Here is a 230,686-nt window from a genome sequence, read left to right as displayed (position 1 = left end):
GCAGGACGCTGGACGGTCGGCCTCCTCCTCGCCCACATCGTGCTGATCACCCTCGGCTACGCGGCACAGGCGCACACCGACCCGGTCACCGAGTTCACCACGGTGGTGTTCGACCTGCCGGAGATGCTGAAAGGCACGGCGGGTGCCGCGGTGCTGCTCGCCGTCGGCTACACCTCGGTGCGTGCGGTACGCCGCCGGATGCGCTACGAGACCTGGTACTACCTGCACCTGTTGACCTACGGTGCCGTTTTCCTCGCCTTCTCCCACCAGCTCGCGCTCGGTGCCGACTTCGTGGGGAGCGCGCCGGCCCGCGCTGCCTGGTATGCGCTGTATGTGTCGGTCGCCTGCCTGGTCGTCTGGTTCCGGGTGCTGAGGCCGGTGCGGCTCAACGCACGTCACCGGCTGCGCGTGGAAGCCGTCGTACGAGAGGCACCCGACGTCTACTCGGTGTGGTTGCGCGGTCGCCGTCTGGATCGGCTCGACGTCAGGCCGGGTCAGTTCCTGCGCTGGCGGTTCCTGTCGCCCGGCATGTGGCACGCCTCGCACCCGTACTCGCTCTCCGCCCTTCCCCGGGACGGATGGCTGAGGATCACCGTCAAGGCACTCGGAGATCACAGCGCGGCCGTCGCCACACTGCGCCGCGGCACCCGGGTGTGGGCGGAAGGCCCGTACGGCGCGCTGACCGCCGAGCGCCGCAGACAGGACAAGGTCCTGCTCATCGCCGGCGGCACGGGCATCACCCCGCTGCGTACGCTCTTCGAGACGCTGCCCGCGGCCCCCGGCGGACTCACCCTGCTCTACCGCGGCCGGACGGCCGAGGAGCTGGCACTGCGCCACGAGCTGGAGCAGATCGCCACCGCACGCGGGGCCCGCCTGGTCTACGCCCTCAACGCCCCGGACGGGCGCCGCGCCCCGATCACCGCGGAGAGGCTACGGGCCCTGCTGCCCGACATCGCCCGGCACGACGTGTACCTGTGCGGCCCGCACGGTCTGTCCCTCGCCGCGTACGACGCCCTGCGCGCGGCCGGCGTACCGGCCTCACGTATCCACTACGAGTCCTTCGAACTGTGAGTCCTGTCATGCGCGTCCACTCCGTTCGACGCACGGCTCTGACCTGCGTCGCCACCGTCACCGTGACGGTTCTCGCCCTTTCTCTCAAGCCTCATCACGTGAATCATGTCGCCGCCCCGTCCGCCGTCACGCCCTCCACCGCGCCCTCGGCGGGCGGCTCCGGATCCGGTTCCTCCTCCACCAGGCGCACGGTCAGCGGCTCGACGGTCCAGACGCGCTACGGCCCCGTCCAGGTGCAACTCACGCTCGACGGCTCGAAGATCACCGCGGCGCGAGCGCTTCGGGCACCCGATGGCGATCCGCGCAGTCAGCAGATCAACTCCACTGCGATACCCACCCTCGTGCAGGAAACCGTGGACGCGCAGAGCGTCCACATCGACACCGTGTCCGGGGCGACCTACACCAGCGAGGGCTACATCTCCTCGCTGCAGAACGCATTGGACCAAGCAGCACATGGCTGAAGACACCGGGGCGCCCCTGCAACACGTCGTGCACACCATGGGGACAGTGTTCTCCTGCACCGTACGCGACACCCCAACGCCAGCTCTTCGCCAGGCTCTTGACGATGCCGAGGCGCTGCTGCGCCACATCGACGTGGTCTTCTCACCGTTTCGTACCGACAGCGCCGTCAGCCGCGTCACGCGGGGCGAGCCGGTTCCCGAGGGTTGGGAGCCGGAACTGCGCGAGGTCCTCGGCCTGTGCGCCGAGGCACACCGGCGCACCGACGGCTGGTTCGCGGCCTGGCGCGGCGGCGGCTTCGACCCGACCGGCCTGGTCAAAGGCTGGGCGGTGGAACGGGCGGCCAAGCTGTTGTGTGACGCCGGGGCCCAACACCTCTGCCTCAACGGCGGCGGTGACATCCAACTGCACGGCGGTCCCTGGCGCGTGGGCATCAGCCACCCGCTGCAACCGGGCAAGCTCGCCGCACTCATCGAGCACACCACGGGCCCGCTCGCCATCGCCACTTCGGGCCCCGCCGAACGCGGCTGCCACATCGTCGACCCACATACCGGTGCGCCACCCGCTGATGGTCTGGCCTCCCTGACCGTGACGGGCACGTCCCTCACGGAGGTGGACACGGTGGCGACGGCCGCGTACTCCATGGGTGGCGAGGCGAGGGCATGGCTGTCCGGACTGCCTCATCTCTCCGCATTCGCGATGGCGTCGGACGGGGCGACCTGGTCCACGAATTGGGGAACCGACTGCCCGCGAACATGACCGCCGTCGTCCCCGAAGGACGGGACGCACGGAGGTCCGGAGCCCAGATACCCTCTGACGATGTCGAATCGGGCGGTAGCAGGTGGAGCAGGTCTCGCGCGGGTGCTGGCGCACTGCGGCGGGAGTCCCTCGGCGGCCGTGAACTACTTGGCGGGTGCCATCGCCTCCGCGCCCGAGAACCCCGAGCCCTATACGGTTCTCGCCGAGTTGTGGAGGGACAAGCCGTCGGAGCTGGCCGAGGCCGTTCAGGATGCCGACTCCTTGAGGACGGTGCTGGCACAGTCGTACGTGAGCTTCCTCCAGGGCGACATGGACACCGCGGCGCTGGCGATCGGATCGGTCACGGGTGCGCGACCCGACATCGCATGGACCAAAGCCCCCTGGTTCGGCGATGAACGATTTCTCGGCGTGGTGAGTGCCGACGCACTGGCCGAGGCCGCAATGCGGACCATGGACTACGGCCATGATCTGGACACCGACAGCACGCGGGAACGGTTCCGGCCCTGGTTCGAAGCCATCGGCATCGTCTCCGCCCGCCGGCCGTCGCCGGATGCGTCGGCCAAGATGGCGATCCTGCTACGGGCATGCGGTCTCACCGATGAGTCGCTCGCTCTCTGCGACCAGGCGGACTCCGTCGAGCGGGTCATGCTGACCGAAGTCGTGCGAGCGGGAACGTGGCGCAAGCTGGGTGATTCCGAACAGGCCGTGGCGGCGTTCGAGCGCGCTCTCGCCCTGGACCCGGCCGACTGGTCGCTCTATCTCGACTTGGCCGACGTGCATGCCGAAGAGGGCGACTTCGCCTCCGCGGTCCGACTGATCGATCAGGGGATGAAGTACGAGCCGGAAGAGCTCTCACTTCGCGCGGCCGGGGCCGCCTACCGCGCACGGCTCACCGGCTCGCCTGCCGACCTGAACGAACTCATAGAGCTGACACCGACTCTGCCGAACGACTCGTACCGGCGCCTGCTGATCGATTTCGCGTGTGACGGCCCTGACCTGCCTGCCGAGCTCGTAGCCGAGGCCCGCCGCATCCAGGACAGTTGAGGCTCCGCGCCTCGACCGACCGCCCCGCACACCAGCGCCGTCGTATGCGAGGCCACCAGAGATGTCCGAGGGAGGCGGCTACCCAGACCTCCGGCTAGGAGAACGCTCAGTCGATACAGAACTCGTTGCCCTCGATGTCCTGCATCGGGATGCACGAGTCAGTGCCGTCATACAGCGTTTGCACGTGTACCGCACCGAGCGGGACCAGCCGCGCGCATTCGGCCTCCAGTGCGGCGAGGCGCTCCTTGCCCACGAGACCGGTGCCGACCCGCACATCAAGATGCAGCCGGTTCTTGGCGGCCTTCCCTTCAGGCACGCGCTGGAAGTACAGTCGCGGGCCCGCTCCTGAGGGATCCACGCAGGCGAACCATGAATCCCGCTGCTCAGGCGGCAGCGAGCGCTTGAAATCGTCCCAAGTGGCAAACCCCTCCGGTGGCGGCGGTACGACGTACCCCAACACCTCGCACCAGAAGCGAGCGAGGCGCTCAGGTTCTGCGCAGTCAAAGGTGACTTGGAACTTCTTGATCGCTGACATCGGCGCACCATAGCAGTGCGACTCTGCCGCTTCTTTCCCCATGGAGGACCCGCTCGGGCCTTTGCTCCCGACGCCGAGAAGGTCGCCGTCCCTCGGCGCGAGGCGGGCCGTGCCGATCCGGCCCCACCCTGCCGGCCAGTCGCCTGGAGGGATGCCTCCAGGCCCTTTTCGAGCGCATGCGTGCCGGGGAGACCGGTGAGGAGTCGGCAGGCCGACTGCGGTCACGCTCACTGGTATGCCCTTTGGCACACTGTCCCCATTCATGATCAGTCAGGTTGTGGGGGCGTGGCAGTGAGAGAGGGAAAACAACGGGCGACGCGGTGGCGTCGTCGCGCGGCGCTCGCTTCTTTGGTCGCTGCGCTCATCGTCGCTGTCGCGTGGAGTCTCATCGACCGGTATGAGGCGCAGCCCCGGTTCGTCGTCCTCTCCTCCCGGTCCTCACTCCTCGGGACCTGGGATGTGGAGGGCGGCACTACCGGGCAGGTCGAGTTTGCCGCCGACGGACGCTTCTCAGCAGTTGGACTGCCGGTCGAGGGGTCGCCGGACAAGGGGTTCAGCGGTGCTGGACGTTGGTCGCTCGATGCCCGTGGCGGGTCAGTGAGTCTCACGCCGGAACATCCTCCGTCGGGCATGAGCCAGGACGCCGGCTTGGCGGTCGTCCGCGCCGACGGCCGAGTGCAGCTATGTGTCACATCCGGTTCGCCGGGCGTCCTGTGCGACTTTCTGCTCGGGCACAGGACAACACCGCAGTAGACGCAGTTGCCAACGGGACTACGCAGCAGCTGCCTTCGCGGACCGAAGTCCGGAGTGCTCCGCATACCGGTATCGCCGTGCTCGTCGGCGTCGGCGACGGCGACGCAGTGTGTGATGCGGCGGCGGCCTTCGGCGTCAGGTCGCCGCCCAGCCCCGGAGTTGACGGGCGATGCGAGCGACACCGAGTGCTCCCGAGGCCGCGTCCCGTACGAGGGCGACGGCCGCCTTGGGCGGATAGTCGAGGCGCTGTTCGTTGAGCAGGAGGTACGCCTCGGTGGCGTGCCAGGTGAAGGCCTCGTTGGAGTGCTCCAGACAGGGCAGTTTCGCCAGGGTCTGCAGGAGGGCGGCCGCCTTCAGGTGGAGGGAGCCGTAGATGTCGCGTTCCATCGCGCGTGCGTTGACACGGGCGACGGCGGCATAGAGCGGACCCAGGTCGTCGGCCTGGGGATCACCTTCGAGCAACTCGGCGGCGTGGAGGAGGAAGGAGACGTCGAGCGGGTGCGGTTCGGGCAGGGTCACGCGGCGTGCCCTCGCCCCTGCTCATGTCCTTCGAGTTCCTGCCGCGCCTCGCGTTCGGCGGCTCGCTGCTTCGGATCGGGGTCCAGGCCCCCGGGTTCCGCGGCGAAAGCGGCGCCGCTGCGGGCCATCGACTCCCTGAATCCTTCCAGGAAGCGCTGCTCCACCGCGGTCGCCCGTGCGTAGGCGGCGGACAGGATGTACTCCTGCATGCTGACCCCCTCCTGCCGCGCGGCGGCCGCGATCGCGGCCCGCTGCTCGGGGTCGGGGAAGCGCAGGTTCATCGCCTTCGGCTCACCAGACATGGCCCTCATGGTACCAGCGGTACCACCTCACCTCCAGCAGCCGTCGCGCTGTCGCCGCACGGGCCCGGAATTCACCGTATCGACGGTTCGTGAGCCCCCTGCGGATACGGCCTCCGAATTTCACCCGGACTGCGACATGGGCCAAAGGAAAGAAATCCGGTCTCACCGGGCGGCACACCGATCGGACCATTAAGAACATCAGCGAACAGCATGCGGACCGGAGTAATTCTGCAGCTGTCCGGACGCCGAGACAACGGCGGGAGCCCATGACATTCGCGCGACTGCACAAGTGGGAAGACCGAGCCCGGGACCATCGCCACCGAGCTCCTGAGATCGACCCAAAGGCCGCCAACTCACCCGTATATCCTTGCTTTTGACGCGATGAGCCGCGCCTGAACGCCAGGCCCGACAGTGCCTCGGCCTGCCCGCTCGTCGGCCCGGAACGACAAAACTCCCGTCGTGCCCCCTTTTTCCGGCAAGGAAGTTTCAAGACCTGCCCCCGTATCCACAAGTTCATTGACAGCCACCTGTCGACGACAACTAATAGAGCGCTGCGCATCGATGTTTGCGCTCTCCCTGCCACCGGCCCTTTCTTCAAGGCCATGTCACGACGGGTGATACGTGAAAATATCCAAGAGCGTGAGAAGCGGGCCGCCCGCTCCTCACGTCCTGCGCCGCGCTACCGCGGCCCTGGGCATCGCCACTGTGGTCCTGCTCGGTGTCCAGCCCACCGCGCAGGCAGCAGGCGCGGACCCGAGCCCGGCCACAGCCCCGACAAGGCTGCGCACGACCGACTCCGCCGACGCGCCCGACACCGACCTCGTACCCGTCTGCGGCACGCCGGCCAAGGGTCACGCGGCCTGCTACGCCATGCGGTCGGCCGACCCGGCTCCGGCCGCACGCCCGAGCGCGGCGCTGCCACCCGCGGGGCTCGGACCGCAGGACATCCAGAGCGCCTACAACCTGCCCTCCGACGGTGGGGCCGGCCAGACGATCGCCATCGTCGACGCCTACGACAACCCCAACGCGGAGGCGGATCTCGCCGTCTACCGCGCCCAGTACGGGCTGCCGCCCTGCACCACCGCCAACGGCTGCTTCACCAAGGTCGACCAGCGCGGCGGCACCGACTACCCCGGGCCGAACGAGCTCTGGGCCGGTGAGATCGCCCTCGACCTCCAGATGGTGTCGGCCGCGGCCCCACAGGCGCACATCCTCCTCGTGGAGACCGACAACGACGGGCTCGACCGTCTCGCCGCCGGCGTCGACAGAGCCGTCGCCATGGGCGCCAAGTTCGTCTCCAACTCCTACGGAAGGCAGGGCGACTTCGACAGCGACCAGCCGACCTACGGCGCCTCGTACGACCACCCCGGTGTCGCGGTGGTCGCCGCGAGTGGCGACTACGGCTACGGGGTCTCCTTTCCCGCGAACCTGTCCACGGTGACCGCGGTCGGCGGCACGAACCTGGTCGCCGACCCCGCCAGCCCCCGCGGCTGGTCCGAGACCGTCTGGAAGCGTGACATCTACGGGCCGGGCTCGGGATGCGCCACCCACCAGGCCAAGCCTGCTTTCCAGACGGACACCGGGTGCGCCGGACGCAGCGTCGCCGACGTCTCGGCCGTCGCTGACAACGTTGCCGTCTACTCCACCTTCGGCTCGACCGGAACGGGCTGGCAGCGCTACGGCGGCACGAGTGTCGCCACCCCCGTGATCGCAGCCGTCTACGCCCTGGCGGGCTCCCCACGGCCCGGCACCTATCCCAACTCCTACCCCTACGCGGCCGGCGGCACGGGTCTGAACGACATCACCAGCGGGTCGAACGGCACCTGCGACACCGCGTACCTGTGCACGGCCGTCTCCGGCTACGACGGTCCCACCGGCCTCGGCACGCCCGGCGGCCTGGCCGCCTTCCGCAGCGGCCCGAGCGGCACCCTCTCCGGCGTCGTGAAGGACGCGTCGACCGGCAAGCCGGTCGCCGGGGCCACCGTCGGGGCAGGTGCCGACGTCGCCACGACCCTTCAGGACGGCACCTACACCCTGAACCTGCCCGCCGGTCGGGTCGACGGCCTGACCGTGACGCGGTTCGGCTACAGGACCACGGCCCCGTTGAGCGTCGACATCGCCGACGGTGAGACCGTGACGCACGACTTCACGCTCCGGCCGACGCCGCGCATCCACGTACGCGGGACGGTGAAGGACGGCTCGGGTCACGGCTGGCCGCTCTACGCCCGGCTCTCCGTCCAAGGCTCGCCCGAGGCCCCGGCCTGGACCGACCCGGTGACGGGTGAGTACGACGTCGCGCTGCCCACGGGGGCCGACTACAAGCTGGACGTCACCGCCGCTCTGCCCGGCTACGAACCCCTCACGCGCTCGGTCACGGTGAAGAGCACAGCTGTGACGGCCGACATGGCCTTGACCGCCGACCCGGACGCGGCCACCGCCGGCGGCTACACGCCACGCCGCACCGATCACGACGAGGCGTTCGACTCCCCGGACCACGCACCTGCCGGATGGTCCGTGTCCAACGCCGACGGCACCGGCAACGGCTGGCAGTTCGACGATCCGATCCAGCGCGGAAACACCACCGGCGGCAGCGGTTCCTTCGCCGTGGTGGAGAGCGACCAGGGACCGTTCGGACCGCACCAGAACAGCGAACTGATCAGCCCCGCCTACGACCTGTCGGCCGCTCAGTCCGCAGAACTCAGCTTCAAGACCGCCTACTTGGCCAACCTCACTCAGCAGCACATGACGGTGGACGCCAGCACGGACGGCGGCACGAGCTGGGAGAACGTGTGGGCCGGCCCGAAGGTGAGCGGCAACGTCGGGCATCTGACGGTCCGTGTACCGCTGCGGCAGTTGGCTGGAAAGCCGTCCGTGCGGCTGCGCTTTCACTTCGTTGCCGACTGGGGGTACTACTGGGCGATCGACGACGTGACCGTCCAGGCCCGCTCCCTGCAAGCCGTCCCGGGCGGCCTGGCCGTCGGTACGGTCCGGACCGCGGGCACCGGATCCGGGCTGGTCGGCGCCACCGTCGTCGACACCTCCGCCCCGGACAGCCAGGCGATCACCGCCGCCACACCGGAGGACCCGGCCATCGGTGACGGTCTCTACATCCTGTTCCTGGCCCACCCTGGCCGGCACACGCTGCGTGCCGCCGCGCCCGATCACGCGACACTCACTCGCACGACGGTAGTGCGCGCCGACCAGGTCACCTGGAAGGACTTCAGACTGGTGCACCGCGGCTAGCAGCGCGCCAGAGGACGAGCGGTGCGGCGCCCATCGGCGCCGCACCGCTCCGGACCGGGCGCACGACGATCTACCATCGAGGCCGGTCGAGCAAGATCCGACTCGGGTGCGGCCCGAGTCCCGGCGCGTGGGAGTGTCACACCGGATGGACCTCACGTCGGACAGCGACTGGGCGGGAATCGGGCTGAGCACGTTCGAAGGGCGGGTGCTGGAGCAGCTGGTGGGCCTGCCGCCGACCGACGCGACCGCGGTGGCCGAGGCCGCCGGCGTGTCCCCGTCCGAGGCCGAACAGGCACTGCAGCGCTTGGAGAAGGCTTCGCTGGCGATACGCACCGGCGATCGGCCGGCACGCTGGGCCGCGAGCCCGCCCCGCTCGTCGGTCGGAGCGCTGCTCGCTCGCCGGCGGACCGAACTGGCCCGTGCCGAAGACTTGGCGGAACGCCTGTACGCGGCGTACGAAGCGGCCTCGGGTCCGCGGTCCGCGCATCTGGTGGAGGTGCTGGAGGACGGGCAGGAGGTGTCGGCGCGATACGCCCGACTCCTGCGGGACAGCCGGGACGAGGTCCTGCACCTCGCGAAACCGCCCTACGTCACAGCCCCCGAAGGGTCCGGGCAAGAGATCGCCGTGGGAACCGGCGTGCGACTGCGCTCGGTGTACGAGACGGACGGATTCGCCGATGCGCTGTCGCTGGAGACGGCGATCCGGGGAACGGCCGGAGGCGGGGAACTGCGCCTGGCGTCGCACCTGCCGACAAAGCTGGTGGTCTTCGACCGGACCACGGCGCTGCTGCCGACGCGCTTCGACCAGCCGGCGGCGGGTTCGCTGATGGTCCACTCCCCCGCCCTGGTGACGGCATTGGCCACGCTGTTCGAGATCGTGTGGGAACACGCGACGCCCGCTTCGCTCGACACCCGGATCGACCGGCCGGTACCGGACAGCCACTCTCTGGGAGCACAGATCGACGAGCGAACCCATGAGATCCTCCAGCTGATGGCGACCGGCATGAAGGACCACTCCATCGCACGGGCTCTGGGGATAAGCCGCCGCACCGTACAGAAGCACGTCAGCGACGCAGGCAGTGCCCTCGGGGCGCAGACACGCTTCCAGATCGGGCTGCTCGCGGCGGAGCGCGGGTGGCTGGAACGGCGCTCCTGAGGTGCCGACGTCCCCCGCTGGGCACCGCCGCCCTGGGTTCCGTCGGGCGGATCAGGTGGCCGCGACGCGCGCCCCGTGCGCGGATTCAGGTCTTCCACGCATCGGAGGAGACCTGGAGAGGAGTGCGAAACCGCCCCGCGGCTCAGCGACAGGTCGAGAGCCCGGCACCCGCCGGGCTGGTGGCTTCACTCGCCTGGCCGCGCCGGCGTGGAGGCGGGCACGGGCGTGGGGCATCTTGGTTGGGTGGCGGTCCGGGCGCCTACCCGAGCACTGGGCCCCGGGCCGCCCGAACGCGCGCACTTCTACCGCCTTGAGTGAGCGGAAGGGGCACGCTGCCGGATGTCCATCGACAGTCCATGGCCTTCCAGGTTCGTCCTCGACGAACAGCGATGGCGCCGCACCACCGAAGGCCCGCCTCGCAGACATGCCTGGGGCGATCGGCCGAGGTACGGTCGTTGTACGGCGTAGGCGCGGACCTCTCAGCCGACGAACGGGCCGGTGCCGCGGACGCGCCCGGGAGCACCCATGGCTCAGCAAGCGAACATCGCCGCACAGACCGCCTTCGCACAAGCCGTCATCACCGGCGACCTGGACACCCTCGACTCGGTCGTCGCGCCCGATTCGGTCGACCACGATCCCGCCCCGGGACAGGTTCAAGGACCCGACGGGTACAAAGCCATGTTTGGCGAACTGCGGACAGCCTTCCCCGACTTGCACGTCGAGGTCGAGCATCTGCTGGCCACCGAGGACGAGTTGGCGTTCGCCTACACGATCACCGGGACGCACCTGGGACCGCTCAGGGGGCACCCGGCGACCGGCAAGGAGGTGAGCAACCGGGGCATGCAGATCAGCCGCTTCGACTGCGACGGCAAGCTCGTCGAGCGCTGGGGCAGCAGCGACGAACTCGGCATGCTGCGCCAACTCGGCCTGGCTGAGATGTGACCTGCCCGCTGCTCCGCTCACCACTGTCGGCCGTCCATGAGGCCGGTCGTGATCTACGGGAGCGCTGACTCCGCGGCAACGCGACAGGGCGTATCGGGGAAGCCACGGAGGCCGCCGAACCGCCGACCAGGACGCCCCGCCCATGACGGCCCCGCCCATGACGCAGCGTCAAGACGGCGCACCTGCCGGATTTGTCGAGCAGGTTGTGGAGATCTGCGGCGGCCTGCGCCGCCGTGAACGGTTCCGGCTGAGAGCAGTGGGACCCTGGCCTCCGGCGAGCGAGCGTCGGTACTGCGCTGCGCGCCGTGCGCCCGGTGGAGCATGCGACCGACGGAACCTCCCTTCGGTACGATCCGGACCACAGTGGAATCACGGGGGACGAACATGCGACGTGTGGTGATGACGGCCACGGTCCTGGCCTGCGTGCTCGGGCTCGCGGCCTGCGGCGGCAGCGACGGCGACAAGGGCTCCGGCGGACCGGGCAGCGGCGCCGGCGGGAGCTCGGCCGCGCAAGGCGGCGGTGCCGACAAGGGCAAGACGGGGACACCGCTCGCCGACGTCGATCCGTGCACCCTGCTGAAGCCCGCCGATGTACCGCAGCTCAGTCAGGACGACTACACCCAGCCCACGATGCTGGCCGTCCCGGGCAAACCGACGTGCAGTGGTTACGACTTCGCGGTCGAGATCAACGACGGCGGCGCGGATGTCCACGACATGGAGTTCCACGGCTCACGGGCCGAAGCTCTGCCCGACATCGCAGGACACAAGGCGGTGATGACGGAGACCAAGACCGGCGCGGCAAGGGACTGTGCGGTGTCGCTCGACGTCACCACGGAGGAGTACGTACGCGTCACCGTCACAGCAGGCGACAGCCCCGCTCAGACATGCGACATCGCCAAGAAGGCCGCAGAGGTCGTCGCGGGCAGGCTGTCCTCCTGACACGGCGCGTGACCGTCCCGGCTGTCGGCGCAGAATTGAGCGCCGCGCCCGCGGGCCGCGGAATGCCACCGATCGCGGCGTTCAGCGGCGTGTCAGGCCTGACCGACGAGAGGGGTCGGGCGGCATGTCCGACCTCGGGGCATGCGCCGGCATCCCTGATCGGGCGCCGTCAGAACTTGCCCGTGTGACGGGCCGTGCGGTGGCGTCCGAGCCGGTCGGAGAGTTCCGCGACGAAGGTGTCCGACAGCGGAGGCCAGCCCCAGAACTCGAAGGTCAGCGCGCCCAGGGCGTACGCGTCGGGCCAGCGCCACTCCGTCACCGGGGAGGCGGCGCCGCAGGACCGACAGACGGCGCTCCCCCGGCCCGTGGCTTCCCAGGTCTCGACGGCCGCCCGGAACGGGCCCCACAGGGCCGGGTCCGCCTCGAAGGAGGCGGGGTAGTCGATGAAAGTGGTGCGCGCGCCGCAACGCGGGCAGTCGACGTACTCTGCGTCGTCCTCCCCCTGGCCCGCCACATGATGGTGACGCCCCGTCACCACCGCCAGCGGGCCCGGCTCCCAGCCCGCGTCGGCCACCGCACGCGGCCAGTGAGGTCCGGGCACATGGCCCTCATTCACGTAGAGGCTGTAGACGCCGGTGGCGTCCGTCTGCCGGGTCACGATCTGCTCGGCGACCAGCCAGTCCACCAAGCGGGCCCCCAGCTCCGGCGCCTCCTCCTGGGCGACGTCCAGGTCGACGACCCGCTCGAAGTAGTCCCCCACGTCTCTTGCTCCTCTCCCCCGTCCGCCCACCGGTCCGGGCAGCCCCATGTCCCATGTCGCATCTCGCATGCCCACTGTGCCACCCCGGCAGGGTCGGCTCGGCGAGCCGGACGCCCGAAGCTGCACGCGGGGCCGGACCCCTCATGCGGTGCCCCGCCAAGGCCGTGACGTACGCGGCTCGTGCGGCAGCTGCCATCATCGTGGGATGGCAGGCAGGCAGCTACCGGCAGGCTGGACGCTGGAAGAGATCCGGGAGGTCTCCGGCGACCGGGAGGCCACACCTCTCGACACCGATCGCGTCGTGCTGGGCTGGCCGTCCCAGGACGAGCGGCTCCACCCCGAGATCGTCCTGGGATTCCACGGACTGTGCCTGGTGAAGGCCGTCAACGACGACGACTGGTATATGGGCAGCCTCAACGACGACGGCAGCGTCATCTGTTGGAGCGCCTACGGCGACCTGTACGAGGCACTCCGCGGCCTGTAGGACCCGCCCACTGCCGCTCAGGTCGTCACGACCGCGGTCGCGGCGATCCTGTCGCTCATGGTCACCCACATGGCCTTCCGCCTCGTGCCACCCGACGAACGGGGGGAAGTCCAGGTCGCGAAGCCAGGGGCGACCGGTTCCGTGGCCGAAGCCTTCCCGGTTGGCGGTCGGCCGGGGTGATCGGGTATCTGTACCGGACGACGGAACAGGCGGTGGGGGGAGTTGACCGTGGTGGTGCGATGGTGGCGGCCTGCGGTGCCTCATCAGCCGGGGGCCTTTCATGTCTGACTCTCGGCGATCCCAGCGTCGGCGCGTGGTCTCCGAGCTGCGGGCGCAGGGCCGGTACGGGCCCGAACTGCGCGACGTGCTGCCGGTGTTCGCAGGCCTTGGCCTGTCCGTGCTCGCGGCCGTCCTGGGGTTCGTCTGGCTCTACCGCACGCAGGGCATCGCCTCTTTCGCGCTCGCTCTGGTCCTGGCCGCGGTCGGCGGGAGTGCAGGGTTGCGTCTGCGCCAGGGAGTCGTCCGCCGGCGCGGTGGCCGCTACACCGCCGCGGAGCTGGCCGACCTCGACGACCAGGGCCTGGTGGTGGCGGCTGCACGTATGTTGCGGCGTGACGGCTATCAGGTGGTCGACCTGACCGCGCGGAAGGGGCGGCCGCGCCTGTACGCACACGATGGGCAAGGCCGCGAACTCGACGTCGCGTTCCGCCCCGTATCGACGCCGGGTGGGGACGAGACCATCAGCGGACCCGCTCCTCTACGAGAGACGGGCCGCCCCGGTACCGGCCACCCGATCAGCATCGTCGTCCACCGCGGCGAGTTCAGCCGCTCGGACGTGCTCTGGGCGTCCCGTCAGGACGGCCTCCACCTCCTCGACGGCCACCAGCTCCATCGCTGGGCCACCGGGCAGTCGCTGGAAGAGCTGGGGCTCCCACCGCAGGCGCGGCAGGGGCCGCGCCGTTGACGCGAGCCGGCGGGTGACCGTCGTCGATACGGGCCGCCGGCCACTCTCGCCGGTCCACACGCGACCCGGACGCGCCTCAGGCCTGATGTGATCGCTTTCGTACCAGCCGAGTTCTGGTGATGACCGCGGACGCAGGTGCGGACGTATTCCCGTACCCGGGCACGCGTGTGGCCCGGCCGCGATGGCCGGGCCACGGACGAAGACGCGGTCGTGAAGGGCGGTCGCCTACGCGGCGAAAGGCACTGCAGGGCTTCAGCCGAGCGATCGTCCCTGCAGGCAATAGGTGAGGCCCGGGGACACTGTCCCCTTCACGACCACACCCCCCACAACAGCACGAACACGGCGGGCATTCCCGCCCCACGGCCGGATGTCCCTGAGGGACGGAATCGCAGGTGTGGGCCGCCCGGCCGAATTACGGCACGGTTGTACGGAACCGGAGCAGCAGGTCCGTCCGACCGCGCGAGTCCCGTTGTCGGCGGGTGAGCCACACCGACAGGATCCCGGCTCCCGTCACGAGTGCACCCATCAGCCTGTAGGGCGGGCGCTGCAGACTTCGAGCGCTGGGGCCGGGGACCGGCCGCCCCGGGGTCCGCCGGCGCCCCCGACTCACCGGCATCGCCACCACGGGCGCCGTCCGCGACCGTCTCACCCGCCGCGGCCCTCACCCGATGCGTCACGCCCGCCGCTGGCTGGCCGCGTCCGCCGCCGTACTCGTGCTGGCCGCCTCGGGCATCGCGGTGCGCGGCGTCCACCTCGGTGTGGAGTTCACCGGTGGCCGCCTCATCGAGTACGCCACCTCCGGCCCCGTCGACCCGGACAGGGCCCGAACCGTGCTCGCGGAGGCCGGATTTCCCCGCGCCGTCGTGCAGTCCTCCGGCGGCACCGGTCTGACCGTGCGCACCGATCCGCTGACCGACGCCGAGGAAGCCGAGGTGACGGGCACCGTGCGCGGCCTCGCCGACGGGGCGGACAAGGTTCGTGACGAGTTCATCGGGCCCAGCCTCGGCCAGGAGCTGCGGCGCGCTGATCGCGCTCGCCGTGGCCCTCGGAGCGCAGCTCGTCTACCTCGCGGCGCGCTTCCGCTGGCTGTTCGGCACCGCCGCGGTCGCAGCCCTCGCGCACGACGTGGTGATCCTCGTCGGCGTCTTCGCCTGGCTCGGCAAGCCCGTCGACGGCGTGTTCGTGGCTGCCCTGCTCACGGTCATCGGCTACTCGGTCAACGACTCCGTGGTCCTCTTCGACCGCGTCAGGGAGCTGGTCCGCAGATCCCCCGAGGCGCCACTGCCCGGCATCGTCGACCGGGCGATCCTGCAGACCCTGCCCCGCACCGTGAACACCGGCATGGGTGCCGCCTTCATCCTCACCGCCCCGACCCTGCTCGGCGGGTCCTCACTCACCGATTTCGCCCTGGCGCTCCTCGTCGGCGTCGCGATCGGCACGTACTCCTCCGTCTTGACCGCCGCTCCCCTGGCCGTGCAACTCCACCGGCGCGGCGACCGGGCCCGCACACCCCGCCGGCCCTGACCCGACCGGCAGATCCGTCCGTCGGCTCGGCTCCGGCCCGGTGTACGCGGAAGGGCCACCGGGCATGCCTGGCCGACCACTGCCAGGGCCGGTTCGCCGGGGCCCGCGCCACGACCGGGGACTCGGACGTCGGCGCCCCGACGCGGCCGCCTTCCCTCCCGGCCGTGTTCATCCGTTCCCACAGACCTCTATCAGCCACTATGAGGGGAAAGATCCGTCTCACTTGGAGGTCCCGCATGCGACGTGACGGTTTTCCCGCCCCGGACACGGGGCTCCTGGTGACTCATTTTCTGACGGTGGCCGACGTGGCGCGGTCCCGTGCCTTCTACACCGACGTTCTCGGCGGCGAGGTGGTGCTCGAGGAGAACCCCTGCACCATCAAGCTCGCCAACGGATGGATCATCATGAACCCCGGCGGCGGACCCACCCCGGACAAGCCGGACGTCACCCTGCGCCCGCCCACCGACCCGAGCACGGTCAGCTGCTTCCTCAACCTCCGCGTCGCCGACATCGAGGCATGTCACCGGGAGTGGAGCGCCAAGGGGGCCGAGTTCCTCACGCCGCCCATCGACCGCAAGGCCGAGCTGCGGTGCTACTTGCGCGACCCGGACGGCTATCTCATCGAAGTCGGGCAGGCCACCGGCATGCTGCGCGGCGTCTACGCCGACCCGCCCGCCGGCACGAGCTAGATCTTGGTCGGCTCCGGGCGAGCAGGCGGATGCGCTCGCGCACTGATCAGCACTCAACGCCCGGGCAGACAGCGACCGGTGGCCGGTACGCGCGCCGGCACCAGCACTTGTGCACCGCTCTCGCCAACAGGGCGGCCCTCTCGCAGAGTTCATGCGCTCAGGGCACCAACAGCGGCACGTCCGAGCGCGCGAACGACGGTAAGCGGTTGTCGAATTGAGCGCCGCCGAAGGCCCGCCGCAGCTCGCCGATGACGACCGGACCAGGGCCGCGCCCGGGGCCGGACGCCCTGCCGGAGCGCACGGTGGCGTGAAGGCGCCGTAGGCCTTGGCCGATCAGTGGATGCAGCACCAAATCTTGAGCACAATTTCCACACATCCCTCTCTTCATACTGGCCCCGATGGTCTAGATTGACCGTGCTTCAGCTGTTCGGACACGAGGCGACCAGTAAGGATCCATAGGTCCTGCGCCATGGGAAGCGGGCAGTCGCGTCCCGGCGCCAGACGTGGGGGTGATCAGTTCTCGGAGCCCGGGAGGGGGCCTTGGGTGCGGGGAGCACCCGAGGATGCGATGGGTTCCAGCGCCTCAAGAGTCCGACAGGGCATTCAAGTCTGCTGCCGCCAGGGCGGGTTGACCCAGCAGCGCTGAAACAGCCGGGATGTCGTGCGCGAGGGGCGAGGCCTCCCTGGGGGAGGAACAGCGCGGCGCGGGAGGCGGGGGCCTCCCGGGGGAGAGGAACAGTGTTAGGCGAACACGTCGAACCACTGGGGACCTGGGGGGTTCTGTGCGGCAAGGGGGACTAGTAAGCCCGTTTCCGTCGGCGCGCGAGCGTCTGGGGGACGGCGCAATCAGACAGCCCGCGATCGAATGGGAGCAGCGGTACAGGCGTGCCGTGATGACCAGCGATACCGCGGCCACCGCCTTCGTGGTGGCCGCGATCGGCAAGTTCTTCGGCGCCCGGGACGCGGCCAACTGGCATGAGAAGTGGGGCATTCTCGCGTTCTGCACCGAGCTGCTGGTGCTGGGGTCGCTCGCGGTGAGCCGGTCGTGGGCTCCGGCCGTACTCGGTCAGGGCGCCGAGGAGTTCCGCCGGCTCGGACGCTCACTGTTCACGGCGACCGTCGTCCTGGCGCTCGGCGGGATCGCTCTCACTTCGCGCAACATCAAGCTCTGGATCTTCGTCGCGATCCCCGCGATCGCACTCGTCACGATGACCGCGCGGTATCTGCTGCGCCTCTGGCTGCACAAACAGCGGAAGGAAGGGCGGTGTCTGCGCCCGGTGCTCGCCGCCGGGAGCCCGGCCACCGTGCACGACCTGATCAACCGGACCCGCAAGTTCCCGCACCTCGGCTGGCGGGTGGACGCCGTGTGCACGACGGACGGACTCGGGACCGACGGTGACCAGATCGACGGAGTACCGGTCGTCGGCCGCCTGTCGGACGTCGCGGGCCACGTCCACCGCGACGGCTACCGCGTCGTCGCGGTCACACCGGACCCGCACTGGTCGCCCGACCGGCTGCAACGGCTGGCCTGGAACCTCGAAGGCAGCGACGCCGAGATGGTGGTGGCCCCCGTGCTGATGGAGGTGGCCGGTCCCCGGCTGCACATCGACGCGGTGCTCGGAATCCCGCTGCTGCGGGTCAGCATGCCGACCTTCACCGGGGGACGCCGGGCGGTCAAGGGGGTCGTCGACCGGATGGGCGCCGCGATCCTGTTGCTGCTGTTCGCGCCGCTGATGGTGTTCGTCGGGCTGCTCGTGCTGGCGGACAGCCGGGGCGGGGCGTTCTACCGCCAAAGACGGGTCGGCAAGGACGGCCGCGAGTTCACCATTCTCAAGTTCCGCACCATGGTCGCCGGGGCCGACCGGGCCCGTGCCGAGCTCGCCGACCGCAACGAAGGCGCGGGCCTGCTGTTCAAGCTCCGCCGGGACCCCCGGGTGACCCGGGTGGGAGCGGTGCTGCGCCGGTACTCGATCGACGAGCTCCCGCAGCTCTTCAACGTGCTCACCGGATCGATGTCGCTCGTCGGTCCACGGCCTCCGTTACCGGAGGAGTCCGCCGCGTACGGCCCGGACATCCGGCGTCGCCTGCTGGTCAAGCCCGGCCTCACCGGCCTGTGGCAGATCAGCGGACGCAGCGACCTGTCGTGGGAGGAGGCGGTCCGGCTGGACCTGCGGTATGTGGAGGACTGGTCGCTCGCCCTGGACACAGTGATCTTGTGGAAGACGCTGCGTGCGGTGGTCTACGGGCAGGGGGCGTACTGATGCGTGGGGGTCAGCAGGGGCTTCGTACTGCCGGCGCACGGACCGCAGGCCGGGTGGGCCTGTGTGGGGGGAGGAACGGGTCGTGAGAGTCAGCGTTTTCGGGCTCGGCTACGTGGGCTGTGTGTCGGCCGCGTGCCTGGCCAGCATGGGCCACGAGGTCATCGGGGTGGACGTGAACCAGGTGAAGGTCGACCTGGTCAACGACGGCAAGGCCCCGGTGGTCGAGGAGCGTATCGGCGAGCTCATCGCCGAGGTCGTACGGACCGGAGCGTTACGCGCCACCTCCGACGTCCGCGAGGCCGTCATGAACAGCGAGGTGTCGCTGGTCTGCGTGGGCACGCCCTCGGAGCCCAACGGCAGCCTGTGCACCACGTACTTGGAGCGAGTCACCGAGCAGATCGGCGCCGCGCTGGCCGAGCGGGGCGGTCGGCACACCGTCGTGTTCCGCAGCACCATGCTGCCGGGCACCTGCCTGAACCTGCTGGTACCGATCCTGGAGAAGTACGTCGGCGGCACCGCCGGCGTGGACATCGGGGTCGCGGTCAACCCGGAGTTCCTGCGCGAGGGCACGAGCGTGCGGGACTTCTTCGACCCGCCCAAGACCGTCGTCGGCGAGCTCGACGGGGCAAGCGGCGATGCGGTGCTGGCGCTGTACGAGGGCTTGCCCGGCGAGGTGTTCCGGGTGCCGATCCCGACGGCCGAGGCGATCAAATACGCGGACAACGCGTTCCACGGCCTCAAGATCGGCTTCGCGAACGAGCTGGGCGCGGTGTGCCAGGCGCTCGGGGTGGACTCGCATCAGGTGATGGACGTGTTCCTGGCCGACCGCAAGCTGAACATCAGCCCCGCCTACCTGCGGCCCGGTTTCGCCTTCGGTGGCTCCTGCCTGCCCAAGGACCTGCGCAGCCTGGTCCACGCGGCACAGCGGGCCGATGTCTCGGTGCCCATCCTCTCCCACGTGCTGCCCTCCAACTCCGACCATCTGCAGCGCGCTGTGGAGCTGGTCGAGCGGACGGGCAAGCGCCGGGTGGGCCTGTTCGGACTGTCCTTCAAGCCCGGCACCGACGACCTCCGCGAGAGCCCGCTCGTCGAGCTGGCGGAGAGGCTCTTCGGCAAGGGGTACGACCTCAAGATCTACGACGCCAATGTGAGCCTCTCCCGGCTGCTCGGCGCGAACCGCGAGTACATCGAGAGCCGGCTGCCGCACCTCGCGCAGCTGCTCGCGGACTCCGTCGGCGAGGTGCTCGAGCACGCCGAGGTGTGCCTTGTCGGGACCCGGGATCCGGCCGTGCTCTCTGCGCTGCCCCATGGCGACAGCCCGGTGATCGTCGATCTCATCCACCTTCCCGACGCCAAGGCGCGCCGGGCCGAACCGGGGTACATGGGCCTTGCTTGGTGACACGACCAGTAGCGACCGGCAGGACCGGCGCGCGCTGATCCTGGTGGAGAACCTGTCGGTGCCGTTCGACCGGCGGGTGTGGCAGGAATGCACGACGCTGCGCGACGCCGGCTGGAAAGTGCACGTCATCTGTCCTCAGGGGAGCAAGCGGGACACCGAGCCGGAGGTCGAGATCGACGGGGTGCGCATCCACCGCTACCCGTTGCGCGCGGCCACCGGAGGGCCGGCCGGCTATCTCCAGGAGTACGGCACGGCGTTGTGGCACACGCTCCGGCTGGCCCGCAAGGTCGGCCCGGTCGACGTGGTCCACGCCTGCAATCCGCCCGACCTGCTGTTCCTGCCGGCGCTGTGGCTGAAGCGGCGCGGCGCGCGGTTCGTCTTCGACCAGCACGACCTCGTACCCGAGTTGTACCTCTCCCGGTTCGACCGCGGTAAGGATCTGCTCTATCGCGCCGTGTGCGCACTGGAACGGCGGACCTACCGGGCCGCGGACGTCGTGCTCGCCACGAACGAGAGTTACCGCGACGTCGCACTGCGCCGCGGCGGCAAGCGGCCGGCGGACGTCTTCGTGGTGCGCAGCGCGCCCGACATCGACCGGTTCCACCCGGTGCCGCCCGAGCCGGAGTTGAAGCGCGGCAAGCCTCATCTGCTGTGCTACCTCGGGGTCATGGGCCCGCAGGACGGCGTCGACTACGCCTTGCGGGCTCTCGCGAAGCTGCGTGACGAGGTCGGGAGGACCGACTGGCACGCGGTGTTCGTCGGCTCCGGCGACGCCTTCGACGCGATGGTAGAACTGTCCCGGAAGCTCGGGCTCTCGGAGCAGGTGCAGTTCACCGGGCGCATCCCGGACGCCGACCTGGTGCGCTACCTGTCGACCGCGGACGTGTGCCTCTCCCCCGACCCGCACAATCCGCTCAACGACGTGTCGACCATGAACAAGGTCCTGGAATACATGGTGATGGGCCGGCCCATCGTCTCGTTCGACCTCCGGGAGGCCCGCGTCTCCGCCGGTGACGCCGCCGTCTACGCGCCCGCCAACGACGAGGCCGAGTTCGCCCGGCTCATCGCGCTGCTGCTGGACGATCCGGAGAAGCGGGCCCTGATGGGCAAGGTCGGCCAGGAACGGATCAGCGGGCCGCTCTCCTGGCGGAACTCCCAGCGCTCGCTGCTCGCCGCCTACGCCGCCGCCTGCCGTGACGATGCTCCGGTGTCGCCGGCGGGCGCCGACCGCGCAGGGTGGAGGCCGCACCGTTGAACGACGACACGATACGCCTGGTCACGATCGGGCGGATTATCCGTCGACGCTGGCGGCTTCTCACCATCCTCGCCGTGGTGGGTGCGCTCGTCGGATACGGCACCTCCTTGCTGTTTCCTCCGCGATACACGACGTCGGCATCGGTACTGCTGCCGGGGGCGTGGGAGGAGCGCGAGCTGCTCACGCAGACGGAGATCGCGACCAGTTCGGTCGTGCTCGACCACGCGGCTGCCACACTCCACTGGTCCGGGGTCAGCGGCAGCGATCTGCGAGATCGGGTGAGCGCCAAAGCCGCCGACGGGAACATCATCAAGATCTCGGGCACGGCCGAGACCCCGGAGCGCGCACAGCAACTCTCCGACCAGGTGGCCCAGCAGTTCGTCACATTCGCCGCGCGGCTCGTGGACGACAACACCGACCCCGAAGAGGCGGCGCAGCTCGAGGAACTCCAGCAGATGGTGGTGCAGACCAGCCGCCGCATCACCGATCTGGCCGATTCGGCCGATCCGGGGCAGACCGTGGAGAGCGTGCAGACCCGCACCGAGCTCGAGAAGCTGCGCACCTCGCTGCAGGAGGCCATCACCAAGCTGGACCAGGCCGACCCGGCTTCCCACAAGGCCAACATGGTCGTCATGGGGCCCGCGGGCCGGCCGGCCGGCGAGGCGCCGCCGACGAGGACGCAGCTCGTCGTCGGCGGGGCGCTGTTGTTCTTCCTGTTCGCGGTCATCGGCCATCTCACCGCCGCACGGATGAGTCGCCGACTGCGCACCCAACCGGAGATCGCCGCTGCGCTGGGATCGGCGCTGCTGGGTACCGTCGACGTACCCGGCGAACGGACCGCGCACCGGCCGGAGGACCGCGGCCCGCGGGCCCGGATGCGCCGGCTGCTGGGCGTCGACGTCCGGTGGGACATACCGGCCCCGCAGACGTCCGGCGACGAGGCCAGCAGGCAGATCCGTTACCGACGGGTCTGCGCCCGCCTCCGGGACGAGCTGCCGGCCCCGCATCGGCTGCTGGTGGTCGTCCCGGACGGCGACGAGATCGCCCGCCGGGCCGCCGGGCAGCTCGTCGCCGTGGCCGAGAGCGATCCCTCCCCGGGCTCTTCGAGCGAGGGATACCCCACGCTGCGGGTGGTGGAGGTTTCGGTGTCCCAGCCGATGGTGCCGGACCGCGGCGACGAGACCGGTGCCCTGGTCGTGCTCAGCGCGGGCAGCTGGACGGCAGGGGAGCTCGCCGGCATCGCCGAGGCGTGTGCGGACGCCGAGCACGAGGTCGTCGGCATCGTCCTCGCCGGCCTGGTCCAGGCCCGCCCGACGCGGTCCGCCGGACGTCCTCGGGATGCCGCCACGCCGGTGCTCGCGGTGGGGTACGACGCGAAGGGAAGTTCAGGGTGACGACGAGTACGACTTCGGAGTCGTCGGCCGCCGCTCCACTGCTCGATCTGCAGGCGCTGGTGGTGTCGGTGCGCAGGCGCCGTCGCTTCTGGTGCTCCGTGGGGCTGCTGGGGCTGCTGGTGGGCGGGGCGTTGGCGGTCCTGATGCCGCCGTCGCCGACCGCGGTGACCAAGGTGCTGGTCGCGCATCAGGAGGACCAGCCGAACGACCCCGGAACGCTGATCCGCACCGACGTGGCGCTGCTGCAGACCACGCGGATCGCCGACAAGGCCCTGCGGTCCCTGGACTCCCCGGAAAAGCCAGAGGACTTCATGCGGGACTACGGGGCCGTCGGCTTGACCAACAACCTGATGCAGATCACTGTGACGGCCGACAGCGACGCGGAAGCGGTGGCGCGCGCCAAGGCGCTGGCCGACGCGTTCGTCGCGGACCATGTCAGGCGGATACAGGCAGCCGCGGACGCCGAGTCCAAGGCCCTGCTCGATCAGCGTGACCGGATGCGGAACGAACTCGCCAAGGTCAACAAGGCGATCGGAGACGCATCGCCGGAGAGCGGACCGAAGGCGTCGGCGAACCTGGAGTCGCTCTTCGCCCGCCGGGCCGAACTCACCTCGCGGATCACCGATTTCGGGCAGCGCGCCGCTGAGGCGCGCATCGGCACGCCCCAGCTCGTCGCGGGCACGCAGGTCGTGGACGCGCCGCGCGCGTTGCGGTACTCCCTGCCCCGGACCGCTGCCACCAACGCCGCGATCGGGCTCGTCCTCGGGCTCGTCCTCGGCCTCGCGGTGGCAGCGGTGGGCACGGTGGTGGCGGACCGCCCCGTGCTGCGCCGGGACATCGCGGCGAACCTCGGCGCCTCGGTCATCTCGGAACTGCCCCGCCGGTCGGGCAGGTTGTGGCGGCGCCGGCGGATCCGGTCGGCACGCGAACGGCTCACCACGTCCCTGGCCCGCACCGTCCGCAGCTCCGCGGATCCGGTGTCGCTGCTGGAACTGGGCTGTGCGCGCAGCACCAGCGTGATCGCCCTGGACCTCGCCCGGGCACTTGCGGCGGACGGGCCGGTGGTCGTCGTCGACGGTCTCCCCGGCCCGCAGCTCGCGAGACGCCGCCCGAGACCGGGAGACCCGACCGTGGTCAGCGGCGAGCGTGCCGCGGCCCTGTCGCAGCAGGAACTCCGGCTCGGCGTCGGCTCGGTGGCGCCCGGCACGGCGTGGACCGACCTCCAGTACCTCGGCACTCAGACCGTGCTCGTCGTGCGCGCCGGACACGGCAGCGCCGCATGGCTGCACACCGTGGCACGGCAGCTCGCGGACCAATCCATTCCGGTGATCGGTGTGGTGCTGATCGACCCCGATCCGCGTGACCGGACCGACGGCACGCTGTGGGACGGGCTGCACACGGCGCTGCGCGGCCAGAACGAGCGGCTGGCCCGCCAGAACGGGACGGGGCGGCGGGCCGAGCGGTTGCCGATGTGGGCGACTCGGGGCCCGGACAGCGACCAGGAGGCGCGCTAGCACATGTGTGGCATCGCAGGCACATACCGATGGCCGGACGGGAAGGTCGTGGCCGATCGGCTGACCGACACCCTCGCCCACCGCGGTCCGGACGGAGCGGGCCGCTACAGCCACTCCGCCGGTGACGGCGAAGTGCACCTCGGGCACCGTCGGCTGGCCATCATCGACCTGTCCGGGACCGGCGCCCAGCCGATGGTCTCGGACGGCCTCGTCCTGACGTACAACGGCGAGCTGTACAACGCGCCCGAGCTGCGTGCCGAGTTGTCGGCCTCTGGGGTGCGCTTCCGCGGTACCTCCGACACCGAGGTGCTCCTCGAGGCCTGGCGGCGGTGGGGCACCGAGTGTCTGCCCCGGCTGCGCGGTATGTTCGCGTTCGGGATCTTCGACGAGCGCACCGGTGAACTGGTGCTCGCCCGCGACCAGCTCGGCATCAAGCCGCTGTTCCTGCTCCGGCGCGGCGAGGGCCTGGTGTTCGCCTCCGAGCTCAAGGCGCTCGCCGCCGCGACCGGCGGCAAGCTGGAGGTGGACCCCGCGGCGCTGGTCGCCTCGCTGCTCTACTACTGGGTGCCGGACTCCCGCTGCGCGTACCGCGAGGCGGAGAAGCTGCCGCCGGGGAGCTGGGTGCGGTTCCGGCCCGACGGCCGGGTGGAGCGCGGCCGGTACTGGAACCTGAAGGACGTCGCCGCCGAGGGCCGGGACCGGGCCCGGGCCGGTGAACTGCCGGACCTGGCAGCGATCGTCGAGGAGTCGACCCGGCGCCACCTGCTCTCCGACGTACCCGTGGCGACCTTCCTCTCCGGCGGTCTCGACTCCAGCTGGCTGACCGCCCTCGCGGCCCGCCACCGACCCGGGATCTCCGCGTACACGATCGGATTCCGCGCCGAGGACGCCAGGTTCGAGGCGATGCCGGACGACCTGCGCTACGCCCGGCAGGTGGCCGAGCGGTTCGGCGTCGACCTGCACGAGATCGAGATCGCCCCGAACGTGCTCGACCTGCTGCCGCAGATGACGTACCACCTGGACGAGCCGATCGGCGACCCCGCCGCGATCAACACGTTCCTGATCTGCTCGGCCGCCCGGGAGGCCGGGGTCAAGGTGATGCTCTCGGGAATGGGCGCCGACGAGCTGTTCGCCGGTTACCGCAAGCACCTGGCCAACCTGATCGCGCTGCGCTACCAGCGCGTCCCGCGGCCGCTGCGACGCGGCCTGTCCAGGGCCGTGGACCGGCTGCCGGTCGCCACGGCCCGCCGCGGGTACCGGTCGGTGCGCTTCGCGAAGCGGTTCCTGTCCTTCGCCGATCTGCCGGAGGAGACGGCGTTCCGGCGCAGCTACACCATGTACGACCAGGACGAACTGCTCGCCCTGGTCGACCCGGACCTGGCCGGGACGGTGGACGACGTGCTCACCGAGCACGCGGACGTCTACCAGGACAACGACCTCGACGACTTCGTCAACCGCATGTGCCTGGGCGACGCCCGGATGTTCCTGCCGGGCCTCAACCTCACGTACACGGACCGCTCCAGCATGGCCGCGTCGACGGAGGTGCGGGTGCCGTACGTGGACGTCGAGGTGGTCAGGGCGGCGTTCGCCGTGCCCGGTGATCGCAAGATCGTCGGCCGGCAGGGCAAGGCCGTCCTCAAGAAGGCGGCCACCTCGATCCTGCCCCAGGAGATCGTGTACCGGCCCAAGGGCCTGTTCAGCGCACCGCTGCGCGCCTGGATGAGCCGGGACCTGGCACCGCTGGTGCGCGAGGTGGTCAACGACGGTGTGCTCGTCAACTCGGGGCTCCTGCGCCGCGACGCGCTGGCACGCATGGTCGCCGAGGACGCCGCCGGGCAGCGGGACTTCTCCAAGCATCTGTGGCACGTGCTGACGCTCGAGTACTGGTATCGCGACGCGACCTCTGGCTCCGGCCAGAGCCAAGCGGCTTGACGGCGTGGAAAAAAGAGGAGCTCGGGTGAAACAGGTTGTTCAGAACTACAAGAGCGGCGAGCTGGCGGTGCTCGACGTGCCGGTGCCGGGATGCAAGCCGGGCGGCGTGCTGGTCCGCACGGTCTTCTCGCTGATCTCCACCGGGACCGAGCTCATGAAGGTGTCCGAGGCCGGCATGTCGATGCTGGGCAAGGCCCGCTCCCGGCCGGACCAGGTGGCCAAGGTCATGCAGAGCGTGGCCACCAACGGGGTGCCCGCCACCTACCGCAAGGTGATGGGCAAGCTGGACTCGTACACGCCGCTGGGGTACTCGCTGTGCGGTGTGGTCGAGCAGGTCGGTACCGGGATCGACGACGTGAAGGTCGGCGACCTCGTGGCCTGTGCCGGCAACGAGCACGCGCTGCACGCCGAGCTGAACTGGGTGCCGAAGAACCTCTACGCCCCGGTGCCGGACGGCCTCGCGCCGCGCCACGCCGCCTTCGGCACCGTCGGGTCGATCGCGTTGCAGGGCGTCCGCCAGGGCGAGTCACGACTCGGCGAGGTGGCGCTCGTCATCGGGCTCGGGCTGATCGGGCAGCTGGTCGTGCAGCTCCTCGCCGCCTCGGGAGTCCGCGTCGTCGGGGTCGACCCCGACCCGGCACGCTGCGAGCTCGCCGAGAGCCTGGGCGCGGCGGCCTGCGGCGATCCCGCGTCCGCGGCCGTCGAAGCCGCCGTCGCCGAACTCACCGACGGTCACGGCGTGGACCAGGTGTACCTGGCCGCAGGCGGCGGCAGCAACCAGCCCGTCGAGCTGGCCGCCCGGCTCTGCCGGGACCGTGGCCGGGTCGTCGACATCGGCAAGTGCCGCCTGGACCTGCCGTGGAACGCGTACTACGAGAAAGAGCTCGACGTCCGCTTCTCCCGCAGTTACGGCCCCGGACGCTACGACCCGGAGTACGAGCTGGAGGGACGGGACTACCCGATCGGCTACGTGCGCTGGACCGAGCGCCGCAACCTGGCGTGCTTCCTCGACCTCGTCGCCCGCGGCCGCGTCGACGTGGAGCCCCTGGTCTCCCACATCGCCGACTTCGACGACGCGGTCGAGACGTACCAGCGCCTGAAGGACGGCGACCTGAAGGCCGTGGCCGTGCTGTTCCGGTACCCGGAACACGCTGCCGAGGCGGAGGCCCCCGCGGTGGCCGTGCCGGCGGTGAAGCGAGGCAGCCTCGAAGCGCCCGCCCCGACACGGGCCGCCAGGACGCCGGTGCGGCTCGCGTTCGTCGGCGCGGGCAACTACGCGACGTCGATGCTGCTGCCGCACCTGGCACAGCGCGACGGCGTCGAGCTGTCGACCGTCGTCACCACGACGGCGCTGTCCGCGGCCAACGCGCAGCGCAAGTTCGGCTTCGCCGAGGCGACCACCGATCTCGACGCCGTGCTCGGCGACAAGTCCGTCGACGCGGTGTTCGTGGTCACCCGCCACAGCTCGCACGCCGAACTGACCCGGAAGGCGCTGCTGGCCGGCAAGACGGTGTTCGTGGAGAAGCCGTTGGCGCTCACCGAGGACGAACTGGCCGGCGTGCTCGCCGCGGTGGAGGAGTCCGGCAACGACCGGCTTCAGGTGGGCTTCAACCGCCGGTTCGCGCCACTGCTTCAGGAGGCCAAGAAGCGTTTCGGCGCCCGGACCGGGCCGGCGAGCCTGCGCTACCTCGTCAACGCGGGGCAGCTGACCCACGGCAGCTGGTACCTCCAGCAGGGCACCGAGGGCTCGCGGTTCGCCGGCGAGGGCGGCCATTTCATCGACACGGCGAGCTGGCTGCTCGACGCCGATCCGGTCTCGGTGTACGCGGTCGCCCCGTCCGGCAACGAGGACCTTCAGGTCGTCCTGCGCTACCCGGACGGGTCCACCGCCAGCATCAGCTACGTCACCACCGGCGCGCCCGGCTTCCCCAAGGAGACGCTGGACCTGGTCGCGGACGGCAAGGTGCTGCGGCTCGACGACTTCGTCCGGGCCTCGGTGTACGCCCGCAAGCGATGGGTCAGTTCGCGGCTGCCCAAGGCCCGGGACAAGGGCCAGTCCGCCGAACTGGCCGCGTTCGTCAAGGCCGTACGGACCGGCGGTCCGATGCCGGTGCCGCTGGAGTCGCTGGTCGCCACCACGTCGGCCACCCTCGCCGTACAGGCCGGCCTGGCCGGCGGCGCGCCCGTGACGCTGGCGAGTGCCCGATGACCATGAGCGCGGGCTGGTACCTGCGGCGGCTCTCGCGGATGGGACCGCGGGAGGTCGGCGGCCGGGTGGGCGACGTGGTGCGCAGGCGCCGGTGGCGGTCGGCGCTGCCGGACCGCCCGAGCGTGACCGGCGCCCGCTTCACCGCGGTCCTCCCCGCGGGGGCGGTCGCCGCGGTGCCGCCGGACGCCGCGAAACGCCTCGTCGCCGAGGCGGACCGGCTGATGGACGGGCACGGCGAGTTCTTCGGGGTGGACCGCGAGGACCTGGCCGACCCGGACTGGTCGTACGACCCGAAGACCGGGCGCCGGGCTCCGCAGGTCTACGCCTTCGACGTGCCGTACCGCGACGAGAACGCGGTCGGGGACATCAAGCAGATCTGGGAGCCGTCCCGGCACCAGTACCTCACCGTGCTCGCCGCCGCCTACGCGGTCACCGGGGACGAGCGGTACGCCGAGCGGGTGGCCGAGCACCTGCGGTCGTGGTGGGCGGCCAACCCGCCGCTGCGCGGAGTGCACTGGGTCAGTGGCATCGAGCTGGGCATCCGGCTGCTTTCCTGGGTGTGGATCCGCCGACTGCTGGACGGCTGGCCGGGCGCGGCCGACCTGTTCGAGGCCAACCCGGTGGCGCTGGACCAGATCTGGCACCACCAGCGCTGGCTGGCCGCCTTCCCCAGCCGGGGGTCCTCGGCGAACAACCACGTCATCGCCGAGGCCGCCGGGCAGTTCGCCGCGGCCTGCGCGTTCGGGTGGTTCTCCTCCTCGGCGCGCTGGCGCGCCGACGCGCTGCGGTCGCTGGACCGGCATCTGCGCGGCAACACCTTCGGTTCCGGCCTGAACCGTGAGCTGGCCACCGAGTACCACGGTCTGGTGCTGGAGCTCGGCTTGGCCGCCCTGGCCGAGGCGGACGCCGCGGACGTGCAGGTCCCCTCGACGGTCCGGCTGGTGCTGTTGCGGATGACGGACGCGCTCGCGGCCGTCGTGGACAACCGGCTGCGGCCGCCGCGTCAGGGCGACGCGGACGACGGGCACGGTCTGATCGTGGACGGCGGGGGCACCGACCGCTGGGCCTCGCTGCTGGCCACGGGAGACGCCGTGTTCGGCCGGCTCGACTGGTGGCCGACGGTGACCGGCACCGATGTGCGCACTCCGCTGCTGGCCGCGCTCGTCCGACCGTACTCGAAAGACGAAAGAACCGCGCCGGCCGTGTCCCGCCCGGACAGCCGGCCGGCCCGTTTCGCCGACGCCGGCATGACCGTCCTGCGTGGTCCGGAGGAGATCTGGGTCCGCTGCGACGGTGGTCCGCACGGGTTCCTGTCCATCGCCGCGCACGCCCACGCGGACGCGCTGTCCGTGGAGGTCCGGCACGACGGGGTCGACGTCCTCGCCGACCCGGGGACGTTCTGCTACCACGGGCAGCCCGAGTGGCGGCAGTACTTCCGCTCCACACTCGGCCACAACACCCTGGAGCTGGACGGCACCGACCAGTCCGTCTCCGGCGGCCCCTTCCTGTGGACCCGGCATGCCCGCAGCCGCGTCCTGACCGCGGAGACATCCGGCGAAGGCGTGGCCCGCTGGTCCGCCGAGCACGACGGCTATCGGCCTTCCGTGCACCGCCGGCGCGTGGAGCTGACGGCCGCGAGCCGGGAACTGAGGGTGGTCGACGAGGTCCGCGGCCGACACAGCCCGCGCCGGGCCGTGCGGCTGGCGTTCCACCTCGGCCCGGCGATCACCGCGGAGCTGACGGGCAACCGGGCAGTGCTCACTTGGAATCGGGACGGCGAGGACCGCTCCGCGGTGCTCGACCTGCCCGAGCGGCTGAGCTGGCGGGCGCATCGCGGCGAGACCGACCCGCCGCTGGGCTGGTACTCCGCCGGTTTCGGGCGCAAGGAACCCACCACGACCCTGGTCGGCACCGGCACCGGCACCGGCACCAGCACCGGCTCCGCCGACGGCGCGGAGGGCTTCACCACCGTGCTCAGGTTCCGCGGCTAGGGGGGCGCGTGGGCATCAAGAGGCGGCACTGGGCGTTGGCGGCGGCACCGCTGACGCTGGCCCTGCTGGCGGCGACCGGCTGTGAAGGCACCTCGAGCGCCCGGTCGAAGCCGGCCGCTGCGCCACCCACGCCCGTGGCCCGGGTGTGCGCCAAGCCCGCGGCCGGGCCGACGAAGGCACCGGCGGGCGCGGTGACCGTCGACCCCGAGGTGGTCGGTGACCTGGCGGCGAAGACCAAGAGCAGCCCCCCGAACACCACGTTCTGGCTTCGCCCGGGCAAGCACAGGCTCGACCCGGACCGCTACGCCCAGGTCATCCCCAAGAAGGGGAACCGCTACCTCGGTGCGCCGGGCGCGGTGCTCGACGGCCGGAGGAAGAACCAGTACGCGTTCGGCGGTACCGCCCGCGACGTCACCATCGGCTACCTGACCGTGCAGCGTTTCGTGGCGCCGCCCGACGAGGGCGTGGTCAACCACGACTCGGCCGACGGGTGGGTGATCGAGCACGCGACGATCCAGCGCAACTCCGGCGCCGGACTGATGGCCGGTGACCGCCAGCAGGTCCGCGCCAGCTGCCTGCGCGAGAACGGCCAGTACGGCATGAACGCGTACAAGGCCACCGGCCGTATCAGCGACCTGGTGGTCGAGGACAACGAGATCGTGGGCAACAACACCGACGACTGGGAGCGGCGGCGGAAGGGCTGCGGCTGCACCGGAGGCATCAAGTTCTGGGCCGTCAACAGCGCCGACGTACGCGGCAACTGGGTGCACGACAACCGCGGACCCGGGTTGTGGGCGGACACCAACAACAACGACTTCCGCATCGAGAAGAACGTGCTCGAGGCCAACGACGGTGCCGCGCTGATCTACGAGACCAGCTACAACGCGGTCATCCGGAACAACACGATCCGGCGGAACAACTGGGTCGAGGGCCGCAGGGAAGCCGACCGCGGCGACAGCTTCCCGTACGCGACCGTCTACCTGTCCGAGTCCGGCGGCGAACCACGGATCCGAGCCCGCACCCACAAGATCGAGATCTACCGGAACGTGCTGGAGAACAACTGGTCCGGGATCACCCTGTGGGAGAACGCCGACCGGTTCTGCAACAGTCCGGCCAACACCTCGTCCGGTGACTGCACCTTGCTGGTGCGGGACACCGACCGCTGCGCGAAGCCGGCCATCGCCACCGCACCGCTATACGCCGACTGCCGGTGGAAGACCCAGCGGGTGGACATCCACGACAACCGCTTCGCGCTGGACAAGTCCGTCCTCCAGTGCACGGTGAAGTGCGACCGAATGGCGGTGCTGGCCAACTATGGCACCTATCCGGACTGGTCGCCGTACCAGGGCAAGCGGGTGGCTGACGCGATCACCACCGAGCAGCACAACCGCTGGCACGACAACGTCTACGTCGGCCCCTGGAAATTCGTCGCCCACGACCCGAGCCGGGTGCTCGACTTCGGGCAGTGGCAGGGCACGCCCTACCGGCAGGACACGGGCAGCACCCTCGACCCACAGGCCGGTGGTTGAGATGGCCGGGGGTCTGCGGCGCGAGGCGCTGCCGGACGGTGCGGGTGCGGCGGGCACGCAACCCGGCGCCGAACCGCGCCCTGCCGGCACACCGAAGACCGTCGGAATCGTCTGGGGGCTGCTGATCCTCAACACGCTCGGCTCCGCCGGGGCGAAGACCATCGTCCCGCTCCCCCGCTCCCTCATCCAGATGGTCACCATGGGCGCGCTGGTCGCCGCGTTCGCGCTGGCACTCGCAGTCAATCTCCGGCTGAGCATCCGGCCCAGCGCCTTCGTATTCCTGCTCACCCTGCTCCTGGTACCGAGCGTGATCTCCAGCGCGAACCTGGAGTCCGGGTTCGGCGCGCTGTTCCGCTGCGCCCGGCTGGCTCTCTTCGTCGGCACGCTGTGGCTGCTCAGCCGCTGGTGGGACGGCGGCCTGACGTTCGTCCGGCACCACATCCGGATGTACTTGGCAGTACTCGCGTCGGTGGCGGCCGGCCTGGTCGCCTCACCGGGCGCGGCCCTGCCCGACCTCTACGGCGGGCGGCTGGTCGGCGCGTTGTGGCCGCTCACCCCGCCACAGATCGGACAGTACGCCGCGGTGATCATCGGGCTGACCGTGCTGCTCCTTCTTGGCCGCCGGACCGACAGGACCAGCGCGGCGGTGGTCATCGTGCCGTCACTCGTCCTGCTCGCGCTGACCCATACCCGGACGGCCACGCTCGGCCTGCTCATCGGGCTGGCGTTGGCGATCGGCTCGCTCGTCCTGACCAGCGCCGCCGCGCGCCGGTTCTTCGCCTGGGCGGTGCTGTGCGTCACGGTGACCGCGGTGGGGTTCGCCTCCGCGCTGCAGACGTGGTTCCTGCGCGGACAGAGCCAGGAGAACTTCGCCAGCCTCACCGGCCGGGCCAAGGTGTGGCACGCCCTGCTGGCAGCGCCCCGGACGACCACGGAATACCTGTTCGGCGCCGGCCTGGGCGACAAGTCGTTCGGCGGGCTGCCGATCGACAACAGCTGGCTCGCCGTCTACAACGAGCAGGGCATGACCGGCGTCGTTCTGGTGGCGGCGATCGTCATCGTGCTGGGCGGCGTCGCGTTGCTGCGGCCGCCGTCGCTGTCGAGGGCCTGCGCGATCTTCCTGATCAGCTACTGCGCGATCGCGTCGTACACCGAAGCCGGGCTGGGCGACGCCTCGCCGTATCTGCTGCATCTGGCGGTGGCCGCCTCGCTGCTGGCGGCTCCTGCCGCGGCCACTCCCCTGTCGACGCCCGATGTCCCTCGCCGACGCATCCCGCGATGGACCCGACGATCGGAGGTGACCTGAGCATGCACGTCCTCGTGGTGCACAACCGCTACGCCTCGGCGCAGCCGAGCGGGGAGAACAAGGTCGTCGACCAGGAGGTGGCGCTGCTGCGCGGGGCCGGCCACCAGGTCGACGTGTTCGAACGGCGCAGTGACGACATCGGCGCCCGGTCCCTGCTGGGCAAGGCGGCGTTACCGCTGCTGGTCCCGTGGAACCCGGCGGTCCGCACGGAGCTCGCAGCCCGGCTTCGCACCGAGCGGCCCGACGTGGTGCACATCCACAACGTCTTCCCGCTCCTGTCGCCCGCGGTGGTGGCCGCCTGCGCCGACGCCGGTGTGCCCGCCGTGGCCACGCTGCACAACTACACCCAGATCTGCCCGCCCGGCACGCTGCAGCGGGACGGCCGGCCGTGCACCGAGTGCGTCGGGTCCACGCCGCTGCCCGCCGTCCGGCACGGCTGCTACCGGGGCTCCCGCCTCGCGACGGTGCCGCTCGCGGTCAGCATGTCGGTCAACCGGCGGCGCTGGTGGTCCGGCGTGGAACGGTTCTTCTGCATCTCCGCGGCGCAGCGCGACGTCCTGGTGCGGGCCGGCATGCCGGCCGAGCGGCTGGCGGTGAAGCACAACTTCGTGCCCGAACCGGCCACCCGCCGAGATGGCGATGGGAAGCATCTGCTCTATCTCGGACGGCTCGCGGAGGCCAAGGGCGTGCGGCTGCTCATGGCCGCGTGGGACGAGATCGCCGCCGACGGCGGTGTGGGCGTGCCGCTCGTGATCGCCGGCACGGGGCCACTGGAGGGTGAGGTGACCACGTGGGCGGCGGGCCGGGACGACGTGCGCTATGTCGGCCTGTACGACACGGCGGAGTGCGGAAAGGCCATCGCGCGGTCGGTCGCCGTGGTGGCTCCCTCGACGTGGCTGGAGGCGTTCGGCCTGGTGGTCGTGGAGGCCATGGCGGCGGGGGTCCCGGTCGTCGCCGCCGGTCACGGTGCCTTCGTCGAACTCGTCGAGGACGGGGTGACCGGGCTGCTGCACCGGCCGGGCGAGCCCGACTCGCTCGTGTCCTGCATACGCCGGATCGCGGGCGAGCCGGCCCCCAACCGGGACATGGGCCAGGCGGCCCGGCGCCGTTACGAGCAGGCTTTCAGCCCGGCCGTCGGCCTCGATCGCCTGATGGATGAGTACCGCACCGCGATCGCGGGTCGGTCAGCACTGGCTCGTGGCGGGGACACCCGCGCGAGCAGGGGGGATGGGGACAGTAGATGACACGATGCCGACTCTGCGGCTCAAAAGCGATGGCGAGCGTCGTCGACCTCGGGGCGACGCCGCCGTGCGAGAGCTTTCTCGCCGCGGACCAACTGGACAAGCCGGAACCGGCGTACCCGCTGCACCTGCGGGTCTGCACGGACTGCTGGCTGGCGCAGATCCCTCCGCTGATCACGCCGGAGGAGACCTTCAGCGAGTACGCGTACTTCTCCTCCTACTCGACCTCCTGGGTGGAGCACGCGCGCACGTTCGTCACCGACGCCGTACAGCGGTTGGGTCTCGGCACCGACGCCTTCGTGGTCGAGGTCGCGAGCAACGACGGGTACCTGCTGAAGCACGTCGTGGACCGCGGGATCCGCTGCCTGGGCATCGAGCCCTCGGTGAACGTCGGCGCCACGGCGCGGGACGCGGGTGTGCCAACGCTCACGGAGTTCCTCTCCCCGGACACCGGCTCGGCCGTCCGCGCCGAACACGGCCCGGCGGACCTGGTCGTGGCCAACAACGTGTACGCGCACATCCCCGACGTGGTCGGGTTCACCCAGGGGCTGCGTGCCCTGGTCGCCGACGACGGCTGGGTCTCCATCGAGGTGCAGCACCTGCTGACCCTGATCGAGGAGAACCAGTACGACACGATCTATCACGAACACTTCCAGTACTACACGGTCGCGTCCGCGATCCGGGCGCTGGCGAGCGGCGGACTCTCCCTCGTGGACGTGGAGTTGCTGCCCACGCACGGCGGCTCCATCCGGCTGTGGGCCCGGCCGGCCGAGGCGGCCGGCGAGCCGAGCGGCCGGGTGGCCGAGGTCCTTGACCGGGAGAAGGCGGCCGGGCTGCAGGAGCTGTCCGGGTACACCGAGTTCTCCGCCCGCGTGGCGAAGGTGCGCCGGGATCTGCTGCGGTTCCTCATCGACGCGGCCGAGCGTGGCGAGACGGTCGTCGGCTACGGCGCCCCGGGCAAGGGCAACACCCTGCTCAACCACTGCGGCATCCGGCCCGACCTGCTCTCCTACACGGTCGACCGCAACCCCTACAAGCACGGCAGATTCACCCCGGGCACCCGCATCCCGATCCTGTCGCCCGACCGGATAGCCGCCGACAAGCCGGACTACGTCCTCGTCCTGCCCTGGAACCTGCGGGCCGAGCTGGTCGAGCAGCTGTCCTTCGTGCACGACTGGGGCGGCCGGCTCGTCTTCCCCATTCCGGAACTGAGCATTGTCGAGGTCAAGGCATGAAGGTCGTACTGTTCTGCGGCGGCTACGGCATGCGTATGCGCAACGGAGCCTCCGACGACGTGCCCAAGCCGATGGCGATGGTCGGCCCGCGGCCGCTGATCTGGCACGTCATGCGCTACTACGCGCACTTCGGGCACACGGAGTTCATCCTGTGCCTCGGATACGGGGCCCACCACATCAAGGACTTCTTCCTCAACTACGAGGAGACCACGTCCAACGACTTCGTGCTGCGCGGCGGGCGGACCGAGCTGCTGTCCACGGACATCGCCGACTGGACGATCACGTTCGCGCAGACCGGCATCGAGTCGCCCATCGGGGAGCGGCTGCGCCGGGTACGGCACCACCTGGACGGCGACGAGATGTTCCTCGCCAACTACGCCGACGTGCTCACCGATGCCCCGCTTCCGGAGATGATCGACCGCTTCGCCCAGCGCGACGCCGGTGCGTCGATGATGGTGGTGCCGCCGCAGTCCTCGTTCCACTGCGTGGACCTGGGTGAGGACGGCCTGGTGGGGGGCATCACCGCGGTGAGCGACATGCCCCTGTGGGAGAACGGCGGCTACTTCGTGCTCCGCCAGGAGGTCTTCGACCACATCCCCGAGAACGGGGACCTGGTCGCCGACGGCTGTGCCCAACTGGCCAAGCGCGGAAGGCTGGTGGCGCACCAGCACCGCGGCTTCTGGAAACCGACCGACACCGTCAAGGAGCGGGCCGCGCTCGACGACGCCTACACCCGGGGCGAGCGCCCATGGGCCGTGTGGGAGCGGGACGGCGCCGCTGTGTGGACCGCGTGATCCGGCTCGGGGCCGAGCGCCTGGACCGGATCGTCGCGGTGGGCGCGCACTGCGACGACATCGCCATCGGCGCCGGCGGCACGCTCCTGACGCTGTGCCTCGCGCGCCCGGGCATCCGCGTCGACGTGCTGGTGCTCTCCGGCGGTGGCAGCGAGCGGGAGCAGGAGGAGCAGGCCGCGCTCGCCGCCTTCTGCCCCGGTGCCGACCTGCGGCTGACCGTGCGCAAGCTTCCCGACGGCCGGCTGCCCGCGCACTGGGACGAGGCCAAGGCCGCGGTCGAGGAGCTGCGCGCGGGGACGGAGCCGGATCTCGTGCTGGCTCCGCGCACCGACGACGCGCACCAGGACCACCGCGGTCTGGCCAAACTGATGACCACCGCGTTCCGCGACCACCTGGTGCTCGGCTACGAGATCGTCAAGTGGGACGGCGATCTCGGCCGTCCGACGGTCTACCAGCAGTTGTCGCCGGAGATCGCCGAACAGAAGGTGCGGCTGCTCCAGGAGCACTACCCCTCGCAGCAACACCGGCCCTGGTACGACCGCGAGGCCTTCCTCGGCCTGGCCCGGATCCGCGGCATCGAAAGCAACGCGCGCTACGCCGAGGCGTTCGCCGTCACCAAACTCACTCTCAACCTGGGGGAATGAACCTTGCGCGTACTGCTCACCGGACACCAGGGCTACCTGGGCACCGTGATGGCCCCCGTCCTCGCGGCCGCCGGCCACGAGGTCGTCGGCCTGGACGCCGGACTGTTCGCCGACTGCGTGCTCGGCCCGACGCCCGCGGACCCGCCGGGGCACCGGGTGGACCTGCGCGACGTCACCGCCGAACACGTGGCCGGCGTGGACGCCGTGATCCACCTGGCCGCGCTGTCCAACGACCCGCTGGGATCGCTGGCACCGGAGCTCACCTACGACATCAACCACCACGCGTCCGTACGCCTTGCCCGACTGGCCCGTGACGCCGGAGTGCGGCGCTTCCTGTACGCGTCGACCTGCTCGGTCTACGGGGCCGCCGGCGACCCCGACTTGTCGAACTTGGTGGCCGAGGACGCCCCGCTGCGCCCGGTGACGCCGTACGCGGAGTCCAAGGTGCGGGTGGAGGACGACCTGCACGCGCTGGCCGACGGCGACTTCAGCCCGGTGTACATGCGCAACGCCACCGCCTTCGGCTACTCCCCCCGGCTGCGCGCCGACATCGTGCTGAACAACCTGGTGGGCCATGCGCTCCTGTCCGGCGAGGTGCTTGTCCTCTCGGACGGCACGCCCTGGCGCCCGCTGGTGCACGCCGCCGACATCGCCCGGGCCTTCACGGCCGCGCTGACCGCGCCGCGGGAAGCGGTGCACGACCGGGCGTTCAACATCGGCAGCGAGATCAACAACGTCACGGTCGCCGAGATCGCCGAACAGGTCGCCGAGGCGGTGTCCGGTGCGAAGGTGGTGATCACCGGGGAGAACGGTGCCGATCCGCGGTCGTACCGGGTGGACTTCTCCCGGTTCCGCACAGCCGTTCCCGGCTTCGACTGCGAGTGGACGGTGAAGCAGGGCGCGCTCGAACTCGCCGACGCCTACCGGAAACACGGCCTGACCCGGGAGGACTTCGAACGACGCTTCACCCGGCTGGCCGTGCTGCGCGCGGCGTCCGACGCCGGCACCGTCGACGACACCCTGCGGTGGCGCCCGTGACCAAGCCCGGCGAGGAGATGTACGCCCTGGTGGAGCGGATGTACCCGCTGTGCCGGAGCATCACCGGCGACGGTGTGCGCGCCACCCTGGACATCGTGGGTGAGTACGTCCCGCTCACGGTGCACGAGGTGCCGACCGGGACCCAGGTGCTCGACTGGACGGTGCCTCAGGAGTGGAACATCCGGGACGCGTACATCGCCGACACGTCCGGCCACCGGGTCGTCGACTTCGCCGCGTCCAGCCTGCACGTGCTCGGCTACAGCGTGCCGGTGTCGGCGACCATGCCGCTGGACGAGCTGCGCGGACACCTGTACACCCTGCCGGACCACCCGAGCTGGGTGCCGTACCGCACCAGCTACTACAAGCCGCAATGGGGTTTCTGCCTGGCCCAGGAGACCCTGGACGCGCTGCCGGACGGCGAGTACGAGGTGCGCATCGACTCCACACTCGCGGACGGCCATCTGACCTACGCCGAGCACGTGGTCCCCGGGCAGGTCGCCGACGAGGTGATCGTCTCCAGCCACGTCTGCCATCCGTCGCTGGCCAACGACAACCTGGCCGGCATCGCCGTGGCGGCGTATCTGGCGCGCGCGCTGGCGGAGCAGACCCCTTACTACACCTACCGGTTCGTCTTCGCGCCCGGGACCATCGGGGCGATCACCTGGCTGGCCCGCAACGCGGAGCGGGTGGACCGGGTCAAGCATGGTCTTGTGCTGGCCTGCGCCGGGGACCCGGGCCGGTTGACCTACAAGCAGAGCAGGCGCGGCGGCGCGGAGATCGACCGGGTGATGGAGCATGTGCTTCGCTCGTCCGAACGCCCGCACCAGGTCAAGGAGTTCACCCCGTACGGTTACGACGAGCGGCAGTACTGCTCGCCGGGGTTCGATCTCGGCGTGGGCTCGCTCAGCCGGACCCCGTACGCCGGGTACCCCGAGTACCACACCTCGGCGGACAACCTGGACCTCGTCTCTCCGGAGGCGATGGCGGACACGCTCGCCGTCTGCCGCGAGGCGTTCGCCGTCCTGGACCGCAACCGGCGGTACGTCAACCTCAGTCCCTACGGCGAGCCGCAGCTGGGCCGACGCGGGTTGTACGACTCGCTCGGCGGCCGGAGCGACGCGAAGCAGACCGAGATGGCCATGCTCTGGGTGCTCAACCTCTCCGACGGCGAGCACAGCCTGCTGGACGTCGCCGAGCGGTCCGGGCTGCCCTTCGACGCCGTCGCCGCGGCGGCAGGCGCTCTGCGCGGCGCCGACCTGATCAAGGCGTGACGCCGATGACCACCGAGGAGGAGAATCCGCAGACGACGGCGCCACCGGCCGGGTCCGCCAAGCGGGCCCTCGTCGGCCGGCTGTCCTGGGGACTGGCCGACCAGGCGGCCTCCAGCGTGAGCAACTTCGCGGTGGGCATCTATGTGGCGCGCTCCCTGGGAGTGACCGCGTTCGGCGTGTTCAGCCTCGCCTGGGTGACGTACGGCGTGGTGCTCAACGTCTCCCGCGGGCTGGCCACCGATCCGCTCACGGTGCGCTTCAGCGGCCCGCCCGGCGCGGCCTGGCGCGGGGCTGTGGGCCGCTCGACGGGCACCGCACTCGGCGTCGGCGCCGCCCTCGGCGCGGTGTGTCTGGTGGCCGGGCTGGGCCTCGGCGGCCAGGTCGGGCCCGCGTTCGCCGCGCTCGGTGTCCTGCTGCCGGGGCTGCTGCTCCAGGACGCCTGGCGGTACTCGTTCTTCGCCGCGGGCATCGGACGCAGGGCGTTCCTCAACGACGTCGTGTGGGGGGTCGCGCTCGTCCCGGCCATGGTGGTGGCCGCCCGCGTCGGCACCGTGGCCGCCTTCGTGTTCGCCTGGGGCGCGTCCGCCACGGTGGCGGCGGGGTACGGGTGCGTCCAGTCCGGCATCCGGCCCCGCATGACCGGGGCGCGCGGGTGGCTGCGCGAACAGCGCGATCTCGGCTACCGGTACCTGGTCGAGAACGTCAGCCTCAGCGGCGCGAGCCAGTTGCGGGCGTACGGGGTCGGCGTGATCGTCGGGGTCGGCGCGGTCGGCGCGGTACGGGGCGCCGAGCTCCTGCTCGGCCCGTTCCTGGCCGTGCTCATGGGGCTCTCGCTGGTCACCGTCCCGGAGGCGGCACGGGTACTGCGGCAGGCCCCGCACCGACTGGGCAGGTTCTGCCTGCTCCTCGGCGGGGGGCAGGCCCTCGGCGCGCTGCTCTGGGGTTCGGCGCTGCTGCTGGTGCCGGGCCGGCTCGGCGAGATGGTGCTCGCCGACGTCTGGCACTCCGCCTCTCAGCTCATCGTGCCGATCAGCCTCGGCGTCGCCGGGGCGGGCCTCGGCACCGGCGCGGCGGCCGGGCTGCGCGCGCTCGGCGCGGCCAGGCGCAGCCTGCGCTGTCAGTTGTTCGCCTCCGCCTGCTACGTCGGCGGCGGGCTCGGCGGCGCGGCCGCCGGCGGCGCGGTCGGCTCGGCCTGGGGCGTCGCCGCCGCGACCGTCAGCGGCTCGGCCGTGTGGTGGCTGCAACTGCGGTCCGCCCTGCGCGAGCACGCTCAAGAACCGATTCGCGAAGTGAGGACGTCATGACCGCGCAACCCAGGCTGAGCATCGGCCTGCCCGTGTACAACGGCGAGGAGTACCTGGCCGAGTCGCTCGACGCCCTGCTCGGCCAGACCTACGAGGACTTCGAGCTGATCGTCTCCGACAACGCATCGGCCGACGGCACCGAGGACATCTGCCGCCGGTACGCCGCGAAGGACTCGCGCATCCGGTACATCCGGCTGCCCCGGAACATCGGCGCGACGCCGAACCACAACCATGTGCTCGCCGAGTCCCGCGGCGAGCTGTTCAAGTGGGCCTCGCACGACGACCTGTACGGCCGGGACCTGCTGAAGCGCTGCGTGGAGGCACTGGACGAGCGGCCGGAGATGATCCTCGCGCACACCGGCCAGGCGGTCATCGACGGCGACGGCAAGGTGAAGGTCCCCTACGAGTACACGCTCGCCACGGCCTCCCCCGACGCGCCGGAGCGCTTCCGCAGTCTGCTGTTCGAACCCGGCGGCGACGACTTCTACGGGGTCATGCGAACCGACATGCTGCGCCGGGTGAAGCCGATGGACAGCTACCACCACGCGGACCGCACGTATGTCGCCGAGATCACTCTGCACGGGCCCTTCCACCAGGTGCCCGAGCTCCTGTACTTCCGCCGCGACCACCCCACCCGCGCCGAGCGGGCGAACCCGTCCAAGCGCGCCCGGTGCGTCAACCTGGACCCGCGCCGGGCGGGCCCGCTGCACCCGACGCCCCGGCTGCTCGCCGAGTACGTGTGGGGCTTCGCCTCGGCGATCCGGCGGGCGCCGCTGTCCCCCGCCGACCGGCGCGCCTGCTACAGGCACCTGGCCGCGTGGATGACCAGCCGGGTCCGGCCGGGCGCCGGCGAGCGGGTCGAGGACCGCGCCCCGGTCGATCCGGACCGGCTCACCGTCTCCGTCGACGCCCTCGTCGCCGGCCGTGAGGGGAGGCAGGCATGACGTCCTCGGAGGAAGCCCCGGTGCGCGTCGGGGTGTTCGGCCTGCTCGGCTCCGGCAACCTCGGCAACGACGGGTCCCTCGAAGCCGTGCTCGGGTACCTCCGCGCCGCGCACCCGGAAGCGGTCGTGGACGCGCTGTGCGGCGGTCCCGAGGTCGTCGCGGCCCGGTACGGGATCCCCGCGACGCGGCTGCACTGGTACCGCGGGGAGTACCGGACCGCGTCGCGTGCGGGCGCGATCGCCGGGAAGGGGCTGGGAAAACTCGTCGACGTATTGCGCACCGCCGCCTGGGTGCGGAAGCACGACGTGGTGATCGTGCCGGGCATGGGCGTCCTGGAGGCCACGCTGCCGCTGCGGCCGTGGGGCTTCCCGTACGCGCTGTTCCTGCTCTGCGCGACCGGCCGGCTGTCCGGCACCCGGGTCGCGCTGGTCGGCGTCGGCGCCGCCCCGATCGGCAACCGGGCGACCCGGACCCTGGTGCGCTGGTCGGCGCGGCTGGCCGCCTACCGGTCGTACCGGGACTCCCCCTCCCGCGACGCGATGCGGGCGATGGGCGTGGACACCACGCGCGACGAGGTCCACCCGGACCTCGCGTTCGCCCTGCCGACGCCGCCGTCTCCCGAGCTCTCGGCTTCTCCCCCAGCCTTCGGCCGGGAGGGGTCCCCGGAGCAGGGAGGTACCCCCATCCCGCCCTCGGGCGCGCCGGGCACGGTCTGCGTCGGTGTCATGGCCTTCCACGGCGGCGACGACGACCGCGCGCGGGCCGAGGAGATCCACCGGCGCTACCTCGACGGGACAATTCGTTTCGTCCGCAGGCTGGTCGAGGACGGCAGACCGGTCCGACTGCTCACCGGCGACGAATGCGATGCGCCCGTGGTCGCCGCGATCCTCGACGCGGTGGACTCGCCGCTGGTCACCGCGGCCGAGGCGGCCTCGCTGGCCGACCTGATGAAGGAGACGGCGGCTGCCGACACCGTGGTGGCGACCCGGTACCACAACCTGATCTGCGCGCTGAAGGCCGGCACGCCGACGCTCGCACTCAGCTATGCGGCCAAGAGCGACGCGCTCATGGCTCAGATGGGGCTGGCCGCGTACTGCCACCCGGCTCGCGAGGTCGACGCCGACCGGCTGGTCGAGCAGTTCCGGGCGCTGGAGCGGCGATCGGCGGAGCTGCGACAGACCCTCGCCGAGAAGAACCTGACCGTCGCCCGGCAACTCGAGCGCCATTTCACCGCCCTGACCGCGGCCCTGTTCCCGGCGCCCGGCCACGCCCACGCCCACGCCATGCAGGAGGCTCCATGAAGGCGACCGAAGTCCCGGCGATCGCCGGCGCGTACCTGTTCGAGCCGACGCCGTACGCCGACGAACGCGGCTTCTTCTGCCGCACCTTCGACGCCGACGTGGTCCGCTCGGTGGGCCTCGACCCGGACGCCTTCATCCAGGACAGCGTGTCCCGCTCGGTCCGGGGCGTGCTGCGCGGCCTGCACCTGCGTTCCGGCGCCGGTGAGGCCAAGCTGGTGCGGTGCTCGTACGGGAGGATCTTCGACGTCGTCGTGGACCTGCGAGCGGACTCGCCGACGTACCGCAACGTGGCCTCCTTCGAACTGTCCGGCGAGACACAGGTGACCCTGTACATCCCGGCGGGGTGCGCGCACGGTTTCCAGGCGCTGACCGAAACCGCTGACACCTCGTACCGGATCGACCGCCCGCACGATCCGGCGGAGGACGTGACGATCGCGTTCGACGACCCCGAGCTCGCCATTCCCTGGCCGCTGCCGGTCACATCGATGTCCCCACGGGACCGGGAGGCTCCGAGCCTCGCCGAGGTCCTGAAGCACAGAGAAAGTTGAGGTCCCCGTGGACACCGAAGAGCTTCACCTGCCCCTGTCGCGGACAGCCAACGAGCGGCTGCACGCCATGATCCCCGGGGGCGCGCACACCTATGCCAAGGGCGACGACCAGTATCCCGACAACCTGGCCCCGGTCATCAGCCACGGCAGCGGTGCCCACGTGTGGGACGTCGACGGCAACCGGTACATCGAGTACGGCTCCGGGCTGCGGTCGGTCAGCCTCGGCCACGCGCACCCCCGCGTGATCGAGGCGGTGCGGCGCGAGCTCGACCGCGGGAGCAACTTCGTCCGGCCGTCCATCGTGGAGGTCGAAGCCGCGGAACGCTTCCTGGCCACGGTGCCGACCGCCGAGATGGTGAAGTTCGCGAAGAACGGCTCCGACGCCACCACCGCCGCGGTGCGCCTGGCCCGCGCCGCCACCGGGCGCCCGCGGGTGGCCCTCTGCGCCGACCATCCGTTCTTCTCCGTCGACGACTGGTTCATCGGTACCACGCCGATGTCCGCCGGTGTTCCGGCGGCGACCAACGAGCTCACCGTGACATTCCCGTACGGGGACCTGGCCGCCACGGAGGAGCTGCTCACCCGGTACCAGGACGAGGTCGCCTGTCTGATCCTCGAACCCGCCACCCACACCGAGCCGCCGCCCGGCTACCTCGCCGGTCTGCGCGAGCTGGCCGACCGGCACGGCTGTGTACTGATCTTCGACGAGATGATCACCGGTCTCCGCTGGTCCGAGGCGGGCGCCCAGGGCCTGTACGGCGTCGTGCCCGACCTCTCCACGTTCGGCAAGGCGCTGGGCAACGGATTCGCCGTCTCCGCGCTGGCCGGGCGCCGCGAGCTGATGGAGCGGGGCGGGCTGCGTCACTCCGGCGACCGGGTCTTCCTGCTGTCCACCACGCACGGTGCGGAGACGCACTCGCTGGCGGCCGCCATGGCCGTGCTCACCACCTATGTCGAAGAGGGCGTCACCGCGCGGCTGCATGCCCTCGGCGAGCGGCTCGCCGCGGGTGTCCGCGAGGCGGCGGCCACCATGGGCGTCGGCGAGCACGTCGTCGTCCGAGGCCGGGCCAGCAACCTGGTCTTCGCCACTCTCGACGAGAACGGGCAGCCGTCGCAGGAGTACCGCACCCTGTTCCTGCGCCGGCTCCTCGCGGGCGGGGTGCTGGCCCCGTCGTTCGTGGTGAGCAGCGCGCTCGACGACGCCGACATCGCCCACACCGTCGACGTGGTGGCCCAGGCGTGTGCGGTGTACCGGAAGGCGCTGGACGCCGCCGACCCCACCCCCTGGCTGGCAGGACGACCGGTGAAACCCGTGTTCCGTCGCTCGGCGTGACGTGACGTCAGCGACGCTCCCGCCGACGGGCGTCGGCCGTCCGATCGACCATCCGGTCGGCGCGCCGGTCGGCCATCCGGTCGACCAGCCACGCGGTCGCCGGCATCACCGCCAGGCCGGTGCACCAGCCACCGAGGACGTCGGTCGGGTAGTGCGCGCCCAGGGCGACCTGCGCCCAGCCCATGGCGGCACCGGCGACCAGCGCCGCGGCGAACACGAGTGACGTGCCTGCCGTCCTGCCGAGGCCGAGCCGGTCGGCCGCGAGCAGCGCCACCGCGAAGGCGAGCGCGGTGGCGAAGGCGGTGTGCCCGCTCGGATAGGACAGGTTGCCGTCGCCGTGAATGGTGCGTCCCACCAGGGACTTGAGCAGCGTCGCCGTCCCCACGGTCAGACCGGCCCCGGCGACGACGAGCACCGCCGCGCGAGGACGCCGAAGAAGCAGGCAGCCCGTCACGGTGGCCACGACCAGCATCGCCGCGCCCACTGGCTCCCCGAAGAAGTCCAGGGCCAGCGCGACGTACCGCCAGGGCGGCCGCACGCTGTCCGCCGTCGGCTGGATGACCCACCTGTCCGCCCTGCCGGGCCGGCTATGGCCGGAATACAGGACCCCGATCACGACGACCACCAGCGCGGCGAGGGCCGCCGCGAGCCCGAGCCGTCCGCGCAGGGGTGGGGGCAGCGCCGCGGGCGCCGGCCGGCCGGTCACACGCCCACCGTGTCCGGCCGGCCTGCGGTGCTCTGCCGTGACCGGCAGACGGTCTTCCGGATCCTGGCCACGGGACGCGAGGTGAGGGTGCGGCCCTTCGTCCGACCGGTGGGCGACCATGAATCCGCGGCCTCCTGTCTCGCCTGTTCCAGGCGGCGATCGAGCCGCGCATCCCGCTCATGACCGAGACGGGGAAACGCCGGCACACCGTCGCGGACCGTCCACCGGATGCGACGCGCCTCCCCCGCCCGTCTGGGCCGATGCCATGTCATCCGCCGCTGCCGCGATGCCTTGCTCCCGCGAACTGCCTGCTGCCGTCCGCCGGCATGGCCGGGTCCGTCAGAAGCAGGGGCTGCGCACGGCCGAGCCGGGCAACGGTGCCGACACATCAAGCGCGGACTGAGCCGGGCCGGCTCCCGGGCCCGCTCCGGCCTGGTGCTCCCACGCCACCGACGCTGGTCGACGTCGCCTTCTGCCGGCGCCAACTCCCCACCGAAGAGCCCCCCGTAGTGTCCGAATCGGCCCGCGCGGGAGCGATCAGCCTGTGCAGCCCCGAACTTGCCGTCCTGCCCGTCACCCTGGTCGAGGGCATCGGGATCACTGTCCGCCTGCCACCCTAACCAACAACGCGGTCGCGGCAAGCCGCCCTCGGAAAGTCCGCGTGGGCCGTCCCGCGCGCCCGCCCACCCGCTTCCCTGCAACTGACGACCGCTCAGTACGAACATCCTCCACGCCCTCTTGCTTCAAGTGTCATGCACCCGCCATCCTGACTCCGGGAATCTACTCGCATAGATTCCATGGCTCCCTCGCTCGTCTGACTCTGTCACCGTCAGTACCCGCTCCTTGGGAGGATCCTCAAGTGAGACCTCGTCAGCCGCGGCGCCACAGCGCCGCCGCCATCGTGGCGTCCCTGCTCGCCCTGTCCGCCGGCCAGACCGTCGGCGCATCACCCGCAGCCTCCGCCCCCTCCGCTCCGGCCGCCACCACCACCGTGGCCACCGCCCAGGACCAGGCCGCTCGTTCCATAGCCCGCTCACTCTCGGACACTGCCTGGCGCACCCGCGTCCAGCACGCCGCACTCGCCACCGATGAAGTGCCCATCACGGCACTGGCCGGCCGGAGCGACAGCGGCCTGCAGTCCGTCCTGGTCCGCACAGACCGCCGGATCGCCGCTGCCAAGGGCCTTGATCCCGACGTAGGTTCGCTGCTCCGGCTGCGACTCGGGAACCACACCATGCGCAGCGCGCTGTCCGCCGGCAAAGCGCCCTGGGTGGCCCCCGCCGCCAGTGACGACCACGCCACCACGGTCGTCGCCTACGACAGCCGAGGCCATGCGCACACACTCGACGCCCGTCACGCGCCCGACCGGCCTGTCTATGTCGTCGACATCGACAGCTCCAAGGCGCTGGCCGCCGGCCTCGACGTGCTCAACCAGCAGCTGCACCGCTACGGTCTGGCCTCCAGCGCACCCGCATCGGCACCGGAGTCGGACACGGCCGAGAAGGCACAGACTCAGGCGGCCACCGGAGGCTTCTGGACCACCCGCATCACCGCGGTGGAACTCTCGGACGACGAGGAACCCTGGGTCAAGGGCGATGCCGAGATCTACACCCTGGTCACCGGCTTCGGGCAGGACGGCACCGTACGCGTCGACCCCGTGGACATGCCGTATCTCGACAATGACGGCACCGTCTACCGGCCCGGCCAGATTCTGGTCAACTGGTCGAACTACAAGTACAACCTGGCCGACGCCGTCATGATGGAAGAGGACGGCAGCACCAACTACCGCGACCTCGCCAAGGCCATCGCGACCGTCCTGCTCACCGTCACCGACCAGGGGACCTACATACCCCTGGTGAACGCGATCCTGGATGCCATCCCGAACGACTGGTGGACGGACGACCCCGACTACGTCGACTCCTGGTACACCCTCGCCCGCAGCGACACCGGCACCCGTTACGGGGCCCGAGGCAACGGCTGGATGACCGTGGAACCGTACTTCGTCCAGGAGAACTGAGCGCAGCACACGCCGCTGGCGGCGCATCACCCTGACACGCGCGAGAACGGCTTCCTGATCCCCGATCAGGTGCGGTCACACGTCAGGGTGGTGCGCCGCGCGCCGCACGCGCACCTACCACCTGGACCCGGCGGCGCACCATGGAACTCTCCGGAAAGGGGGTTGTGCAGGCGGGCGATGCCGAGCGTTGATCACCGCATGGTGTCGGGTACGGGCTCGGTCCGTTCGTCCCACCACACCGTGTCGGGCCCGACGACGTCCAGGAGCACCTACCGTCCATCGCGCCGTGACACCGGTGCCGGTCCGCCTCCGGATCCGTTCCCGTCGGCCGCGGAGGCGACCGTGCCGGTCCCTTCAGGTCGTGTCGTCGACGGTGCTCGTAGCAGGGCCGGTCGGTGCCCCGGCGGGGACCGGACGGCCCCTGGCCGGATCATCCCGGCCGGCGACAGGCTGGAGGGGACAAGCCCGCGTCCGCCGGGTCCGGCGGACGCAGTCGGAACGGTCAGGAAGGGTGAGGATCATGCTCACTGTGCGCAGGCGGACCGCAGCCACACTGGCGGCCCTGGCGCTGACCGGCACACTGGCCGCCGGATGTGCGGCAGGCCAGAGCAACACCAGCAACACATCCCTGAGCCCGATCGCTGCCCAGCCCAGGCCGTCCGGCAGCAATTGCCCAGGCCCGGGCGCTTCGGACGACGACCGCGACACGTGGGGTCCGGGCATGATGGGCAGCGACTGCTGGTGGGGACCCGGCATGATGGGCGGGCCGTACTGGGTCCGTGGTGACGGCATGCCGGTGAAGAGTCTGGACCAGGCCCGCCGCCACGCCGACGCCTTCGCGGACCGGCTCGGCCTGCGCGTCGGCGAGGTCATGCAGTTCTCGAGGAATTTCTACGCCGAACTGGAAACCCGGACCGGAAAGCCGGCCACCGAGATCCTCGTCGACCCCACCGACGGCGACACCGGGATCGAGTACGGGCCGGCGATGATGTGGAACACCGACTACGGCATGCACCCCCGCGGTCAGACCCAGAACCGGATCTCCCCCGAGCGCGCCCAGGACCTCGCCCAGCGGTGGCTGCGCAACCGGGGCGGCCACCTGACCACCGGCGAGGCCGAGGCGTTCCCCGGCTACTACACCCTGCACACCCTGCGATCGGGGAAGATCGACGGCATGCTGTCGGTCAACGCCTCCACCGGCGCCGTGTGGGACCACACCTGGCACGGCACCTACATCGCCACCAGCGAGCACTGACAGACGCCGGATCACCACAGCGTCCTGCCCAGACCATGCGGAGGCACGCCGTGCGTGGCACGTTGGATGAAGCACCGTTCTGAGGAAAGGACGGCGATCATGCGAGCTCACCTCGGCGATCAACTCGTGGTCGAAAGCCCGGGCACCGGCACAGGCAGGCGCGACGGCGAGATTGTCGGACTCCACCATGAGGACGGAACCCCTCCCTACGACGTGCGCTGGTCGGACACCGACGAGGTGACGCTCGTCTTTCCCGGCCCCGACGCCCACATTCGCCACCTCGACCACGGGTCGCGAGGAAGCGCGGACCGACCTTCCCGGCCGAGTACGGACGAGGCACGTCAGCAGGCGGGGAGCGGACCCGGCATGCCCGGGCCCGAAGCGGCATCCCACGCGGGTGACATCGGACGTCGCATCGCCGCCGAACGCCGCCGCCAGGGACTGACCCAGGCAGAGACCGCCCGACGCGCCAGCATGGCGCCGCAGTACCTGGCATACCTCGAAGAGCGATCGGCCGCCCCGAGCCTGGCAGCTCTCATCCGCCTGGCCGCCGCGCTGGGCACCTCCGTAGACGCCCTGCGGGGCGGCGGTATCGATCTGCCACCCGGCCAGGGCCAGGCGCTCCTCGCCCCTCAGCTGCAGGACCTGAGCCCTGACGAGTGCCGCGCCCGGCTCTCCACGCACGGCCTGGGACGCGTCGCGGTGTCGACGCCGGACGGCCCAGGGGTCTTTCCGGTGAACTACGACGTGGTCGACGACACCATCGCCTTCCGGACCGCCCCCGACTCGGCCCCCGCAGCGGCCGTGGGAACGGATGTCGCCTTCGAGGTCGATCATGTGGACGAGGCGATGAGCCTGGGCTGGAGCGTGCTCGCTGTCGGCCCTGCCCGGGTGGTCACCGAGCCCGACGAGATACGACGGCTGGTCGACAACGCCCACAGCACTCCATGGGCGGGAGGCGACCGCGACATGTGGGTGTCGATCAGGCCCACACGCCTCACGGGGCGCCTGATCAGCCCCTCCGTCCAGTGAAGAGAGCGACACTGCCGCCCCTCACTGCCGGTCGCGGCGAGGATTCCGCGGGCGGGCCCCTCGGCGCCATCCACGCTGGGCTGCGGCTCCTGGCCGTCACCGCGGCCGCGGGCGTCTCCTGGGGAGGTCAGCCACCCTCGCCGTGAGGCCCACGACACGGAACCATCGCAACGGGGCACTGCGCATGATGCAGCACCGCATGGGCCACGTGTCCCAGTGGCGCACCGATCGCGTGAGCCGGCCGGCGGGCACCGACCACGAGCAGCTCCGCGTGTCCGGACGCCTCGACCAGAGCACCGGCCGTGGACGGCGCACGCACCGCGTCAGCTGTCACCGTCAGGGCGGGGAATTCGTCCCCCAGGAACCCCAGAAGGCGGGAGGTGGCACTCATCTGTTCCTCGGGGACCTCCGTGAGGTCGTCGAGCATCGGCACCATGCTCCCGGCGTACTGATAGAAGCGGTAACAGCTCAACACACGCAGTGACGACTTGCGGCGGTCGGCGGTCTCCGCCGCGAAGCGCAGCGCGTCGAGGTCTCGCTCGTCCCGTACGGCGGCCAGCACGACTCCTGTCCGGACGGGCTCGGGAGCGCCACGGACCACGACGAGCGGACCCGTCACCCGCGCAGCGAGCCGAAGACCGACCGAGCCCAGCAAAAGCGCCGTGAAGCCGCCGAGCCCGCGCGAACCCACGGCGATGATCCCGTCGGCTCCCGCCGCGCCGAGCAAGGCCCGTACGGCGGAGTCCCGGCTGAGGGTGGAGGTGACGCACAGCCGGGGCACCTGCGCGGCCACCTGCGCGATCGCTTCGTCCAGGACGTCCTGGCCGGCGTCGAGCAACAACTGGTCCGCGGGGTCGGGTCGCCTCCCGCTCCGGCCGTCGAGAGCGGTCGCGTGCACGACGTGCAGGGACAGGCCCCTGGCAGCGGCTTCGGCGGCGGCCAGCCGGACAGCCTCCGCAGCCTTCTCGGATCCGTCCACCCCCACGACAACCGACTGCGACTCGTGTACGTCAACCATGATCCCTCCTGGATACCAGGCACATCCATCCTGACAGCGCTGCGGGACGACGGGGAGATCCCGACCGGATCACGCTCATGGCCCGAAGGTCCTGAAGGAGCGAGCCATGGTTCGGCCCATGCGCTTCCCCGTCCCTCAGGCGGCCCGCTCGCGCGCCACCGAGAACGGGACCAATGGCCCGCCCCATTGCTCCCCTCGACCCATGACCGGACGGGGAAAGAGTGCCGATCGTGAAGGTGAGGCTCCGAACCGACGACTTCGAGGACCGCAACCGGTAGCCGCAGGCAGCGGGTGACGTCCTGTTCCGCACTTCTGTCGCCCGCTCCCCGCTCCACTACCTCGCCCCGACTGCTTCGGCTGCCCGCGCCGGGACCCCGTGGAATAGTGGAAGAGACGCGAGTCGCCCTTCCGCGAACGGCCTGTCGGCCCTAAAGGGAGGAAGATCCGGTGTCAGTCCAAGCACTTGACCCGCAGACCGTGACGGCTCTGGTCGAAGACGCCACAGCCGCTCCTTCCATGCACAATGCGCAGCCGTGGAAATTCCGCTTCCACCGCGACGACCGCACCTTCCAGGTGCGGTCCGATCTGGAGCGGGCCATGCCGCGCGCCGATCCGTCCAACCGCGCTCTCCACCTGGGCTGTGCGGCAGCCCTGTTCAACCTGCGCGTCGCCGCCGCCCACGCGGGGTGGGGTGCGGCCACCGAATTGCTGCCGGACGCAGCCGACCCGCAACTGCTCGCGGTGATGAGGCTGACCAGCCCCACGTCCCCCGGGCACGGCGTGGAGAACGACCTCGCCCTGCTCCATCCGGCGATCCGTCGCCGCCACACCAGTCGTCACCCGTTCTCGGACGAGGAGATTCCCCAGCCGATCAAGGACGCCTTGAGCGCCGCCGCTCTGCTGGAGGGGGCACGGCTGATGTTCCCCGACGCGTGGCATGTGCAGACGCTCCTGGATCTGGTCAACGACGCCGAAGGGCGCGATGCCGCGGACGCCGCCGCCTCCGAGGAACTGAAACGCTGGGTCCGCATCGGTGCCGAAGCAGCGGAAACCGCAGGTGACGGCGTACCGGACTACGCCTTCGGCCCTCGCAAGTGGCGTGGCAAGGCGCCCGTACGGGACTTCGCCGCGGGACTGTCCGTTCCCGGCCGCGAGACCGCGACATTCGAGAACGCTCCCCAGGTCGCCGTGCTCGGCACCACCGACGACCGCCCCCGGGACTGGATGGTGGCCGGCCAGGCCATGGAGCGCGTCCTGCTCCAGGCCACCCTCGACGGGCTGGCCACCTCGCTCACCTCCCAGGCCCTTGAGTGGCCCGAACTCCGCTGGACCGCACGCTCCCCGGAGTCGGCCATGGGCTTCGTACAGATCGTCTTCCGGCTCGGCTACGGCTCCTCGGGGCCGAGGACGCCGCGGCGGCCGGTGAACGAGGTCCTCGAGATCCAATGAGGCTCTTCATGCTCGGACCCGGCGCCTTCGGCCTCCAACGTGGCCGTCGCCACCTCTGCCCGCCCGCGTCGCCGCCCCGCGCCGGGCGAGCCGCCCCGCAGGGTCCCGAGCTCCCAGACATGGGGGATGACGGCCACGGAGCAGCCGAGGTGATGGTTCGCGGCGTGGGTCACGGGTCCCAAAGCGCCGACCGATCGCCCGTCCGGCGCTTCACCGGCCCGATGTCACCTGCTCCCAGACGCGGATGGTCGCCTTCATCCCACGCGTGCACGACTCGCAGCCGTACGTGCCCCCTGGGCACCTCGGGCCGAACGTCCCCTCTTCAACGAGGAGTTGGACCCGTACGGCCCTGCGGCGGCCCCTGGTCGGCCCATGCAGGGGCACCGTCCAGGCTGTCACCTTCGTAGGTGTCCCCGGAACGACAAGGAGGAGGTGCGGCCCGATGCCCCGTGGCAAGCAGGTGAAGAATCGGTTGTGGCGGTGGCGCAGCAACCCACTGCGCCGACGCGACGACATCGTCGAAGCCTGGATCGTGCTGGCCGTGTGGACGGTCTTCGCCGTGGGCGGCACCATCGCCGCACTGGTGACCGCTCATGCCGCCCACGAGGCGTTCGCGCGACAGCGGGCCGAGCGGCACTCCGTCGAAGCCGTCCTTCTGCATGACGTCCCGCGTGCCGGCACCGCGGTCGGTGGGGCCACCGACCTCCGGACGGCATCCGTGCGCTGGTCGGCATCCGACGGCTCGGCCCGCACCGGCCGGACCCCCGTGCACGCCGGCCTGAAGGCCGGATCCCATGTCACGGTCTGGCAGAACGGCCAAGGGCACCTCACCGCCGCACCGACGAGCTCCGCGGAGGCAGCGATCGAATCGGGTTTCCTGGGCACCGCGGCCGCGGCCGCTCTTGCCGGGCTTGTGTTCGGTGCCGGAGCCGTCGCCCGGTGGCGGCTCGACCAGCGTCGCGTCGACGCCTGGGGCAGAGAATGGGACCTGGTCGGACCACGTTGGGGCCACAAGACCGGCTGAACGCCGGATGTTCTGAGCTCCGGGCCCGAGCGGCCTGGAGCTTTCCTTCCTGTCGATGCCCTTGTCCCCGAGGGCCGTTCGGCCCCTGCCCCGGCGCGAAGGCGCGCGCGAGGCTGAGCTTGCAGAGCCGCCTCTCCCCCACTCCGGAAAAGGCTGATTGCGATGAACCGAGTGATCCTCGCCAGTGTCGAACGGCCGCAGTCCGGTCGTTCCGTGGTCGACTGGGCCGCGCGGGAGGCCGCCCTGCACGGTCTGCCGATGCGTACGGTCTTCGGCACACCGGCGGATCCCGCTCAGGCGAAGATGATCGTGTGCGGCGTCACTCGCGGAACGGCCGGCACCGTTGGGGCGCTCGGCGTCCGCCTGCCGACCGCCCCCGCCACCGACCGTCCGCTGGTCCTCGTCCCGGACGGACCCGCGGCAGCACACCCTTCCGGTGACGTCGTTCTCGGAATGGACGCGCGTGACCCTCGCGCCGATGCCATCGAGTTCGCCTTCGACTGCGCTCGTGTACGGGGAGCACGCCTGTGTGCCGTGCACGCCTGGTCGCTGCCTTCCGACGCCTCCGAGTGGCCCTTCGGTGTACCGGAGAAGGACCGTGCGACGTGGGAGGACCTGGAAGTGCAGCTCCTGGCCGACGCACTGCGTCCGTGGCGCGAGAAGTACTCCGACGTTCCGGTACTCGAAGACGTCGTTCTCCTCACGCCGGCTCAAGCACTCCTGCACCGTGCCGCGAGCGCCGCGCTGGTCGTGGTGGGAGAGCAGGACACGGAGTGGGGCGAGACCCTGATGTCTGTCCTGCACCAGGCCGCATGCCCCGTTGCCGTGGTGCCGGCACGGGCCACTCCATGAGTCCGGGCCCGGTGCCCGGTCGGAGCCGGGCATCCCCGAACGGCGTGTCGTACTCGGCGCGGACCACCTCGGTGGTCGTCACGGAGCCAACCTCGTTCCGCCTCAGGACCGTTCCCCGATCAGCGCAGACGACGCAGGTACGGGTCCTGGGACCGCCGCGGCAGCAGGCGCACCCGCGCGTCGAGCACGGAGACGCTGCCCGGTGTCGCCAGCACCGGATTGAAGTCGGCCTCGACGAGTTGTGGCAGGTCCACCGCCATCCGCGACAGCCGCAGGAGTACCTGTTCCAAACCTTCGAGGTCGACGGGGGCGCTTCCGTCCGCGCCCAGCAGCAGCGGGGCGCACCGAGGCGACATGATCAGCTCATGCACGTCGCGGTCCGTGAGCGGGGCGAGGCGGGCGGCGTGGTCGGCCAGCACCTCGGTAGCGGTACCGCCGAGCCCGAACAGGACGAGCGGGCCGAAGACCTCGTCCTGGACGACACCGGCGAACAGTTCGGTGCCGCGGGCGGCGAGCGGCTGCACGACCACGCCGGTCATCAATCCCGCGAACCGGGTGCTCAGATCACGGAAGGCGGCCCGTACCTGGGAATCGCCACGCAGGTCGAGGTGGACCGCGCGCTGCTGCGACTTGTGGAGAAGCCCGGGCCAATGGGCCTTCATGACCACACGGCCGTCGAAGCCGCGCAACCGGTCGGCAACGAGCACGGCGTCGCCGTCGGTCTCTGCCCAGGCCCATGGAATCTGCGGGATGCCGTAGCAGGCCAGCAGGTCGGCACACGCACGTGGGTCGAGCCAGCCGCCGTCGGGGTGCGCAGCCAGGTACTGCTCCACGACCGTGCGGGCTCGGTCGCTCTCGAGGCCGTCGAGGTCGGGGACGACACCGGCCGGCCGCGCGAGCCAGGCGGCTCGGTCGACGGCGTGCCGCAACGCGCGTGCCGCCGCCTGGGGTTCCGCGTAGGAGGGGATCGTTGCGCCGTCGGCCGCGGGCAGCAGTTTGACGGGCAGCTCCTGCTCCAGGCGTACGGCCATGACGGGACGCGCCCGCCGGCCGGGAGCCCCGGTCAGGGCACGCGTCAAGTCGTCGCCGGTGGCCGCGGCGACCGCCGTGGGCACGAGTGTCACCACGACGGCGTCGATCCCGGCGCACTCGGCGAGCCGGTCGACGCACGCAGCGAGTTGATCCTCGGAAACCACGGCCGTGGCGTCGACGGGGTTACCCGGAGCGGCACCGTTCGGCAGCACCCCGAGCAGGTCGTCAACCATCGCCGGGGTGAACGGCGGAAGGGCCAGCCCCGCCTCCGCGCAGGCGTCGGCGGTGAGCACCCCGGCGCCGCCCGCGTTGGTGACGATCGCGACGCGACTGCCCCGCGGTAGCTGCTGGGAGTGCAGCAGGGCGGCGGTTTCGAGGAGTTCACCCACGGAGCGGGTCGCGGTGATGCCGGCCTGGGTGAACAGCGCGCTGCGGGTCATGGTGCGGCTCGCGGCGGCCGCGGTGTGCGAGGCGGCCGCCTTGCGGCCCGCGTCGGTCCGGCCGGCATCGACGGTCAGCACCGGTACGCTGCGCGTGACGCGCCGTGCTGTGCGGGAGAAGGCGCGAGGGTTGCCGAAGGACTCCAGGTGCAGCAGGGCGATGTCCGTCCGGCGATCGTTCTCCCACCACTGGAGCATGTCGTTGCCACTGACGTCGTACTTGTCACCGAGCGACACGAACGACGAGACACCGATGCCCAGTCGGGACAGGCCGTCCAGCAGCGCGATGCCGACCCCGCCGGACTGCACGGCAACGCCGGCCGTCCCCCGGCATGGGTGCTTGGCGGCGAAGGTCGCGTCGAGGCACAGCTCCGGGTCGGTGTTCGAGATGCCGAGGCAGTTCGGACCGACGAGCCGCATACCGTAGGTGCGGCAGGCGGTCAGCAGTGCTTGCGCCTGGCTGTGGTCGAGTCCAGCGGTGACGACGACCAGCGCGCGTACCCCGGCCCGGCCGCACTCCTCCGCGACGGCCGGGACCGCGGCGGCCGGGACCGCCACGATCACGAGGTCGGGCGTGCTGGGCAAGGCCGCGACGGACGGATGGGACGGCACGCCGAGCACCGAGGAGGCGCTGGGGTTCACGGCGAAGAGACGGCGGGTGAAGCCGCCGGTGTGCAGCTGGTGGAGGATGGCGCGGCCCACTGATCCGGGCCTGCGTCCGGCGCCGACCACAGCGACCACGGACGGCCGCAAGAGCGGTTCGAGGCTGGCCACGTCGGCGGAGCGGCCCCGGGCCTCGACGGCCGACAAGTAGGTGTCGTCCTCCTCGATGCAAATGGTGCAGCGTACCTCCGGGCCCTCGAAGCGACGAGAGGTGCGCAGGCCCAGGTCGGTGAAAAGGCGGAGCACTTCGTGGTTCTCACTGAGGGCATCGGCCGTGAAGGTGGTGATGCCCTCCGCCCGTGCCGCCGAGATCAGGTGCTCGACGAGGAGCGTGCCCACGCCCCGGTGGTGCAGGCCGTCGGCGACGGCGATGGAGACCTCTGCGCCGTCCTTCTCCCCTCCGGTGTCGTACTCGGCGAGGCCGATCACCCCGCCGTTCGCCTCGGCCAGCAAGGCCCGGTAGCCGGGCCGGGCGGGGGCGCATGCCCGGTCGGCGGCCGAGGCGGCCGAGCGGCGGCTCGCCGCGAAGAACCGCAGTCGGAGATTCTCCGGCGACATCTCCTCGTAGAGCCCTTGCAGCTGGTCGTGGTCACTTGCCAGGACCGGCCTTATGCACACGGTGGTGCCGTCCGCGAGCAGGGCGTGGACCACGGATCGGTCGATCGGATCGTCCGTCATGGCTGTTCTCCTCCTCCATGGCTCCCGCCACTTCGATCGTCCGGCGGAGCGGAGGACGGTCCCAGGGGCTGCCTGGGGACAGGACGGGGGCCCACCGGCCTCGCGCGCAGCCGATGGTCCCTGCTTGCCTCGCTCCGGGAAGGGCCGAGACCCCTCCACGCGCGTCCTCCGTCCGCCGCCGGCGCCGTCAGGTCCGAGGGCCGGCCGGTGCAGGCCCTGTGCCGTCGCGGTCGTACCGAGCCGGTGTGAGGTGATCGCCGCCTGGTCGGGGACGCACGGCACGGACCCATGAGTTGCTCGGTGCAGCATCGCGTGGTCGTGACGCCCCGGCTGAAGCCCGATGTTCCCGGCCTGCGCCGCGCACTGCTCTTCCGACGCGTTCAGCCGTGGGGGACCACGGCGACGGGGGCGGCGGCGTGGTGCAGGACGGCATGGGTCACATGGCCGATGTGGGCGCCGAGCGGGTTGCGACGGATCCGCCGGCCCACGACGACGAGCGATGCGTCGCGGGAGGCGTCCACGACGTGGAGGGCCGCGCTGCCGTAGCGGGACTCCTCGATGACTTCCACGTCCGGGTACTTCAGCCGCCAGGGCCGCAGCACCTTTGTCAGCTCCTGGGAGTCGTTCAGGGCCAGTGCCTCGTGCAGCGCGGGGTTGGCCGGTGTGCCGTACGCGTAGTAGGGCGGCGGGTTCCAGCCGTGGACGACTCGCAGGGACGTCCCTCGGCGCTGGGCGGCGTCGAAGGCGAACTCGATCAGGGCATCGTTGGGGTGCTCGACGTCGAGCCCGAGCACCACGGGCCGGAACGGAGTGGCGGCGGACGGAACACCCGACGGGTCCATGCGATGTTCGTCGGCGGCCTGTTCCAGGGCTCGGACCAGCACGAGGGGGCGCTCCGCGTGCGCAAGGACGGACAGGCCCACGGAGCCGACCATGAACCCGCCGATGCCACCGAGGCCGCGCGACCCCAGGACAAGCAGTTCGGCAGCCTTCACGACCTCCGCAAGGATCTCGCTCGGGCGGCCGGCGACGTGTTCGCTCACCACCTCGACGCCGGGATGGCGCAAACGGATGCCCTCCGCGGCTTCGCGAGGAATCCGCTCGCTCCAGTGCTGCTGGGTCTCGGGGCCCGGTACGGGGGCCTCAGCCATGGGCTCCGGTACCGGCTCCCAGACGTGAACGATCTTCAGCGGCAGACCGCGCAGTTTCGCTTCACGAGCCGCCCATTCGGCGGCGGCGCGGCTCTCGCGCGAGCCGTCCAGACCCACGGTGACGGTGCGGAGCATGATCTCTACCTCCTGAGGCGATGCGATTCCAGCGTCGAATCCGGCGGATTCGTTGTGCAGGGGCCACTGGTCCCCATCCGCGCCGACCGGCCCTTGCGCAGTGCGGCGCGTTGGACCGGGCAGTCAGTCCACGGCCGTCAGGGCTCAGCGGAGCCAGGCGTGGTCGCGGACGAACGGCAGCTTGGCCCAGAGCCTGCCCGCGCCCAGGGTGTCGCCGGCGGCGGCAGCGGCCACGACGATCAGAGCGACGGCATAGATGACGTGGTAGTCGACGAACGGGTTCGTGGACATGCTCGGCGACCCGTCCGAGACGTGCTTCGCGGGCGGCCATTCGGCGATCCACATCAGCGCCATCATCGCCGTTCCGGCGACGGCGGCCATCCGCATCGCTACCCCCATGACCAGGGCGAGGCCGATTCCGAGCAGACCGAGCATGAACAGCCAGTCGGCCCAGGGGTCGCCCGCCCAGGAATGGAAGGTGGACTCCATCGGCCCGACGGCGACGGAGCCGAGAAAGCCCTTCGTAGGCGATCCGCCATCGATCCAGCCCTTGCCCGACGACGTGGCGTAGCCGAAGCCGAACGTCTTGTCGAGGAAGGCCCACAGGAACACGAACCCGGTGAGCAGACGCAGGGACGCGAAGGCATAGGCTCGCTTGGTGCCGGTGTCGGTGCGTTCCGACACCTCGGACTCGGGCGCGGACGCGGTGCGCGGCCTGCGGAGCGAGAAGTGGAAACCGGAGTTTCGACGAGGATGCTCGTGCACGGCCATGGTCATGGTTCCCTTCGCGGATGGTTCGTTGTCCGACGCCCCTCACTCTCGTCCCGCACCCCGGTCGACACCCGGTGCCGAAGGTCCGCGCTCGCCGGGCCGAACGGCCCTGCCTGTGTGGCTCGTTGGGTGCCTGTGAGCCTCTCTGCTCGGCAGTGGCACATCGATGCCGAACGTCCGCATGCCGCCCATACGATCGCGGGGCAACACTCCTGACTTTCCGTCAGATATTGAGAGCCCTCACAAGCCGGCGAGGAGGCCGTCCAACGGGGCGGGAACCTCCTCGGGGGCAAGGGCTTGGACCAAGAGGCGGCCGTAACGAATCTTGCGCCCCTTCTTCGTGCCCATGAAACGCCGCAGCTGCTGGTGCCGGGGCCGGCCGTGCTGGGCGGGCTGCTGGAGGAACGTCCGCCAGGCGCGCAGCTCGTCCTCGGCCTGGATGATCTGCTCGATACGCGCCGAGCCCAGCGCGCGGATGAGCTCGTCCTCCAGATCCGCCGTGCAGACGAAGACACCTGAGTGCGGCGTCGAGTTGAGGGATCGGTCGAAGAAGGGCCTCTCCCGCTCGTCGCACAGACCTATCAGGCGCAGGCCCAGACCGGACGGCCCCAGGATCTGTGCGTAGCGGCCGACGCTCATCGCCCCACCCATCGCCACCACGCACACCCCCTCGGCCGCCAGGTCACGGCTCCGCCCCGCGGCCAGCGCCTCTACGGCCGCGAGGTCGCTCAACCCCTCCAGCAACACCGCCGTACGCACCCCAACGAGCTCGGCCAGGTCTCTCGCCGGCTCGCCGGAGCCACCGCCCGCCCAGCTTGCGACCTCGTACCGGAACATGCCCATGTCGACCATGCCCGGCAGTCTGCTCGTCCACCGACCGCAGCGCACGCGAGATTCGCCTGAGCAGCCACGCAGACTCGGGCACGGCAGGCCCTGCCGGAGTGTTCGTCATCCCGGTCGCACACCTTCCCCTGTCCCATGGGACGAGCCGGAGCGTCATGTCCCGTCGGGAAGAAAGTAGTCATCAGGGCTCACCGGTGGGCCTTCTGCCTCCGCTTGCTGCAGCGCCTCCCTAGATCGTCCGCGCTGTCGGCGGGACGGGTTTTGTGGCAGCAGGACGGGGGCCGCGGTGTCGCCCATGGGAGTGGCTGTGCAGGCGTCTCGACGCCCGGCGGGTGGTCCAGCCCATCGATGTCCAGGTCCGCAATCGGCTCCGCCCCTTGGACGTTCCAGCCGGCCACGTCTGTCCCCCGTGGGGCCGCCGGTCCACCCCTCGTACGCAAACGCCGGCGTACTCCGGCGTGGGCCGGGGTACGCCGCCGTCGGTGCGGAGTGTGCGGGGTGCGGGGTGGGATGGGACGGAGCGCGGGGTAGCCCGCGTTGTCATGTCGGCTACTTCGGGTCGCGGTCGAACTGTGCCTTGGACCAGCGATACCCGAGGGCGGTCAGGGCAAGGCACCAGCCGATGGCGATCCATCCGTTGTTGCCGATCCCGGTACCGAGAAGGAGTCCGCGCAGGGTCTCGATGGCGGGTGTGAAGGGCTGGTACTCGGCGATCGGCTGGAACCAGCCCGGCATCGAGTCGAGAGGGACGAAGGCGCTGGAGATCAGCGGCAGCAGGATCAGCGGCATGGCGTTGTTGCTGGCCGCTTCGGAGTTGGGGCTGGACAGGCCCATGCCGACCGCGATCCACGTGAACGCGAGGGCGACCAGGGCGAGCAGTCCGAACGCCGCCAGCCACTCCAGGACAGTGGCGTCGGTGGAGCGAAAGCCCATCGCGACACCGACCGCGCCGACCAGGACCACACTGATGATCGCTTGCAGCACGCTGCCGACGACGTGGCCGAACAGTACGGAGCTGCGGTGGATGGCCATGGTGCGGAAGCGGGCGATGATCCCCTCGTTCATGTCGGTCGAGACCGAGACGGCGGTGCCGATGGTGGTGGAGCCGATGGTCATCAGCAGGATGCCGGGGACGAGATAGGCGATGTAGGCGGACCGGCCCTGCCCGCCGCTCATGGTGTTGCCGAAGATGTAGACGAACAACAGCAGCAGCATGACAGGGGTGAGCAGCAGGTTCAGAGTCAGCGACGGGTAGCGGCGGGCGTGCAGCAGGTTGCGGCGCAGCATCGTGGCCGAGTCACGTACGGCGAGGGACACAGAGCTCATCGGACAGCCTCCTTGGACTGAGCGGACTGGGGGGACTGGGCAGGGAGCTTCGTGTCGCCGGTGAGGGCGAAGAACACGTCGTCGAGGTCGGGGGTGTGCACGGTCAGTTCGTCCGCCTCGATGCCGGCCGCGTCCAGGCGGTCGAGGAGGGAGCGCAGTGCGCGCTGGCTGCCGTCGCTGGGGATCTGCAGCGCAAGAGCGTCGTCGTCGCGGGCAGCGGCGTCGCCCAGTGCGGTAGCGGCGTTCTGGTAGGCGGTCGGGTCGGTGAAGCGGAGTTTCACGTGCCCGCCGGGCACGATCCGCTTGAGCTCCTCGGCACTGCCCTCGGCAGCGATCTTTCCGTTGCTCAACACCGCGATCCGGTCGGCGAGTTCATCGGCTTCCTCCAGGTACTGCGTGGTGAGGAAGACGGTCACGCCGCCGGCGACCAGCTCGCGGATGATCTGCCACATGGTGTGCCGTGAGCGCGGGTCCAGGCCGGTGGTCGGCTCGTCGAGGAAGATGATCCGCGGACTGCCGACCAGGGTCATGGCGATGTCGAGGCGGCGCTTCATGCCGCCGGAGTAGGTGGACGCGGGCTTCTTCGCCGCGTCGGTGAGGTCGAAGAGCTCCAGCAGTTCGGCGCTGACCCGCCGTCCCTCCCGCTTGGACAGGTGGTGCAGGTCGGCCATGAGGAGCATGTTCTCCTCGCCGGTGATCAGCCCGTCGACCGCGGAGAACTGCCCGGTGACACCGATCGCCGCGCGGACGGCCTGCGCCTCGGTGGCCAAGTCGTGCCCACCGACTCGCAGTTCGCCGGTGCCGGGGTCAGGGGTGATGAGGGTAGAGAGGATCTTGACGGCAGTGGTCTTGCCGGCGCCGTTCGGTCCGAGCAGAGCGAACACGGACCCGGCCGGGACGGCCAGGTCGATGCCGTCGAGAACGGTCCTGTCGCCATAGGACTTGCGCAGGCCGTTCGCCGCGATGGCCAAGCTGGTCATGAGCAGTGCTCCTTGAAAGAGGTGGGTACGAACGGCGATGCCACCGTGGGGCAGGTGCCCCGGTCCGCGATACCGCCGTCAGGCAGAGGCCGTGGTCCGCGATGCCGCTGCGGGCCACAGAGCGCGAGGGGCGGGCCCCCGCCCCTTCAGAGGCTGCGGGCGGTGATGTCGCCGTGGCCGGTGGTCGCCTTGATCGTCAGGGCCGGGGTGCCGTCGTTCTTCAGCGTGTTGTCGACCCGGCCGTAAGCGGTCCCGGCGTCCAGGGAGGCGGAGACACCGCGGGCGGCACCGACGGCGATGTCGCCCTTCTGCGTACGAAGGGTGAGCGTGCCACGAACGGCCTCGGTGACGGTCACGTCGCCCTTCTGGGTACTGATCTCACCGGAACCGTTCAGGCGGCCGACCGTGATGTCGGCGTCCAGGCCGACCAGTTCGGCGCTGTCGGCCTCGTCCAGCTTGACCGTGCCGCTCGCACCGTCGAAGGTCACGTCGCCGAGGCGTCCCACGCCCCGCAGTTCGGCGGCAGCCGTCTTCGCCTCGACCCGGGAACCGGTCGGCAGCTGAACGGTCACCTCGACGGAACCGGAAGTGCCGAGGATCCGGTTGCCGGCCTCCGGGGCCTCGATGCTCAGAACACCGTCGTCGTAGGTGATCCGGACCTGTTCCGCGGCCTTCACGTCACGGCCCCTGGCGGCATCCGCGGGCCGCACCTCCACCGTGGTGTCGGCGCGGTCGGCGGCGATCAGCTGGATGCGCCCGGCGGGGATGGTGACGACGGCCTGGACGGGGGCGGGGGTGGCGAACTTCTGCATGACGTAGCTCCTTTGTCCGCCGGCGCGGACCCTTGCGGTCCACTGTTTCCGACATCGGAAAAGCTACGTTGCATTCATCACCCCGACAACCGTGATGTTGCGTCAACTAAACGTATTCGCAGGTTGATGCGTGAATTTTGTTGCAACGGCCTCGCACCTAACGCAACACCTCGAGAGCGAGTCCGTTGCAATGAATTGAGAGTGAACGCTATGGTGGACGTAGACGCAGCGAACGAAGGAGAGTGCGCATGCCGGGAGGCAGACTCACCCAGCCCGAACGCCAGCAGATCGCGCTGGGGCTGGCCGACGGCCTCGCCTACGCCGAGATCGCCCGCCGCCTCGGGCGCCCGACCTCGACCATCACCCGAGAAGTCATGCGCAACGGCGGCCCCAACTCCTACCGCGCCGACATCGCCCACCGCGCCACCGAACACCGCGCCCACCGCCGCAGACAGACCACCCCCCGCGGCCCGAAGACGCCTCAACAGCCCTACGGCCGCGACGCCGAGGCGGTGCGCGAGTACCAGGAGGTGTTCACCACCGTCATAATGGCCTCCGGCGCTCCTACCATGATGGCCCGCGTGATGGCCTGCCTCACCCTCACCGACTCCGGCAGCCTCACCGCCGCCGAACTCGCCGCACACCTCCAGGTGAGCCCCGCCTCCATCTCCAAAGCCATCACATTCCTCGAAAGCCAGGGCCTGGTACGCCGCGAGACGGGCGAGGGGCGCCGCGAACGCTACGTCGTCGACGACGACGTCTGGTACCAGTCCATGATCGCCAGCGCCCACTCCACGGCCCAACTCGCGGAAACCTCACGCCAAGGCGTCCCCGTCCTCGGTACCGGCACCCCCGCCGCCACTCGCCTCGAGAACATCGCCCGCTTCCTCGACTTCGTCTCCGAAAGCATCACCCGGGCCGCCGAACAAGCCCGCGACATCCTCCACACCAAACCCCCGACGACCTACCCCGACAGCACCACCTGAACCCACCCCTACCGCGCGCCGCCGAAGAAGCCGGACCTCAGGTCCACGATGACGGCATCCAGCGGATGACCACTGGCGATGAACGCCCCACTCCACGGCGCGCTGAGAGCGAAGAGCAACGCGAGGCTCAGCCCGACCACGCTCGCCACACCCGCGATGAGCAGTGAGGTCCGCAGACTGCTGCGGAAAACCAGCGCGCCGGAGTTCACGATCAAGGCCAGTCCGCTGACCACGAGCGTGACCACGTAGAGCGCGGGAACGTCGCGCGATGCAGCGGCGACGCGGGCGCGCCGACTGCTCGTGACACCGTCCAGGGAAACCACCAGCTCCGTGCCTGCCGTGGTTCCCACTTCGGGTCGCGCCGCCTCGGCGCGTACGGTCCGCTCCAGTTGTGCGATCGCGCGATCGGTGATCACGTCGTCACCGGACGCCGCGGCCGCACCTTTCCATTCTCTGGCCCGCGAGGTCGTCAAGTAGTCCGCAAGGGCCGCATGGATCGGCTCCGAACGGACCCGCGGACTTGTCGCCGCCCAGGCCAGACGCGAGGACGCGGCCGCCTCGTCACTCACCAGCTCCTCGGCTGTGCGCAGGTAAGCGGCCTCGCTGGCCAGCGAGAGAGCCGCAAAGATGGCGAAGGCTGCACCGAGTGTCGGCATCAGCGGCGTGACGATCTGCGGCACCCGGTCCCGCTCCGCGGCCGGCACGAGCGCCCGGACGCCGATGCGCGCCAGGGCCGCGACCAGAAAGGCCAGCAAGAGGCCGCCCACGACCAGCACCACCGCGGGCAGCGAGGTCAGCCAGTTCACCACATCACCTACAGCGCATTCCCAGGAGCGCGCCCACGGCGGCCACGCATCTGCCCGCGCCCCATGATCACAGGCCGACGACCATCTACGCCCGGCGCCTGGCACGGCACCGGGTTTCGTTGACCGAACAGCCCATTACCGCCCAGTACGGACCGAACCAAGATTCAAGGCCGAGCCCCGGCATGAGGGTGCCTCCCCTCGATCCATGGGGTTGGGCAGGACGAGAGAGGGGGTGAAGGCCTTCGAGGCCTTCACCCCCTCTCCAGGAGTCACGCGATCCGGGCGTCGACAACCCGTCCGAACCATCGGCAGGAGTGTCGGTCAGCCCTCACCACCGCCGCCGTCGCTGCTGCCCATGTCGCCGCCGCCGTCATCGCTGCCGCCCATGTCGCCGCCGCCGTCATCGCTGCCGCCCATGTCACCGCCATCGTCGGTGCCGGCCGTGTCGGCACTCTCATCGGTGCCCGTGCCGGTCCCGTCGTCCGTGCCGGTCCCGTCGTCCGTGCCCGTGGTGGCCCCGTCCTCCGTGGTGGGGTCGGTCGCCTCGTCGGTGCCCGTGGTGGCCCCGTCCTCAGTGGTCGTGTCGGTCGCCTCGTCCGTGCCCTTCGTGTTCGGGTCGTCGGTGTCCTTCTGATCGCTGGAGTCCTTCGGGCCCTTCGGGTCCTTGTGCTCGTCCTTCCAGGGGTCGTTGTCCTTCCAGTGGTCCTTGTCCTTCCAGTGGTCCTTCCAGTGGTCCTTGTGGTGACCCCCGTGATGGTCGCCCCAGTGATCCTTGTGGTGACCGCCCCTCCAGTGGCTCTTGCACTTGTAGCTCTTGTGGTGCTTGTAGCACTTGTAGTGCTTGTCCTTCTGCCCCGTGGCGGAAGCCGCGGCCGGCGCGGACGCCGGGGCTGCCATGGCGGCGGAGGCCGGCAGGATGACGCCTCCGGCGATCACGACGGACGACGCCACCACCGTGGCGAGGCTCAGCCGACGCTTGGGACGGATGGTGCCGTGCTTTCGGGTCATGCGATTCATGGCATTTTCCTTCTGATTATCGAAAGACGCTTTTACTGACTGTGGTGCCTCGTTTTCTTCCGGTGTTTCCGGTGAGGCCCGCACTTCCAGTAGGCGGGATTCGTCCGGCTGGGTCACGCTCCGAGAACTCGGGGCTTGACCCAGCCGGAGACAACGCCTATAGGCGGCGGAGACGGCGCCCCCACAAGGCCGGTCGCCCTGTGGGAACGGTCCCTCGATCAGCGTCCGACCCCGGCACACGGCACAACGCCGGATACCACCTCGGTCACGGTGTGGATCCACAGGCGCGTCGCCCGCTCATGACGCCGGTCGGCGCGAGGGACCACGCCCTCACAGCGTGCAGACACCCGTGGTGTGTCTCGTTCTCACACACATAGCCGCGACGCGTTGCCGTAGGTGAATCTGCGCGGATACGTCCCTTGTCCCCTCCCGGCGCAAGGAACCCACGCAGGAGCATCACACAGGCTGCACACAGCCTTTCGAAAGCCCCGTTAGCGTGACTGGTCGCTCGATCCCCTGTGCACATTTGACCAGGCCGTGGCCCGCGCGGGCCGCCAGCGCAGTCGACCCAGGAAGACCGGAAAACCACATATGGATTACTGCTCCTCGTGCCGTCGGCACCTCAACGGTGCCCTGGTGTGTCCCGGGTGCGGCGCCTACGCCCCGGACATCGCCCCGCGCACCGCCGACGGCCACATCCGACTGGCCCCGGCGGGGACGGGCGTCGCACCGGCAACAACGGCCCACCAGGCCGGCACGGGCGCCGGCACGTGGTACGACAGCCCCTCGGACGACGTCGTCCCGTACGCTCCGGCCGCCGAGGCCGCCGAGACCGAGAGCATGCCGCCCATGCAGCAGGGACGGGCGGCGCGGCGTCGCCAGTTGGCTCGCTGGAAGAAGAACAAGCGCCGGGCCGCGGTCGCAAGCGCCGTCGCGCTCGTCGGAGGCGGTCTGACCATCGCCGCCATGGACGGGCACTCCACCGGCCGGACGCAGGCGGCCGCAGCGCCGGACGACCCGACCATGGATGTCGCGCATGAGCAGCCTCCCGGGCAGAACCGCCCGGCATCCACGCCTGCCCCCGCTCGGGACACGCGCGGCTCGTCTCCCACCCGTTCCCTGCCGCAGCCGTCGACGACCAACGCCCCGCGACAGCAGTCCCTGTCGGCCACATCCCGGGCGACGCTGCCGATCGTCCGGTCGGACTCCACAGGGCCGGCCCGTCCGGCAGCGACGTCAACACCGCAGCCGCAGAGCACCGCTCCCGCCGCCGACAGCACCGCACCGAGCCAACCCGGCACGACGACGGAGCAGTCGGCGGACCCCGCGACCGCCCACGGCACGGACTCGTCGGGCTCGCAGACCAGCCCCGCCCTGATATCGACATCGCCGACCGAGATCTGCCTGCTCGTGGTGTGCCTCGGCTGAGGCTTCCGGGCCGGCGGCATGTTGTGCGAGCGCGCAGGGACGGCATCAAGGTAACCGCCATCAGCGTGATCGGACTCTCCCCGCCGACCGCCGCAGGCCGATGTCGATGTCGATGTCGATGTCGATGTCGACGGGAAGTGTCCCAGCCCCCCATCTGCTCCCCGAACGCGCAGATCCAGGTGTCTCGCGTGGCCAGATGCAGGCCGAGGAACCCACATGATGTCTGCGGCGCGTGCGAGGGGAACCGTCGAACGGTTCGGAAGCCCCTGTCCGTCGGCCCAGGCCGCTCGCGCCGCAGCGGCCGGCCGACGGTCAGCCGCGTAGGAGCGGACACCACGGCGTTCGCGGCCCCGGCTCAGCAGCGCCGCTGCATTACGTTGCAGCGCTGATGGAGGTCCCGTGCCACTCGAGCGCCCCGTAGTGGTCGGCGAGCGCGTGGAACCCTTCCCTCGGTTCCCAGGGCATGTCGGGGCAGATGCGTGTGTCCCAGGCCCCGGACACCGGGCGGCAGGCGCTCAGATTGGTGCCGTGCCCGTGCCCTGTGCCGTCCCGGCGATCGCCGGGACGGCACAGCCTCATGATCCCTTCCGCACGGCGCCCGCCAGGATCCAGCCCTCGACGGCTTCGTACTGTCGCCGTTGCTCTTCTGCCTTGTGCCGGCCGGAGACGACAGTCCCCAGCCATCCGTAGGCGAAGCCCAGCGGGATGGACGCGATCCCCGTCGTGGTGAAGGGGAACCAGTTGAAATCGGCGTCGGGGAAGGAAGCGAAGTGGGAGCCGGAGACCAGATTGGAACCGGCCATGAGGACGATGGTGGTCACCGTGCCTCCGATGAGGGTGGCCATGAGACCCAGGCGTGTGTATCGGCGCCAGAACAGGCTGTAGACCAGGGCCGGTGCCAGTGCGGAGGCACTGATGGAGGCGGCGAGCAGAGCCAGTGGCTGAAGGTTGTGGTGCTGGACGAGGGTGGCCAGCAGAATGGTGGGGATGCCCACGGCCACGGCCGACACCCGGGCGTACGTCATTTCCCGTTGCGGGGTCGTCGTCCTCCTCCGGCCCGCGAGTACGTCGTGTGCAAGGGAGTTGGCACAGGCCAGGATCATCCCGGCGACCGAGGCGAGGAGGGTGAGGAAGAGCGCGGCCGTGACCGTGGTGAAGAGGAAGGTCTCGACGCTCGACACGTCCGTCCCGAATGCGGCCCGTGAGCCCAGAAGATACGCCGTCCTGCCCGTCGGGTCGGCGCCCGCGATCGCCGCACGGCCGACCAGCGCCGTCGCTCCGAAGCCGATGACCGTGATGATGAGCACGAAGATCGCCACGCAGGTCACCGCCCAGGACATCGACCGGCGCACCTGGTGCGCGCTGTTCGCGGTGTACATGCGCATGGTGACGTGCGGAAGGCAGGCCCCGCCGAGAACGACGGTGAGCTGCGAACTGATCATGTCGAGCCGAGGATATTTCCCGTCGGCGAACTCGAACCCCGAGTGCAGGAAGGCATCTCCCACGCCGCTGCGCCGTGCCGCCACGGAGAACAGCGCGCCGAGGTCCCAGTCGAACCGTCGCAGCAGCAGTACGGCGACGACAGCGCCGGAGCCGAGCAGCATCACGATCTTCATGATCTGGATGAGAGCCGTGCCCTTCATGCCACCGATCGCCGCATAGCTGATCATCATCGCGCCGATACCGATGATGCAGCCCGTCTTCATCGAATCGCTGGAGAACCCCAGAATGAACGCCAGCAGGTCGCCCGTGCCTGCGAGCTGGATCAGCATCATCGGCACCAACGCCGTGATCGTCACCGCGCACGCGGCGATGCGCACCGCCCGTCCGGGCATCCGCCGCGCGAGCGCGTCGCCCATGGTGAACCGGCCCGCGTTGCGCAGCGGTTCGGCCAGCAGGAACATCAGCAGCATCAGGGAGAGCGCGGTGCTCAGCGCCAGGACGATCCCGTCGTATCCGAACAGCGCGATGACGCCACCCGTGGACAGGACCGTCGCCGCGGAGATGTAGTCCCCGGCGATGGCGAGCCCGTTGCGCATCGGCGACAGCGACCCGTACCCCGTATAGAACTCGTCGAGATCGTCACGGTCGGGTCCCGTCATCACACACAGCAGGAGCGTGATCGTCGCGACCGTGGTGAACGCCACCAGCGACATGGCCTGCGCCGAGCTGCTGAACCCCGTCATCGCACGTCCTCCCGCCTGGCTCCCGGTTCCGACTGATGGCGGATCCGGTTGGCGATGGGGTCGACGCTCCGCCGCGCCGTGTACTCGTACAGGCCGATCGCCAGGCAGGTCACGGGTACTTGGATCAACCCGAGCAGCAGCCCCGTGGTGAGTCCGCCCGAAACGGTGGCCGTCGTCAGCGACGGCGCGAACGCCGACAGGAGCAGGAAGAGCGTGAAGTACCCGAGCGCCGTGAAGGTCGCCACACGACGCTGCCAGCGGTACGCGCCACGCAGGAGGCCGAGGTCGCTGTGCCCACGCTGCGCCTGGTCGCGCCGGACCCGGTGTCCGTCGAACTCCGGACGCGCGTGCGACTCCTGCCGGGGATAGGCGGCATACGAGGGTGATGACGCGAATGACGAGTCGTGCGGCGGCGGCCGATGGCCTGGTTGGTACTCGGGGGACGAGAACGTCATCCCGTGCTCCTTGCGTGGCTCAGGGCCCGTGCGGACCGCAGGGAGTGGGGGGTGGCGACGTACGCTACTCATAGGTATGCGGAGCACGGAAGGCTTTCGACAAACTGAACGGTCGGTATTCCGTACCGTGATGAAGAGGGACGCCGAGGCATCCATCTCGCCCCCCACAGAGCCGGTATGTCACCCCCACTCCCGGAACTTCGGCCGAGCGCCTGCCTGCCTGGGCATCGTGGTCCTGACGTGGCCGGTGCTCGTCGACCTCGTGCTCCTGCCTCGGCTCCTGCCGTACCACCACGACCCGAACGCTTCGCCGGGTTCCGCCGTCGCTACATCACCGAACTCGGCGACCCCGAGCACAAGATGCCGTACAGCAGCTCCGAACCCCGGCAGCCCACGACAAGGTCACGCTCCTGACCGCGACCAAGGACGCCGACCACAGCGAAGCCGCCGTCCTCGCCGAGTGGCTCAACGAGAACGAGCGACACCGATCGGGGGTGCAGGCAGCACGCCGCGGCCGCGCGGGATGCCGGTGGTGATGCCGGTCCCCCGCGCGGCCTTGCTTGCGGCTGCCCCTGTCTACGAACCCGCCTTGGGCAGAACGGGCTTGATGTGGAAGAGCTCGCCGCCGGTCTGGCCGATGAGACCGTGGTCGCGGACCATCAGCTCCGGGGCGATGCCTGCCGTCACCGGGCTCTTCGGCAGCTGCACCTGGCCGCGCCAGCGCACCGCACCGCTGTCCAGGTCGAGGCCCACCAGGTGCCCGGTCGGATCGAGGTAGTAGGCCACCCTGCTGCTGAGATCCACTGCGGCGGCGGAGGCCAGCTCCCGCATGGTGGGGTTGTCTGCGTCCTTGCGCAGTGTCAGCCCGAGCTCGCGTGACCACAGCCGCTTGCCGTTGTCGGCCGAGAACGCGACGGCGCTGCCGTTCCCGCCGGACGCCAGGATGATGCCGTCCGTGACCACGCCCATCGGCATGCCGTCGACCGGGTGCTGCGACACCTTGCCCGAGCCGAGGTCGACGCGGGTCAACGTAGCGGGCCCGGAAACACTGAAGGACTGCTGCCCGCCGGCCGGGGCGCCCAGCAGCACGACATCCTTGTCCGAGCCGATGAGACCCACCGGGCCCTCGACGGTCGCTACCGTCCGCGGCTTGCCGGTCGCCGGATCCAACCGTACGACGGTGCTCTGCTGTGGAGCCTTCTCACTGTCCGGCGAGCACACCAGGTACGGGACGCCGCCGACCGCGGTCCGGTCGCAGTCGGCCTTCTTCCAGGAGTACGTCCACAGTGTCCGGCCCGTCCTGCCGTCCAGGGCGGCCACGCTCTTGAACGTCGGGGAGTTGGCGAGAACCTTGCCGTCGAACAGCACGGCATCGGACCGGTCACGGCTGTCGTCGGCCAGCTCGTGCTTCCACAGGACCCGCCTGCTGCCGATGTCGAGGGCGACGAGGTCGGTGCCGGCTCTGGACGCGCCAGGGGCGTGATCGGCGTAGGTGTACAGGATGCCGTCACGGACGCCGGGCAGCGATCCGGCCGGTGTGCTGCCGCCGTTGGCATCCTTGGCCTTCTGCTGCCACTCGACCTTTCCGGTACGGGCGTTGACGCCGATGCCGTCGTACGAGACCCCGCGGCAGTAGACGGCGCCAGGGCCGGTGGTGCAAGCGTCCCAGGACGCGGCGGGCAAGGTGGTCTGCCACCGCAGGATGCTCTGCTTGCTCACCCGCGAAGCCGGCCGCTGAGCCCCGTCGTCGCCACCCCCACCGGTGGCGAAGACCGCACCGAAGGCGATGCCGGAGAGGGCGAGGGCCGCGCCGGTGGTGCGCACGAGGAGGCGCCGTCGGCGGCGGCGCACAAGGCGGTCGGCGATGCCCGCGGGAGCGTTGGGGTTGTCGGGGGTCCAGCTGTGCAGGACGTCCCGGATCGCGTGGTCCAGCTGGTCGGCGTTCATGTGTGGGCTCCCTTCGGCAGGTTGTGGCTCGGGGCTGTCGCTGCGCCCTGAGCGGAGGCGCCCAGCTCCGGTGCGAGACTGCGCAGCCGGGCCAGCGACCGATGGGTGGTGCTGCGCACGGTGCCCACCGAGCAGCCGAGGACGCCTGCCACTTCCGTCTCTGACAGGTCCTCGAAGTAGCGCAGCACCAGCATCGTCCGCTGCCGCGGGGTCAGCCGCGCGAGCGCCTGGCCCACGGTGATCCGCAGGTCGGCCGCGGCGGTGCCGTCGGCGACGCCCTGATCCTCCGGCAGCGCGGCGAACGTGGCCTCGCGGTGCGGGCGACGCAGCCGCCAGCGGCTGATCTGCTGCCGGTACATCACCTTGCGCACATAACCCTCCGGGTCGTCGATATGTCGCCATCGGCCCAGCGCCTTCATCAGCGCGATCTGCACCAGATCCTCGGCTTCGTGCCGGTCGCCGCCGGTCAGCAGATTCGCCAGCCGCAACAGGGCGCTCCACCGGGCATCGACGAAGTCCTCGAATCTCTCATGGTCCTGCGGGTCCATCAGCCCTCCCGTCGTCCAACGCTCACAAGGACGCGCGGACCCCGGACGATCTATGTCTGGCGTCGCCGGCTTCTTCCGCGAGATCGTGCTCGCCTCGCTGCCATCCTGTCGTGCGTCACGTCGGGAGACGGTACGACGGTGGGCGCGAGAGCCGGACACGAAGCGCGACGGTGCCGGCCGGGGCCGCGTTCGGACGTGTACGCGCCGCCCGCTAGCATCCCTGGGCATGGCGAGACGGGGGTGGCGGCCGGGTGTCGCGGCGGGAGTGGCGGTGCTGGCGGCGATCTGTGCCTCCGGCCCGGAGCACGCGGCAGTCGTCCGCACGGCGTCGGACCTCGGTCCGCTGCCGGCCGACCGCTACGACTACACACCGCAGGACTACCAGCGGTCCCAGCAGGCCTCGGCACTGCTGGTCCGGCAGTGCATGGCACACCGCGGCCACCCCGGCTTCCCGCTCGACCCCCGCTACCCCCACGACCCCGTCGTCGCCACCGCGGTCGGCACCGACTACGGGGTCCTCGATCCCGACATCGCTCGCCGCTGGGGTTACGGCTGGGACCCGGCCGCGCACCCGGGCTCCCGGCCCGAGGGCCGCCGCATGACAGGCGAGGAGTATGCCGACTGGCCCGCCTGCAACGCCGAGGCGAACAAACGCCTGACGCGCGGCATCGACCTCAAGAAGGACTGGCTCTACGCCGGCAGACGCGCCATCGAGGTCGACAAGGCCGTGAAGCGCGACCCGCGCCTGCGCCAGGCCTGGGACGTGTGGTCCCGCTGCGTGGCAGGCCAAGGATTCGCCCACTACTCGGACCCCGCCGCGGCGTACACGGACAGCGCCTGGCAGCGGGCGAGCGACGGCAACACCCGGCACACGCAGCGCGAACGGGCCACCGCCGTAGCGGACGTCACCTGCAAACGCCGCCACCACACCGCCGAACTCTGGCACTCCGTACGCGCGCAGAAGCAATCCGCGGACATCGCACGCCACCACGACCGCTACACCGCCTCACTGCGGGCACTGCGCACCTACCGTGCCAACATCGCCGCGGTACTGGCCGGTTGAACCTGACCAACAACCGAACACGGAACGAGACGACTCCCGTCAGCCTGCACGCGGCGCCCTACGATCGCCCCTCGGCAAGGAGTGGGGGCTCTGCTCACGAGCCGCGAAGATCTGGGCGCACACCGAGATGCCCGCTCACCTGCACCACGCGTCCGCGGGAGAGCTCCTCTCACTCGCCACAACCACGCTTGTAACTGGTGCTACATTTCCAGTGTGCCGAGCGAAGAACCGGCGAGCCGCTGGATCATCCTCGTGATCAAACTCCCGGCCGAGCCCTCCCGGCACCGGGTCGCCGTCTGGCGGGAACTGCGCAAGGTCGGTGCGCTCTCCCTAGGCCAGGGAATCTGGGCCGTCCCGGACGTGCCCGTCTTCACCGACCGCATGGACCGGGTGATCACGCTCACCGAGCACGCGGGCGGACGGACCGTGACGTCGAACGTCTCCGGGCGCAGCGAGGACGGCGCGGCCCGCTTCCAGGCACTGTTCACCGCAGCCCGGCCCAAGCACTGGCGGGAGTTCCTGGCCGACTGCGTCACGTTCGAGCGGGAACCGGCCGAGGAGATCCGCACGGCCAAACCCACCCTGGTCGAGCCGGAGGAAGAGGAACAGTCAGAGCGACCGCGGCCTCGGCACCGCGAACTGACCGCACGCGACGTGTTCGGCGCCCTTGAGGCAACCGGGGCCGGTGAGCGGCTCAGGCAGTGCGCCGCGGCCTGCGAGGACTACGCGGAACGTGTCTTCGCCGCCCTGCACCAGACCCCACAGGAGTAGCGGTGACCGGGCGGACGGCCCCGGCCCGGCAGATGTGGCCGCTGTACGCGGCCGGGCTCACCACCGCCTTCGGCGCGCACGGCATCGCCGCCAGCCTCGGCGGCGGCGCCGACGACGCGGTCACCTCCCTGCTCGTCCTCGGCGGCCTGCTCGCCCTCTACGACGGCGCCGAGGTCCTCCTCAAGCCCGTATTCGGCACCCTCGCCGACAACATCGGAGCCCGCCCGGTCCTGCTCGGCGGGCTGGTCGCCTTCGCCGCCGCCTCCGCGCTGTACGTCGTCGCGGACAGCCCCGGCTGGCTGTGGGCCGCTCGCCTCGGGCAGGGCGCCGCGGCCTCCGCCTTCTCACCGTCCGCCTCCGCGCTCGTCGCCCGGCTCAACCCGGCCGCCCGAGACGGCCGCGCCTTCGGCAGTTACGGCTTCTGCAAGTCCATCGGCTACACCCTCGGCCCACTGCTCGGCGGTGTCCTGGTGTGGGCCGGCGGGCTGCGCCTGCTCTTCGCCGTCCTCACCGTCCTCGGCGCGACGGTCGCCGCCTGGGCCGCGGTCGCCGTTCCCGTCGTCCCACCGCTGGCCAAGGCCCGGCAGACGGTACTGGACCTGGCCCGGCGGCTGGCCGAGCCGGCCTTCCTCGCACCGACCGCCGCGCTCGCCGCGGCGACGGCGGCCCTGTCGGTCGGCGTCGGCTTCCTGCCGGTCGCCGGCCGCATCGCCGGACTGGGCACAGTCGCCACCGGGGCCGCGGTGTCACTGCTCGCCGCCTGCTCGGCCGTCGCCCAGCCACGTGCCGGGCGCGCCCTCGACGACGGGCGTCTCAGCACGCGCAGCGGCCTCACGGCGGGGCTGCTGGTCACCGCCGCGGGGCTGGCCTGCGCGATGCTGCCAGGCCTGACCGGCCTCCTTCTCGGCGCCACCCTCATCGGAATCGGCACCGGGCTGATCACCCCGCTCGGTTTCGCCGCCCTGGCCTCGTCGACCCCGCAGGAGCGTCTGGGCCAGACCATGGGCTCCGCCGAACTCGGCCGCGAACTCGGCGACGCGGGCGGGCCTCTGCTCGTCGCCGCCGTCGCCTCGCTCGCCACGCTCACGTACGGCTTCGGCGTGCTGGCCGCTCTGACCGGGATGGGCGCTGTACTCGCGTTCGCCCGCCGTCGCGAGGCATCCGACGTACCCGAGCCCGAACCCGACAAGTAGGCGGACGTTCAAACCACTTCAGGCAGCGGCGATCGCCTTGTGCGGTGGGACACCTGCCCCCAACCTTTCCGGCGAGCGTTTCTCGCCGAAGCGACAGGCCGGGGCAATGTCGGCGAGAACCAAGAGCACCAGGTCCGCGTGTTCATGATCAGCGGTACAGTCCGGGCCGCGGTCTGAGTCTGAGAACGGAGTTGGCGCTGTGACGGAAGTGGCGAAGGATCTGCGGGATGCCGGGTCGGAGACCGATGCTCCGAGTCTGTGGCGTCAGCGGGACTTCCTGCTGCTGTGGAGCGGTCAGACGGTCAGTGAGACGGGCTCGGCGGTCACCCAGGTCGCTCTGCCGCTGCTCGCCGTCGTCGTGCTCCAGGCGAGCACGTTCCAGGTCGGACTGCTGACCGCGGCCACCACTCTGGCGTTCGCGTTGATCGCGTTGCCTGCGGGTGCGCTGGTGGACGGCGCCGACAAGCGTTCCGTCATGATCGCCTGCAACCTTGTGCGTCTGGTGCTCATCGGCTCGGTTCCGGTGGCGGCCGCCTTCGGCGTCCTGACGATGGCGCAGTTGTACGTGGTCGCGGTCGCGGCGGGTGTGTGCTCGGTGTTCTTCGACGTGTCGTACCAGAGCTATGTGCCGTCACTCATACGCGCCGAACACCTGATGAGCGCCAACGGCAAGCTGGGGACACCACCCAGGCGTTCGCGCAGCTCGGGGGACCGAGTCTGGGCGGCGGGCTGATCGGGTTGTTCGGCGCCGCGGGGGCGATGACGGCCGACGCGGTCTCCTACGCGGTGTCGGCCCTGTCGATCATCGGGATCAGGAAACGGGAGGTGCCGCCGCCGGCACGGTCGACGGACGAGACGCTGCGGCGCCGGATCGCCGAGGGGCTCAGGTTCGTGTTCGGGCACGGCGTTCTGCGCAGGGTCGTGGCGTGCACGGGCACCGCGAACCTGTTCAGCGGCATGAGTTCGGCGCTGGCGATGGTCTTCCTCATCCGGGTGCTGCACGTGCGTCCCGCGCTGACCGGGCTGGTCATGGCGGGCGCGGCCATCGGCGGGATCGCCGGAGGAGTGTTCGCCGGCCGCCTCGCCGAGAGAATCGGCTCGGCGCGCATCATCTGGGTGTCGATGCTGGTCTTCAGCGCGCCGCAGGTCATCGCCGCGGCGGCCTGGCAGGGCTGGGGAGTGCTGCTGTTCCCGCTGGGCTGGGGCATCGCGTACTTCGCCGGGATGGTCTACAACGTCGCCCAGCTCAGCTACCGGCAATCGGTGACACCGCCCGAGATGATGGGCCGGATGAACGCGGCGGTCCGCTGGGTCGTGTGGGGCACGCTGCCGGTCGGCGGCATCCTCGGCGGGGTACTCGGCACACTGATCGGGGTGCGGCCCGCACTCTGGTTGGCGTTCATCGGTTCCTGGGCGGCCGGCTGGTTCGTGTTCTGCTCGCCGCTTCGCCACATGCGCGATGTTCCCTCTCCCCCACCCACGTCCGCACCCGATATCGCGAGTTGATGCGCGGGCGGCCGGGCCGGCCTCGAAGGAATCGAGGAACTCCGGGAGCACGCGCGCGTGTGGGCCTCGGCCGCTCCGAGCCCCACACGCGCCGACGGTCAGTGGTTGTCGACGAGTTCGCCGCTGAGTCTGCCGTGCAGGTGAGCGCTGGAGTCGTTCAGGCCGACGATCTCCACGGTCTTGCCCTGCTGGGCGTACTTGGTCTCGATCGCGTCGAGGGCGGCCACGGAGGAGGCGTCCCAGACATGGGTGCCGGTGAGGTCGATGACGACCTTCTCGGGATCACCGGCGTAGTCGAACTGGGTGACCAGGTCGTTGGAGGAGGCGAAGAAGAGCTGGCCGGTCACCGCGTAGACGACCTGGGTGCCGTCGGGGTCGGTGACCGAGGTGACCTGGGTGAAGTGGGCGACACGCCTGGCAAAGATGATCATGGCGGTGACGGAGCCGACGACAACGCCGATCGACAGGTTGCCGGTGGCCACGACGACGATGACGGTGATGACCATGACGGCGGTCTCACCGATCGGCATCCGCTTGAGGGTGGCGGGCCTGACCGAGTGCCAGTCGAAGGTGCCGACGGAGACCAGGATCATCACGGCGACGAGAGCCGCCATGGGGATCGTGGAGACCACCGGGCCGAGCGCGATGCACAGGACGAGCAGGAAGAAGCCGGCGAGGAAGGTGGAGAGCCGCGTACGAGCGCCGCTCTTCACGTTGATCATGGTCTGGCCGATCATGCCGCAGCCGCCCATGCCTCCGAAGATGCCGGTCACGATGTTGGCGATGCCCTGACCGACCGCCTCACGGGTCTTGTTCGAACGGGTGTCGGTGAGGTCGTCGACCAGCTTCGCGGTCATCATCGACTCCATGATCCCCACCAGCGCCATGGCGAAGGCGTACGGGGCGATCACCGTGAGGGTGTGAAGGGTGAACGGCACGTCGGGAACACCCGGGACCGGGAGGGAGGAGGGCAGGGTCCCCTTGTCCCCGACGGTCGGCACGGCGATCCCGGCGGCGACGGTGATCACGGTGAGGACGGAGATCGCCACCAGCGGTGCGGGAACCGCCTTGGTCAGCTTCGGGAAGAACACGATCAGGACGAGGCCGGCGACGAAGAGCGGGTAGACCGCCCAGGGCACGTTCCTCAGATTGGGGATCTGCGCGGTGAAGAGCAGGATGCCCAGCGCGTTGACGAAGCCGACCATCACGCTGCGCGGTACGAACCGCATCAGCTTGGCCACACCGAGCGCGCCCAGGACCACCTGGAAGACACCGGCGAGGATGACGGTGGCGATCAGGTAGCCCAGACCGGGGGCGCGGACGACAGGCGCGACGACGAGCGCGACGGCGCCGGTGGCGGCGGAGATCATCGCGGGCCGGCCGCCGACGAAGGCGATCACCATGGCCATGATGCACGCCGCGTAGAGGCCGACCTTCGGATCGACGCCGGCGATGACCGAGAACGAGATCGCCTCCGGGATCAGCGCGAGGCCGACGACCAGGCCCGCCAGCGTCTCGGTGCGCAGCACTTTCGGAGACGCCCAGGCGGGTCCACCGGACCCGCGCCGGAGACCTGCGGGCACGAGGCGGGAGAAGGGCACGGGGGAAAGCAAGGGCGTTCTACCTGTCGCGTTCGTCCGCGCCCGTACGGCAGGGCGCGGAAGGATCGAGCACGGAAAGCCGGACGGCAGGCCGTGGGCGGCCCGCTCTAGGTCCCTGCGGGGTGTTGCGTCGACACCCCTCACCGTGCCGGTCAGCCCTGCGGTCCGGGCAGGCGGCTCCCCGGCTGATCAACGACGCGTACTTCCGGGTCCTCCGAGGAAGCGCTGACACTGTCCACCGTGAGTATCGACTGGACCTTCATCGCCACGACGAGCAGCGCCGCGCTGACGACGTTGCTCGGCATCGTCGCCGGTTCGTTCGTCAGCAACCGGACCCAGCGAGGGCAGCGTTCCTGGGAGCGTCTGGGTGCGGCCGGAGCCGCCCTCATCTACGGGGTGACGACGGTTCACCGGGTACGGCGCGAGGCGTGTGATCCCCCGCGCACGGCTCGGACCAGGTCGCAGGAGCGCCCGGCGCGCCGCCGTGATCGCGTCCCATCCATCCGGGTCGAGGTGGTCCGGGCGGACCCGCCGGAACCGGTCGCGATGGCGGCCGCTCCGGACCCCGTGGTCCCGAGCGGCCGACGAACGCCGGACCGACGTCGTCAGGAGATGCGGATACCCGACCAGTTCGTGGCCTTGCCGACCTGCGACCGGTTGCTGAAGCCGCCCTGGCCGTCGCCCCGGTTCAGCCACGCGTGGCCGTCCTTGTCGAGCGAAATCAGGTCGGCCCGGCCGTCGCCGGACAGGTCGAGTCCGCCGATCACGTCCTTGTAGGACGTGCCCCAGTCCTTGAAGACCAGCGAACGAGGCTTGAAGGTGCCGGTGCCGGTCCCGTTGAACCGCCACAGCTCGTTCGACGCGTCGATGGCCAGCAGGTCGTTCTTGCCGTCGCCATTGAGGTCGCCGGCGGCGATCAGCCTCTTGTAGCCGCCGAAGCCGGACCCGGCGAGCGTGCGGGCCTTGAAGCCGCCCGCGCCGTTGTTCGCGTACACGTACAGGTTGCCGGTGGAGGCGGACCGGGTCATCAGGTCGGCCCGCCCGTCGCCCGTCACGTCGCCGGGCGAGAGGACCGCGTCGTAGGCGCTCCAGTCGGAGGAGACCTTGACGTGGGACGACTGCTGGTCGGGCAGGCCGCCGCAGATCGTCGGGTAGACGCGGGCCTCGCCCTGCGGGTACCGGACGAACACGTCGTTGCAGCCGTCGCCGTCGAGGTCGCCGAACGGCAGCACCAGCGTGCCCGTCGGCCAGCTGCTCGCGCGCTGTCCCGCGGACAGCTTCGTCATGTCGCCGGCGTACACCTTCAGCCCGCTGCTGTCCCGGCCGAACAGGTCGGCCTTGCCGTCGTCCGTGTAGTCGCGCCACTTGGGCAGCGAGCGGCTGGTGGTGGTGGCCTGGTAGACGCCGCCCAGGGCGATGCCGTTCGTCTCGGTCAGCTTGTACTCGTCCCACAGCACGACCGGGCGGCCGTGCGCGTCGGCCGCCACCTGGGGCACGCCGGTGGACTGGGCGCTCGTCGCGCTCAGCCGACGCGCGGCGGACCAGGTGCCGCCCTTGAAGACGGCGGCCATCGCGTATTCCTCGCCCGAGTAGCCCTCCCGCCACGTCACCGTGACCGTGCCGCCCGAGGTGGCGACCGCGCCGATCGCACGCACCTTCTTGTGCGTGGAGAAGGCCTGCGTGTACGGCTGCCAGGCACCGGTGGCGGCCGAACGCACCGCGTACCAGGGGCCGGTCGAGTAGCCGGGCCCGCCGGCGACGAAGAGGTCGCCGTTGGGCAGGTAGACGGGCGCCGTCATCCCGTACGTGCTGCCGTAGTTGGCGGCGGACCGCGGGGTGCTCCACTGCGTGGCGCCCGCGGACCGGCGCGTGTGCATGAGGTGCGCGAGGTCGTCGTAGAACACGTCGAAGCCGCCCTGCGGAGCGGCGAACACCTTCGGGCGCGCCAGGTCCGCACCCGGGACCGGGAAGTTCTGGACCGCGGTCCAGGCGGTCGCGCCGGGGGCCTTCTCCAGGGCGACGACGGCCTTGCTCGACTGCCACTGCCACACCAGCAGGGCGGTGCCGTCCTTGGCGACGGCGAGGTCCATGTTGGAGATGTCCCGGCTGCCGGACGGCGGCTGCTCGTTGAGGTCGGCCGGAGCGGTCCACGCGGCTCGGGGGCCGGTCTTCTCTGCGGCCTTCACGACGCCGGAGACCGACCACACGGCGACCAGCCGGCCGTCGGGGGTCGCCGCGAGGTGGTGGTAGCCCTTCTCGGGGACCGCGGCGACGTACTCGGGCTCGGAGAAGGCGGTCGCGCCCGGGGTGAGGGTGGCGACCTTCAGCCAGTAGTTGTTGTGGTCGTCGGCGCGCTTGTCCCGCCAGGCCAGGCGCACCGAGCCGTCGCCGAGCGAGACCAGTTCGGTGTTGTATCCGCCGGCGTCCGGCCAGGTCTGCGGGGCGAGCCAGCCGGTGCTGCCGGCGGGCCGGATCCTGGTGGAACGGGACAGCCCGTCGCCGGTGAGGGAGACGAGAGCGCCGTTGCCCGCCGAGACCAGCGCGTTCACCCCGCCCGAGGCGGAGACGGGGTCGGGGTTCGAGGTGTGCAGGGTGCGGGTGCCCCACGGGCCCGGTGCACGCGTGTCCACGGCGGACGCGGCCGTGCCGACGGCCTCGGCGCTGGTACCGGTGGCCGCGGCCGCGGCGGTGGTGTGCGCGGCGGCCGGAGCCGCGGCCCCCAGGGCGAGAACGGGAGTGAGCGCGATGCCGAGCACCGCGCGGGACTGCGAAGTCATAGGAATGCCCCCCCGGGCAGAACGTATCCGGTGACACGGAATCGCCGGACTGTTCGAACAAGTCAGGCGAAGCGTATATCAGCCAAGATCGTCCCGCGTGGGAGGTTTCCCTGCCTCCTCGGAGAAGTCCGGCCGACCCGTCGGCGCGGACCGCGGCAAGGACCTGGAATCGGGCTGGGCGAGGTCCGGTAGAGTCGCGCTCTTCGGGCTGTTCAGCACCCGGAGTCCCAGAGGCGACTGCCGATGAATCTCCGTCCCAGGACTGTTGGTTCCGATGCCGCGATCCACAAGGTGTGGCGGCTTCCCACTGCTGATGCCGTCCGGGGGCTACGAGCCCTTTGGTGGAGCGTCGGGCCCGCCGGGGAGCTCGCGGTCCTGCTGGTCCACCGGCGACATCTCGATCACACGCGTCGCGCCAAGGGGTGGATCGGATGGAGCCCGCAGGTCCCGTTCCCGGGTGAGCTGGTCACTGTCACAGGGCAGGAGGAGCGGCGCATCCTGGTGGAGGACATTCGGATCCGGCCCGGTCACTTGGCCCTGCTGCCGGATTCCCGATTCCTCCTGGTGGGCGGTCGTACGTTCCGGAACATGACCGAGGACCACTGGGCGCCCAACGCCGTGGTGTTCTCCCCGACGGGTACGCCTGAGGCCGAATTCTGCGTCGGTGACGACATTCCCGCCCTGGTCACCGACGTCGCCGGAGGCATCTGGACGGCCTACGGCGACGAGGGCATCTACGGCGGCCACCCCGAGTCAGGAGCCGGCCTCGCGGGGTGGAACACTCAGGGCCGGGCGTCCTGGGCTCCCGAGGGACGGCTGCCCGACCACCCGCTGGAAGGCTGCACCGCCGCGACCGAGGGCGAACAGGTGTGGCTCGTCTGGTACTCCGGCAACGGCAAAGGCGGCACCTTCCTGACACGGATCACTCCGTCCACGGGCGACGTTGCGAGCTGTCCGAGCCCCGTGCCCAACCCGGACGGATTCGCGGTCCGCGGCACCAGGGCCGTACTCACCCGCCGAGACCACAACAAGCGGTCCGTCGAGCTCGTACGTGCCGAACTCGACGACACCGCCTGGGCAGTGACCAGCCGCCGTCAGCTGCGGGTGCCCGGTCGAGTCGTCAAATACTGCGGCCAGGGCCGCGACGGTTCCCTCTGGCTCCGCACAGGCGACACGTGGCTCCGCATAGAAGCATGACCACGCCCCACCGACGTCGCGGGGGTCCGACTGCGATGCCCGTCACGGTGCACGGCAGGCTTCCCTGCCACCCCGGCCGGCTTGGGTTACGGCACGGGGCCGAGGTTCCCTTCCAGGGTGGTGCGGGTGATCCGGGGGCGGTCCCAGCGGGCGAGGATTTCGTCGGTGAGGTCCACGACCGACAGGGGGTCGACGTCGTTGCGCACCTCGATGGCGGCGGCCAGCAGGCTTCGTGGGACCGCGTCGGCGTCCAGGAGCGCACGCCAGTCCTGCGGGCAGAGCTCGAGGAACTCCAGGCCGTCGAGCCGGGATATCTCCACCGGGTCGGCGAGTGTGCCCGGGTGGGCCCTGAGGCTGCGCAGGCGCGGCAGGTCTGCGACGGGTGCCAGGCTGAGCGGTTCGCCCTCCCACAAGCCGATGCTCAGCACCTCCAGTGCGGGGTGCGCGGCGGCCTCGATGCTGCCCGGACCACAGCTGTGGACGTGCGCCACGGCCGGCACCTCTTCACCCACGCGCCGGCGGCGGCCGCGCCGGCCCCGTCCGGGGAACACGAGTTCGGTGAGGGAATCCGCGATCGGGGTCGCGCCGATGCTCTCCTCGCGCCTGAGGACGATGACCTGCCCGATGTACCCGCCCGGTCCCGGGGTCAGGTCGACCACCATCCGATCGCCGTCCACGTCGCCGAAGACGATCCAGCCGGGTGAGCCGACCAGCCCCTGCACCGCGGTGCCGGACCCGGTGTCGAACGCCTCCGCCTCCATCGCTGCGGACCGCCACGGGCTCCGGCGTGAGGCGATGTCGGCGATGTACAGCTCGTCGAGGGTGACCAGGTGGCAGCCGAGGATGCCGGCGAGCCGCATGACAGACTCGTAGTCGTCGTCCCAGTCCTCCCATCGGGCCTGGGTCACCCGGTACAGCGCCTTGAGCTCGTCGGGCAGGGAGACACCGAGACGTGCCTCCGCCTCTGCCAGCTCCCCCTCCGTGGCGCCGGCCGCGTCGGGGAGACACTCGCGCAGGAAGCTCTCCAGAGCCGCGGGATCCGCCGCCGGCGAGGGCTTCGCGCTCGGCATCGGAGCGGGCAGCCTGCGCCAGGGCTCGGGCACGGCGCCTTCGACCAGCACGAGCGCACCCGGCAGCGGGCCGGTGACCTCCGCCTCCACAGCGGGACCGAAGTCGAGCAGGACCAGCGAGGCCGGGCCGTCCGGGGACATCCGGGCCACGAAGGAGACACCGTCGACTTCTGCCTCCGCGAGCGCGCTCCGCACCCGCTGCACGGCTTCCGACTCGGGCTGTCCGTCCACCGCGCCGGATGCCTGCCCGTGCATCGTGAACATGCTCCCCGATGACATCGGCACGCTGTACGAGTGAGTGCCGATCCGTCCCGCGACGTGGCCGTCCAGAGCGCCCAGCGTCGCTGTGCGAACCGACCGCAGGACCTGCAGGATCGGCTCCCAGGTCGCGAACTCGTGGAGCGTGGACAACAGGTGCCTCCGATCGGCGCGGTCAATGTTGTGAGGTGATTGTCACGGGAGGCACTGACATCGACGCCGACGCCTCGGTTGCTCCGTCAGTCGACTTCGACGGCGGGTTTCGGGCCCGGAAAGTCCGGCGGCAGGCCATCCGGTGGTACGGCCCCTGTGACCAGACCGGCCAGGTATGCCGTCAAGGTTCCGTTGAATTCGCACCAGTCGTCGTTGTGACCGCTGACGAGAACAGTCCAGGACTGCGGGTTCGTTTCGTTCGCACGCCAGAAGAAGACGTCCCCCTCGCAGGAGTCGCCCCAGGGGATGAGACCACCCGGTTCGGGATACGGCACATGTTCATGCGACATACCGGATTCCCGGAGATCGGACAGATCCCTGAGCAGTCCTCTCATCCCTGAGACGAAATGGCCCTCCTGCCCCGGGCACGGAATGTGAAGTCCGAGGAATTCATCGATGGCGAAAGGCGGGTACGCCTCGGCGAGTTCGACGAAGTCCCGTGGGAAGACGATGCCTGTCTCTTCCATAAGGAAGTTCCAGTCCACTCCCCTGGGCTCGTCCGACCGGAACCGGAGCAACGCCGGCAGCGCTTCCTCCAGTCGTCTAAGGCTCAACTGGTCACCTGGCATCCGTAAATGGGTTCGGCCACGCCGGATCCTTCAGGAGTAGATCGCCTTGACCACAGCGTCACCATGTGCGGCCGCCGCCGCATAGAAGTCGCACAAGGAGTTCAGTACATCGACGAGATGGGCGGCGAATCGCTCCGAGATTTCCCCTCCGTGCACGTCGGCCAGTACGTCGAGGTGACGGCCGACCTGTTCCCGGCGATCGAGCGCCGCCGTGAAATCGGCGGCGGCCCTGACTTGGTCGGGCGTCAGGCGGACCACGATCTCCCTCTCCGTACGACCGAGGAGAGCGCCTCCCATCACGGGCTGGTACGCGATGCTTCCGGTGTCGCCGTCGCCCCCGGTCAGTGCGGCGTGAACGATGTCCCACTCCGACCCGAGGTCGAGGAGTTCGAGGCTCTGCGTCTCCCGGGCGAAGTCCTCTTCGGAGGACTTGAGCGGAATCATCTCCAGAAGGTCTTCCACCGGGGTGTTCAATTCTTCCGGTCTAAATCTCCGCAGCCTGAACGTCACACTCACGAATTGTCCTCCGAAGGGAAGGTCGAGAAGAAGGGATACGGCAACAAACTAGCAGTGGCCTTCGGGGAGGGGTGTGCCGCCGCCGGCCCCGTGGAACCGGTGGCGGCACACCCCTTCAGGCCGAGCAGGATCAGAACATGCTCAGCCCCCATCTCGCCATGCCGCCCGCGAGTCCGAGGGTGGGCACATCGTCGGCGACGCCAACTCCGCCGGTGACGACGTCTTCACTGATGGTGCCGACGGTGACGCCCGCGGCTCCCACCAGGGCAGCACCTCCGGCCACCCACTTCAGACCCGTCTTCCAGGCCGGATCGCCCTCCGGCTCCGGGACGGTCTCGGGCTCCGGCTCCGGCTCCGGCTTGGGCATCTTCTTCTGGGTGTAGGTGATGACACCCTTGCCGGGGAACCGCGTGGAGGACTTCACCGACAACAAGGTGCCGGGTTTGTACAGCGCGGGTGCGGTGAGCGTGTAAGGCAGGTCGAAGCCCACCTTGACGGTGCGGTTGTCGCCCTTCTTCTTCAACTGCGCCTGGAGGTCCTTGACGTAGTCGGCAACCTCCCCGACACCGTCCTTCTCCGCCTTGCCGCCGCCGTTCTTCACGTCCCACACGAAGACGCTCGTGTCGGTCCAGAGAACGAGGTCGGCCTTGCCTTCGCCGCCGCTGGGTCGCTCGATCTTGTTGAGCGGGTTGAGGCCGCCCTTCTGCACCTGGATGTGCTTGGACGGCATGCCGCCGAGCACCGAGTGGTTGAACCACAGCCAGGCGCTGGCCATTTCGATCGCCGAGTCATGCGCCAGGCTGAATTCCTCGCGCAGGTAGTTGCCCAGGTTGAACGACGGGTCCGGATCGGCGGGACGGTGACCGTCCAGCTCGATGAAGCTGGTGGGGTTGCCGCCGGTGAACGCGTACCGGTTGCTGGTGTACGGGTCGGCCCCGAGCTTCATGTCGGCGAGGGCGCCGTTGTACATGTCCCGGGTGGTGAAGCGGTTCAGCCCCGGGTTGTAGTCACGGAAGCCCATGTCGTACGTGCCGGACCGGGAGTCCCACCGCTTGGCGTTGTAGCGGTAGGGGTTGTACGCCTCCTTCGTCGGGTCGGCGGCATCGGGCTTGTCGATGCCGGTGAACTCGGTCTTGTCGTCGGCGCCGTAGGCGGTGTAGCCGTACGTCGCCTTGGAGTCACCGTTCTTGTCGGTGAGCGTCTCGACATCGGAGTGGCTGTTGTAGCCGTAGTAACCGTCCTCGGTCGTGCCGTCGGTCTTGTGCGTGACCTGCGACAGTCGCTCACCCCAGGGGCTGTACTGGTACGACTTGGCCAGCGTGCCGGAGACCTTCTCGTCCAGAACCTCGTCGGACAGCCCGAGGTACTCGAAGTCGGTGGTCTTGCCGTCCTCGGTCTTCGAGGCGGTGCGGTCCAGCGGGTCGAAGGCGTACGTGGTCGACTTCAGCGCGCCGGTGTCGTCCGCCTTCTGGGACTCCACCACGTGGTCGAAGCCGTCGTACACGCTCCGCTCGATGACCTTGCCCGCCGAGGTGACGGATTCCTGGCGGCCGTACGGGTCGTAGTTGTAGTTCGCCGTGGCGCCGCCGCTGGTCGCCTTGAGCAGCCGGTTGCGGTCGTAGTCGAACGCCGTGGTGGTGTTCTTGACGGTCTGGGAGATGACGTTGGCGTTGTCGTCGTGGACGTACGTCTCCGTCCCGGCTCCGTTGCCGGTCTTGACCGACTGGGCGAGCCGGTTCACGGGGTCGTAGGTGTAGTCCGTGGTCGACGACAGGTACGCCGCGTGGTCGTCGGCGTTCATCTTCTTCGCGACGTCCTGCGCCTTGTTGCCGTTGGCGTCGTAGGCGTAGGTGTGCGAGGAGACGAGCGTGCCGGCGGCCTTCTTCTCCGTGGTGGACTTCAGCGAACCGTCGAGGAAGTACGTGTAGTCGACGGTGTTGCTGTTGGCCTTGGTCTCCTTCAGCTTCTGGGCGCGGTCGGTGTATGTGTACGACGTCACCTTCGGCGAGGCGTCCGTCGCCGACGTGCCCACCGAGACCGTCTTGACCAGCTCGCGCAGGTCGTAGGTGTACTTGGAGAACTGGTCGGGGTGGGTGACGGTGTCCGTCTGGCCGTTGGCGTCGTAGGTGTAGCTGGTGGCCTTCTTCTCCTGGCCGGCCAGCGCCTCGGTGACCTTCTGGACCTGGTTCAGTCCGGTGTAGGCCATCGTGTAGGCGTCGATCTTCGCGCCCGACGAGGTGTCGTCGATCGACGTCATGTTGCCGTTGACGTCGTAGGCGTAGGCGAAGTTCTTCCTCTCGGTGTCGGCGGGATCACCGGAGATGTCCCGGACCAGCTTGACGCCGTCCGCGACGGTGATGCCGCCGCTGTTCTGGTCCAACTTCAGCTTGGCGTCCTCGCCCTGCTTCAGGCTGTAGGAGCCGAGGCTGACCCAGGTGCCGGTCGCGGCGTTCTGGTCCTTCGTCACCGCGGACTCGGTCGTCGTGCCGTGGGTGAGGGTGTACTTGGCCGTCGTCGCGGCGCCGGTCACCTTCGGGAACTTCGCGTACGCGGTGTACGTGCCGTCCTTGGGGATGTTCAGCGTCCACGTGAAGGCGTCCGTGCCCGTGCCCGCCGCGTGGGTGCGGTGGTCGTAGCCCTGCTGCCCGGTGAGGTCTCCCTTCGTCCACGTGCCCGTGGACGAGGTGTTCTGGGTGTCGGAGTTGTCGACCAGCACCACCGACTTGCCGACCGGCACACCGTCGTCGGACTTCGACTTCAGCTTGCCGTCCGGGAAGTACGACCACGTCATCGTGCGGTCCGAGGAGCCGCCCTCCGACGCCTGGGCCGAGCTGCCCGCAGCGGTCAGCGTGCGCTTGGTCTGCTTGCCGAGCTCGTTGTAGTCGTAGGAGGTGGTGATGTCCCAGGGGTCCTTGGACGACTTGGCCCAGCCATTGTCGTAGTACTGGAACGTTGTGTCGTTACGGACCGTCTCCCCGTCCGACGGCGGCAGGGAGGTTTTGGCGACCCGTCCCACCTCGTCGTACGTGGTCTCGGTGTAGACGTCGGCCTTGTTGTAGCGGGCGTCGTTCGGGTCGTAGGGCTGGTACTGACGCTTAGGCCGGTTCAGCTCGTCGTACGACGTGCGGGTGGCGAAGTCCTCCGTGTTTGCGGTCGTCGTGCCCCGCGGGCTGATCGCCTTGGTGGTGTTGCCGACCTGGTCGTACTCGTACTTGGTCGTCCGGTAGGTGATCGTCGAGGTGCCGTCGTACGGGACCTTGACCTCGGTCTTCTTGCCGCGCTCGTCGTAGGTGACGGTGGTGGTGTTGTTCTCCTTGTCCGTCGTCGAGACGACCAGCGAGTCCTTGTCGTAGGACGTCTTCGTCGTCTTGCCCGCGGCGTCCGTGTCGACGGTGCCCCGGTGGTCCAGGTCGTAGGTGGTCTTGGCGGTGAAGTCGGTGGTGTCCGCCGTCGCGTTCTTCTTGGGGTCGATGACCGTGACGACATTGCCGACGTTGTCGTACTCGTACGAGATCTTGTCGCCCGAGGCGTTCACCGTGGAGGTGAGCTGGTCGATCTCGTCGTAGTGGTTCGTCGTGATGAAGTCGGTCGCATCCGAAGTCGTCAGTGAGCCCTTGGGCTCCGTCGTCGTCCTGAGGTTGCCGACCTTGTCGTAGGTGTAGTTCGTCTTCCGCTCGTCCGACGTGCTGGTGTCCTTCGGCGCGGTGGCCGAGGTGACCTGGTCTGCGTCGTCGTAGACCGCCGTGGAGACCGCGCCGTTGGGCGCCGTCGACTGGGTGATGTTGTCGTTGGCGTCGTACTGGGGCGCCGGGGTCGTGATGAGCACGCCCGCCGCCTGGTCCTTCGGCACCGTGTTGACCAGCGGGCGCCCGAACGTGTCGTACGTCTGCGTGGTCTTCTTGCCGAGCGCGTCGGTGACCTGGGTGACCTGGCCGCGTTCGTCGTAGACGTATGTCGTCGACTTCTGCAACGGGTCGGTGATGGTGGCTGGGTAACCGGTCGGGCCGAAGGCGGAGTTGACGGTCGCGTTGCCGTTGGCGTCCGTCGTCTTGGTCAGCTGCCCGTAGGAGTCGTACTCGTGGGCCGTGGTGTAGTCCCCGGCTTCCGCCGTGGCCACACCCTTCGGGTCCGTGACCGTCTTCAGGTTGCCGAACGAGTCATAGCCGAACTGCCAGGCGCGGCCCTCCGGGGAGGTCTTGCGGAACAGGTCGGCCGAGAAGCCGTCGGCGCGCGTCTGGTACTCGAACGTGGACGCGTTGGCCGGGTAGGTGCCGGGGGCGCAGTCCGAGGACGGCGGGACGCCCGACTTGTTGTTCTCCGCGTCGCGCGACCAGAGCGGGTAGCCCGTCTTCTGGTCGTAGCAGTACGCGGTCTTCGCCCCGTTGTCCTCCTCCAGGTACGTGACGTTGTTGTCCGCGTCCCAGCTCATCTTCGTGGTCTGGGACTTGGCGTTGGTCGTCTGGACCGGCCGGCCGAAGTCGTCCGTCACGTACTTCGTGGCATGCGACTCCGCGTCGGTGACGGTCGTGTCGGTGAACTTCGTGTTCGTGGTGTCCGCCGCGTACGCGAAGCCCGTGTCGGAGCTCAGACGGTCGGTGATCGTCTTCGTCCACCAGTGGTACTTCGGGTCGTCACCGGTCTTCGGCTCGTAGTACACGAACGACGTCGCGTGGCCACGCGGGTCGGTGGCCTTGACGAGCTTGACGTTCTTGTTGCCCTGGGTGGCGTCGTAGGTGAACTTGAAGACCTTCGGCTGGGACGAGCCGTCGCCGTCGGTGAACTGACCGAGCAGGCCCTTCGTCGTGTAGAAGAAGGAGATCTTGCGGCCGGAGATGTCCGTCATGGACTTCACGTGGTCGTAGATCTTCGAGTTGGTCAGGTTGGTGTCGCTGACCTTGGCGCCCGTGTCGTCGATGTAGTCGTACGACGCGTCGCCCTTCTCGTAGTAGTCGACCGTCAGGGACTGACGGGAGGCCGGGTCGGTGATGTACGTGAGGAACTTGGTCGGCTTGTTGTTGGACTTGCGTTCCTCGTACGTGTACGTCTGCGTGTTGCCGTTCTTGTCGACCGTGGACGTCAGATAGCCGTCGCAGCCGAACAGGAACCGCGTGCCGTCGGGGCGCAGCAGGGTCCACGCGTCCGGCACCGGGTCCTTGTCCGGGGTGCAGTCCAGGCCGGGCTTGGCGGTGATCCGGTAGTGGACACCCGCGGGCGCCTTCCAACTGCCGTCCGCCTGCTTGGTGAAGACGTGGGTGGTGCCGTCACCGTCGGGGAGTCGGATCTCCGTGGGGTTGGGGTTGGGGTGGAAGTCCAGCGGCGCGCCGAGACGGATCGGGCCGGCCGCCTGGCCGGACCAGCCCGCGCCGAGCACGGTGTCGGAGGTGTCCAGCGAGTTGTACGCGAACCGTGTGAACGTCGTCAGTCCGCGGCCCGGGTTGCTGAACGCGTCGTACGACCATACGCCGTTGCCGGAGGCCAGGTTGTTCATGGCCGTCGAGCCGGCGCCCGTGTTCTTGCCCGTGTACGAGTAGAACTTCTCCAGTCCCAGCGCGTTGGACGTCGGGTCCTCGACCGCCACGTTCTGCTTCAGGGACGGGATGCCGCCGGTGCCGGCGGACAGCCAGCTGCCGTCGGAGACCTTCTTGACGTCCCAGCCCAGCACGTAGTCCGTGCGCTTGTTGCCCGAGTCGGAATTGATGGGCGTCTTGACCTGCGCCTGGATCGTCGCCGACTGGCCGGGGGACAGCGCCGGTACCGCCGTCGACATCTGGTTGCCGCCGGTCGTCACGTCCGTGCCGTCCGGGAGCTTCCAGGTGTACGACATCACGCGCTCGCCCGCCGCCCAGGCGGCGCTCGTGGTGTTGGTGACCGTCATGTCCACCGCGTAGGTGGAGTTGGGGGTCATGCGGGCCGGGGTCTGCGGCGCGTAGTACGTGTCCTCCGTCGTGGAGTCCACGTAGATCACGCGCAGCAGCGGGCCGAGCTGCGGGTCGGGGGCCTCCGACGACAGGAACAGCGAGCGCTCCTGCGGACCGGTGGCGGACTCGTCCTTCAGCTTGACCAGGGCGCCCTTGTTGGAAGTGGGCGTCTTGATCCAGCCCTGGGTGAGCGACGTGGCGTCCCACCAGTGACGGCCGACCTCCGAGACCTGCGCGACGGTGTCGGAGACGGTGCCGGAGAAATCACCGCCCGCCGTCGTCCACGCGGTCGTCGCGTCGGCGTTGTTCCAGGTGGCGGTCGTCTCGCCGAAGTCCTTCGTCAGACCATGCAGTTCGTAGACCGCGCCGTTGGTGTCGGTGGTGGTCTCCGCACCCCACACGAACAGACGCGACTCCAGCACGGTGGCCGTCGTCGGAATGCTCGACGTGGTGAACTTCATCGCCGCACGGGCCTTGCCGTACGTGGTGGAGTTGTTGCCCACCTCCAGCCACTTCTGGCCGACGCCGAAGGAGGCGATGGTGTCCTCGTTGGTGGTGGGCTGCCCGGACGCCAGGGTCGTGTCCGTGACGCCGGACGTGCCCTGGATCAGCCGCATGGTGCGGCCGGCCTTCGGCACGCCGACGATGCGGGTGGGCGAGCCGATCAGCTGGCCGTTCTTGGTTTTCACCGCGATCTGGTAGTAGTACGACCGGCCGATCTCCTCCGAGGAGGAGTCCGGGGTCGGGGTCGCGGTGGTGTCCGTGTACGCGGTCGTCGTCTTGCCGACCGGCGCCACCAGAGTCGCGGCGGACGGTGTGAACGCCTGCTGCGTGGAGCGGTGCAGCTGGTACTCGACGATGTCCAGGCCCGTGTCGCCCGTGGTGTTCGCGTAGGCCTTCCAGCTCAGCTCGGGGCCGGTGGAGTGCACGACGGTCGGCGAGTTCAGGGCGGTGCCGACCTTGCCGTAGGTCACCGTCAGGCGGGGAATGGTGGCTGTCTCGCCACCGTAGTCGCCGTCACCGGACTCGTAACGCGGGCCGCCGATCGGAGCCGTGGCCGACTCGTCGGTCGCCTTGAGCACGAAGCCGTTGTTGACCGAGGTGCCGTCCAGCCACTGCTGGACGGTGTCGGTCACCGGGAACTTGTGCCACTGGTTGTACTCGCCGACGTTCTTCACGATCGACGCCGGGTTAACCCAGCGGACGGCGTCCGCGATCACCGCGGTGCTCGCGGACGCGGGGCCGTCACCGAGGACGGCCTTGCCCGCCGTGCCCGCCGAGAAGTTGATCTGCGAGCCGCCGTTCAGGGACGCCCACACACCGTTGGTGCCCGAGGCCTGGTTCACCGTGTAGGTGGCCGTGCCGTCCTTGCCGGTCACCGTGTAGGGGGCGTTGGTGGCACGGTCGGTGGCCGCCACGTAGTGCGCATCGACGCGGTAGGAGGCGGCCTCCGGCAGCTTCGGCTGCCAGGTGTACGTGTCACCGGCGACCGTGTCCTTGTTGGCCCGGTAGTCGGCGCCTATGCCGTACTGCGCCAGCGACGAGGTGGAGGCCGGCCAGTTTCCGACGGCAGCCGTGGTGCCCGCGTCCCCGTCGTCCACCTGGACGCTGGTGCCGGACAGTTCGCCCACCAGCGAGCTGGTGTTGGTCCAGTTCGCCGTCGTCTCGTTCCACGCCCCGGTCGCCCGGTACGCGCCGATGGTCACATCGTTGGCGTTGGTGGTGTGCGCCTGGTCGAAGTACATCTCCAGGCGGGCCGAGTCGATCTTCGTGCCCGAGGGGATCTCGTCCAGCGGGAACTTGACCAGCGAGCGGGAGGTGCCCGTGTCGGTCTTGCCCGCCGAGAGCTTCCAGGTGGTGTTGAAGTTCGTCGACGCCTGGTCCGAGAGGACCATCGTGTCCTGGGAGTCGGTCGGCGACGGCGCGATCGTGATCGTCGGGTCGATGACGACGGGGTACTGCCGCCCCTTGGCCGCCAGCCACTTGGTGTCCGGAGTGACGGTCAGCTTCCAGGACTTGCCGTCCCGGGTGAGCTTCTGTGTGACCTTGGTGCTGTAGGTCTTGCCGAAGACGGACCTGTCCGCCTTCTTCGCGTCCGTCATGTAGGGCGCGGGGATCACCATGACCGGCGTGTGCGGCAGTTCGCCGTACAGCGCGATCGAGCCGTCCTTGCGGGCCTTGGGCACAAGACCGTCGGTGTCCAGGGTGAAGGTGAACTTCACCGGGCCGGCCGGGCGTTCGGTGAGGGTGATGTTCTCCTTCACCCGGCCCGGTCCGACGCCGTACTCCAGGTCCGCGCCCTTCAGGGCGTCCTTGTAGGTGACCGTGGAGCCCTTGGCCGTCGGCTTGAGCGAACCGCCCGCGCCCTGGAGTCCGAGGGTGACCGAGCGGCCGTCGGGCGACCGGAAGCGGACGAGTCGGTCCGAGTCGGCGCCGAACCAGCTCCGGCCTTCGTTCGACGTGTTGGCGAACTCGAAGCCCTTCGCCCCGCTGGCGCGGACCGTCGTGTCGATCGACTTCCAGGTGGCCTTCTTGCCGGTGCCGTCGCGGTAGGACGTCGGCACGGCCGACAGTTCCGCCTGGACACTGCCGTCCGACATCTGCCAGAACCGCGCGTCCGCGGTGCGCCGGCTCTTGAGTTCCTTGACCCGTTCGGCCTTGGGCGCGTTCTTGCCCTTCGGCAGCTTCTGCCGGTCCGCGACGTCCAGTTCGTCGTGGGAAGGAGGCTTGTCGTGCCCTCCCTCGTCGTCACCCGAGAACCAGTCCTCGAGCGTGTCGACGACGCCCTTGCCACCGGAGTCCTTCGAGGACGAGGCGGCGTAGGCGAATTGCGGCAGTGCGGTACTCACGACCGCGGACGCCACAAGGCAGGAGATCACTCTCCCGTATCGGACTTTCACGTCCAATGCCCTCTCTATTGCGGCGCGCCCCTCATTCCGGCACTTCGCGCGCGCATGGCGCGCATGCCGAACGAGGGCACGCCGAGCCACCAGCCGAGGCAATTTCCCGGCCGGCCATGAACGAACGAACCTTTCCTGATCTGCCGTCATCCGGCTTAGCGGAAAGCCGAGTTCTAATCAGATGGTCGGGGCCATGTCAAAAGAAGCGACAATGTGGACACTGAGCCCGATGAAACCCAAGGTCGGCGAACCGGGCGGCCGATTGGTCGGATTTTTCCCGTCGTTGGATCGGGCCGCGCTCCGTGAGGTATAACCCCGGTTCTCCAGTCGCCCGCATTCGTTCCCGGAATGCGCGCCGAACCGAAAACGGGAGCGCCATGCCATCGACGCAGAAGCCGAACAGCACCGACACCCCGAAAGTCGCGGGTTCGCCGGAGACCGACGACGAAATCTCGCCGGAAGCAGCCGCCAAAAGCCGGAGCGCCACGGACCTCCGCGGAATTGCGGTCGGCGGCCTCCTCATTGCCGCCTGCGCCGGGCTCGTCCTCTACGGCGTGCTCGACGCCGACGAGAAGCCGACCCATCACGCACCGACCGCCGCGGTGACCTACGAGGTCGAGGGCGAAGGCACAGCCGACATCACCTACCAGGCGCGCAGCGAGTCCGGCGAGGCCGTGGTGGCGGACGAGGTCACACTGCCGTGGAGGAAGACCGTCGACGTGCCGCTGGGCAGGGCGCCCCTCGTGACCATCACCCTGGGCGAGAAGGGCGGGCGGGCCAGCTGCCAACTCGCCGTGCGCGGCAAGCACGTTCAGACCGCCACCGCCTTCGGGAAGTTCGGCCGCGCCACCTGCCAGGGCGAACTGCCCTCACCGGAGCCGTCGGACGCCTCCGCGACCGATCAGGACGGCACCTGACGGGATCCGCGGGCCGGGGTCGGACCCTGCCCGTATCGTGCACGGAAACTCCGGACGCAGGACCGACAAAGGGGAATGGGATGGACGAGTGGGTCCCGGTCGACCTGATACATCTGTCCGACGGACAAGGCGTCTCCCTCGTAGTGCGCACTGTCGAGCCTCATGAACCCCGAAGCGCCCGGGTTCGAGCCGAGTGCCTGATCACCACGGATTTCGTGAACGCCCGTCTGGAGACCGACATCTGGCTTGATCGCCTCGAGGAGTGGGAGGAAGGGCTGAGACGGCTCAGTGCGGGTGAAGACGCCGGCTGGCCGCAAGGAAGCCGGGGTCTGGAACTGTACTTTCACCCACACGAAAGCGGCTGGCTCTCCATCTCTGTCCACGACCCCGACAGGCTGACGGTGGCCCTGGGACTCGAGCCGACACCGGAGTGGATCGATGAGCACGAGGCACGCCTTCAGCGTCTGCGAGACGCCTGCGGAGAAGGCCCCCCTCGAAGTGCCCGAGGCTTTCGTCGTCATCCGCTCGGGCACCCCAGTGGCGGTTTGCAAGGACATTGACTTCCGCGCTCACAGACTCCGGAAGGTCCCCACCGGTCTCGTGACCGCCCAGTCGAAGGCCCTCAGCACCGGCGCTCGCGCCGCCCCGTAGAGCACACCTGCCGCCGGGGCCGCGCGGGCCGCACCCGGGGCCCCGCCACCTCAGACCCCGCCCCGGTCCCAGCCGCGAAAATCCCATGCCGGTCGGCAAGCATCGGTGATGGACCTCAGACGTGGAGAAGCATCTTCAACTCCCCGTTCTGCTGCGGCTGATCGACGAATGGCCGCTCGCGTTCGCGGCCGCGGTCCCCTGACCGGACCGGCCTCGGCGCGGCGACCGACCACGACGCCCGACTACGGGTGCCGGATGGTCCCGTCCTCCGCGATGCGGGCGGCGTTCGAGCCGAAGTCCTCATCCGACACGCTGGAGACGAGGTCGATGGCCTCGCCGCCCGGCTCCGGTGTGCCGGGCTCGACGATCCGGGTCGGACGCAGGCGCCCGGACACGTAGGTGCCGTCGGCGCGGAGGCTGACTTGCAGCACCCCGCTGGTGGAGAGGTTGCCGCCGAGGCCGAGCACCTTGTAGCCGGAGAAGTTGCCGAGGCTGTAGGCGATCAGCCGGTTCTTGTAGAACTCCATTCCCCGCATCACGTGCGGGCCGCTGCCCACGACGAGGTCGGCGCCGGCGTCGATCACCGCACGGCTGAAGCGGTAGCTGTCGCCGCGGTCTTCGCCGAGGAAGTACTCGGTGCCGGGCTGCACATGGGTGCGGTCCGAGCCCTCCGCGCCGGCGTGCATCGTGACGACCACGATGTCCGCCATCGTCGCCGCCCGGGCGATGAGCCGCTTTGCGGCGGGAATGTCCGTGAGGTCGCTCGCCCCGCGGTCGGGAGCGAACCCGACCAGCGCGACCCGGATGCCGTGTACCCGCTGGATGGTGATCTGGCCCAGGCGGCCGGTGTACGGCAGGTTCACGGAGCGCAGGGCGGCGAACGTCTGGCGGCGCCCCTCCTCCCCGAAGTCGTCGATGTGATTGTTCGCCGTGTTCATGACCGTGAACCCGGCCTTCTTGATCCAACGGGCGTAGGACGGCGGGACGTGGAAGGCGAAGCAGTTCGAGCCGCCGATGTCGTCGCATTTGCTGGTGCCGCCCGTGGTGAGTGTGCTCTCCAGGTTTCCGAGCACGACATCACCGGCGAGCAGGTCGTCGACCGAGTCGAAGAACGAGGCGCCGCCGTCCGGCGGCAGGTCGTCCGGCAGCGTGCCCATCACGATGTCCCCCACGGCAGCGATCCGCACGTCGCCTGTCGGGCGCGGTGCCGCCGGTGCGCCGGACCGCGTGGTCCCGGTCGCCCGCAGAGCGGTCGGGGCGGAGCTGACGGAGGCTGAGGCCTTGGAGCCGACAGAGACAGCGCCCTCGGAACCTACGGACGCGGCGCCCTCTGAGCCGCCGCGGAACACGCAGGCCGCGACCACCGCCACACCGGTCCCGACCAGACCGAGAGCGAACAGACGGTGTCGGCGCACCGCCTTCTCCCGCCCGCACCGCTGCTGGGACCCCTGACCGCCGGACATGATCATCTGCTCATGCTACGAAGCAGTCACCCAATCGTCACGCAGGGTCACTCATCGGCGTGTTCCGGACGCCACTCCCGTCCGCACACCAAGCCGTCCTCCCCCTCTCACGGAACCGGCGGTGCGAGAACGCCGCGGCCGCGCAGCGGGCGGAGCGGGAGCCGCCGGTGCCCTGCCCGGCGGCTCCCTTGGTGGACGGCTCAGCGAACGGTGTCGGCCGGCCCGGCATACAGGTAGGTGTCCCGCTGCACGATGTGGCCCGCGTCGCCCTCCTGCACATAGTTGAGCTCGAGGAGTTGGGCGTCGGACGGCCTCACGATCCAGTTCGGACTGTGAGCGCTGTGCGGAAAGCCCTCGGACCACTTCCAGGAGATCGCGGTGCCGGTCCGGCCGGCTCCGTCCTTCACGTGTTCGGTCACCACCGCGCCGGGGGTGCCCGCCAGTACGCGGAACAGCGCGGCACGCAGTCGTGGTGAGGCGGGAGAGCCGGTCAGAAGTTCGCCCGACTGCCGGACGGTCTGCTCTGCTGCGGCCGGCCCCTCGGCGCCGGCCGACAGTACCCGGCGCAGTGCGTCCGGCCGGGTGGGAAGCTTGTCCAGGCTGTCCCAGCCGACCTGTCGGTTGCCGACACGCCAGGTGGTGCCCCCCGGGGGAGCCTTCTTGGTGACGGTCCGACCGTTCTGCGTCTTGATGACGAGTTCGGTCCGGCTCAGATAGACGTCGTCGGTGTGGACCTTGTCGCCCTCCACAGCGCTCTTCACGGTGGTCTTCCAGTACGGCGCGTTGCTCTCGCTCCCCGAAGCGGCCCGTTCGGCCAGGGTGTTGAACAGCTCGGCCGCCGACGCACCGGCTGCCGGCGGCTCGCTGCCGATGCCGACAACCGGGAGGACGGCCGCGCCCACCGCGGCGACGGCGACCGCGGCGGCACCGGCGAGGAGGCGACGCCTGCCGAAGCGGTGCATCACGAAGGTGGTGGCGGTGGCGGGTACGTCGGTGCCGGCTTCCTCCGCCATCGCCCTTCGGACGAGTGCGTGGGCCGTCGTCAGCACCGTGGGGTCTGGAGCGTCGACCCGGCCGGCGTTCTTGAGAGCCGTGGCGCCGGGGAAGTCGAGTATGTCGGTGTGCTGGTCCTTGTGCGTCATGCGAAGTCCCCCGTCAGGTTCGTGAGGGTGGTGTCGGAGAGTCCGTCACGCAGTCGGGCGCGGGCCCGGTGCAGACGGGAACGGGCGGTGCCCGCGGGTATGCCGATGACGGCAGCGGCCTCGGTCGGCGTCAGCTGTTCCCAGGCCACGAGCAGGAGCAACTCACGCTCCTGGTCGGGAAGTCCGGCGAGCGCGCTGCGCAGTTCCGTCCCCGCCGCGGCGGCGTCCAGGCGCTGGTCGACCGCCTGCCACGGGTCCCCCACGGAGGTCTCGTACGGCGGCTGAGGGCCGCCCGCCGCGCGGGACACGGCCTGCCAGTGACGGGCCAGCACGTTCCTGGCGACGCCGAACAGCCAGCCTCTGGCGGGCCCGCGCGCGATGTCGTAGGTGTGGCGGGTGGCGTAGGCCTGGAGCCACACCTCGGAGAGCAGGTCGTCCGCGGCCGTCGGCGCACGGCGCACGAGATAGCCGTGCAGGGCAGCGGAATGCCGATCGACCAGGGGTTCGAATGCTGTCGGCTCGCGGACGGCGCGAACCAGCAGATCCTCGTCCGGATCCATGGAATCTCCTGTCCGAGCCCGCCGGGTGGCGGTCTCATCCTGTACTTGCACAGGAGCGCCGCGAGCGTTCGCAACGGCCACTTGACGGTACGTCCGGCCGCACGGGTGAGGCAGCAGCTCCGCGAATACGGTCGCGACCAGGGCCAGGCGGCACTCTGCGAATACAGTCGCGACCAGGGCCAGGGGACGCGATCACCTGAGCATGGGACTGCATCACGTACCCACCACCGCGAACAGTCTCAGCGTGGTCCTGCGCGAAGGCCGGCTGCTCTCAACGCAGCTCGTCGCGCACGACGTCGAGGAACTTCCGCCGACTCGGACCGATACATGCCCAGACCTTTTCGTCCTGGGGCTGCCGCGGATCATCGGGACCCTCTCGGATCACGTTCTGAACGGCGAACGCGAGGTGACGTGCCGCTTCATTGACCTCGGGCGCGCAGAGCATGTGGATCGTCTTCTGGGCCACCCACATCCGGTCCACCGTCTGCCGTGCCCGTGCTTGCCACTGTTCGTCGCCCAGGTGGTGCTGATAGTGGTCGACGGCGACCCGTTCTGCTTCCTGCACCGTCGACAGGAACTCAATGAGGTGGGTCAGGCATTCGCCCCGGCGGGCTTCGGCACACTCACGTACGCTTCGCCGTGCCTCGGCCCGCTCGGACGCCCGCCCCAACGAGTATTGAGCCAACCACGACACGAGCCCGCCGAGTACGACCCCGATGAGCGGAGCCAGCGTTGTCCCTGTCATCCATGGACAATGACACCGGGATTGCTGATGTGTGGTTCCTGCAGAAAAATCAGGACAGCGCTCTTCTTGGCGTGTAGCCCCTGACGGAATCACCTCATGCCCGACCACACCCGGCACGCGGGCTCGGCCCGCACCGGCTCACCGACCAGTGGCGGCCGAGGGGCACAGGGCTATTTGTGCGTGCTGCTGCCCGTGCCGTCGTTCGCATTGCCGTTTCCGCTGTTCTTCCCGGCACCGGCCGGTTCGCCGGCGGAGTTCCCGGTGTTGCCCGCGCTGCCCCTTCCAGAGCTTGTCGCGCCCTCGTTGGTCCTGCCCGTGGTGGCCGGTGCCTTCGACGCCTCCGCACGGGCCAGCTGCTCGGCGCAGTATGCGGCGACCTTGTCCGCGCCGCCCGCGGCCGTGACGAGCCGCTGCCAGGCCGTCGAGTTCAACGCATGGCCACGGCCGACGACCTGCTGGTAGGCGCGACAGCGGGCCTCGGTGTCCTGCGCGGTGTCCGGCCTGTCCGCCTGTCCGGAGGGATCGGAGGTCTTCTTGTCCGGCACGGACGATGCGCCGGTGGGGGACTTGCCGGCGTGGTCGTCGCCGGTCCCCTGCGAAGGTGAGCCGACCGAGCCGATGGCCGCGACCGCGACCCCGCCCAGGCTGAGGCTGGCGAAAAGCACGGCGAGCGTCGTCCTGACGGGGCGTCCGGCACGCGGCTCCTCGCCGGCGCTCCAGTTGTCCCGGCGCCGCGTACGCGCCGCGTGGGCGCCCGCTTCCCGGGCGGCTCGGTAGGCGCTCACAGCCCGCTGCTCGGCGTCGTGGTCAACGGCGCCGCGCAGGGCCGTGGCCAGTGCCGTCTCCAGTCCGTGACCGACCCGTTCACCCTCGGGTCCGGTCACGGAGCCGACAGGGTGCACCCATCGACGGCCCTCGCCCGCCAGCCGTTCACCCATCTCCGCTTCCGTCCTGTCCGATCTGTTCTGCCCGGTCGGTCCGTCCGACTCTCCGAGCCTGTTCGACTGTCTGTACGACTGCCATAGCCGCATTCGTTCATTTCGACTCCCCCAGCGTTCGGGAGGCCACATCCGTCACACCTTCATCCGCCGCACCTTCGAGTCCGAGCCGTTGAGCGAGGCGTTTCAGGCCCCGGTACGCAGCCGTGCGTACCGCGCCGGGACGTTTGCCCAGTACACGCGCGGCCGCGGGACCGTCCAGGCCGACGACGACACGCAGCAGTACGGCCTCGGCCTGGTCCTGCGGCAGTTCGCGGACCAACTCCAGTGCGCGCGCGGTGGACAGCGACTCCAAGGCCTGGTCATGAGTGGAGTGCGGGCCGGGCAGGTCCAGTACATTCGCTTCGATCACCCCTGACCGGGGCCGCACCTTGAGCCGGCGCAGATGATCCAGGGCACGATGCCGGGCGATGGTCGCAGTCCAGCCACGGAAGCCGGCCCCGTCGCCCGCGAACCGTCCCAGGTCGCGTGCGATCTCCAGCCAGGCGTCGGACGCCACGTCCTCCGCGTCGTCGCCGACGAATCCGCGCAGATAGCCGAGCAGCCCGGGTTGCACGATCCGGTAGGCGATCGCGAACGCCGTCTCGTCCCCGTCCTGAGCCCGCGCCACCGCCGCGCCCAATTCCCCGTCCTGCGCCTCTGCGCGGCGGGATTGTCGTGCCTGGCCCAAGACTGTCCTCGTTCGTACCGGATTCCTGGCGAAACGCCGGCCGCCCGACGCGCCACGAGCGCGACGACGGCCTCACGGTGACCAGCGCACGTCGCCACGGAAGTGTCACCACGTACCGGGTGCTCCATCGGCTCGCGGATCGGGTCTTCGACCGGCTCCGCCTCCACCGGGTGACGTTTCGCGCCAACCGTGCGCTGTGAGGGTGCCGGGGCCGCACCCCACTGCCGGGGCATACGCCGCCCCGGCGACATGGCACTGCCCACGCCTCCCTCCTCACTGCTCTTGACTCCCCCGAGAGCACGACGAGGAGGGAGCCCGAGGCGGCCGGACCACTCCCCCCTCGGTCCGAGGTCCGGCCGCCTCACCCATGCGCACCGCATCGGGCACGGCCGATCCGTCCCTGCCGGTGCGAGACGCCGATGACCGGCGCATGATCCCCGCCCCGCGCTCAACGCGGTCGGCTGTCCCGGAACAGGCCGGGGGAGGACGGAGTGACGCTTCCGGGCTCGCGTGCGCTCCTTGTGCGATGAGTACCTACTTCCATCTTCGAGCGGTGCCGCCTCCTGCACTGCGCAACAGCGTGAGCTGGCTGGAACGGCTGTTCAATGACGACTGGGAGGCAGTCCTGCACCGCGTCGGCCGGCGCCGTGAGGAGGTCCTGGACCAGCGCTACCTGGATCAGGAGCTCCTCTACGCCGCCGCTCCCCCGCATCCCGCGAAGGACGGGCCCCGGTCCCAGGTGGTGCTCGGCGGCCGTCCGGTGTTCCACCCCGGTCGGCGCAAGCAGCCGTTCCTGGTGCTGACGGCCGCCCAGGCGGACCGGGTGGCCAGATATCTGACGGTGTCCGACTTCGACGCGCTGTGGGGCAGTGCCCGTGACGAACTGCTGCCGCGCTACGGCGGGGTGAGCGCCGAGCCCGAGACACGGAACGCTTTCGAGGTGGCCCACCAGGAGCTGACGGCGTTCTACACACAGACCGCCGAGCACGGAGAAGCAGTGGTGAAGTGTCTGCCGGTCTGAAGCATCGGGATGCGGCGCGAGCCAGGAAGCCAAGGCGTGCGGAGACAGAAGTGGCAGAGGCGGCCTGACACACCTGAGGACCGGGCCAAGTCAGCCGCAGTGGGGTCCTGTTCCCTGCCGAGGCCGTCCACGCGCTCCTGCAGCGCGCAGTCGGCCGACTCGCGGGCGGTCCCTGATGCTCGCCGGGGCTGCGGCCGCTGCACGGCCGCGCCTTCGGCATCGGCCTCTGTCAGGGAGGCGTGTCCAGGAGCCGCTCGAAGTCCACCCAGCCGTCCCAGCGCCACACGTCCTTGTTCAGGTCCGGCTGGAGGGGAACGCGGCGTCCGAGTTCGAAGTCGTCCGCTGCCAGGTCGAACCCTCGCTCGTCAGCGACCTCCGTGCCCAGGCGCACGGTACGCGCGCTCAACCGGACGAGCAGTTCGGCGCCGGCGGACCGGGAGAGGTCCTTGCCCTGGATGCGAGTGAGCGGCAAGGACGGGACGCTCCACGACGAAGCCGCGAGTACCCGGGGAAGGGCGCGCCCCAGGCACACGCGATGCTCGCCCGCCTCCGCCGGACGAACGGGCGGCAGCGCGAACAGCCTGATCAGCACGATGCTCGGCAGCACCGCGGGGAGAGAGCGCCGGTCATGGAGGCGGCGGTGGCGTGGAGTTGAAGCGGGGGGTCGCGCGGCTCATCAAAGAGAGGCACGGCCGGAGCCCTTTCCACATTGTGTCGACCGAGCTGAGACCGCCCCGGCAGCGGTCGGCCTGAGAGCCCGACCACACAATGGGAGTAATTGCTCGTAACGTGCCATAATCCTCATGACACAGGCCACCCACCTGCAGCGACGGGAAACGGAGGGCCTTGCATCATCCCCATTAGGAGCATATGCTCCTATCTATCGATGAGGGTTCGCGGATCGACTTGAGCCCTCTCGGCGACACCCGCGGGTGCACCCCGCCGACGCCTCCAGGAGTCTCACCGTCCGTGATTCGGTGCGCACGGACCGTCGGCTCGCATCCGCAGACCTCTCCCCCCACAGGTCCCGCACCACTCACGGGACCCGAACGATGAAGGCAATCAACGAAATGAACATGAAACTCGAGCTCTTCGTCCTGCCCGTCTCGGACGTCGACCGCGCCAGGGCCTTCTACGAGAAGGCGGGTTTCAGGCTCGACCTGGCCAAGGACGTCACCGAGGACTTCCGGGTCGTCCACCTGACGCCGCCCGGTTCCGAGGCCTCGATCATCTTCGGCAAGGGCCTCACCACCGCCGCGCCGGGTTCGGCCCAGGGCCTCTACCTCGTCGTCACGGACATCGAAGAGGCCCGCGCCGAGCTCGTCGGCCGGGGCATAGCGGTGAGCGAGGTGTTCCACGACGACAAGGGCGTCTTCTTCCACGGACACGACGGCGGAGAAGTCGTCCACGACAACCCGGGCCAGGAGCGGCTCGCAGGCCCGCACCCCGAGCGTGCCAGCTACGGCTCCTACGCCACCTTCAGCGACCCCGACGGCAACGGCTGGGTCCTCCAGGAGATCACCCAGCGGTTCCCCGGCCGCTGACGACACCCACGCCGACGGGCCCGCGGCTCACCCGCGGGCCCCGCGGGGTCCGACTCGTACATCGGCAGGGCCCATCGATCCGGCGACCGGCGCGCTCCGACCGCGACTCCACGCAGCGGAGGCACGCCGGTACTCCCCGGCCGCCCCATGCCTCGTACCGCCTCGCCGACTCCCCTCCATGTGCACCCGCCGGCAGAAGCCGACAAAGGCGCCGCCGCGCGACTACGCACCACACCCCTGTCCGGAAGGAATTCACTCATGACCGTCGTTCGAGCCGCCGCAGTACAGATCAGCCCCGTCCTCTACAGCCGCGCCGGCACCATCGGGAAGGTCGTGCAGAAGATCCGCGATCTGGGCGAGCAGGGTGTCCAGTTCGCGGTCTTCCCCGAGACCGTCGTCCCCTACTACCCCTACTTCTCCTTCGTGCAGCCGCCCTACATGGCGGCCACAGAGCACCTGCGCCTGATGGAGGAGGCGGTGACCGTACCGTCCGCCGACACCGACGCGATCGCCGAGGCCGCCCGGGCGGCGCGGATGGTCGTCTCGATCGGTGTCAACGAGCGCGATGGCGGCACCCTCTACAACACTCAGTTGCTGTTCGACGCGGACGGCACGCTGATCCAGCGTCGCCGCAAGATCACGCCGACCTATCACGAGCAGATGGTCTGGGGCCGGGGCGACGGAACGGGCCTGCAGGCGGTGGACAGCGCCGTCGGCCGCATCGGGCAGCTCGCGTGCTGGGAGCACTACCTGCCGCTGGCGCGTTACGCCCTGATCGCCGACGGCGAGCAGATCCACGCCTCGATGTATCCCGGCGCTTTCGGCGGCCAGCTGTTCGCCGAACAGATGGAGGTCAGCATCCGCCAGCACGCACTGGAGTCGGCGTGCTTCGTGGTCAATGCCACCGCCTGGCTCGACGCCGACCAGCAGGAGCAGATCGCGGCGGACACCGGTGGGCCCGTCGCCGCGATCTCCGGTGGCTTCTTCACCGCCATCGTCGACCCCCAGGGCCGCATCGTCGGCGAGCCGCTCACGTCCGGCGAGGGCGAGGTCGTCGCCGACCTGGACCTCGCCCAGATCGACCTGCGCAAGCGCCTGATGGACTCGCGCGGCCACTACAGCCGTCCTGAACTGCTCAGCCTCCACATCGACCGCACCTCAGCGCCTCACGTGCACGAGCGCGGCACCCAGGTTCCGGGGCGCGTCGTCCGCGCGGCAGCGGAGGCCGGCGAGGCCGAGGCCCAGTAGCGCGGTCCCGCCGGCACGCGCGGGCGGACCGCTTCAGTGCCCCCACCCCGGCCGAAGATCAAGGAGAGTAATGCCATGGATGATCTCGTCACGACGGTCATCGAGGCGCACGGCGGTCTGGACCGCTACAACCGATTCAGCTCGGCCACGGTGCACTTCCGCCTCGGCGGTTCGCTGTGGCGGTTGAAGGGGCAGGAAGGGACCTTGAGTCAGGGGGCCGTGCGGCTCAGCCTGCACCGGCAATACGCCAGCCACCACCCCTTCACCGCAGCTGGCCTGTGGACCTCTGTCACCGCCCGGCGAGTGGCCGTGGAGACGGTCGGCTGCGAGGTGAAGGCCGAGCGATTCGACCCACGCGCCTCGTTCCCGAGCGACGCGCACGCCGCCTGGGACGAACTGCAGGTCGCCTACTTCGCCGGGTATGCCATGTGGACGTATCTGACATCCCCGTTCACCTTCGGCTCCCCCGGGTTCAGGAGCGTGGAACTCCCTCCGGTCGTCGAGGAAGGGGAGATCTGGAGACGTCTGGAGGTCACGTTCCCGGATCACATCGCGACACATTGCCGCCGGCAGGTGTTCTTCTTCGACTCGGACGGCCTGCTGCGCAGACACGACTACACGCCCGAAGTCGTCAACGCGGGTCCCGCCGCGCACTATCCCTCCGCGTACGAGGAGTTCGACGGGATCATGGTCCCCACCCGGCGCCGCGTCTACCGGCTCGGCGAGGACGGAACGGTGTCCCGAGAACAGGAACTTGTCACCATCGACATCGACGACGTCGTGTTCACCTGAGCCGACGGGGCGAGAAGCCGTACTTCGGCCGGCCCACCGCCGACCTGCCCGGCTGGCGCCGACCTCGTTCGACTTGAAGACCAACGTCCGTGCCCGACCGGTCGGCGAACACTTTGCGTCGAGCTCGAGCCCACCGGCCATCCCCTCGCCGTCGAGCCGCGGGCGGGCATCACCCTGGGCCGCGTACGTGAGATCGCCGCAGCGGTTCTCACCCCACCGGCGAAGAGCAGTCCTCTCCGGTGGACTCGACGACCGGGGCCTTCGCGGCGGCTGACCGATCCCGGTGACAGGCCTTGCGGCCGAGCCGTTCGGACGCCCCCCGCGCCGGGAGGTGGGAGTGCCGGGGGCGCAGGCTTCCTCGTATCGCACCGACGTGGGATGGGAGTTCGGGCCTATCAGGTGCGAGGAAGCCGGTCCCGGCTCAGCCTCTCCTGGCCTTTGCCCCTTGCTGCCCCGCAGCCTAGGTTCTGAATAGTCGACCGGTCGGTTGAATCACGGTGCCGGTCGCTGTTCCCCTCTGATCCCGTACGAAGGCAGATCACAGCATGCGAGAGACCACCCTGGGCACCCACGGACCGCAGGTCGGCGTCATCGGCCTGGGCGCCATGGGGATGAGCTTCGCCTACGACATGACCACCCCACGCGACGAAGCCACCTCAGTCTCCGTCATCCACCAGGCCCTCGACCTGGGGATGACCTTGATCGACACTGCAGATGTCTACGGCCCGTACACCAACGAGGAGCTCCTGGGCCGGGCTCTGGCCGACCGCCGCGACCGTGCCGTGATCGCCACCAAGGTCGGTATGGAGTGCATCGACCCGACCGGCGGCCCCGGCGGTGCCCCGCTGGTCAAGCCCAATGGACGACCCGAGCACGTGCGCGCGGCGATCGACGCCAGCCTGCGCCGTCTGAAGACCGACCACGTCGAGCTCTACCAGCTGCATCGCGTCGACCCTGAGGTCCCCGTCGAGGAGACCTGGGGCGCCCTGGCCGAGGCCGTCACGGCCGGCAAGGCCCGCCATCTGGGCCTGTCCGAGGTCAGCGTCGAGCAGATCCAGCGGGCCCAGGCCGTGCACCCGGTGGCCACCGTGCAGTCCGAGTTCTCCCTGTGGACGCGCGACGTGCAGGCCGAGGTCCTGCCCTACTGCATCGAGCACGGCATCGGCCTCCTGCCCTACTCGCCGCTGGGCCGCGGCTTCCTCGTCGGACGCTTCGCCTCCTTCGACGAACTGCCGAAGAACGACCAGCGCCGGCGTCTGCCGCGCTTCCAGCAGGACAACCTGCGCGCCAACCTCGGCATCACGACGAAGGTCCGTGAGGTCGCCGACCGGATCTGCGCCACGCCTGCGCAGATCGCCCTCGCGTGGCTCACCGCGCAGGGCCCGCACGTCGTGCCCATCCCCGGCACGAAGACACCGAAGTACCTCGACGACAACGCGGGCGCAGCGGAGGTCCAGCTGTCCGCGGCCGATCTCGACGACCTCGACGCCCTCCCGGCTCCCGTCGGCGCCCGGTACTGACCATCTCACTCCGGCGGCACCTGGCGACGACCGGAGATGACCGAGGGGCGCGGATGACACGCCGCGCCCCTCGGTGTCGCTGCCGGGCGAGCCGCCTCGCCGGCGACCTTGGGCGCGCCGAGCGGCGGCCAGGACGAACCGGGCACCGTGCACGTGGACGCGGGCGACTTCGACGGGGCCCGGCGAACACCCGGGCGGGGACAGCACGCATGCCTCGTGCCAGCCCGGGGCCGACTCCGACGGGCTGCACTGGGCCACCGGGCGGGTCAGTTCCGGCGGCAACTGCACGATCCGTGTTGTGCCCATCCCTACCGGCCACCGACGAGTGGTGGAATGCCTGACTCTGCCATGGGGAAGCCCTGTTGGCTCTGCTCGGCGATCGGGCCGAAGGCAGCGATCTACCCGTCCGCGACCGCGTCGTATCTCGGTACTCAGGGGGCCGGGTGGCCGCCGCCTGGCGGGGCGCGTCGGCCGGCGGCCGAGAGCGTCGTGGTCGGCCGGCCCGACGAACGCATTGCTTCTCAGCAGTTGACAGGGGGGTTGCCGGAGGCCACTCGGCAGAAGTCCACTCCGAGGCCGCCATCCACGGTGCCGGCGTTCGGGCCGACGGAGATGAAGTCGCCGTCGGCGCCGCCGAGGATCCCGCCGCTCCCCGTGGTACCGGCGTCGGCCGTGATGAAGTCGCTGCCGGTGCCGCCGTCGACGGTACCGGCGACGAGGCCGCTGATGACGATCGAGTCGCTCCCGCCCAAGCCGTCGACCCTGTCGCCCGCGGCAAGGGCACCGCAGCTGATGTAGTCGGAGCCGGCAGTACCACTGACGGTCGTACCCGACACGGGACGGCCGTTGACCGTACATGAGGTCAGCGCTTGCGCGGGCGTCGCGGTCAGGACGAGGGGGGCGGCCACGAGGGTGGCGGCGCAGAGCGTGTGCATCGCGTGTCTGATCATGCAATGAGTGGTTCATGGTGACTTCATGATCGCAATCCTGCACCGTGGGTAACTCTACCGTCCGGGGGCGGTCCGCCGCCCGGACGGGCCACCGGGGCTGCCGGATCCCGTCCGGGCGGCGGCCGCGGGGCTCCGGGTGTCGTGGCTGAGCTGCCCCGGGCGCTCCAAGAGCGGGACAATCTTCAGGGACCCGGCCCCCACGCCTCTCGCCCCACCCGTGGAGACACGGGGACCTTTTGGATGGCGTCGGTCGAGGTCTAGCGTGGACACATGGGCGGCGGGACCGTGACGCTGTTTCTGTGCGGCGACGTCATGCTCGGGCGCGGCGTCGATCAGATCCTCACGCATCCGAGCGATCCGCAGTTGCGCGAGGGATACGTAGGGGACGCGCGTTCCTATGTGCGGATGGCGGAGTCGGTGCACGGTCCGATTCCAGCCCCCGTTCCGCCTTCCTGGCCCTGGGGCGAGGCACTCCGCCTCCTGGACGAGAGCGCTCCGGCGGTCCGGATCGTGAATCTGGAAACGTCCGTCACGCGCAGCGACACCTTCGCCCCCGGCAAGGCGATCCACTACCGGATGCACCCGGCGAACCTGCCCGCCCTCGCGGTGGCCCGCCCCGACGTGTGCGTCCTCTCCAACAACCATGTGCTGGACTTCGGCCGCGAGGGGCTGGAGGAGACGCTGGCCGCGTTGGCCCTCGCGGGACTGCGCGCGGCCGGGGCGGGGCGGACCGACGGGGAGGCGTACGCGCCCGTGGCGGTACCGGTGAGGGGCGGCGGCCGGGTGCTGGTGTTCGCCCGCGGGGCCTGCTCCAGCGGTGTCCCGTCCGACTGGGCCGCGGCCCCGGACCGTTCCGGTGTGGCTCATCTGCCGGAGCTGTCTGCGGCCGCGGCCGCCGGTCTGGTTCGGCAGGTGCGGTCCGCGAAGCGCGCGGGCGACATCGTGGTCGTGTCCGTGCACTGGGGCTCGAACTGGGGATACCGCGTTCCCGGGGATCAGGTGCGCTTCGCCCGTGCCCTGGTGGACGGCGGCGTCGACGTCGTCCACGGCCATTCCTCGCACCACCCCCGCCCTATCGAGGTGTACCGGGACCGGCTGATCCTGTACGGCTGTGGTGACTTCGTGGACGACTACGAGGGCATCGACGGCTACGAGGAGTACCGCGACGACCTGCGGATCGGCTACCTCGTCACGGTGGCCGCCGACACCGGACGCCTGGCCGGTGTGCGCCTGCTGCCCCTGCAGGCCCGCCGTATGCGTCTCGAGCTCCCGTCCGGCGCGGATCGCGCCTGGCTGTGTGCCACGCTCGACCGGATCAGCGGTGGCGTACGCGTCACCGAGGAACCCGACGGCTCCCTCGCCGTCACCCACAACGCCACGGAACCGGCCTGAACCGACGGACGGACCGGTGGCCGCGGCGGGCGGAGAACCAGGCCGGCCGCGGCCCCGATCGGTTTCGTCTGCTGATCAACGAGGGCCGGGAGTGCTGACCCGGGCGGCATCCCCTGTGGGGCTGCCGCCGCTCAGGACCAGCGCCTTGGCCTGTTGGAACTCTTCCTGGGTGATGTCGCCGCGGGTGCGCATCTCGGCGAGCTTGGCGAGTTCGTCGGCGCTGCTGGTCCCGCCGCCCGCTGTCTCACGGACGTAGGAGTCGAACATCTGCTTCTGCGCTCTGGCGTGTTCGACGTCACGGCGCCCCATGTCCTTGCCTCGGGCGATGAGGTAGACGAAGACGCCGAGGAACGGCAGCACGATCACGAACACGAGCCAGCCGGCCTTGCCCCATCCGCTCAGGGCGTCGTCACGAAAGATGTCGAAGACGACCTTGAAGAGCAGGAAGAACCACATGACCCACAGGAAGAACCAGAGCATGGTCCAGAAGGCGCTCAGCAGCGGATAGTCGTTCGCCAGGTACATCTGCGTGGTCCCTTCTTCTCCCGCCCGGGCTTCACCCGGATGGCGTTCTGAGCCCACGCTGCACCCGACGACAGCGTTCGGCCTCACACGATCCGGGTGATTCCTGCGGCCCGTCCCCGGGTCCTGGCCGGGCAAGCGACCACCCTGGAGGAAGCACGGTGGGCATCGGGGGTCTGAAGGGCAAGCGCGAACACGGCGAGTCATGTACCGGCGAAAAGCGATGGACACAGGTACTCGTGCGTCCTAGCCTCACCGAGGCTCGTAGGTCCCCCTAGCCGGATGAGGTGCATTTGATGACGGTCCAGGCAACGACGGCCGGCTTCGACAGGCCGTCCCTCGCGCACGTCATGACCTCATCGAACGTAAGGACCCCATCGAGTGGATCTTCCACGTAGCTTCACCATCCGCGAGCGCAGTCACCGCATCCACAACCCGTTCACCAGCGAAAAGCTGGCTGCTCTGGGGCAGGCTCTGTGCTTGGCCCCCGAGACGCGTGTGCTCGACCTCGCCAGTGGTTCGGGCGAGATGCTGTGCACCTGGGCCCGCGCCCACGGTGTCGTCGGGACCGGAGTGGACATCAGCACCGAGTTCACCGCCAGGGCCCGCGCCCGGGCGGCAGAACTCGGAGTCGCGGGTCAGGTGGACTTCGTCCACGGCGACGCGTCCGACTACGTCGCGGACGCGCCTGTCGACCTCGCCGCGTGCATCGGCGCCACCTGGATCGGCGACGGACTGATCGGCACGATCGAGCTGTTGCGTCGCAGCCTCCGCTCCGGTGGCATGTTGCTGATCGGCGAGCCGTACTGGCGCAGGGAGCCGCCGGACCAGGACACCGTCGAAGCATGCCACGCCGGCACCAAGAACGACTTCCGCCCACTTCCTGAACTGATCGAACAGTTCGGTGAACTGGGTTATGACGTCGTCGAAATGGTGCTCGCGGATCAGGGCAGCTGGGATCGGTACCGGGCTGCGCAGTGGCTGAACATCCGACGCTGGCTCGACCAGCATCCCGGCGACGAGTTGGCCGCCGAGTTGAGAGCCGAGCTCTCCCGAGAGCCGGCCCGCTACGCCAGGTACGAGCGCGAGTACCTCGGTTGGGGAGTCTTCGCACTCATGGCCGGCTGACGTTCACGTACAGGTCGGGTCCGGGGAGCGTGCTCCCGGACCCGACCTTCCCGTCAGCCTCACGGATCGTGCGGTTGAACCGGGTTGAAGAAGTTGGTCATGCACGTGGCTGAACCAGAGAAGCCTGAGCCGAGCCAACCCCATGGGACGCCGCTGAACTCGGCCTGCCTACCAAGTCCCCTGCTCAGCGCGGCGCGCACCTACCCTCGGTTCGGCGCGCGAGGGCAAGGAGTCGGTGAAGGACACCGGCAGGCAATGACGAACAGCAGGCAGCGCGGAGGTGGCCCATGCGGGAGCCTCCGCGCTGTCGCCTGCCGGCTCTGGTCAGCGCGGCAGGAGGGGTCCCAGGGGGCCGAGGTCGATATTGAGGTCCTCGGGGCCGAGGTCGTAGCGCTCGCGCAGTTCGGCCATGCGGTCTTCGAGCAGCATCAAGGTGAGGCCCACGCGGTCTTCCTGCTCCTCTGTCAGGTCGCCCACGTCGAAACGCCGCAGCGCCTGCCGTTCCATCAGTTGGCGCAGGAGCTCGACGATGGTGAGGACGAGCTTCATCAGGTCGCGTTCCACGGAGTCCGGGTCGATCTGGATCTGGCCGCTCCGCCTCTGCGCTGCGGGGTCGGGGGTCCCTGCCCCACAGTCAGGACAGATGTGGCGGCCGGTGTGCTCGATGTCCGCACGGGAGTGGTCCGCGGCGTCGAGGGTGCTCACAGCAGGGTCTCCCACGGGGAGGGGACGTTCTCGTTGACCGAGCTGATCAGGGCGTTCAGGTCGATTCGGACCAGGTCCACGTCGGCGATCCGCAGAGTGATGTCACCCGCGAGGACGACCCCGCCTGCGAGCAGTCGGTCCAGCAGGTCGACAAGGGCTATCTCTCGCCTCTCGATGACGCTCATCGGGCCTCACCGGTCACCGGCTGTGTCTCGTGCACGCGTTCCTCCGGCGGGGTGGAGAAGGAGTACGCGGCCCACGGTCCGGTCAGCTCCACGCGCAGCCCGGGTCGATCGTCCTTGCCGGCCTCTACGGACTTCATGAAGGACTCCGACTTTGAACCGTCCACCAGATAGGCGGCGTTGAGAACGTTGCGTCCGCTGGTCCTGGCCAGCTGGGGATTCTGCGGGGGGTGGAGCCGTGTCTCCTGGGCATGCTGCCCCAGCTGGTCGTGCAGACGCTGGGCGAAGGTCTCTGCGCGTCGCCACATGTCGTCGCGGCCCGCTCGTTCGGCTCGGCGGCGACGCAAGTAGTCACGGCCTGCCCCGGCGGCGAGCGCTTCGGCGGCGACGCGGCTGCGCTCGCCGGGGAGTGCCGCCCCGCCATGGGTGCCTGCGCCGCCGGTTTCGATCGGCGGGTCGTCGACGTAGACCTTCACACCCCACTCGACACGATCCCGGATCCGCTCGAGGGAGGCTCGCAGGCGTGTCCCCTCCTCCTCCAGCATGGTGCAGACGCCGCTGTCGTCACGGAACACGGTGGCCAGGCGCAGCGGCAGGGGGCTGGTGACCGTGGTGAGCGCTGCGATCACCGTCTGATGGGCGCGGGCGGTCTCAGCCAGCCAGTCGAGGTCTTCAAGGCTCTGCCGCAGTGCGCTCTCGGAGAACTGACCGGCCGGTACGTCGCTCACGATGGCCGTCAGGCCGGCGTGGTGGATCGGACGGGGCGCAACCCCCGCGACACCGGCCGGTTGCGCCACGAGCGGCGTGTCGAGTGGGCTGCACACCGCGTAGACATAACGCGGATCAGTCATCACGCGGCTCCTTCTCGCGGGGAGTATCCAATGCCTCGGGCACACTTTCGCCCTCCAGCACAGCGAGCCGTTGCCTCAACTCGGTGTTCTCGCGTACGAGTTCCCTGCGGCGGGCGCCCGAGGAGAGCGCCGGGTCGTGCTCCCACCAGTCGATGCCCATCTCCTTCGCCTTGTCGATCGAGGCGACGATCAGCCGGAGTTTGATGGTGAGCAGTTCGATGTCGAGCAGGTTGATACGGATGTCACCCGCGATCACGATGCCCTTGTCCAGGACCCGTTCGAGGATGTCGGCGAGATTGGCCCCCGAGTTCCCCCCGCCGAGGGGGGACTCGGGAAAGCTGCTTGCGGTGCTCATCAACGGCTCCTGGCCTCGGCGGGTTCGCGCTGCTTGCGCTCGTCGGCGTCGGCCTCCTCATCGACGTACTCGTCCTCGGGCTCGTCCTCGGCATACTCGGCGTCCTCGTCCTCGTAGGCCGCCTCGTCCTCATCGGCGTACTCGTCCTCGGGCGCCGCGTCCTCGTCGTAGTCCTCGGGCTCTTCGTCGGTGTACTCGGCGTCCTCGTCGAAGTCCTCTGCCTCATCGGCCGCTTCACCCTCGGCTTCTTCGTCGGCTTCGCTCTCGTGGGAGTCGTCGGAGGAGTCGCGGGCCTGCTGCTCCTCCTCTTCGGCCACGGCGTCGTCATGGCTGTGCACCACCTCGCCGTCGCGGATCTCGCCCCGCCAGCCGTCGGTGGCCTCGCCCTTGATGGAGATGAAGCGGGCGAAGTGCTTCAGGTCGAGGCGGGCACGGCGGCCCTGTGCTCGCCAGATGTTGCCGGTCTTCTCGAACAGGCCCTTGGGGTAGTACTCGATGATCAGGAGGACGCGGGTGAGGTTGTCTGCCAGTTCGTGGAAGGTGACGACCCCCTTGGTGGTGCCCTTGGCTCCTTCAGAGGTCCAGCAGATGCGCTGATCGGGCACCTGCTCGGTGGTGTGTGCCTTCCAGCTGCGGTTGGACCAGAAGACCTTCATCTGCCAGTCGGAGGTCACGTCGTCGGCCCGGTTGGCGTTCTTGACGCCGCGGGCGAAATTGGAGAACTCCTGGTACTGGGTCCACTGGTCGTAGGCGGTACGAAGGTCGACGCCGACATCGATGCTCTCGAGGATCACGGTCGGCTTCTTGCCGCTGCCCGACTTCGATTTACCCTTGCCGCCCTTGCCGAACAGGCCCTTGACGCCGCTGACGACATTGTCCTTGAGGTGTCCGGCGCCCACTTCGACGGCGGTGCGCACGGGGCCCTTGCCGTCGGCCATTTTGCGGCCGCTCTGCAGAGCCAGCTTCGTGAAGCCGGGGCTGTTGCCTTCGGCGATGTCGTTGAGCTTGGTCGTCGTCCGGCCCAGCTTGTGGCCGACGCCCGTCAGGAGTCGGGTGGCCTGCGCGGCCAGGTACTCCCGTGCTTCGGCCTTGAGCCGGTCGGCGGCCTGACTCTTGGCCAGGTCCGTGAGCGGGTTCGTCCTGGGAAGCTCAGCCATTGTCCCGCTCTCCCTTCGCCTGGCTGCGCGGGGCCCGGCGGGCGGCTCCGGCGGTCTTCTTGGCTGTCGAGGACGTCTTCTTGGCGGTGCCCTGGGTCCGCTTGCGAGGCGGTGTCTTGCGCTGCCCCGACTGAGCGGTCTTCTTGGCCGGGGCCCGTTTGCGGGGAGCCGGCCGTTCTTCGTCGACTTCCTGGTCGTCGTTGTCTTCCTGGCTGTCCTCGTCGCGAGAGGAGCGTCCCGTGACTTTCCCGCTCAGGCCACCGGTGGCCTTGTCGGCCGCGTCCTCGACCTCGCCCGCCTCGGGCGCCACGCCCTCGATACGGTCGCGCACATCGGCCGTGCTGTGGTGCAGCTTGTTGGCCAGGCCTTCCATCTGCCGCTCGAGGATCGCCCCGGTGGCAGCCTTGCCGACACCGCGGAAGTCCTCGCGGAGCTGTCCGCCTATCTCCTTGAACTGCGGATTGTTGTCCAGCTGATTGCGGACCAGGCCTACAACGGCCTTGGGGCTCAGCTGGAGCTTCTTGCCGGCGACCATGGTGCCGACAGCGAACGCCAACTTCATCTTCTTGGTGCGTCCGAGGATGTATCCGGCTCCTACTGCGAGCCCGAGTGCTGCTCGGTTCATGGTGTGTTCCGTTCCTGCACGTATCGCTGCACGCGCCTGTTGTCGGTCTGGCGTCACGCGCCTGTCTGTCTCGACCGGCTCACTTCGAGCCGGTCGAGGAGGTCGTCCTCCAGGCGGTCGAATGTCTCCTCGTCGATCTCACCTTCCTCCAACCGCTCTTCCAGTTGGGCAAGTTGAGCCTGTACGGCGGCAGGGTCGTAGTACTGGCGCTCCGCTTCGTCCACCACCTGGTCTAGGACCCACATGGTGCCGCGCACCGGTGCCAACGGGAGGAGGAGAACTTCGCTCAGCAGCCCCATGCGGGCCTCATCCCGCTGCCGGTGCGGCCGGTCCCGGTTCCACAAAGCTGTAGGGCGGAAGCGGGCCGTTGAGCCGGAAGACGAGGTGGGGGTGGGCCTGCTGGAGTTGTTCGATCGCCGTCAGCAGGTGCTCGGAACTGGCACGGTCCACGAGGAAGCTGAGGTTGGTGATCCAGCCGGTGCTGTCGGGGGCCGCACTGACGGCGTCCGCATGCGGTTCGAGTGCGGCATGCACCGCCTCGGCGTCCTGGACTTCACGGGCCTGCACGGCCTTGGCGACGACCTCGCCCAGGCGCAGTTTGTCCTCGTGGCTGCCACCGCCGGCGTCGCGGTTGCTCTGTGCCAGGGCGCGCACGTCTGGATTCCCGGCCATGACGGCGTGGAGCACGGCCTCTTCGTCGTGCTGGACCTTGACGTTGTACTCCACCCGGTCACGCAGGGCCTCGAGGCGTTCCTGGTAGTGCTTGGCACGTTCCTCGAGTGCGGCCGCCACCGCGTCGTCGTCGTTGGCGACGCTGCCGAAGCGCATGGGCAGGACGGTGCCTCCGCCGCCGGCCTCCGAGAGGACGTTCTGGTGCGCGAGCAGGTCCCGGCGCTTGGGGCGGAGGTTGTCGGGGGCGTCGCTCACGAGTGCTGCGAGGCCGCCGCCCTTGACAGTGCGCACGGTCAGCGCGGGGCTTCCGATGCCTTCCATTCCCTCGGGCAGGCTCGGGTGATCGGCGTCTGCGATGCCGTAGACGTACGTACTCACTCCTGCTCCTCCTTCCGGCGGCTGGACGTGGTGCGGCGCTGGCGCGGCTTGGGCTGGCTCTCGCCCTCTTCACGGGCCTGGCTGAACGCGTCGGAGATGGTCTGCGCGGCTCCGGAGAGAGCCCCCTTGGTCTTGCCCCGCGCGCCGGACTCCATGGTGTCGCCCACGATCTCCGGGAGTCCGGGGCTCTTGTTGGCGCCCGATTCCAGGTCCAGTCGGTTGCAGGCCTCGGCGAAACGCAGGTACGTGTCCACGCTGGCGACGACGACACGCACGTCGATCTTCAGGATTTCGATCCCGACCAGCGACACCCGGACGAAGGCGTCGATCACAAGTCCTCGGTCGAGAACCAGTTCGAGCACGTCGTAGAGGCCGCTGGTGCCTCCGCCTCCGCCGCCCTGGTGTGTTGTGGCGACAGTCATAGGGAGTTCCTCCTCGTTGTGTGGGTGTCTGTGTGGTGCCTTTCAGGAAGCGGGACTGTCAGTCGGCACGGTGGCGGGCGCGAGACCGTGGCGGACGATCCGTTCGCCGGCGGTCAGCGCGAGCGGCGGTCGTCGGACCGTCCGCGCTCATAGCGCCTGAGTCGGTGGTAGCCGGTGAGCATGCCCTGCTCGTCGAGCGTCACCTCGTAGCTTGCGAGCAAGCTCATCGTGTCGGGGACTCTGGACAGTTCCAGGACCTCCACCTCAAGGCGCCAGCCGTCGTCGGTGACGCTGAACGTGGACACCGCGTCGACCGGCTTGCCGGTGAGTTCCGCCAACTGCTCGCGCGCTTCTCGAAGAGCCTCCGCGGGACGCAGCTTCCTGCTGCGCCGCGGAGTTTCGGTCTCGGCGGGTTCGCCTGGACCACTGCTCTTCTTGGCGGTGGGTTGAGATGTCTTGTCGGACCCTGTGCGTGATGTATTGGATGAGTTCGTCATAGCAACCTCCCACCCCGTGTGCCCGTGAATCTCTGGCCAAACCTTGGGACTTGCTGATTCTCGGAGCGTCGCGGGCTGCTGTGCTCCCTGTCCGGTGACCGATCCTTGAGACGAATGCAGTTCGTTCCGCCGTCCCGCGCCTCGGCCACGGCTCCGAGTGCCCAACTCCTGGCGAGTTACGGCATCCGGGGGTACGCCTCTTCTTGCGAGGGCGGCCTGCTCGGGTCTGTTGATCTCCGTAGCCCGCCGCGAGGTCCGCTGCTGCGGTCGACGGCTTGACATCGCGCCGGCACGGGGCTCGCGCTCGGGCACGACGCACTCGAAGCAAGCAAGGCGTGTACGCGCGCATCAGGGACATGCGTGAGGCATGGCCAATCGAGACAGCATGGACAGGTCGGAAGTGGCACGTGAAGGCAAGGCCGACGAGCCGGATGCGTTCGGCCCCTCCGACGCGATCGAGCGGTCCGCGCCGGAGTCCCCGACCGAGCTTTCCAGGCAGGCTTGGGGTGCGGTATTCAAGCGGAGCTTTCGTGAGTTCCAGGAAGACGAGCTGGTGGATCGTGCGGCAGCTCTGACCTACTACGGTGTGCTTTCTCTCTTCCCTGCCCTGCTGGTGCTGGTGTCACTGCTGGGAGTGGTGGGAGAGAGTGCCACCCGAAAGGTGCTGGACAACCTGGAGACGCTCGCGCCGGGGCCGGCCCGCGACATCCTCACCAAAGCGGTCACCCAGTTGCAGGGACATGCCGGCACGGGCTCGATCATGGCGGTGATCGGTCTGGTTCTGGCGATCTGGTCGGCGTCGGGATACGTCGGGGCCTTCGTCAGAAGCGCCAACCAGGTCTACGACGTTCCCGAGGGCCGACCGCTGTGGAAGATCCTTCCGCTGCGTCTGGGTCTCACGCTCGCACTCATGGTGCTGGTGATGCTCAGCGCACTCATCGTGGTCTTCAGCGGGAGCCTCGCCAGGCGCGCCGGAAGCATCTTCGGCCTCGGTGACAGCGCGCTCGCGGTCTGGTCCGTGGCCAAATGGCCCGTACTGGCCATCTTGCTCGTCGCGATGATCGCCCTGCTGTTCTGGGCTGCGCCGAACGTCAAGGTCAAGGGATGGCTCTGGGTGACTCCGGGCGGCTTTCTCGCGCTGCTCATCTGGGTCGTGGCCTCGGCAGGCTTCAGCTTCTACGTCTCGGGCTTCTCCTCGTACAACAAGACGTACGGGGCCATGGCCGGGGTGATCGTATTCCTCGTCTGGCTGTGGTTGAGCAATCTGGCCATCCTCCTGGGCCTGGAGTTCGACGCGGAGATCGCTCGGCAGCGCGCCATGGCCGGCGGGCTGCCGGCGGAGGCCGAACCCTTCATCGAACCCAGGGACACACAGGCGTGGGACGAGCGGGACGAGCAGCAAGCGACCTGACGTCCTGCCCGGACACCGGTCCGTCGGGGCGCGCAGTCGGCTGACTCCACGCGGCCTCCTCCCGCAGTGCAGCCCGGCCGAAGACTTGCTCGACCGTGATAACCGGGCTGTCAGGGGTACGCGGCCCCGCATGACAGCGATGACTGAGTCCTCCGGGCGTTCGGTGGCACGGCAGGGTCTGCGCCGTATGCACGGCTTCTACGCGGCAGGATCTCTTTTGTGGGCGATTACCGCCGCCTGGACGGGTTGGCTGCACCCCGGAACCAGGCAGATGTGGGTGTCCCTGCTCCTGCTGATCGTCTTCACCGGCCTCTTGATCACGACATCCCTGTACCTGCGCGAACCCGCGCCCTCTCTGCACGCTGCAGCTCGGTGCCGCCCGGTGGAGCGGCACTCCGCCGCAACCGCGCGCCACACGAGGGCCTGAGCACAGCCGCGATGGCTTGCAGCATCACGCAGACCGCTCCAGGCTCTCGCCGTCGTCCCCGATCCCTTTCCGGCATGGCCAGTTCGGCAGCAATCCCAACAAACAGACCGCCGCACCCGCGGCATGGCCGGGGGTGCGGCGGTCATGGGGTTCACTGGAAGCAGGCGGGTGCATCCTCTCCCCCCTGCCCTCGCAGCGGGACGTCCGAGGCTCGGAGTCGGCTGGGTGGTCGCTCGGCGCGCTCCAACGCCGCGTGTGATTGCCGAAGTTCGGAACGCTGACTGTCCCTGATGCCACATTCCCTTCGAGGGTGGGCGGCGAGGCCATACCGGCGGTACCGGATACGAGCTGACCGCAGTGGGCAACCCCAGCGCGTTTCGTGTCCACGAGACCGGTGGTCGCCGCGTTCGGTGCCTCGGCTCGGGCCGGCTGCTTCGCGGGCCGGCGGTACCCATTCGATCGACAGGAGCGGTCGAGCCCAGCGGGACCGACTGGTGTGGCTGGTGAAAGCCGGCCACCTCACCCCTGGGTGTGGGGGTGCTGTCCGGCCCTTGCTCTTCGGATACGCCGTATCACCTGTGGTGGCCACCACGCCGTCCTGAACTGACCGGCTGTGGCAAGCCGTCCTGCGCACGTCGTTCACCCAGACCCACCGGTGGAGCGACGTGGCCGAGGGAGGCTGGGTGGCTCAGAACCGACCGCCTGTGGCACGGGTGAGTGGCCCCTGGCCGCGGCGTGCGCCCGCCCTGCCGAGGCTGAAGGCCCCCAGCAACGCGGCTATGGCCCCGCCTCCCGCACAGGCCGCCACCGCCTTCCGGTTCTTCACGAGTGTCCAGGCGGTTGTGGCCGCCTGGACCGACTTCCCCGGCACGGAGGACAAGAAGGCCCCGCCTGCCTTGGCCTTCGTGCTGAGGGCGACAACACGCCCGGTCACCTCTTCGCTCGTCTCGGCGGCAGTCGACTTGGCGTCCTCTGCGGCCGCAGCCGCGCTTGCCGCACCGCGGCGAGCGGTGTTGCCTGCGGCACGGGCCGCCCTCTTGGGGCCGGTGGTCTTTTTCGTCGTCTCGTCGTTCCTGGCTTGTTCAGTCATGAACCCCTTGTAGCCGGAGACTCACGACCGAAACGGGTCTGTGGAGAATCCTCGAACAAAGTGCGGACGCCGGCACCGATGAACCCTCCCAACCCTTCGGCGCAGTGCTTCCGTCATCGCACGCCGCAGGCGAAGGCGCCGGCGAGGCCGCGCCTTGGACCCGCGTCAGAGCCGTGACTACCCCTCGTGGCAGTTGGAGGCCCCGTCCACGGCCGTGTGCCGCAGCCAGCGAGCGTCTATCTCACGGCCGTCCGGCAGGGTGAAGCGACGCGGACCGTCGTCCGTCACGAATCCGGCGCTCACCAGGGCTCGCGCGGATGCCACGTTCGTCGCTTCGTGACCCGCCTGGACGCTCCGCAGCCCCATGTGGGTGTGAGCGAACAGTGCAGCCGCCCGGAACAGCTCGGCTCCGAGGCCCAGGCCGCGGGCATGCGGTGCGAGTGCTCCGCCGATCTCTCCGGTGCCGGTGGAGAGCTGTAGGGTCGCCGCGTATCTGCCGTCGTCCAGGCGCACACCTATGAGCCGCTGTGTCTGGTCAGCGGGAGGCTCGAACGGTTCGGTCAACAGGCGGCGCGGGAGCAGCGACGGGAAGCACGTGTCGGCATCCGCAGGACGCAGCTCGGTCAGCGCCTCACGGACGTGGTCGTCGGCCATGACCTGATCGGGACCCCAGCCGAGCCACCGCTGCGCCTCGGGGTCCGAGCACACGGCCCAGGAAGCGGCGCGATCCAGCATGGTCTGCGGGGTGTAGAACATCAGGTGGTCGGTGTGCAGAGTGTGCCGTCGGCGCCTGCACACACCGGGCCGAGGGAGCTTGGGCATCGCCCGCCCGCGCCGCTTCGATGACCAGACCATGCGCCCTTCCCGAAGGCCCGCGGCCAGGTCGGCCGGTTTGCTTGTGCGGGAGTCTAGTTCTGCGCTTCTGTGTTCAGCGCACGGCTGTCTGCGTCCCTTCCGGAGGAAGAGGTGCTGCCACAGCGGGCAGTGGTCGAGGCGGACGTCCCCTCCACTGCAATGGACGGAGGGGCGCCGTCGGCTCCCTCACCCCTGGTCTCTCGAACCGGGCGTAACTCCCTTGCGCTGGGCTGCCGTTGGGGCCTGGTCGGCAACAGACGCTTGACGGCGGCGGCAGCGACAGCGACAGCGACAGCGACAGCGACAGCGACAGCGACAGCGACAAGACGAGCATTGCGCAGCTCGGGCCAGGGCACCGCGCTGCGCACTCATGTGACGGTCACAGGGTCGCGGCGTCGATCACGAACCGGTACCGGACGTCGCTGTTGGCGACCCGCTCGTAGGCCTCGTTGATCTGGCCGGCCTCGATCAGCTCGATCTCGGCGCCCAGTTGGTGATCCGCGCAGAAGTCGAGCATCTCCTGGGTCTCGCGGATTCCGCCGATGTTCGAGCTGGTCAGGCTGCGGCGGTTGCCGAAGACCGAGGCGAGAGAGACCTGCACCTCTTCTTCGGGGATGCCGACGTTCACCAGGGCTCCGCCCGTCCGCAGGAGCGAGAGGAAGGCCGCGTAGTCGAGCGGCACCGAGACCGTGTTGACGATGACGTCGAACGAGCCGGCGAGGTCGGTGAACGTCTTCGCGTCCGCGGTCGCGTAGTAGTGGTCGGCGCCCAGGCGCAGGCCGTCGTCCTTCTTGCGAAGGGACTGCGACAGCACGGTCACCTCCGCGCCGAGGGCATGCGCGATCTTGACTCCCATGTGACCGAGCCCGCCGAACCCCACGACAGCGACCCTCTTGCCGGGGCCGGCGTTCCAGAACTTCAGCGGCGAGTAGGTGGTGATGCCTGCACACAGCAGCGGGGCGGCCACGTCCAGAGGCAGGCCGTCGGGGATGCGCAGGACGTAGTTCTCGTCGACCACGATCTTCTGGGAGTAGCCACCGTACGTCGGCTGTCCGTCCTTGCCGATCGCGTTGTAGGTCCAGGTCGGCTGCTCGAGGCAGTACTGCTCCAGTCCCGCCTTGCAGTTCACGCATCTGCGGCAGGAGTCGACCATGCATCCCACGCCGACCCGGTCGCCCACGGCGAACCGGGTCACCTTGGAGCCGGCCTCTGTCACCACACCGGTTATCTCGTGGCCGGGGACCATGGGGAAGATGCCGTCGCCCCAGCCCTCACGGACCTGATGGATGTCCGAGTGGCAGATGCCGCAGAATGCGATGTCGATCAGGACGTCGGATTCGCCGAGCGGGCGGCGCTCGATGGTGGTGGGCTCCAGGGGAGCCTTGCCTACGGGTGCAGCGTATGCGGTGACGGTGGTCATACCGGGAGCCTTCGCGCGTGGAGGGGGGCCGACCGTCCGGCCGGCCGGTGGGGGATTCTGCCGACTGCACGGCGAGCCGGGCTGCAAACAGGAGATCCGCGGCGCTGGGCGCGTCACCGCCTGATGGTCACCCGGCCTTCAGTCAGCCATGGGCTTGATTGACACCATTCGTCATTCTCGCCACATCGGTCGGAAAACGCTCGCCGAGCCGGCACCCCCGCTCCCCACTCCCCCGCAGGTGCGTCTTCACGCACGGCCGGACCTCACCTCGGTCTCAACGGTCGAGGGGCTGAACCACTGCCGGCACGGTCCGCGACGTCCGCCAGGACCTGTCCAGTCGATCAAGGTGAGTTTGGAGCGGGCGTGCGGCCCCACCTGTGAGAGGTCCGGCGGTCACGCATGTTGGCTGTCGTCTGCGGACTGCTTCAGCAACTCGTCGCGCACTCGAGTGCAGCTACTGGCGATCAGCCGGGACACGTGCATCTGAGAAAGGCCGGCCTTCTCAGCTATGCGGCGCTGCGTCATGTCCTCGAAGAAGCGCAGATAGAGAATGGTCCGCTCGCGCTCCGGGAGCTGGCTCAGCTCCGCCTTGGCCGCCTCGCGGTCGATGACCGTCTGGTAGGCGGGGTCGGTCGAGCCGAGGAGGTCGGCGAGGCTGAGAGGGCCACCAGCTCGTCTCGCACGGCGTCGCGCTCCGGCCCCTTCGCCAGGCCCGTCAGGCGCGCGAAAAGCGCGGCGGCACCGGCTGGGGTAGGCGTACAGGGTCGCCGCTTCGAGGCGGACGGGGCCCCGTCAGGCGCACTGGCCTGGACATGGGCCGGGGTGTAGGCGCGGCCTGCCATCGTGTCGGAAGCCATGCGAATTCGCTCCTCGAAGTGGTCTCCAGCTCGATGCGACGGGTTGAACGTCGGCCGAACCAGGTGGCCAGGAGGTCCGCCGAGCGAGGGTCCGCCCGGCCGGCTGCGGGGAAGTCGCAGCCGCCAGGGCCCCGGCTGAGCGCGCGCCTCCGGTCCGAGGCACAAGCCGCCGGGTTCCCCTGGCCCCCGCCCGCAAACGCCACACCAGAACTCGCCTCACGCGCCTGCTCTTCCGTCGGCTCGGCATCCACGACGTGAGGAACGGTTCCCGGACACAGCCCTTGAGCAACTGGCGCACGCCGCGCGCGGGATCCGCCCGGGGAGGGCTTCGACGAGGCTGGGCTTCCCGATCATGGGCAGGCCGGACGCGGCGCACGACCGAACCGTGCTTTTCGAGGCCTCGGAACGCGGGCCGCCACTTGCCACCCGTGGACAGACCTGTTCGGACGAAGTCGCCGCAACGGCGAGATGACGGGCTGACGGCGGGTACGCCTTGTTCATGAACTCATACACCCCCGACGCTCTGCCAACTGGCCTCGCCAACGCTTCCGGATGGTGGCTGAGGGCCCTGGACCGAATCGAACGGTCGGAGCTGGCAGATCCGGCGATTCGGGTTCTCCAGCGAGGGATCCGCGCGCTTCCACTGGGCGAAGCGCGCGACCTGCTCCGGGGCGGTCCGTTGGGCCATCCCCTTCATCCGGTCCTGGTGGATGTACCGATCGGGTGCTGGCTGTCGGCGGCCATCCTGGACGTCGCACCGACAGACCGGCGTGCGCCTGCCATCCTCACCGCCGTCGGTCTGGCAGGTGCAGCCCCAGCAGCCGTCACAGGGTGGGTCGACTGGGCGGATCTTCCACCTCAGCAGGCACGCGTCGGACTGGTCCATGCGGCTACGAATGTGGCGGCGATCGCCTTCTACACGGCATCGTTGGCGGGTCGCCTTCGGGGCCACTCGGCGAAAGGACGGCTGTGGTCGATGTGCGGACTGGCGGTAGTCGCAGCTGGTGGTGCACTGGGTGGCCACGTTGCGTACCGGCGAGCCGGATGAGTCGCTGCCCTGACCCCATTCGGCCGTATTTTCGCGCCGTCCCGGGGCGCTACAAGGGCTCGTCGTGGCTGCTCACCACCCGCCCGCTGCCCCAAGGCATACGGCTAGTCACCAAGACGTGCCCACGACGAGAGTCCGATGCATGCCGACCAGGGTCTACGGCTGGGAGGTGCCCCCAGCCGTCAGCCGTACCCGGGCGGGTCGACGCACAGCGGTGCTCGCTTCCTTGCTCCGCCCGCCCGATAGCGGCTCAGGATTTGCCGCGGCCGGTGACGAAGTCGCGAGCACGGTCGACCAAGCCCGCTCCGGGGCCCAGAAGCTTGTTGGCGGGCGGGGTGTCGGGAGCCGAGGGGTGGGGGCGGGTCGGAGCCATCGCCTTCGCCCGTCGGACCTTGTCCCCGAGATCTCCGAGCATCTCCGAGGAGCAGACCTGGCGCAGTTGCGGGAAGAGATTGTTCTCCTCGTCCTCGACGTGAGCTGACACCTCGTCCATCAGCTGCTGCAGCACTACGCGCATCTGTGCGTCCTCGGTGTCCATCCGCTCCAACTGCTTGAGGAGTTCCTCCACCCGCTCGTGGTCCGCGAGTTCCTTGTCCGCAAGCCGGTCCCCGTTCTCGACGTGGTCCCGTACCGCGGGATAGAGGTACTGCTCCTCCGCGACCGAGTGGCGTACCAACTCGATGGTGACCTCGTCGATGAGATCGCGCAATTGCTGTCCCTGCCCGGCCATCGCCTGGATCCGGCCGAAGATCTCCTCCACTTCCCTGTGGTCGGCCATCAGTTCCTCAAACACATTTCCGCCGTGTCCCATGGTGTGCGCCGGCCTCTCGATCGTGTGCCAGGTGGACCATCCGTCCACCAGACAGTGATCCCCGGGCCGACACGTCCGTAGGGCTGCGCGCACGGATCCCACCTGATCGGATGCGATACACGTCGAGACCGGCGAAGGGCCGCCGTCCGGCTGGACCGCACCTGCCACGAAGGGGCGCGCGCCGCTCGCAGAGCAGGTCGAGCCACGGTGGCTTCGTGCCGTTCTGCGTGCCGGGCATGGCCAGGTGGACGCCATTGTTCGGGCGACGGCCTTCGTGCAGGACTTCACGCCCCCAGCAGGCTCTGCGGCAGCGACAAGAGGAGGTGAGCCGGGTCGTCGAAGACGGCGTCAGCCCCGGCCGCTTCCAGGGCCTGTCGGGAGATGCCGCCGCTGAGCACGGCCACGCACCGTACCCCCGCGCGACTGCCCGCCTTCATGTCCCACACGGTGTCCCCGACGAACACCGCTCGGTCGGCAGGAACGCGGGCCAGTTCAAGGGCCTGCTCCACCGGCTCGGGATGAGGCTTGCCTTCGGAGACGTCGTCGGCGCTCGTCGTGGCCACGATGGCGTCGTCCGCATCGATGGCGCGGCGCAAGGCGGAGAGTTCGTGCCCGCTGGCCGAGGTGGCCAGGACGACCTTCCAGCCGTCGTCAGCCAGCCGTCGCAGCAGGCGCCCGGCGTCGGGCAGGGCGCGGAGCCGCTCGAAGTACTGGCCGTACAACGCCGTATGCGCGGCGCTGAGATCCTCGGCTTCGTCCGCGGCCTCGGAGTCGCCGATAAGCTGGGCGACGAGGTCGTGCGAGCCGAGTCCCACCGCCTGATGGATGGCGTGGGTCGACACTTGGTGGCCGGCCTGGCGGAACGCCTCCCACCAGGTCACCACGTGGAGATGATTGGTGTCGACCAGGGTCCCGTCCACGTCGAAGACGGCGGCACGCTGCCTACCGGGGTGCATCAGGTAGTCGGCGTCGCACATGGGAAACTCCTTGATACTAGGGGGCGCTCAGATGTCGCGTCGCTCCACCGGCCGGATAGCGGGGCCCTGGCGGATGCGTCCTTCCCGCGCGAAGCGGGAGCCGTGACACGGGCGCTTCCACGCCTGTTCCGCGTCGTCGAATGCGACGACGCAGCGGAGATGGGTGCACCGATACCCAGCTCGTCCACGACCTCGGCGGCGTGCCTGATCGGATCGGTCTGCGACTTCGCGTACAGCCGTGCACCTCGGAGCCGGCTCCGGAGTGATGTTTCGGCGTTCATGACGACCGAGTGCCCACCGGGTCGTGTGATACCCGGGTCCACCTTGATCAGAAGCCTCTCGGCACCTGGGACAGCGGCCCCGAGAGCCGATTGCCGGCGACGGCCAGGAGCGCCCCTCGGGCTCTTGCGGCCGTCTCCGCCATGAGCGGAACCTTCCGTCCCGTTTTGCGGGTTCTCCTTGCCGCCCACCGGGTACCCGGGAGCACCAGGAACGCGCTGGACCGGCGCGCCTGACAGCGGACAAGGGAGGAATCATGAGCACGGTCAAGGAAGCAGTGGACGTCGGCGTCCCCGTGCGTACGGCCTACAACCAGTGGACCCGGTTCGAGGACTTCCCGAGCTTCATGGAGGGCGTCGAGGAGGTCAGGCAGCTCGACGATCGCCACAACCACTGGACCACGAAGATCGGCGGCGTGCAGCGCGAGTTCGACACCGAGATCGTCGATCAGCTGCCGGACGACCGCATCACCTGGCGTTCCATCGGCGGCGATACCCGGCAACGGGGGTCAGTGCGGTTCGAGAGCCTGGACGCCTCGCACACCAGGGTGGAACTGACCATGGACGTCGAGCCCACAGGTGTCGCCGAGAAGGGCGCGGACATGCTCGGCGTGATCGACCGCCGGGTCAAGGGCGATCTGCGCCGCTTCAAGGACTACATCGAAGAGCACGGCGACACCTCTGGCGGCTGGCGCGGACGCATCCGGCCCGAGAACCCCGGCGCGCCTGCCTGAACACGGTCAAGGCCGGTGTCGAGAGTCAGTCCCAGCCCGGGCGCTCCGTCGGCGCCCGGCACGATGCTGCCGCCGTCGGGCGCCAAGAGGCCGCCGAAGAGAACGTGCTCGATGCGCACATGGTCGTGGAACCACTCCCGATGCCGCAGATTGGGCACCGCGGCCGCGACGTGTGCGTGAGCATGCGGAGCGCAGTGCCCGGAGATCGCGATGCCGCGGGCCTGGGCAAGAGCGGCGGCGCGCAGCCAGGCGGTGATGCCGCCGCATCGGGTGACGTCGGCCTGCAGGCAGTCCACGGCGCAGGCGGCGAGCATGTGCTCGAAGTACGGCAGCGTGTAGCCGTACTCACCGGCGGCGATCTCCAGGGCCAACTGCGCGCGGATCAGGGCGAGGGTCGACAGATGGTCGCAGGAGACGGGTTCCTCGAACCAGGTGACGCCCTCGTCCGCGAGGGCCCGGCCGACGCGCAGGGCCTGTTTCGTCCCGTAGCCGCCGTTGGCGTCGACATACAGCTCGGCGTCGTCACCGATGACGGCGCGTGCCTGGCTCACGCGCCGGAGGTCGCGGTCCTGGCAGCGACCCCACGACTCACCGATCTTGATCTTGACGCGGGGAATGCCCTCACCTTCCACCCAGCCGCGCAGCTGTCGCTCCAGCTGTTCGTCGTCGTAGGTGGTGAAACCGCCGCTGCCGTACACCGGCACCTTGTCACGGGCGGTGCCCAACAGCTGCACGAGCGGCAGGTCGAGCAGCCGTGCCTTGAGGTCCCACAGGGCGATGTCCACGGCGGCGATCGCCTGGGAGGCCACCCCGGGCAGACCGGCGTCGCGGACCGCGCGATGCATGGCTTCGTTCATGCACGGAACATCGAATGCCGCGGCCCGGTGACGATGTCGCAGAGCAGGTCCTCGATGATCGCTGCCGCGGCGGCAGGCGCATAGGTGTACCCGATGCCGGTGACGCGGCCGCAATGCACGGCGGCCAGAACGAGTGTGGTGCTGTCCCAGCTCAGCGTGCCGTCTGCCTCCGGCGCGTCGGTGGGAACGGTGAACACCATGGTGTCCACCCGCTCCACGACCGGGCTGTCGCTCACCTGTCGTCGTCCGTGCCCGGCCCGTCCGCCTTGTGGCGGCCGCCGCCCGGCAGGAACTCCTGCACCTTGGCCTTCCATCCCTGACGGATCATGGCGGAGCGGTCGCTGTCACCCTTGAGGATCGAGGTGGCAGCGGCTTCGATCTGGTCGAGGGTGGCGTGCGGCGGGATGGGCGGCACGGCCGGGTCCGTGACGAAGTCGAGCACGCAGGGCCTGTCCGCGGCCAGGGCGGTCTCCCAGGCGCCTTGCACGTCCCCGGGCTTCTCGATCCGCATGCCGTCCAGGCCGATCAGACGGGCGAAGTCGGCATAGGCGACGTCGGGAATCGACTGGGAAGGCACGAACTGCGGAGCGCCCTCCATGGCTCGCATCTCCCAGGTGACCTGATTGAGATCCTGGTTGTTCAGGATGGCCACGATCAGCCGCGGGTCGGCCCATTCACGGTAGTACTTGGCGACGGTGATCAATTCGGCCATGCCGTTCATCTGCATCGCTCCGTCACCGACGAGGGCGATCGCCGGGCGATCGCCGTGGGCGAACTTGGCGCCGATGACGTACGGCACACCGGGACCCATGGTGGCCAGAGTTCCGGACAGCGAGCCGCGCATCGCTCCGCTCAGCTTCAGGTGCCGGGCATACCAGTTGGCGGCGGATCCGGAGTCCGAGGCCAGGATCACGTCGTCGGGCAGCAGGCCGTTCAAGGCGTGGACGACGTACTCGGGGTTGACCGGGTCGGCCTCCACGTCGGCGCGGCGCTGCATCACCTCCCACCAGCGGGCGGTGCCCTTCTCGATCTTCTTGCGCCAGCTCTTGTCCCGGCCCGCGTCGAGCAGCGGCAGCAGCCGGGCGAGGGCCTCGCGGGCGTCGCCGACGAGGTTGACCTCGAACGGATAGCGCAGGCCGACCATATGCGGGTCGATGTCGATCTGTACGGCCCTGGCCTGACCGAACTCCGGCAGGAACTGCGTATACGGGAACGACGAGCCGATGACGAGGAGGGTGTCGCAGTCCTGCATCAGCTCGTACGAGGGCCGGGTGCCGAGCAGACCGATGGAGCCGGTGACGTAGGGCAGGTTGTCGTCGAGAGCGTCCTTGCCGAGCAGTGCCTTGGCAACGCCGGCGCCGAGCCGGTCGGCGACCGCCATGACCTCCTGCCGCGCCCCACGGGCGCCCTGTCCGATCAGGATGGCGACCTTGCTTCCGGCGTTGAGGACATCGGCGGCACGGGCGACATCCTCGTCGGACGGCACGGGCGCGTAGTGCGGCATGCCCAGACTGGACGGCACCATCTTGAAGGCGTGCTCGGGCGGCGAGTAGTCGAGTTCTTGCACGTCGGCGGGGATGATGACAGCGGTGACCGACCGCCTGGCCATGGCCGTGCGCATTGCGCGGTCCAGCACGTTGGGCAGTTGTTCGGGGACCGTGACCATCTCGCAGAAGTCCGAGGCGACGTCCTTGTAGAGCGTCAGCAGGTCGACCTCCTGCTGGTAGGAGCCGCCCATCGCGCTGCGGTTGGTCTGGCCGACGATCGCGACGACCGGCACGTGGTCGAGCTTGGCGTCGTACAGGCCGTTGAGCAGGTGGATGGCCCCGGGACCGGAGGTGGCCGCGCACACGCCGATCCGGCCGGAGAACTTGGCGTAGCCGACGGCCTCGAAGGCGGCCATCTCCTCGTGGCGGGCCTGGATGAACCGGGGGTTGTCATCAGCGCGGCCCCAGGCCGCGAGCAGGCCGTTGATTCCGTCGCCCGGGTAGGCGAAGACATGCTCGACACCCCAGTCGCGCAGTCGCTCCAGAACGTGGTCGGAAACCTTCTTCGACATGGTCAAAAGCCTTTCTGGAAGTCGCTTGACATGACGCCGGCGGTGACGCGCCGCTCCGGCACCATCACGATCGGCGCACGTACCTGAGCGCGGCCCGGCCCGCTGCCGCGCCCACCGTCACGGCGAGGATCGCGGCGCCCGACGTGGCCGCCCATCCGGCGACGCTGGACGGCGGGGTGGGCCGCTGGGCGAGGCGTTCGGGCCGGTGGCCGGGCAGGTTTCCCTCGAGGCCGAGGGCCAGTACTTCGGCCAGATGCAGGGCCCGGCGGCTGGTGTCGCCCTGTTCGATCTGTGTGCGGCAGCTGAATCCGTCGGCGAGCACCAGGCTGTTCAAGGGCGCGGCGCGCACGGCGGGCAGGACGCCCTGTTCAGCGACCGCCATGGAGACCTCGTGGTGGCCGCGTTCGAAGCCGAAGTTGCCGGCGAGGCCGCAGCAACCCGCATTCAGGACGTCGGCGTCGACGCGGGCGCGACGCATCAGTTCCCGGTCGGCGTCGAACTTCATGATGGCGTGCTGGTGGCAATGGGTCTGCACCATCGCTCGCCGGGACAGCTGCGGCGGCTGCCAGTCGTCCGGCGCGTGGTGCACCAACTGCTCGGCGAAGGTGCGTACCTGCCCGGCCAGGCGCTTGACGTCCTCATCGGCCGACATCAACTCGGCCGCGTCGCTTCGGAACACCGCGGTGCAGGAGGGTTCGAGGCCGATGACGGGGGTGCCCGCATCGAGGTAGGGCCGCAGCACGTCCAGGGTGCGCCGCAGGACCTTCTCGGCGACGCCCAGCTGGCCGGTGGAGATCCATGTCAGGCCGCAGCACACGGGTTCGGTGGGCACGGCGACCTTGAAGCCGGCGTCCTCCAGGACCTGTGCCGCGGAGATGGCGATGGAGGGATGGAAGTAGGTGCTGAAGGTGTCGGGCCACAGCACCACGGTCCGTGGATCGGCCGGGTCGGGTTCGGCAACGATCTCCCGAGACTGCCACCACTGCAGGAAGGACTGCCGTGCGAACACCGGGGGCTCCCGGTCCCTGGCCACCCCGGCGAGCCGCTTGCCCAGCCCGCCCAGCCCCGGTGCCTGGAGCAGAGTGTTGACCAGGGTGGGTGCGAGGCGGGAGAGACGGGCCCACAGCGGCAGCCAGCCCATGGAGTAGTGCGCGGCGGGCCGCAGCCGACCCTCGTAGTGATGGGAGAGGAACTCGGCCTTGTAGGTCGCCATGTCGACTCCCACCGGGCAGTCCGACTTGCAGCCCTTGCAGGCCAGGCACAGGTCGAGGGCGTCCCTCACCTCGGGCGAGCGCCAGCCGTCGCTGATCACCGAGTCGGCGTGGCCGTCAAGCATCTCGAACAGAAGCCGGGCCCTGCCCCGCGTGGAGTGCTCTTCCTCCATCGTGGCCCGGTAGGAGGGGCACATCACGCCCCCCGTCCGGCTGCGGCAGTTGCCGACACCGACGCAGCGCAGCACCGCCCTGGTGAAGGAGTGGTCGTCCTCGGGATAGCCGAAGTGGGTCTCCGTTGTGCCCGGTCTCCAGGTGGCCCCCAGGCGCAGCTGTCCGTCGACCGGATTGGGGTCGACGACTTTGCCGGGATTCATCCGGTTGCCCGGATCGAACAGTCTCTTCATCTCACCGAAGGCAGTCACCAGCCGCTCGCCGAACATCCGGACCAGCAGTTCACCCCGCGCCTGTCCGTCACCGTGCTCGCCGGACAGGGAGCCGCCGTAGGAGGCGACAAGGTCTGCGGCGCGCTCCACGAAGCGCCGGAATTCGGCGATGCCCTCGGCGCTCTTCAGCCCGAAGGGAATGCGGGTGTGGACACACCCCTGTCCGAAATGCCCGTACAGGGACGGGTGATCGTAGCCGAATTCCTCGAACAGCTTCTTGAGATCCTTCAGGTACTCCCCCAGCCGCTCGGGGGGCACGGCCGAGTCCTCCCACCCTTCCCAGGTCTCCCGGTCGTCCGGCGGTCGTGCGGTGACGCCGAGACCGGCTTCACGGGCCTTGAGCATCTTTTGTTCGCGCTCGGGATCGTCCGAGAAGGCCACGTTCGCGTCCGTCTCCGTGCGGCCGACGGCGCGCAGCAGCGCGTGGGCTTGCTCGTCGACATCCTCCTGGCTGTCGCCGCTGTGCTGCACCATCAGCCAGCTGTCGCCCTCGGGAAGGACATCGAGTGATTCGAGGAATGCGCCCTCCTCGCGCATCAGCTGTGCCATGCGCCCGTCCAGAGCCTCCAACTGGCTGGGCGAACAGTGCTCCAGCAGGTGCGGCACATCGTCGGCAGCGGCGCAGATGTCGTCGTAGCCGAGGACCAGTAGCGACTGGTACGGAGGCACAGGAACGAGGTCCAGTTCCGCTCGCAGTACGGTGACCAAGGTGCCCTCGCTGCCGACCAGGGCCTTGGCCAGATCGAAGCCGTTCTCGGGCAGCAAGGAATCGAGGTTGTACCCCGACACTCGGCGCGGGATCTTTGGGTATCCGCGGCGGATGTCCGCCAGGTATTCGGTGACGATGTGGTCCAGGCCGGCGAACAGCTCGGCCTTGCGGCCCCCCTCGGCAGCGATCCGTGCCCGCTCGGCCTCGCCCGTCGGTCCCACCCACATACGCAGTCCGTCGTAGGTCAGGATCTCCAGCCAACGCACGTTGTCGACCGTCTTGCCATAGACCTGGGCGGAGGCACCGCACGAGTTGTTGCCGATCATGCCGCCCAGCGCGCAGTGGCTGTGGGTCGAGGGCTTGGGGCCGAACTGCAGCCGGTGATCCGACAGCCGCCTATTGAGTTCGTCCAGGACGATGCCCGGCTCGACCAGACACGTGCGGGCGTCGGGGTCCACGGAGATCAGAGCGTTGCAGTACTTGGTCCAGTCGATCACGACGGCCTTGTTGGTGGTTTGGCCGGCCAGACCGGTGCCGCCGCCGCGGGAGAGCACCGGCGCCCCGAAACGCGCGCACATCTCGACCACCTGTGCCCCTGCCTCCACGGAGCGCGGCACGACGACACCGATCGGCACCTGGCGATAGTTGGAGCCGTCCGTGGCGTAGGCACCTCTGCTCCCGGCGTCGAACCGGACTTCGGCGTCCACTGTCTTCCGCAGCGCCGTCCGCAGTCCGGTCACGTCCAGCGCGTCGATGTCGAGGGGCTTCGCACCAGTCATCGGGGGTGACCGCCTTCCGAAACCGTTGACCGCATTCGGCATCCCATCCTTGGCCTGCCGTGCACCGGCGCTTGCGAGTACCCGTCCCCGCGGTGCGCAAGGATGGTTTTCAGGCACTCGCCGACAGCCGGTTCCCGCCGCGTCCAGCGGTCCGTCTCCGTGATCACCGCCCCGTCGTCCCCTGCGGCGGGCGCCGCCCTTCGCGGTCGTCACCGTTCGCCGCACCGGCGCTCAGGCGTGAGGTGGCGGAATCCTTCAGGCGAGGCAGGATGTCCGTGCGGTAGAAGTCGAAGAATCCCCCCTGCTCGGGGCCGATCTGGTTCACGTAGACCTCGTCGAATCCTGCATCGGTGAACTGCCTCACCGCACGCAGGTGGGATTCCCTGTCGTCACCGCAGACGACCGCGTCGGCGACCATGGCCTCCGTGACGAGGCCTGCGGCCTGCTCGAAGTGGGCCGGCGTCGGCAGAACCTGCGCAAGCTCTCCGGGCAGCTGCTCATTGGGCCACAGCCGGTACGCCGTCTTGACGGCCTGCGTCCGGTCGGTGCCCCAGCAGACCTTCAAGCCGCCGACAACGGGCTTCTGCCCGCCCCCCGCGCGGCGGAACTGGGCCACCAGCTCCGCGTCCGGACTCATGGTCACGAAGCCGTCTCCGATGCGGCCCGCCAATGCCGCGGCCTGCGGGCCGAACCCGGAAACGTAGAGCGGGGGAGGCTTGGCCGGCAGGGTGTAAAGCCGTGCGTTCTGCACGGTGTAGTGCGTGCCGCGATGCGTGGTCTGCTCGCCGGTGAACAGCCGGCGCATCACCTGCATGGCCTCCTCGAGCATCTCCATGCGCTGGGATGCCTCGGGCCAGGCGTCTCCGAAGATGTGCTCGTTGAGGGCTTCGCCGGTGCCGAGACCGAATCGGAAGCGCCCCTCGGTCAGCACCGCGGCCGTGGCGGCCGCATGGGCGTTGACGGCTGGGTGGATGCGCACGGTGGGACAGGTGACGAGGGTCGTGATGGGCAGCGAGCAGACCTGGGACAGGGCCCCGATCATCGACCAGACGAAGGAACTCTGCCCCTGCTCGTCGTTCCACGGGTGGAAGTGGTCCGAGATCGCCAGGGCCTCGAACCCGGCCTGTTCGGCGGCACGGGCCTGGGAGAGCAGTTCTGCGGGAGTGAATTCCTCCGAGGAGAGGAAATAGCCGTACGTCGTCATGCCTGACCTTTCGTGAGCATGGTCGCGCGCTGTCCGATCCTGCTGTGGAGGTGCGACGGGTACCCGCCAGACGCTGAGCCGAACGGGTGACACGGCACGGGCTCGCGTCCGTCCCGCACGAGGGCAGTCCCTGCCCCGGGAGCCGTGACCAACCGGACCGTCACGGCGGGGCAGGCCCGATGCCTCTTCCTGGGTACCCGCTCCCGCTGGACGCCGCCACGCCACAGGAGGACCACGCGGTCCCGCAAAGTCGGGCAGGCAGAGCCATCGCCTGTGCCGCTGAAGGGGCGTCTTCGGTCTCGGGGGCGCGCTTCGTGCTTCTCGTCGCGCTCGCGGGAGGGTGGCGCCCGGCTACGGTCCGGGCAGCGGTGTTCGACGGCCCCATGGGCACGGCTCCGGTCGCGATACCGGCCGGCGTTGCTGCGAACAGCTACTGCACCGCTTTCGGCCCAGCCTGGTCACGCGTCTCCTCGACGGGATCGTGCGGACGATCCCTGTCGGGTGCCGCCGCGCCACGGCCGGCCGTCAGCCCGCGGTCCTCACCCGAGCCGACAAGAAGAGGAACGCGCGCATCAGCGCAGTCCGGCACCGTCCACGGTGAGCAGCTTCATGAGCTGAGGTCGGTGCAGGTCGGCAACGGCTTCGACCAGATCAGGGTGACGGAGCAGGACGGCGGCTTCGCTGTCCCGGCCGCTGGGATCGGTCAACCGCTGCATCGGGCCGGCGCTTTTGTGGTGTTCGGTCTCGTTGAGCGCTTCGCGGGCGAGTTTGGCCAGGGCAGGGTCGGCCAGAAGGCAGGCGGCCCAGCTGACGACGGTTTCATCGGCCCAGGTTCGCCAGGCCTCGTCGTCCTGGGGTGGGATGCACCCGATGAGCCGGTCCAGCCGATGCGAGCCACTGGGCGCGAGCAGATGCAGCAGCTCTACATCGATGCTCGTGGGGTAGAGCAGGGAAGCCGCGAGCGTGACCGCCTGTCCGGCCTGGGCCTCGGCCAGCGCCTGGCTGAGCGCACCCGAGGCGGAAGGGTAGGCGTTCAGAAGCCATCGGGTGGAGGCGGCGATGACAGGTGTCAGGTCGTTGGGCACGGCGGTGGGTCCCTCGGGAGCGTGCTCGACGTGTCCGGCCATCCGTCACGCGAGCGGCTTCGCGGAGCCGCACTGCCCCACGCGTGGCACGACAGCCTAGGTCGCCTGCCGGGAAGGGAAAATGATCCGGGTCACAGCCTGCGCCGTCGTCCTCGAGCTCCTGCTCGCCCGAGGCGCCGACGACTGCGGAGCCATGACATTCGCCCGTGCGGTCCTCATGCGGCGCATGCGCCCGGCGGGACCGGGAACCGCTGTCTCGTGGCCATGAACCATGACGAAGCACCCGTACTGAGGCGTTCGCCCGATACCGCGTGGCCGCTGACGAAACCCGGGTACACCCCGCCCGGACACCGGCAGGCCGAGCGCGGATCCGCGCTCGGCGGGTACTGGGAGACGCGGTGTTCCACGTAGGCGTGCTGGCCGACGCGGGTCCGGGCACTAGCTGTCGAGGTCGACATCGTCGAAAAGCGTGAGCATCCGGCCGAGCACTCGGACGCAGGTGTCCACATCGGCAGCGGTGAGATCGTCCGCCGCCTCTCGCAGCAGCGCGTGTTCCCGGGCGACAACGGCCTCGATCGCCGTGCCACCGCTGCCGGTCAGCCGGATCAGAGAGGACCGAGCATGCGCCGGGTTCGGCACGGCCTCCACCAGACCGCTCGCCGCCGCGTCGTTGACCATCCGCTGGACGAACTGGCGGCTGATCGACTGCGCTCGGCCCATTTGGGGAACCGTCATCGGCCCGTGCTCGCGCAGGAGATCGAGCACCGCGCGCACTCCCACCGACAGGCCCTGCCCCGCGGCGTCCTGTTCGATCTTCCGTTGAACACGCCGGTAGAGCGGTCCGATCAGGGCGAAGATCTCCATCAGCCGAGGCCCCGCCTCGTCGGGCGACAGTGGGCGTTCTTCATCACTCACGCGTCGATGATAAATGACAATCCAGTTGTCATCCAGCTGGACATATGACAACTTGGTTGTCATGACTTCGGTTTCCGACCTCCGCTTCTTCCCATCCTCCGACGGCGACCTCGCCTACCGCGACACCGGCGGCACCGGCCTGCCCGTCGCGCTGCTGCACGCGAGTTTCGTCGACCACACCATGTTCGACGAGCAAGTCCCCGCGCTCTCACGGGAGTTCCGTGTGATCACACCCGACGCCCGCGGCCACGGACGGTCCGCCAACGCGAGCCGCCCGTTCCGGCAGGCCGACGATCTCGCCGAGCTGCTGCACCACCTGGACACCGGCCCCGCCGTCCTCGTCGGCGTCTCCATGGGCGCGGTGCTCGCCGTGGCGACCGCGCTGGAACACCCCGAGCTGGTCCGGGCCCTGGTCATCTCCGGCGGCGGCACGAACGAATACGAGTTCACCGAGCCGTGGTCCAAGCAATTCCAGAACGCCCAGTTCAACGCCCTGGCCTCTGGTGACATCGCGGCCTGGCACGATGCGAGCGACGCCTGGGCGCACGGCCCCGAGCGCCCGCGGGACGCGGTCCGGCCCGAGGTCTACACACGCCTCCGCGAGATGCGCCAGCGAACCATCAGCAAGCACACGCCCGACGAACCCGATCACCACATCCCGGTCAAGGACCTCCGCACCCGGGCCGGCCACATCACCGTCCCCGTGCTCGCTCTCAACGGCGCACAAGACGCACCCGAACTCCGCGCCATGGCCGACTCCATAGCCCGCACGGCACCACGCGGCCGGACGGCCGCGATCGACGACGCCGCCCACTTCCCCAACCTCGACCGCCCCGACGAGTACACCCGGATCGTCACCGACTTCCTCCACGGCCTGGATCAGGAACTGTCCGCCCGCCCCTGAGCGTCAGGGGCCCGACTGGAGAGTCCGCCAGCATGGGGCCTCGTCATCGGGGACGTCCGGGGACGCGAAGTGGAAAGGCACCCCGAGGTGGTGGGCCAGGGCCTGCCCCGCGCCGGTGGCGACGGTGCCCGGTGCAGCCGCGCCGGAACGGTGATACACAGTCGCCAAGTGGCCTTCCCCAAAGGGGCCGTCCAGGACGGCGACCAGGACCACGAACCAGTCGTGGACGGTGTCGCCGTCCCAGACGGCCTCGACGGCGGCCACCCGGCCGGGGAGGGCTTCCGCTCGGGCTGCGAGTGAGGAGACGTCGAGCGCGTCAGGCGGTGTGCGTCGCACTCGGTCGCGCAAAGCCTCGTAGCGCGCGTGGACCACCTTCTCCGCCTCGAACAGGCCCACCCCCAACGGGCGCAACGCTTCCAGCACTGCCTTGACCGCCCTGAGTCGGCGGTCGCGCAGCACGTTCGCGTCGACGTCCCTTCGGGTGCGCTCCTCCAGGTAGGGCCACCAACCGCTCACGGGGCGGCCCGGGCGCAGGCCGTGAAGTGCGTCATGGGCCGAACGTACCTCACCGGTGCGGCCGCCGGCCGGGGTCGCCTACTGCAGACACGAGGCCCCCGGCAGGCCTGCGTGCTGCCGACAGAGCTAGCTCTGCGGGACGTCCTTGACGAACACGATCCCGTCGTTCCCGGCCAGATGGGCCGGGTCGAGTGGGGCGTAGCCGAAGTAGGGGGACACACGAGGGGCGGGTCGACTGTCGCCGAGGACGGTGGCGAGCCGGGGGGCGTCGACGAGGTAGCGGTCCTCGGGGAGTGCGTACAGGAGACCTTCGACGGTGTCCGGCGGCGGGGTTTCCACTCCCTGGTGCCGGATCGTGCCGAGCGCCGTGGCGAGGAAGGCGTACCTCTCGCCCAGATGGGCGCCGGCGAGCGCACCGGCGCTCCACCACTGCAGCGGGCGGCCGCTCATCCGCATGGTGCTCTTGTCCCGCTGGAGGTGGCCGTTGTGGGCGTGCACCAGTGCCGGTGCTCGCCGGGCGATGGCGAGGAGGTTGTCGGCCATCATCGAATCGCGCAGACCCACCAGCCGCGTCATTCGGCTCGGTGAGGTGTCGGCCATCCAGTAGTGGTAGCGCAGCAGACTGATGGCGGTGCGCGCGTAGAGGCGTGCCCGCTCACGGTCCTGCGGCGACGAGACCGCAATCAGGTGCGGTGTGTGCTCATCGAGCAGCGCCGCCAAGTCGTCCGCGTACAGCCGCAGTTCCTTGGCCTCGGCCGACTGCCCCACGGAGCGATCCGGTTCCGTCATCGCGGCGGGATCCGTCCACCGGTCGTCGGTGCCGAGGAGGCGGGCGAGCGTGTCCGCGGTGCACGGGAGCAGGTCCGCGTCCACCCGGGCCGCAAGGTAGTCGTGGAGTGAGGTGAGAGCCTGTCGGGGGCTGGCGGCCTCGGTCATCTCCAGCGGGCCGTCGATACCCGCGAAGTGGACCTGTTCGGGTGCGGGCCGGACGTCGTTGTACGCGCGCATCCACCGCACCAACTCGCGATTGGGCGCGGAGGTGTTGAACCAGGTGTGGCTGAAGCCGCGCTCCATGACGTCGTCGAGGCTGCCGATCCCCGAGGTGACGTAGTCGTCCACGATCAGGCCCCTGATGCAGTCGCTCTCGATGGCGATCGTCCGGTAGCCCTCCTGCTCGACGAGGTGCCGGAACAGTTCGTTGCGCAGTTCGAGGAGTGTGTCCTCGCCATGGGTGGGCTCGCCGAGTGCGAGCAGTTGCGGTCGGGCCGGAAGCAGTTTCATGACGGCGGCGGCCTCGACGACATGGGCGGTGTCCGTGATGTCGATGTTCATGCCATCAACGCTATCGTTGAACCTCCGGTTGAAACTTTTCTACGATATCGGCAGGGCCATGGGTCGAAACTCTCAAAACCACAGACACCTCAGGCCGGTCGACCTGGCGCGCGCGCACGGCCTGTCCACGCAGGCCGTCAGGAATTACGAGCTGGCCGGCATCCTTCCGGCCGCCCCTCGCACGCCCCATGGCTATCGCACCTACACCTCGCTGCACGCGGGGGCACTGCGCGCGTTCCTCGCCCTGGTGCCGGGCCACGGACACCGGACGGCGACGGCGATCATGCGGGCGGTGAACGAGGGATCGGCCGAGGAGGCGTTCCGCCTCATCGACGAGAGCCACGCCCAACTCCTCGACGACCGTCGAACCCTCCAGGCCGTGGAGGGCGCCCTGCGTGACCTGGGGCCCATCACGGCGCCCGAAGCCGGCGTGGGCCCCGAGCCGGCCGTGATGTCCGGGGCCGGCGGCACGTTCATCGGGCCGCTGGCCGGGAAGCTCGGTATCCGGCCGGCGACGCTGCGCAAATGGGAGCATGCAGGACTGGTGAGCCCCCGGCGCGATCCGCGGACCGGGTATCGCGTGTACGACGAGGCCGACGTCAGGGACGCACGGCTGGCCCACCAACTCCGCAGGGGCGGCTACCTGTTGGAACAGATTGCCCCGCTGATCACCCAGGTGCGAGCCGCCGGCGGGCTGGAGCCGCTCGAAGCCGCACTGTGCGACTGGCGCGACCGGCTGTCCGCCTGCGGGCGGGCGATGCTGGCCGGGGCCGCCGAGTTGGAGGCGTACCTGCGCGAGCACCCTGCATGACGTCTGCGAGTGCCTCGGCCGTGGGCTCATCCGCCCACGGTGGATCCGGGATGCGAGCGCAGGAGCCCGTGTCCAGGTTGTTGGTAGTCTCCGCCTCTACGGCGACGGGAGACGGAAGATGGAAGCGGGGCCGTCGAGTCCTCGAAGACCCTGGTCCGGAGGAGTTCTGTTCGGCGTCCTTTTCGGGGGTCTGACCTCGGTGGTCTCCGTCGTCGTCATCGGGCGGGTGTGGGCTGCGTGCGACGTCGGCGTCAACGCCGGTGCCGACAGCATGACTTTGCTCTTCCTCGCCCCTCTCATATGGCTCGCGGCGGCTGTTCCGTGGGTCGTGTTGCACGGCATGCTGGGAAGGCGTCACCGGCGTGCGTCACTGGCCACGGGGATCGTCTTCACCGTGTGGTTCACATGGTTCCTGGTGACGTGGCTCGGCTTGGCGGACTCGTATCCTGACCCGTCGTGCCCGGAGAACGTGCCTTCCTGGTGGCCCGGTTTCATCCCCGCCTGAGCGCGCGTCCCGCGCTGGGATCGATCTCTTGTCCCCGCCATGAGCCGGTCGGTTTCCGCCGTGAGGCGGTCGAGCCCTGCCATGAGCCGGTGGTGAAGGCCACGTCCAGGGCGCGGGTTCATGGCGCCCGAGCCTCCGTCAGCCCGCGGCCCGCCCCGCCGCAGAACCGCCCGCCCGTGGACGGCTTGGCGGTCTCCCCCAGCTTCCGCACCCCGGCGCCGCCGACCCTCATTCAGGAGTCATGAGGCGCGGCGGTAGACGGCTGCGGGTCCGATGACGCGGGGGCCGAACTTGTCGCGGAGAACTCGGATGCCTTCCGCACTCCAGCCACGGCACGCACCCGGTGGGGTCCGCCGTCACCCTCCGGCCGGTAGCCCCTCTGCCGGACCCCCGCTGCCCGTCAGGAGACCGTCGCCGGGGCTTCCCGCACAATGACGTTGGCGTGGCTCTCCTGGAAGCTCTGATCCGAGACGAGGGTCAGCCGGGCCGTCGACTGGAATTCCGGCAGAGTGGTGGAGCCGCAGGACACCATCGTGGCCTTGAGCTTGGCGATGGTCAGGGCGAGCCCTTCATCGAGGTCGCCCGCGTAGGGGACGTGGCCGTCCACGCCTTCCTCGAAGACCAGCCCCTGGCCTCCCTGTCCATAGCGTTGCCAGTTGCGGGCCCGGTTCGAGCCCTCGCCCCAGTACTCCTTCACGAAGCCGTCGCGCGTGGGCAGCTTCGCGCCGGCCGCCTGGTCGAAGCGTGCGAAGTACCGGCCCATCATGACGAAGTCGGCTCCCATCGCGAGCGCCAGGGAGACGTGGTAGTCGTGCACCAGCCCGCCGTCCGAACAGATGGGCACGTACTCGCCGGTGCGCTCACGGAAGGCGTCCCGGGCCGCCGCCACGTCCAGCACGGCGCTGGCCTGGCCGCGGCCGATGCCCTTCTGGTCCCGGGTGATGCAGATGGAACCGCCACCCACCCCGACCTTGACGAAGTCCGCCCCCGCCTCGGCGAGGAAGGTGAAGGCTTCGCCGTCGACCACATTGCCGCCGCCGACCGGGACCTCCGGATAGTGCTTCTTCACCCAGGTCAGAGCCTTCGCCTGCCAGTCGCTGTAGCCGTCGGACGAGTCGAAGCACAATGCGTCCACACCCGCCTCCAGCAGGGCGGGAACGCGCTCCTGATAGTCGTGGGTGTTGATACCCGCGCCCACGCGCAGACGCTTGGCACCGTCCACGACCTGGTTCGGGAAACGCTTGTTGTCCGCGTAGTCGGAACGGAACACCAGATGCTGCAGGTGGCCCTCGGTGTCGAGCACCGGGAGACAGTCCAGCCGCTCGTCCCACAACCGCGCGTTGGCCTCGGACAGCGTGATGTCGGGCCCGGCGGGAGCCAGGTCGGCGGCAGCGGTCATGCGTCCACTGACCGGACCGTCCAGATCGTGGCGCTGGGGGTGGAAGTCCCGGGAGGTCACCAGGCCGAGCAGGCGGCCGGTGGCCGTCCCGTCGTGGGTGACCGCGGCGGTGCTGTGGCCGGTGCGGCGCATGACGTCGACCAGGATGCTCAGGCTGTCGCCGGGCCGGACGTTCGTGTCGCTGGTGACGAATCCGGCCTTGAAGTTCTTCACCTGGCGGACCGCCGAGGCCTGGTCCTGGATCGGCTGGTTGTGGTGCAGGAAGCTGAGACCGCCGTTGCGCGCGAGCGCGATCGCCAGCTCGGGTGTGCTGACAGCCTGCATGATCGCGGACGTGAACGGGGACCGCAGCTCGATCGCCGACGCCTCGCCTGCGATGTGCCGTACGAGGGGCGCACGCAGATCGACCGTCGCGACCGAGCAGTCGGTCCGGGTCCGGTTCGGCAGGAGCAGAAACTCGTTGAACGTCCGTGAGACCTCGGCGATGATCTGTGCCACTCGTTCCTCCTGACCCGTCGGCCGGGGCCCGACTGCCCCCGCCGTGAGGATCGCCCCCGTGTCCCCGGGCCCGGGCAGGCAGAGTTCGGCACGGCAGCCGTGAAGGTGCCACCGACTGCGGCAGAGCCCTGACCGGCCCGTGGATCGAACGGGGTGCGGTCGTGACCCCGCACCCTATCGATCAACGCGGCTGCCGCACGAATCGTGTGATCCCTAACCGATCGCCAACACCCCTGGTCGGGTGCATCAGTTCCTCGGTGCCGGCCGACCTGGCCCCGGGCGCGAAGCACCGGACGCAGTGGCCTCTGAGCGGCTCACCGCCGGCGCAAGCCGGGTCCGACGCCCTCAACCGACGCCGGCCACCAAGGGCCGCGCCCGCAGGGGACGCCCCCGCCGAAGGCTAGGTCGCGCCCAGGTCGGCGTACAGCAGGTGGTGGTCCGAGTACGGGCTGGGATGCACACGACGGGCGAGTGGGACGATGCCCCGCAGGAAGACGTAGTCGAACTTGCTGTACCAGTCGGTGGTCGGCTCGCAGGCGCCGACGGGCGAGGGACGGCACTGGCGGTCCGCGTCCGCGGCCAGTGGCCACATCCGGCTGAGTTCGGCGGCGTCCGGCACGGAATTGAAGTCGCCGAGAACGATCGCGCGGTCGTGCCGGGCGACTTCCGCGGCGAGTACGCCGACCTGGCCCGCTCGGACTGCTTCTTGACGCCGCTGGGCGAGGTGGGTGTTGAAGACGCGGACGGAACGGCCGCTCACCGTGGTGGTGACCGCCATGTACCCACGGTCCTCGGATCCACCGTCCGGGTATTCGACGGTCACGCGGTCCGTCATCGGTGCCGCCGAGAGGATCGCCTGACCGAAGCCCCCCGGGCGCCACGGCCATCCCCCGCAGCGGCCCCAGTTCCGGAGAACCGACCCGTACTCGACGTGGTACACAAGCCCGTAGAAGTTCTCCAGGTACTGCCGGATCTTCTCGACGTCACGCACGCAGGCTTCTTGCAGGCCGACGACCTGCGGCGCATACGTGGCGATCTCCATGGCGCGGCCGAGGTTCTGCCCGCTTCGGTTGCAGGGATTGCAGATGTTCCACGTCAGGACCCTGTTCGGTACGAAGCCCGTGGCGGCGTCGGCCGGCAGCGGCTCGGCGACCGGGGCACCCCTCGGTGCGCTGGGGCCGATGAGCAGCAGGCAGAGAGCGGCCACGGCGCCCGCGAGCAACCGCGTGCCCCTTCCGAGCATCATCGCCTCCCCAGAGTTGATGCCCAGGGCATCACATGGCGTCTCCGTGCACGAGGGTATGACACGGGTGGTCGACGGCACGTGCGCTGCCCGTCGCATGCGCGCCGGGTGCGGTAGAACTCGAACGTCTCCCGGAACTGCCTGCCGGCGGCCTCCAGGTCGGTTGCGGAGTCGGGAGACTGGACGCACGCCGGAACCCGCCGTCACCCATCTCGCTGTGAGGCGTCGCGGCGGAGCGGGTGGCCGGCGGTCGTCAGGTGCGACTCGGCGCCGGCTCCGGCTCCGGCTCCGAGTGCTGCGCTGACGCGCGTCGCGGGAGCAGCAGCGGGGTTGCCAGCAGAAACACACCGGCCAGGCCGATGGCCGCGCGCGGCCCGAGCAGGCCGCCCAGCAGGCCCCAGAGCGCCGTCAGGAGCGCGGTCGAGGCTTTGGTCGTCACCGCCCAGGCGGTCAGTGTGCGGGCGACGCGGTCGGTCGCGGTGCGTTCGAGGCGGAAGGTGGTGCAGACGGGGTTGAAGACCCCGCAGCAGAAGATGAGCCCGAGTTCGACGCCCATCACCAGGAGCAGCCCTCCGGTCCCCGGCCCCAGGAAGGCCAGGCCGATGGGCCAGATCGCGCGCAGCGCCCCGGTGAGGACCAGGACCTGGCGCAGGCCGAAGCGGGTGACGAGAGGCCGCGCCAGCCGCGAACCGAGCAGCCCGCCGATCGCGGGCGCGGCGAAGGCGATGCCGTACTGCCACGGTGCGAACCCGAGCCGGCCGAGCATCAGGACGGCCAGCAGCGGCTGGGTGGCCATCACCAGACCGTTGAACAAGGCGGCGTTGAAGAACAGCGGACGCAGTGTCGCGTCGGCGAGGATGTACCGCCAGCCGTCCAGCAGGTCCCCGGCCCGCATACGCGCGACCTTCCCGCGCTCGGGCCGCGGCTCGTGCCCGCCCGTCGCGCGAATGCCCAGGGCCGAGAGCAGATAGCTGGCCGCGTCGGCCACCACCGTCGCCACCGGGCCGAGGAGCCCGATCGCCGCGCCGCCCAACGGCGGTCCGATGATCGTGGTCGCCCAGGCCGTCGACTCGAAGCGGGCGTTGGCGACGAGCAGGTCATCGGTCGGCAGCAGCGTCTTCAGGTACGCGCCGGAGGCCGCGCGGAAGGCGATGTCGGCCGCAGCGACGACGACCGAGACCAGCAGGAGCTGTAGGAAGGTGAGCACGCCGAGCGCGAACGCGGCAGGGATCGTCAGGAGCGCCGCGCAGCGGACCAGGTCCGTGGCGACCAGCACCTGTCGCTTGCGGCGGAACTCCACCCACGGGCCGAGCGGCACCGCCACGGCAGCCCCGACCGCCGCTCCCACGGAGGAGAGCGCGGCGACCTCGGCCGGCCCGGAGTGCAGCACCCTGATAGCGATCAGCGGGAACGCGCCGAAGGCGAGCCACGTGCCGAGCGCGCTGGTCCCGTACGCTCCCCAGAGCCACCCGAACGGCCGCCCCAGCCGGTGCCCGCTCCTCATGCCCGACACCCCTCGCCACTCATCCGCACAACCACCCCGCGATCCACACAACCGATCCGCGACCGCAAGCATCAAAGCGAGCCCCACGACCTGCGGTCAAACAACCACGGAGCCAAGAGCCACAACCAATGGTTGTGGCCGTAGGGTGTCGGCATGGACCTCGACACCGTCCGCACCTTCGTCATCGCCGCCGACGCGGGACGGTTCCAGGAGGCCGCCGCCGAGCTGGCGGTCAGCCAGCAGGCCGTCTCCAAGCGCATCGCCGCGCTTGAGCGCAACCTCGGTGTACGGCTGTTCACCCGCACGCCGCGGGGGGCCGAACTCACCATCGACGGGCAGGCGTTCCTGCCCCACGCGCGCGAGCTGCTGCGCGTCGCCGAGCGCGCGGTCGCGTCCGTGCGTACCGGCCGCCGTCCGCTGCGCGTCGACGTGATCGCCTCGCGCGGTGCGGCGTCGGGCCTGATGCGTGGCTTCCACCGCGCGTACCCCGAGATCGAACTCGACGTCGTGATGCTGCTCGACATCGAGACGGCCGTCACCGCCATCGGGTCCGGTGCGATCGACGCGTCCTTCCGCGCCGTCGCCGCGCCCGACCGGCCTCTCCCCGAGGACATCGAGTCCGTCCGGGTGCTCGACGAGCCGCTCCAGCTGCTCACCGGTCCCGCCCACGCGCTGGCGTCCGCCCGGTCGGTGGCCCTCGCCCACCTCGCCGGACACCGGATCTGGATGCCCGGCATCATCCCCGGCAGCGAATGGGCCGCCTACTACGACGATCTCGTCGCCGAGTTCGGCCTCACCATCGAGGCGACCGGCCCGAACTTCGGTTCCGACGCACTCCTCGACACCATCGCCGACACCCCGGCCCTGGCCACCTTCATGGGCGGGCAGACCCGCCTCGTCTGGCCCGCCGGCCACGGTCTGCGCCGTATCCCGGTCACCGACCCGACACCCGTGTACCCGCACTCCCTCCTCTGGCACCGCGACAACCCCCACCCGGCCCTGACCACGCTCCGCGCCCACCTCGCCGCCACCACGGCCGACCACGACGCCGCCGGCACCTGGACGCCGAGCTGGGTCCTTCCGCGCTGAGCAGCGCCGCTTCAGCTCAAAAGGCCCGGACAGCGGCCACCCCGGCGGGTTACGGCAGCACCCAAGTGACCTCTGCGCCAGTGGAGTTGGCGAGGTCCGGCGTTCCGGTCGGTGCCCGATGCCTGAGTCCTCCCGTGAAAATGACGTGCCGTGCGGCGGCCGTTCGTCGACAATCCACGCGTGGCCACCATGAATGTCGACAGGACTGACCGCGGCTTGCCGCGCCGTTCCGCTCCGACCGCGCGGGCCGGAAACTCCTTCGGCACGATCCCGCCGACGGCACTGGTTCTGCTGGGCATCGTCAGTGTTCAGGTGGGCTCGGCATCGGCCAAGCACCTGTTCGGCGAAGTGGGCAGCTTCGGGACAGTCGCGTTGCGGTTGTTCTTCGCGGCAGCAGTACTGATGCTGTTGTGGCGGCCGGCGCTGCGTATGAGCCGTCGCGCGTGGACCGTGGTGCTCGGCTACGGCGTGACTCTCGGCCTGATGAACCTCTGCTTCTACCTGGCGCTGGCGCGGATCCCGCTGGGGATCGCGGTGACCGTCGAGTTCCTCGGGCCACTGATGGTGGCTCTGGCCGGGTCGAGGCGATGGCTGGACGCGTTCTGGGCCGTGCTCGCGGCGGGCGGTGTGGCGCTGCTGATGGAAGGACGCGGCGACCTCGACCTCGACGGTCTGCTGTTCGCCCTCGCCGCAGGAACGTGCTGGGGCCTGTACATCCTGGTCGGCGCGGCGCTGGGCTGCCACACCACGGAAGGCGATGGCCTGGCTCTGGGAATGGCCGTCGCGGCGCTGGTGGCTGTGCCGATCGGCGTGGCCGACAGTGGAACGGCGCTGGCTCAGCCGTGGGTCCTGATCGCGGGGCTCGGCGTGGCGCTGTTGTCGTCGGTGATCCCGTACTCGCTGGACCTGGAAGCACTGCGCAAGATCCCACCGCGTGTGTTCGGCATCCTGATGAGCCTCGAACCGGCGATGGCGGCTCTCATCGGCCTCGTCGTGCTCCAGGAGTCGCTCCACTGGTCGCAGTGGACCGCGGTGCTGTGCGTGGTGGCCGCGTCGGCAGGCGCCGCACGCGGCAGCCGCCCGGACGCCTGACCCCCGCTCCCCGCCCGGCGAGGCATGGCGGAGCGGGCCCGGGCGACGGACCGGGACAGAAGACTTCAACGCATCCTCCGGACGGCCGCCCATCACCTCGACGCCGGTGCTGTCAGCCCGCCCGCCGCGGCCCTCCTGGCCGCCGTCGCCCGCGCCCTGCTGCCTTGGCACGCTGCCCCGAATCCACCGGTCGCGGCCGCGGCCCCCAGGTACGGACCCGTGCCGGGGACGGCGGAAGGCGCGGCGCCGCCGACGAAGGCAGGTGAAGCCCTGCTCCCCGAGCTGACCTCCCTGTTCAGCGCCCTCGTCGCGACGAGGGCGTGCCGACACCGTCGCCTGCCCGGGGTGCGGGGGCAAGGACGGTCCGTGGACGGTGACTTGCGACTGGCGTCCGGTCACGCTGGACTGCCCCTGCGGCACGGTGGACCATCGGCACGGCCTCTCCTTCTCCGAGATGTGGCTCGTGCTGCCGGAGAGCTGACGGACCGTGTACGCGGGTAGGGTCGCGTACACGGGGCGGCCCCCTCGCTGCTTCACGGCAGGCAGGGTGCGTGCCCCGTCCCGGTTTCCGGCGAAGCGGCGCGCCGGACTGGCCGAACAGCTCAACTGACGGCTCCCGAAGGGCCGTACGGCCGAGGGGGCGACCGGACGCCAGTCCCGCGCGATGTGCAACCTCCGCTCTGGGACGGCGGCCCGCAAGGACGCAGAACTCGTTCGCCTCCGGGTCGGCACGCACCACCCGGCTCTCATCGCTCGTGTGGCCGACGTCGGCTTGCCGAGCGTCCAGGTCGAGCCGCGACGGACCTCTGCGTCCCGCTCCGCGTCGGTCGGATCTACGTCGATGAGGGGGCGCACGGCTTCGGGCACCAACTCCGGCCGGACGGGCGCCTGTCGACCGTGTCGGCTGTGTCCGCCATGTACGGCGCGGCCGGCGCGAACGTTCGGCGCCGTGGCCGCGTCATAGAGGCGGACCACCGCGAAGGAGGACTACATGACCGTCCACCGTCCCCGACCACGCACCGCGCTTCCGGTCGTCGCACTCACCGGGGCACTGGTGTGGTCGACCTCGGCCTGTGGCCACGACGCTGTCACGAGCTCGGCCCGACAGGAGAACACGGTGAGCGCCTGGAAGGAACCCGCTTCCTACAGCTACACGCTGGAGTCGAGCGAGGGCGAGCGCTCCCTGATCGGAAAGTTCCGCATCACTGTGCGAGGTGGAAAGGTGTCAAAGGTCGTGGGCCTCGACGACAGCGGACGACGCGTGGTGAAAGGCATGCCCGACGAGGTGCCGACCATCGGGGCGTTGCTCAAGCAGGTGGACCAGGCCCGACGCGACCACGCCGACACGGCCGAGGTGGCCTACGCGGCGGACGGTCACCCCGCGCGGATCTCCCTCGACCTGGACGAGAACGCCGTCGACGACGAAGCGCGGTACGTCATCAGCGCGTACCGCCTGAGCTGACTCGGGTCCTTCCCGCCGTGGCCCGCGCGGCTGCCGCAGAAGCCGATGCCGGGCCCTGCACCCCTGAGGCCGGGCCCTGCCGGGTGCTCCGGCAGGGCCCGGCCTCAGGGGCGGGGCGTCATCAGGACCGCGGCTTCACGGACAGGGCGTCGTCAGGCGGACTTGGCGGTCGCGCGCCGGTATCACCAGTGAGGGCTCGCCCTCCTCGGCATGCGCCGGGGAAGCGACGACCGCGGGAGCGACCGCGGCGGTCGCGGCAGCGGCCACGCAGGCCGCGGAGGTGCGAGGTGCTGGCGCACGGATGGGTCTCCTCGTCGAAACAGGCAGCAAGGCGACCGGAGGTTCGCCATCCGGTCACGTCTTGGACACCTGTAGGGCCTCAAGGATTATGCCGCTTGTTCGGGGAGAGGGAGACGAGGGACCGGGGCAAGGGCAAGGCCACGGAGGGCGTGGCGGTGACGAGCGGGGAGCTGCTCACCATCGCGCGCGGCAACGAGCATCGAAGCCCCAGGTCGGCGGCAGTCCAGCCGGTCGGCTGCCGCCGGGCCCTGGGGGGTCGGGTTTCCGCCTCTTCCGGCGACGCCTTCAGGCCGCCGGTCGATCCGCCCAGGCCTGCTCCAGCGCTCGGGTGAACCCCTGCGGCGCCTGGACACCGCTCACCCCGTAGCGCCGGTTCAGTACGAAGAAGGGCACACCGGTGGCGCCCAGTTCGGCCGCCAGTCGCTCGTCGGCCCGGACCTCGGCGGCGAACGCGTCCGGATTCTCGAGTACTTCCCGAGCCTCCGCGGCGTCGAGCCCCGCCTCGACGGCCAGACTCTGCTGAGTCCGCCTGTCGTACACCGAACGCTCCTCCGCGAAGTTCGCCCGAAAGGCGATGTCCATCAACTCGGCCTGCCGGTCACGCGTCTTGGCGAAGTGGGCGAGCCGGTGCAGGTCGAAGGTGTTCCCGAAGACACGTCCGCCGACGCGGTACCCCAGCCCCACCTCGCGCGCCATGGCCGCGGCCTGCTCCTCCCGGGCCACCTGCTGCTCACGGGTGCGCCCGTACTGCGCGGCGACCGCGTCGATGATCGGTACGTCACCGTCGGAGGCCTGGGGGTTCAGCTCGTAGGAGCGGTGGACGACCTCCACCTGGTCCCGGTGGGCGAACGCGGCGAGCCCTCGATCGAAGCGAGCCCTGCCGACGTAGCACCAGGGGCAGGCGATATCGGTCCATATTTCGACACGCATGTTCCACATCTCCTTGCGATTGCGCGGTAACGCTCTGCGATGGGGCGCCTTCTCCGCCGGGGAGGTCCGCTGACCGAATCCAATATAGACGACCGACCGTCTATTCATACCGCGCCGTAGTGCCGCGTCCGCGCCCTCCGACGCGCGAGGAACGACGGGGAATAGCGGCCCTCCACCCTCTGTTGCCCCATGCATTAGACAGATCTGTCTAATGCATGGGCGAGAGCCCTTGCACCAGTCCCGAAAGTGACCCATGAGTTCTGCATCCACTGCCAAAGCCGATGTCCCCGCGAGCCGCCGAGCCGCGTCCACGCCCGCGCACGCCCGCGCGAGGAAGCCGTTGCTGGGGCCGCTGGCCTCCGTCGGCCTGCTGGCCTCGATCCTCGTGTCACTCCTGGCCGCGTCGAGCGCGCCGACACCGCTCTACGCGATCTACCAGCAGCACTGGGGCTTCTCCCCCATCACCGTGACCGTCGTCTTCGGCGTCTACGCCGTGGCCGTACTGGCCTCCCTCCTGGTCTTCGGCAAGATCTCCGACCACGTGGGCCGACGACCGGTCCTCCTGACAGCGCTGCTGGGGCAGGCCCTCGCGATGGTCGTGTTCCTCACAGCCACCGGAGTGGGAGGACTGCTGGCCGCCCGCATCGTCCAAGGCCTGAGCACCGGAGCAGCGGTCGGCGCGATCGGCGCCGGGATGCTCGACATCGACCCACGCCGCGGCGGCTTCCTGAATTCCTTCGCACCGGCGATCGGGACCGCCAGTGGCGCCCTGGTGTCCGGTGTGATCGTCCAGTACCTTCCCGCGCCCACCCACCTCGTCTACGTCGTGCTGCTCGCGGTCTTCGTCCTACAGGCACTGGCCGTACTCGCTCTGCGCGAGTCGGTGAGCCGGAAGCCGGGCGCGCTGGCGAGCATGGCGCCCGAGATCAAGCTCCCCGCGGCCGCGCGCACCCCGGTGGCCATCGCCGCCCCCGTGCTGTTCGCGGTGTGGGCACTGACCGGCCTGTACGGCGCACTGGGACCGGCCATCGTGAGGACTCTGGAGCACTCCGACTCCGTGGTGTGGGGCGGACTGCCTCTGTTCGTGCTCGCCGGCTCCGCGGCGCTGGCCGTGGTGTTCCTGCGCCGGACCGCGACACAGACGGTCATGCTGATCGGCATCGGCACGCTGGTCGTCGGGGTGACGATCACCCTGGCGTCCATCGCCTCGGGTGCGGGTGGCGTGGTCTCCGTGGCCGGGTTCTTCCTGGGCGGCGCGATCTCCGGCTTCGGCTTCGGCAGTGGCTTCCAGGGCGGCATCCGCATGGTGATGCCGCAGGTCGCCCCGCACGAGCGGGCCGGCGTGCTGTCCCTCCTGTATGTCGTGTGCTATCTGGGTCTGGGCGTTCCCGCAGTCATCGGCGGCATACTGGTCGTGCACGGCGGCGGGCTCGTACAGACCGCCCGGGAGTACGGAGCCGCGGTCATCGCGCTGGCCTTCATAGCCCTGACCGGGCTCGTGGTCAGCGGCCGTCGCGTGGAGCGGGTCGCGGTGGTCCGGTCCCACCCCGAGCCCCGCGCGGTCGTGGCCGCCGCGCAGAGCCCGTGCGTGGCGGAAGCCGCCGCACAGGCAGAGTGAACCGGGCCGTCCGAAACGGGTGAGACGAGTGGCTATCAGGACCGTGCCGAAGGCGTCCGCGCGACAGCGCCTGCTCGACGCAGCCAACGAGCTCTTCTACAGCGAAGGCATACAGACCGTCGGCATCGACCGTGTCATCGAGCACGCCGGGGTCGCCAAGGCATCTCTCTACAACACCTTTCGGAGCAAAGAGGGACTGGTCTGCGCCTATCTCGACCTGCGCAGCACGCGCATTCAGGAGCGGATCGCTCGGACGCTGGCCCGCTGCCCGACCCCACGCGAGCGGCTGCTGGGTATCTTCGACGCCCAGGGTGAGGCGTTCGCCGAACCCGGATACCGCGGTTGTGCCTTCATGCGGGCCACGGCCGAGGCACCGGACGACGGCTCCGTCACCCGCGTAGCCGAGGCCCACCGGGCGTGGCTGCGCGGCCTGTTCACCGAACTGGCCGCCGAGTCCGGCTACGCCGATCCCGAGGCCCTCGCCCGCCAGCTGCACTGTCTGTACGACGGTGCCGCCCACTCCGCGCGCATGGACCGTGATCTCTCGGCCTCCGCCTCCGCTCGCGTCGCTGCTGCGGTCCTCCTCGACGCGGCACCTCTCGCCGAGACCGCCACGTCGGAAGGCCCCCGCACCGGCGGGCCCTCCGAGCCGACGGCGTGAGCAGGGCGGCCGCACCGACAGCGTGAGCAAGGCGGTCGCCCTCGCGCAGGCTGATCGGTGACACCGCGCGGCAACGGCGCGGCGGCCGGCGGCCGATGCTCGCCGGCCGCCGGAGAACACCAGCGTCCGGCGAGCACACCGCCGGTCGCTGTGCTTCCTGCCGCCGCGGCGGACTCAGGCAGTGACCGGTGTGAAACGCACCGGCATTTCCTTGGGACCGCTTGGTGGACACTCCTTGCCCGACCGGGTCGAACCCGTCGGCGAGGCGGAGGTCGGGCGTGGCGTCCAGCAGCTGGTTCACCCCCACCTCGACCTCCGCCTTGGCCGGCGGCGCACCGACACAGAAGTGCCGGCCGAGCGCGAAGGCGAGGTGGTCGGCGGCGGCCGAGAACCGCCGGCGCCGTGGGGGCCTGGAGGGCGGCGCATGCCCTGCGCCGCCTTGCGGGCGAGCGCGCATCGCTGCCCAAACCGTCGGGATACTCCGCCTCGACGCCGAGCGTCGGCCCCACGACCGGCAACTCACCGATCTGGTGGGTGAACTCATTCTGCGGTCACCGGAGTTCACGACCTGGTGGAACGACCACCGGGTGCTACGTTGCATGCACGGCGCCAGGACTCATCATCACCCCGTCGTCGGTGACTGGAGTTCGTCTTCGGGTCCTTCCGAGTTCCCGGGGACGCGGAACAGACCCTGTACGTCTACAACGTGGAACCGGGCTCACCGACCGAACAGGCGCTGCGACTGCTCGAGTCCTGGAACGCACCCGCCCCTGATCACAGGCCGTTTCGCTCCACTCCGCCCTCTGACTGACGCCCCGAGCAAACAACGATGGCTGCGCGCAGGTCGTGGAGGTCGCGGGTCATGAGGTCGGCAGAGGCTGTTCCGTCCAGACGGTCTTGCCGTCGTGGCTGTAGCGGGTGCCCCACCGCTCCGTGAGCTGTGCGACCAGGAAGAGCCCGCGTCCACCCTCGTCCGTGGTGAGGGCCCTTCGGAGGTGGGGGGAAGTGTGGCTGGCGTCGGACACCTCGCAGATCAGGCACTGCGCACGGATGAGGCGCAGGGTGACGGGGCCGGCCGCGTACCGGTAGGCGTTGGTGACGAGCTCGCTGGCGACCAGTTCGGTGGTGAAGGCCAGTTCCGCCAGCCCCCATTCGGTCAGCTTCGCCGTGGTCAGGTCCCTGGCGCGGGCGGCGGCGGTCACTTCCAGGGGGAGCTGCCACGAGGCGACGTTCTCCGGCGGCAGTACCCGGGTACGGGCGATAAGCAGCGCGATGTCGTCGTTGGGGGCGTGTCCGACGGGCAACAATCCTTCGATCACGGCGTGGCAGGTGCGGTCCAGAGGATCGGCGGAGCGGGCGAGACATGCGCGCAGATTCTCCAGCGCGGCGTCGATGTCACCGCTGCGCGCCTCCAGGAGGCCGTTGGTGAAGAGCGTGAGCAGGCTGCCCTCGGGGAGGTCGAGGTCGCACGTTTCGAACGGCAGTCCACCGAGGCCGAGCGGCGGCCCCGCCGGCAGGTCGAGCATGGTCACCTGGCCGTCCGGGGTGGACACGAGCGGTGCCGGGTGGCCGGCGCGTGCCAGGGAGCAGCGCCGGGAGACCGGGTCGTAGACCGCGTAGAGGCAGGTGGCGCCGAGCACCTGCTCCACCGCCGACCGGTTGCCGTCGGCGTTCGCCTCCAGCTCGGCGGCCAGCAGACCGACCAGGTCGTCCAGCCGGGCAACCACCTCGTCCGGTTCCAGGTCGAGGCTGGCCAAGGTACGCACGGCGGCGCGCAGGCGGCCCATCGAGGCCGCAGCGTGGATCCCGTGGCCGACCACGTCTCCCACGACGAGGGCCACCCGTGCCCCTGACAACGGGATCACGTCGAACCAGTCACCGCCGATGCCCGGTTCACCGCTCGCCGGAAGGTATCGGCAGGCCACCTCGACGGCCGGCAGGTCGGATACCGCGCTCGGCAGCAGACTGCGCTGCAGGGTCAGGGCGGCGCTCTGCTGCTGGGTGAAGCGGTGGGCGTTGTCGATGCAGACGGCGGCGCGCGAGGAGAACTCCTCGGCCACCGTGGCATCGTCGTCCTCGAAAGGCTCCGAATGGCGAGCTCGCCACAGGCTCACCACGCCCAGTGCCAGGCCGCGCGCCACCAGAGGCACCACGATCAGCGAATGAACGCCGAGCCCCAAGGCGACCTCGACCCGTCGCCGGTCCATTGCATACCACTCTGGACGGAGGGACAGCAGTCGTTCGAGAATCGTGCGGCGCTCGGCCAGGCACCGCGCCTGCGGAGACTCCGGTATGAGCGGGACCACCTCGCCCTCCTGGAACGGGACCCGGTGTTCCGGGGGCGCGAGGGCCACCCGGAACAGGGAACCTCTCAAACCCCGGGGCGGTTCGTCACCGACCGCCACCGGCTGCAGCAGATCCACCGAGCAGTAGTCGGCCAAGCCGTGAACGGCCACCTCGGCCAGTTCCCGGGCCGTCTGAGTCACGTCCAGTGAGGTTCCGATCCGGGCGCTCGCCTCGTTCAACAGCGTGAGTCTGCGTCGGGCTCGGTGGCGCTGAGTGACGTCCTCGATCGTCTCGGCCACACCGAGAACCCGGCCCGAGGAGTCTTCCATCCGGAACCCTGAGACGGACACCATCCGTTCCCGACCCGGATCATGCCGCGTCCGGGCCGACTGCTCCGTGAAGATCCACGGCTGGCCGGTCTCCAGGATCTGTCGTACCCGCTCCTCGGCCGGACCTGCGTCCTCGTCGACCATGAATTCGCGAGGGCGACGGCCCACCGGCGCCTCGGCAGGGACACCGCTTGCCTTTTCGATCGCGCGGTTGACCCTAATCACTCTCATGTCCGGGCCGTAGGTCACCAGACCGATCGGGGACCGGCGGTACAGACCATCCAGCAGCGCGCGGTCCCGCTGCCAGGCAATGACCTCCGCGGCAGGAGCACCGACCAGGATCCACTCCTGAGCGTCCCCGTCACGGGCGATCGCACGGGCCCGAAAGCCCATCTCCACCCGCTGTCCGTCGCGGTGCCGGACGGGCAGGACTCCGAACCAGCCCCCCGTCCTCATGGCGTCCACGACGACGGCCCGCGCAACGGGCAGGTCACGGGCGTCGATCAGGAGGTCCTGCCACGCCCGTCCGATCACTTCCTTGGCCGTATAGCCCAGCAGTTCCTGTGCACGTGAACTCCAGCCGACCACTGTACCGTGATCGTCGAGCACTGCCGAGGCGCCATGCCCGAGGGCGAACGGATCCTCCGGACTCTCGCTGAAAAGCATCGACGGCGTCCCCATAGCCTCCACCTTGCCTCCGTGACTCCGATGTTCCTCTCCCCGGTCGCGGTCCGCGACTCTCGCGTCCTCTCGGCTCGGCGGTTCGGCGGGGGCGGCATGGCGGCGCTGAGCGCGTGCGAGGAATGGGGCCACCGTCGTTTCCGTCGTTGTTCTCGCAGCCGGCGAGAGTGCTGGCGTGCGCGTCGGCAACAGCCGCGGTGATGATGTCGGCGCGCACGATCCCCCTGGAATGATCGTGCTGAGGACCTCCCACGGCTTGCACCCACCACGCGTCTCGGCCGCATCCACCTCCTGCTCGGCAGGCAGTAGCAAGGGCTGACGGGCCGTCATTCCCGAACGGAAAACACCTCATTCCGATCCCAGTCCTTAGGGGCGCTGTGGGGGGTGGAAGCACCAAGGCACTGCGGAGCGTCGCCGCGGCCGGAGAGATCTCCCCGTTGTTCCGCGAGCCGCTGGCGAAGGTCTGCGACCGGATCGGGTGCTGCGGGAGACCGTGCCGGTCTGACGACCCCGAGCGCGGGCCGGCTCGCCGGCCGCCGGCGCACCGCCGCCCGGGCCACCGTCGAAGCCGGCCGGTCGCGTCAGAGCGGCTCTTCGGTGAGGCACCGGTCAACGGCCGTGCCCGGACGCGTGGGAGAACCTAGGCTGAGAGGGCTCGGGGCCCGCCGTGGATGTCTGCGATGCCTTGGAGTATCTGGTCCAGCGCGATCAGCTTCGGTCTGGTCACTTCTCTGAAGTAACGACTCGATATGCGATAGCCAGGGATCTTGGGGTGCGATGGGCCCTGGCGGTCCTGCGAGGGTGCCTTCGGGAATCATGAGTTCGCAGGTTGATGAGGTGTCGCGTGTTCCGGACGGATGCGGGCCGCTGTCACTCTGCGTCAACTGCGGATGGGAGTTCACCGGTCCCAAGTCCGTAGTGGAAGGACGAGGGCCGGTCGATCCAGGGACAGCCCCTCGTGGTGCTGCAGCAGCCCCATGCCGAAGTCGACCTCCAGGGCTGTCCCGTCCTCCTGGGCCGGCACCATCTGCGTCGCGTCCTGCGTCGACGGGGTATCAGTGTCAGGACGCTGCGGGACCAAGGGCGAGGAGGGCCCGCAGCGACCGGGTGGGCTGCGGCGTGCCCCGCCAGATCAGTGCCTTGCGGTAAGCGAGGGAGGGACTGACCGGGACGGCACTGACTCGGGGGTTACCAACGAGAGCCCGGTCGGTACTCACCGTCAAGGAGACCCCGACGCCCCCCTCCACCAGAGCGACGTGGAGGGCCCCGTCGTTGGTCGCGTACCGGGTGCTGAAGTCGATGCCGGCGGCGTCGAACGCGGACTGCAGCCATGGCCTCAGTCCGCTGTTCTGGCCGTAACTGATCAGGGTCTTTCCGGACAGCAGCTCGATGGGGATTGCCTTCCGACCTGCCAGCGGGGAGTCCGCCGGGACGACGGCCACGATCTCGTCTTCGAGCATGACCACACTGCGCATGCCCTGAGGCAGGGAATGCTCTGGCAGAGCCACCACGGCCGCGTCCAACTCGCCGTTCCCGACGCGCGAGATGAGCTCGGCGCTGCGCCCCTCGACGAGCTGCACGGCGACGCCCGGATACTGGCGGTGGAAGCCGCCCAGGAGCGCGGGCAGACGGGTGTGTTCGACCCCGTCCACGGCGCCCAGGAGGAGCGTGCCGGTGACCAGAGCGGTGCGGGAAGCGAACTCGGCGATCACCCTGTCCGCGTCGGCGAGAGTCCGGCCGGCCATGGGCAGCAGCACCCGGCCGGCCTCGGTCAGCCGGACACTGCGCGCGTTGCGTTCGAAGAGCGCTTCGCCGAGTTCCTTCTCCAGGGAGCGGATCTGGTGACTGACGGCGGGCTGTGCGACCGACAGCCGCTCGGCGGCGCGGGTGAAGCTCTGTTCCTCAGCCACAGCGACGAAGAACCGCAAGGTTCTCAGTTCCACGATCATTCACCTCATTTATTACTGGAATCAAAAATTGGTCTTTGACCTCTGTGCAACTTATCTTCAATGTTGAGGCATGGCAGAAGCGATACAGGCGTCGAAGCGCCTTGACGGCGTTGGTCCGAAGACTGCGGACACCTCTGACCGGACCGGACTCAGCAACAGGCACGTGACGTGCGGAGTGAGCCGCCAAGGTCTTCACCGTGGACGCCCGCCGACGACTGGCGCGAGCACCCCGTCCGCCCTGCACAGCAGACTCGTGACCTGCAACTTCGGATGCGCGGTGCTCAATGCACTGTGGGCACATCGGCGGTGCACTGACGGGCATGCGCTCCGGTCCACCGGTTTCTAGAGTGATGGCATCCGAAGAAGGCGAGCAGATGCCGTGTCCGACGCCGTGGAACCGGGATCCCGGTGCCGGAACCCGCGGCGACGGTCCGCCCGCACCACCTCCTCGCCCTGCCGCCCCGTCGAAGGCCACAAGGCGGTCGCCGGATTACCGAGGGCGGTCGAACCGGCAGTGTCCGGTGGGCCTTCCCCTGCACAAGCCGGCCCGGCTCCAGCCGTGGCCCTCGCTGAAGGAAGCAAGCAATGAGTGATTCGAAGAAGGTCCTGTCCGATCTGGTCCTGTCCACCTCGACGGAACACGCCCCGCTCGACGCGCCCTGGGACGCGATCGACATCGCCGACTGGCTGCTGAACCTCCCGGACAAGGAATACCAGCGCTGCGCTCCGCCCGACCACAAGGCGGCCGGCTACACCACGACCGACGACGGCCGGCCGATGTCGATCAACGTGGAGATGATCGGCACCGGGCTGGTGATCCAGCACTACGTCGCCGAGATCGCCGAGAAGCATCACTGTCACATGGTGTCCCTCTCTGATGTGCTCACCCCGCGTGGCTGGACGACGGTCCAGGTGATCTGGGACCTGTCGGCCAAGGACAACGGCGACGGCACCGTCACCTACACCAACCAGGTCACCAGCCACCCCACCCAGGAATTCATGGAGTTCAACGAGAAGAACGGCGGCACCTTCGAGGAGGCCGCGGCCGCACGGCAGGCCGCCTCCGGTGATCACAACCGGCGGGAAACGCCCCTGTTCGCCGCGAGCATCGCGCGCCACGCCCTGGCACGGAGCTCACGATGACCACGCAGGCGGACCCGCATTCCACGCCTCCGTCGCCCCGCGAAATGGCCCGTGCCTTCACCCCGGCCCTCACCGAGTTGGTGGAGGACCCCCTGTACAGCAAGGTGTGGGCAGATCCCGCCCTCAGTCCCCGGGACCGCAGCATCGCCACCGTCGCCGCGGTCGTGGCGCTCTACCGCCCCGAAGAGCTGCCCGCGCAACTGCGGCGCGCCGTCGACAACGGTGTGACACAGGCCGAGCTCGGAGCGATCATCACGCACATCGCGTTCTACGCGGGCTTTCCCGCAGCCATCAGCGCCTCGGCCATCGCGGCCCGCACGCTCCTGGACTGAGAACGCGCACCCCGCGTTGGCGCTGCCATACGCCGGCCTGGTTCCAGTCCGCCAGCCGGCGCCAGCACGTCATGCCCGAGCCGAAGCCGATCTCCTGCGGCAGGTACCGCCAGGGAATGCCCGTGTACAACACGAAGAGGATCCCGCACAGCACCCGCCTGTCATCGAGCCGCCGACGTCCCGGAAACCGGAAACGCCGCTCGACCGCCGGTAGCAGCGGCTCGACCCGCTCCCAGAGTCCGTCCTCGATTTCCCACGGCCTGCGCCCACCACGCGTCTCGGCCGCACCCACCTCATGCTCGGCAGGCAGTAACAAGGGCTGACGGGCCCGTCTCGCGAGCTTCTCGTAGCAGGTGAGAAAGGCTGCGAGGCCGAGGAAGGCGGGGAAGTGGGAGCCCTTTCGGTCGTACCGGACGGTGAGCCGACGGTAGCCGAAGAGTCAGGCGATCGATCGCTCGATCTTCCAACGGTGTCGGCCGAGCCGCTCGCTCGATTCGATCCCAGGGCGTGCGATGCGCGGGACGAGCCCTCGCTCTCGCACCTGATGGGGCGACACCGAGGCCAAGAGCGACAGCGGCACCGGCGTCACCGGCTGAGGGACGAGGCGTCCCCCATGACGATCACGGGGTGCCGAGCGGGTTCGAGGGCACGCAGCAGCGCTCGCATGTTCTTCCTCCGCAGGCTCACGCATCCGTGTGTGGGGCCGCCATGGTCGACATGCAGCCATATGTAGCCGCCCTTTCCCGCGCCTTGCGGGTGGGTCCCGTCGAGGGGTGATGTTCCGGTCAGGCGGTTGTAGTTGATGGCGACCACGTAGTCGAAGGTGCCCGTCAGTGATTCGCCCCGGAACCCCAGACCGCCGGCGGTGAAGGCCGGCGAGTGGTGGTATGGCAGCTTGGTGCCGGGATCGGCGAGCCGTCCGCCCGCGTCGGTGAGGGAGAACACACCGATGGGTGAGTGGAGGTCGTCCATATGGTGGTCGTCCGTCCAGCCCCTGAGGGCGTTGTGGGCGGGCCAGGTGGGTCCCGGCTCCCAGCCCGCGCCCGTGCGCTCGTACAACACCGCCTGCGCGACGGAGGAGTTCTTGGCCTCGCCGGTGACGAGTACGACCTGACGTGTTCCGGCGGGAATCCTGGCCAGCGTGTGCGGGCCAAGACCGGGCAACTGCGCGGGGACCGAAGCAGTGGGGGCTTCGCCGCTCCCGTCCCCATGCAGGGGCATGGGCTGTCTCGTGCCGGGACCAGCCGTGGCAGCGTGCGCTTCGAGCGCCGCGGGACGGACCGCATCGGTTGTTCCGGCGCCCGAGCATCCGGCGAGGTTGACCGTCAGCGCCAGGACGGTGCCGGGTATGAACAGGCGGTGCGGGCGCCGGCCACCGCGGCTGCCGGCCGGGGGCTCGTCCGGCGGGGCAGGGAGCGGAGCCCGCCGGGACGGACGGTGCGTGGATGACGTCATGATCCTCAACCTGGGTGAACCCGTGCGTGGGTGGTCGGCCTGGGGACGCACTCATCCCATCTGGCGTGTTGGGTCGGTGAGTTGACTGAGCGTGCGTCGGCGGCGAGGAGCGGCGCGGGCCGTGGGGGACGGAACAAGTACGCCGTCCGCCGCCGAGTCACGGAATTCGAGCCGGCGGTCTCGGGCTGCGCCGGCGAGAGCGTGCCTTCAAAGCGCTTCGACTGCCGTGAGGAGAAGCCAGGTCGGAGACCTGGTGCGCATCTCTTCTCCGGCCGGTCAGCCTTCCTCGGCATTCGCCGGTACGGTGATCTGCCGGTCCGCCCACTCCATCTGGGTGGTCGCCTCGAAGTGCATCGTTGCGCCGGACTTCAGCCCCGCGTCCCGTGCGACGGCCGACGGTTCTACCAGCACACTCTGATCGGACAGCAGGGCCCCGGTGGCGGGGTCCACCACCAGCCGCTGCTCCACGTCCCCCAGGACCGTCGTTGCCCTCACCGGGAGGGTGATGGCAACGCCCGCGCGTCCCAAGGGATCGGTGGCGGGGCCCTCGACGTGGATGTCGGGCAGGTCTGCGAGCACTCGGTAGGCGGCCGCCCGGGTACCCGGTCTCACCGGCATGGTGATGAGGTTGGCGATCTGGCGCAGCATCCAGGCGGTGCGTCCGTCAGCGCCACCGTCCTGCCGATACAGCCGGACCAGTTCCTGGCGCAACGTGCCGGTGTCCGTGGGCAGTGCGCGCAGGTCGTGGTAGGAGACGTTGTTCGGACCGAGGGCGTAGATCTTGTTGCCCAGGTTGGTGTGCATGACCATCGGTCGGCTGGTTCCGACGGTGAGGCGCACCTTGAGCCTGCTGTCGGCCTTCACCTGGCTTTCCACCTGATGCGGCGAACCGGCGTCCCGCCACCGTGCCAGGTCCGCAGCGGTGCGTGGTGCGGTCCTCGCGTCCAGACCTGAGACCATCAGGCTTCGGGTACCCGAGCGCACACCCACCGACCACTTCTCGGTGGAGGTGCTGCGCAGGGTGTAGCGCCGTCCCGGCTCGCCGACGACCTCCACATACTCCGAACGTGTGGTCACTTGCCAGTACGTGCCGTCGGCCGCCGAGGTCTCCGCCGCCTCCGCCACACCGAGCAGTTCCATACGGTCGTTCAGCGTGGCGGGTGCGCTGGACGGCGGTCGCGTGCCCGCTGGAGCGCTCGTGGTGTCGCCCGCGTCCTGCCGGACGAGGACGCTGAGCACGACCGCTGACGCCGCGACGGTCGCGACCGCTCCGAGCGGCAGGAGTCGGGGGCGAAACCGGACCGGGGACACCGAGGACGTGCCGACAGGGCTCTCCCGCGATTCGGCTGTGATGTGCGCCAGGTCCTCACGCTGCCGGGGCGAGTCGGCCAACAGGTTCGGGTCCAGCTCGGCGGGCCGGGCTGCCGCGAGCGTCTTCATGACGTCCTGTCGACGCGCGGTTCGCCCGTCGGCCTTCGATGCCTTCACGTGAGTACTCCCTCGGTGTCGGTGTGGCGCACGGAGCGGGCGGGCGGTGCGGACACGGCCTCCATCGCCCGTTCCAGTCGACGGCGGGCCCGGTGCAGCCGGACGGTCAAGGTCGCGGTGGTACAGCCCAGGACCCTTGCGGCGTCCTTCGTGGTCAGTCCGTGCCAGGCGATCAGGGTCAGCAGTTCACGGTCGGCGTCGGACAGACTCGCCAGAGCCTGGAGTGCCGCCTCGCGGTCGGCCAGGTCCGTGGCCACGTCCGTGGCCTCGTCCCGGCCGGCCGTGGCGATGCGCTGTGCCTCCCGGGAGGCGAGGGCGTACTGGTGGCTGTCCCGACGGCGCAACTCGCGCACCAGATTGCGGGCCACGCCCAGCAGCCAGGGCAGCGCGGGGTCCGGGAGTTCCCCCCTTCGTCTCCAGGCCACGGTGAACGTCTCGCTGGTGATGTCCTCACCGACATGACGCCCCACCTGACTCGTGGCGTAGGCGAGGACGCGTGGGTAGCACTCCTCGTACACGTCCCGGAAGCGTTGAGCTTGGGTCACGCGCCGTCTCCTCGTGTCGGCTCTTTCAACAGGTAATGCGCGTGACGGCCGGGTTATTACAGGCTGAGTGAACGATTTTGTTCGATGGCCTGCCGCTGCTTCGAAAGGGGGGTGTGCTTCGTGCGCTGCCCCCATGACCGCCGGCGCCCGCGGCCACCGGTGGCCGCGGGCGCCAACGATCGTGCGCGTTGCCTCAGCTGAAGTCGGGCGCGCTGCCGCGCGTGCGCTTGATCTCGTAGAAGCTCGGCGTGGACGCGACCGCGAGGACGCCGTCCCACAAGCGGGCGGCATCCTCTCCCTTGGGTGCGGGGTTCACGACGGGGCCGAAGAATGCGACGGGATCGCCGCCCGCATCCTGACCGGGAACGGCGATGATCGGGCTGCCGACGTCCTGGCCGACCAGGGTGATGCCCCTGTGATGGGACGCCCGCAATTCCTCGTCGTACTGCTCTGTGTCGCCGGCCTCGGCCAGGTCCACCGGCAGCCCGACCTCCCGCAGCGCGGCTTCCAACGTGGCCCGGTCCTTGGGCTGCTGCTGCAGGTGGTAGCGAGTGCCCAGCGCGGTGTAGAGGGGTTCCAGTACCTCGGGACCGTGCTTGAGAGCAGCAGCGGTCAGGACACGCACCGGCGCCCACGCCTCGCCCATCAGTACCCGGATGCGCTCGGGCAGCTCGTCCAGGCGGTTCTCGTTCAGGACCGACAGGCTCATCACGTGCCACGACACCTGAACGGGCCGAGCCTTCGCGACGTCCAGCATCCAGCGGGAGGTGAGCCAGGTCCACGGGCACACGGGGTCGAACCAGAAGTCGACGGGTGTAGGGGAATCGGGAGAGGTCGATGTACGCATGGGGACTCCAATCGCCGCTGCTGAAGGTGCCGTTGTGAGCCGATGCCGACCGATGGCCGTCAGGCGGCAGCCAGGTCCGCATCGGCGAGGGCGCGGCCACCAGGTCGCCGCTCTCCCGTGATGACGTAGGTCTGGCTCATGAGCCCTCCGGCAGACCGTGCGGTCGCGACGGGCACGACACCTGATAATTAGCCGACCGGTCGTCTAATATACCAAACAGGCGACAGCCACTCGGGAACTCCCGGTCACCGATTCCCGAGCGCGCCGCCACGGCGCCGGCCTGCACACCGAACGCCGTGACGGAAAGGAAATCGGCCTCTCACGATTCCCGCGGACGGGGACTACCCGGCGACACGCTCCGTCCGCACCCCCGAAGCAGCCCCACCCGCCTTCATTTGAGGATCTCCAGCAGCCGGTCCCCCAGGATCGCGGCGGAATGAGGGTTCTGTCCGGTGACGAGGTTCCGGTCCTCGACCATGTACGGCTCCCAGATCGGACCGCGGCTGAAGTCGACGCCCACCTTTTCCTTGAGGTCGGTCTCGAGCAGCCACGTCGACCTGGAAGCGAGTCCGACGGCTTCTTCTTCCTCATTCGTGAAGCATGTGACCCGGTAGCCCTTGAAAGGCGACTCGCCATGGATCCTGGTGGCCAGCATCGAGGCGGGCGCGTGACACACGATCGCCAGCGGCCTGCCCGAGGCGAGCTGGGCCGTCAGCAGCCGTCCCACGTCCGCGTCGAACGCCAGGTCAGCCATCGGACCGTGGCCACCGGGCAGGTACACGGCGTCGTAGTCCTCCAGGCGGACATCCGACAGCTTGAGCGGCCGACGCATCACTTCCGCGGAACGGATGATGGCCTCCAACTCCAAGGCCCCTTCCTCGCCACCCGCCATGGAAGGACGCAGGCTCATCATGTCGACGTTCGGGACCACCCCGTTCGGTGTCGCGACCACTACCTCATGGCCGGCTTCCGTGATCTTCTTGTACGGCATCGCGAACTCTTCGGCCCAGTACCCGGTCGCGTACCTGGTGCCGTCCTTGAGCACCCAGTACGTCGCCCCGGTCACGATGAAAAGGACTTTCGCCATCGCACTCCACCTCCTCGCCCCCGCCCTCCCCGCGGCGGGGCCCAACTGACTTCCAGCATGTGACCAGATCCGGTGCGGTCGCCCCGGTATGGCTGGGCGACAGCTGAAACTCCTCCCGTTCCGTCGAGTCGGAACGCCGACGCGTGAAGCGCCGGCCTGTGCACGTCCCGCGGCATGTCCCGGCTCAGGCCGGGAATCCGAACACGGGCGTAAGAGTGGCCCGCGCCAAGCCGTGGGCGACGAGCCGGAAGCCCGGCCGGGCAGGAGTCGCCTCCGCAGTGACGTCGAGCGTGGGGACGTCCAGCGCGTGGACTACGCACATGCAGCGGTGAGGGGCGTCGCCTGGCGGGGGTGCTGCGCCGAGGCGGCCACGCCGACCGGCAGTCGTTGACCGGCACCTTGGCCGGAGCCGGCAGACTCTTCGCGCCGACGTCGCCCGCACCGGCAGACAGTTCGTTCACCGACGCCGGAATGTCGTGGACGACCCGGTGCCGGAACCCGCCGACCGTCAGCGCGTCCGGGTCGAAGCAGGTGACCGCGAAGCTCGGCGTCCCGGCGGGGTGACCGCTCCAAGCCAGCCGCGGCGAGCGGTCCCGTCCCGGCCCGCCGAAGACGGCACCGCTCCGAGCCACTCCCAGCGACTCCCGGCCGGTGATCTCGGCGCTGCGCAGCTCGAACGTCGGCACCGGGGGCAACAGACTGCAGGGGTCGAGCGAATGAGACATACCCGTCTCCGTGCTCATGGCCGCCGGATGGAGACCTGGGGCGGCCCGCCCCGGCGTTCACGGATCCACATGCGGTAAGCGCGAACTCTTCGGCCCGATAACCGGTCGCGCACGTGATGCCACATTGAGCACCCGGTACGTCACCTCGGTCACGATGACGGGCACTCCACCATGAGGCATCACCTCCTCACCCCTATTTGACAATTCAGGGATGATTTGAACGGCTACCAGCCTAGGTACGACTCCGCCCAGGCGCATGTGGACAGACGTTCCACGGCGCCTCTGCCGGCGGCGCAGTGCGGCCGCGCAGCGTGCCGTCGGATCCGGCCGGCCGTGCGGCGCCTGCGTGCGATGGACACCGCGCCGATGCCGACCAGCCGCGACCGCGAGACCGGCACCCGCAACGACGGGAGTGCCGCTCGATGTGATCGCGTGGCACCCTATGCACTGCCCAGCGGGGCGATCGCGTTCTCACACACGGGTGCCCTGCGCGCCGGGGCGCTGCTTCCGGGCGTCGACTACGGCCCGCTCCAACACGGCGGTCCAGTTGATGACCGTGCCGGGCTTGATGCCGTCGGCCTGCTTGACCTGGACAGCGCGGCTGCCGAGATAGGCGTATGTCTTGGGGTCGAAGATCCACTCGGTGCGGTCGCCGCTCTTCTGGTCGACGTGGGCCAGGGCGATGCCCTCGCGTCCCGCGGCGTCCTTGGCATGGTCCACCACCACCACCCCGGGGATCTTGGCCGCGGCCCGGTACAGCGCCACGTTCAGCTTCGCCGGTGCGAGCTGCTCCGCCAGCAGGTCGCCGACCGTGGTGAATGCCTCCTGGTCCGGGGAGTTCCCCTGGCCCTTGGTCTCCTTGTAGATCTTCTTCAGCAGGGCGTCCGGGTCGGTGGGCAACGTCTTGAGGTAGTCGTAGGAGGCGGCGCCCAAGCTGGGCTCGACGTCGCTGTCGAGGGTGACACCGCCCTTGGGCTTGTAGCCGGGCTCGTCCAGCCAGCCCTGCTTGCCGTCGGGCGAATTCCAGACCTCACGGATGTGCAGGGGCTCGACCAAGGTCCTGGAGTCGTCCGCGTCGGTGTGCGATTCGAGGAGGTAGGAGACCTTGCTCTTGATGTAGATGTACTGACCCGGGCCGGGTTCGGGCGTCTTGCCGGCCGAGGCGGCGGCGGCGATGCGCTCGACGGTGGAGGCGAGCCGGGCGGTGCTGCCGGGCTCGATGCGGACGACCGGCGCTTCGACCGGGGGCGGGGTGGCCGTGGCAGGGCCGGTGCCCCCGGAATTGGTCAGCGCGGTGAAGGCGAAGGCGCCGGCCAGGGCGGCTGCGACCGGGACACCGATCAGCAGGACACGGCGTGCCGGGCGGCGGGCCGGCGCGGGGGCGGATGCGGGGGCGGTGCGCTGGATCTCGCTCATCAGGTGCTCCTCGAGAAGCAGGTGACGGTCGAGCGACAGGTGCGGGTCTCCGGGCGTCGGCAGCAACCGAGCCAGCTCCGCGTAGTCCAGCGGCTCCTCGCGCCGCGACTTCTTGCGGGTCATTCGGACCTCTCCTCGTACGACTCGTGTGACCGGGCCGCAGAAGCGCGGCCGCCCTGTACTTGTCCGTTGCGCGGCAGCGGTTCCCTGCGCTTTCTCAGTTCTTCCTCGGCCAGCCTGCTCAGCCGTCTGCGGGCGCGGGACAGGCGCGAGCGCACGGTGCCGACCGGGACACCGAGCACGGCCGCCGCCTCCGCGTAGCCGAGCCCGGACCACACGCACAGCGTGAAGACCTCGCGCTCACTCCGGCGCAGCTTCTTCAGCGCCCGCTGGGCGGCGGCCAGCTCGTCGGCATCGGCCATGCGCCCGACGAGTTCGTCGGCGAAGTCCGGGACCGCTTCCTTGGCCGGCAGCCGCTGCAGGGCCCGCTGGTGACGGCGCGCCGCGCGGGTGGTGTTGCGCAGTACGTTCACGGCGATGCCCATCAGCCAGGGGCGCGGGCTGTCGCCCTCGTCCCGCAGCTTGGCGCGCAGCCGCCACGCCTCCAGGAAGGTCAGCGAGACGATGTCCTCGGCAACGGTCCAGTCCCCGGTCACGCGCACCGCGTGCCGGTGGACCAGTCGGGCGTGGTCACGGAAGAGCTCGCGGAATGCCTCGGGGTCGCCTGCCCGTATCCGGGTGTGCAATGAGTAGTCCACGTCAAGCCTTGTCCAAACGGCGGGGCGGGTTCCCGTGGCGTGGGTCACACGGTCCGAAGACATGGGGCTCTGCGGCCGACTCGCGCATCGCGCTTCGGTTGCTCCTGTCAGGCAATCGCCCACAGGACGCGCTCGGCCACCACGATCCGCAACCGCCGGGACGAATGGATCCGGCTCGGCGTCTTCACCCAGTTCCAGCGCGTCGCCCTACGACCGCATCGTAGGACCCGTCTCAGGATCCGGAGCACCGGGCCGGGTCGATCCCGAGACGACCAACCGGGCGTCACCACCTTGATGGGTGACGAATCGTCTTGCCGTGATGATCTCACCCCGTTCAACCGGTGACGCCGGGCCGGGCAGCGCCATGCGGACGGCACCCCCTCGATGACGGCGGTGACGCGATCACGCTCGGTGCCACCGCTCTTCACGTGCGTCACCATGGCCCCGGGGTCCGCCAGGGCCTAACGTTCACGCAGCCGGTGCGGGTGCGCGTGATAGACGCCGAGGATGCGCACCTCGGACGAGAAGAAGCGCAACTCCTGCAGGGCGAGGTCGACTCGGGAATCGTCGGGGTGCCCCTCGATCTCGGCATAGAATCGACTGGCGTTCAGCCCCGCGCCCATCTGGTAGCTCTCGATCTTGGTGAGGTTGACGCCACTGCTGGCGAAGCCGCCCAGCGCCTTGTACAACGCGCTGGGAATGTTCCGCACGGAGAAGAACAGACTCGTCATCGTCGGCCGATGCGAGACGGGGGTCAGTTCGGCTTCCCGGGACAGGACGACGAACCGCGTGGTGTTGTCGGGATCGTCCTCGACGCCCGACCGCAGCACATCGAGGCCGAACAGCCGCGCTGCGGCGGGCGGAGCGAGCGCCGCGTGCCGGTGGTCGCCCAGTTCCGCCACTTCACGCGCCGCCCCTGCCGTGTCGTCGCTGACCCGGGTGCGCCAGCCCCCCTCACGCAGCACCTTCCGGCACTGGCCCAGCGCGTGCACGTGGCTGCGTACACACTCCACCTGATCGAGCGACGTCCCCGGCACACCCATCAGGTCGAAGCGGATGGGCAGGAAGTACTCCGCGACGATGAACAACCCCGACTCCGGCAGCAGATGGTGCACATCGGCGACGCGTCCGGCCGCGGAGTTGTCGACCGGGATCACGGCGACGTCGGCGGAGCCGAGGGTGACCGCGTCCAGGGCCTGCTCGAAACCGGTGCAGGCCAGTTCGGCGCCTTCGGGATACAACGCCCGTGCGGCGGTGGACGAGTTGGAACCGGGTTCACCCTGATATGCGACGGTGGTCACCGTGTTGAGCCTTCCGTGTGGCGGACGTTGCTGTGGGGCGGCAGGAACTCCACCGCGAACCGCATGCACAGGAGTATCGATGCCGAGTCCTCGATCAGAGACACCACGGGGATGCCGTGCCGTCCGTACTGCCGAAAGATTCTCAGGAATCGAACCGTCGCCGGACCGGGCGGACTCCCGGGCCAGGGGACTCCCGGACCGGAAGCCCGGCCTCTCGGCCCGGTTCGACACACCACGTCGAAGCGCCGGAGCACGACGCCCCAAGTGACCGCACGGGCCGGCGGCGCGCTCCGGCATTCCGCGTCGAAGGTTCCCCAACTCGTGGGGGTCACACCGCATCGCCGCTCAGAAGCAGGCGCCGTCGTGCCCTGAACGCGACGGGCGACTCAACCGACCCGGCCCGGGTCGTTTGGGTGCGACTGCACAGGCGTGACCACCGCGGTCATCCAGGGCCACAGCGGCAGGCTGCCGAGCACCTTCTCGCGCAGCTCCGCCTCGTCGTCGGCACTCCACACCCCGACGCTGCGAAGCTCACCGACCGGACGCCACAGCCGGAACAGGTGCCCCTGGGCAGCAAGCTCCTTGGCCCGTACGGCTTCGGCGGCCCGGCGCCTGTCGACCTCCGCCGGGTCGGTCCCCTCGGGCACCGTCGTGGTCAGCTCGACCAGGAACTCTTTCATGCTCTTCCTCTCACGGATCCACTGCGCGAACGTCCCGGATCCACTGCGCGAACGAAGGATCCGCCGCCGGGCATCACCGGACGGCGGAATACTGACGTCCGGCGGAAGGGGCACCTTCGAGGCCCCTTCCACCAGGACGCCGACCAGTGCCGCGGACGTCAGGCCGCCGCGGCCTTGAGGGCGCCGGCGACCTTGATCACGCGCTCGGCCTGGATACGGGCGGCGGCACGCGCGACGTCGTCCACCGGGTTGGCGCCCTGGCCGTCGACGTGGGAGGTGCCATACGGGTTGCCGTCGACGAACTTCTGCGGGTCGGTGAAACCGGGCGTGACGGTGAGCCCGCCGAAGTGGTGGATCGAGGTGTAGAGGGAGAGCAGGGTCGCCTCCTGACCGGCGTGCGCCGTGGCGCTGGAGACGAAGCCGCTGTAGACCTTGTCGGCCAGCTTGCCCTCGGCCCACAGGCCGCCCAACGTGTCCATGAACTGCTTCAGCTGGGCGGAGACGTTGCCGAAGCGGGTCGGCGTGCCGAACAGCACGGCGTCCGCCCACTCGATGTCCTCGGGGGTGGCCTCGAGTACGTCGGCGGTGGCCGCGTGGTGGGCGGCCCAGGCGGGGTTTGAGTCGATGGCCGCCTGAGGCGCGAGCTCGGCGACCTTCAGGAGACGAACGTCGGCGCCGGCCTTGACGCCCGCGTCGTGGAGTTCCTTGGCGATCTCACTGATCGTGCCGGTGGAGGAGTAGTAGACGATGGCGAGCTTGACGGGAGTGGCCACGAGAGCGCTCCGTTCTGGGAAGTTACGGGACGGGCGACTGACTAGCCGACCGGTCGCCTAAGCTAGACGACCGGTCTAGTAACGTCAAATGCGGTCGACCCGGGAACGCGAAACGTGCCCGCCATCGGGGGGCGCGGACGTCGAACTGGTCGCCTACCAGGCGATATAGCACCTCTCTGCCTACCTACCCCCGGTGCGTCACCGCGCCCCGCGGCCGCACGGTCGCCTGTTGTTGCTACTCTACTTTAAGACGACCGGTCATTTAGTGCGTGGGCGCGCAAGCGGTCCGCCGCGCGTGCGCCGCCACGCCCGGGACCGCCCCCCTCGCACAACGAACCCCCGCAACACTCAGGAGCAGTCATGACCACCTACCGGGCCTTCGAGGCCACCGGAGTCCACAATCTGCAGTTGGTCGAGCGCGAACTGACCGCCCCCGCACCCGGGCAGGTACGCCTGCGGGTGGAGACCTGCGGCGTCTGCCACACCGATGTCCTGGCCGTGGAGGGCCTGCGCGGCGACCCCTCGCGCCCCATCGTTCCGGGACATGAGATCGTCGGTGTCATCGATGCCGTCGGCACCGGCGTCACCGCTTGGCAGCCCGGCGACCGAGTCGGCGTCGGCTTCCTCAACGGGCAGTGCTGGGAGTGCGAGCCGTGCCGCCGCGGTGACTTCGTGAACTGCCTGAACCAGCAGCAGACAGGGACCACGACCGACGGCGGATACGCGGAAGTGGCCTACGCCCGGGCCAGCGGGCTGGTGCGCGTCCCCGAGGGCATCTCGGCGATCGACGCCGCTCCGCTGCTGTGCGCCGGTCTGACCACCTTCATCGCCCTCCAGCAGGGCCCCACCAGGGCCGGCACCTTGGTGGCCGTGCAAGGCATCGGAGGCCTGGGACACCTGGCCCTCCAGTACGCGCGCAGCCTCGGCTACCGTGTCGCCGCCGTGGCCCGGGGCACGGAGAAGGAGGCGTACGCCCGGCAGTTGGGCGCCGATGAGTACATCGACAGCAGCAGCACCGACCCCGGAGCGGCCTTGAGCGCCCTCGGCGGCGCCTCCGTCATCGTCGCCACGGCGTCCAGCGGCGCCTCCATGAACCCGCTGGTCCGTGGTCTCGCGCCGAACGGCAGGCTCGTCGTGGTCGGTGCCGCGCCCGACCCGCTGACCGTCTCCACCCCCGACCTGATCTTCGGCACGCATTCCATCGTCGGCAGCCTGACCGGTTCGTCCATCGAGAACGAGGACAACCTGGCGTTCAGCCTCGCCCACGACATCCGTCCCAGCGTCGAGGTCATGCCGTTCACCCAGGCGCGGGAGGCATACGAGCGCATGCTGTCGGGCCAGGCCCGATTCCGGGTCGTGCTCGACATGACGGCCTGACACATCGGCGGTGCGGGGCGGGATCCGTCCGTCCTGCACCGCGATGCGGGCACCTCGCCCTCACAGCTGACCGGCGAGCCGCTGCAGTGTCTGTGCGGTGCGTTCCTCTCTCGCCTGGCGGTATCCCGTGCCGGCCCACAGATGGATGAGCCGGGTGTCGCCCGCCGCCGTGGCGGCCTTGCGCAGTGGCGCGGTGAGGTGGTGCACGGCCGGGTAGCCGGCCGGGGCCACGGAGTCGTAGCGGTCCGTGAAGTGGTTGCGCAGAGCACGGGCCGGTCGGCCGGTGAAGGCGCGGGTCAGGACGGTGGTGTCGAAGGCGGGGTCCGCCAGGGCCTCCCTGTGAGGCACGGACGCGCCGCTCTCGTCCGTGCGCAGAAGAAGGGTGCCGACCATCGTGGCGTCCGCGCCCGCGCGCAGGGCTGCCGTCACGTCCGCGGAGGTGGCGATTCCTCCGGCCGCGAGGATCGGGAGTGCGGTGCTGTGCCGGACGCTCGCGACCAGCTCGGGCAGCGGGACGTCGCCGAGCGGGCGGCCGGGGGTGAGCGTGGCCGAATGCCCGCCGGCCGCGGCGCCCTGCACGATCAGCCCGTCGACTCCCGCCTCCGCCGCCTGGCGGGCCTCGACCACCGATGTGACGCTCTGCAGCACGGCCGTGCCGGACCGCCGCACCGCCTTGATGACGTCGGGGGCGGGAATGCCGAAGGTGAAGGAGACCCACGGGACGGTGCTCCCGATGACCAGGTCCACCTTCTCCTCCCAGGCGTCGTCGTCCTCCACGGGAGTGCCGTCGTTCAGGTTCAGCCCGTATCGGTCGGCTTCGGGCTGCAACGCCTGCGCGTACGCGCGATGGCTCCCGGGCGACACGGGAACCGGGCTGGGGGTGAACAGGTTGACCCCGAAGGGGACGCCGTCCGCCCGGACGGCGCGCATCTGGTCGGCGAGTGCCTGTGCCGTCTTGTAGCCACCGGCCAGGAAGCCGAGACTGCCCGCACGCGCGGCCGCCGTGACCATGTCGGGAGTACTGGGTCCGCCGGCCATCGGCGCCGCCAGCACCGGCAGCTCGACCCCGATATCCGAAAACGATGAGCTCATCGCCGGCTTCTCCTCTGCTCCAGCGGGACGGGACGGACCGTCCCCGGCTCACGTGTCGCCGAAGGCGCCACGGCCGTCCGCGGCGGCGCCGAGTCGTCCCTGTGGCGCACACATGTGACGTTAGACAGCGCGAGAGGCCTTGTGAAATGCCGATTAGGCTGGGTCCATGCGCGACATGCATCGATCCACCGAGGGGTGACCGACGTCATGGATGTCGAACTGCGTCACCTACGGGCGTTCGCGGCCGTGGCACGCGCCCACTCCTTCTCCGGCGCCGCCCAGGAGTTGTTGATCACGCAGCCGGCCCTCAGTCGCACGATCGCGCAGTTGGAGGGCGCGCTGAGCGTCCGACTGCTCGACCGCACCTCACGGCAGGTCGAACTGACCGACGCCGGGGCCGAGTTCCTCGTGCACGCGGAACGTGTCCTCGCCGTCTTCGCGCAGGCCCTGGACGCCGCACGCCGCATGGTCACACTCCGGCTCGGCTTCAGCTGGCTGCTGCCGGACCCCTGGGCGCAGCAGACCGTGGACAGCTTCGAGGCGGCCACCGGCGCGTCCGTCACCCTCACCCGCACAGACGACCCCGTGCAGGCCCTGCGTCAGAGTGCCGTCGATGTCGCGGTGGTCCGTGGCGACATGCCCCTGCCCCGGCCCATAAAAGTCGTTCACCTGTACGACGAACCACGCATCGCCGTATGTGCCAGGCAGTGCGCACTCGCCGAACGCGGCCGGCTGGACTGGACCGAGGTCCAGCAGTGGCCCCTGGTCGTCAACACGGTGAGCGGGACGACCGGCCCCGGATCCTGGCCGGCGGAACAGCGCCCGAAGAGAATCGTGAAGACCGCCAACTACGACGAATGGGTGGAGACGGTGGCCGCCAACCGAGGTATAGGCATCGTTCCCGAGGTGGCGCGACGTCGCACCCGGCACCCCGCCCTCCGTTTCGTGACCCTGGCCAATGCGCCTCCGGTGGCGGTCGGCCTCGCCCATCTGTCGAACGGCCCCCGTACGCTCATTCGCCGCTTCCTCGAAGCCGGTGTCGCGGCGGCACACACCGGTACGACGGCCACACACGAGTGACCGGCACCGATGCCCCCACGGCATGGATGCCTCACCGAAGGCATTTCCCCGGCTCCGCACGGATCATGACTTGAACGTGTCCGCAGTGACGGAACGCTCAGCGAGGGTGGCAATGACGAACAGAGAGCTGTCCCGGCAGGACTGCGCCGTCACCGTGCTCGGCGGCCCCACTGCCGTGATCGACATGGGCGGCCTGCGCCTCGTCAGCGATCCGACGTTCGACGACCCCGGTCCGCACGGGTACCTGACCAAGACAGCAGGGCCGGCCGTCGACGAGAACGCCCTGGGCTCCGTAGACGTGGTGCTCGTCAGCCATGACCAGCACCCGGACAACCTCGACGAGCGTGGGCGGGCGTTCGCCGTAGCGGCCCCTCTGGTCCTGGCGGGCCCGCTCTCCGCTGCGCGGCTCGGCGAACGGACCGTCGGTCTGGCCCCCTGGACAGCCACCACGTCCCACGCCCGGACGGCCGCGGCGTGCTCACCGTCGTCGCGGTCCCGGCGGTGCACGGACCCGAGGACGGAGAGCGCGACGCCGACGGCAACGTCAACTGCGAGGTCACCGGGTTCGTCCTGTCCGGCCAGCGGCTTCCCACGCTCTACATCAGCGGCGACAACGCCTCCATCCATACGGTGACGGAGGTCTCCCGCCGCGTCCCGGACATCAGTGCCGCGCTGCTCCACGCCGGAGCGGCCCGTGTGCCGGCATAGTTCGGCGGACGGCCGCTGTCCATGGACAGCCGTCGCACCGCCGCGGCGGCAGCCGTCCTGGATGCGGACGTCGTGGTGCCCGCCCACTACGACGGCTGGACCCACTTCTCCGAAGGGCTCATCGATCTGCAGCTCGCCTTTCACGAAGCCGGACTGTCGTCGCTCCTGCACAGCGCCCCACATGGTTCCTGGGCGGCTCTGCGCCCCTGAAGCGGAACTCGAGAAGACCGCCGTGGCACATTCCGCCACTCCCCTCATTGACGAGGAAACCAACACAGAGTCTACTTGACTCGACAATTAGAATGAGGCCTGTGCCGAGATTTTCCGAGAGGGCGACCACGCGCCGGCCCCCACTGCCGCCCTTTCTCCACCGCGTCGAGACACATCGGCGCGCGCCGGTCGCGCGGCATCCGAAGGCCGGCCCGTCCTGACGCCCGCTCGCGCCATCGGGGCGCTCCGACGAGCCGTGGCTGCCGCAGTCTCCGACGGACGGTGACCACACCGGTCAAGACCTCACGCGCGCCTGTTCGTTCGCTCCACGGAGCCGCCCTTCCCGATCGTGGCCATGGCGGTCCGACCGGCCGGTGCGGCGTGTGAGTGGAGTGTGTGCGAGTGGTGCGATGCGACCGCCCAGACGGCCAACGTATGAACCGGCGGCCTCCACCGAATGGACGACCACCGGCCGCGTCGTCGGGACCTTCGTACAACCCACACGGCTTCCGCACGATGCTTGCACAGTCAAGTTCCTTATGATCTACTTCACGGGCCAGAGTGAAGCACGGGGGCGTCACACAAACCCGAGGTCACGGCTACCAACGCCGGTCCCATGGACCTGCGCAGCCGGCCCCGGTCACCCCCCTTCACCACCTCCCAGTCATCCGGCCTTGGCATGACGGGTTGCAGGCACGACCGGTGGCTCCAGCCGATCCTGTGAGATCCGGTCATGCCGAACCCGACAACGGCCGTGGGGGGCCCACACGTCTCTTCCGCCGTCGCCACGAGCCAGAACGGCCGGTCGGGACAACGGGCGAGGACGGAAACCCTGTGGGCGGGTCGACCACCTCGCGGAACTCTCCTCTCCACACAAGGCGCCTCTTCCGCGTCACGTGTGTCGCCGAACCACACCCTTGAGGCACCGACGGCCTCGGCGGGGTGCGTTCGTGCGCCTCAACCACCGAGTTAGGACGAACAATCACATGACAGGCACGACCAGGCGGTCCCTTTTGGGCATGGCGGGCTTCACCACAGCCGCCGTCGCCGTGGCCGGCACCGGAATCCTCAAGGCGAACGGAGTCGAGGACGACAAGGTGCTCACCGCCGGCGTCATCGACGGCGTGAGCAAGCCGGCGTTCTCGACACTGACTCCCTTCAAGGATCCGCTGCGCATACCTCCGACCCTGCGCCCTGCGGGCAAGGGCGTCACCGAGATCGATCTCGTCGAGGCAACGCTGCGCCTGCACTCCCAGATGCCCGCCACCCGCCTGTGGACGTACGAGGGACACTTCCCCGGCCCGACCATCGAGGCACGCCGGGGTCACAAGTTCCGGGTCGCATGGAGCAACAAGCTGACGGGCACCACCCCCGTCAAGGCGGTCTGGGTCCATCCCGAAGGCCCTGGACCGGGCCTGCTGCCCTACAACCGTCCAGGATCCGAGGGCTCGTTCCCGCGGGCGGAGGTCGACCAGCTCACCGCCTGGACGACGGTGCACCTGCACGGCGGACACCAGAACGCCCTCAATGATGGTGCGGCGGAGTACGGAGTCGGTCCCGGCAGCGCGCAGTTGGCCGAGTACGCGAACGACCAGGCGGCCACGCACCTCTTCTACCACGACCACGCCATGGCGGTCACCGCACTCAACGTGACGGCCGGCCTGATCGGCAACTACCTCGTCCGCGACAAGGAGGAGTCCCGGCTCGACCTGCCACGCGGTGACTACGAGATTCCCCTGACCATCCAGGACGCCAACTTCGACACCGACGCCCAGGGGCGCCTGAACGGGCAGATCCTCTACAAGAGGATCATCGGCGGACACGACGCTCCCGAGCCCGGCACCCTGCCACCGGCGCTGGCCACCCTCAGCCCGTTCACCATGGTCAACGGTGTGGTCTGGCCGTTCCTCGACGTGGAGGCGCGGGCATACCGCTTCCGCGTGGTGAACGTTTCGGACGCCCGTATGTACCGGCTTGCCGTGGTCGACGAGGAGACCGGCAAGGCCGTGCCGGGCGCGATGAAGCTGATCGGCACCGACCTGGGTCTGCTGGGCAAGCCGCACACCCTCGACGAGGCTGTGACGCTCTCCCCCGCGGAACGTGCCGACATCGTGATCGACTTCGCCGCCTTCCCCGGCAAGCGGCTGAAGCTCGTCAACTCCATCCCGGGCCAGCAGCCCGGAGCGGCTCTTCCCGACTTCGCGATCCCCTTCCCCGAAGTCATGCAGTTCCGCGTCGGCAAGAAGCGACACCCTCGCCAGTCCGTTCCGACAACGTTGTCAAACTCCTTCCGCAACCTCAAGGCCGAGGACGTCCCCTCGGACGCCACCGAGCGCTTCGTCCTGCTGACCTTCGACAAGACCGGAGCGATGCCTCAACTCTGGGAGATGCAGGAGGTGTCGGGGGACACGAAGGCCGAGGACGGTGTCGTGCAGATCGAGATGTCGGGCAAGACCCGAACCCTGCGCCGTACCGGTGCCACGTTCGAGGACACGACCACCTTCTTCGCCGCGTCCGGCACATGGGAGAAGTGGCACTTCATCAGCGTCGGACCGCCGGAGGTGCCGATCTACCATCCGATGCACATCCACCTCATGAACTTCCAGGTGATCGACCGCCGTTCCGTGGACGGGTCGGGGATGGACCCCGCCGCGGGACGGACGACGAAGCCGATCACGCTCGGCGGGACGGTGCCCGTCGCCCCCGAGGAGTCCGGCTGGAAGGACACCATCACCGTGAACGCCAACACCATCGTCACGGTCGCCGGGCGTCTCGCGAAGCAGACAGGCAAGGTCATGTACCACTGCCACATCCTGTCCCACGAGGACGAGGGGATGATGCGACCCTTCGTGATCATGCCCGCGGCCGTCCACGAGATCCACGCCATGTCGATGGACATGAACGGATCCATGGGCATGCGGCACGAGAAGGGCAGTCACTCCGGCATGAAGATGTGACGCCGGTCCGGCACTGCCGCGTGGGCGGCGTGCATCGCGGCTGAGCCCCGCACCCGCGGCCACGGTCGCGGCTGAGCCCCGCACCCGCGGCCACGGTCGCGGGTGCGGGGCCGACAAGTTCGTCCCCGCACTCGTCCGCGGACCGGTGCCGGGCCGCACCGACATCGTCGGTCTCCGTCTTCCGCACGTCGGGCACCGCGGCGCCGCAGCACACCCCGGCACGGTCGACCGACTCCCGCGCGGCAGCGCGCCGAAGAGGTCTGCGCTCGGTGCCCATCCCGTTCGGCCGGGCAGGTGCTGTCGGGTCCCGGCGAGCGAGGCACCGGCGGGCCCGCCACCGGCCGTCCGTGGTGCCCGACCGCCGCGGCCCCTTTCAGGCGCCACGGGCCTACATTCAGCACTAGCTCAGGCGCCACGGGCCTATATCCAGCACTTGATGTAGCACATCGCACCGGACCAGGGCTGGGGCGTCTCCGTGGCAGCGGATCCGGGACGGCCCACCGCCCTCAAGAACGGCTGGTTGCAGAGGAGTCAGAGCAGCAAGTGCGGCATCAACAGCATCGGCCGGATGGAGAAGGACGGCAAGGTCTCCCGCCTGGCCGTCCTGCTGAACGGCAGCAGCGCCCAGGAGATCGGCATCGACCTCGTGGAAAAGGCGGCGCGCTCCGCGGCCGGGGCCCGCGCCGGCACACCTGCCGCAAAAGCCACCGTCTTGATCGGCGCTCGGCCCGAGGCGGACGGCCCTCTCCGTCCGAGCAGCGCGGGCCGGCGACCAGAGGAGGCCATCTGCGGATTCCGTCAGCCGGTGGGCCTCGGGGCGTCGGCGAGGCGGTTGAGCAGCTCGAGAAGAAGCAGCTTCTCCCCTGGGCTGAGGGGCAGCTCCCCCGCTTCGGCCAGTACGGCACGCAGGCCCATGGCCGCGGTGGCCGGACCGGTGTCCTTCGTGGTGGGCGGGGAATCTGCCGCGGGGGGCACGGTGATGGCGTCGAAGACGACGTCGCGCGTCACCAAGGCGGTGTCCGGGTCGCGGGCCTCCGGGGGTGTGCTGTTCATCGTGGAGACGACGCCCACGCCCGCGGCGTGCATGATGGCCGTGGCCCGCTCGACGCTCATGCGCAGCCGGCCGGCCGCGGCGACGCGGGTCATCATGCGCTGCAGTTCCGCGACTGCCTTGCGGCCGGCGCGCGACAGGTGACCGGAGCGTGCCTGCCCGAAAACCAGGACGTAGTAAGCCGGTTGCGTCAGCCCGAACTCGATGTGCAGGTCCCAGGCGAGGCGCAGGTCCGCAACCGGGTCATCACTCTGCGGAATTCGGCTCTTGGCCTGGAGATACGTTTCGAAGCCGTGCTCGCCCACCGCCTCGAGCAAGCCGTCCTTGTCCCCGAAGAGCCGGAAGATCGTCGGCGGGAACACACCGGCACGCGTCGCCACGGCGCGGGTGGACATGGCGTCCAGCCCTGCCTGTTCCAGCACATCGGCAGCGGCAAGAACGATCTTGCGATGAAGCGTCTCCGCCGTCTGGCCGTCCACCACGTCAGCAGTCATGAATCAACGGTATCAAAACCGGCGAATCATCGATTCGAACCAATGTTACGCTCAAACCGCTTCCACCGATTCGGACAGGGATGGAATCGCCATGTCATCACAGCCCGTGTACGACTACATACTCGTAGGCGCCGGAACTGCGGGGTGCGTGCTCGCCGCCCGGCTGTCGCAGGACGAGAACGTCCGCGTCCTCCTCCTGGAGGCCGGTTCGTCCACGCTCCCCGACGCCGTCGCCCGGCCGCCGGCGTGGCCCTCGCTGGCTGCCTCGGAGGCCGGCTGGGGTGACGTGACCGTGGCGCAGCGCGCCTCCGGCGCCCCGGTGGCGCTTCCGCGAGGCAAGGGCCTGGGCGGCTCCACCGCGATCAACGCCATGGTGTTCGCTCGCGGCCACCACACCAGCTACGACAGCTGGAGCGAGCACGGGGCCAAAGACTGGGCGTACGACGACCTGTTGCCCTACTTCCAGCGCAGCGAGACCGCCGTCTGCGGCGGCGTCGGCCGCGGAACGAACGGACCGCTGTTCGTCGGCCCGGCCGCCGACCCGAACGAGGTCCTGCTCGCCTGCCTCGACGCGGCGGTCGAATCCGGGCATCGCCGGGCCTTCGACATCAGCGGCGGCCTCGAAGAGGGCTTCGCCCCGGTGGACCTCAACATCGTCGGCGGACACCGCCAGAGCGCCGCCGACGCCTATCTCACCCCGGTACGCAACCGCCCCAACCTGCACGTCGTCACCGACGCGGTCGTGCACCGTCTGCTCTTCGACGGCACTCGCTGCACCGGCGTGGAGTACGGCACGCGGGGCCGCGTCCGCACCGCGACGACGGCCGGCGAAGTGGTGCTCACCGCCGGGACGATCGGATCGGCGCAGCTGTTGCTGCGCTCCGGCATCGGCCCCGAGAAGGACCTCCGACAGGCGCAGGTCGACGTCCTCCACACGCTTCCCGGCGTCGGGCAGAACCTGCACGACCACCCTCGGGCCAACCTCGTCTTCCGCGCACAACGCCCGGTGCCCATGGCGCGCAACAACCACGGCGAGATCCTGGGCCTGCTGCGCAGCACACCGGAGGCGGCCGGACCGGACCTGCAGATCATCTTCATCGACATACCGGTTCCCAACCCCATAGCCCCCGTGTCGAACGGCTTCACCATCGGTGTCTCCCCCATGCGCCCGGCCAGCCGTGGCACACTCCGCATCACCTCGGCCGACCCCTACGCATCACCCGTGATCGACCCCAACTACTTCTGCGCGGAGGAGGACGTGCGGACCGTGCTGTCCGGCATCACGACGGCGCGCAGGATCGCCGGGTCCTCCGCCCTCGCCGAATGGGGGATCGAGGAGGTCAGCCCTGGACTCGACGCCGTGGACGCGGAGTCGATCAGCGACTACGCCCGCAGGCACTTCGGGTCCTACTGCCACCCGGTGGGCACCTGCATGATGGGAGAGGACGAGATGTCCGTCGTCGACTCGGCGCTGCGCGTCCGCGGACTCGACGGCCTGCGCGTCGCCGACGCCTCCGTCATCCCCTCCATCCCGTCCAACAACACGAACGCCACCGTGTACGCGATCGCCGAGCGAGCAGCCGATCTCCTGCGCAACGCCTGACAGCGCGCACCGGGGGCGAACCGGACTCGTTTCCCGAAGCGTGGGCGGCGTCGAGGCGAGACCGGGTCCGTTCGTCACTCGGCGCCGCCGCGGGGAGAATGGGATGCGATCCCCCACCCGAGTGAGGTGGTGACGATGCCCGTATGGCATCTGCGCGACTATCACGACGACGACCTCGATCAGGCCATCCAGATCTGGGACCAGAGCCGCCGGACCGACGAGGACCGGGTGTTTCCGGTCTCGGAGGTCATGGCGGCCGCCAAGGCGGGTCAGACGGCGGTGGTCGCGGTGGTCGGCGACGAACTGGTGGGCATGGCCGTTGCGCAGGCCTACGGCAAGCGTGGGTGGATACTTCTGGTGGCACTGGCCTCGCGCTGGCGCGAACGCGGCATCGGCAGTGCCCTGCTCGCCGAGCTGGAACGACGTCTGCGGGCGATGGGCGTGCGCCACATCAGTGCGCTGCTGCCCGCCCACGCCGCTGGGACAAGGGCCCTGGAGAACTGCGGATACCAGTCCCGCGACGGCCTCACCTACTACGAGAAACTCGAACCGCCCGGCACCGTCGATGCCGGTGTCCTCGATGCGCTGGGCGGCCGCATGCTGCCCGAGGGACTGTGGGGCACCATGGCCGGCATGGAGCGGGAGAAGCAGGTCGTCGAACGACGTGTGGTGCTCCCGCTGACCGAACCGGCACTGGCAGACCGTTACGGTGTCGTCCCGCCCAAGGCGATCATCCTGTTCGGGCCGCCCGGCACCGGAAAGACCAGCTTCGCCAAGGCGGTGGCTTCACGGCTGGGCTGGCCGTTCGTCGAACTGTTCCCTTCCCGGCTCGCCGCCGACACAAGCGAAGGACTCGCCGCGGCACTGCGCGAGGCGTTCGCGGACCTGGCGGAACTGGACTCGGTGGTGCTCTTCATCGACGAGGTGGAGGAGATCGCCGGCGTGCGGTCGGGCAAGGCGGTCGATCCCGGTCACGGCGTCACCAACGAACTGCTCAAACTCATCCCCGTCTTCCGCGAGCAGGACGCGCGGTTGCTGGCCTGCGCCACCAACTCCGTGCGGTCACTGGACGCGGCGTTCCTGCGGCCCGGCCGGTTCGACTACGTCATCCCGATCGGCCCACCGGACCAGGCCGCGCGTGAGGCGATCTGGGGCCGCTATCTGATGGCCTCGTCCGATGACGTCGACCTCGGCCAACTGGTCGAAGCCAGTGAGATGTTCACGCCGGCCGACATCGAGTTCGCTTCCCGCAAGGGAGCTCAGGCGGCGTTCGAGCGTGAGGTCACACATCGCCAGGGCCGGCCGGCCACGACCGAGGACTACATGACCGCCATCGCCGACACACGGCCGACACTCACGGCACAGGCGATCCAGGAGTTCACCGAAGACATCGAGAAGTACAGCCGGCTGTGAGCGTCAGCTCCCCGCGGCCACCGCCGTGGCGCGGGATGCCTCGACCCGGGAGAAGCGCGGTTCCGGATCGACGACGTTGTCGGCACGCAGCAGTCTGACGTCCGATCGGTAGTCCATCGACGTCAGCCGCGGCATTCGGTCGCCCTGCCTGGGCAGTTGGTCGACCGCGCGCTGGACGTAACCGGCGGCGAAGTCGAGGAACGGCCCGCGTCTTCACCCATCGCAACACCCTGCTCCGGCGCCTTGCCCGCGCCGACCAGTTGCTGCCACGTCCGCTCGCCGGGCACACCCTCGAAGTGGCGGCCGCTCTCGAAGTCCTCCAGTGGCGCGGACGTGACGCGCGCAACCAGTCCTGAGCGTCGGGCTGAGCCGCTGCTCTTCCGCAACAGCTCGCCACATCCGTGGAACCGCGGCGCGACCTGTATTACACTTAGGAGCACATGCTCCTATATGCCCATCAGCAAGGGGCGACACCCCAGCCCGGGCACCCCGGTTCGCGGCCTCGGGCGGTCGGTCCGACTCCACGCCCCGGTGCGCAGGGCCACACCCGGTCACCCCGAAGGCCTCTTGAGGACTTACTCACACCGTCGGGCGCGAGGCTTCACGCATCACATCGACTCCTCCTTCCCGTCGGGCGATTTGGAGGCGAACCCCAATTCGTCACCCGTTTGACAGGTGACGAAAATGTATGAAAACGTCGAACCATCTACTTGGACAAGGGCTGTATCGCGAGTCGATCGAAGTCGGCCCGATCCATCGGAGCCGGTAGCCCTTTCCGTCGCTATCGCATCTATTCACCGCCGAACGGAGCCACATGATGCAGAACATCTTCAAGACCAAGAAGGGGCGCTACCTGAGCGCGGCCGCCGGTGTCGCCACGGCAATCGCCGGCGGCATCACTCTCGCGCCCTGGGCCTCGGCGGACACGCCGACCTCCATCAGCGCTCCCGCGGCGAAGCACCGGGCCGAAATCTTCGAGCTGGTCGGCAAGCAGACCGCAAGCGCAGAAATTGATCTGGGCCAGAAGGGCGCCAGCCTCGGTGACCAGAACGTCGTCCACGAAGACCTCTATCGCGACGGCAAGAAGGTCGGCGATCACAGCGCGATCTGCACCGTCACCCACGTCAACCCGACGGCCCTCCAGTGCCTGGGCACCTTCTCCCTGCCTGAGGGGCAATTCGCCGGACAGGCGCTGCTGCACCTGCCCGCCCCGTCCTACGTCGACGTCGGCATTACCGGTGGATCGGGCAAGTACAGCAAGGCGTCGGGCTACATTCGCACCATTCCCGCCGGAGCCACCGAGAGGCATTTCACCGTTCACATGAACGGTTGATTGCGGAAGAGCCAGCAACGGAAGCCGGGTCTCCGGGAGCCGATCCGGCTGTAACAGCCACCTGGGGCCACCGACCTGCAGCCGGCCTGCCGTCCCCCGATGCCACGGGGGTGAACTGGCGGGCCGGCAAGCGGGGACGGGTGTTTTCGGTGAAGGCAGTCAGCCTCGAAGGCGCGGTTCTCGCCTATTGGCCAGTCCGGTCCATCACCCTTTGAACAGGTGATGAAAAACGTTATGAGGCTCGCCTCCGAGACGTCAGCCCGCACCACGCAGCGCCGGCTGCCGTCGACGACTTCCCATGTCCGGCAGGTACGACTGAGCGGGCGCACGTCCCGGACCAGATCGGACGAGCAGAGGTGCCGAAGCGTGGAACTGAGCTCCGCGGCACCGGAGACCGTTGATCGGGGGGACGACGCCGGCCCGACATGGCCGACAGCTTCGGCGCGGCGGTCAGTGCCCCGGTCACCGACAGGCGGCGCCCCGGGGCGTGGCGCCGGTGAGGATCGACTCCGAGGCCGTCGCAAAGCGACCTTCCCCGCCCCGCCCGGCGCGAGGCGTCACACGTGCGCGAGCTTGTCCGGATTGAGAACCCTGCGATAGGCGGCGATCAGGCCGTCCTTGATCTCCACCGTGTCCACGGAGACGACCCGCCCGTCGCGACGCAGCAGGAGCGCTGGTTCCCCTCCGACCTCGACCACCTCAATGCTGTCCGAGCGCCACCGACGTCCCACCCGTACCATCACCATCGCGATGCGCGCGCCGCCATGGATGGACTTGCGCGCCGCGGCGAGCTTGCCGCCACCGTCACTGACAAAGACGGCATCGGGGTGCAGAAGGCGTACCAGTCCGGCCATGTCCCCCTCTTCGTACGCACTGCGAAACGTGGTGACCAGCCGCTCGCGCTCCGCCCGGGAAGCATGTGGCGTGGACTGCCTTGCCGCGGCCACCTTCCGCCGTGCTCGTGAGGCGAGTTGGCGGGCGGCCGCCGCAGAGGCGCCCAGCACGTCGGCGATCTGGCTGAACTCGAGACCGAAGACATCGTGGAGGATGAACGCCACACGCTCCGACGGCTTCAGCTCCTCCATCACGAGCAGCATCGCCGACCCGACGGATTCGTCGACCAGCACCGGCTCCGAAGCGTCCGGCCCCGTCAGCAACGGCGCCGGCAACCACGGCCCGACATAGGTTTCCCTGCGGACACGGGCCGACTTGAGGATGTCGTACGACCGTCGCGCGGCCACCGTCAGCAGCCAGGCCCGGAGGTCACGGACGTCGCACAGCTCCGCTGTGGCCGCCCGCAGCCATACGTCCTGGACCACGTCCTCGGCGTCGGCCACGCTACCGAGCAAGCGGTACGCCGCTCCGAAGACGGCGGGCCGCAGGTTTTCCCACTCGTTCTCGAGCACCCCAGGCGGCCTGGGCATACGCATCACATCCATTGACGCTGCCTCCTTCGCTCCCGCCGATGCTCGGGTGAGCCCTCATACACCGGGAGTGCAAATCGAGATATTTTTTATCCAGAATTTTGTGAACAAAAATGCCCGCGGCTCGCGCCCATCGGCGAGCCGCGCGAACCCATCGCGCCGCACACGGCACTCGGCGCGGCGCGACAATTCGTGGGTGGCGATCCCGGCACCCGCGGGCGAGAGGCCTGCCGCTCGGGCCCGGAGAAGTCTCCAGGTTCGACGTCCTGCATCCTACCAAATTAGGAGCGCATGCTCGTAATGGAAGGACGGCACGGGCCGGAACTCGGCCCCCCGACTCCCGCTGATCGACGGTGGCCGCCGCAGTCTCCGCTCTGGCCCGACCAGCGAGATCGCGATCTGCCCCTGGACCGCCACCGGCCCAAACGCCGCAGGTCAGGGCTGTCACACCCGGGTAGGCCATCTCGTCTACCTGACGCGAGTCGAACCCCGCCGACGGGCCCGCGACCGGGCCTTCGAAACAGCGTGTGCGTGCCCCGGGTCTTTACGGAGCAACGGCGCATGTCGGCGGGTCGGCCAGGCCTGTGCGGCCGCGGATCTCCACCGCCCGGCACTGGCCGGAGCACCGCGTGACACACGCTTTCCGATGGGAGATATGCCGATGAATTCCTTTGCCATACATGCCGGTTCGATGTTCGACGGCTTCAGTCTGTCGGGCCCCGCCACTGTGTACGTCTCGGGGGACCGCATTGTGCGCGTGGACCGCACCGGGGCGCTGCCCGCCTACGGCAGCGAGGTCATCGACCTCGGCCGCTCGGCCTGTCTGCTGCCAGGCCTCATCGACACCCACGTCCACCTTGCCTTCGACGCCGGCCCGGACCCCGTGACGTCCTTGGTCTCTGCCTCCGTCAGCGAGTTGCTGGTGCACATGCGGGCTGCAGCCCGGTCCGCTCTGCTGGCCGGGGTCACCACCGTGCGCGACCTCGGTGACCCCGGCTACCTCTCCTTGACCCTCGTGGAAGAGATGGTCGGGCACCCGGAGCTGGGCCCGGAAATTCTGGCTGCCGGACCTCCGCTGACCACGCCGGGCGGCCACTGCCACTTCTTCGGCGGTGAGGTCGAGGGCGCCGAAGCGCTTCGTGCGGCCGTGCGCGAGCACCACGCCCGCGGCTGTGCCGTCATCAAGATCATGGCCAGCGGCGGCCATATGACACCCGATTCGGTGGCACCGCACGCGTCGCAGTACGGCTTGGCGGACCTGCGTGTAGTCGTGGACGAAGCACACCGCCTCGGGCTGCCGGTGGCTGCCCATGCTCACGGTATTCAGGCCATCAGCGACGCCGTCGAAGCGGGCGTCGACAGCTTGGAACACGTCTCCTTCCTCTCCGCTGACGGCATCGCTCCCGACCACGACCTCATCGACACCATCGTGAGGAAGGGAACCTTCGTCAGCCTGACACTGGGCCAGGACCCCAGCGCGGCGGTGCAGATACCCGAAGCCGTGGCGGAGTTCGTCGATGCCCTCCTGGACATCTACAGCAGCCTGCACAAACACGGTGCCAACGTCGTCATCGGCTCGGACGCCGGTATCGGGCCCGCGAAGCCTCACAACGTTCTCCCCCACGGCGTGGCCGACCTGACCCGGCTGGGCGTTGCGCCGCTGGACGCGCTCATTTCCATGACCAGCTCGGCGGCCCGCCTGTGTCGTGTGGAGGGCCGCAAGGGCCGGATCGCCGCCGGTGCCGACGCCGACATTCTGGTCGTCACCGGTAACCCCGCGGAAGATCCTGCCGCCATTCTTGACGTACAGGCAGTCTTCCGCGCCGGAATCCGCGTGCGGTGAGCCGGCGTCGGTGTCGCCCGCGCCCAGGTCGAAATGAACCGGTCCTTTTGTGACCCGCAACCCGACCCGGCGGTCGGCACGGACTTCGTCTCCGGTCTGTGGACTTTCGGCGGCCACGGCGACCCGGTCGAGCGCACCGGCATGGCCGTGCACCTCTCTGCCGCCGACACTTCGCGCGGCCAGGCCCTTGGACGTGTGGGGGCCGTAACGGGCACCTCCATCGGTGACGGACAGCCAGCCGGTGAGGGTTCGCATGCCGAGTCCGATGCACTGCGGTTGGAAGGCGTGGGCAAGGAAACCGGCCCTTCGCCCGCCCGGCGGCAGCCACGTACAAAACCCTTCTGACAGTGTCGAACGGCCTGCTGGCCAAGCACGGGCTGCGGCGCGCCCGTCGCGACGGCACCGCCGAACGCCTGCAGCAACTCGCCGCTCGCGGCACAGTGAACTGACTCCGTCTCCACCCGGAGTACCCGGACCCGCCCGGACCCTCGTGACCTGGTCACGGCTCGACGCGGCGGGAACGGGCGGATCGGGGCAGGTCCGACGGCTTCGGTGCCGTTGGTTCCCGCTCCGAGCCGCCCGCCTCGGAGTCCATCTGCCGAAGGTGCGGCAGCGTGCCCGGTCAAGGTCCGTTGGACTTTGACCCACACTAAGTGGATGTTTACTATCCAGATATGCGGACCAGTAAGGGTGTCGAATGGGCAGTGCACACGTTGCTCAACCTGGCATGGCTGGGCAACGGGGAGCCGGTTTCGACTGCACAGCTGGCCGCTGGTCATGAATTGTCGGCGTCCTATCTGAACAAGCAGTTGCAACACCTGGTCAAGGCCGGGCTGCTCGAGTCGGTGCCGGGCGCGCGGGGCGGCTTCCGGCTGGCCTTGCCGCTCGAGGCGGTGTCCATGCTGGACGTGGTGCTCGCCATCGAGGGAGACGAGCCCTTGTTCCGCTGTGCCGAGATCCGCCGGTGCGGCACTATCGGGGAGCAGGTACCGGAGAGCGGCTTCAGCCGGCCGTGCGCGGTGAACAACGCCATGGCGCTCGCTGAGACGGCCTGGCGGAGGGCGCTGGCCGAGCAGTGTCTCGCCGATGTGCAGGCACAGGCTGCGGCACACACACCGGCCCTGGCGTCGTACGTGAAGCGAGGCTTGGGGCACGACTGATCTTCAACGAAGCCGCGCTCGCCTCGCCGGCCGACGTCGGGATCCTCACCGACGGCGTCCCGGACTTCGCCACTTTCGAGGAGCCGACCGCCGTGCACACCACCCGCCGGTCCTGGCCGGTGCCGCGCCCATGAGTCGTTCACCGTCATGTCGCCCGTCCCCGCTTGCTGTGCTCACGTCCTCCTACCCCTCGATCCGCCGACGGGTTCGCTTGCGCCGGGACGACGAGGCGGCCAACAGAGGTGTGACAGCTCAGGGCTGTGAGATTTCCGCAGGTCACGGCCTGAAAATGTGGGCGCCGATCGTTTGACCCCAAGAAACTGGATAACTAATATCCAGAAACATCTGAACGGGTAAGGGTGCCGAGCGGCAGGATCCGCGCGACACGGGCGGGCCTCGCCGGGCGACGGCGAGCCTGTGACCACACCCCCTACCTGGTATGGGGCGACCACCGGCGTCCCGTACGAGCACCACCCGTTCCCGGCCCCACCCAAGCGCGAGGCCGGGAGCGCCAGGCCGCCCACCACGGTTCCCACGCGTTCTCTGTCTGACCGCACCCGGCCAGTCGCGCAGGCTGCTGCCGGACCGCGACAGCCGCCGCCCACTTCCGTCACCGAACGCACCTACAGCTGAAGTTCCGTACCAGGCCCACGCCTTGGCGCTCGGACTCCATCACGTAAGGAAGACCCTCATGACCTTGCCTCCCATTGAGACGCCCGCCCACGACGGCCCCGGCGCGCGCCCGGCGTCGCACCGTCCCTCGCGCGGCCTCTCGCGTCGCGTCTTCGTCGGCGGTGCTGCTGCCGCCACCGCCGTCGCCACCGGTCTGTCACTGGCAGCGACACCGGCCACCGCGTCCACCTCCAGGCGGATGCCGGAAGGCTTCGGTTCAGTCTCCACCGCTCCGGGACTGCCGCCGGGGTTCCGGAAGACGTTCACCAGCCGGTTCGTCCAGGCTGGTGGCCTGCGCCAGCACGTCGTCATCGGAGGTGACGGCCCGCCGCTGCTGCTGGTGCACGGCTGGCCGCAGAACTGGTACGCGTGGCGCATGCTGATGCCTGCGCTGGCCCGGCACTACACGGTCATCGCCGTCGACCAGCGCGGTATCGGCCTGACCGAGAAGCCCAAGTCCGGGTACGACACCCGAACCCTCGCCAACGACCTGGTCGCGCTGATGGACGCGCTCGGCCACCAGCGTTTCTCAGTGGTCGGCCACGACACCGGAATGATCATCAGCTACGCACTGGCCGCGGACCATCCGCACCGGGTCGAGTCCCTGACCGTCGCCGAGGTCCCCGGCCCCCCGCGAGAGAAAACTTCGCCGATCCTGTTCGAGAAGGAGCCGATCAACAACAGGCTCTGGCACATCCCCTTCAACCGGGTCAACCACGAGCTGACCGAGAAGCTCGTCATGGGTCGAGAAGAGCTCTTCTTCGGTTACGAGTTCGACATTCAGGGCGGGAAGAGGCTGCCCGACCACGCGCGCGAATACTACTTCCGGCTCTTCTCCGGCCGCGAAGCCCTGCGCGGCAGCTTCGGCTTCTACCGCGCCTGGGACGCCACGGTTGACCAGAACGACGTGCGCGCGGACAAACCGCTGGCGACGCCCGTCCTGGCGATCGGCGGATCGGAGAGCTGGGGCGCCTTGGTCGGGCAGGCCATGAAGGACCTCGCCAGCGACGTGCGCAGCGTGGTCATCCCCGGCGCCGGCCACTGGGTGGCGGAACAGGCTCCCCAGGAGATGCTGGCGGCGCTGACCGGGTTCCTGGCACCGCACCGCGCGGCCGCATCGCCGCGCTGAGCCTCGAGGGAGACGAGCCGTCGCGGGCCCATGTGACAGACCAGAGGTCCGACATGCTTCTGCGGATCCCGCAGATCCCTGCCCGCGACGCCGGTCGCCTGCTGGGTGGCCCGTTGAGCCCGGTGCACGCCCGCGGGGACAGGCCGCCACGGCCGGAACACCGGGTCAGTACGGAGACGGTTCAGCTCATTCGTCGATCGCCGTGCCGAAGCGCGCGTCGGTGCCGGGCGCGGCCAGGGAAGCGCCGCTGTACGACCACGATCCGTGCGTCACGATGTCGGTGGCCGCTGCGGGGAGGAGCCAGACCACCCCGTCGGCGGTGTTCTCGCCGGGCGCCGCGGCCAGCAGTTCGCAGCGGCCGTCGCCGTTCGTGTCCACGAACCTGACCTGCCCGCCGAAGCGGTCGCCCTTCTCCACCGTGCCAGGTACGCCCGCGGAGTTCTGGTGGAAGGATGCCGCACCGGTCGCGGTCAGTCCGCGGGCCGACCCCCGGAGCAGCACCACAGCGCCTGCGTCCCGCACGGTGCCGACGTCCTCGCCGGGTGTACCGACGGCCAGGTCGGCGTAGCCGTCACCGTCGACGTCGGCCAGGGACACATCGGAGCCGAATCCGTCGCGAGTTCGGCGGTGCCCGGCACACCGGCGGTGTACTGGGTCCACACCTGCGCAGGCGTGCCGAGTTCGTCGACGTCCTCGAACCCTCTGGCGCTTCCCAGGTACACGAGGACGGTTCCTCCGGTGAGCGGCTCGTAGACGTCCTCGAGGCGGTCGGGCCTGCCGGACACGAGGTCGTCGTACCCGTCGTGGTTGATGTCCCCGGAGGCGGCGGCCGGACCGCCAGGCAGGTCACGCGTGTAGGTCAAGCCCGTGGCCCCGCCGGTGTACACGGCCGAGCGTCCCGTCCCGTCCTCCTCCAGGCTGCGGCCGGACACGACCAGTTCGGCGTAACCGTCGTCGTCGTAGTCGCCCGTGGTCAGCGACGCCGGCTGGATCTTGTCGCCTCCCGGGGCGCCGGTGGTGTCGAGGCGGCCCGTCTCCTTCAGAGTTCCGGCGCCACGGGTGAACAGGGTCGCGCCCTGCCGGTCGGCGACGGCGAGCACGTCGCCGGGCGTGGCTCCGGTGAGCCGTGCCGCTGCGACGGCCAGCCCGAACGCGGCGCCCGCCTGAGGTACGGCTGCTCCGAAGGTGACACTCCGGGTCGCGCTGAGTCCGTTCCGGGAGCCGAACAGGGCGGTCACCCGGCCCGCGTCCTTCACCGTGCCGACGTCCTCGCCCGGAGCGGCGACGATCGCGTCGTCGTAGCCGTCGGCGTCGAGGTCGCCGGTCGCCACTGCGGTGCCGAAGCCGTCGCCGGCCTCCGCGGTGCCTGGGACGCCAGGGGTGTTCTGGCCGAAGACGGCGGTACGCGCCTCGCGTGTGCCGGTGGCGGTCCCCGCGCCGCGCGCGGACCCGTACTGGACGGTGACGTAGCCGGCGTTCTCGCGGGTGCCCTCGGTGCCGGTGGGCGCCCCGATCAGGACGTCGTCGTAGCCGTCGCCGTCGAAGTCGCTGTTGCGGTCGACAGCGTGCGTGCCGCCGGGTGTTCCCGCGACTGCGCCGGGGGCCGCGGCGATGGCCGTGCCGGTCAGTATCAGGAAGGAAGCGGCGGCGACGACCGCGGAGTGCCTCTGCGTCATGGTGCGTCTTGCCTGAGGTCGCTCATGTGTTGCCTGCGACGGGTTGGACCTGCGAGAGCAGGCAACAGGCGTAACCACCCCCGGGTCAGGTACCGTTCGAGCCTTGCGTCGAGCAACGCAGCGGCACCCGCGCTGACATCTGCCGCGGCGCCGCACGACCATGGCGCGCGGCGGTCTCCTGGAGCACGGGAGCCGGGGGCGCGGCGTGGGGCAGAATCTGCCCTGTGACGATCAGCGCGCGCGAACTCAACCGAGCGACCCTCAGCCGCCAACTGCTGCTCGAACGTGAGCCGCTGACCGTCGGCGACGGTGTACGGCGCGTCGTCGCGCTCCAGGCGCAGCACCCTGCCTCGCCCTACCTCGCACTGTGGAACCGGCTCAGCAGATTCGCTGCCGCCGACCTCGATGCCGCCTTCACCGGGCGTTCGGTGGTCAAATCGACCCTGATGCGCATCACTCTGCATGCCGTGCACGCCGATGACTACCCGGCCTTCCGCGCTGCGATGCAGGCCCACCCTGTACGCCTCCCGGCTCGGCTCCCGCTTCGCCGCCGCGGGGCTGACCCCGGCGGACGCCGACGAGTTGGTGCCGGAGCTGCTGGCTTTTGCCGACAGGCCGCGCACCTCGGCCGAGATGCAGGCGTGGGTCGAGAAGCGGCTCGGTGCAGAGAAGAAGGAGGGGGCGTGGTGGGGGATGAAGGCGTACGCACCGATGCATCATGCCCCGACGGATGCGCTGTGGTCGTTCGGTCACCGGCCGTCCTTCGTCGCGGCGGGCAGGGGACCCGCCCTCACCGGACGGGCGATGCCGGCGCACGCGCTGGAGACCCTGATCCTGCGCTACCTGGAGGGGTTCGGGCCCGCGTCGGTGGCCGACGTCGCGCAGTTCGCCATGGTCCAACGGGCGGCCGTCCGCGAGGCGCTGCGGACCTTGGACGAAGCCGTCGAGCAACTCCAAGGGCCGGACGGCGGCACGCTGTTCGACCTTCCGGATGCCTCCAGGCCGCCCGCCGAGACCCCCGCCCCGCCCCGGCTCATGGCGATGTGGGACAGCGTTCTGCTGGCCTACGCCGACCGCAGCCGGGTGATACCCCCTGCGTACCGCTCCCTGGTGATCCGCCGAAACGGCGACGTACTGCCCACTCTGCTGGTGGATGGCCAAGTCGCTGGTGTGTGGCGCCCGTTGGGCGGCGGCATCGAGGCCTCCGCCTTCCGTCCCCTGTCCCCCGCCGTCTGGGACGGGCTCGCCGCGGAGGCCGAGTCCTTGACGAAATTCCTCGGCGAACGCGAAACGGCGGTCTACAGCCGCTACCACCACTGGTGGTCGAAACTCCCCGAGGCCGAGACGCGACTGCTGTGAACGACGGCCTGCGCGCGGACGTCGGCGGCACACGCTCCGCGAGCAGCGAACGGGTCGGCCCGCGGTGAAGCCCGCGCCGCCGGAGCCGCTCCCATCCACGGTGGTGACCGACTGCGCCCCCACCTCGACCGCGACGGCATCGGCCGCGACTCCTGACCCGAGTGATCACGCAGGCCGGGCACCTGAGGTCAGGCCGGTCTGCTCCAGGTGAGTTCGGCCGTGCGCTCCGCGCCCCACAGTCGCGTGGGCGTGGCGAGGCCCAGTCGGAGGAGGGGTCCGTCGAACGTCACCGTGCGCGCCTGGGTCCGTCCGATCCAGTTCGGGAAGAGGCTGGTGGTGACGTGGTGCTCCACGGTGCCGGGGCCGGTGACTTCGAACGGTCCGCCGTAGGCGACGTATCCGATCGCCGCCCGGGCCAGTTCATCCGTCGCCGCGTCCTCGAGACGTGCCGACTCCAGGGGTGGGCGGTCGCCGCGGCCCAGTTGGGCGGACATGTATCCCTCAGGTGTGTAGAGGATCAGACCGTACGGGGTGGGTCCCAGGGGCTGTACGACGTCGCCGTCGGCGCTCGTGGCGGTGTAGGACACGAGTTGCCATGCGCCGAGCAGTTTCCTGCGCACCTCTTCCCGTGCCTCGCGTTCGTTCTCCTCGCCGGCCTGGTCCTCGATGGTCATGACAGGGTTCCTTTCGTTGCACATGAGTGGCCGGGCCTCGCTCGGACGGGCGAGGCCCGTGACGACAGGTCAGTTCCGGGTGAGCTCGCCGTCGACAACTCGCCACAGCTGCTGCGGGTTGGCCTCGCGCAGCGGCTCGGGGAGCAGGTCGTCGGGGAAGTTCTGGTAGGTGACCGGACGGACGAACCTCTCGATCGCGCCCATGCCCACCGAGGTGAAACGGCTGTCGGACGTGGCCGGGAACGGGCCGCCGTGGGTGGAGGCGTAGGAGACCTCCTGCGGCATCGAGAAGGCGTTGAACACGATCCGGCCGGTGCGGCGCTCCAGGATCGGCAGGAGCTGCTCGGCGGCGGCACGGTCGGCGGCCTCGGCGTGCAGCGTGGCCGACAGCTGTCCGCGGAACGCGCGGGCCACTTCGAGGAGTTGATCCGTACCGGTCAGCTTCACGAGCAGGACGGCCGGGCCGAAGACCTCCTCTCGCAGGGCGGGCTCGGCCAGCAGCTGCTCCCCTGTGACCTCGTGGAGAAAGGACTGGCCGTCCCACGTGTCGTCCGGGGCCGGGGCGCCTGCGGCGATCCGGGTGGCGCCGTGTTCGTCCATGCGCTGCACGTTGCGGACGTAGGCGCCGTGAATGCCGGGCGTCAGCATGGTGCGTGCGGCGGCCTTCTCCACCTCGGCGCGCGCCGCGTCCCGCAGCTCCTCGAAGCCGGGGCCGTCGACGGCGAGGAGGACGGCCGGCTTCAGACAGGCCTGTCCGACGTTGTACATGGCGCGCTGCGCCAGGCCACCACCGATCTCGGCGGCGCGGGCCGCCAGAGCGGCGGGCAGGACGAAGGTCGGATTGACGCTGGTCATCTCGGTGAACACGGGGATGGGGTCGGGGCGTTGCTGGGCGCGCCGGTAGAGGGCCATGCCGCCGGCCTCGGAGCCGGTGAAGGTGACGGCCCGGACCAGTGGGTGGTCCACGAGTGCCTCACCGATCTCGTTGCCGGCGCCTCGGACGAGGGAGAAGACGCCTTCGTGGAGTCCAGCTTCGGCGACGGCCTGCTGGATGACGCGGCCCTCGATCTCGGAGGCACCGGGGTGTGCGTTGTGCGCCTTGACGACGACGGGGCATCCGGCGGCGAGGGCTGAGGCGGTGTCGCCGCCGGCGACCGAGTAGGAGATCGGGAAGTTGCTCGCGCCGAAGATCACCACGGGTCCGAGGGCCACCTTCTGCAGCCGGTGGTCCTGGCGCGGTGCGGGCTGCCGGTCCGGTTGTGCCGGGTCGATGGTCGCCTGGAGGTAACGTCCCTGGCGGACGACGGTGGCGAACTTGCGGAAGACGCCGGCCGTCCGTATGGCCTCGCCCTCGAACTGCGCGGCGGGCAGCCCGGTTTCCAGGGCGAGGCGTGCGGCGAGGTCGTCCTTGGCCGCCTCGAGCTTGTCCGCGACGAGGTCGAGGAACGCGGCCCGCCGGGCCGGCCCGGTGTGGCTGTAGCTGTCGAAGGCATCGTCGGCCAGGCGGACCGCGCGGTCGACCTCGGCCGGCCCCCCGAAGGCGAACTCGGGTTCGACGAGTTCGCCGGTGGCGGGGTTGAGGGCCTTCATGGTCCCCGTGGTGGCGGGCACCTGTGCCGCTCCGATCAGCAGGTCTCCGGTCAGTGTCATGCGCGCGCTCCCTCGAATGCGGTGGTGAGTTCGTCCGTGGTGGTGATGGCGTGGGCGTAGGTGGGTCCGTTGAGCTCGTGCGCGGCGTGCATCATCGCGGGGAGGAACGCCGCGGTGGCGTCGCGCACCAGGGTCACGTGGTAGCCGAGTTCCATGGCGAATCGGCCGGTGGACTCGATACAGGTGTTCGCCAGCAGGCCGACGATCACGACATGGGTGATCCCGTGCTGCTTGAGCTGGAAGTCGAGGTCGGTGTTGGCGAAGCCGCTCTGCGCCCAGTGCTCCTGGACGACGACGTCGCCCGGCTGCGGCTGGAAGTCGGCGTGGAACTCGCCGCCCCAGGTCCCGCGGGCGAAGCTGTGGCGCTCCATGATCGCGAGCTGGGTGGGGTTGGGGTGATCCCACGTCTCGTAGTCACCCGGCTCCCAGCGGCGGTGCGGCACGAACATCACACGTATGCCGGTCTCGCGGGCGGAGGCGACGACGGAGCGCAGGTGTGCGAGCAGTCCGACCTCCTCCGCGACGGGTTCCAGGCGCGGCCAGATCTTGCCGCCCGCGGACAGGAAGTCGTTGAAGGGGTCGACCAGCAGGACGGCCGTACGGTCGGGGTCATAGGTCTGAGACACGGTTCCCGCTCCAATCTGGATGTTTCTCGTCATCCAGAAAGAAGATTACGTCCGGCATCCAGAAAGTCAAAGGTGTATGATTTTCATCATCCAGATGCGGGGCGAGCCGACCCCGCCGCCCTACGGAAGGCAGGACGGACATGGGCCACTCGCAGGCGGAGAAGGCGGCGACACGCGCACGGGTCCTGCGCCTCGCGTCACGCAGGATCCGCGCCGAAGGGGTCAGCCGTCCCGGCGTCGCGGACCTCATGAACGAGGCCGGACTGACGCACGGCGGCTTCTACAAGCACTTCGACTCTCGCGACGACCTCGTGGCCCAGGCAGCCGCCGTCGCCCTGACCGAGGGCACCGCGAAGATGGAGCGCGCCGCACGCAAGAACGATCAGGACGCGCGAGCGGGACTCATCGACGCCTACCTCGCCAAGCAGCACCGGGACGCGCCCGCCACCGGCTGCGCGCTCGTCTCCCTCGGCGCCTCCGCGGGCCGCGGCGACCAGCACTTCAAGGAGGCCTACGAACAGCAGGTGGGCACATACCTGGACCTCATCGCCGGCTTGGACGACGACGCCGAGGACGCCCGGGCCGAGGCGATGCTCACCCTCAGCGCCCTGGTCGGCGCCGTGCTCATGTCCCGGGCGGTGGCCGACAAGGCCTTCTCCGACGAACTGCTGGAGACGGTCGCGGAGCGACTGAAGCAGCAGGGGTCACAGACCTCGTCCGGCCGCGCCTGACGCACGCCCGCGGAAACGCTCGGTCGAGCTGTGCAGGCGGTGGGCCGTCAGCGCAGGAAGCCCTCGTATCTGTGCTGCTCGACCTGGCTGTTGATCTGCTTGACCGTCTCCAGGCCGACGCTCACGATGATCAGAAGGCTCGTGCCGGTGAGCTGATTGGCGCCGCCGAAACTGGCGAACGCCACGGTCGGCACGAGCGCGATGAGTCCCAGATACAGCGACCCGGGCCAGGTCAGCCGGTTGAGCACATAGCTGAGGTACTCGGCCGTGGGCCGGCCGGCCCTGATACCCGGAATGAACCCGCCGGCCTGTTTGATGTTCCCCGCCACTTCCTCGGGATTGAAAGTGATCGCCACATAGAAGAAGGCGAAGAACACGATCAACAGGAAGTACGCGGCCACGTAGTACGGATGGTCCCCCTTGACGAAGTTGCGTGTGATCCACATCGCCCAGCCCGAGGTCGAGTGCGAGAACTGGGCGATCAGGGCGGGGACATACAGGATGGACGAGGCGAAGATGACGGGGACCACGCCGGCCTGGTTCACCTTCAGGGGGATGTAGGTCGCCGTTCCGCCGTAGGACTTGCGGCCCACCATCCGCTTCGCGTACTGGACCGGGACACGACGCTGGGCCTGCTCCACGAAGACGACCAGGCCGACCATGGCGAGACCCACGAGGACGACCGCGCCGAAACCGAGCCACCCGTCCGCGATCTCGCCCTGCTGTTTCACGGCCCACAGCGCCGCCGGGAGAGTGGAGGCGATCGAGATGAAGATGAGCAGCGACATGCCGTTGCCGACCCCCCGCTCGGAGACCAGCTCGCCCATCCACATCACGCAGGCCGTGCCCGCCGTGATCGTGAGGACCATGACCACGGTCGTGAGGATGGAGGTGTCCGGCACGATGCTCCCCGCCGTCGGGCAGCCGGGGAACAACGCACCACTACGGGCGGTGGCGACGAGGCCGGTGCCCTGCAGGACGGCGAGGGCGACCGTCAGATAGCGGGTGTACTGGGTGATCTTCCCCTGCCCGGCCGCACCCTCCTTCTTCAGCGACTCCAGCCTCGGAATGACCGCGGTCAGCAACTGCAGGATGATGCTGGCGGTGATGTAGGGCAGGATCCCCAGGGCGAAGACCGTGATCTGCAGAAGCGCCCCACCGCTGAACATGTTCACCAGGCCCAGCAGGCCGCCGCTACCCGAGGCCGCCGCGTTCACACAGCTCTGGACGTTCTTGTAGGAGATCCCCGGCACGGGAACGTGGGAGCCGATGCGGTACAGCACGATGACACCCAGCGTGAAGGCCAGCTTTTTCCGCAGGTCGGGTGTTCTGAACACCTGGATCAACGCGCTGGACAACGGTTCCTCCTTCGCCCCGCGCAGGTAGGCGGAGGCGCGGAAACGCTCTTGTGAAGGGCGTACGGAAACGGCGTGCGGGCTAGGGTGACATGGGGTCGCAGAAGCGCTGCGACGAGCACCATTTTTGAATGGCCCGATCAACTCAGCAACCGGACGAGGCACGGCCGGGCCGTCCTGCGCCGCCGAGGTGCGCAGAAGACCTGCGGCCGCCTGCTTCCGGAGCCGCTGCTCGACGAAACCTGCGACGGCGCCCGGATGCACCGCCGCCAGTGTGTGGGAGGCAGGAACCCGGGCGGTGTGCGCGTGGGCCTGATCCGCGCCGAAGCGCTCCCCCGCCCCGTGTGAGGATGTGGCCCATGGCGTGGCTTAGGAAACGCGGACAGTGGTCGGTCGGGCTCGTCGCCGCGGCGAGTGCGGCGCTGACGCTCAGCGCGTGCGACCGGGGCGGCTCCGACGACGGCGCCTCCGGGGACCGCGAGGCGAGGTACCAGCGCGTCATCGAAGATCCTCACCCACGCCCCGCCGACGTCATCGAGGCGGCCGGCGCACCCACCGGCGTGGTCCGCGCCGACGACGGGTCGCTGCTCCTGACGTACGACGCCGGTAATGTCGAGGACGACGAGGGACCGGCCGCCACCGCCTGGCGCATCGTCGGTCCCGACGGCCGTACGGTCGCCGAGCACGCGGAACACGGGGACGCGGAGGCGGTGCCGGTCACGTTCAAGGGGGTGCCCGGGGGCTTCGTGCGGGTGCCGCGGGAGGGGGCCGAGGGTGCGTACGCCCTCGACGTGAGCGGCAAGCGGCGCAAGGTCACCGGGAGCGAGACTCCGTTGCGCACCCGCCCCGGCGACATCCTGCTCGCCGAGCGGGAACCGGCTCTCGTCTACCGCCCCGCCACACACACAGTCGCGCCCCCGGCCCGGCTGCCGGACGACGCCGTCCGCCTCGCCGTCGACGAGCGAGGCACGGCCTGGAGTCTGGACCAGCCACTGACCGGCGGCCCGGACCGTGTCGTACGGCAGCGCGACGGCCGCACCCTTGGTTCTACGGCCGTCCCTGAGCCGTACGCCGGGGGTGTCCTCGCCGCGCGCGGTGGCGCCGCCGCGCTGTCCCTCACCCGGGACGACGGTGTGCACGGCCTGTTGGTGACGACGGACGGCGGCGGGCACTGGCGGACGGTTCTCGACGGCGGCGTTCCCTGGAGGGAGCTGAAGCGTGGCCCGGAGTCACTGATCCTGGAGGTGCTCGCGGACGGGCGACTCCTCGTCGGCGAAGAAGGCGGCCGCCACTGGCTCGCCGACGACCGCACCGACCGCGCCTTCCACGAGCTGAGGACACCGGCGAAATTCACCTCGCTCACCGTCGACGGCACTACGCTCTACGGCATCGCGGACGCCACGACGGCGACGTACGACCTGGTGACAGGCGAAGGGCTGTGGACCTCTCACGACGGCGGACGCGAGTGGCGGCGCTACGAGCAGCGCGGTTAGCTGCGCGACGGGTGCATTGCGAACACTGACGCCTTCGCCGACCCGTGCGTGTAGGGAATCGATCAGGTCAGTTCCAGGCCACCGTCGATCGTCAGCACCTGCCCCGTGACCTGGGATGCCCGGGGATCAGCAAGGCGCAGGATCCACGTGGCGACGTCCGCGGGGTCGCCCAGGCGGCCCGTGGGGATCTGCCCGCGCTCAGCGGCACGCAGCTCCGTGATGGCCCCATCGGACAGTCCCGCTGCCGCCAGGACGTCGGTCTCGGTGGGCCCAGGGGCGATGGCGTTCACCCGGACCCCTTCACCGGCGAGTTCGAGCGCCCAGCTTCGGGTCAGCTGTTCCAGGGCGCTCTTGGTGGCGGCGTAGTGCGCTGCGCCCGCAAGAGGGCGGTGGCCGTAGGTGCTGGACACGTTCACGATGGAGCCGGAGGTCTCGCGCAGGTACGGCAGGGCCGCGTGGGCGAGCAGGCTGGGCGCCGTCACGTTCAGCTCGCACAGGTTGCCGATCACCGCGCGATCGGTCTCTGCCAGAGGCATGATGGCGGCGGCACCGGCGTTGTTCACCAGCAGGTGCAGTCGGCCCCACCGCTCCACGGCGGTACTGACCACCGTGCCGGCGGCGCCGTCCCCGCAGATGTCGAGGGGAAGGATCTCGATACCGGGATGCTTCCCGGCGGTCTCTTCGAGGGCGTCCTTGCGGCGGCCCACGCCCAGAACGTGCGCCCCCGCTTCGGCCAGGGCCACCGCCGTCGCCCGGCCGATTCCGGATCCTGCGCCGGTGACGACGGCGACACGGTCTGCGAAGGGCAGCGGGGAGAAGCTGGAGTCGGACATGTTCTTCCTTCCGGTCGTCGCGTGGAGCGGAGCGGGCCTGTGACGCAGAGACGACCGTCTCCGCTGCCCGCCTGCCGACGCCGGGCCGGACTTCACCCCGGTCTCGGCACTCGTCCAGACCGCGCCGGCCCGCTCACGCACCATTGACAGGGCAGCCCTGCCACATGTGACAACTGGAAGTTCGCCGAGGCCGAGCCGCAGGGCGGCTCCTGCACCCGTGTCTCCAACCGGGCACCCCGGTGCCGGCCCGATTCGGCGCGCCGACACCGGTAGTGCCGCATCACTTCTCGTCGCGCAGCCTGGCCGCCAAGGAGGTCAGCGGCTCGGTCGCCTCGGTGTGGCCCAGGCCGGTGAGTCGGGCGACGGCCGTGTCGAGGCGGGTGAGGGCCGGGGCGGGCCGCTTCAGGTAGAGGCCCTCCACGGCACCCGCGAAGCGGACACACTCGGCCCACTCCTCTGCGTGGTCCTGGTCCGGTCCCGGTTCACCGAGCAGGGCGAAGGTCTTCTCCAGTGCGGCCAGGGAGTCCTCGTACTCGCCGGCGTAGGCATAGACCCGCCCGTGTTCGTACGCCAGGGCCGTGTCCAGGGAACGGCCGTGCGCCTCGTACTCGGCGGCGCGGGCCTCGTCGGCGATCCGACCGGCGTCGGCGAGCTGGGCGAGGGCCTCGGCGAGGCCGTCGGGCCCCTGCTGCTGAGCCTGGAGACGGGCGAGTTCACGCAGACAGTTGCTCAGCTGCTCGTAGCGCGGGGCCCGGGCGTGGGCGGCGAGTGCCTGGCCCGCGGCCTCGCGGGCCCGCTCGAACTCGCCGGACTTGCCGAGGAGTACGGCCGTCTCCGCGGCGATCATGGCGTGGCTCCCCGGGTCGTCGTCCCAGCCGGCCGACTCGGCGGCGAGGACGACGAGTTCCGCCGTGGCGGCCTTGAGGTCGTCTCCCGTGTGCAGCGCGCGGGCGCGCGTCAGGCGCAGCTGGGCGACGAGACGGTCGTCCAGTTCTCCGGCGGCGACGTCCGGTTCGACCAGGACGGAGTCGAGCAGAGCGATGCAGTCCTCGACACGGCCCAGATCCAGGCTGAGCTGGGCCGCGTTGCTGTAGGTGCAGAACGCGTCCGTCCGGCTGCCTCGGCGAAGGTCCAGTTCCGCCGAGCGCGTCAGGTGCCGCAGTGCCTCGTCGGGGCGGCCCAGGTGCATGCAGGCCTCGGCGAGATCACCGTGGAGGCGGGCGGTGTCCACCGCGTCGGCCGGCCAGTCGGCGGCCAGTCGAACGGCCTCGGCGAGGTCCGCGTGAGCGGCCTGCGCGTCCTGGAGACCGAGCTGGAACCGGCCACGCAGTCCCAGTGTGCGGGGCAGGTGCCAGGCGGGTCCATGCGCCTTGAGATCGTCGAGGAGGCTGTCGATCTCGGTGACCGCGGTGGGCAGTTCGCCGGAGAGGGCGTGCGTGCTGGCCCGCAGGAGTCGGGCGCCGGAGATCTGCGGGACGACGGCGTGCCGGCTCGCGAAGTCGTGCAGCAGGTCCACCTCGGCGAAGACCGGCGCGATGTGCTCCTCGCTCCGGGACGCCTGAAGGCGCAGGCCGAGGACGGTCGCCCGCAGCCGCAGCAGGCGGGCCTCCTGGTACGAGGTGAGACCGGGTGTCTCCTCGTGCAGGCGGACCATGGACGCGTGAGCGGCGCTCAGCGCGGCGGTCTTCGCCTCGGCTGCGTCGCCGTCCTCGGCGGGAATGCCGGCGGCGGCGAGCAGGGCGCCGGCCCGGGCGAGCGCGGCGCGCCCGGGCGCTCCCGCGTCGTCGTACAGGCCCGCGGCCTCCTCGTAGAGGGCGGCGGCGTCGGCGAACTCGTCCTTCTCGCCCGCCCGGCCCGCCTCGTCGGCCAGCAGATCCGCGCGCAGTTGTACCAGCGGACCCACGGCCGGGTCGTCGGGATGGATGTAGTCGCGGGCCGCGACGAGCGTGTGCAGCCGCGCCCAGCAGGCCTGCGCGTCCGGATGCCCTTGCTCGTCCAACTCCCTTGCCTGGAAGATGAGTTCGGGCAGCGACTCGGGGACGGTGGCGGCCCGGCGAGCGGCCGGCACGGCGACCGGGACGGCGGCCGGGCCCACCTCGTCGAGACTGCGCGTGCGCAGGGTCAGTTCGAGGGCGTCCAGGAGCGGGGCACGGTCGAGGCGCGCCCCGCGGCGTTCGGTGTGAGCCGTGGTTCCGTTGCGGGCGTCGAAGCGGGCGGCGAGGTCGTCGGCACGGCCGCGTACCTCGGCGCGCAGGCTCGCCACCGTCCACGTGCGCCCCGCGTAACCGGCAGCGGGCAGTTCGCCGTGGCCGAGCAGTTCCACACGCCGGAGGAGGACCTCCGCGCCGGTGAGGAAGTCGAACTGGCCCTGCGGCGAGTCCACTTCGTCGAACAGGTTGCGGTTCTCGGAGAGCAGTTCCAGACCGCGCGCCTCGTTGCCGGTCAGCGCGCAGAACTCCAGGTGCCGGCCGACCTCTCCGGCCATCGAGGGGTTGCGGCGGCAGGCGCGGTACCCGGCGAGATGCAGTTCCCGGGCCTTGTCGGCGCCGCCCGTGCGCAGCAGCGGAAGCAGCGCGTACGAGATGGAGCGGGCGGGCTCCTCCTGGCAGGAGTCCTTCCCGGCGAGGACGGGCTCCCATGTGCGCAGCGCCCGTTCGTCGTCGCCCGCGGCGAGGTGGTGCAGGGCGCGCTCGCAGATCTCGCAGGCCTCGCAGTCGCTGAGCCGGCTGCGGCTGCGACCGGCCCACAGTTCGTACGCGAGGGCGGTGTCCTCACCGACGTGGGCGGCCAGTTGGTACGCCTGGCCGTAGTACGGCTGGAGGTCGAGGCCGGCCTTCACGTACCGGTCGCGCATCTCGGTCTGCCACTGGCGCAGGCTGGCCAGCGGCACCTCCGGCAGGGCCCGCAGGGCGTTGGCCACCCATTTGAACCGCCAGAACAGCATGTGCCGCAGGCGCTCGTCGAAGACGTCGGGCTGCTCGTCGAAGAGATTCAGCAACCGTGCGAAGACGACGGGCGACTTCCGGGGTTCGGCTCCGTAGGTGTAGGCCTCCTGGAGCTCCAGGAGCGCGTACGCGAGCGGCTCCGGCTCCCCGAACTGTTCGGCGGCGTCGACGAGTTCCTCGGCAGTGACGGTGCGGGTGCGCCCGTAGGGGCGACGGTCGTTCTCGCTCAGGGCCTGGAAGAGCTCGTCGGTGGTCTGGGGTGCGGTCGGCATCGTCAGATGTCCTTGCGGAGGGCGTGGGCGAGGAGGTCGAGGAAGGAGCGGTTGATGAGGCTCGATTCGGCGGGCCGCAGCGGGCGCCGGGACAGCATCACGGCCTGCCCGTAGAGGGCTTCGGCGCTGGTGCGGGCCAGTTCGGGCTCGTCGATGGTCACGGCGGTGCGGACCAGCGGGTTGAGCTGATTGAGGATCAGTTGGGCGCGGGGGGCTTCCTGGCGCAGTGCGCCGAGGATGTCGCCCCACAGGCCGCCCTCCTGCTCGCGGGCGAGCTGAGAGCGGGTGCGCTCGTGCCGGGCCTCGCGGCTGTCGACGAGGAGTGCGGGCGCGGACGCGGGCTGGAAGGATCGGAGCGCGACGTCGCAGTCGAAGACGGCGAGGGCGTCGCGGGCCAGGGCGAGATAGGCCGTGGCGGCCAGTTCCGTCTCCCGGTCGACCGGGTCGAGATGGGCGGTGAGGGTCGCCGGGTCGAGGTCGGCGACGTTGTTCTCGGGCCTGATCTCGGGGAGCCGGTGGACCAGTTCGCGGTCGTAGGTGTAGCCGCCGTTGACGACGCCGAGACCGGCGGCCGAGGCGATCGCGGCGACCTGCCGGAACTCCTCCACGCTCGATGTCACGAGCACGGTGCGGTGGGTGCGCGCGAACTCGTCGAGGGTGGCGTGCCCGTCGGTGGTCTCGAACGGCAGCCAGGGCAGCAGCATCCGCAGGATCTCGTCGTCGTGCACCGCGAGCGACTTCACGGCCAGGTGGTGGACCTGAAGGAAGCGGGCGAGCAGCTCCGGGTCGCTGGCGGCGGCCCGGGCGATCCACGCGCGCAGACGCTCGGCGAGGGCGTCGCGGACGGCGGCGAGCGTGTCGTCCTCGTACAGGGACTCGCGGGACGCCGTCGGACGCAGGCTCTCGGCGTCGACGACGCAGCGGACGAAGAACGCCCACTCGGGGAGGATCTCCTCGGCCTGCTCGGACAGCAGCATGCCCTTGACGTGCACGCGGTGGCCGTGGCGGCGCCCGGCCGGTACCGCCTCGGGCAGCACGCACGCGATGCCCTTCAGGCCGACCGCCGGGAGGTCCAGCTCGATGGTGTCGAGCGGTGTGAACCCGAAGACGTCCTCGCCGTACGCGGCCAGGGCCCGGGAGCGGGCTCCCGGCGTGGCGTACGTACGGGTCCAAGGCGCCGGCTCGGGGTTGACGGACGCGCCCGGACCGCCCGTGCCGTCGTCGAAGGTCACCGGGTGGCGCAGCAGGGAGCCGAAGTGCCGGGCCAGCGCGTGCACCTGCGCCGGCCGGGTCCACTCCCCCGCGTCGGCCCTCGGGGTGAGTGTGACGGTGGTGCCGGGGCGGGGGCGGGCGGAGGCGGGCAGGGTGCGGACGGTGTAGCTTCCGTCGCCGCGACCGCGCCACTCCACGGCGGGTGCGTCGGGTGTGCGGGCGGAGCGGCTCAGGACGTGGATCTCGTCCGCGACCAGGAAGCAGGAGAGCAGGCCGATACCGAACTGGCCGATGAAGTCGCCGCGTTGTTCGACGATCTTCCCCCAGCCTCGAATGGGCTCGTCCGCGGTGCCCCCCGTGGCGCGCTTGCTGCTGCGGCCGATCGTGGCGAGGAAGGTGTGCACGTCGGCCTCGGTGAGGCCGACGCCGTCGTCCTCGACACGTACCACCGAGCCGTCGGCATACAGGCGGATGCCGTAGTCGTCGGCGGGGGCGGCCGGTTCGAGGCCGTGCCGGGCGGTCAGCGCGTCCACCGCGTTCTGCAGGAGTTCGCGCAGGTAGACGCGGGGGCTGGAGTAGAGGTGGTGGGAGAGCAGATCGACGAGGCCGCGCAGATCCACTTGGAAGGTGCGGTCGGCGCCGGCCGGGTTCGCGGCGGTGTCGGGCAGAGTCATCGGACAGTCCTGGGAGGGCGACGAGGGGACGGGCGGGACCGACGCGGCGAGCGGTCATCAGGCGCGGCGGTGGTGGTGACGGGCGGAACCCGGGCGGCGAACTCTCAGCCGCGCCGGTGGTGACGGGCGGAACCGGGGCGGCGAGCTCTCAGGCGCGCCGGTGGTGACGCGCGAACTGCTTCTCGGGCTCCGCGAAGTAGGTCCAGGGCCACTTGGTGTATGCGCCGTCGAGGGTCAGGAAGACACGCCGGATGGTGTGACGCTCTGCGGCCAGCGCCAGGGCCATGGCGAACATGTTGAAGTCGTGCTGCCAGCCCGGCCGACGTACGTAGGAGGGGTGGAGGATGCTGCGGTCGGCCGCGTCGCGCAACTCGGCCTGGATCTCGGGGGTTTCCAGGCAGTCCCCGCGATCCGACTCGACCCAGTCCTCTATGTGCGCCATGGCGATGACGCAGCCGAGGCGATGCCCCAGCGGGGCACGGGCGAACGCGTCGCGGGCGAACGCCAGGGCCTGACCGGGCTCGCCGCTCCAGCGGGGCTGCAACTGCGACACCCACTCGACATGGGTCTCCAGGTCCAGCGGGTCGCGGCGCAGCGCGGCGTCGAGCCGGGTCTCGTTGACGACCGGGCCCAGCGACATACCGCGCCCGGAGGTCAGCAGGCGGCTCCATGGTGTGACCCATTCCGGCTGCAGCTCTGCGGCCTCGAGGAGTTGTTCCTCGGCGATCCGGAGCCGCTCGTGGAAGACCCGCCACTGCTCCTGCGAGACGTTCACGGCACGAGCGGAGGTGCGCGCCTCCCAGCCCCAGCTGATGTGGCGCGTCCCGGATATCAACAGGGCCGTCGCGCGATGTTCCTTGTCCTCCTCGACGGCCCGGCCGATCCAGTCCTGCACACCGTCCAAGTCGGCCAGTTCACCGAGGACTTGGTGATCGCGCCCGAGGTCGAAGGGGGCCAGCGCCGACTTGACCGCTTCCCAGTCACCGGCGTCCGCCGCCTCCACCAGCGTCAGCACCCGCCTGTCGCCGAGCGCGCGCAACGCGTACATGCCGCCTTTCTGCCTGCGCGGGACGGGAAGGGCGTGCGGATCCGCCTCCGGTCTCTCCCCACCCTTGCCGAACAGCTTGCCCAACATGCAGCGCCCTCCCCAGGTCCCGCGTGATCTTCGGGTGCAGCATAAGCGGTCCCACCGACACCGCTTCCACAGGGTTTTCACCGGCGCTTCATGAGCCCCTGCTCCCCCGTCCCCTCGTTTCCTCGAACCCCTCCGCGTCGCTCCCTCGCGCCCCCGTCGGTACAAGTGCATCCTTGGAGACACGGACCGCGCACCGCACCGCACCGCACCGCACCGCACCGACGATCAAGACGTACGTCCACCTCCGCGGCGCGCGGTTCGGCCACGGCGGACCAAGGAGATCACCCGATGACCGTGAGCAACCGTTGGAGTTCTGTCGGGTGTCCCGATGCGGTGGTGGTGTGAGCGCCCTCGTGGTCCGAGCCGTCGGCACCGAGCGGCTGGACCTGCTGCCGCTGCGGGCGGAGCACGCCGAGGAGATGGCCGTGGTGCTGTCCGATCCGGCCCTGCACCAGTTCATCGGCGGGATCCCGGACACCCCTCAAGCACTTCACTCGCGCTACCGCCGCATGACCGCAGGCTCTCCCGATCCGGCCGTGTCCTGGCTGAACTGGGTGATCCGGCTCCGTACCGAGTCCTGTCTGACGGGCACGGTCCAGGCGACGGTCGGCCACGGCGGCGACGGGCTCGTCGCCGAGATCGCCTGGGTGGTGGGGACTCCGTGGCAGGGAAGAGGCCTCGCCACCGAAGCGGTACGAGGACTCGTCGACTGGCTCGGCAGCCGGCCGGTCCACAGCGTCGTCGCCCACATCCACCCCGACCACCGGGCCTCGGCCGCCGTCGCCGCCGCCGCGGGGCTCACGCCCACGGACGAGTGGTACGACGGTGAGATCCGGTGGCACCGGACCATCGGGCGATGACAGCGCCGCGCCGTACGGCGTCGGGGTGCCGGGGTGGCGCTGTGCGGCTATTGCGGCCTGGCCAGCCACTCGTCGAAGGTGGTGGGCGCGATGCGGGCGCCGTCGCCCGGCAGGAGCACGTCGCCGGCCATCTCCGTACCGAAGATCGATGACCACGTGGGCACGAGCTCGACCGTGCGTCCGCGTGCGTCGTTGGTACGCCGAGCCATGTCCACCAGGTCCTGCGGCTCCGGGCCGGCGACATCGCGGTAGCGCCCCTGCGGTGGACCGGTGGCGATCTCGGCGAGGATGTCGGCGACGTCCGAGGGGGCGATCGGCTGCACGAGCAACGGCGCGATCGTGGCGACGCCGCCCTGTTCGGTCCAACTCACCACCGTCGCGGCGAAGTCGTGGAACTGTGTGAAAGGAACGACGGTCCAAGGCACCGGGCCATCGACCACGAGGCGCTCCTGCTCCCGCTTGCCCGCGTAGTGTGCGTTGCCTTCGATGCGATGGACGCCGACGATCGTGAGCAGCACGTGGTGACGGACACCGGCCCGTGCCTCGGCGGCGAGCAGGTTCCGGGTGGTGGTGGCGAAGAACGCCACGGTCTCGTCCCGGTCGGTCGCCTCGTGGCTCGTGGCGTCCACGACGGCGTCGACACCGGTCAGGGCGGCATCGAGGCCGTCACCCGTCGTCAGGTCCACACCGAGCGAGCGGCTGATGCGCACGACCTCGTGTCCGGCCTGTTCCAGGACTGTGGCTGTGCGGGCGCCGATGTTCCCCGTCGCTCCGGCGACGGCGATGCGCAGGGCGGGCATGGTGGTCCCTTCTGTGCCGCTCGTGCTGCCGTTCCGCCTTCGCTTCCCCGCCGTCGGAGTCAGCAGGGTTGAGCGGCCGCGGAGGTGCGCTCCTTCAGCGTCGCCCTCGGCGGCCACCACCGCACCCCGGCAGCCGGCGTCACCGCAGCCACATCGTCCGGCTCGGTCGAGTGGCCGCCGCTTCGGTCGGCCGCCCTGACCGATCGATCGGGCGTACGCTCGAAGGGCGCCGAAGTCGTCAAGTGCGGCATCCGGCCGCCGCAGGCGCATGCGTCACGACTCACGCGGTCGCTGTCATCCCCCGCGGGTCCGCTTCCAGGCCCTCCCCCGGCACCCGCTGACGCACCCGCCGACCGGCGACGCACGCCCGTTTCCGTGCGCGGACGCAAGGGCGGGCGCGGACGCGGCGCGGGCGCGGACGCGGCGCGGGCGCAGACGCGGCGCGGGCGCAGACGCGGCGCGGGCGCAGACACGAATGCGCGTGCGAATGCGGTGCGGTCCGGTCACGGAGAAGGAGGCGGACCCATGGCTGCCAGACACCTCGCCCTCATCACCGGCGCGGGCGACGTGGGGCGAAACGTCGTCGAGAGGCTGCGCTCGCAGGACGTGCCCGTGCGTGTCGTGGTCCGCCGGGACGACGATCGTGCCGCGCGGCTGCGTGCACTCGGTGCGGAGGTCGTCCTCGGCGACCTCACACGACCGGACACCGTCGCGGCCGCCTTGGAGGGCACCCGGAGCATGTACTTCGCCATGCCGGTGTCACCCGACCACCTTCTCGCGGCGACCGCCGTGGCGAGTGTCGCGCGGGAGTACGACAAGCTGGACGCCCTCATCGACATGTCACAGATGACCGTGTCGCAGATGACGGCCACCAGCACCGCGGAGTCCCGCCAGCAGCGGCTGCACTGGCTGGCGGAGCAGGTGTTCAACTGGTCGGGTCTGCCCGTCACGCACATCCGCCCTACGGCCTTCCTCGACAACCCGCTGTTCACCACGCTTCCGGCCCGGACGATCCGCAGGAACGGCACCATCGAGCTGCCGTTCGGAACCGGACGCACTTCACCGATCGCCGTGGACGACGTCGCCAGGGTGATCGCGACCGTGCTGAGTGACCCCGGCCCCCACGTGGGGCACGTCTACGAACTGACCGGACCACGGACGGTCGACATGACGGAGATGGCCGACGCCTTCTCGAAGGCATTGGGCCGCCCGGTCTCCTACGTGGACGTCCCTCTCGACCGGTGGCGCGAGGAGGTGCTCTCCACGATCGGCCTGCCGCCGCACGTCGAGGAGCACATCGTCACCATGTGCCGCCTCCATCACCAGAACCGGTACGACCGGGCCTCCGACGACGTCGAGCGCCTCACCGGTGCCCCAGCGCAGACGATCGAGGAGTTCGTGGCGGCACGCAAGGACTTCTACATGGGCTGACGGCCTCCCAGGAGAACACCGCTCGCCTCGTGACAGGCCGTGCGCGTAGCGTCGGCGCGTCTCCGAGGGAGCCGTCTTCATGGGTGCCGATCGCTGTGCCGAGTCGCACGACGCCGCGAGAGCCGCGTTCGTCCGCGTTCCCGGCAGACGGAAGCCGCTCAGCGCAGTACGGCCGCCAGCAGGTCGGACCCCAGCGCCGTCAGATCGGGCAGATCGAGGGCGTGGCGAACGTAACGGCCGTGCCGCCGGGACGTGAGGAGGCCCGCGCGGCGCAGGACGGCGAGGTGGCGGGAGACCTCAGGGGGTGAGAGTTCCCAGGCGTGGGCCAGCTCTCCGGTGGTGTGCGGGCCGCGGGCCAGGGTGCGCAGCAGCCGCAGCCGTACCGGATGCGCGAGCGCCTCCAGCCGTAGCGTGACGGTTTCCAGTGACACCGGTTGCGACGGACTCGGCCCGGCGACGGGGTACTGCACCACCGGCTGCCGCCCCGGCGCGTGCACCACCACCAGGTGCGGACTGCCGAAGACGCTGGGAAGGAAGGTGACCCCGGTGCCGTGGGCGGCGTTCGCCTTGTCCTGCAGCTTGTCCACGACGATGCAGTCGCCGTCCGGTGCCAGGGTGACGGCGCTTGAGATCGATGCGAGTGCCGCGCCGATGCCCTGGCGCTTCAGCAGATCGTTCTTCAGGCGCAGGTCGGTTGCCAGTTGCACGGCGACACCCGTCCAGGCGGCGTCGAAGAAGGCCTCGGCGCACTGTTCGAGGGTCTGACGCACCCGTGCCCGCACGGCGGCCGGGTCCGCGAGCAGCCGCTCCGCGAACGCCTCTTGGAGCGCGCCGCGGGCCTGGGCGAGATCCAGGGCCCGCTCGCGCGCCGTCGCGTCGGTGAGCGGCGACGGCGCGGCGAAGTGGACGCGGTTGCTGCCGCACGTGGTGGTGAGCGCGGCGGTCACATAGATCTCGTCGTCGATCCGGTCCACGTCGTCCAACTCCTCGGCGAGGGTCGGCCGAGGCCGGGCGGGGACCAGGAAGTCGGCTCGTGAGGAACGCCAGAGGAACTCCGCCTCCCTGAGCCGCTCGGCCAGCTCCGGCCGCAGCCCGGACCAGACGTCCCCGGCCCAGCCTGCGCGCTGCGGATGGTGCCCGGGCTCGGCGAGCACGTGCAGCATCGCGGTCAGCTCGGCGAGCGGGGAAGCGGCGAACCGCACTCGCTCCGACGGCAGGCCACCGATGTCGATCCTCAACGTCATCCCTCCAGCATCGCCGACCGGGCGGCCGCTGACCGCGTCGGTTGACGCTGTCCGTCAACCGACGTGACCGGCGCGACGGCCGAACACACCGTTGACGCCATGACAACCACCAAGCTCCGGCCGCGCGCCCTCGTCCGGGCCTCCGGAGGCCCCCGCTATGCCGTCGCCCTGGCCGTGGACGCGCTCGGCACCGGCCTGCTCCGGCCCTTCCTGCTGCTCTACGGGGTGACGGTGCTGAGGCTGCCGGCGCCTGCCACCGGCATCGCCATGACGGCCGGCGTCGTCGTGGCTCTGGTGTGCATGCCCGCCGTGGGCAGATGGCTGGACCGGGGCGCACGCAGCACGGTCGTGGCGGCGTCGATGCTGGTGCGGGTGCTGGGTGTGGTGCTGCTGCTGGCCGCGCCTGCGGGGCACGTCTGGCTGTTCACGGCGGCGGCGCTCTTCCTCGGCATCGGCAACCAGGCGTGGCCCGCCGCCCACGCCGCTCTCGTGGCCACGGTGGCCCAGGGCCGCGAACGCGACGCCGCTCTCGCAGGAGGCCGCGCCCTGCGCAACGCCGGCCTGGGCGCGGGCGCGCTCCTCGCCGTCGGGTGCCTGGCGGGCGGCACCAGCGCACTGCGGACGCTGGCAGCCGTCACCGGGCTCGCCTATCTCGCCGCGGCGGCCTTGGCATGGTCGGTCCGCCTGCGCGCGCATCCGGCCGCGGCCCCGGCCCATGGCAGGACCGACGTGCCCGCACCTCGGATACGTACGCTGCTGGCCGCCAACGTGGTCTACGTCTTCTGCCTCAACGTCCCCGAGATCGCGCTCCCTCTGGTCCTGGTGACACAGTTGCACGCATCCCCCGTGTGGTCGGCCGCCATCTTCGTGGCCAACACGGTCCTGGTGGTCACCCTGCAGGTTCCGGTCACCGTCCTGCTGTCCCGCTTCGCACGGCAGACCGTGCTGGCCTTCGCCGGCGTGGTTCTTACCGCGTCCTACCTCGGCTTCCTCGCGGCCACCTCGCTCGGACACGGCTGGGCTGCCCCGGCCCTCGCCGCGGTGTCCGTGCTCTGCACCATCGGCGAGATCATCTACGCCGGCAGCGCCACCGCGCTCGTCACCGCCCTCGCCCCGCCCCACGTCCTGGGCCGCACCCTCGCCCGCTTCGAGCTCTCCACGGGCTTCGGACTCGCCGTCTCCCCGGCGGTCATCACCGCCCTCGCGCCTCGCGGCTCGGCCGCCCTCTGGGGCAGCCTCGCCGCCGCGACACTCCTGTCGGCCTCCGCCCTTGCAGCCGAGCAGGCCCGTGGCGGGCCTGCCCGCGGTGCGGTCTCAGTCGAACAAGTCGGGTGAGGAGGCCGTGATCTGGTCCCACAGGGGACGGAACTGGAACCAGCCCGCGATCGGTCCGCCGATCTGCTTGCGGACCAGCGTGGCGGTGTCGTGGTCGATCTCGATCGGTGAGCCGGCCGCCATCGCCAGCATCTGGGCCTGGCACGAGCGTTCCATGGTGATGAACCACCACGCCGCGGCGGCGACCGAGTGGCCGACGGTCAACAGGCCGTGGTTCTGCAGGATCACAGCCTTCGCCGAGCCCAGCGCCTCGCCGATGCGACGCCCTTCCTCGGAGTCGTTCACGACCCCGCGGTAGTCGCTGTAGATGCCCTGGTCCTCGTAGAAGGCGCAGGCGTCCTGTGTGAGGGGTGCCAGCGGTGTTCCGAGTGCCGAGAAGGCCTTGCCGTGGAGGGAGTGTGCGTGTGCGGCAGCGACGGCGTCGGGGCGGGCCTTGTGGACCTCGGCATGAATGCAGAACGCGGCGCGGTTCACCGGACGCCTGCCGTGCAGCAGGTTGCCCTCGTGGTCGACGCGGATCAGGTCGGAGACCTTGATCTGGCTGAAGCTCATGCCGAAGGGGTTCACCCAGAACGTGTCGGGGAATTCGGGGTCGCGGGCGGTGATGTGACCGGCGACGCCCTCGGAGAATCCCAGCTTTCCGAACACCCGGAAGGCGGCGGCGAGTTCCTGCTTGCGCACCTCCCGCTCCTCCTCGACCGAGAGGTTCATGGGCGGGAGCGGGAGATCGAAGTCGTCGGGGATCGGGCCGACGTTGGCGCGGATCAGGTCCAGGACCTCGGGTGCGTAGGGCTGGGCGGTTGCCATGGGATTCGTTCCTCTCGGTGTGCGGAGTCGCGGTGGGATCGTGAGCTCGCCTGCGTCGAGGCCTCCGTGGCCTACGCGCTCTCTCCCGTGGCGAGGATCAGGGCCGCGACGCGTTGTGGTGCTTCCAGTGGGGGCCAGTGTCCGACGTCGGTCAGGGCGCGGAGCGCCGCGTCCGGCATCCGTTCGGCGATCCGCTCTGCCATGTGGGCACCCGAAATGGGGTCGCGCAGGCCCCAGATGAACGTCTTGGGCAGATCGCTGGTCTCCATGGCGTGCACCCAGCGGTCACGGTGGGTGATGCGGTCGGTGATGTAGCGGATCAGCAGGTGGGAGTTCAGGTGGCCGTCGCCGCGGCTGACGCTCTTCCAGATGTCCGCCATGTCGGCGGTGGGGTCGTAGCCCTCGGCGAAGGTCGGTGCGAGGGCGGTCGCCATGAGCTCGGCGTTGAGCGACGCGCTGATCTGGGGGCCGAGTTCGGGGTCGAGCAGGGCCGACTGGGCCGGCTCCGGGCGGTGGAGCTCCGGGTAGATGCCGCCGTTGAGCAAGGTGAGGCTCGTGATCTCGGTCGTCGACGAGCGGTCGGCGGCGCGCGCGAGCAGTTCCTGGGCGACGGTGGTGCCGAAGTCGTGCGCCACGAGTCGTGTCGAAGTCACCGCCTCGCGTTGCCACAACGCGGCCACCAGGTCGGCCTGTTCGTGGATCGAGTAGTCGTGACCGGACGGCTTCTCGCTCGCGCCGAAGCCCAGGAAGTCCGGCATGAGGAGGGTGTGGTGCGTGGCGAGTGCCGGTACGACCCGCGCCCAGTCGTACGACGAACTGGGGAAGCCGTGGAGCAGGGTCATCACGGGGCCTCGGCCGATCCGGCGGACGAACACCTCGCGCTGCACTCCCGCGACGGTGAGCGGCACCAGATCGCCGTCGGCCCACCACTTCTCGATGTCGGTCGTCATCGCAGCCCTCCGAACAGTGCGGGGAGGAAGCGGCGTTCCAGCTCGCCGTGCGGGAGAGCGGTCGGTTCCACCAGGCTCTGCGCCAGTCCGCCTTCCCGGACGGCGACGACGAAACGCAGCACCATGTCCAGATCCGTCTCGTCCACGCCGTTCGGATCGCTCGTGAGGAGTGGCGCGACCAGCTCCTTGATCTCCGCCCGCATCGCCGCGTCGTGGCGCGCGAGTGCTTCGGCCGCCTCGGGGTTCCGAATGGCGTAGAGGGTGAACTCGGTGGAGATGAGGAACCAGGTGCGTGTCTCCTCGTCCACGACGCTCGCCAGCTCGATGAAGGTGGTGACCGGGTGCTCCGACACGACGGCCCGGTCCATCGCCTCGCCGAGCTGCTTGAGGACGGCCTCGGAGCGCCGGGTGAACAGCGCGAGGAAGAGCTCGTCCTTGGAGGCGTAGTTGGAGTAGAACGCGCCTGACGTGTATCCGGCCCTCGCGCACAGCTCGGAGATCGACACGCCGTGGAAGCCGTGCTCCGCGAAGGCCTGTTCCGCCGCGTCGAGCAGCCGCTCGTTCGTCTCCAGCCGTCTCTTGGTCACGCGCTTCGCCATGCGTCCCCACCCGTCCTCGTCATGCTGAACACCCCTGCCGGATAGAGATTCCTATCCGATAGAGGTCTCTATCCGATGGGGGAACCTATCGAGTGTGGTGGTGCGCCACAAGACCCTCGACAGATGTCCGTGCGCCCCGCACGCCCCCACGGACAGCGGCACTGAGGTGAGGTCGACACCACGGCGCGGCTGGTGGGCCGGCGGTCGGTCAGAGCCATGCGGATGCATTTCGTCCGCAGGCTGGCCTCGGCGCTTCGTGCCGTGGCCGGCCTGCGGCAGGCTGTCGGCGGAGCTGACCCCGAGGAGGATGGTGACCGTCGTGCCCGAGCAGGCGATCGACCGCAAGCCACACAGCAGAGACGTGACCGACGGCATCGAGCGGACTGCCGCACGGGCCATGCTGCGTGCCGTGGGCATGACGGACGAGGACTTCACCAAACCGCAGATCGGTATCGCCTCGTCGTGGAACGAGATCACACCCTGCAATCTGTCCCTGGCCCGTCTGGCCCGAGCCTCCAAGGCGGGTGTGCGCGATGCCGCGGGCTTCCCGCTCGAGTTCGGCACCATCTCTGTCTCGGACGGCATCTCGATGGGGCACGAAGGTATGCGCGCCTCGCTGGTGAGCCGGGAGGTCATCGCGGATTCGGTGGAGACGGTGATGTTCGCCGAGCGGCTGGACGGCGCGGTGCTGCTGGCCGGGTGCGACAAGTCGCTGCCGGGGATGCTCATGGCCGCCGCCCGCCTGGACGTGGCCGCCGTCTTCGTCTACGCGGGCTCCACCCTGCCCGGCCACTGGCAGGGCAGGGACCTGACGATCATCGACGCCTTCGAGGGAGTCGGGGCCTGTGCGCGCGGAAGGATCAGCCGTGCGGACCTCGACGCGATCGAACGGCACGCGTGCCCCGGAGAAGGGGCCTGCGGCGGGATGTTCACCGCCAACACCATGGCCAGCGCCGCCGAGGCCCTGGGGATGTCGATTCCGGGCAGCGCGTCGCCGCCCGCCCCTGATCCCCGCCGCGACGAACTGGCCCACGCCTCGGGCCAGGCCGTCGTGAAACTGATCGACGCAGGCATCACCACGCGCCAGATCCTGACGCGCGAGGCCTTCGAGAACGCCATCACCGTGCTCATGGCGCTCGGCGGGTCGACCAACGCCGTACTGCACCTCCTGGCCATCGCCCATGAAGCAGGTGTGGACCTGGCCCTCGACGACTTCAACCGGATCGCCGACCGCACTCCGCTCGTGGCGGACATGAAGCCCTTCGGCCGGTACGTGATGGCCGACCTCGACCGCATCGGCGGCATTCCGGTCGTCATGAAGGCTTTGCTCGACGCCGGCTTGCTGCACGGCGACTGCCTGACCGTCACCGGCAGCACCCTCGCCCAGAACCTGGCAGCCCTCGCCCCACCGGCCCCCGACGGAAAGGTCATTCGCGCACTGGACGATCCGCTGCACGCGACCGGCGGACTGACCATCCTGCACGGCTCGTTGGCTCCCGAGGGCGCCGTCGTCAAGAGCGCCGGTTTCGACGCCCACGCCTTCGAAGGCACCGCCCGGGTCTTCGACGGCGAACAAGGCGCGATGGACGCCCTGACGGCCGGAGAACTGCGCCCCGGTGACGTCGTCGTGATCCGCTACGAGGGCCCCAAGGGCGGCCCCGGTATGCGGGAGATGCTCGCCGTCACCGGCGCGATCAAGGGTGCCGGCCTCGGCAAGGACGTCCTCCTGCTCACCGACGGCCGCTTCTCCGGCGGCACCACGGGCCTGTGCGTGGGACACGTGGCACCGGAGGCCGCCGCCACGGGACCGATCGCGCTCGTCCGCGACGGCGACCGTATCCGCCTCGACATGCCCGCCCGTCGTCTCGACCTCCTTGTCGACGACGGGGAACTTGAGCGGCGCCGCAGCCTCTGGCAGCCGCCGGCGCCGCGCTACACCACCGGCGTCCTCGGCAAGTACGCCAGACTCGTCGGCTCCCCCGCCCGCGGCGCCATCTGCCACTAGATCGCGGCATGGCTGACCGGATCCGGCGTCAGTGGCGCACGTCCACTCGTGACATGCCCTCGATGCGACGAGGCCCGGGCACTTCGGGACTGCCCGGCCGGCGGAAGCGGCGGCCGGGGCCCGCGATGACGTCCGCCGCGCCCCGCCCGTCGGAGCGGCATCGAAGGCCACCCCTGGAACACACAGAGATGATCACGGCAGGTCACCGGACCCGCTCCACAGGGCCGTCGTGGCGTGGAAGAGCGCCGGCAGCCGGACGAGCCGGCACGGCAACTGCTTCTCGGTCAGAGGGAACTCCGGCGATTGCGCATAGGCGCCCGATCCAGCACCTCGACGTACATGATCCTGCCGTCCACGACGGCCAGGACCAGCATGCCTTCCGAGGGCAGCAGCGGCACACACCGATGGCCGTCGCCGTACGGCTGCCCCTTCGGATGGACCGCCGTGCGGATGCTCTGGCAGAAGTCGTCGCCGCAGTCGCACAGGGCGATCAGACGAAGATCCCATGCGCAGATCGCCAGATCGCCTTCCCCTTCACCCTCCAGGAGGGTGATCAACTCAGCGATGAGGTCCGGGAACTCGTCGCGGACGAGGGGGTGGCCGAGCTCCCTGTCGGCATGGTCGGCCGGAAGTCCGCTCAGTGGGTCGGCCGCTCTGTGCGGATGTTCGTGTGGGCCTGCGCGATCCACCCCAACACGGCCTTGGCACCGCACGCCTCGGCGACCGACTGGGCGTCGTCGAGGTGCTGGAGCGCCGCCGATCGGTCGCCGGTCTCGGCCGAGAGGTAGGCCAACGCCACCAGGCCGGCGGCTTCTCCGGCCCTGAAGCCGATCTCCTGGCGCAGTGCGACCGATTCGTTCAACCGCTCACGGGCCTGGTCGAACCGGCCCGCGTCCTTGTCGGCAAAGCCGAGATGGCGTACCGCGTACGACATCGTCATCCGGTCGTCGACGGATTTCGCCAGTGCGTACGACCGCTCGAAGTACGGACTGCCGGCCGCCCCGTCGCCTTTCACGACCTGATGCCAGCAACCGATCCAGAACAACGCGTCCGCCTCCCCCGACGCATTCGAGAGACGCCGGTACAACTCCGCCGCGCGCTCGAACAACGTCAGTTCCTGGCTGTTCTCTTCGCGGTCGTTCAGGAAGCGGACGTGCAGTATCTTTCCCCGGGCCATGGAAAGCGGTGCCTCGATCGCGTCCAGGGCGTCGTCGGACCGGTCCAGCGCGGATGTGTCCCCGCCGAACATCGCAGCCTCGAAGTCTTCTTGCGCACGTTCGATCCAGTCCTGCTCTCGCATGCCGTATCCCTCTCCGTCGGACGACTCGTGTGCCGAGGCTATTCCGCGCTGCCGGCGGAGGCTCGCTGTTTTCCGGCTCGACGTACTCCAGCGCGGCGTCCGCCAACTCGGCTTTGTCCGGGGAGCGTTCCCTGCGGTGAGCGGGGAGGCCGGCCGGTTCTTGGTCCGCCTGACGTCGCGGCCGGAGCGCACGGCACGGCACCAGGGCCTGCCCGGCGGATCCTGCCGGACAGGCCCGTGGTCGCGACGAGCCTCAGCGTTTGAGCGTGAAGGTGAAGTCGCCGGACAGTCTGCCGCTCAGCCGGACCGCCGAGACGAGCTTGCCGTCCTTGATCAGCCTCTCGACCTCGGCCCGGGAGAGGCCGCAGCCTTCAGCGATCAGTCGCACCGGCCGGACCGGGATCGGCGCCGCAAAGCGGACCGAGACGTCGATCACCTCGCGGTCCAGTTGATCCGATCCGTCCGTGTCGAGGCGCCAGGCGTTGTCCCAGTCGAGGGCGATGCGGTTGCGGCGCCGCACCACGGGGTCCTGGAGCAACTCGGCTGCCAGGGCAGGGTCGTTCCCATGGAGTCGGTCCAGCAGTTCAGGCCGTACGGAGCGCACCTTCATCCGCTCCAGGACCGTGAGCTTCGCCGTTTCCCCGCAAGTCGTACAGAGCACGAGGAGCCAGGCGTCGATGAGCTTGTGGTGGGCGTTGACGCGAAACTTTCCGTCGGCCCGGAAACGCTCGGACGCGCAGCCGTGACAACGACGGAGAACGAGTGGCAGGCAGGTGGGCATGACCACCCAGCTATTGAGCACAGAAGTACACCGGTTTCAGTGAGAAGTCCGCAGCAAGAAGCAGCGCGGCGCACATCGGCGACGCGCGACGAATCAGCGCTCGAGAGGTCTCACAGGGTGTACAACGGCAGGCCCTTCACCAGACGATGTGGTCCGGCAGCACGGTAATGGCGCACAGCCGCCCGCTCCACCGGTTTTTGCCGGGCCGACTGTCGTCCAAGGTCGGGACGGCAGACGTCCGGCGTACGAGAGCGGTGCGCGGCCGCCGGCAAGGGGGCCGTGGCCGGTCGCACGACGGAGCGCCGTACCGCTCCGTGCGTCGCGATTGCGTCCTGGTCCGTGCCTCTCGTCGGCCCACTGCCGTCGACGGCCCGGCGAAGAAGCCGAGCTGCCGAGTGTTCAGTCCTCCGTCGGGACATCGGCCAGACTCGCGGCGGGACGGCCGAGGATCCCCGACAGCACCCGTCGCTGACGCCCGGTCAGCGGCGCCAGGAAGACCACCGCGTCAGCGCTGGTCTGCTCGCAGAGCACGACCACCTCGCGAACCTTCCCGTGGCTCAGCAGAGTGCGCGAGGAGTACGGCAGAGCCATCTTCCGTGCCCCGCCGGCCGACACGCCCCGCCGTTGCACGATCCGTCCCACGACTCGCGCACCACGCCTCGTCAGCTCCTCCGCCGCCGCATCCATCAACGCGGCGAAGTCCTTCTGCCTGCCGGAGAAATAGCCGACGATCACGATGTCGGACCCGGCGACCGCGAAGGCCCGAGCCGAGTCCTCGTACCGGACCCCCACCGGCCCCGAGCGACGAGCCGGACGCCGGTCACGCCTTCTGCTCTGGTGCATGACGACAGGCTAGTGCTCCGACCGCACAGGTTCGCCGGGTCGGTCGGCCGCGTTGGACTCTGTTCCCAGCAGCGCGACACCGGCCTGGTGCTGTGGGCGGAGGCGTGCGGAGAACACGCTCACCGCAACCATGAAGACGATGACAAAGATCCCGAAACTGACGTCTGCCAAAGCCCCTCCCCCGCGTCAGCAATGCCGTGACGCGCCGGCGTCCGCGCAGAATCGCGAGGGTTCCCCGCTCGGGACCACAGGGGAATCGGTGGATGCGGCCCGTCGGCGATCAGGGCCCGTCCTCCCACGCCGCATATGCTCGCTCGACTTCACCGAGGTACTGCTCCAGACGGAATCGAACCTCGTCCACCGGCCTGCCGTCGAGGCCCGGGTACATCAGGTCGGACCAGATGACCGTCTCGCCCCGGAGCCGGATGCGGACGGTCAGCGTGCCCGGCCCCGTCTCGGGGTGCCCCTGGGTTGCCAGCTCCACCGTGCCGGGCATCTCCGTCGGATAGAGCGGTCCGCCTGGGCGGAGCAGTCGCCTCGGGTCGAGGCCGGCCATTCTGCTGTCGCTGCGGGCCACGAGGTCGAGGCCGTCGACGAAGAGATACGTGTGAACGGCAGCACAGGCCGGCGGCCCAGGGCACACACTGATGAGCAGCGTGCTCACCGCACCGTCGCTGTGCCTGTCGGGCACGGTGCTCCTCAACTCGTGCGGGGTTCTACGCGGCATCCGCCTGGTGTGACGTCATGGGCGGATCGTAGCGGGCTCGCAGCACCGGTTCGGAGGCGCCCGACCGCGATCCGGTGCTTCCCGCCTGCCGCGAAGATCCGCATCGAGATCCACTCTGCAGTGTGGCCATACGGTTTCGCACCGTGATCGCGAAATGTCGCGCGGCCCCTGGCCGGACGAGGTGTGCCGTCACCGTTCAGGGCCACATCCCGAGTCGGCAACGGAGCCGTCGGGCCGGCCACATGGCCACGGGCCCCCGCCGGTGGCGGGGTGCTGCAGACACCTGCCGGTTGAAGCGGCGATCTTTTCCGCAACCTGGAATCATGGGACAAGGCTCAGCTCGGGGCCACGTCGTCCGCGCCGCCGGCCTCGGACGACCTTCTCTCCCGTACGTGAACGGCCGGCCTGGTTCTCGCACACGCCACCCTGGACCTCCGGGCGAGGTCCCGCGGCTGCCACCCGCGCCGATCGACCGACCAGCGATCCGACGGCGCCGTCCCGGTGGAGCGTCCGTGACAGCTGTGGGACACGGTCCGTCACCGCCCGAACTCCCACCGTACAGAGCCCGAAACGTCCGTATTCAGCTCCCACAGGACACCGACCTGACAGGAGGCGATGGGCAGATGCGCTCCGAAACCCCAGTCGCGGGGACGCGTGATCCAGCGGCCGGTACCGAAAGGCGGTTGGCGGACGTCCTGGCCGGGGTCATGGGTACCGAGCGGGTGCCGGTGGACGGCGACTTCTTCCGCGAACTGGGCGCCGACTCCATGGTGATGGCCCAATTCTGCGCCCGCGTACGCAAACGCGACGACCTGCCCACCGTCTCGATGAAGGACGTCTACCAGCATCCCTCGATACGAGGCCTGGCCGCCGCCTTCACGGACAACGCCCAAGCGCAGGCGCCCACCACCCCCGACAGCACCGCCGCGGCCGGGTCCCCGACGGAGGCGCCCACCGCCGACGCCGAAAGCCAACTGGCCGACATCCTCGCCGGCGTCCTGGGCACCGAACATGTACCGGTGGACGGCGACTTCTTCCGCGAACTGGGCGCCGACTCCATGGTGATGGCCCAATTCTGCGCCCGCGTACGCAAACGCGACGACCTGCCCACCGTCTCGATGAAGGACATCTACCGGCATTCGACGATCCGGGCCCTGGCTGCCGCGTTCACCGGCTCCGCGGCGCCGGTGCCGTCGCCGGCAGCGGCGCAGGTTTCCTCACCCGCCCCGGCGGAGCCCGGCGTCGCATCCGAGGAAGAACCCCGACCACCGACGCGCCCGTGGCAGCACGCGTTCTGCGGGACCGCGCAGCTCCTGGCCTTCCTGGCGTTCACCTCGCTCGGCGCCACGATCACCGTCATCGGCTACGAATGGACCGTGGAAGGCACGGCCGCGGCCGACGTCTACCTGCGGGCGGTCCTGTGCAGTGCGGTGCTCTTCCTCGGTGTCTGTGCGCTGCCCATCGCCGCCAAGTGGATGCTCGTCGGCCGCTTCACGCCGCAGAAGATCCCCATATGGAGCGCCGCCTACTTCCGCTTCTGGTGCGTGAAGTCCCTGATCCGCACCAGTCCGGCGCGTCTGTTCACCGGGTCGCCGCTCTACGTGCTGTACCTCAGGGCGCTCGGCGCCCACATCGGGAAAGGCGTCACCATCCTGACCCGTACCGCGCCTGTGTGCACCGATCTGCTGTCCATCGGTGACGGCACGGTCATCCGCAAGGACGCGCTGATGTCCTGCTACCGGGCGGACGACGGCTGGATCGAGACGGATCACGTCACGCTCGGCAGGAATGTGACGATCAGCGAGCAGACGGTCATCGACATCAGGACATCGATGGGCGACGACTCCCAACTGGGCCACGCCTCCTCCCTGCACGCCGGGCAGTCGATCCCGGCCGGTCAGTCGTGGCACGGCACGCCGGCGCAGCCGACGACAACCGACTTCCGGGCCGTCGAGCCCGCGGCGTGCAGCACCCGCCGCAGGTTGCTCTACGGCCTGTCCCAGTTGCTCGCCATCCTGTTGGTGTATCTGCCCTTGACGCTGGCCGGTGTGAGCGTGGTGCTCCTGGCGGTGCCGCAGCTGAACGCGGTGTTCAACCCGGGCCCCCTGGCCTTCACCCATCCAGCTTTCTACGTCGAGGCATTCGTCGCGTCCCTGGTGGCCTTCTTCGGCGGCATCGTGGTGGGCCTGCTGGTGGTGAGCACGGTTCCCCGGTTGCTGAGCCTCGCGATCGAGCCAGGCAGGACGTATCCGCTCTACGGCGTCCATCACAGCCTTCAGCGCGCGATCACACGGCTGACGAACGTCAGGTTCTTCACCACGCTGTTCGGCGACAGTTCGGCGATCGTGCACTATCTGCGACGCCTCGGATACGACCTGTGCCAGGTCCAGCAGACCGGGTCGAACTTCGGCTCACTCGTCAAGCACGACATCCCCCACCTGAGCACGGTCGGCAGAGGCACGATGATCGCCGACGGGCTGTCCATCATCAACGTCGACTTCTCCAGCTCGTCCTTCCGCCCCACCCCCACCTGCATCGGGCCGAGGAACTTCCTCGGCAACCGCATCGTCTATCCCACACGCGGCCGGACCGGTGAGAACTGCCTACTGGCGACGAAGGTCATGGTGCCCATCGACGGACCGCAGCGCGAAGGCCTGGGACTGCTCGGCTCCCCCAGTTTCGAGATCCCCCGCTCGGTGATGCGAGATTCCCGCTTCGACCATCTGGCCCAGGGTGAAGAGCTGCGCCGCGGCCTCGCCGCCAAGAACAGGCACAACACCCTCACCGCGAGCATGCACCTGGTGGTGCGCTGGTTCCACTTCTTCGTAATCACCCTGATCACGATGTCTGCGGTCGAGCTCTACCACAGCATCGGTGTGGCGTCGTTCGTGCTCGCCTCGCTCCTCACCTGGGCGTACACCATCGTCTACTTCACGCTCGTCGAGCGGACCGTGATACGCGTCCAACCGGTGAAGCCGCTCTACTGCTCGATCTACGACCCGGACTTCTGGAGGCACGAACGCTTCTGGAAGCTCTCGTCGCACCAGTACATGCACGCGTTCAACGGCACGCCGTTCAAGCCCATGATCTGGCGACTGCTCGGTGTGCGGATGGGCCACCGGGTCTTCGACGACGGCTGCACCATCACGGAACGCACCCTCGTCCGCATCGGCGACGACTGCACTCTCAACGCCGGCTCCGTCATCCAGTGCCACTCGCAGGAGGACGGTGCTTTCAAGTGCGACCGCGTCTCGATCGGTGCGGGCGTGACCCTGGGTGTGAACACCTTGGTCCACTACGGCACCAAGATCGGCGACCGGGCACGGCTCGACGCCGATACCTTCCTGATGAAGGGGGAGGAAGTCCCGCCTCACGCGCGGTGGGAGGGGAATCCGGCGCGAGAGGCAGCGGCGGTTGGACCGGCAGGACCGCAGCCGTCGGCGGCACCGTCCCGCAGCGCTGCGTGACGTCCGACCCGAACCGCCCCTCGACCACTCCCGGCCTCGCGGACTCCGCCGCCAAGGCCATCCGGCTCCTTGATGTCTAGCGGAAGCAGAAGCACTCCGAGCAGGGCTTCTTCCCGCAGATCGAGGGCGCCTCGATCGACAAGCAGGACCACGCGGCCGAACCCTGCGGCCACATCGGCGAGACCGTGGCCTGCGACCACGCGGTGAAGGTGGCCCGCGCGTGCGCGGCAACCGGTTTCCGGTCTCCCACCCCGCCCGGGTTCCAGCGCTGTCTGGGCGGCGCCGCTCGCGAGCCTCGTCGAGGCTGCGCGAAAATGGAAATACCCTCAGCCTTCGGGTGCCGTGTGTCCCAGCGACCGGCCGGACCGAAAGGAGCGGTATGAGAGGCAGCAGGTGGGTCACTCTGGGCACGGTGCTGTGCACCGCCGCGACACTCGGGCTGGCCCTGCCCCATGGTGCCGCGGCCGCCCCCGCCGACTGCTCCTACACACCGACGACGAATCGGCCCACGCTCAGGTACGGGGACACCGGTCCGGCCGTGGAACAGGCGCAATGCCTGAGCAATGTGTGGGGTGGCGAGCCGCCGAAGCTGGCCCTGGACGGGGTCTTCGGCTCCGCCATGCTGAAGAAGATCGAATGGATCCAGGGCTGCCACGGCCTGCCGCCGAGCGGAGTCGTCGAGGGCCGGACCTGGCATGTTCTCTACCAGCCCGCCCTGGACTGTTACGACCCCTATAACGGCTGAAGCTCCCTCCGCCGCGACCGACTCCCACGACACGTCCTCGCGCCGCTGCGCCGTCCCGGCGTGCCGGCACCTCCGGGGTGATCGGGGTTCAGTCGCGTCGAGCGGCCCAGACCGCGCGTTCGGTGCGCACCGCGAGGTCGTCGCGGCGCAGGATGCTCCGAGCGCCGTCGGTGTCGAGCAGCCGGTCGAGTGCGGCGAGATCCTCGGCTTCGAGGACCTCGGCGACACTGCTGCGGATCCGTCGCAGGCCGGCGAGGGCGTACGCGCCGACCGCCTCGTTGCGGGAGCCGTCGATGCTCACGGTCAGGGTCCGCTCGGCTTCCAGGGCGAATCCGGCGGCTGCGAGCATCGATCCCCAGTCGGCACCGCGATGGGTCACATGCTCGGCGTGCCGGTGGTCGCTCGCGGCGTGGCAGCGTTCTTCCAGGCCTGGCCGGTCCTCCGGAGCGCTCTGGGGCAAAAAGCGCGGGAAGCGGGCGAGTTCGACGACGGTGAACAGGCCGCCGGGCGCAAGCGTGTCGTGAACCTTGCGCAGTGCGCGGTCGGGACGAGCCATGTGGTGCATCGATGCCGAGGCCCACACCAGGTCCGGCGTGCCGAGGTCGGGCCAGTCGGCGCCGTCGAGGTCGGCCCGGATTGTGCGCACGTGTTCCTCCACACCAAGGGCGCGCGCCTTGTCGCGCAGCCGTTGGAGGTGTTCCGTCGAGGAGTCGACGGCGGTGACGTGTGCGGTGGGGAAACGGGTGAGCAGGGCGAAGGTGCCGGCTCCTGTCCCGCAGCCGAGATCCACGATCTGGCCGGGACGTGTCCGAAGGGGCAGCCAGTCGGTGATGGCGGCGATGTGCTCGGCGAGGACTTCGGCATCCAGGTCGAGGATGTCCGCCTGGCCGTCGGCGTCGTGCGGGTGCCGGGGGGCGTCCTGCGTGCCGTGGTGGGGTGCGTGGGGGTGAGGCATGTCGTCACGCTAGGACCCGCCTGCGCCTTCGGCGCGGTCGCTTCCCTCTTCCGCAAGCAAGTGGCCGCCTGGGGTGCCGAACGCGCAAGTCTTCGAGTCGTGTGACGTCACATGCGGGAGCGGTCCGTGTCCGTGTCGCGGTCGGCGCGCTGGTGGCCGCGGCGGGCGTCGCGGTCGAAGATCCCCAGGATCTCGCAGGGTCCGCCCTCGGCCCCGATGGCGTGCGGAAGCATCGTCGGGAACTCCGCGGCCTGGTTGGTCTCGACGCGGATGCGGCGGTGCCCCAGCAGGAGGATCGCGGTGCCCGACAGGACGACGAGCCATTCCCGGCCCGGGTGGGCGCGCATGCGTGCGGGATTGTCGGGGGGTGGCTCGGTCATCCGCTGACGTACGACAGTGATGCCGGGGTCGCCTTTGACGGGCCAGCGCATCAGGCCGTGAGCGCCGTCGATCATCGGGCTGACGACGACGTCGTCGGAGGCCGTCTCGACGAGCTGGTCCAAGGTGGTGTCGAGGGCGCGGGCGAGGGTGACGAGGCTGTCCAGGGCGAGTCGGCGCCGGCCGTTCTCGATACGGCTGAGTGTGGACGGGCTGAGCTTGGCGCGGTTGGCCAGCTCTTCCAGGGACCAGCCCTGAGCGACGCGCAGTGCGCGGATGCGTTTGCGTACCAGGCTGTCCAGCTCGCCGTCGTCTTGCGTCATGGGCAACATCGTATGCCTAGGCGGCAAGATGCGGTTAGCGTCGAGCTCGGACTGACCCGGGTCGACGCGGGTCACGCCGCATTCGCCGCGGTCGCCCGCGGCACCACCGTCGTCCGCGTACGAGGTACCACGCGCTGCGCGGTGCACGCCGCCCACCCGCAACCCGACCCCCGCCGCGCCCGGCGACCGGATGTGCTCCGGCGCCGTGTCCGGCATGCCCTCGAAAGGAATTCATGACCACGAACCGGTCCGCACAGGCGGCAACCGCCGCGAGCGGGGGCCTCCGCGCTGACGGCGCGCCGAGTGCGCGTCAACTGCGCTCCGTCCTGATCGCCGTGTGCGTCGCGTTGATGGCGGTCATCGCCTCGGTGTCCGGGTTGAACGTCGCCCAGCCCGACCTGGCCGTCGCCTTCGACGCCTCGCAGAGCACCATCCTGTGGATCATCAACATCTACACACTCACCCTGGCCGCGCTGCTGCTCCCGCTCGGTTCCCTCGGCGACCGGCTGGGCCGCAGACTCATGCTGATCGCGGGCCTGACCGTCTTCGGCCTGGCAAGCGTGGTCGGGGGCCTGGCCCGGTCCGCCGAGGTCATGCTCGCCGCACGTCTGCTCAGCGGCGTGGGCGCGGCGATGATCATGCCCATCACCCTCGCCGTGATCACCTCCACCTTTCCCGCGGAGGGACGGGGCCGGGCGATCGGCGTATGGACCGGCGTCGCCGGAGGTGGCGGCATCCTCGGCATGTTCCTCTCCGCGGCGCTCGTGGACGTGGCGAGCTGGCGCTGGCTGTTCGTCCTGCCCGTCGTACTGGTCGTCGTGGCGCTCGTCATGGCGCTGCGTTCGGTCCCCGACTCCCGCGAGACATCGGGCCACTCCTTCGACACGGTCGGCGCACTGACCTCCGTCGTCGCCGTGGTCGGCCTCATCTTCTCCCTGCAGGCGGGTCCCGAGCGCGGCTGGAGCGCCCCCGCCACCCTGACCGGCCTCGTCGTCGGCCTCCTGGCCGCCGTCTGCTTCGTGGCCTGGGAACTGCGCCGCCGGGACGCCTCACTGCTGGACGTGCGCCTCTTCCGCGAGCGTGGCCTGGCCTGCGGCTCGATCACGCTGCTGGCGGTCTTCGGGGTGCAGGCCGGGATCTTCGTGGTCCTCTTCCCGTTCCTCCAGGCCGTCCTCGGCTGGTCGGGGCTGCTGTCCACCCTCGCGCTGATGCCGATGGCCGTCCTCATGATGGCGTCGTCCGGCCTCGCCCCGAAGCTGGCGGAGCGCGTGGGTCCTCGTACGACCATGGCCGCGGGCATCCTGCTCGCCGGCGCCGGGCTGGCGCTCATGGCCGCCATCGTCTCCGTCGACGGCGGCTACCTGTCCGTCCTCCCGGGCATGCTCGCCATGGGCGCCGGCATGGGCTTGTCGATGACACCCTCGACGGAGGCCATCACCACGTCACTGCCGCGTGACCGCCAAGGCGTCGCGTCCGCACTCAACGACGTCACGCGTGAGTTCGGCACCGCGCTGGGGGTCGCCCTGCTCGGGGCGCTCCTGTCGGCCGGGTACCGCGGCGCCATCGACGACAAGCTCGCCGGCCTCCCCCGAGGCGCCGCCGACCGCGCCCGCGAAGGAGTTGCCAACGCCATGCAGGCCGCGGACGGCGAAGGCCCGCGGGCTCGGCAACTGGTCCACGCCGCGCAGCAGTCGTTCGTCGAGGGCTGGCAGCAGGCCATGTGGGCTGGAGTCGCCGCCATGGGGGCCCTGTTCCTCTACGTCCTCGCCCGCGGGCCGCGGAGGGACTCGCAGGCACCCGGCAGGCACACGGAGGCCGCCGACACGGTCGGTGTCTGAGTCGTCGGCGGGGAGGAAGGTGGCGGGCCGTGGACGTGCCCGCCACCATGGGAAGCCGTCAGTCGGCTTCGGAGATGTTGGTGCGCAGCTTCTCCACGAGGGCCTTCGCGTCCTTGGTCTCCTGCAGGGTGAGACCCGCGGCCTCACCGATGGCGGCCGGAACGACGCGAGCGCGTTCACGCAGTTCACTCCCCTGCTCGGTGAGCGAGATCTGCACGGAACGCTCGTCGTCCACCTGGCGCTCACGGCGGATCAGGCCATGGGCCTGGAGGCGCTTCAGCAGCGGCGTCAAAGTGCCGTAGTCGAGGTCCAGGAGTGTTCCCAGCCGCTTGATCGGGAGAGCGCCGTGCTGCCACAGTACGAGCATGACCAGGTACTGGGGGTATGTGAGGCCGAACTGCTCCAGCAAGGGGCGGTAGCGATTCGTGAGCGCCCGCTGCGCCGCGTAGAGCGCGAAGCACAACTGGTCCTCGAGAAGGAGGCTGACCTCGTCCGCCTGGCCAGCCGGCCGCTGAGCAGTATCGGTGTCGTTCATCACGGCCCCTCTCTCGTGCCGGGTTGTCGCAATAAAGGATCCTACCTCACAAGCTCAACTGACGCAATTCAATTGTGCACTCTTTAAACGGGGTCCAAGTCGAGATCCTTGTTGCGGGCAGGCGCATGCGAAGGCGGTCAAGCCGTTCTCGCGGTCCCGGTCGACTGCTCCGCCCAGACGGTCTTGCCGTGAGGGGCGTATCGGGTGCCCCATTGTTCGGCGAGGCTCGCGATGATGAAGAGCCCTCGGCCCGACTCGTCGATGGTGCGGGCGTGCTTGACGTGCGGAGCGCTGGGCGCCGTGTCGCCGACCTCGCAGGTCAGCATCTGGTCCAGGATCAGGCGGAGCCGCAAGGGAGGAGCGCCGTAGCGGGTCGCGTTGCCGACGAGTTCGCTGACGATGAGTTCGTTGGTGAACGCCGTTTCGTCGTCCAGGCCCCAGACCTCGAGCTGCCGGCGGGCGGCTCTGCGGGCGATCGGTGCGGCTTCGGGGCCCGCCGGCAGGCCGCAGGTCATCACCCGCTCACCGGGCAGCTTCCTGGTGCGGGCGAGCAGAAGCAGGGTCTCGCCCGTGCGGCCGCGCCGCGTGTAGGCATGTTCGATGCCGTCGCGCACGCCGACCAGGGGGCTGTCGCCGACGTCGTCCAGGAGGGGACGCAGCGCACCTGTGGGCGCCATGACCTCCTCCGCCAGGACGGTCGTACCCATCGCGAGCGTGCTTCCGTCGGGCAGGCGGACGGTGGTCGCGGGGAAGGGAGCGGTGTCCACGGCGGCCAGCGGCGGCCCGGGAGGGACGGGGAGGGTGGACGAGGTGCCGTCCGGGAGGATCAGGACGGGCTCCGGCAGGCCGGCACGTGCGATGGTGCAGGTGAGCTCGACCGGGTCGTAGATCGCGATGGCACAGTCGGCGGTGAGCGGCTCATGGATCAGGGGGTCCATGGGCGGCAGCGCGGCGCGTGCCGCGACGAGGCGGGCCGTGGTGTCGCTGAGCCGGGCCAGGAGCTCGTCGGGCTGCAGGTCCAGGGCGGCGAGCGTGTGGATGGCCGTTCTGAGCAGTCCCATCGTGATGGCTGCCGGGATGCCTTCTCCCGCGACGTCGCCGACGACGAGCGCGGTCCGCGCGCCGGGAAGTGCGATCGCGTCGGACCATGCGCCGCCGCCTTCTTCGCCGGGAACGTGCAGGGAGGCGAGCTCCACGGTGGGCCGGTCGGGAAGTTCCCCGGGAAGTATCTTGCGCTGGACACTGGACGTGATGATCCATTCGCGCATGTACAGGCGTGCCCTGTCGATGCAGGGTGCCGCATGGGCGCACACGGCGGACGCCACGGCGAGGTCGTCCTGCGCGAAGCGGTCTTCAGGATCGTCGCGACAGAAGCTGACCATGCCGAGGATCCGGTCGTCCATCACCAGCGGAGCCACGATCAGCGAACGCGCCTCGGTCTTCTCGATGAGGGAGGCCCGCACCGGGTCACCGGCCGGCCAAGTGCGGTCGGTGTCGACCTGCAGGAGGCGGGGCCGAAGATCCGAGAGAACGTGTGAGAACGGGGTATCGGCCGGCAGCGGGTGCACGGCTCCGACCTGGGGCACAGGCCGGAGCCCGTGTACGGCCGCCTGGCGCAGCAGCACACCCGGTCCGACCGGCGCCTTGGGAGGAGCCTCGCCGCGGACCGCACTGTCCACCATCTCGACAACCGCGGTGTCCGCGAAGGCAGGCACCACGGCCTCAGCGAGCTCCAGGCAGACATCGCCCAGGTTCAGCCGGTGCCCCATGGTGGTGCGCACCGTCTCCATGAGCGCCTGGGACCGGAGTGCTCGTTCCCGTTCGGTGACGTCGGCAGCCAGTGTCACCAGTCCGAGGACTGTGCCGCTGGAGTCTTCGAGGCGCAGGAAGGAGACGGAGAGGACGCGACAGCCGAGCCGGGCTGATCTCTCGGAACTGCGCACGAGCCGGTTCACCGCCGGCACACCGGTTTCGAGGACTCCCCGCGCCACCGCGGCCTCCTCCTCAGGGTCGGCGAAACCGCACACCTCGCTGAACGGTGCCCCCAGCCGCTGCCCGGCGGGCGGGTCATGTCGCAGTCCTGCCGGGCGGGCGGCGCGCACCATGCGCAGCTGATCGTCGAAAACCCGGAGCTCGGCGGGGGAATGCGCGAAGAGCGCCCGTACCACTGCCGCGTCCAGCGTCGTCGCGCCGTCCCCTGCCGCGAGCACCCGCCACACCATGGAATCGCCCTGGAAAGTGGGCTTGACCAGCAGGGCCCCCGTGTCGGGGCATCCCTCGCGGCACTGCCCGTCGTCGGCGCAGAGCTTGCGCATGAGTGCTTTCGCGGACTGGCCGACCGCTTCAGCGGCGGAACACCCGAACAGCTCTTCCGCCGGCTGCTCCCACGCGGCCACCCGTCCATCCTCGTCGATGAGCAGAAGGACGTTGTCGTGGGTCATGCGAAAGCACCTCCGTGCCGATCGCGGGTCCACCGGCCCGACACTCGCCGATCGGCCGAGTCCGCCTCTACCTGGGCTTTCACCCAGCACTCTAGTTGCTGAGCCGCCCTCGCGAGGGGGCGAGAGACCCCGGCGGGAGCCGGCTGGAGGCAGGGCGGCCCGGTTATGCCCGTTGATCTGGATACCTTCGTCACACTTTCCTTTTCCACGATTACCTTGTGCACGTTCTAAACGCGACGTAGGTTTCCTGTCATGGATCGACCCCCAAGGGCCGACCGACCTCCACCCCGGACCCCCGCCACAGCGGCCTCCTGGACTGCGGACACCGCTCAGCCGGCCACCGCCGCAGACAACCAAGCCGACCCGGTCGGCACCCCCACACCAGAAATCGAGGACACCCCCATGGACCTGAAACTCGAAATGATCGTGCTGCCCGTCTCCGACGTGGACCGGGCCAAGGCCTTCTACGAGCAGCTGGGCTTCCGCCTGGACGTCGACTACACGGCC

At 69.8% G+C, this 230,686-nt stretch carries 190 protein-coding genes and 13 pseudogenes (1 of these 203 cut by a window edge); 95 read left to right on the top strand and 108 right to left on the bottom strand.

The genetic code is table 11. The features are described 5' to 3' along the window. The 4 genes from H305_RS0109195 to H305_RS0109180 all read left to right on the top strand — a co-directional run. A protein-coding gene (locus tag H305_RS0109195) for a ferric reductase-like transmembrane domain-containing protein (protein ID WP_037763079.1) crosses the window boundary here: on the top strand, positions 1-1,071 show its 3' portion. It extends 300 nt beyond the left edge of the window; 1,071 of the gene's 1,371 nt are visible here — the last part of the coding sequence; its start codon lies off the left edge, out of view; its stop codon occupies positions 1,069-1,071. A gap of 98 nt (positions 1,072-1,169) precedes the next feature. Further along, the gene (locus H305_RS0109190; RefSeq protein WP_324608090.1) at positions 1,170-1,532 is read left to right on the top strand and encodes an FMN-binding protein; all 363 of its coding nucleotides are present in this window, start codon (positions 1,170-1,172) and stop codon (positions 1,530-1,532) included. After that, positions 1,525-2,289, top strand: coding sequence for an FAD:protein FMN transferase (locus tag H305_RS0109185; protein WP_028800138.1), 765 nt, complete (start codon positions 1,525-1,527; stop codon positions 2,287-2,289). Before H305_RS0109190 ends, H305_RS0109185 begins: the two co-directional genes overlap by 8 nt. A 138-nt stretch (positions 2,290-2,427) precedes the next feature. Further along, positions 2,428-3,333, top strand: a complete 906-nt coding sequence (locus tag H305_RS0109180; protein WP_051370494.1) for a tetratricopeptide repeat protein — start codon at positions 2,428-2,430, stop codon at positions 3,331-3,333. A gap of 106 nt (positions 3,334-3,439) precedes the next feature. On the opposite strand, the gene H305_RS0109175 is transcribed toward H305_RS0109180, so the two are convergent. The 3 genes from H305_RS0109175 to H305_RS0109165 all read right to left on the bottom strand — a co-directional run bounded on the left by H305_RS0109175 (position 3,440) and on the right by H305_RS0109165 (position 5,421). Further along, positions 3,440-3,868 carry a VOC family protein gene (locus tag H305_RS0109175; protein WP_028800136.1) on the bottom strand — a complete coding sequence of 143 codons (429 nt, stop codon included), beginning with the start codon at positions 3,866-3,868 and terminating at the stop codon, positions 3,440-3,442. Between the two features lie 888 nt (positions 3,869-4,756). Beyond that, positions 4,757-5,140: a toxin Fic gene (locus H305_RS0109170; protein ID WP_028800135.1), complete on the bottom strand. Its 384-nt coding sequence runs from the start codon at positions 5,138-5,140 to the stop codon at positions 4,757-4,759. After that, the gene (locus H305_RS0109165; protein ID WP_028800134.1) at positions 5,137-5,421 is read right to left on the bottom strand and encodes a DUF1778 domain-containing protein; all 285 of its coding nucleotides are present in this window, start codon (positions 5,419-5,421) and stop codon (positions 5,137-5,139) included. The genes H305_RS0109170 and H305_RS0109165 overlap by 4 nt, the downstream gene beginning before the upstream one ends. Before the next feature lie 660 nt (positions 5,422-6,081). On the opposite strand from H305_RS0109165, the gene H305_RS45085 reads away from it, so the two are divergent. The 4 genes from H305_RS45085 (at position 6,082) to H305_RS0109145 (ending at position 11,722) form a co-directional block, all read left to right on the top strand. Continuing rightward, positions 6,082-8,685 carry a carboxypeptidase regulatory-like domain-containing protein gene (locus tag H305_RS45085; protein ID WP_199791365.1) on the top strand — a complete coding sequence of 868 codons (2,604 nt, stop codon included), beginning with the start codon at positions 6,082-6,084 and terminating at the stop codon, positions 8,683-8,685. 145 nt (positions 8,686-8,830) lie between these two features. Beyond that, a complete protein-coding gene (locus tag H305_RS0109155; protein ID WP_028800133.1) occupies positions 8,831-9,841 on the top strand; it encodes a helix-turn-helix transcriptional regulator in 1,011 nt (336 codons plus the stop codon). A 525-nt stretch (positions 9,842-10,366) separates the two neighbouring features. Continuing rightward, positions 10,367-10,783 carry an ester cyclase gene (locus H305_RS0109150; protein ID WP_028800132.1) on the top strand — a complete coding sequence of 139 codons (417 nt, stop codon included), beginning with the start codon at positions 10,367-10,369 and terminating at the stop codon, positions 10,781-10,783. A gap of 384 nt (positions 10,784-11,167) precedes the next feature. Next, entirely contained in the window at positions 11,168-11,722 is a 555-nt protein-coding gene (locus H305_RS0109145) for a DUF3558 family protein (protein WP_063611292.1), read from the top strand. 169 nt (positions 11,723-11,891) lie between these two features. On the opposite strand, the gene H305_RS0109140 is transcribed toward H305_RS0109145, so the two are convergent. Then, positions 11,892-12,482 (bottom strand): hypothetical protein, encoded by a 591-nt coding sequence (locus tag H305_RS0109140; protein ID WP_028800130.1) that lies wholly within the window; start codon positions 12,480-12,482, stop codon positions 11,892-11,894. A 205-nt stretch (positions 12,483-12,687) separates the two neighbouring features. Here H305_RS0109140 and H305_RS0109135 point away from each other — a divergent pair, with 205 nt between their 5' ends. The 25 genes and pseudogenes from H305_RS0109135 to H305_RS0109015 all read left to right on the top strand — a co-directional run bounded on the left by H305_RS0109135 (position 12,688) and on the right by H305_RS0109015 (position 44,586). Continuing rightward, positions 12,688-12,966, top strand: a complete 279-nt coding sequence (locus H305_RS0109135) for a hypothetical protein (RefSeq protein WP_051370461.1) — start codon at positions 12,688-12,690, stop codon at positions 12,964-12,966. A 313-nt stretch (positions 12,967-13,279) separates the two neighbouring features. After that, positions 13,280-13,930 (top strand): hypothetical protein, encoded by a 651-nt coding sequence (locus H305_RS0109130; protein ID WP_234020679.1) that lies wholly within the window; start codon positions 13,280-13,282, stop codon positions 13,928-13,930. Positions 13,931-14,508: 578 nt separating this feature from the next. Further along, positions 14,509-15,454: pseudogene (secF, locus tag H305_RS45080) on the top strand (protein translocase subunit SecF); the annotation flags it as partial. 236 nt (positions 15,455-15,690) lie between these two features. Further along, positions 15,691-16,143 carry a VOC family protein gene (locus tag H305_RS0109120; RefSeq protein WP_028800126.1) on the top strand — a complete coding sequence of 151 codons (453 nt, stop codon included), beginning with the start codon at positions 15,691-15,693 and terminating at the stop codon, positions 16,141-16,143. A 782-nt stretch (positions 16,144-16,925) separates the two neighbouring features. Next, positions 16,926-18,404 (top strand): sugar transferase, encoded by a 1,479-nt coding sequence (locus tag H305_RS0109115; protein ID WP_028800125.1) that lies wholly within the window; start codon positions 16,926-16,928, stop codon positions 18,402-18,404. 82 nt (positions 18,405-18,486) lie between these two features. Next, complete coding sequence (locus H305_RS0109110) at positions 18,487-19,803, top strand: nucleotide sugar dehydrogenase (protein ID WP_028800124.1); 1,317 nt, start codon at positions 18,487-18,489, stop codon at positions 19,801-19,803. Beyond that, positions 19,793-21,058, top strand: a complete 1,266-nt coding sequence (locus H305_RS0109105) for a glycosyltransferase family 4 protein (protein ID WP_028800123.1) — start codon at positions 19,793-19,795, stop codon at positions 21,056-21,058. The genes H305_RS0109110 and H305_RS0109105 overlap by 11 nt, the downstream gene beginning before the upstream one ends. Then, complete coding sequence (locus H305_RS0109100) at positions 21,055-22,452, top strand: Wzz/FepE/Etk N-terminal domain-containing protein (RefSeq protein ID WP_028800122.1); 1,398 nt, start codon at positions 21,055-21,057, stop codon at positions 22,450-22,452. Before H305_RS0109105 ends, H305_RS0109100 begins: the two co-directional genes overlap by 4 nt. Beyond that, positions 22,449-23,966: a Wzz/FepE/Etk N-terminal domain-containing protein gene (locus tag H305_RS0109095; RefSeq protein WP_028800121.1), complete on the top strand. Its 1,518-nt coding sequence runs from the start codon at positions 22,449-22,451 to the stop codon at positions 23,964-23,966. Before H305_RS0109100 ends, H305_RS0109095 begins: the two co-directional genes overlap by 4 nt. A 3-nt stretch (positions 23,967-23,969) precedes the next feature. Then, positions 23,970-25,898, top strand: coding sequence for an asparagine synthase (glutamine-hydrolyzing) (gene asnB / locus H305_RS0109090; RefSeq protein WP_028800120.1), 1,929 nt, complete (start codon positions 23,970-23,972; stop codon positions 25,896-25,898). 25 nt (positions 25,899-25,923) lie between these two features. Next, positions 25,924-28,107 (top strand): bi-domain-containing oxidoreductase, encoded by a 2,184-nt coding sequence (locus H305_RS0109085; RefSeq protein WP_028800119.1) that lies wholly within the window; start codon positions 25,924-25,926, stop codon positions 28,105-28,107. Further along, positions 28,104-30,098, top strand: a complete 1,995-nt coding sequence (locus H305_RS0109080; protein ID WP_028800118.1) for an alginate lyase family protein — start codon at positions 28,104-28,106, stop codon at positions 30,096-30,098. Before H305_RS0109085 ends, H305_RS0109080 begins: the two co-directional genes overlap by 4 nt. A gap of 8 nt (positions 30,099-30,106) precedes the next feature. Next, positions 30,107-31,627, top strand: coding sequence for a right-handed parallel beta-helix repeat-containing protein (locus H305_RS0109075; protein WP_028800117.1), 1,521 nt, complete (start codon positions 30,107-30,109; stop codon positions 31,625-31,627). 1 nt (position 31,628) lies between these two features. Next, complete coding sequence (locus tag H305_RS0109070; RefSeq protein ID WP_028800116.1) at positions 31,629-32,933, top strand: membrane protein; 1,305 nt, start codon at positions 31,629-31,631, stop codon at positions 32,931-32,933. Then, on the top strand, positions 32,906-34,177 hold the full coding sequence (locus H305_RS0109065) for a glycosyltransferase (protein ID WP_234020672.1): 1,272 nt from the start codon (positions 32,906-32,908) through the stop codon (positions 34,175-34,177). Before H305_RS0109070 ends, H305_RS0109065 begins: the two co-directional genes overlap by 28 nt. After that, on the top strand, positions 34,174-35,409 hold the full coding sequence (locus H305_RS0109060) for a class I SAM-dependent methyltransferase (RefSeq protein WP_028800114.1): 1,236 nt from the start codon (positions 34,174-34,176) through the stop codon (positions 35,407-35,409). The genes H305_RS0109065 and H305_RS0109060 overlap by 4 nt, the downstream gene beginning before the upstream one ends. Next, entirely contained in the window at positions 35,406-36,203 is a 798-nt protein-coding gene (locus tag H305_RS0109055; protein ID WP_028800113.1) for a glucose-1-phosphate cytidylyltransferase, read from the top strand. The genes H305_RS0109060 and H305_RS0109055 overlap by 4 nt, the downstream gene beginning before the upstream one ends. Next, positions 36,200-36,847: a PIG-L deacetylase family protein gene (locus tag H305_RS0109050; protein WP_028800112.1), complete on the top strand. Its 648-nt coding sequence runs from the start codon at positions 36,200-36,202 to the stop codon at positions 36,845-36,847. Before H305_RS0109055 ends, H305_RS0109050 begins: the two co-directional genes overlap by 4 nt. Before the next feature lie 3 nt (positions 36,848-36,850). Continuing rightward, positions 36,851-37,885, top strand: coding sequence for an NAD-dependent epimerase/dehydratase family protein (locus H305_RS0109045; RefSeq protein WP_028800111.1), 1,035 nt, complete (start codon positions 36,851-36,853; stop codon positions 37,883-37,885). After that, positions 37,873-39,156: a DUF4910 domain-containing protein gene (locus H305_RS0109040; RefSeq protein WP_028800110.1), complete on the top strand. Its 1,284-nt coding sequence runs from the start codon at positions 37,873-37,875 to the stop codon at positions 39,154-39,156. The genes H305_RS0109045 and H305_RS0109040 overlap by 13 nt, the downstream gene beginning before the upstream one ends. Positions 39,157-39,161: 5 nt before the next feature. After that, a complete protein-coding gene (locus H305_RS0109035) occupies positions 39,162-40,460 on the top strand; it encodes a membrane protein (RefSeq protein WP_037763176.1) in 1,299 nt (432 codons plus the stop codon). Next, complete coding sequence (locus H305_RS0109030; RefSeq protein ID WP_028800108.1) at positions 40,457-41,404, top strand: glycosyltransferase family 2 protein; 948 nt, start codon at positions 40,457-40,459, stop codon at positions 41,402-41,404. Before H305_RS0109035 ends, H305_RS0109030 begins: the two co-directional genes overlap by 4 nt. Next, positions 41,401-42,705, top strand: coding sequence for a polysaccharide pyruvyl transferase family protein (locus tag H305_RS0109025; RefSeq protein ID WP_028800107.1), 1,305 nt, complete (start codon positions 41,401-41,403; stop codon positions 42,703-42,705). The genes H305_RS0109030 and H305_RS0109025 overlap by 4 nt, the downstream gene beginning before the upstream one ends. Beyond that, complete coding sequence (gene rfbC / locus H305_RS0109020; RefSeq protein ID WP_028800106.1) at positions 42,702-43,253, top strand: dTDP-4-dehydrorhamnose 3,5-epimerase; 552 nt, start codon at positions 42,702-42,704, stop codon at positions 43,251-43,253. Before H305_RS0109025 ends, rfbC begins: the two co-directional genes overlap by 4 nt. A gap of 7 nt (positions 43,254-43,260) precedes the next feature. After that, a complete protein-coding gene (locus tag H305_RS0109015; protein WP_028800105.1) occupies positions 43,261-44,586 on the top strand; it encodes a glutamate-1-semialdehyde 2,1-aminomutase in 1,326 nt (441 codons plus the stop codon). A 7-nt stretch (positions 44,587-44,593) separates the two neighbouring features. On the opposite strand, the gene H305_RS0109010 is transcribed toward H305_RS0109015, so the two are convergent. Next, positions 44,594-45,292 carry a phosphatase PAP2 family protein gene (locus H305_RS0109010; RefSeq protein ID WP_028800104.1) on the bottom strand — a complete coding sequence of 233 codons (699 nt, stop codon included), beginning with the start codon at positions 45,290-45,292 and terminating at the stop codon, positions 44,594-44,596. A gap of 859 nt (positions 45,293-46,151) precedes the next feature. On the opposite strand from H305_RS0109010, the gene H305_RS0109000 reads away from it, so the two are divergent. The 3 genes from H305_RS0109000 (at position 46,152) to H305_RS0108990 (ending at position 49,596) form a co-directional block, all read left to right on the top strand. Then, a complete protein-coding gene (locus H305_RS0109000; protein ID WP_051370459.1) occupies positions 46,152-47,309 on the top strand; it encodes a DUF3103 family protein in 1,158 nt (385 codons plus the stop codon). Positions 47,310-47,829: 520 nt separating this feature from the next. Beyond that, positions 47,830-48,564 carry a hypothetical protein gene (locus H305_RS0108995; RefSeq protein ID WP_234020671.1) on the top strand — a complete coding sequence of 245 codons (735 nt, stop codon included), beginning with the start codon at positions 47,830-47,832 and terminating at the stop codon, positions 48,562-48,564. 99 nt (positions 48,565-48,663) lie between these two features. Beyond that, positions 48,664-49,596: a DUF1918 domain-containing protein gene (locus tag H305_RS0108990; RefSeq protein WP_028800101.1), complete on the top strand. Its 933-nt coding sequence runs from the start codon at positions 48,664-48,666 to the stop codon at positions 49,594-49,596. Between the two features lie 127 nt (positions 49,597-49,723). On the opposite strand, the gene H305_RS0108985 is transcribed toward H305_RS0108990, so the two are convergent. After that, complete coding sequence (locus H305_RS0108985) at positions 49,724-50,614, bottom strand: universal stress protein (protein ID WP_028800100.1); 891 nt, start codon at positions 50,612-50,614, stop codon at positions 49,724-49,726. A 447-nt stretch (positions 50,615-51,061) separates the two neighbouring features. Between H305_RS0108985 and H305_RS0108980 the strand changes: the two genes are divergently transcribed. The 3 genes from H305_RS0108980 to H305_RS45075 all read left to right on the top strand — a co-directional run bounded on the left by H305_RS0108980 (position 51,062) and on the right by H305_RS45075 (position 53,939). Then, positions 51,062-52,063 (top strand): Acg family FMN-binding oxidoreductase, encoded by a 1,002-nt coding sequence (locus H305_RS0108980; protein ID WP_028800099.1) that lies wholly within the window; start codon positions 51,062-51,064, stop codon positions 52,061-52,063. A gap of 442 nt (positions 52,064-52,505) precedes the next feature. Next, positions 52,506-53,087: a PKD domain-containing protein gene (locus tag H305_RS0108975; RefSeq protein ID WP_028800098.1), complete on the top strand. Its 582-nt coding sequence runs from the start codon at positions 52,506-52,508 to the stop codon at positions 53,085-53,087. Between the two features lie 162 nt (positions 53,088-53,249). Next, the gene (locus H305_RS45075) at positions 53,250-53,939 is read left to right on the top strand and encodes a universal stress protein (RefSeq protein ID WP_234020670.1); all 690 of its coding nucleotides are present in this window, start codon (positions 53,250-53,252) and stop codon (positions 53,937-53,939) included. Between the two features lie 119 nt (positions 53,940-54,058). On the opposite strand, the gene H305_RS0108965 is transcribed toward H305_RS45075, so the two are convergent. From H305_RS0108965 to H305_RS0108935, 7 genes are all read right to left on the bottom strand, one after another. Continuing rightward, complete coding sequence (locus H305_RS0108965) at positions 54,059-56,752, bottom strand: bifunctional GNAT family N-acetyltransferase/acetate--CoA ligase family protein (RefSeq protein WP_028800097.1); 2,694 nt, start codon at positions 56,750-56,752, stop codon at positions 54,059-54,061. 380 nt (positions 56,753-57,132) lie between these two features. Next, the gene (locus tag H305_RS0108960; RefSeq protein WP_028800096.1) at positions 57,133-58,038 is read right to left on the bottom strand and encodes a universal stress protein; all 906 of its coding nucleotides are present in this window, start codon (positions 58,036-58,038) and stop codon (positions 57,133-57,135) included. 144 nt (positions 58,039-58,182) lie between these two features. Continuing rightward, entirely contained in the window at positions 58,183-58,809 is a 627-nt protein-coding gene (locus tag H305_RS0108955; protein WP_028800095.1) for a DoxX family membrane protein, read from the bottom strand. Positions 58,810-59,049: 240 nt separating this feature from the next. Beyond that, the gene (locus H305_RS0108950) at positions 59,050-59,661 is read right to left on the bottom strand and encodes a TOPRIM nucleotidyl transferase/hydrolase domain-containing protein (RefSeq protein ID WP_028800094.1); all 612 of its coding nucleotides are present in this window, start codon (positions 59,659-59,661) and stop codon (positions 59,050-59,052) included. Positions 59,662-60,201: 540 nt separating this feature from the next. Continuing rightward, complete coding sequence (locus H305_RS0108945; RefSeq protein ID WP_028800093.1) at positions 60,202-60,978, bottom strand: ABC transporter permease; 777 nt, start codon at positions 60,976-60,978, stop codon at positions 60,202-60,204. Continuing rightward, on the bottom strand, positions 60,975-61,958 hold the full coding sequence (locus H305_RS0108940; protein WP_028800092.1) for a daunorubicin resistance protein DrrA family ABC transporter ATP-binding protein: 984 nt from the start codon (positions 61,956-61,958) through the stop codon (positions 60,975-60,977). The genes H305_RS0108945 and H305_RS0108940 overlap by 4 nt, the downstream gene beginning before the upstream one ends. A gap of 146 nt (positions 61,959-62,104) precedes the next feature. Next, positions 62,105-62,770: a DUF4097 family beta strand repeat-containing protein gene (locus H305_RS0108935; RefSeq protein ID WP_028800091.1), complete on the bottom strand. Its 666-nt coding sequence runs from the start codon at positions 62,768-62,770 to the stop codon at positions 62,105-62,107. A 248-nt stretch (positions 62,771-63,018) separates the two neighbouring features. On the opposite strand from H305_RS0108935, the gene H305_RS0108930 reads away from it, so the two are divergent. Then, entirely contained in the window at positions 63,019-63,756 is a 738-nt protein-coding gene (locus tag H305_RS0108930) for a GbsR/MarR family transcriptional regulator (RefSeq protein ID WP_028800090.1), read from the top strand. A gap of 8 nt (positions 63,757-63,764) precedes the next feature. Here the strand turns inward: H305_RS0108930 and H305_RS45070 are convergent, their stop codons facing one another. Next, complete coding sequence (locus tag H305_RS45070) at positions 63,765-64,562, bottom strand: hypothetical protein (protein WP_199791364.1); 798 nt, start codon at positions 64,560-64,562, stop codon at positions 63,765-63,767. A gap of 321 nt (positions 64,563-64,883) precedes the next feature. Next, positions 64,884-65,570, bottom strand: a complete 687-nt coding sequence (locus tag H305_RS49300) for a hypothetical protein (RefSeq protein ID WP_158690502.1) — start codon at positions 65,568-65,570, stop codon at positions 64,884-64,886. 600 nt (positions 65,571-66,170) lie between these two features. On the opposite strand from H305_RS49300, the gene H305_RS0108915 reads away from it, so the two are divergent. Further along, the gene (locus H305_RS0108915; protein WP_028800088.1) at positions 66,171-67,007 is read left to right on the top strand and encodes an SCO2400 family protein; all 837 of its coding nucleotides are present in this window, start codon (positions 66,171-66,173) and stop codon (positions 67,005-67,007) included. Between the two features lie 575 nt (positions 67,008-67,582). On the opposite strand, the gene H305_RS0108905 is transcribed toward H305_RS0108915, so the two are convergent. Then, positions 67,583-69,193, bottom strand: a complete 1,611-nt coding sequence (locus tag H305_RS0108905) for a cation acetate symporter (RefSeq protein ID WP_028800086.1) — start codon at positions 69,191-69,193, stop codon at positions 67,583-67,585. Next, positions 69,190-69,648, bottom strand: coding sequence for a DUF485 domain-containing protein (locus tag H305_RS0108900; RefSeq protein WP_028800085.1), 459 nt, complete (start codon positions 69,646-69,648; stop codon positions 69,190-69,192). The genes H305_RS0108905 and H305_RS0108900 overlap by 4 nt, the downstream gene beginning before the upstream one ends. Before the next feature lie 410 nt (positions 69,649-70,058). On the opposite strand from H305_RS0108900, the gene H305_RS55985 reads away from it, so the two are divergent. Then, a complete protein-coding gene (locus tag H305_RS55985; RefSeq protein ID WP_420708039.1) occupies positions 70,059-70,184 on the top strand; it encodes a hypothetical protein in 126 nt (41 codons plus the stop codon). A gap of 40 nt (positions 70,185-70,224) precedes the next feature. On the opposite strand, the gene H305_RS0108895 is transcribed toward H305_RS55985, so the two are convergent. Together H305_RS0108895 and H305_RS0108890 are read right to left on the bottom strand one after the other, a co-directional pair. Then, positions 70,225-71,595, bottom strand: a complete 1,371-nt coding sequence (locus H305_RS0108895; protein WP_028800084.1) for a PQQ-binding-like beta-propeller repeat protein — start codon at positions 71,593-71,595, stop codon at positions 70,225-70,227. Beyond that, positions 71,592-72,143: a SigE family RNA polymerase sigma factor gene (locus tag H305_RS0108890; protein WP_028800083.1), complete on the bottom strand. Its 552-nt coding sequence runs from the start codon at positions 72,141-72,143 to the stop codon at positions 71,592-71,594. Before H305_RS0108890 ends, H305_RS0108895 begins: the two co-directional genes overlap by 4 nt. A 226-nt stretch (positions 72,144-72,369) precedes the next feature. On the opposite strand from H305_RS0108890, the gene H305_RS0108885 reads away from it, so the two are divergent. The 5 genes from H305_RS0108885 to H305_RS55725 all read left to right on the top strand — a co-directional run bounded on the left by H305_RS0108885 (position 72,370) and on the right by H305_RS55725 (position 76,676). Then, positions 72,370-73,206 carry a hypothetical protein gene (locus H305_RS0108885; protein WP_234020668.1) on the top strand — a complete coding sequence of 279 codons (837 nt, stop codon included), beginning with the start codon at positions 72,370-72,372 and terminating at the stop codon, positions 73,204-73,206. 213 nt (positions 73,207-73,419) lie between these two features. Further along, the gene (locus H305_RS0108880; protein WP_028800081.1) at positions 73,420-73,977 is read left to right on the top strand and encodes a Chromate resistance protein ChrB; all 558 of its coding nucleotides are present in this window, start codon (positions 73,420-73,422) and stop codon (positions 73,975-73,977) included. Between the two features lie 32 nt (positions 73,978-74,009). Beyond that, positions 74,010-75,170 (top strand): MFS transporter, encoded by a 1,161-nt coding sequence (locus H305_RS0108875; protein ID WP_051370490.1) that lies wholly within the window; start codon positions 74,010-74,012, stop codon positions 75,168-75,170. Between the two features lie 199 nt (positions 75,171-75,369). Next, positions 75,370-75,903, top strand: coding sequence for an MFS transporter (locus tag H305_RS55730; protein ID WP_267880789.1), 534 nt, complete (start codon positions 75,370-75,372; stop codon positions 75,901-75,903). Between the two features lie 26 nt (positions 75,904-75,929). Then, positions 75,930-76,676 (top strand): MFS transporter, encoded by a 747-nt coding sequence (locus H305_RS55725; protein ID WP_267880788.1) that lies wholly within the window; start codon positions 75,930-75,932, stop codon positions 76,674-76,676. Between the two features lie 98 nt (positions 76,677-76,774). Here H305_RS55725 and H305_RS0108865 read toward each other — a convergent pair whose 3' ends face one another. The 3 genes from H305_RS0108865 to H305_RS0108855 all read right to left on the bottom strand — a co-directional run bounded on the left by H305_RS0108865 (position 76,775) and on the right by H305_RS0108855 (position 81,054). Next, a complete protein-coding gene (locus H305_RS0108865; protein WP_028800079.1) occupies positions 76,775-78,259 on the bottom strand; it encodes a SulP family inorganic anion transporter in 1,485 nt (494 codons plus the stop codon). A 170-nt stretch (positions 78,260-78,429) separates the two neighbouring features. After that, a complete protein-coding gene (locus tag H305_RS53320) occupies positions 78,430-78,582 on the bottom strand; it encodes a hypothetical protein (protein ID WP_158690500.1) in 153 nt (50 codons plus the stop codon). A 300-nt stretch (positions 78,583-78,882) separates the two neighbouring features. After that, on the bottom strand, positions 78,883-81,054 hold the full coding sequence (locus tag H305_RS0108855) for an FG-GAP repeat domain-containing protein (protein ID WP_028800078.1): 2,172 nt from the start codon (positions 81,052-81,054) through the stop codon (positions 78,883-78,885). A 588-nt stretch (positions 81,055-81,642) separates the two neighbouring features. Between H305_RS0108855 and H305_RS0108850 the strand changes: the two genes are divergently transcribed. Continuing rightward, positions 81,643-82,251, top strand: coding sequence for a hypothetical protein (locus H305_RS0108850; RefSeq protein WP_234020666.1), 609 nt, complete (start codon positions 81,643-81,645; stop codon positions 82,249-82,251). Between the two features lie 86 nt (positions 82,252-82,337). On the opposite strand, the gene H305_RS0108845 is transcribed toward H305_RS0108850, so the two are convergent. The 4 genes from H305_RS0108845 to H305_RS45050 all read right to left on the bottom strand — a co-directional run bounded on the left by H305_RS0108845 (position 82,338) and on the right by H305_RS45050 (position 93,644). Next, the gene (locus H305_RS0108845; protein WP_028800076.1) at positions 82,338-83,732 is read right to left on the bottom strand and encodes an SMI1/KNR4 family protein; all 1,395 of its coding nucleotides are present in this window, start codon (positions 83,730-83,732) and stop codon (positions 82,338-82,340) included. Between the two features lie 86 nt (positions 83,733-83,818). Then, positions 83,819-84,361, bottom strand: a complete 543-nt coding sequence (locus tag H305_RS45055; protein ID WP_158690499.1) for a hypothetical protein — start codon at positions 84,359-84,361, stop codon at positions 83,819-83,821. A 30-nt stretch (positions 84,362-84,391) separates the two neighbouring features. Next, the gene (locus H305_RS0108835; RefSeq protein ID WP_158690498.1) at positions 84,392-84,877 is read right to left on the bottom strand and encodes a DUF1877 family protein; all 486 of its coding nucleotides are present in this window, start codon (positions 84,875-84,877) and stop codon (positions 84,392-84,394) included. Positions 84,878-85,007: 130 nt separating this feature from the next. After that, entirely contained in the window at positions 85,008-93,644 is an 8,637-nt protein-coding gene (locus H305_RS45050; RefSeq protein WP_420708037.1) for a DNRLRE domain-containing protein, read from the bottom strand. Between the two features lie 428 nt (positions 93,645-94,072). On the opposite strand from H305_RS45050, the gene H305_RS0108825 reads away from it, so the two are divergent. After that, positions 94,073-94,612, top strand: coding sequence for a hypothetical protein (locus H305_RS0108825; protein WP_234020664.1), 540 nt, complete (start codon positions 94,073-94,075; stop codon positions 94,610-94,612). An 80-nt stretch (positions 94,613-94,692) separates the two neighbouring features. Further along, entirely contained in the window at positions 94,693-95,172 is a 480-nt protein-coding gene (locus H305_RS53315; RefSeq protein WP_158690497.1) for a DUF5959 family protein, read from the top strand. 333 nt (positions 95,173-95,505) lie between these two features. Here H305_RS53315 and H305_RS0108810 read toward each other — a convergent pair whose 3' ends face one another. The 6 genes from H305_RS0108810 to H305_RS0108785 all read right to left on the bottom strand — a co-directional run bounded on the left by H305_RS0108810 (position 95,506) and on the right by H305_RS0108785 (position 100,841). Continuing rightward, positions 95,506-96,732 carry a CapA family protein gene (locus H305_RS0108810; RefSeq protein WP_078628939.1) on the bottom strand — a complete coding sequence of 409 codons (1,227 nt, stop codon included), beginning with the start codon at positions 96,730-96,732 and terminating at the stop codon, positions 95,506-95,508. A gap of 194 nt (positions 96,733-96,926) precedes the next feature. Further along, positions 96,927-97,868 carry a CU044_5270 family protein gene (locus tag H305_RS0108805; protein ID WP_028800070.1) on the bottom strand — a complete coding sequence of 314 codons (942 nt, stop codon included), beginning with the start codon at positions 97,866-97,868 and terminating at the stop codon, positions 96,927-96,929. After that, the gene (locus H305_RS0108800) at positions 97,865-98,428 is read right to left on the bottom strand and encodes an RNA polymerase sigma factor (protein ID WP_028800069.1); all 564 of its coding nucleotides are present in this window, start codon (positions 98,426-98,428) and stop codon (positions 97,865-97,867) included. The genes H305_RS0108805 and H305_RS0108800 overlap by 4 nt, the downstream gene beginning before the upstream one ends. Before the next feature lie 271 nt (positions 98,429-98,699). Next, the gene (locus tag H305_RS49295) at positions 98,700-99,173 is read right to left on the bottom strand and encodes a hypothetical protein (RefSeq protein WP_028800068.1); all 474 of its coding nucleotides are present in this window, start codon (positions 99,171-99,173) and stop codon (positions 98,700-98,702) included. Between the two features lie 170 nt (positions 99,174-99,343). Continuing rightward, on the bottom strand, positions 99,344-100,111 hold the full coding sequence (locus tag H305_RS45040; RefSeq protein ID WP_051370457.1) for a hypothetical protein: 768 nt from the start codon (positions 100,109-100,111) through the stop codon (positions 99,344-99,346). A 97-nt stretch (positions 100,112-100,208) separates the two neighbouring features. Continuing rightward, positions 100,209-100,841: an RNA polymerase sigma factor gene (locus tag H305_RS0108785; protein ID WP_028800067.1), complete on the bottom strand. Its 633-nt coding sequence runs from the start codon at positions 100,839-100,841 to the stop codon at positions 100,209-100,211. 526 nt (positions 100,842-101,367) lie between these two features. On the opposite strand from H305_RS0108785, the gene H305_RS0108780 reads away from it, so the two are divergent. Continuing rightward, positions 101,368-101,862 (top strand): DUF1877 family protein, encoded by a 495-nt coding sequence (locus H305_RS0108780; RefSeq protein WP_028800066.1) that lies wholly within the window; start codon positions 101,368-101,370, stop codon positions 101,860-101,862. A gap of 229 nt (positions 101,863-102,091) precedes the next feature. On the opposite strand, the gene H305_RS53310 is transcribed toward H305_RS0108780, so the two are convergent. Further along, the gene (locus H305_RS53310; RefSeq protein WP_158690496.1) at positions 102,092-102,334 is read right to left on the bottom strand and encodes a hypothetical protein; all 243 of its coding nucleotides are present in this window, start codon (positions 102,332-102,334) and stop codon (positions 102,092-102,094) included. Positions 102,335-102,932: 598 nt separating this feature from the next. Here H305_RS53310 and H305_RS0108770 point away from each other — a divergent pair. The 4 genes from H305_RS0108770 (at position 102,933) to H305_RS0108755 (ending at position 106,966) form a co-directional block, all read left to right on the top strand. Continuing rightward, positions 102,933-103,406, top strand: coding sequence for a VOC family protein (locus H305_RS0108770; RefSeq protein WP_028800064.1), 474 nt, complete (start codon positions 102,933-102,935; stop codon positions 103,404-103,406). A gap of 258 nt (positions 103,407-103,664) precedes the next feature. Beyond that, a complete protein-coding gene (locus H305_RS0108765; RefSeq protein ID WP_028800063.1) occupies positions 103,665-104,654 on the top strand; it encodes a nitrilase-related carbon-nitrogen hydrolase in 990 nt (329 codons plus the stop codon). Between the two features lie 75 nt (positions 104,655-104,729). Beyond that, on the top strand, positions 104,730-105,446 hold the full coding sequence (locus H305_RS0108760; protein WP_028800062.1) for a hypothetical protein: 717 nt from the start codon (positions 104,730-104,732) through the stop codon (positions 105,444-105,446). 545 nt (positions 105,447-105,991) lie between these two features. Then, complete coding sequence (locus H305_RS0108755) at positions 105,992-106,966, top strand: aldo/keto reductase (RefSeq protein WP_028800061.1); 975 nt, start codon at positions 105,992-105,994, stop codon at positions 106,964-106,966. Positions 106,967-107,487: 521 nt separating this feature from the next. Here the strand turns inward: H305_RS0108755 and H305_RS0108750 are convergent. Further along, entirely contained in the window at positions 107,488-107,916 is a 429-nt protein-coding gene (locus H305_RS0108750; protein ID WP_037763052.1) for a hypothetical protein, read from the bottom strand. A gap of 270 nt (positions 107,917-108,186) precedes the next feature. Between H305_RS0108750 and H305_RS0108745 the strand changes: the two genes are divergently transcribed. Beyond that, positions 108,187-109,308 (top strand): CapA family protein, encoded by a 1,122-nt coding sequence (locus H305_RS0108745; protein ID WP_028800059.1) that lies wholly within the window; start codon positions 108,187-108,189, stop codon positions 109,306-109,308. A gap of 75 nt (positions 109,309-109,383) precedes the next feature. Here H305_RS0108745 and H305_RS45035 read toward each other — a convergent pair whose 3' ends face one another. Beyond that, complete coding sequence (locus H305_RS45035) at positions 109,384-109,833, bottom strand: SHOCT domain-containing protein (RefSeq protein ID WP_037763050.1); 450 nt, start codon at positions 109,831-109,833, stop codon at positions 109,384-109,386. A 378-nt stretch (positions 109,834-110,211) separates the two neighbouring features. On the opposite strand from H305_RS45035, the gene H305_RS0108735 reads away from it, so the two are divergent. After that, positions 110,212-110,958 (top strand): SAM-dependent methyltransferase, encoded by a 747-nt coding sequence (locus H305_RS0108735; RefSeq protein WP_028800058.1) that lies wholly within the window; start codon positions 110,212-110,214, stop codon positions 110,956-110,958. Positions 110,959-111,282: 324 nt separating this feature from the next. Here the strand turns inward: H305_RS0108735 and H305_RS54575 are convergent, their stop codons facing one another. From H305_RS54575 to H305_RS0108685, 10 genes are all read right to left on the bottom strand, one after another. Further along, positions 111,283-111,543 carry a gas vesicle protein GvpK gene (locus H305_RS54575; protein ID WP_028800057.1) on the bottom strand — a complete coding sequence of 87 codons (261 nt, stop codon included), beginning with the start codon at positions 111,541-111,543 and terminating at the stop codon, positions 111,283-111,285. A gap of 116 nt (positions 111,544-111,659) precedes the next feature. Then, complete coding sequence (locus tag H305_RS0108725; protein WP_028800056.1) at positions 111,660-111,848, bottom strand: gas vesicle protein; 189 nt, start codon at positions 111,846-111,848, stop codon at positions 111,660-111,662. After that, entirely contained in the window at positions 111,845-112,696 is an 852-nt protein-coding gene (locus tag H305_RS45030) for a GvpL/GvpF family gas vesicle protein (RefSeq protein ID WP_051370456.1), read from the bottom strand. The genes H305_RS0108725 and H305_RS45030 overlap by 4 nt, the downstream gene beginning before the upstream one ends. Continuing rightward, entirely contained in the window at positions 112,689-113,051 is a 363-nt protein-coding gene (locus tag H305_RS0108715; RefSeq protein ID WP_028800055.1) for a gas vesicle protein, read from the bottom strand. Before H305_RS0108715 ends, H305_RS45030 begins: the two co-directional genes overlap by 8 nt. Next, positions 113,051-114,208: an SRPBCC family protein gene (locus H305_RS45025; protein ID WP_037763046.1), complete on the bottom strand. Its 1,158-nt coding sequence runs from the start codon at positions 114,206-114,208 to the stop codon at positions 113,051-113,053. Before H305_RS45025 ends, H305_RS0108715 begins: the two co-directional genes overlap by 1 nt. Further along, entirely contained in the window at positions 114,201-114,833 is a 633-nt protein-coding gene (locus tag H305_RS0108705; RefSeq protein WP_028800054.1) for a hypothetical protein, read from the bottom strand. The genes H305_RS45025 and H305_RS0108705 overlap by 8 nt, the downstream gene beginning before the upstream one ends. Before the next feature lie 53 nt (positions 114,834-114,886). After that, positions 114,887-115,132 (bottom strand): gas vesicle protein GvpG, encoded by a 246-nt coding sequence (locus H305_RS0108700; RefSeq protein ID WP_028800053.1) that lies wholly within the window; start codon positions 115,130-115,132, stop codon positions 114,887-114,889. A 7-nt stretch (positions 115,133-115,139) separates the two neighbouring features. After that, a complete protein-coding gene (locus H305_RS0108695; RefSeq protein ID WP_028800052.1) occupies positions 115,140-115,883 on the bottom strand; it encodes a GvpL/GvpF family gas vesicle protein in 744 nt (247 codons plus the stop codon). Further along, entirely contained in the window at positions 115,880-116,305 is a 426-nt protein-coding gene (locus H305_RS0108690) for a gas vesicle structural protein GvpA (protein ID WP_028800051.1), read from the bottom strand. The genes H305_RS0108695 and H305_RS0108690 overlap by 4 nt, the downstream gene beginning before the upstream one ends. A 113-nt stretch (positions 116,306-116,418) precedes the next feature. Continuing rightward, entirely contained in the window at positions 116,419-116,802 is a 384-nt protein-coding gene (locus tag H305_RS0108685; protein ID WP_078628934.1) for a gas vesicle protein, read from the bottom strand. 367 nt (positions 116,803-117,169) lie between these two features. Here H305_RS0108685 and H305_RS0108680 point away from each other — a divergent pair, with 367 nt between their 5' ends. Both H305_RS0108680 and H305_RS0108675 read left to right on the top strand, forming a co-directional pair. Beyond that, positions 117,170-118,213, top strand: coding sequence for a YihY/virulence factor BrkB family protein (locus H305_RS0108680; RefSeq protein ID WP_028800049.1), 1,044 nt, complete (start codon positions 117,170-117,172; stop codon positions 118,211-118,213). A gap of 130 nt (positions 118,214-118,343) precedes the next feature. Next, positions 118,344-118,640: a hypothetical protein gene (locus H305_RS0108675; protein WP_158690495.1), complete on the top strand. Its 297-nt coding sequence runs from the start codon at positions 118,344-118,346 to the stop codon at positions 118,638-118,640. A gap of 688 nt (positions 118,641-119,328) precedes the next feature. On the opposite strand, the gene H305_RS53305 is transcribed toward H305_RS0108675, so the two are convergent. From H305_RS53305 to H305_RS54570, 4 genes and pseudogenes are all read right to left on the bottom strand, one after another. After that, on the bottom strand, positions 119,329-119,730 hold the full coding sequence (locus H305_RS53305; RefSeq protein WP_158690494.1) for a hypothetical protein: 402 nt from the start codon (positions 119,728-119,730) through the stop codon (positions 119,329-119,331). A 177-nt stretch (positions 119,731-119,907) separates the two neighbouring features. Next, entirely contained in the window at positions 119,908-120,585 is a 678-nt protein-coding gene (locus H305_RS0108665; RefSeq protein ID WP_028800046.1) for a GNAT family N-acetyltransferase, read from the bottom strand. A 379-nt stretch (positions 120,586-120,964) separates the two neighbouring features. After that, entirely contained in the window at positions 120,965-122,005 is a 1,041-nt protein-coding gene (locus tag H305_RS0108660) for an NAD(P)-dependent alcohol dehydrogenase (RefSeq protein WP_028800045.1), read from the bottom strand. Between the two features lie 393 nt (positions 122,006-122,398). Then, positions 122,399-122,662, bottom strand: a pseudogene (locus H305_RS54570) (sigma-70 family RNA polymerase sigma factor); the annotation flags it as partial. A 699-nt stretch (positions 122,663-123,361) separates the two neighbouring features. Here H305_RS54570 and H305_RS56325 point away from each other — a divergent pair. Further along, on the top strand, positions 123,362-123,910 hold the full coding sequence (locus H305_RS56325) for a DUF2231 domain-containing protein (RefSeq protein WP_420708035.1): 549 nt from the start codon (positions 123,362-123,364) through the stop codon (positions 123,908-123,910). Between the two features lie 250 nt (positions 123,911-124,160). Here the strand turns inward: H305_RS56325 and H305_RS0108655 are convergent, their stop codons facing one another. The 3 genes from H305_RS0108655 to H305_RS56320 form a co-directional block, all read right to left on the bottom strand. Beyond that, the gene (locus H305_RS0108655) at positions 124,161-124,721 is read right to left on the bottom strand and encodes a hemerythrin domain-containing protein (RefSeq protein ID WP_028800044.1); all 561 of its coding nucleotides are present in this window, start codon (positions 124,719-124,721) and stop codon (positions 124,161-124,163) included. Positions 124,722-125,005: 284 nt separating this feature from the next. Further along, positions 125,006-125,698, bottom strand: a complete 693-nt coding sequence (locus H305_RS0108650; protein WP_234020662.1) for an HAD family hydrolase — start codon at positions 125,696-125,698, stop codon at positions 125,006-125,008. 27 nt (positions 125,699-125,725) lie between these two features. Next, on the bottom strand, positions 125,726-126,235 hold the full coding sequence (locus tag H305_RS56320) for a Rieske 2Fe-2S domain-containing protein (protein WP_078628961.1): 510 nt from the start codon (positions 126,233-126,235) through the stop codon (positions 125,726-125,728). Here H305_RS56320 and H305_RS0108645 point away from each other — a divergent pair. Then, a complete protein-coding gene (locus H305_RS0108645; RefSeq protein WP_028800042.1) occupies positions 126,234-126,710 on the top strand; it encodes an SRPBCC family protein in 477 nt (158 codons plus the stop codon). The two genes, H305_RS56320 and H305_RS0108645, sit on opposite strands and share 2 nt — an antisense overlap. Here the strand turns inward: H305_RS0108645 and H305_RS45020 are convergent. The 6 genes and pseudogenes from H305_RS45020 to H305_RS0108610 form a co-directional block, all read right to left on the bottom strand. After that, positions 126,632-127,767: pseudogene (locus tag H305_RS45020) on the bottom strand (enolase C-terminal domain-like protein). The gene H305_RS0108645 and the pseudogene H305_RS45020 sit on opposite strands and share 79 nt — an antisense overlap. A 32-nt stretch (positions 127,768-127,799) precedes the next feature. Then, entirely contained in the window at positions 127,800-129,626 is a 1,827-nt protein-coding gene (locus H305_RS0108635) for a thiamine pyrophosphate-requiring protein (RefSeq protein WP_028800041.1), read from the bottom strand. A gap of 64 nt (positions 129,627-129,690) precedes the next feature. After that, a complete protein-coding gene (locus H305_RS0108630; protein WP_037763041.1) occupies positions 129,691-132,771 on the bottom strand; it encodes an FAD-binding and (Fe-S)-binding domain-containing protein in 3,081 nt (1,026 codons plus the stop codon). A gap of 163 nt (positions 132,772-132,934) precedes the next feature. Then, the gene (locus H305_RS45015; RefSeq protein WP_051370455.1) at positions 132,935-133,975 is read right to left on the bottom strand and encodes a TIGR03557 family F420-dependent LLM class oxidoreductase; all 1,041 of its coding nucleotides are present in this window, start codon (positions 133,973-133,975) and stop codon (positions 132,935-132,937) included. Positions 133,976-134,547: 572 nt separating this feature from the next. After that, positions 134,548-135,060: a hypothetical protein gene (locus H305_RS0108620; RefSeq protein ID WP_028800039.1), complete on the bottom strand. Its 513-nt coding sequence runs from the start codon at positions 135,058-135,060 to the stop codon at positions 134,548-134,550. Positions 135,061-135,498: 438 nt separating this feature from the next. Further along, positions 135,499-135,975, bottom strand: coding sequence for a MarR family winged helix-turn-helix transcriptional regulator (locus H305_RS0108610; RefSeq protein ID WP_028800038.1), 477 nt, complete (start codon positions 135,973-135,975; stop codon positions 135,499-135,501). A 61-nt stretch (positions 135,976-136,036) separates the two neighbouring features. Between H305_RS0108610 and H305_RS0108605 the strand changes: the two genes are divergently transcribed. Continuing rightward, positions 136,037-136,879 carry an alpha/beta fold hydrolase gene (locus H305_RS0108605; protein ID WP_037763038.1) on the top strand — a complete coding sequence of 281 codons (843 nt, stop codon included), beginning with the start codon at positions 136,037-136,039 and terminating at the stop codon, positions 136,877-136,879. Between the two features lie 3 nt (positions 136,880-136,882). Here H305_RS0108605 and H305_RS0108600 read toward each other — a convergent pair whose 3' ends face one another. After that, positions 136,883-137,395: a hypothetical protein gene (locus H305_RS0108600; protein ID WP_028800036.1), complete on the bottom strand. Its 513-nt coding sequence runs from the start codon at positions 137,393-137,395 to the stop codon at positions 136,883-136,885. A 126-nt stretch (positions 137,396-137,521) separates the two neighbouring features. Continuing rightward, positions 137,522-138,727, bottom strand: coding sequence for an erythromycin esterase family protein (locus tag H305_RS0108595; protein ID WP_028800035.1), 1,206 nt, complete (start codon positions 138,725-138,727; stop codon positions 137,522-137,524). Between the two features lie 58 nt (positions 138,728-138,785). Between H305_RS0108595 and H305_RS0108590 the strand changes: the two genes are divergently transcribed. After that, entirely contained in the window at positions 138,786-139,538 is a 753-nt protein-coding gene (locus tag H305_RS0108590) for a TioE family transcriptional regulator (RefSeq protein ID WP_028800034.1), read from the top strand. 905 nt (positions 139,539-140,443) lie between these two features. Here the strand turns inward: H305_RS0108590 and H305_RS0108580 are convergent. From H305_RS0108580 to H305_RS0108570, 3 genes are all read right to left on the bottom strand, one after another. Next, a complete protein-coding gene (locus H305_RS0108580) occupies positions 140,444-141,940 on the bottom strand; it encodes an IMP dehydrogenase (RefSeq protein WP_028800032.1) in 1,497 nt (498 codons plus the stop codon). Positions 141,941-142,340: 400 nt separating this feature from the next. Then, positions 142,341-143,186, bottom strand: coding sequence for an endonuclease/exonuclease/phosphatase family protein (locus tag H305_RS0108575; RefSeq protein WP_037763035.1), 846 nt, complete (start codon positions 143,184-143,186; stop codon positions 142,341-142,343). A 250-nt stretch (positions 143,187-143,436) separates the two neighbouring features. Beyond that, complete coding sequence (locus H305_RS0108570; RefSeq protein ID WP_028800030.1) at positions 143,437-144,687, bottom strand: MFS transporter; 1,251 nt, start codon at positions 144,685-144,687, stop codon at positions 143,437-143,439. 153 nt (positions 144,688-144,840) lie between these two features. On the opposite strand from H305_RS0108570, the gene H305_RS0108565 reads away from it, so the two are divergent. From H305_RS0108565 to H305_RS0108550, 3 genes are all read left to right on the top strand, one after another. Beyond that, positions 144,841-145,776 (top strand): LysR family transcriptional regulator, encoded by a 936-nt coding sequence (locus tag H305_RS0108565; protein ID WP_028800029.1) that lies wholly within the window; start codon positions 144,841-144,843, stop codon positions 145,774-145,776. 150 nt (positions 145,777-145,926) lie between these two features. After that, positions 145,927-146,868 (top strand): EamA family transporter, encoded by a 942-nt coding sequence (locus tag H305_RS0108560; RefSeq protein ID WP_234020660.1) that lies wholly within the window; start codon positions 145,927-145,929, stop codon positions 146,866-146,868. A 991-nt stretch (positions 146,869-147,859) separates the two neighbouring features. After that, positions 147,860-148,330 (top strand): DUF6174 domain-containing protein, encoded by a 471-nt coding sequence (locus H305_RS0108550; RefSeq protein ID WP_028800027.1) that lies wholly within the window; start codon positions 147,860-147,862, stop codon positions 148,328-148,330. A gap of 585 nt (positions 148,331-148,915) precedes the next feature. Here the strand turns inward: H305_RS0108550 and H305_RS45010 are convergent. After that, positions 148,916-149,560: a DsbA family oxidoreductase gene (locus tag H305_RS45010; RefSeq protein ID WP_037763031.1), complete on the bottom strand. Its 645-nt coding sequence runs from the start codon at positions 149,558-149,560 to the stop codon at positions 148,916-148,918. A 253-nt stretch (positions 149,561-149,813) separates the two neighbouring features. On the opposite strand from H305_RS45010, the gene H305_RS0108540 reads away from it, so the two are divergent. After that, complete coding sequence (locus H305_RS0108540) at positions 149,814-151,178, top strand: MFS transporter (protein WP_234020659.1); 1,365 nt, start codon at positions 149,814-149,816, stop codon at positions 151,176-151,178. 28 nt (positions 151,179-151,206) lie between these two features. Continuing rightward, positions 151,207-151,839 carry a TetR/AcrR family transcriptional regulator gene (locus tag H305_RS45005; protein ID WP_199791363.1) on the top strand — a complete coding sequence of 211 codons (633 nt, stop codon included), beginning with the start codon at positions 151,207-151,209 and terminating at the stop codon, positions 151,837-151,839. 174 nt (positions 151,840-152,013) lie between these two features. Here H305_RS45005 and H305_RS54555 read toward each other — a convergent pair. Beyond that, a pseudogene (locus tag H305_RS54555) lies at positions 152,014-152,230 on the bottom strand (cytochrome P450); the annotation flags it as partial. Between H305_RS54555 and H305_RS50325 the strand changes: the two are divergent. Beyond that, positions 152,160-152,705: a hypothetical protein gene (locus H305_RS50325; RefSeq protein ID WP_234020706.1), complete on the top strand. Its 546-nt coding sequence runs from the start codon at positions 152,160-152,162 to the stop codon at positions 152,703-152,705. The pseudogene H305_RS54555 and the gene H305_RS50325 sit on opposite strands and share 71 nt — an antisense overlap. Here the strand turns inward: H305_RS50325 and H305_RS0108530 are convergent. From H305_RS0108530 to H305_RS0108520, 3 genes are all read right to left on the bottom strand, one after another. Then, positions 152,700-155,135 (bottom strand): SpoIIE family protein phosphatase, encoded by a 2,436-nt coding sequence (locus H305_RS0108530; RefSeq protein WP_028800025.1) that lies wholly within the window; start codon positions 155,133-155,135, stop codon positions 152,700-152,702. The two genes, H305_RS50325 and H305_RS0108530, sit on opposite strands and share 6 nt — an antisense overlap. A gap of 898 nt (positions 155,136-156,033) precedes the next feature. Then, positions 156,034-156,162: a hypothetical protein gene (locus H305_RS55720; protein WP_267880787.1), complete on the bottom strand. Its 129-nt coding sequence runs from the start codon at positions 156,160-156,162 to the stop codon at positions 156,034-156,036. Positions 156,163-156,196: 34 nt separating this feature from the next. Beyond that, positions 156,197-157,078, bottom strand: a complete 882-nt coding sequence (locus tag H305_RS0108520; RefSeq protein WP_028800024.1) for a LysR family transcriptional regulator — start codon at positions 157,076-157,078, stop codon at positions 156,197-156,199. 591 nt (positions 157,079-157,669) lie between these two features. Here H305_RS0108520 and H305_RS0108515 point away from each other — a divergent pair. Beyond that, on the top strand, positions 157,670-158,227 hold the full coding sequence (locus tag H305_RS0108515; protein ID WP_028800023.1) for a hypothetical protein: 558 nt from the start codon (positions 157,670-157,672) through the stop codon (positions 158,225-158,227). Beyond that, positions 158,224-158,559 (top strand): carboxymuconolactone decarboxylase family protein, encoded by a 336-nt coding sequence (locus H305_RS0108510; RefSeq protein ID WP_037763028.1) that lies wholly within the window; start codon positions 158,224-158,226, stop codon positions 158,557-158,559. Before H305_RS0108515 ends, H305_RS0108510 begins: the two co-directional genes overlap by 4 nt. A 19-nt stretch (positions 158,560-158,578) precedes the next feature. Here the strand turns inward: H305_RS0108510 and H305_RS50320 are convergent. From H305_RS50320 to H305_RS0108470, 11 genes and pseudogenes are all read right to left on the bottom strand, one after another. Then, a pseudogene (locus H305_RS50320) lies at positions 158,579-158,851 on the bottom strand (transposase); the annotation flags it as partial. A 39-nt stretch (positions 158,852-158,890) separates the two neighbouring features. Further along, positions 158,891-159,076 (bottom strand): annotated as a pseudogene (locus H305_RS56315) (IS5/IS1182 family transposase); the annotation flags it as partial. A gap of 68 nt (positions 159,077-159,144) precedes the next feature. Beyond that, positions 159,145-160,014: a L,D-transpeptidase family protein gene (locus tag H305_RS0108505; protein ID WP_420708034.1), complete on the bottom strand. Its 870-nt coding sequence runs from the start codon at positions 160,012-160,014 to the stop codon at positions 159,145-159,147. A gap of 276 nt (positions 160,015-160,290) precedes the next feature. After that, positions 160,291-161,502, bottom strand: a complete 1,212-nt coding sequence (locus H305_RS0108500) for a CU044_5270 family protein (protein WP_028800020.1) — start codon at positions 161,500-161,502, stop codon at positions 160,291-160,293. Then, positions 161,499-162,047, bottom strand: a complete 549-nt coding sequence (locus H305_RS44995; protein WP_037763022.1) for an RNA polymerase sigma factor — start codon at positions 162,045-162,047, stop codon at positions 161,499-161,501. The genes H305_RS0108500 and H305_RS44995 overlap by 4 nt, the downstream gene beginning before the upstream one ends. 193 nt (positions 162,048-162,240) lie before the next feature. Continuing rightward, positions 162,241-162,894 (bottom strand): DsbA family protein, encoded by a 654-nt coding sequence (locus H305_RS0108490; RefSeq protein ID WP_028800019.1) that lies wholly within the window; start codon positions 162,892-162,894, stop codon positions 162,241-162,243. A gap of 391 nt (positions 162,895-163,285) precedes the next feature. Further along, a complete protein-coding gene (locus H305_RS0108485; RefSeq protein WP_028800018.1) occupies positions 163,286-163,981 on the bottom strand; it encodes a type 1 glutamine amidotransferase domain-containing protein in 696 nt (231 codons plus the stop codon). Between the two features lie 184 nt (positions 163,982-164,165). Next, positions 164,166-164,303 (bottom strand): hypothetical protein, encoded by a 138-nt coding sequence (locus tag H305_RS55715; RefSeq protein ID WP_267880786.1) that lies wholly within the window; start codon positions 164,301-164,303, stop codon positions 164,166-164,168. Between the two features lie 169 nt (positions 164,304-164,472). Beyond that, positions 164,473-164,706: pseudogene (locus tag H305_RS55710) on the bottom strand (YbhB/YbcL family Raf kinase inhibitor-like protein); the annotation flags it as partial. A 471-nt stretch (positions 164,707-165,177) separates the two neighbouring features. Beyond that, a complete protein-coding gene (locus H305_RS0108475; RefSeq protein ID WP_028800016.1) occupies positions 165,178-166,245 on the bottom strand; it encodes a CU044_5270 family protein in 1,068 nt (355 codons plus the stop codon). Beyond that, positions 166,242-166,880 (bottom strand): RNA polymerase sigma factor, encoded by a 639-nt coding sequence (locus tag H305_RS0108470; protein ID WP_028800015.1) that lies wholly within the window; start codon positions 166,878-166,880, stop codon positions 166,242-166,244. Before H305_RS0108470 ends, H305_RS0108475 begins: the two co-directional genes overlap by 4 nt. Before the next feature lie 90 nt (positions 166,881-166,970). On the opposite strand from H305_RS0108470, the pseudogene H305_RS52215 reads away from it, so the two are divergent. Further along, positions 166,971-167,105: pseudogene (locus H305_RS52215) on the top strand (IS5/IS1182 family transposase); the annotation flags it as partial. A gap of 236 nt (positions 167,106-167,341) precedes the next feature. On the opposite strand, the gene H305_RS0108465 reads toward H305_RS52215, so the two are convergent. The 3 genes from H305_RS0108465 to wrbA form a co-directional block, all read right to left on the bottom strand. Then, entirely contained in the window at positions 167,342-168,181 is an 840-nt protein-coding gene (locus H305_RS0108465) for a prephenate dehydratase (RefSeq protein WP_028800014.1), read from the bottom strand. Positions 168,182-168,567: 386 nt separating this feature from the next. Beyond that, positions 168,568-168,861, bottom strand: a complete 294-nt coding sequence (locus H305_RS0108455) for a muconolactone Delta-isomerase family protein (RefSeq protein ID WP_028800013.1) — start codon at positions 168,859-168,861, stop codon at positions 168,568-168,570. A 158-nt stretch (positions 168,862-169,019) separates the two neighbouring features. After that, positions 169,020-169,634: an NAD(P)H:quinone oxidoreductase gene (gene wrbA / locus H305_RS0108450; protein WP_028800012.1), complete on the bottom strand. Its 615-nt coding sequence runs from the start codon at positions 169,632-169,634 to the stop codon at positions 169,020-169,022. A 360-nt stretch (positions 169,635-169,994) separates the two neighbouring features. Between wrbA and H305_RS0108445 the strand changes: the two genes are divergently transcribed. Continuing rightward, entirely contained in the window at positions 169,995-171,011 is a 1,017-nt protein-coding gene (locus H305_RS0108445) for an alcohol dehydrogenase catalytic domain-containing protein (protein WP_028800011.1), read from the top strand. A 60-nt stretch (positions 171,012-171,071) separates the two neighbouring features. Here the strand turns inward: H305_RS0108445 and H305_RS0108440 are convergent, their stop codons facing one another. Continuing rightward, positions 171,072-172,103 carry an NAD(P)H-dependent flavin oxidoreductase gene (locus H305_RS0108440; RefSeq protein WP_028800010.1) on the bottom strand — a complete coding sequence of 344 codons (1,032 nt, stop codon included), beginning with the start codon at positions 172,101-172,103 and terminating at the stop codon, positions 171,072-171,074. A 207-nt stretch (positions 172,104-172,310) separates the two neighbouring features. Between H305_RS0108440 and H305_RS0108435 the strand changes: the two genes are divergently transcribed. From H305_RS0108435 to H305_RS0108415, 3 genes and pseudogenes are all read left to right on the top strand, one after another. After that, positions 172,311-173,183 (top strand): LysR family transcriptional regulator, encoded by an 873-nt coding sequence (locus H305_RS0108435; protein WP_028800009.1) that lies wholly within the window; start codon positions 172,311-172,313, stop codon positions 173,181-173,183. A gap of 112 nt (positions 173,184-173,295) precedes the next feature. Next, positions 173,296-174,101: pseudogene (locus H305_RS44990) on the top strand (MBL fold metallo-hydrolase). Positions 174,102-175,087: 986 nt separating this feature from the next. After that, on the top strand, positions 175,088-177,058 hold the full coding sequence (locus tag H305_RS0108415; RefSeq protein ID WP_234020658.1) for a multicopper oxidase family protein: 1,971 nt from the start codon (positions 175,088-175,090) through the stop codon (positions 177,056-177,058). A gap of 798 nt (positions 177,059-177,856) precedes the next feature. Here H305_RS0108415 and H305_RS0108405 read toward each other — a convergent pair. Continuing rightward, positions 177,857-178,603, bottom strand: a complete 747-nt coding sequence (locus H305_RS0108405) for a TetR/AcrR family transcriptional regulator (RefSeq protein WP_037763017.1) — start codon at positions 178,601-178,603, stop codon at positions 177,857-177,859. 91 nt (positions 178,604-178,694) lie between these two features. Between H305_RS0108405 and H305_RS0108400 the strand changes: the two genes are divergently transcribed. From H305_RS0108400 to H305_RS49290, 3 genes are all read left to right on the top strand, one after another. Next, positions 178,695-180,206 carry a GMC family oxidoreductase gene (locus tag H305_RS0108400; RefSeq protein WP_028800004.1) on the top strand — a complete coding sequence of 504 codons (1,512 nt, stop codon included), beginning with the start codon at positions 178,695-178,697 and terminating at the stop codon, positions 180,204-180,206. A 135-nt stretch (positions 180,207-180,341) separates the two neighbouring features. Continuing rightward, on the top strand, positions 180,342-181,619 hold the full coding sequence (locus H305_RS0108395; RefSeq protein WP_028800003.1) for a GNAT family N-acetyltransferase: 1,278 nt from the start codon (positions 180,342-180,344) through the stop codon (positions 181,617-181,619). Positions 181,620-182,433: 814 nt separating this feature from the next. Next, the gene (locus H305_RS49290) at positions 182,434-182,952 is read left to right on the top strand and encodes an allene oxide cyclase barrel-like domain-containing protein (protein ID WP_051370450.1); all 519 of its coding nucleotides are present in this window, start codon (positions 182,434-182,436) and stop codon (positions 182,950-182,952) included. 557 nt (positions 182,953-183,509) lie between these two features. On the opposite strand, the gene sigJ is transcribed toward H305_RS49290, so the two are convergent. After that, positions 183,510-184,391, bottom strand: a complete 882-nt coding sequence (sigJ, locus tag H305_RS0108380) for an RNA polymerase sigma factor SigJ (protein WP_107439982.1) — start codon at positions 184,389-184,391, stop codon at positions 183,510-183,512. A gap of 640 nt (positions 184,392-185,031) precedes the next feature. On the opposite strand from sigJ, the gene H305_RS0108375 reads away from it, so the two are divergent. The 4 genes and pseudogenes from H305_RS0108375 to H305_RS0108360 all read left to right on the top strand — a co-directional run bounded on the left by H305_RS0108375 (position 185,032) and on the right by H305_RS0108360 (position 189,180). Beyond that, positions 185,032-186,219, top strand: coding sequence for a metal-dependent hydrolase family protein (locus H305_RS0108375; RefSeq protein WP_199791361.1), 1,188 nt, complete (start codon positions 185,032-185,034; stop codon positions 186,217-186,219). A 36-nt stretch (positions 186,220-186,255) separates the two neighbouring features. Continuing rightward, a pseudogene (locus tag H305_RS54545) lies at positions 186,256-186,393 on the top strand (homogentisate 1,2-dioxygenase); the annotation flags it as partial. A gap of 500 nt (positions 186,394-186,893) precedes the next feature. Continuing rightward, positions 186,894-187,379, top strand: a complete 486-nt coding sequence (locus H305_RS0108365; RefSeq protein ID WP_028800000.1) for an RrF2 family transcriptional regulator — start codon at positions 186,894-186,896, stop codon at positions 187,377-187,379. A 691-nt stretch (positions 187,380-188,070) separates the two neighbouring features. Next, positions 188,071-189,180, top strand: a complete 1,110-nt coding sequence (locus H305_RS0108360) for an alpha/beta fold hydrolase (protein WP_078628931.1) — start codon at positions 188,071-188,073, stop codon at positions 189,178-189,180. A gap of 186 nt (positions 189,181-189,366) precedes the next feature. On the opposite strand, the pseudogene H305_RS44980 reads toward H305_RS0108360, so the two are convergent. Further along, positions 189,367-190,856: pseudogene (locus H305_RS44980) on the bottom strand (FG-GAP repeat protein). A gap of 224 nt (positions 190,857-191,080) precedes the next feature. Between H305_RS44980 and H305_RS44975 the strand changes: the two are divergent. Further along, positions 191,081-192,215, top strand: a pseudogene (locus H305_RS44975) (winged helix DNA-binding domain-containing protein). Positions 192,216-192,403: 188 nt separating this feature from the next. Here the strand turns inward: H305_RS44975 and H305_RS0108345 are convergent. The 3 genes from H305_RS0108345 to H305_RS0108335 form a co-directional block, all read right to left on the bottom strand. Next, positions 192,404-192,889: a lipocalin-like domain-containing protein gene (locus tag H305_RS0108345; protein WP_051370448.1), complete on the bottom strand. Its 486-nt coding sequence runs from the start codon at positions 192,887-192,889 to the stop codon at positions 192,404-192,406. Positions 192,890-192,958: 69 nt separating this feature from the next. Beyond that, complete coding sequence (locus H305_RS0108340; protein ID WP_028799997.1) at positions 192,959-194,539, bottom strand: aldehyde dehydrogenase (NADP(+)); 1,581 nt, start codon at positions 194,537-194,539, stop codon at positions 192,959-192,961. Beyond that, the gene (locus tag H305_RS0108335) at positions 194,536-195,165 is read right to left on the bottom strand and encodes an isochorismatase family cysteine hydrolase (RefSeq protein WP_028799996.1); all 630 of its coding nucleotides are present in this window, start codon (positions 195,163-195,165) and stop codon (positions 194,536-194,538) included. Before H305_RS0108335 ends, H305_RS0108340 begins: the two co-directional genes overlap by 4 nt. A gap of 140 nt (positions 195,166-195,305) precedes the next feature. Here H305_RS0108335 and H305_RS0108330 point away from each other — a divergent pair, with 140 nt between their 5' ends. Then, entirely contained in the window at positions 195,306-195,896 is a 591-nt protein-coding gene (locus H305_RS0108330) for a TetR/AcrR family transcriptional regulator (RefSeq protein WP_028799995.1), read from the top strand. A gap of 47 nt (positions 195,897-195,943) precedes the next feature. Here the strand turns inward: H305_RS0108330 and secY are convergent, their stop codons facing one another. After that, entirely contained in the window at positions 195,944-197,254 is a 1,311-nt protein-coding gene (gene secY, locus H305_RS0108325) for a preprotein translocase subunit SecY (RefSeq protein ID WP_028799994.1), read from the bottom strand. A gap of 356 nt (positions 197,255-197,610) precedes the next feature. Here secY and H305_RS0108320 point away from each other — a divergent pair, with 356 nt between their 5' ends. Continuing rightward, complete coding sequence (locus H305_RS0108320) at positions 197,611-198,744, top strand: hypothetical protein (protein ID WP_028799993.1); 1,134 nt, start codon at positions 197,611-197,613, stop codon at positions 198,742-198,744. Positions 198,745-198,806: 62 nt separating this feature from the next. On the opposite strand, the gene H305_RS0108315 is transcribed toward H305_RS0108320, so the two are convergent. From H305_RS0108315 to H305_RS0108300, 4 genes are all read right to left on the bottom strand, one after another. Continuing rightward, the gene (locus H305_RS0108315) at positions 198,807-199,577 is read right to left on the bottom strand and encodes an SDR family NAD(P)-dependent oxidoreductase (protein WP_028799992.1); all 771 of its coding nucleotides are present in this window, start codon (positions 199,575-199,577) and stop codon (positions 198,807-198,809) included. 280 nt (positions 199,578-199,857) lie between these two features. Then, positions 199,858-202,794 (bottom strand): hypothetical protein, encoded by a 2,937-nt coding sequence (locus H305_RS0108310; protein ID WP_028799991.1) that lies wholly within the window; start codon positions 202,792-202,794, stop codon positions 199,858-199,860. 2 nt (positions 202,795-202,796) lie between these two features. Further along, positions 202,797-204,680, bottom strand: coding sequence for an HSP90 family protein (locus tag H305_RS0108305; protein ID WP_028799990.1), 1,884 nt, complete (start codon positions 204,678-204,680; stop codon positions 202,797-202,799). A 148-nt stretch (positions 204,681-204,828) separates the two neighbouring features. After that, positions 204,829-205,815 (bottom strand): hypothetical protein, encoded by a 987-nt coding sequence (locus tag H305_RS0108300; protein WP_028799989.1) that lies wholly within the window; start codon positions 205,813-205,815, stop codon positions 204,829-204,831. A 341-nt stretch (positions 205,816-206,156) separates the two neighbouring features. Between H305_RS0108300 and H305_RS0108295 the strand changes: the two genes are divergently transcribed. Beyond that, positions 206,157-206,675, top strand: a complete 519-nt coding sequence (locus tag H305_RS0108295; protein WP_028799988.1) for a GNAT family N-acetyltransferase — start codon at positions 206,157-206,159, stop codon at positions 206,673-206,675. A 47-nt stretch (positions 206,676-206,722) separates the two neighbouring features. On the opposite strand, the gene H305_RS0108290 is transcribed toward H305_RS0108295, so the two are convergent. Beyond that, a complete protein-coding gene (locus H305_RS0108290; protein WP_234020656.1) occupies positions 206,723-207,475 on the bottom strand; it encodes an SDR family oxidoreductase in 753 nt (250 codons plus the stop codon). A 525-nt stretch (positions 207,476-208,000) separates the two neighbouring features. On the opposite strand from H305_RS0108290, the gene H305_RS0108285 reads away from it, so the two are divergent. Next, positions 208,001-208,906 (top strand): NAD(P)H-binding protein, encoded by a 906-nt coding sequence (locus tag H305_RS0108285; RefSeq protein WP_028799986.1) that lies wholly within the window; start codon positions 208,001-208,003, stop codon positions 208,904-208,906. Between the two features lie 158 nt (positions 208,907-209,064). Here H305_RS0108285 and H305_RS0108280 read toward each other — a convergent pair whose 3' ends face one another. Beyond that, the gene (locus tag H305_RS0108280; protein ID WP_028799985.1) at positions 209,065-210,150 is read right to left on the bottom strand and encodes a helix-turn-helix domain-containing protein; all 1,086 of its coding nucleotides are present in this window, start codon (positions 210,148-210,150) and stop codon (positions 209,065-209,067) included. 99 nt (positions 210,151-210,249) lie between these two features. On the opposite strand from H305_RS0108280, the gene H305_RS0108275 reads away from it, so the two are divergent. Then, positions 210,250-211,485: an MFS transporter gene (locus tag H305_RS0108275; RefSeq protein ID WP_028799984.1), complete on the top strand. Its 1,236-nt coding sequence runs from the start codon at positions 210,250-210,252 to the stop codon at positions 211,483-211,485. Here the strand turns inward: H305_RS0108275 and H305_RS0108270 are convergent. The 3 genes from H305_RS0108270 to H305_RS0108260 all read right to left on the bottom strand — a co-directional run bounded on the left by H305_RS0108270 (position 211,465) and on the right by H305_RS0108260 (position 213,841). Then, positions 211,465-212,292 (bottom strand): class II aldolase/adducin family protein, encoded by an 828-nt coding sequence (locus H305_RS0108270; RefSeq protein ID WP_028799983.1) that lies wholly within the window; start codon positions 212,290-212,292, stop codon positions 211,465-211,467. The genes H305_RS0108275 and H305_RS0108270 overlap by 21 nt on opposite strands. 71 nt (positions 212,293-212,363) lie before the next feature. Further along, on the bottom strand, positions 212,364-213,242 hold the full coding sequence (locus H305_RS44970; RefSeq protein WP_051370446.1) for an alpha/beta fold hydrolase: 879 nt from the start codon (positions 213,240-213,242) through the stop codon (positions 212,364-212,366). Further along, positions 213,239-213,841 carry a TetR/AcrR family transcriptional regulator gene (locus H305_RS0108260; protein ID WP_028799982.1) on the bottom strand — a complete coding sequence of 201 codons (603 nt, stop codon included), beginning with the start codon at positions 213,839-213,841 and terminating at the stop codon, positions 213,239-213,241. Before H305_RS0108260 ends, H305_RS44970 begins: the two co-directional genes overlap by 4 nt. 307 nt (positions 213,842-214,148) lie before the next feature. Here H305_RS0108260 and ilvD point away from each other — a divergent pair, with 307 nt between their 5' ends. Then, positions 214,149-215,846: a dihydroxy-acid dehydratase gene (gene ilvD / locus H305_RS0108255; RefSeq protein WP_037763011.1), complete on the top strand. Its 1,698-nt coding sequence runs from the start codon at positions 214,149-214,151 to the stop codon at positions 215,844-215,846. A gap of 284 nt (positions 215,847-216,130) precedes the next feature. Here ilvD and H305_RS44965 read toward each other — a convergent pair whose 3' ends face one another. From H305_RS44965 to H305_RS0108225, 5 genes are all read right to left on the bottom strand, one after another. Next, complete coding sequence (locus tag H305_RS44965; RefSeq protein WP_234020655.1) at positions 216,131-216,403, bottom strand: hypothetical protein; 273 nt, start codon at positions 216,401-216,403, stop codon at positions 216,131-216,133. Positions 216,404-216,483: 80 nt separating this feature from the next. Continuing rightward, the gene (locus H305_RS44960) at positions 216,484-217,146 is read right to left on the bottom strand and encodes a tetratricopeptide repeat protein (protein WP_037763008.1); all 663 of its coding nucleotides are present in this window, start codon (positions 217,144-217,146) and stop codon (positions 216,484-216,486) included. Positions 217,147-217,399: 253 nt separating this feature from the next. After that, positions 217,400-217,948 (bottom strand): DUF1062 domain-containing protein, encoded by a 549-nt coding sequence (locus H305_RS0108240; protein ID WP_028799980.1) that lies wholly within the window; start codon positions 217,946-217,948, stop codon positions 217,400-217,402. Positions 217,949-218,326: 378 nt separating this feature from the next. Then, the gene (locus H305_RS54540; protein WP_234020654.1) at positions 218,327-218,770 is read right to left on the bottom strand and encodes a hypothetical protein; all 444 of its coding nucleotides are present in this window, start codon (positions 218,768-218,770) and stop codon (positions 218,327-218,329) included. 280 nt (positions 218,771-219,050) lie between these two features. After that, on the bottom strand, positions 219,051-219,461 hold the full coding sequence (locus tag H305_RS0108225) for a hypothetical protein (RefSeq protein ID WP_051370486.1): 411 nt from the start codon (positions 219,459-219,461) through the stop codon (positions 219,051-219,053). A gap of 659 nt (positions 219,462-220,120) precedes the next feature. Between H305_RS0108225 and H305_RS44955 the strand changes: the two genes are divergently transcribed. From H305_RS44955 to H305_RS0108205, 3 genes and pseudogenes are all read left to right on the top strand, one after another. Continuing rightward, entirely contained in the window at positions 220,121-222,964 is a 2,844-nt protein-coding gene (locus H305_RS44955) for a Pls/PosA family non-ribosomal peptide synthetase (protein ID WP_051370445.1), read from the top strand. Continuing rightward, positions 222,913-223,194, top strand: a pseudogene (locus H305_RS54535) (alkaline phosphatase); the annotation flags it as partial. The gene H305_RS44955 and the pseudogene H305_RS54535, both read left to right, overlap by 52 nt. A 149-nt stretch (positions 223,195-223,343) precedes the next feature. Then, a complete protein-coding gene (locus H305_RS0108205) occupies positions 223,344-223,709 on the top strand; it encodes a peptidoglycan-binding domain-containing protein (protein WP_028799977.1) in 366 nt (121 codons plus the stop codon). Positions 223,710-223,797: 88 nt separating this feature from the next. Here H305_RS0108205 and H305_RS0108200 read toward each other — a convergent pair whose 3' ends face one another. Together H305_RS0108200 and H305_RS0108195 are read right to left on the bottom strand one after the other, a co-directional pair. Beyond that, positions 223,798-224,664 (bottom strand): class I SAM-dependent methyltransferase, encoded by an 867-nt coding sequence (locus H305_RS0108200; RefSeq protein WP_028799976.1) that lies wholly within the window; start codon positions 224,662-224,664, stop codon positions 223,798-223,800. A gap of 107 nt (positions 224,665-224,771) precedes the next feature. After that, positions 224,772-225,374 (bottom strand): helix-turn-helix domain-containing protein, encoded by a 603-nt coding sequence (locus H305_RS0108195; RefSeq protein WP_037763101.1) that lies wholly within the window; start codon positions 225,372-225,374, stop codon positions 224,772-224,774. Between the two features lie 224 nt (positions 225,375-225,598). Between H305_RS0108195 and H305_RS0108190 the strand changes: the two genes are divergently transcribed. Next, the gene (locus H305_RS0108190; RefSeq protein WP_028799974.1) at positions 225,599-227,203 is read left to right on the top strand and encodes an MFS transporter; all 1,605 of its coding nucleotides are present in this window, start codon (positions 225,599-225,601) and stop codon (positions 227,201-227,203) included. A 58-nt stretch (positions 227,204-227,261) separates the two neighbouring features. On the opposite strand, the gene H305_RS0108185 is transcribed toward H305_RS0108190, so the two are convergent. Beyond that, positions 227,262-227,738, bottom strand: coding sequence for a MarR family winged helix-turn-helix transcriptional regulator (locus H305_RS0108185; RefSeq protein ID WP_028799973.1), 477 nt, complete (start codon positions 227,736-227,738; stop codon positions 227,262-227,264). Positions 227,739-227,875: 137 nt separating this feature from the next. Beyond that, the gene (locus H305_RS0108180; protein WP_037763001.1) at positions 227,876-230,179 is read right to left on the bottom strand and encodes a SpoIIE family protein phosphatase; all 2,304 of its coding nucleotides are present in this window, start codon (positions 230,177-230,179) and stop codon (positions 227,876-227,878) included. A gap of 402 nt (positions 230,180-230,581) precedes the next feature. Between H305_RS0108180 and H305_RS44950 the strand changes: the two genes are divergently transcribed. Continuing rightward, on the top strand, positions 230,582-230,686 hold a 105-nt coding region (locus H305_RS44950), incomplete at its 3' end, for a VOC family protein (RefSeq protein ID WP_037762998.1).

It is taken from the genome of Streptomyces sp. 142MFCol3.1, from assembly GCF_000424945.1.
Classification (GTDB): domain Bacteria; phylum Actinomycetota; class Actinomycetes; order Streptomycetales; family Streptomycetaceae; genus Streptomyces; species Streptomyces siamensis.
This window is presented reverse-complemented; position numbering and strand designations above follow the sequence as displayed.

Bases quoted from the DNA above. Each gene is read 5' to 3' on its own strand.
- H305_RS0108935 (WP_028800091.1), bottom strand. From the start codon at position 62,770: ATGCAGAAGTTCGCCACCCCCGCCCCCGTCCAGGCCGTCGTCACCATC.
- H305_RS0108850 (WP_234020666.1), top strand. From the start codon at position 81,643: ATGACCGAGGACCACTGGGCGCCCAACGCCGTGGTGTTCTCCCCGACG.
- H305_RS0108185 (WP_028799973.1), bottom strand. From the start codon at position 227,738: ATGAACGACACCGATACTGCTCAGCGGCCGGCTGGCCAGGCGGACGAG.
- H305_RS0108260 (WP_028799982.1), bottom strand. From the start codon at position 213,841: ATGGCGAAGCGCGTGACCAAGAGACGGCTGGAGACGAACGAGCGGCTG.
- H305_RS0108765 (WP_028800063.1), top strand. From the start codon at position 103,665: ATGACCGTCGTTCGAGCCGCCGCAGTACAGATCAGCCCCGTCCTCTAC.
- H305_RS0108195 (WP_037763101.1), bottom strand. From the start codon at position 225,374: ATGTTGCCCATGACGCAAGACGACGGCGAGCTGGACAGCCTGGTACGC.
- H305_RS0108780 (WP_028800066.1), top strand. From the start codon at position 101,368: ATGAGTACCTACTTCCATCTTCGAGCGGTGCCGCCTCCTGCACTGCGC.
- H305_RS0108675 (WP_158690495.1), top strand. From the start codon at position 118,344: ATGACAGCGATGACTGAGTCCTCCGGGCGTTCGGTGGCACGGCAGGGT.
- H305_RS0108515 (WP_028800023.1), top strand. From the start codon at position 157,670: ATGAGTGATTCGAAGAAGGTCCTGTCCGATCTGGTCCTGTCCACCTCG.
- H305_RS0108645 (WP_028800042.1), top strand. From the start codon at position 126,234: ATGAGCACGGTCAAGGAAGCAGTGGACGTCGGCGTCCCCGTGCGTACG.
- H305_RS45055 (WP_158690499.1), bottom strand. From the start codon at position 84,361: ATGCCAGGTGACCAGTTGAGCCTTAGACGACTGGAGGAAGCGCTGCCG.
- H305_RS0108745 (WP_028800059.1), top strand. From the start codon at position 108,187: ATGGGCGGCGGGACCGTGACGCTGTTTCTGTGCGGCGACGTCATGCTC.
- H305_RS55720 (WP_267880787.1), bottom strand. From the start codon at position 156,162: ATGGTGCCGGCCCAGGAGGACGGGACAGCCCTGGAGGTCGACTTCGGC.
- H305_RS0108285 (WP_028799986.1), top strand. From the start codon at position 208,001: ATGGCTGCCAGACACCTCGCCCTCATCACCGGCGCGGGCGACGTGGGG.
- H305_RS0109030 (WP_028800108.1), top strand. From the start codon at position 40,457: ATGACCGCGCAACCCAGGCTGAGCATCGGCCTGCCCGTGTACAACGGC.
- H305_RS0108960 (WP_028800096.1), bottom strand. From the start codon at position 58,038: ATGCTCCGCACCGTCACCGTGGGTCTGGACGGCTCGCGCGAGAGCCGC.
- H305_RS0108750 (WP_037763052.1), bottom strand. From the start codon at position 107,916: ATGATCAGACACGCGATGCACACGCTCTGCGCCGCCACCCTCGTGGCC.
- H305_RS0109185 (WP_028800138.1), top strand. From the start codon at position 1,525: ATGGCTGAAGACACCGGGGCGCCCCTGCAACACGTCGTGCACACCATG.
- H305_RS0108180 (WP_037763001.1), bottom strand. From the start codon at position 230,179: ATGACCCACGACAACGTCCTTCTGCTCATCGACGAGGATGGACGGGTG.
- H305_RS0108825 (WP_234020664.1), top strand. From the start codon at position 94,073: ATGCCATCGACGCAGAAGCCGAACAGCACCGACACCCCGAAAGTCGCG.
- H305_RS0108995 (WP_234020671.1), top strand. From the start codon at position 47,830: ATGCTCACTGTGCGCAGGCGGACCGCAGCCACACTGGCGGCCCTGGCG.
- H305_RS0108415 (WP_234020658.1), top strand. From the start codon at position 175,088: ATGACAGGCACGACCAGGCGGTCCCTTTTGGGCATGGCGGGCTTCACC.
- H305_RS0108190 (WP_028799974.1), top strand. From the start codon at position 225,599: ATGACCACGAACCGGTCCGCACAGGCGGCAACCGCCGCGAGCGGGGGC.
- H305_RS0108400 (WP_028800004.1), top strand. From the start codon at position 178,695: ATGTCATCACAGCCCGTGTACGACTACATACTCGTAGGCGCCGGAACT.
- H305_RS0108540 (WP_234020659.1), top strand. From the start codon at position 149,814: ATGAGTTCTGCATCCACTGCCAAAGCCGATGTCCCCGCGAGCCGCCGA.
- H305_RS0108445 (WP_028800011.1), top strand. From the start codon at position 169,995: ATGACCACCTACCGGGCCTTCGAGGCCACCGGAGTCCACAATCTGCAG.
- H305_RS0108435 (WP_028800009.1), top strand. From the start codon at position 172,311: ATGGATGTCGAACTGCGTCACCTACGGGCGTTCGCGGCCGTGGCACGC.
- H305_RS0108725 (WP_028800056.1), bottom strand. From the start codon at position 111,848: ATGAGCGTCATCGAGAGGCGAGAGATAGCCCTTGTCGACCTGCTGGAC.
- H305_RS0108200 (WP_028799976.1), bottom strand. From the start codon at position 224,664: ATGCCTCACCCCCACGCACCCCACCACGGCACGCAGGACGCCCCCCGG.
- H305_RS49295 (WP_028800068.1), bottom strand. From the start codon at position 99,173: ATGACAGGGACAACGCTGGCTCCGCTCATCGGGGTCGTACTCGGCGGG.
- H305_RS0108665 (WP_028800046.1), bottom strand. From the start codon at position 120,585: ATGGTCTGGTCATCGAAGCGGCGCGGGCGGGCGATGCCCAAGCTCCCT.
- H305_RS0108900 (WP_028800085.1), bottom strand. From the start codon at position 69,648: ATGACGTTCTCGTCCCCCGAGTACCAACCAGGCCATCGGCCGCCGCCG.
- H305_RS44970 (WP_051370446.1), bottom strand. From the start codon at position 213,242: ATGACGACCGACATCGAGAAGTGGTGGGCCGACGGCGATCTGGTGCCG.
- H305_RS0109080 (WP_028800118.1), top strand. From the start codon at position 28,104: ATGACCATGAGCGCGGGCTGGTACCTGCGGCGGCTCTCGCGGATGGGA.
- H305_RS0108505 (WP_420708034.1), bottom strand. From the start codon at position 160,014: ATGACGTCATCCACGCACCGTCCGTCCCGGCGGGCTCCGCTCCCTGCC.
- H305_RS0108930 (WP_028800090.1), top strand. From the start codon at position 63,019: ATGCCGGGAGGCAGACTCACCCAGCCCGAACGCCAGCAGATCGCGCTG.
- H305_RS0108685 (WP_078628934.1), bottom strand. From the start codon at position 116,802: ATGACGAACTCATCCAATACATCACGCACAGGGTCCGACAAGACATCT.
- H305_RS53320 (WP_158690500.1), bottom strand. From the start codon at position 78,582: ATGCCGAGCAACGTCGTCAGCGCGGCGCTGCTCGTCGTGGCGATGAAG.
- H305_RS45035 (WP_037763050.1), bottom strand. From the start codon at position 109,833: ATGTACCTGGCGAACGACTATCCGCTGCTGAGCGCCTTCTGGACCATG.
- H305_RS0108510 (WP_037763028.1), top strand. From the start codon at position 158,224: ATGACCACGCAGGCGGACCCGCATTCCACGCCTCCGTCGCCCCGCGAA.
- H305_RS0108315 (WP_028799992.1), bottom strand. From the start codon at position 199,577: ATGTCCGACTCCAGCTTCTCCCCGCTGCCCTTCGCAGACCGTGTCGCC.
- H305_RS0109120 (WP_028800126.1), top strand. From the start codon at position 15,691: ATGCGACGTGACGGTTTTCCCGCCCCGGACACGGGGCTCCTGGTGACT.
- H305_RS0108485 (WP_028800018.1), bottom strand. From the start codon at position 163,981: ATGGCGAAAGTCCTTTTCATCGTGACCGGGGCGACGTACTGGGTGCTC.
- H305_RS0108570 (WP_028800030.1), bottom strand. From the start codon at position 144,687: ATGAGGAGCGGGCACCGGCTGGGGCGGCCGTTCGGGTGGCTCTGGGGA.
- H305_RS0108885 (WP_234020668.1), top strand. From the start codon at position 72,370: ATGGCGAGACGGGGGTGGCGGCCGGGTGTCGCGGCGGGAGTGGCGGTG.
- H305_RS0108345 (WP_051370448.1), bottom strand. From the start codon at position 192,889: ATGACCATCGAGGACCAGGCCGGCGAGGAGAACGAACGCGAGGCACGG.
- H305_RS0108890 (WP_028800083.1), bottom strand. From the start codon at position 72,143: ATGGACCCGCAGGACCATGAGAGATTCGAGGACTTCGTCGATGCCCGG.
- H305_RS0108575 (WP_037763035.1), bottom strand. From the start codon at position 143,186: ATGATGCTCGGAAGGGGCACGCGGTTGCTCGCGGGCGCCGTGGCCGCT.
- sigJ (WP_107439982.1), bottom strand. From the start codon at position 184,391: ATGGATGTGATGCGTATGCCCAGGCCGCCTGGGGTGCTCGAGAACGAG.
- H305_RS0108405 (WP_037763017.1), bottom strand. From the start codon at position 178,603: ATGACTGCTGACGTGGTGGACGGCCAGACGGCGGAGACGCTTCATCGC.
- H305_RS0108650 (WP_234020662.1), bottom strand. From the start codon at position 125,698: ATGTGCGACGCCGACTACCTGATGCACCCCGGTAGGCAGCGTGCCGCC.
- H305_RS0108275 (WP_028799984.1), top strand. From the start codon at position 210,250: ATGACAACCACCAAGCTCCGGCCGCGCGCCCTCGTCCGGGCCTCCGGA.
- H305_RS0108280 (WP_028799985.1), bottom strand. From the start codon at position 210,150: ATGACGTTGAGGATCGACATCGGTGGCCTGCCGTCGGAGCGAGTGCGG.
- H305_RS0108715 (WP_028800055.1), bottom strand. From the start codon at position 113,051: ATGAGCACCGCAAGCAGCTTTCCCGAGTCCCCCCTCGGCGGGGGGAAC.
- H305_RS0109175 (WP_028800136.1), bottom strand. From the start codon at position 3,868: ATGTCAGCGATCAAGAAGTTCCAAGTCACCTTTGACTGCGCAGAACCT.
- H305_RS49290 (WP_051370450.1), top strand. From the start codon at position 182,434: ATGATGCAGAACATCTTCAAGACCAAGAAGGGGCGCTACCTGAGCGCG.
- H305_RS53305 (WP_158690494.1), bottom strand. From the start codon at position 119,730: ATGACTGAACAAGCCAGGAACGACGAGACGACGAAAAAGACCACCGGC.
- H305_RS0108475 (WP_028800016.1), bottom strand. From the start codon at position 166,245: ATGACCCGCAAGAAGTCGCGGCGCGAGGAGCCGCTGGACTACGCGGAG.
- H305_RS0108655 (WP_028800044.1), bottom strand. From the start codon at position 124,721: ATGGGACACGGCGGAAATGTGTTTGAGGAACTGATGGCCGACCACAGG.
- H305_RS0108895 (WP_028800084.1), bottom strand. From the start codon at position 71,595: ATGAACGCCGACCAGCTGGACCACGCGATCCGGGACGTCCTGCACAGC.
- H305_RS0108290 (WP_234020656.1), bottom strand. From the start codon at position 207,475: ATGCCCGCCCTGCGCATCGCCGTCGCCGGAGCGACGGGGAACATCGGC.
- H305_RS0108305 (WP_028799990.1), bottom strand. From the start codon at position 204,680: ATGACTCTGCCCGACACCGCCGCGAACCCGGCCGGCGCCGACCGCACC.
- rfbC (WP_028800106.1), top strand. From the start codon at position 42,702: ATGAAGGCGACCGAAGTCCCGGCGATCGCCGGCGCGTACCTGTTCGAG.
- H305_RS0108530 (WP_028800025.1), bottom strand. From the start codon at position 155,135: ATGGGGACGCCGTCGATGCTTTTCAGCGAGAGTCCGGAGGATCCGTTC.
- H305_RS0109155 (WP_028800133.1), top strand. From the start codon at position 8,831: ATGGACCTCACGTCGGACAGCGACTGGGCGGGAATCGGGCTGAGCACG.
- H305_RS0109065 (WP_234020672.1), top strand. From the start codon at position 32,906: ATGGACCCGACGATCGGAGGTGACCTGAGCATGCACGTCCTCGTGGTG.
- H305_RS0108760 (WP_028800062.1), top strand. From the start codon at position 104,730: ATGGATGATCTCGTCACGACGGTCATCGAGGCGCACGGCGGTCTGGAC.
- H305_RS55715 (WP_267880786.1), bottom strand. From the start codon at position 164,303: ATGTGCGTAGTCCACGCGCTGGACGTCCCCACGCTCGACGTCACTGCG.
- H305_RS0108915 (WP_028800088.1), top strand. From the start codon at position 66,171: ATGGATTACTGCTCCTCGTGCCGTCGGCACCTCAACGGTGCCCTGGTG.
- H305_RS49300 (WP_158690502.1), bottom strand. From the start codon at position 65,570: ATGACCCGAAAGCACGGCACCATCCGTCCCAAGCGTCGGCTGAGCCTC.
- H305_RS0109035 (WP_037763176.1), top strand. From the start codon at position 39,162: ATGACCACCGAGGAGGAGAATCCGCAGACGACGGCGCCACCGGCCGGG.
- H305_RS0109145 (WP_063611292.1), top strand. From the start codon at position 11,168: ATGCGACGTGTGGTGATGACGGCCACGGTCCTGGCCTGCGTGCTCGGG.
- H305_RS0108565 (WP_028800029.1), top strand. From the start codon at position 144,841: ATGGACCTCGACACCGTCCGCACCTTCGTCATCGCCGCCGACGCGGGA.
- H305_RS0109150 (WP_028800132.1), top strand. From the start codon at position 10,367: ATGGCTCAGCAAGCGAACATCGCCGCACAGACCGCCTTCGCACAAGCC.
- H305_RS44960 (WP_037763008.1), bottom strand. From the start codon at position 217,146: ATGCGAGAGCAGGACTGGATCGAACGTGCGCAAGAAGACTTCGAGGCT.
- H305_RS0108905 (WP_028800086.1), bottom strand. From the start codon at position 69,193: ATGACGGGGTTCAGCAGCTCGGCGCAGGCCATGTCGCTGGTGGCGTTC.
- H305_RS0108630 (WP_037763041.1), bottom strand. From the start codon at position 132,771: ATGACTGGTGCGAAGCCCCTCGACATCGACGCGCTGGACGTGACCGGA.
- H305_RS0108320 (WP_028799993.1), top strand. From the start codon at position 197,611: ATGGCGTGGCTTAGGAAACGCGGACAGTGGTCGGTCGGGCTCGTCGCC.
- H305_RS55725 (WP_267880788.1), top strand. From the start codon at position 75,930: ATGACGGCCGACGCGGTCTCCTACGCGGTGTCGGCCCTGTCGATCATC.
- H305_RS0108680 (WP_028800049.1), top strand. From the start codon at position 117,170: ATGGCCAATCGAGACAGCATGGACAGGTCGGAAGTGGCACGTGAAGGC.
- H305_RS0108990 (WP_028800101.1), top strand. From the start codon at position 48,664: ATGCGAGCTCACCTCGGCGATCAACTCGTGGTCGAAAGCCCGGGCACC.
- H305_RS0108940 (WP_028800092.1), bottom strand. From the start codon at position 61,958: ATGACCAGCTTGGCCATCGCGGCGAACGGCCTGCGCAAGTCCTATGGC.
- H305_RS0109165 (WP_028800134.1), bottom strand. From the start codon at position 5,421: ATGAACCTGCGCTTCCCCGACCCCGAGCAGCGGGCCGCGATCGCGGCC.
- H305_RS45010 (WP_037763031.1), bottom strand. From the start codon at position 149,560: ATGCGTGTCGAAATATGGACCGATATCGCCTGCCCCTGGTGCTACGTC.
- H305_RS0108550 (WP_028800027.1), top strand. From the start codon at position 147,860: ATGACCGTCCACCGTCCCCGACCACGCACCGCGCTTCCGGTCGTCGCA.
- H305_RS45040 (WP_051370457.1), bottom strand. From the start codon at position 100,111: ATGGGTGAACGGCTGGCGGGCGAGGGCCGTCGATGGGTGCACCCTGTC.
- H305_RS45030 (WP_051370456.1), bottom strand. From the start codon at position 112,696: ATGACTGATCCGCGTTATGTCTACGCGGTGTGCAGCCCACTCGACACG.
- H305_RS0109055 (WP_028800113.1), top strand. From the start codon at position 35,406: ATGAAGGTCGTACTGTTCTGCGGCGGCTACGGCATGCGTATGCGCAAC.
- H305_RS0108590 (WP_028800034.1), top strand. From the start codon at position 138,786: ATGGGTCGAAACTCTCAAAACCACAGACACCTCAGGCCGGTCGACCTG.
- H305_RS56325 (WP_420708035.1), top strand. From the start codon at position 123,362: ATGAACTCATACACCCCCGACGCTCTGCCAACTGGCCTCGCCAACGCT.
- H305_RS0108310 (WP_028799991.1), bottom strand. From the start codon at position 202,794: ATGCCGACCGCACCCCAGACCACCGACGAGCTCTTCCAGGCCCTGAGC.
- H305_RS0108965 (WP_028800097.1), bottom strand. From the start codon at position 56,752: ATGACGGACGATCCGATCGACCGATCCGTGGTCCACGCCCTGCTCGCG.
- H305_RS0109135 (WP_051370461.1), top strand. From the start codon at position 12,688: ATGGCAGGCAGGCAGCTACCGGCAGGCTGGACGCTGGAAGAGATCCGG.
- H305_RS0108805 (WP_028800070.1), bottom strand. From the start codon at position 97,868: ATGACGCACAAGGACCAGCACACCGACATACTCGACTTCCCCGGCGCC.
- H305_RS0108360 (WP_078628931.1), top strand. From the start codon at position 188,071: ATGACCTTGCCTCCCATTGAGACGCCCGCCCACGACGGCCCCGGCGCG.
- H305_RS0108605 (WP_037763038.1), top strand. From the start codon at position 136,037: ATGACTTCGGTTTCCGACCTCCGCTTCTTCCCATCCTCCGACGGCGAC.
- H305_RS0108755 (WP_028800061.1), top strand. From the start codon at position 105,992: ATGCGAGAGACCACCCTGGGCACCCACGGACCGCAGGTCGGCGTCATC.
- H305_RS0108855 (WP_028800078.1), bottom strand. From the start codon at position 81,054: ATGACTTCGCAGTCCCGCGCGGTGCTCGGCATCGCGCTCACTCCCGTT.
- H305_RS0109070 (WP_028800116.1), top strand. From the start codon at position 31,629: ATGGCCGGGGGTCTGCGGCGCGAGGCGCTGCCGGACGGTGCGGGTGCG.
- H305_RS0108770 (WP_028800064.1), top strand. From the start codon at position 102,933: ATGAACATGAAACTCGAGCTCTTCGTCCTGCCCGTCTCGGACGTCGAC.
- H305_RS53315 (WP_158690497.1), top strand. From the start codon at position 94,693: ATGGACGAGTGGGTCCCGGTCGACCTGATACATCTGTCCGACGGACAA.
- H305_RS0108945 (WP_028800093.1), bottom strand. From the start codon at position 60,978: ATGAGCTCTGTGTCCCTCGCCGTACGTGACTCGGCCACGATGCTGCGC.
- H305_RS0109025 (WP_028800107.1), top strand. From the start codon at position 41,401: ATGACGTCCTCGGAGGAAGCCCCGGTGCGCGTCGGGGTGTTCGGCCTG.
- H305_RS0108330 (WP_028799995.1), top strand. From the start codon at position 195,306: ATGGGCCACTCGCAGGCGGAGAAGGCGGCGACACGCGCACGGGTCCTG.
- H305_RS0108595 (WP_028800035.1), bottom strand. From the start codon at position 138,727: ATGAACATCGACATCACGGACACCGCCCATGTCGTCGAGGCCGCCGCC.
- ilvD (WP_037763011.1), top strand. From the start codon at position 214,149: ATGGTGACCGTCGTGCCCGAGCAGGCGATCGACCGCAAGCCACACAGC.
- H305_RS45025 (WP_037763046.1), bottom strand. From the start codon at position 114,208: ATGGCTGAGCTTCCCAGGACGAACCCGCTCACGGACCTGGCCAAGAGT.
- H305_RS0108635 (WP_028800041.1), bottom strand. From the start codon at position 129,626: ATGTCGAAGAAGGTTTCCGACCACGTTCTGGAGCGACTGCGCGACTGG.
- H305_RS0108690 (WP_028800051.1), bottom strand. From the start codon at position 116,305: ATGACTGTCGCCACAACACACCAGGGCGGCGGAGGCGGAGGCACCAGC.
- H305_RS0108810 (WP_078628939.1), bottom strand. From the start codon at position 96,732: ATGATCATGTCCGGCGGTCAGGGGTCCCAGCAGCGGTGCGGGCGGGAG.
- H305_RS0108700 (WP_028800053.1), bottom strand. From the start codon at position 115,132: ATGGGGCTGCTGAGCGAAGTTCTCCTCCTCCCGTTGGCACCGGTGCGC.
- H305_RS44955 (WP_051370445.1), top strand. From the start codon at position 220,121: ATGCGCTCCGAAACCCCAGTCGCGGGGACGCGTGATCCAGCGGCCGGT.
- H305_RS0108800 (WP_028800069.1), bottom strand. From the start codon at position 98,428: ATGGATCCGGACGAGGATCTGCTGGTTCGCGCCGTCCGCGAGCCGACA.
- H305_RS0108375 (WP_199791361.1), top strand. From the start codon at position 185,032: ATGCCGATGAATTCCTTTGCCATACATGCCGGTTCGATGTTCGACGGC.
- H305_RS0108875 (WP_051370490.1), top strand. From the start codon at position 74,010: ATGTGGCCGCTGTACGCGGCCGGGCTCACCACCGCCTTCGGCGCGCAC.
- H305_RS0108365 (WP_028800000.1), top strand. From the start codon at position 186,894: ATGCGGACCAGTAAGGGTGTCGAATGGGCAGTGCACACGTTGCTCAAC.
- H305_RS0109060 (WP_028800114.1), top strand. From the start codon at position 34,174: ATGACACGATGCCGACTCTGCGGCTCAAAAGCGATGGCGAGCGTCGTC.
- H305_RS0108955 (WP_028800095.1), bottom strand. From the start codon at position 58,809: ATGGCCGTGCACGAGCATCCTCGTCGAAACTCCGGTTTCCACTTCTCG.
- H305_RS0108395 (WP_028800003.1), top strand. From the start codon at position 180,342: ATGCCCGTATGGCATCTGCGCGACTATCACGACGACGACCTCGATCAG.
- H305_RS0108300 (WP_028799989.1), bottom strand. From the start codon at position 205,815: ATGTTGGGCAAGCTGTTCGGCAAGGGTGGGGAGAGACCGGAGGCGGAT.
- H305_RS54540 (WP_234020654.1), bottom strand. From the start codon at position 218,770: ATGCACCAGAGCAGAAGGCGTGACCGGCGTCCGGCTCGTCGCTCGGGG.
- H305_RS0108270 (WP_028799983.1), bottom strand. From the start codon at position 212,292: ATGGCAACCGCCCAGCCCTACGCACCCGAGGTCCTGGACCTGATCCGC.
- H305_RS0108340 (WP_028799997.1), bottom strand. From the start codon at position 194,539: ATGACACTGACCGGAGACCTGCTGATCGGAGCGGCACAGGTGCCCGCC.
- H305_RS0108950 (WP_028800094.1), bottom strand. From the start codon at position 59,661: ATGGTCGACATGGGCATGTTCCGGTACGAGGTCGCAAGCTGGGCGGGC.
- H305_RS0108440 (WP_028800010.1), bottom strand. From the start codon at position 172,103: ATGAGCTCATCGTTTTCGGATATCGGGGTCGAGCTGCCGGTGCTGGCG.
- H305_RS0108455 (WP_028800013.1), bottom strand. From the start codon at position 168,861: ATGAAAGAGTTCCTGGTCGAGCTGACCACGACGGTGCCCGAGGGGACC.
- H305_RS56320 (WP_078628961.1), bottom strand. From the start codon at position 126,235: ATGATTCCTCCCTTGTCCGCTGTCAGGCGCGCCGGTCCAGCGCGTTCC.
- H305_RS0108205 (WP_028799977.1), top strand. From the start codon at position 223,344: ATGAGAGGCAGCAGGTGGGTCACTCTGGGCACGGTGCTGTGCACCGCC.
- H305_RS0108705 (WP_028800054.1), bottom strand. From the start codon at position 114,833: ATGAACCGAGCAGCACTCGGGCTCGCAGTAGGAGCCGGATACATCCTC.
- asnB (WP_028800120.1), top strand. From the start codon at position 23,970: ATGTGTGGCATCGCAGGCACATACCGATGGCCGGACGGGAAGGTCGTG.
- H305_RS45075 (WP_234020670.1), top strand. From the start codon at position 53,250: ATGAACCGAGTGATCCTCGCCAGTGTCGAACGGCCGCAGTCCGGTCGT.
- H305_RS0108490 (WP_028800019.1), bottom strand. From the start codon at position 162,894: ATGCGTACATCGACCTCTCCCGATTCCCCTACACCCGTCGACTTCTGG.
- H305_RS0108660 (WP_028800045.1), bottom strand. From the start codon at position 122,005: ATGACCACCGTCACCGCATACGCTGCACCCGTAGGCAAGGCTCCCCTG.
- H305_RS0108975 (WP_028800098.1), top strand. From the start codon at position 52,506: ATGCCCCGTGGCAAGCAGGTGAAGAATCGGTTGTGGCGGTGGCGCAGC.
- H305_RS45015 (WP_051370455.1), bottom strand. From the start codon at position 133,975: ATGACGACGTACGGCTATTTCCTCTCCTCGGAGGAATTCACTCCCGCA.
- H305_RS0108985 (WP_028800100.1), bottom strand. From the start codon at position 50,614: ATGGTTGACGTACACGAGTCGCAGTCGGTTGTCGTGGGGGTGGACGGA.